We start from the raw sequence: 222,887 nt of genomic DNA on the forward strand, positions 1-222,887 counted from the left end.
AGCTGGCCTGCAGCAGGATCGACGCGGCGGCGCTGGAGGCCCGCGCCCAGCGCGTGCGCGCCCGCCTGGCCGTGCAGCGGGAGAAGGCCCGCCTGCGCTCGCGCGGCCCGGCGCTGCAGAGCTCGATGGACGCCGGCGAGATCGAACTTTTCTAAGGAACCTGGGCCATGAGCATCAACGTCCACCACGACAGCGACACCGACTGCCTGACCCTGCACCTGGGCGAGCACTTCGACTTCAGCATGCACCGCGACTTCCACGACGCCTGCCTGGGCTCGGGCCTCAAGGCGCGCAGCTACGTGATCGACCTGGGCGAAGTCACCCGCATGGACAGCTCCGCGCTGGGCATGCTGCTGCTGCTGCGCGAACACGCCGGCGCCGACCGCGCCGAGATCCGCATCGTCAACGCCCGCGACGAACTGCGCGGCACGCTGCGCGTGGCCGGCTTCGACAAGCTGTTCGTGCTGCACTGAGACGTGTAGCACCCTCTCCCCGGAAGGGAGAGGGTGCAGGGCGGGGAATCAGATCAGTTTCCGCGCAATCCCGTAGAACACCAGATTGCCCAGGCCGGTTGCACCGGCCAGCACGGCAACCATGCCGGGAGTCAGGTCGCGCCAGCCGAACGCCTGGATCAGGCCGAAACCGACCGCCAGCGCCACCAGCACGATGCCCCAATGCAGCGAGGAATGCCGCCGACGCAACTCGTCGCCCTCCAGCACCGAGCGCACCAGCCCCTCCGAACCGCCCACGGTCACCATCTGCCGGCGTACCCGCGCGTCGACGATCGCCTTGATGGCGTAGGCGATGCAGACAAACAGCGTGATGGGAATGAGGATCTCGAAATTCACGGTCGTGCTCCTGTGGTGATGGGTTCGCCACAAGAGAGACGGCCACTGTTCGGCCGGTTGCACTCCCGGCACTTGCAACCGTTTGGCCCTCGCGCGTATCCCAGTGGCGATGGACGAGCGCTCTGAAACCAGCCTGGACCGCGACCTGGTCGATGCCGTGTTGCGCGGCGCGCCCGGCGCGTTCGAGCGTCTCGTGCGTGCCTACCAGGGCCTGTGCTGGCACATCATCTACCGCATGGTCCGCCACCCGGAAGATGCGCGTGAGCTGTGCCAGGAGACCTTCCTTCGGGTGCACCAGTGCCTGCACCAGTACCGCTACGAGAGCGCGCTGAAATCCTGGATCGGGCAGGTCGCCTATTCGATCGCGCTGCGCCACCTGCAGCGCAAGCGCATCCCGTTGTTCGAGCCGGCCGCGGACGAAGATGCCACCTCGCCGCTGGAAAACCTGGGCGGGGATTTCGACCTGGAACAGGCGTTCGGCGACGCGCAGGTCGCGCGCCGCCTGCACGCCGCCATCGATGCGCTGCCGCCGGTGCAGCGCACGGTGCTCACGCTCTACCATCTGGAGGAGGCCAGCATCCCGGAAATCGGGACGATCACCGGCCTGGCCTCCGGCACCATCAAGAGTCACCTGTTCCGCGCGCGCCTGCGCCTTCGTGGCGTACTGGAAAGCCCGCTGGGAGTCGCCGTATGAACCACGATCCGCGTTTGTCCCCCCTGGAAGAGTACGAGTGGTCCTTGCAGGAACGGGCGCTGGCCGACCAGCGCGCAGGCCTGGACCCCACGGATGGTGATGCGTCCTTGGGCACCTACCGCCTGATGGCACAGCTGCTTGCGCAGCCATCGGCGGACCAGCTGCCCGCCGATTTTGCCCGGCGCGTGGCGCGGCAGGTGCAGCCGAGTGCGCGCCTGGATACCCGCCTGGAACGCCGCCTGCTCGCGCTGCTCGTCGCAGCGATGGCCGTGGGAGGGCTGGCCGTCGTCGCCCTCTACGGCGGCGCGTGGCTGCCCGCGCTCGACCAGGGCGTGCTCGGTGCATTGCTGGCCAAGCCCTGGGCCTGGGTCCTGGTGGCCTGCCTGGGCCTTTCCCGCATCTCCCGGCACTGGCTGTACCACGGCGAGCCTGCCTGACCTTGCCACGCTAGCTGCTGCGCCCTCTCCCCTCCGGAGAGGGGGCCGGATGTGGGGGCTTGCGGAAAGCCGCCCCAGCCTTTGTCGGAGCCCTGCGTGGGCCGTACCTTCGGCGACCGGCGACGCACGGATCGCCTCGCAAGCGGCCTCCTACGGACGCGCGCCTGCCCCCGGGCACCCGCTTGACTAGCCCAGAGGTCATGCACACCCCTTTGCCGGTTCGCGGCTATCGTGGGCGCCTGTTTCGGCGTGGAGCGAAGGCTATGCAAGCGATGCGATGGATGGTGGCGACCGCACTGCTGTGCGGTTCGGCGGTGAGCGCGGGGGCGTTCGCGGCGGCAGCCCAGCAGGGCAAGGCGCCGGCGGGGATTCCGGCCGGTGGCGCGATGGGCGTGGACCTGGCCGGCATGGATCACTCGGTCAAGCCGGGCGACGATTTCGACAATTTTGCCAATGGCACCTGGCGCAAGAACGCGGTGATCCCCGCGGACCGCGCAAGCACCGGCATCTTCCTGCAGGTGTTCCAGAAGGCCGAGAAGCGCAACGCGCAGATCATCCGCGAGGCCGGCGCCGGTCATCCGGCCGCGGGCAGCGACCAGCGCAAGATCGCCGACTACTACGCCGCCTTCATGAACGAGGCGGCGATCGAGAAGGCGGGCCTTACGCCACTAAAGCCGGAGCTGGACAGGATCGACGCGATCCGCAACCGCAGCGATCTCTCGCGCGTGCTCGGCGGCCAACTGCGCGCCGACGTCGACCCGATCAACGCGACCAACTGGGAGACCGAACACCTGTTCGGCCTGTTCGTGACGCAGGGCCTGGAAGACCCCTCGCACAACATCGCCTATCTGCTGCAGGGCGGCTTGGGCATGCCCAACCGCGACTACTACCTGAGCGACGACAAGGAGATGGCCGGCTTCCGCGACAAGTACAAGGCTTACATGGCCGCCACCCTGCAGCGCGCGGGCGTGGCCGACGCGCAGGCCAAGGCCGACGCCATCTTCGGATTGGAGATGAAGATCGCCAAGGCGCAGTCGAGCCTCGTCGAGAGCGAGGACGTGCACAAGGCGAACAACCCCTGGCCGGCCAGCAGCTATGCCCAGAAGGCGCCGGGCATGGACTGGAACGCCTACTTCGAGGCGGCGGGCCTCGCCGGCCAGCCGGTGGTCGACGCGTGGCAGCCGGAGGCGATCAAGGGTCTTTCCGCGCTCGTTGCCAGCGAGCCGCTCGAGACCTGGAAGGACTACCTCACCTTCCACACCATCAACGAAAGCGCTGGCCTGCTGCCCAAGGCGTACGCCGATGCCAGCTTTGAGTTCTATGGCCACACCCTGACCGGCACGCCCAAGCAGCGCGACCGCTGGAAGCGCGCGATCGGCGCGGTCAACAACGACCTGGGCGACGCGGTCGGCCAGATCTACGTGAAGAAGTACTTCCCGGCCTCGTCCAAGGCCGAAGTGCAGGACATGGTCAAGAACATCCTGGCCGCGTTCGACGAGCGCGTGGACCAGCTCGACTGGATGACCGACGCCACCAAGCAGAAGGCCAAGGCCAAGATCGAATCGCTCAAGGTGGGCGTGGGCTACCCGGAAACCTGGCGCGACTACAGCTCACTGGTGGTCAAGCCGGACGACGCGCTCGGCAACCACCTGCGCGCGGTCGAGCAGGAGTACCGCCACCAGAAGGCCAAGCTGGGCCAGAGCGTGGATCGTGGCGAGTGGTGGATGACGCCGCAGACCGTCAACGCGGTGAACCTGCCCCTGCAGAACGCGCTCAATTTCCCGGCGGCGATCCTCGAGGCGCCGTTCTTCGATCCGAAGGCGGACGCGGCGGCCAACTACGGTTCCATCGGCGCGGTGATCGGCCACGAGATCAGCCACAGCTTCGACAACACCGGCGCCGAGTTCGACGCCCAGGGACGCCTGGCCAACTGGTGGACACCCGAAGACCTGGCCCACTTCAAGGCGGCCGGCCAGAAGCTGGTCGAGCAGTACAACGCCTACGAGCCGCTGCCCGGCCTGCACATCAACGGCCAGCAGACCCTCGGCGAGAACATCGCCGACGTCTCGGGCCTGACCGCCGCCTGGATCGCCTACCAGAAGTCACTGGGTGGCAAGCCGGCTCCGGAGATGCACGGGCTCAGCGGCGCGCAGCGCTTCTTCCTGGCCTTCGCGCAGTCCTGGCGCAGCAAGACCCGCGACGCGGCGCTGCGCCAGCAGATCATCACCGATGGCCACGCGCCGGGCCGCTACCGCGCGCAGACCGTGCGCAACATCGACGCCTGGTACCAGGCGTTCGATCCCAAGCCGGGCCAGAAGCTCTACCTCGACCCGAAGCAGCGCGTGCACATCTGGTAACCGCGAGCTGGCTCCCCTCCCCTCCGGGGAGGGGGAGGGGTCGTGGCTCGCTACGACTCGGCTGGCGACCCGAACCCACCTTCCTGGGAAAGACCAGAAACAAAAAAGGCCCCGATCGGGGCCTTTTTTGCTGGGGTGCATCCAGTCCGATGCTTACCAGGTACGCACGTTCGCCACGCCGGCGGTAAAGCTCTGCATGTCCGACTGGTAGCGGAACAGGCGGCCCAGGTCGAAGTCGACCGACTGGCCCGGGGCGATATTGGCGGTACCGGCCGGCCAGCCCTTCTTGCTCGCCAGCACCTTGCCGCTGGAGTCCTTGGCGTCGATGGAAATCTGCGCGGCCGCGGGCTCGGCGCAATGGTTGACCAGCTGGCCCTTGAGGCTCAGGCGGCCGCCGCTGGCGGCGATCTTGAAATCCTGCACGGCGAAGTCGGTCGGCGAGCAGGCGGCATGCGCGGCCATCGGCACGAGCAGGAACAGGGCGGAGGCGAGCAGGATTTTCATGGCGGATTCCGTGGCAGTAGGGATGTCGATAGGAGGCGACACCCTCGGGAATCGGCCGCGGCCGTAAAATCTTTAGCGCGGGTGCCCCGCCCGGGACCCAGCCTGGGCTGCGTGCTCCAGGAACCACAGTCCGGCGAACAGCTTCGGGTCGATCGAATAGCCCTCGGCGGCACGCGCGAACAGCCAGGCGCCGGCCTCCTGGCGGGGTACTTCATGGACCACGATATTCTCGCTCTCGTCTCCGCCGCCGGCGCCGACCCGGACCAGGTCGTGGGCGCGCACGAAGGCGATCATCTCGGTGCTCATGCCCGAGGAGGAGGGGCCCTCGTGGATGAATTCCACCTGCCCGCAACGGTAGCCGGTCTCTTCCTCCAGCTCGCGCGCGGCCGCCAGCAACGCGTTTTCGTCCAACTGCTCGGCCAGGTCGCCCACCAGCCCGGCCGGCATCTCGATGGTGTGCTTGAGGATCGACACGCGGTACTGCTCGACGAACAGCACGCGGTCCGCCGGCGTCACCGCCACGATGATGACCGCCCCGCCGGGATTGTTGCGCTCGGCATATTCCCAGCGTCCGCGCTTGCGCAGGCTGAGCCAGCGGCCTTCGCAGAGGGTTTCGACCGGGGCGCGGGCGTCGTCGGGGATGCGGTTGTCATTCATAAGGCTATCGGCGCAAGAAGTACGGCATGGTGCCGCGCTTGGCGTGGCCGGGCAATCGCGCCTGCTTTCGGCGGCCGAGCAGGACACCGCGACCCGATCGATGGGGCTGGCCGTGAAAATCCCTGGCGACGCGCACGGGATGGCAGGAGATCGCCTGCAACAGCTCGCCGGCGGCGCTTCCTCCGGTATCGAAGGAAGCCATTTCGTCGTGGCCGGACTCGCGCCTCGCATCCTAAACAGTGGCTTAAACGACTCTTCACGACGTGGCGCGCAGTCGAACTTCCGCGCGGGCGCCGCGGCACTCAAAAGTACGCAGATCCGCGCGGCAAAGGGAGGCGGCCATGACTCTGCAACGCTCCGTTTCGGCGCTGGTCCTAGGCCTGTGGCTTTCGACGGGAGGCCTCCACGCCCAGACCTCCCCGCGAATCGTCTGGTCCGTTCCCACGCCCAGCGGGCTCGCCAATTCCATCGTCGGGGTTGGTTGGTCGCCCGCGGGCGGGCGCATCGCCGTCGGGTCGACAGATCGCTGGGTCCGCGCGCGGGCGGCGTCGAACGGGGCCCTCCAGTGGTCGACGCTGCAGACCCCCATCGGCTCCGGTACCGCCGATCAGGCGATCTTCTCCACCGACGGCGCGATGATCGCCGCACACAACTCCGGGCAGGGATGGACCTGGCGAGTGCATCGCGCGGCGGATGGCGTGTTCGTCGGCAAGCTCGTCGGGACGTTACAGGCGAACGGCGTCGTCGCTTTTGCGCCGGACGCGCAGTTGGCCGCGTTCACAGGCGATGGCGGCTTCGATCATTGGAGCGTGGCGAGCTTTTCGACATTGAGCCTGGCCGGTACCGGTTATCAGAAGATCTCGACCAATTGGGTGTTCTCGCCGGACAACGCGCTGCAGGCTTCGGCGTCGCAAGGCACGATCACTATCCGGCGCCGCAGCGACGGCGCCGTTGTGCAGTTGATCGGCGGCGGTAACGTGCGCGGGACTACGCCCATGCAGTTCTCGCCCGACAGCATGACGCTGGCGGCGTACGTCCGCACGCCCAACGAGACGACTTTGTTCCGCGTCTCCGATGGCACGGTGTTGCGGCGGTTCACCAACCCGACGACCAATGAAGACGTGTCCTTCGTGCGCTTCTCGCCGAGCGGGACGCGGCTTGTCACGACGGGATACCAGCCATTCGAAACGCCGGAAGGCTTCGACCAACGCGGCATCATCCGGTTCTGGCGTGTGTCCGATGGCTCCCTGCGCCACTCGTTCGCGACCGGCACGGGGCTGGGCGTGACATCTCCGGTCGCATGGAACCCTGCGTTCACGCGCTTCGCATTTGGCACCTATGAGGGGAGCACCGTAGTCGCGACCGTTCCGTCGCCATGATGGCGAAAGGAACGCCACGTCGATTCGCACCGGCGCACGTCCCATCGGCTGCGTCAACGCCCTCATCGAGCCATGAAGAAATCCAGGGGGATAAGCTCGACGGCCCATCCACCTTCTTCGCCCAGCGTGGCGGCCGGGTGCATGGATGCGATGCCCAGCGCTTCGTCAAGGCTGTCCGCCTCGATGATGAAGAGGCCGCCCACCACTTCCTTCGATTCGGTGTAAGGCCCGTCGCTGACGTGCGTCCTGCCGCTGCGCGGGCGAAGTGTCCTCCAGCCGTCCAGGTCGCCGAGCGACGCGGAAACCAGCACCTTGCCGGTAGCGCGCATTTTTTCGTCCAGTGCCGGGCACTGGCTTACCAATGCCTTGACATCGTCCGGCGCCAGTTCGGCGAATTTTTCGGGGATGAAGTAGGCCAGGCCGAGGTATTTCATGGGAACTCCGTTGTCTGTGATGCACTGACGACGAAAAGCGCGCCCTGAAATCGACAATGCTCGTCAACGCGTTTGTGCCTGTCGCGGCCAGCCCGTGCGCTGCGGATCGAAAACGGGGATTGCCCCGCCATCGCGTGCGCGGACCTCAATCCGCCCCGAAGCCCGCCAGCGCTCGCAATCGCGAGCGGGTCAGCGGACCGAGGCGCAGCTGTTCGCACACCGCCTCCAGCTGTCCGTTGCCGGCTCGACGGCGCAGTGCATCGGCGGCCGGCGCGACCGGTGCATCCAGCGCGATGCGGGTGAGGCGACGGCACAACAGGGCCAGCTCCGCGTGCTCGCGCAGCCGTGCGGCGCAGGCGGCCGCGCCGCGGATGCGCAGGAAGGCGACTTCGTCGACGCGTTCCAGCAGGACGTCCAGGCTGCCGAAGTGAGCGAGCAGGGCGGCGGCGGTCTTGGCGCCGATGCCGGGGACCCCAGGGATGTTGTCCACCGCGTCGCCGCACAGCGCCAGGTAGTCGGCGACCTGGTGCGGGTGTACGCCGAGCTTCTCGTGCACGCCGGCCGGTCCCCAGCGCACGTTGCGGGCGAAGTCCCATTGTTCGTCGCGCTCGCCCAGCAGCTGGCCGAAGTCCTTGTCGGCCGAGACGATCACGCTGTCCAGGCCGTGGCCGCGCAAACTCCACAGCGCGCTGCCGATCAGGTCATCGGCCTCGTAGCTGTGGTCGATCAGCACCGTGATGCCGAGCGCCTCGGTGATCGCGCGGCAGAGTACGAACTGGCGCTCCAGGTCCGGCGGCGGCAGTTCGCGATTGGCCTTGTAGGCCGGGTAGATGGCGTTGCGGAAAGAACTGGTCAGCGAGGCATCGAAGGCCACCGCGACGTGTTCGGCGCGACTCTTTTCCAGCAGCTCGCAGAGGAAACGGGTGAAGCCGTGCACGGCGTTGACCGGACGGCCGTCGGCGTCGTGGAACTGGTCGGGCATCGAGTGCCAGGCGCGGAACACGTACAGGCTGCCGTCCACCAGGTGGACGGCGGGCGTCGCGGTGGTCATGGCGTCCACGTCGAAAGCACCTCGGCGACGGTCGGTCGTTCGCGGTCGGGCACCTCGATTTGCGGCGTGCCGACATGCACGAAGCCGATTACCCGCTCGTTGCCAGCCAGCCGCAGGATCGCGGCGACGGCCTCGTCGTAGGCCGCCCAGCCGGTCAGCCACTGCGCCCCGTAGCCCAGCGCATGCGCGCCCAGCAGCAGGTTGTAGGCCACGCAACCGGCGGCGATCTCCTGCTCGATCGGCGGGACCTTGCTGCCCGCGGTGACCCGCGCGACCACGACCAGCACCAACGGGGCGAAGGCGTAGCGAGTGCGCTCCTTCTCGCGCTTGGACTCGGACAACGCCGGGTTGCGCGCGGCAATGGCGGCCAGCTGGTCGCCGAACGCCTGCTTGGCGTCGCCGCGCAGTTCGATCAAACGGAACGGCACCAGCTTGCCGTGGTCCGGCACGCGCACGGCGGCTTCCAGCAGTGCGTGTAGTTCGGCACCCTGTGGCGCCGGCTCGCCGAGCTGGCGCGAAGGGACGGAGTGGCGCTGCATCAGCAGCTCGAGCGCAGGGGGCATGGCGGGCTCGGAAAAGGGCGGGCCGCCCATGATAGCCGCCACGGCCGGGTGAGGTCGGTGTGCGCAGGGTGGGCTTCAGACCTGCGCCCTCGCGACAGTGAGGGCGAAGCCCATCCCTCGCTCCGGGATCAGGGCAGGCGGAACGAACCGGGCAGCAGCCGTCCGACGGTGGTCTCCTCCAGCGCATCGGCGAGGTTGCCCATCAGCACCGGCATGGCCTCGTCACAGAGTTCCGCCATCACCTGCCGGCAGGCGCCGCAGGGGCTCACCGGCCCGGGCGTGTCGGCGATCACCGCCAGCTGCACGAAATCGCCAGGCCGGCAACCGGCCGCGATGGCGTTGAACAGCGCGGTCCGCTCGGCGCAGTTGCACAAGCCGTAGGAGGCGTTTTCCACGTTGCATCCCGTGAAGGTACGGCCGTCGCGGGTGGTGACGGCGGCGCCGACGCGGAAGTTCGAATAGGGCGCATAAGCCAGCTCGCGCGCTTCGCGGGCGGCGAGCATCAGCGGATCGACAACGGGAACGGGCATCGGAGTAAACATGGGATCTCCCTTGCAAAGACCCCGTGTGCGCCAGCCGTGGCACTGCCGGTGGGCCAGTCTACTGCGCCTGGCTCGGCGCCGGTCAAGCGGGCCGGTGCTTGCGGCCCTGGCCGTTGGGCTAGGATGAGCTGTCAGGTCCCGGGGGAACCGTATGGCGATCACGGTAGGCGCGTTGCGCGAGGTGGCGGCGGGCGAGCGGCGGGTGGCGATCACGCCCGAGATCGCGCGCAAGCTGCGCGGCAAGGAAGTGCGGGTGCTGCTGGAGCACGGTGCAGGGGCGGCCGCGGGCTTCCCGGATGCGACGTACGTCGATGTCGAGTTTGGCGATGCTTCGCAGGTGCTGGCGCAGTCGGACCTGCTGGCGTGTGTGTTGCCGCCGACGGACGAAGCGCTGGGCCAGTTGCGCGAGGGCGCCATCGTGGTCGGCCAGCTGCGTCCGCACGGCGCGGCCGCGCGCATCGCGGCGCTCGGCAAGCGGCGGCTCACCGCTTTTGCGCTGGAACTGCTGCCACGCACCACCCGCGCGCAAGCGATGGACGTGCTCAGTTCCCAGGCTGCGGTGGCCGGCTACCGCGCGATGTTGATCGCCGCCGAGGCCTGCCCGAAGTTCTTTCCCATGCTGACCACCGCCGCCGGGACCATCCGCCCCTCGCGCGTGCTGGTGATCGGCGCCGGTGTCGCGGGCCTCCAGGCGATCGCCACGGCGCGGCGGCTTGGCGCGCAGATCGAGGGCTACGACGTGCGGCCGGAAACGCGCGAGCAGGTCGAATCGCTGGGCGCCAAGTTCCTGGATCTCGGTGTCAGTGCCGCCGGCAGCGGCGGTTACGCGCGCGAGCTGTCGGAGGACGAGCGCCGCGCGCAGCAGCAGGCGCTGGCCGAGCATTTGAAGGTCGTGGACGTGATCGTGAGCACCGCGGCGGTGCCCGGTCGCCCGGCCCCGAAGATCCTGACGGCGGCGATGGTGGAAGGCATGAAGCCGGGCGCGCTGATCGTGGACCTCGCCGCCGAGAGCGGCGGCAACTGCGAGCTGACCCGGCCGGGCGAGCGCGTGGATCATTCCGGGATCACCATCCTCGGTCCGCTGAACCTGCCGGCTGGTGCACCGTTGCATGCGTCGGAGATGTACGCGCGCAACGTGTTCAACTTCGTCGAGCTGCTGTCGCGCGATGGCGCGCTGCAGCCGGATTTCGAGGATGAGCTGGTTGCCAGGACCTGCCTCACGCATGGTGGCGAACCGCGGTTTCCTGGTCAGGCGGCGTAGCCCCGCACACCCTCCGGAAGGAAGATTTCCGGACCGCCGAGCACTCAGCCCGCTCCCCACCCCAAGGGGAGGCAGGGATGGATTCCAGTCAGTGCCCTGGCGGACGCCGGGGCGGCGGAGGCGGCGCGGGCGGGGGCGGTCCCGGCGGATGCTCAAGCCCTTGCAAACGCTGTTCGATCGTCTGCGAGCGCCACTGCCGCAGCAGCCGCTCGCGCTGGTCGGGCGGCATGTGCTGGAACTGTTCGTAGGCCTCGTGCAGTCGCGCGCGCTGCTCCGGCGGCAGGCGGTGGAACTTGTGCATGTTTTCGCGGGCGCGTTCGCGCTGTTCGGGCGACATCGTCTGCCAGCGGGCGATGCGCTGACGGATCTCCTCGCGCCGGTCAGGCGGCAGGGTGACCCAGTGTTCGGCGCGCTTGAGCATGTGCGCCTGCTTGCGTGGCGACATCTCGTTCCAGTGGCCGCGCAGCGGGGCGAGCACGTCCTGCTGGGCCGGATCCAGGCTTTGCCAGGGGCGCGCAGCCGCGGGCGCGGAAGAAGCGCTGGGGGGCGGCGCGTCCTGCGCATGCAGCGGCGCCACGCCAGCCAGGGCGAGCAGCAGTGGGAGCAGTGCGAAGCGGGTCATGGGTCAGCGACGTACCTTCACGCGGTCGTTGGCGGCCAGCCAACCGTAGAAATCGAGGTTTTGATACAGCTGCGGATCGGCGATGTCGGCGTCCGGCGGCAGGTCGCTGTCGGCATCGACGGTGGTCGCCGCCGGCACCGCGCGCGAAGGCGCGTGATCCATGTTGCGCAGCGGTTGCCAGATCATCAGCGTCGCCAGCGCGAGCACCGCGAAGGCGCCGGCCGGCAGCAGCAGGCGCGGTACCAGTTTTGCGGGCGCCGGTCGCGCGGCGTCCAGCGCCTGCCGGCGCGCGGCGCGCAGGCGGCCGGCGGTGGCCGGGTCGAGTTGCCGGCTGGCGTCCAGGTACAGCGCGCGGGCGCGCCGGGCCAGCTTGTCGGGATCGGGCCTGTCAGGACGGGACTTGTCGGGATCGGGCGTCATTGCCAGTCCTCCAGTTGGTCGCGCAGGTGGTGCATGGCGCGCGAAAGGTGGGTTTTCACGCTGCCTTCGGAGCAGCCCATCGCCTGGGCGGTCTGCGCCACGTCCAGGCCTTCGAGCATGCGCAGCAAGAACGCTTCGCGCTGGCGCTGCGGCAGGCGTTGCACCGCGGCGGAGATGTCGGCCCAGGACTGGCTGTCGTGCAGCCGCTGCAGTGGGCTCGGGCCGTTGTCGGGCGGCTCCCACGCGGGCAGGTCCTCACCGTCGTCGTCGCGTCCACCAAGCCAGCCGACCACGATCGAGCGCACCTTGCGGCGACGCTGCAGGTCCACGATCCGCCGGCGCAGGATGCCCCAGAACAGCGGCGTCCATTCCTGTGCGGGCTTGTCCCGGTAGCTCCTGACCAGCCGCAGCATGGCGTCCTGTACCGCGTCGAGCGCGTCCTCGCGGTGGCCCAGCTGCAATTCGGCCAGGCGGAAGGCGCGGCGTTCCACGTCGGCCAGGAACGCGTCCAGCGTCGCCGGCACGGCGCGTTCCTGGGGCACCAGCAGGTCGCTGTCCAGGGTGCCTGCAAGGCTGTTCATGGCATCGAGATCCGCGTCATCGGCTCGCTGGCCCGGTTCCGGTTCGGTCGGATGCTTCAACGCGGCAGGCTCGCACGGGTTGACGCGCGACCGTATGATGCGGTCACAACCGCTCGAAGGGGCGCGCGGACAGGGGAAGGGGTCATGCTCGACGGTTTCCTGGCGCTGTATGTCTTCATGCTCGCGGCCTTTACGGGCTACGAGATCATCGCGCGGGTGCCGGTGATCCTGCACACGCCGCTGATGTCCGGTTCGAACTTCATTCACGGGATCGTGCTGGTCGGCGCCATGATCGCGCTGGGGCACGCGCAGACGCCACTGGAAATCGGTATCGGTTTCGTCGGCGTGCTGCTGGGCGCCGGCAACGCGGCTGGCGGCTACGTGGTCACCGAGCGGATGCTGGAGATGTTCAAGTCCAGCCGCCCCGGCGGCGGGGAGCCCCGCTGATGGCCTGGCTGCCGTGGGTGATCAAGGGCTGCTACTTCCTCGCCGCGTTGCTGTTCATCCTGGGCCTGAAGCGCATGAGTTCCCCGCGCAGCGCGCGCGGCGGCATCGTGTGGGCCGGCGTGGGCATGGCGCTGGCGGTGGTGGCGACTTTCGCGCTGCCGGGGCTGGCCAACCGCGGACTGATCCTGGCCGCGTTGCTGCTGGGCACACTGGCTGCGTGGTGGTCCGGACGCCGCGTGGCGATGACCGCCATGCCGCAGATGGTCGCGCTGTACAACGGCATGGGCGGCGGCGCGGCGGCGGCGATCGGCGCGGCCGAGCTGGTCGCCTTCTCGGGTGCGGCGGTCACCCTGCTCGACGGTGGCCGCTTCACCGCGGACGGGGAGGCGCCCGGCACCGTGCAGCTCGCGCTGGCGGTGCTGGGTGCGTTGATCGGTGCGGTGAGCTTTTCCGGTTCGTTGGTCGCCTTCGCCAAGTTGCAGGGGTGGCTGGACCGGCGTTTCGTGTTTCCGGGGCAACGCGCGTTCAACCTGCTGTTGCTGGTGCTTGCCATCGCGCTGGGCGCGGTACTGGTCACCGGCACGCTGGCGCCGTGGGCTATCGCGGGATTCTTCGCGCTGGCACTGCTGTTCGGCCTGATGATGACGTTGCCGATCGGCGGTGCCGACATGCCGGTGGTGATCTCGCTGTACAACGCGTTCACCGGGTTGGCGGTGGCGTTCGAGGGTTTCGTGCTGGGCAACGAGGCGATGATCATCGCCGGTACCGTGGTCGGCGCTGCCGGCACGCTGCTCACCCAGCTGATGGCCCGTGCGATGAACCGTTCGCTGGGCAACGTGCTGTTCGGCAGTTTCGGCGCCACCACGGGCGCGGCGCAGGCGATCGGCGGCGCGCAGAAGCCGATCGAGGCGAGCGACGCGGCCGTGATGATGGCGTACGCCGAGCGCGTGGTGATCGTGCCCGGCTACGGCATGGCCGTGGCGCAGGCACAGCACAAGGTGTGGGAGTTCGCGCGGCAGCTGATCGAGCGCGGCGTCAAGGTGAAGTTCGCCATTCATCCGGTGGCCGGGCGCATGCCGGGGCACATGAACGTGCTGCTCGCCGAGGCCGGCGTGCCGTACGACCTGATCGCGGACATGGACGAGATCAACGCCGAATTCCCAAGCACCGACGTGGCGCTGGTGATCGGCGCCAACGACGTGGTCAACCCGCTCGCCAAGACCGACCCGGCCTCGCCGATCTATGGCATGCCGATCCTGGACGTGGCGGCGGCGCGGAACGTCATCGTGGTCAAGCGCGGCAAGGGCACCGGTTTCGCCGGCATCGAGAACGCGTTGTTCTACGCCGACAACGCGCGCATGCTCTACGGCGACGGGCAGGCGGTGGCGGCAGAGCTGGTGGCGGCGCTCAAGGCGCTGGACGCGTAGCGGCGTAGCGTGGGTGTCGGTACACGAGGGCTCGTTCGGGAAGCGGCGCGCTGAAGCCCGCCCTAGGAAGCCTTTCGCGGCTGGCGACTGGCGATCCAGCCGGCCAGCAGCGCGCCGGCCAGGGTGAACGCGATACCGGTCGGCCGTACCGCCAGTTCGGCCAGCGACAGCAGCATCGTCAGGCCGGCGCCGCGCAACGCGTCGAGCAGGCCGATGTCCATGGAGCCGGCGATGCGCGCGGCGGCAGTCAGCACGTCCACGTAGGCGGCAGCCAGTACGGTCGCGCCCGCGGCCAGCACAGCTGCCACGCGCCCGGCCGGTCGCACCCAACTGCGGATGGCCAGCGCCAGCAGGGCGCCGACCAGCGGCGCAAGCGCGGGCAGCGGGCGTTGCAGCGCCATCGTCGGAAGCATCCAGACCGCGCCGGCAGCGAGGCCCAGCATGGCTGCGCTGAAGGCGGCGAACAGCAGCGGGATCAGGCGCACGGGCACAGCCCACGCGGTGGCGGAAGGTCGAACGGCATGCGGCTCCCGGATCGTCGAAACAAACGCACATGATAACCCGCACAAGCGTCCAGCCCGGCTGCGCGCGCGTGTGCATTGCTTGAGATCGGCCGCCCCGGCCTGATCTTGATCAGCGGGATACGCCGCGGGCGCGGCATAATAGGTCGCTTCCGCCGCGTCCCCGCGCGGCCTTGAGTATCGGCAGGATCGGCATGAGTGGTTTCAGTCTGAGCAGCGAACCCTTCACCCTGGAACGCGACTGCGTGGCCGTGATGGTCCCGCAGGGCGAGAGCGTGACGCTGCCGGCCGGCCAGATCGGTTACATCACCCAGGCCCTGGGCGGCAGCTTCACCGTGTACGTGGAAGGCAACCTGTTCCGCATCGCCGGCCACGACGCCGACGCGCTGGGCAAGGAGCCGCCGCCGCCGATCGAGCTGGCCGCCGATGCGAGCGACCAGGACGTGGAGAAGCTGGTCTGGCAGCAGCTGCGCACGGTGTTCGACCCGGAGATCCCGATCAACGTGGTGGAACTGGGGCTGGTCTATGACGTGTCGATCGAAGCGGGCGACAACGCCACGCGCAAGGTCTACGTAAAGATGACACTGACCGCGCCCGGTTGCGGCATGGGCGATATCTTGGTCGACGACGTGCGCACGAAACTGGAGCTGATCCCGACGGTCGGCGAGGCGGATGTCGACCTGGTGTTCGATCCGCCGTGGAATCATTCGATGATGTCCGATGCGGCCAAGCTTGAGACCGGCATGCTCTAGCGAGGTCTTCGAATCGGCTTCCAAAGCCCGGCCCGGCCGGGCTTTTTTTGTGCGTGGGCCACGCGGGCCGGCCCGTCTGTAACCGCGCTGTGACGCGGTTTTCGCAAGGTCCTAACAGCGGCCATCACAGTTCAAACCCCTAGGAAAAATTCACCCTTGTTGCACCGTAATTTCCTGCTTATTGTCGACGAATCCGTTGGCGGGGAGGTTGACGGATGGTCCTGCAGCGACGTCGGGGGGGTTCCTGACTCGCCCTCGCATGATGAGCCCGCGTACTGCCCTCTCATGGAAGGAAGGGGGAGAAGCAGCGCGCATCGGGATGCAGCAGGGACCGTTGGCAATAAGCACGTGGTGCCGTGCCTGACACGGCCAATTCACGCATGGGGTCCGAAGTGACCGCATCAGGTTCGCTCGCCCCGAATTTCTCTTTTATGGAGTACCTGAAATGCCAAGTAATGTCCGTCTGAAGCTCCTGGTTGCCGCCATCGGCATGGCGTGTGCCTCCACCGCGATGGCAGCAAACAGCGAGCACGTGAACGTGCAAAACCTCGGTGCGGTGCCGGCCGGCAGCCTCGCGACGCGCCTGAACCTCGGCGCGAACATGTCGTTGACCGCGCGCAGCACCGCCCACCTGCCCAACGGCAAGCAGGTCGTGCGCCAGCAGCAGATGTACCGCGGCGTGCCGGTATACGGCCGCAGCGTTGCGGTGGAACAGGACGCGCACGGGAACGTGCTGCACGCCTCCGGCAACGTGATGAAGCTGCCGGCGAACCTTGCCGCGCCGCTGTCGGTCACCCCGAAGCTGAGCGGGGCCCAGGCCATCGCCAAGCTGCAGGCCCACGCGCACACCACGCTGGCCGGCGGCGCGTCCATCTACAACAAGAAGGCCGACCTGTTCGTCTATCCGCAAGAAAATGGCTCGCCGCGCCTGGTCTACCTCACCTCCTACGTCGTCGGTGGCCAGCATCCGAGCCGTCCGACCGCGATCGTCGATGCGCACACCGGCGCGGTGATCCAGAGCTGGGATGGCCTGACCGACGCCACGGCCAACGGTCCCGGTGGCAACCAGAAGACCGGCGAGTACTACTACGGCACCGACTACCCGGCGCTGCAGGTCACCCAGTCCGGCAGCACCTGCACCCTGCAGAACACCAACGTCATCACCTACAACCTCAACCACGGCACCAGCGGCGGCACCCTGGTCAGCTTCACCTGCCCGACCAGCAACACCGACCCGATCAACGGCGCCTACTCGCCGGTCAACGACGCCCACCACTTCGGCGGCGTGGTCCACGACATGTACGTTGCGTACAACGGAGCGCCCCCGCTCAACATGCAGCTGCGCATGAACGTGCACTACAAGAGCAACTACGAGAACGCGTTCTGGGACGGCACCGCGATGTACTTCGGCGATGGCGCCAGCACCTTCTATCCGCTGGTTTCGCTGGACGTGACCAGCCACGAGATCAGCCACGGCTATACCGAGCAGAACTCCGGCCTGCAGTACAGCGGGCAGTCGGGCGGCATGAACGAAGCCTATTCGGACATCGCCGGCGAAGCGGCCGAATTCTATGATCGCGGCCAGGCCGACTTCCTGGTCGGCGCCGACATCATGAAGAGCGGCACCGCGCTGCGCTTCATGTGCAACCCCCCGCAGGATGGCGGCTCGATCGACAACGCGGCCGACTACACCAGCGGCCTGGACGTGCATTATTCGTCCGGCGTCTATAACAAGGCGTTCTGCCTGCTCGCAAAGACGTCCGGCTGGGACGTGAAGAAGGCCTTCCAGTCGTTCGCGCTGGCCAACAAGTCGTACTGGACCGCGACCTCCAACTTCAACGACGGCGCCTGCGGCGTGGAGTCGGCCGCGACCGCCCTCGGCTATAGCTCGACCGATGTGGCGGCGGCCTTTACCCAGGTGGGTGTCACCTGCCCGACCGGTGGCGGTGGCGGCGGTGGCAGCACCGTCGAACTGCAGAACGGCGTGGCCGTGACCGGCGTGTCCGGTTCGGCTGGCCAGGATCACGACTACCTGATCAAGGTGCCCGCGGGCGCTTCCAATCTGGTGATGTCGATCTCCGGCGGCAGCGGCGATGCGGACCTGTACACCAAGTTCGGCTCGGCGCCGACGCTCAGCAGCTACGACTGCCGTCCGTACAAGACCGGCAACAGCGAGAGCTGCTCGGTCTCCTCGCCGCAGACGGGCACCTACTACATCAAGGTGCACGGCTACTCCTCGTACTCCAGCGTGACGGTGAAGGCGTCCTACAGCACCAGCGGTGGCAGCGGCGGCGGCACTACCTCGGTCAGCCTGCCGACCGTGAGCACCGGCAACTGGTCGGCCACCTACACCGAGACGGTGCAGGCCGGTCACACGGCGAAGTTCGCCATCTCCGGCGGCACCGGTGACGCAGACCTGTACGTGCGGGCCGGCGCCGAGCCGACCACCACCAGCTACAGCTGCCGTCCGTACCTCACCGGCAACAACGAGAGCTGCAGCTTCACCCCGTCGACGACCACCACCTATTACATCAAAGTGCGTGCGTACCAGACGTTCTCGGGCGTGACGCTGACCGAAACGCTCAACTGAGGTCGGTCCTGGGGTCCGCGTCTGGCAATCGACGCGGGCTTCCCGGGTCCAGTAAAACCCCGGCTTCGGCCGGGGTTTTTTTATGCCCGCAGCCTGAAAACGCGGGATCGCCAGGTACCACGCCTGCTCGCTGCTGGTACCGGCGTTTTCTGGCGTCATCGCCGTGAAGGTGGTTCGCCCAACGCGGCTTGCGCTGCCAGGGCCGATTCGGATGCGCACCGACCCTGCATTGCCCCCAAGCGAACTCGACGGCCGGTGATACGACCGGAGCGGTGCATTTGCAAACCGCCTCATTTATTTGCGAATAAATGAAAAGTAAATCGAAAGATAATGCGCATTGAAAATGCGTGTAGGTAATGGATTTCGGTTATTTTTCCTATTGACCGCGTATTTTCAAAAGCTCTAGTTTTCTTCGGTCCGATCGCCACGGCTGGCGACCGGCATTCCGGACTGACGCCTGCGACGACAGCAGGCGCACCTTCAGAACCGCAGCGCGACGCTTCCAGGGAAAAGGGGAGGAGCGTCCGTTCGAGGGGACGGGATCGCTGCAAGCAATCAGGCGCCGCACACGTGCGGCATATGCGCATGGGGTCCGGCGACCGCATCGGTGTCGCTCGGCCCGAAAAAACAAACAGGAGTTGGACATGGCAACAGATGTACGCATCAAGCTGCTGGCCGCTGCGCTGGGCATGGCCGTCGCCGGCTCGGCGGCCGCCGTTACCACCCATCCGGCGATGGTGTCGCTCGGGCACGCCCCGGCGCTGCACAAGGGCGAAACCCTCATTGGGCCGCTCTCTTCCACGCAGCCGCTGCATGTCGAGGTGGCACTGAAACTGCGCAACCAGACACAGCTGCACAGCTTCATCGCGAGCGCGCATTCGTCCAGTCGGCTGGTCGCGCAGCGCACGATGTCAGCCCAGCAGTTCCGCGCCAACCACGCGCCGACGCAGGGCCAGGCCGACGCCGTCGCCGCCTACCTGCGCCAGGCCGGCTTCACCAACGTCAGGATCGCGCCGAATCGCCTGCTGGTCTCCGCCGACGGCACTGCCGACGTAGCTTCGGCGGCCTTCGGCACCCAGTTCGCCAAGGTGCGCGACAAGCATGGCCGCGCCGCCTTCATGAACACCAGCGAGCCCCGCGTGCCAGCATCGATCGCCGACAGCGTGCTGTCGGTGCTCGGCCTGCAGAACGTGCACTACGCGCACACGGTGGCGCACTACCAGCCCAACGGGCTGACGCCGCAGGCAATCACCGGCCACAACCCGACCGAGTTCGCCTCGATCTACGGTGGCGCCGGCGCGCCGACCGGCGCCGGGGTGACGGTCGGCATCATCACCCAGGGCAAGATCACCCAGACCATCACCGACCTCAATACCTTCACCTCGAACAACGGCCTGCCGACCGTCACCACGCAGACGATCAACACCAACGGCACCAGTTCCGACACCAGCGGCGTGGGCGAGTGGAACCTGGACAGCCAGGACATCGTCGGCATGGCCGGTGGCCAGGTCGGCAAGCTCGTTTTCTACAACATCCCGACGCTGTCCAACGCGAACCTCACCGCCGACATCAACAAGGCGGTCTCGGACAACACGGCCAAGGTCATCAACGTCTCGCTGGGCGAGTGTGAAACCGACGCCCAGGGCGACGGCTCCGCGGCCGCCCAGGACCAGGCCTTCGAGCAGGCGGTCGCGCAGGGCCAGACCTTCTCGATCTCGACCGGCGACAGCGGCGCCGACGAGTGCGGCAACGGCGGCACCACGCCGAGTTGGCCGGCGGCCTCGCAGTACGTGATCGCCGTGGCGGGCACCAAGCTCGATGCCTCCACCACGAGCTGGAACGGCGAGACCGTGTGGAACGAGCTGGCCGCCAACGAAGGCGCCACCGGCGGCAGCGAGAGCACCTTCGAGCCCAAGCCGAGCTGGCAGACGCTGTGGTCGGGCAGCCACCGCGGCGTAGCCGACGTCGCCTTCGACGGCGATCCGGAATCCGGTTCCAAGGTGATCGTCAACGGTTCGATCCAGCAGATCGGCGGCACCAGCCTGGCCGCGCCGCTGTTCGCCGGCTTCTGGTCGCGCGTGCTGGCGGCCAAGGGCACCGGCGTGGGCTTTGCCGGCCCGCTGGTGTACCAGCTGCCGGCCTCGGACTTCCATGACGTCATCTCGGGCAACAACGACGGCGAGACGGCCGGCGCGGGCTACGACCTGGCCAGCGGCCGCGGCAGCATCATCATGGCCAGCGCCATCAACGACATCGGTGGTGGCGGTGGCGGCACCAACAACCCGCCGGTCGCCAACTTCGGCGACATGGTCAGCGGCCTGGCCGTCAGCTTCACCGACAGCTCCACCGACAGCGACGGTTCGATCGCCTCGCGCTCGTGGAACTTCGGCGACGGCACCAGTTCCACGGCCACCAACCCCAGCCATACCTATGCGGCTGCGGGCACCTACAACGTCACCCTGACCGTGACCGACAATGACGGCGCCACCGACAGCACCAGCAAATCGGTGACCGTCAGCGGCGGCGGTGGCGGCAGCAGCCAGCTTCTGGGCAACACCGGTTTCGAGACGGGCTCGGCGGCGCCCTGGACGGCTTCGTCCGGCGTGATCGACAGCAGCAGTTCCGAGCCGGCGCACCAGGGTTCCTGGAAGGCCTGGATGGACGGCTACGGCAGCAGCCACACCGATACCGTCTCGCAGCAGGTGAGCATCCCCAGCGGCAAGACCTCGGCCACGCTGCAGTACTACCTGCACATCGACACCGCCGAGACCACCGGCTCGACCGCGTACGACAAGCTGACCGTGCAGGTGCTCAACAGCTCCGGCACCGTGCTGGGCACGTTGGCGACCTTCTCCAACCTCAACAAGGTTTCCGGCTACGCGGTACATACCGCCAGCCTGTCCAAGTACATCGGGCAGACGGTGACGATCCGCTTCCGGGGCGTGGAGGATTCCTCCCTGCAGACCTCGTTCGTGCTGGACGACGTGACCCTGACCGTGCAGTGACGTCAGACGCCGGGGCACGTTCATCCGCTGCCTCGGCATTTTTCGATGGTAATGACACGCCCGGCCAAACGCCGGGCGTTTTTTTGTCGAAAAAATCCGATGCCGTGGCCGCAGAGTTAATGCGCAAGAAATTACGCATATGCACGCGGTATTTACATCGATAAATGCCATGGATTACCTAATCACATTTTGAAAAATTCCTATTGACGGTCCCTTTCCCGGAGCCCATGGTCGGTCCGCTCCGTCGCAGGGAAGTCGACGAGGCGTCCTGTCGTGGCCCCGCCACCGAAGGTGATGACGGCGCCAGCTGCCGGACCGATACGCAACGCGCCTCCGCAGGGAATTCCAGGGGAGAAGGCGCCCGGCCCGACGGCACGCGGGATCGCTGGCCATCAAGAACCGGAACGGTCGCACCAGCGACTCACACGCATGAGGTCCGCACGGGCCGCATCGGGGCCGTGCGTCTTTGAAAATCGAAAGGGAGATTTGCCATGACCCGTGTATTCCGCCTCACCCTGCTGGCTGCCGCGCTTGCCGCGGCCACCGCCACCTCCGTCTGCGCCGCCGACGCCCAGGTCGCCATCGGGCACGCCCCGCGCCTGCACGCGGGCGAGCGCATCGTCGGACCGCTGGCGGCCTTGCAGCCCATGCACATCGAGGTCGCGCTGAAGCTGCGCAACCAGGCGCAATTGCAGAGCTTCATCCAGGCGGCGCGGTCGCCGAGCCTGCTGATCGCACAGCGTGCGATGAGCGCGCAGCAGTTCGTCGCCGACCACTCGCCCACGCAGGACCAGGCCAATGCCGTGGCGACCTACCTGCGCAAGGCCGGCTTCACGAACGTCCGTGTCGCCGCCAACCGGCTGCTGGTCTCAGCCGACGGCACCGCCGACGTGGCCACCGCCGCTTTCGGCACGCCGTTCGCGAAAGTGCGCGACCGGCAAGGCCGCGCGGCCTTCATGAACACCGGCGACGTGCGCATTCCCGCGTCGCTGCGCGGCAGCGTGCTCTCGGTCGTCGGCCTGCAGGACGTCCATCGGCCGCACACGTTGGTGAAGCTGCGCAGCAGCGGACTGAGCCCGCAATCGGTGACCGGCCACAACCCGGTCGACTTCTCGGCGATCTACGGCGGTGCCGGCGTGCAGAGCGCGGCGGGCGTGACGGTGGGAATCATCACCCAGGGCAAGATCACCCAGACCATCACCGACCTCAATACCTTCACCTCGAACAACGGGCTGCCGGCGGTCACCACGCAGACCATCAACACCAATGGCACCAGTTCGGATACCAGCGGCGTGGTCGAGTGGAACCTGGACAGCCAGGACATCGTCGGCGCCGCCGGCGGGCAGGTCGGCAAGATCATCTTCTACAACATTCCCACGCTGTCCAACGCCAACCTCACCGCCGACATCAACAAGATCGTGTCCGACAACCAGGCCAAGATCATCAACGTCTCGCTGGGCGAGTGCGAAACCTATACCCAGCAGGACGGCTCGGCCGCGGCGGACGACCAGGCCTTCCAGCAGGCGATCGCGCAGGGGCAGACCTTCTCGGTGTCCTCGGGTGATTCCGGCGCCGACGAATGCGGCGACGGCGGCACCACGCCCAGCCAGCCGGCCAGCTCGCCCTACGTGGTGGCGGTGGGTGGCACCACGCTCAACACGTCCGGCACCACCTGGAACGGCGAGACGGTATGGAGCGGCACCGGCGGCAGCCCGAGCACCTTCGAGCCGCAGCCGAGCTGGCAGAACGGGGTGGTGCCGGGCAGCACCCGCGGCGTGCCCGACATCGCCTTCGACGGCGATCCGAACAGCGGCGCTGTGATCGTGGTCAACGGCTCCAGCGAGCAGGTCGGCGGGACCAGCCTGTCGGCCCCGATCTTCGCCGGCGTGTGGGCGCGGATGCTGGCGATCAAGGGCACCGGCCTGGGCTTCGCGGCGCCACTGCTCTACCAGTTGCCCGCGTCGGACTTCCACGATGTCACCTCCGGCAACAATGGCGGCGAGAGCGCGAGCGCAGGCTGGGACTTCACCACCGGCCGCGGCAGCCTGATCATCGCCAACGTCGCCAACGACCTGGGTGGCGGCGGTGGCGGCAACACGCCGCCGGTCGCCGGCTTTGGCGATTCGATCAGCGGGCTGACGGTGAGTTTCACCGACAGCTCCAGCGACAGCGACGGCTCGATCGCCTCGCGCTCGTGGAACTTCGGCGACGGTGGCGGTTCGACGACCACCAACCCGAGCCACACCTATGCGGCAGGCGGGACCTACAACGTCACCCTGACAGTGACCGACAACGATGGCGCCAGCGACAGCGTCACGCACGCCGTAACGGTCAGCGGCGGCGGTGGCGGCGGCAGCCAGTTGCTGGGCAATACCGGCTTCGAGACCGGTTCGGCCGCGCCGTGGAACGCCACCAGCGGCGTCATCGACAGCAGCAGCGCGGAGCCGGCCCACCAGGGCTCGTGGAAGGCGTGGCTGGACGGGTACGGCCAGAGCCACACCGACCGCCTCACGCAGCAGGTCAGCATTCCGAGCGGCAAGAGCACGGCCACGCTGCAGTACTACCTGCACATCGACACCGCCGAGGGCGCCTCCACGCGCGCGTACGACAAGCTGAAGGTGCAGGTGCTCAACAGCTCGGGCACCGTGCTCGCCACGCTGGCGACGTTCTCCAACCTCAACGCCGCTTCGGGCTATGTGGCGCATACGGCGAACCTGGCGCCGTACATAGGGCGGACCGTGAAGATCCGCTTCGTGGGGACGGAGGACTATTCGCTGCAGACATCGTTCGTGCTTGATGACGTGACGCTGACGGTGCAGTGACGCAAACGGCGAGGGGCCGCCTGGCGGCGGCCCCTCGTTCCACGTCCGGACGTTCGCTCAGGCCTGCTCGAAACGATTTGCGTCGCGGTTCTTGCGCACCTTGGCCGGATCCCACACGCGGCCGTTCATGGTGATGTAGACGCCATCCGGCAGCGTCTGCACGGCGGCCACGGCGCAGCCGATGTTGAACACCGCATCGGAACCCTGGAATCGCGCCGGGTTCAGCGCGCCCGTCAGCACGATCACCTTGCCCGGGATGGACGCGAGTTCTCGCGCGGTCTCGACCATGGTGTCGGTGCCGTGCGTGACCAGCACGTTCCGGTGCGGCTGCGCCTCGATGGTCGAGCGCACCAGCGCGCGGTCCTCGGCGCCCATGTGCAGGCTGTCCTTGCGCAGGATCGGGATCACGTCGAACGCGAACGCCACGCCGAGCTGGCCGAGGATCTCGCCGATCTGCGGCGCGCCGATCTTGTAGTCCGACTTGTCGTCGAAATAGATCTTGTCGATGGTGCCGCCGGTGGTGACGATGGTCAGGTGCTGCATGGTGGCTTCGAGGGCAGGTGGGGCGGGTAGTTTAGCGGCTCGTGGTGAGGCGGGCGGAAACCCATCACAACAACAACCGCGTATCGGCCAGGTTCGCCGTCGCCAACCGGTCCAGGCCGTGCGCCACGAACCGCCGCAGCGCTGCACCCGGGCGCATGTCGCAGCGTCCGCGGGCAAACGTGGACTGGCGGGCGAGCAGGGCGGCCGCGGCACAGCGGGCCAGCGTGAGCGCCAGCCCGCGGGCCGAGGCTTCCAGGTCTGCACGATCGTTGCGCGACGCCTGCAGTTGCCGCGACGCGGCCTGGAGGGCGGCATGGATCGGCGCCACGGCTTCGGGTTCATGGCAGCCGTCGACCCACCCGGCGATCGCGGTGCGCAGCGCGTCGAGGCCCTCGCCGAGCGCGCGCAGGCTGTCCAGCGCGAGCACGTTGGTGGTGCCTTCCCAGATTGCGTAGACCTGCGCGTCGCGCAACAGTTGCGGCAGGCCGGTGTCCTCGATGTAGCCGGCGCCACCGAAGCACTCCAGCGCCTCGGAGCAGAGCGCTACCGCGACCTTGCCGGTCCAGAGCTTCGCCAGCGGCGTGAGCAGGCGAAGCAGCGCAGTTTCGTGCGGCGCCGCGAGGTCCTGTTCGACGCGACCCAGCAACTGCACGACCTCGAAGGCCAGCACGAACGCGCCCTCGAACTCGGCGCGCATGTCCGCCAGCGTGCGTGCATGCAGGGGCTGCTCGATCAATGGACGGCCGAACGCCTCGCGGTGCGCCGCGTAGTCGCACGCCAGCGCCAGCGCGCGAGCCATGCTCGCGACCGCGCAGACCGCGTTCCAGGTGCGCGTTACGTTGAGCATCGGCGCCACCTGGCGCACGCCCTGGGCCAGTTCGCCCAGTGGCCAGGCGGGCAGGCCATCGAGGTGGATCTCGGCGGTCGGCAGCTCGCGGGTGCCGAGCTTGTCCTTCAGGCGGTCGACGACAAGCTCCGGTTTTCGCGCTGCGCCGTCCATCGTCTCGACGTAGAACAGGGCCAGGGCGGCAGTGCCGTCGCCGGCTCCTTCCGGGCGCGCGAGCGCGAGCGCGGCTTCGCCGACCACCGCCGAGCTGAACCACTTGCGTCCGTGCAGACGCCACTGGCCGGCTTCATCCCGTCGCGCGAGGGTGCCGGTGTGGCCCACGTCGGAGCCGCCGGCGGTCTCGGTCATCCATTGTCCGCTCAGCCAGAAGGTGGCTGGATCGCGGCTCAGGAAATGCGGCAGCGCGCGGTCGATCAGCGCCTGGTTGGCCGAAGCCTTGAGCGCCGCGATGGCGCCGTCGGTCATCGCCAGCGGGCAGGTGTAGAACTCGCTGGCCAGGTGGTAGAGGTAGACGCGCGCGAACTGTTCCAGTCGCGCGTGTTCGTGCGGCTCGTGGCCGGCGGCCAGGATCGCGTGACGAGTGGTCAGGCCGGGGCCTTCCTGCCAGGCCGCGGTCAGCTCGATGCGGTCCACGCGTTGGCCCCAGGCATCCCAGCGCGTGAGCACCGGCGTCCGTGACGTACTGCGGCGGGCCCGCTCCCAGGCGAGCTGGGCGTAATCGCCCAGGGCGTCGAGGTCGGCATCCAGCGCCGGGCGTCGTTGGGCAGGGATCACCCGGTCCAGCAAGGCCAGCAGCGTACGGTCGTTGCGGTAAGGGTGGACCAGCTGCGGCGCGGTCTGCAGGAAATCCATGGCGCGTTCCTGTTTGCAGGATACGCGCGAGTATAGGTGCCGGTTCGTGGGTGGGGCGCGAGGCCCCGCGACGTCGGCGTTACGCGCCTGCGCTCAGGGTGAGCGGTGGCATTCTGCCGAGGTGCGCTGAGCGTACGCGCAGATGGAAGCCGAGCGCTTGCCTCGTCCTCGTTTCAACCGGCAACGTCAGCTCAGCCTTGCGGCTTCCTGCGCTTCACGCCCGCCCCGAGCGCCACGATCAACAGGAGCGTCAGTCCGATCTCCGCGAGCGCCAGCCACTTTTCCGTTGGCGCGCTCCACGCCTCGGCCACGCCGTGGCAGAAATAGAACAGGCCGAGGATGCCCACCCACAGCAGCGCGCGACGCAGGTCCGGCAGCGCGGTGAGCGGCACCAGCAGTGGCACCACCGTGACTCCCAGGACCAGCCAGGTCGGCAGGTGTTCGGGGCGGCCGAGCCAGCCGTGCCACACCAGTTGCAACGCGATCAGCGCGAACCATGCGATTCGGCCGATGCGATAGGGCAGCGCGATCGGCGTGCTCATGCGGACGTCGCCAGCTTGCGTGCGGTTTCGCCCAATCGTCGCCCCAGCGCGCGGGCCAGTTCCCGCTCGTGCTCGCTGATCGCGTTGTCGCCCTTGGCGCCGGCAACATGGCTGGCGCCGTAGGGCGTGCCGCCGCTGCCGGTGGCGGTCAGCGCCGGCTCGGTATAGGGAATGCCCAGCAACAGCATGCCGTGGTGCAACAGCGGCAGGGCCATCGTCAGCAGAGTCGATTCCTGCCCCCCATGCATGGTGCCGGTGGAGGTGAACACCGCCGCGGGCTTGCCAGCGAGCGTACCGCTCGCCCACTCGGCGCCGGTGGTGTCCAGGAAATGCTTGAGCGGCGCGGCCATGTTGCCGAAGCGCGTGGGGCTGCCCAGCGCCAGGCCGGCGCACTCGGCCAGATCCGCGCGGCTGACGTAGGGCGCGCCCTCCTCGGGCACGGGTGGTTGCGCCGTCTCGGTGACTGGCGCGACCGGTGGCACCTGGCGCAGGCGCGCCTCCAGGCCGGCTTCTTCCACGCCGCGGGCGATCAGACGCGCAAGCTGGGCGGTGTGGCCGCTTCGGCTGTAGTAGAGGACCAGGATCGTCAGGCTCATGCGGGCTCGGTTGGGCGTTCGCGGGCGATCGGGTAGTGTAGCGGCCGCCTTCCGCTTGATGGTGCCGTCCATGGCCTGGCGTTTCGACCGCGACCGCGCGCTCAGCTTCAGCCGCTTCATCTGGCAGCGGTTCATCGACGACAAGTGCTTCGAGACCGCCGGCGCGCTGTCCTACACCACGCTGGTCTCGCTGGTGCCGCTGATGGTGGCGGTGCTGGCGATGCTGTCGGTGTTCCCGGTGTTCCAGAGCGCGCGCGACGTGCTGCTCACCTTCGTGTTCCAGAACTTCCTGCCTGCGACGGTGGCGAAGGTGCAGGCCACCCTGCAGACCTTCGCCGCCAACGCCAGTCAGCTGACCGGCATCAGCATCCTGGTGATGTTGTTCAGCGCGCTGTCGATGATGATCAGCATCGAGGACCGCCTGAACCGGATCTTCCGCGTGCACCAGGCGCGCAGCTGGAGCTCGCGCCTGCTGCTGTACTGGGCGGCGCTGACGCTCGGGCCGATCCTTGCGGTCGGCGGCATCGCGGTGACTTCGTACGTCACGGCCATGCCGCTGCTCGCCGGCGCCTACGCGCAACTGGGCCTGGGCCAGCGCCTGCTCGGCGTGCTGCCGTTCGTGGTGACCTTCATCACCCTGTGGCTGATGTACGCGGCGATCCCCAACTGCAAGGTGCGCCGCAGCGATGCGGCGATCGGCGCGCTGCTCGGCGCGGTGATGTTCGAGATCGCGCGCTGGGGCTTCACGCTGTTCGTCAGCAACGCGCAGAGCTACCAGCAGATCTACGGCGTGCTGGCGACCATCCCGATCTTCCTCTTGTGGATCTACCTGTCCTGGGTGATCGCGATCCTTGGCGCTTCGGTGGCCGCGTCGCTATCGGCGTACGAGTACCACGCGCCCGCGGCGACCCTTCAGGAAGGCGCCGAGTTCCTTGGCCTGATGGTGGTGCTGCGCCACTTCGTCGAGGCGCAACGCAAGGGCTGCAGCGTGGACCCGGCGACCGTGCGCCTGCAGGAGCCCTACCTGCGCAGCGCCAGCATCGCCACGTACTTCGACGACCTGCAGCGGGCCGACCTGATCCAGCGTGGCGAAGCCGGCGGCTGGCTGCTCAGTCGCAGCCTCGACAGCACCGACCTGCTGCGGGTGTATCGTCACACCAATTACCGTCTGCCGCTGCAGCCCGTCGACGAAGCGCGGGCCCTGGGCATCAACCTCCCGGCCGCGCTGATCGAACTGCTGGCCGAGGTCGCGCGGATGCTTGACGACACGCTTGGCCGACGGCTGGACCACACTTTTCCGCCGCCGCCGGAACCGGAGACCCCCGTCCCATGAAGCTCGCCCCGCTCGCCCTTGCCGCGTGCCTGCTCGCCGCCGCGATTCCCGTGCAGGCGGCCATGCCGGCGCGGCCGTCGCTGAAAGTGACCACCCTGGACGGCAAGCCGTTCGACCTGGCCGCGCAGCGCGGGCACTGGGTAATCGTGAACTTCTGGGCGACCTGGTGCGTGCCCTGCATCGAGGAGATGCCGGACATCTCGCAATTCGTCAGGACGCACGCCAACGTGCGTGCGATCGGGCTGGCTTACGAGGACAGCGACAAGGCGGACATCCAGGCCTTCCTCGCCAAACACCCGGTGAGCTACCCGATTGCCCAGGTCTCGCTGGACGATTCGCCGAAGGATTTCGACGAACCGCGCGGTTTGCCCACCACCTACCTGATCTCGCCGGATGGCCACGTGGCCAAGCGCTTCGTCGGTCCGGTGACCGGCCAGTCGCTGGACGCGGCGATCGGCCAGTGACATGGCGGCCGCGCGTTTCCTCGTCAGTGGTCGGGTGCAGGGCGTGTTCTATCGCGCGAGCACCCGCGGCCAGGCGCGGCAACTGGACCTGACCGGCCACGCCCGAAACCTGCCGGACGGCCGCGTCGAGGTGGTTGCGCATGGTTCGGCCGAGGCGCTGGACGCGCTGGAACGTTGGTTGTGGCAGGGCCCGCCGGCGGCGGAGGTGGAAGGCGTCGAGCGCGCGCAGCATGACGGTGAGGCGCCGCGTTCTTTCACGACGGGCTGAACCCGGCGGGTGGACCAAAAACCGACGATCAGAAATCCAGGTCGATCGGCGGTCGGCCGATGCGGTGGCGGGTGCCGATCGTCTGCACTACGCGGCGGAAGTCGGCGGCGAAACCGGCCATGTCGAACAGCGGCGACTGCGTGCGCAGGCCGGTCAGGTGCGTACGGATGGCGGCCAGGGCAGCGCGGTCGCGGCCCAGCTGCACGGCCATCGCCACGAAGGCGTCGGGATCGTCGGCCGCCAGCTCGGGCAGGTGGGCGTGGTGCAGCAGGCTCGCGGCGATGCGTCCGGCGAAGGTGTCGCCGGCGCAGGTGAGCAATGGGCAGCCGGCCCCCAACGCGTCGGCCGCGGTGGTGCGGGCGCCGCAGGGCAGGGTATCCAGGCAAAGGTCGACCAGCGCGTAGCGGGCGAGGTGGTCCGCGTGAGGCAGGTCGGTCAGGAAGACCAGCCGCCCCCGTGAAACGTCCAGGGTCGCGGCGGCGGCGCGCAGGCGTTCCTCCGTGCCGCCCGGTGCCGCGCGCAGCCACAACACGCTGCCCGGCACTTCGTGCAGTACCTGCATGAAGCGCGCGAAGGCATCCGGACCGATCGTGGCGGTGGCGTTGAAACAGGCGAACACCGTGCCTGTGTCCGGCAAGCCGCATTCGGCTCGCGTCGGTGGCGGCGTGGCGGTGTGGGTGCCGATGGGAAGAAAGCAGCGCGGCAGCGACAGCACTTTCTCGCTGTAGTCCCCTCGATGCGGCGCCGGCAGCACCACGGTGTCGGCGAGGATGTAGTCGATCCACGGGGCGCCGGCGGTGCCCGGCAGGGCCAGCCAGTTCACCTGCAACGGCGCGGGGCGCAAAGCCAGTATGTCGGCGTTGGTATGTTCGCCGTAGCCGGTTAGATCAAACAGCACCTCGATGCCTTGCGCATGGATGCGCTCGGCCGCCTGCGGGGGTGGCACGGTGTCGATGGCATGCAACGGGGCCGCCGCCACCAGCCGCTGGCGGGTTGGGCCGCCGTCATCGGCCGTCGTGGCGAACAGGTGCAGCTCCAGCCCGCCCAGCGCGGCCAGCGCCTCGACCAGGGCCGCCACCGTACGGCCGATCGGATGTTCGCCGAAACCGTCGGAGACCAGCCCGACGCGGATCGGCGCGTCTGGCGCGGGCCGCGGCAGGGCGAAGGCGAGCTTCTGTCGCAGGGGCGCAAGCTGTTGGTCGATCGCGCGGGTGAACGTTTCCATGGCCTTGCGCTGGAGTGCGCGGTCGAATGGCTCCAGCGGCAGCACGAAGGGCACGATGCCGGATCGACCGCTTTCCACCGCGTCGCGAAGGCGTGCGGTCAACGCTTCCTGCTCGCGCCAGTCGGCCAGACGTCGTCGCATGCAGGCAAGGCGGCTGAGTGCGGCGCCGGACTGCGGAGCCCGTTCCAGCGCGCGGGCGTAGGCGTCGGCGGCTGCGCTCAACTGGCCGGTTTCTTCCAGCATCCTTGCCGCCTGGAAGGCGAATCGCGGCTCGCGCGGCGTCAGTCGCTCGGCCTCCAGCCAGGCCTGGGCGGCTTCCGCGCTGCGGCCCAGGGCCTGTAGTGCGTGCCCGAGCAGGGCGTGGGCGGCATCCAGGCGGGGTGCCAGCTTCAACGCCTCGTGCACATGCGCCAGGGCCTTTGCGGTATCGCCCAGTTCCAGCTCGGCTTCGGCCAGGTTGAGGCGAAGGCCGGGGTGCTGCGGAGCCGCGCGCAGCGCCTGGGCAAAGGCATCGCGTGCTTCCTCGTGGCGAACGGCAACCATCAGCGCCACGCCCAGCACCTGCAGGATGACCGGATCGCCGGGCTTGCGCGCCAGCGCCGCGTGCAGGCGTTCGATGGCGGCCTCGGGCCGACCATCCTCCAGCGCGACGTTGGCCAGGTTGCACTGCACTTCGATGCTGTCCGGCGCCAGCTCGGCGGCGCGGTGCAACGCGCTCGTGCCGTCGTGGCGGCGCCCCAGCTGCAGCAGCGCGATGCCGTGCAGCCGGACCAGTTCGCCGGATAGCGGAAAGCTTCGGCGCGCCCGGGCGGCAACCTCTTCGGCATCCCTGCTGGCACCCTGGCGAAGCAGGTGCGCCAGGCGGTGCAGCGTGGCCTCGAGCTCGGCGCGCGCTCCCGTCACGAGGCGAGGCTCTTGAGCTCGTCGGCCTGGTGCTCGCGCGTGAGCGTGTCGACCAGCTCGTCCAGTTCACCGGCCAGCACTTCAGGCAGGCGGTACAGGGTGAGATTGACGCGGTGGTCGGTGATGCGGCCCTGCGGGAAGTTGTAGGTACGGATGCGCTGGCTGCGGTCGCCCGAGCCCACCTGCAGGCGACGCTCCTGCGCCTGTGCCGCGGCCTGCTTGCTCTGCGCCTCGTCGAGCAGGCGCGCCTTGAGCAACGACAGCGCACGGGCCCGGTTCTTGTGCTGGCTGCGCTCGTCCTGGCACTCGACCACGATGCCGCTGGGCAGGTGCGTGATGCGGATGGCGGAGTCGGTCTTGTTGACGTGCTGGCCGCCGGCGCCGGAGGCGCGGAAGGTGTCGGTCTTGAGGTCCGCCGGGTTGATCTCGATGTCCTCGATCTCGTCCATTTCCGGAAGGATCGCCACGGTCGCGGCCGAGGTGTGGATGCGCCCCTGCGACTCGGTTTCGGGCACGCGTTGCACGCGGTGCGTACCCGATTCGAACTTCAGCCGCGAGTAGGCGCCCTTGCCCTCGATGCGCGCGACGATCTCCTTGTAGCCGCCGTGTTCGCCGGGGCTTTCGCTCAATACTTCCACGTGCCAGCGGCGGCGTTCGGCGTAGCGCGCGTACATGCGGAACAGGTCGCCGGCGAACAGGGCCGCTTCGTCGCCGCCCGTGCCGGCGCGTACTTCCAGGAAAAGGTTGGCCTCGTCGCGCGGGTCCTTCGGCAGCAGCAGCATCTGCAACTCGCCGTCCAGTTCCGCGAGGCGCGTTTCCAGGCGTTCGACGTCGTCGGAGGCCATCTCGCGCAGCTCCGGGTCGGCCAGCATGGCGCGCGTCTCGGCCAGCTCGCGCTCCGCGCCGTCGTGTTCGCGCAGGGCGGCGGCGACCGGCTCGATCTGTGCGTACTCGCGCGACAGCTCACGAAAGCGGTTGGCGTCGGCGAGCACGTCCGGCTGCGCGAGCAGCAGGCCGATCTCCTCATGGCGTTCGGCCAGGGACTCGAGTTTGCGGCGGATCGATGGGGTCATGCCGATGCGTTTTCCAATAGGAGGAGCGCACACGAGTGCGCGACCGCGATGGAGCGATTATCGCCGGTCGAGCACGGGGTGCGCCCCTACCGTTTGTCGGTGGGCTCGTCGGTGGGTCCGTACAGCCGCCCGGCCGCGTGCAGCAGGTCCAGGTCGCCATTGAGCGCCGCCTCGCGCAGGCGTGCGCTGGGATGGTGCAGCAGCTTGTTGGTCAGTGTGTTGGCGAGGAACGCCAGCGCCTCGTCGGGTGACTTGCCGCGCGCCAGCATCGCCTGCGCCTTGACCAGAACCTCGTCGCGATAACGCTCGGCATGCTGGCGCAGGTCGATCGCCGGATTGCGCAGGGTCAGCGCGCGGCGCCAGGCCATGTAGTGGTCGACCTGCAGGTCGATGATGGTTTCGGCCTCGCGCGCCGCGGCCTCGCGGGAGCGGCGGTTCCCGTCGATGACCTGCTGCAGGTCATCGATTGCATAGAGATAGACGTCCTCCAGCGATGCGACGGCCGGGTCGATGTCGCGCGGCACCGCGATGTCGACCATGAACATCGGCTTGCGCCTGCGCGCCGCGACCGCGCGCTCGACCATCGGCCGGGTCACCACCGGTTGGCGGGCGGCGGTGGAGGAAATCACGATGTCGGCCTCGGCCAGGTGTTGCGGCAGATCGGCCAGCGCAATGGCGTAACCGCCGTAGCGGGTGGCCAGCTCCTGCGCGTTTTCCAGCGTGCGGTTGGCCACGATCAGGCGGCTGACCTGCTTGTCCACCAGGTGACGCGCGGCCAGCTCGATGGTGTCGCCGGCGCCGATCAGCAGCACGCAGGCCTGCTTCAGGTCGGTGAACACCTGCTCGGCCAGCCGCACAGCGGTAAAGGCCACCGAAACGGTATGCGCGCCGATGCGGGTGTCGGTGCGCACGCGCTTGGCGACGGCGAAGGTGTGCTGCAGCAGGCGGTCCAGCGGCGCGCCGAGCGCCCGCGCATCGCGCGCGAGCTGGTAGGCGTCCTTCACCTGGCCCAGGATCTGCGGCTCGCCCAGCACCATCGAGTCCAGTCCGGTGGCGACGCGGAACATGTGGCGTACCGCCGCGTCCTCGTCATGCCGGTAGAGGAACTCGTCCAGCTTGCCGGGGGTCAAGCGATGGTGGCGGTTGAGCCACGCCTGCGGCGCCTGCTCGGCACCCTCGGCCACGCCGACGTACAACTCGGTGCGGTTGCAGGTGGAGAGGATCAGCGCTTCTTCCACGCCCGGCTCGGCCCGCAGTTCGCGCAGCGCTTCGCCGGCGGCGTCCGCATCGAACGCCACCTGTTCGCGCAGGCTGACCGGCGCGGTGAGGTGATTGAGCCCGAGGGCGATCAGCGGCATGGCGTGGAATGCGAATTGACGACGGGGTATCCGCGGCGGCGTAGGCTAAGCTTTCGGTACCGGGGCGCGATCAGGTACGGGCCGGACGGACGATGGGATGAGGACTAGTGTGCTGAGCGTGAAGGGCAAGTTCAAGCAACTGCGGCATTTTGCGGGCATGGCCGGCTTCGCGCTGGGCCTGGCCGGCTGCGCCAGCCTGCCCGGCGGCAAGGCTCCAGCGCCCGCTTCCAGGCAGCCGCTGGACCGGCTCACCGTCGTCACGCCGGACGAGCAGCATGACCTGCTCGCGCAGCTGCTGGCCGGTGAAATGGCGCTGACGCGCAACGACCTCAAGGGTGCGTCGGCCCGCTACGCCCAGGCCATGGCGCTGTCGGACGATCCCAAGGTCGCCCAGCGGGCGGTGGAGCTGGCCCTTGCGGTGCGCGACACCCAAGCCACGCAGCAGGCGATCGACCGCTGGCAGGCGCTCGGCGCCGGCACTGCCGACCTGGCCCAGGCGCGCGCCGAACTGGCCCTGGCCACCGGCGACACCGCCGGCGCGCGCGAACAACTGGAGCGCCTGGTCGGCAGCGGCGATCCGCATGCCTGGCGTCGTTTCGGCCGCGCCCTGGTCGGCGCGCGCGACCCGGCGCAGGCAGCCCAGTTGCTCGAAACCTTGGCTACCCCCAACCGCCTGCCGGCCGATCCACAGGCCTGGCTGGCGATGAGCGAGCTGGGCGACAAGCTCGGCAGGCCCAAGTACGCCATGCAGATCGCCGATGCCGCGGTGGCCCGTTTCCACGACACCGAAACCTACGCCTGGGCGGCGCAGATGAAGTTCAAGGCCGGCGACAAGAAAGCGGCCACCGGACTGCTCAAGCAGGCGCTGGCCCGTTCGCCGGACAATGTGCGCCTTCGCCTGACCTACGCCAGCCTGCTCAGCCAGGGCGGCGATTACCAGGCCGCTGCAAAGCTGCTCGACAAGGGCCCGCAAAGCGCCGAAACCTACGCCCTGCGCGCCGGACTGGCCGCGCAGGCGCACGACAAGACGGCGCTGGCCAGGCTTTACCGCGACCTCAAGCAGGCGCCCGCCGGGGTTCGTGAAAGCAGCGCCTTCCTGCTCGGCCAGCTGGCCGAGATGCAGGACCGCAATGACGAGGCGCTGGACTGGTATGACCAGGTCGGCGACGACGATCCGCACGCGTTCGACGCCGACCTGCGCAGCGCGGTGATCCTGCACACGCAAGGCAAGGTGGACGACGCGCATGCGCTGATGGAACAACTGGAAACCGCCTACCTCGACCAGCCCGAGGAATTGCGCCGTGCCTGGCAGGCCGACGCCGAGCTGTACATGCGCGAGGGGCATTACGCACAGGCAGCAAAGGCGTACGACCACGCGCTGCAGGTGCTGCCGGACGATCCCGGCCTGCTGTACGGCCGCGGCCTGGCCTATGCGGAGGCGGGCAACATCGACCACGCGGTGGCCGACTTCCGCCACCTGCTCAAGCTCAAGCCGGACGATATCGACGCCAGCAACGCGCTGGGCTACACGCTGGCCGATGCCGGCCGCGACCTGCCCGAAGCCAAGCAGCTTATCGAGTCGGCTCGTGCAGCCAAGCCGCATGACCCGGCGATCGCCGATTCCTGGGGTTGGCTGCAGTACCGCCTGGGCCACCTCGACGAGGCAGCGCGCGCGCTGCGCCAAGCCTGGAGCGCCGCGAAGGACGCCGACGTGGGCGTCCACCTGGGCGAGGTGCTGTGGAAGCTGGGCAAGCGCCAGGACGCGAAGCACGTGTTCGACCAGGTACGCAAGATCGATCCGCGCAACGCCAACCTGCGCGACACCCTGCGGCGCCTGGAGCCATGAGGCGCCTCCTCTTTCCGGTCGCGGCAGCCGGCCTGCTGCTGGCCGCCTGCGCGCCGGTGCCGGTGCGCAAGCCGGCCGACGAGGCCGCCCTCGCCGCGCAGGCCGCGCGGGAAGGGCAACTGGCGCACGTCCACCAGTGGACGCTGGAAGGCAATCTTGCCGTTTCCGATGGCCACGATGGCGGCAGCGGCAGCCTGCGCTGGATGCAGGACGGCGAGCGCTACGACTTCGAGCTGCGCGCGCCGATCACCGGCAAGAGTTTCCGCCTCAGTGGCGGTCCTGGCGGCGCGCTGCTGGAAGGCATCGAAGGCGGTCCGCTGCGCGGCACTGACGCAGAGGCGCTGATGCGCAAGGCGCTGGGCTGGGAGGTGCCGCTGGACGACCTGCGCGCCTGGGTGCTGGGCCTGCGCGCGGCCGGCGCACCCGCGGAATTGCGCTTCGGCGAACACGACCTGCCGTCCCTGCTCACCCAGGATGGCTGGACGGTGGACTACCGCGCCTGGGACCAGGCCCACCAGCCGCCCTTGCCGCAGAAAGTGTTCGCCAGCCGTCCGCCCTACAAGGTCAAGCTGTCGATCGACAGCTTCCGGCTCGGCCCGGCGCCCTGCGCCGATTGCAGGCGCTGACGCCATGGCGGTGACCCTCGCACGCGCCGTGTCGGCGCAGGTGCCCGCGTTGTGCGCGATCGAGCGCGCGGCGGTGGAACTGTTCCGCGGTCATCGCGCGTGGCATGCGTACGCGGCCATGGCGATTCCGCCGGAATTGCTGGAAGTGGCGGTGACGCGTGGCCTGGTCTGGGTCGCGCTGGAGGAGGGCGCGCCGGTCGGCTTCGTGTGGCTGCAGGACGGCACGGCCGAGGGCGCCGTCGAAGTCGCCGAGATCGACGTGTTGCCCTCGCACGGTCGCCGCGGGATCGGCGCCGCACTGCTCGAACACGCCTGCGCCTGGGCACGGGCGGCCGGGTTTGCGCGCGTCGACCTGGGTACGCTGGCGGACGTGCCGTGGAATGCGCCGTTCTATGCGAAGCACGGCTTCGCAACGGTCGACAAGGCCGATCCGTCCTTCGCCCGAGCCCGCGAGCGGGATCGCGAGAACGGTTTCCCCGATGCCTTGCGCGTCTTCATGTCGCGCCCGCTTGGCGCGCCCGATCGCGAGGAGTGGACCGCCTGGCCCGCGCCGGCCAAGCTCAACCTGTTCCTGCGCATCGTCGGTCGCCGTGCGGACGGCTACCACGACCTGCAGACCGTCTTCCGCCTGCTCGACTGGGGCGACGAACTGCGCGTGCGGGTGCGTCGCGACAGCGCGATCGTGCGCGTGAACGACGTGCCTGGCGTGCCGTCGGACGCCGACCTGGTGGTGCGTGCCGCCCGCCTGCTGCAGGCGGAAGCCGGCGTGGCGCTGGGCGCCGAGATCGCCGTGGACAAGCGCATCCCGATGGGCGGCGGCCTCGGCGGTGGCAGTTCCGATGCGGCCACCGCACTGGTTTCGCTCAACCACCTGTGGGGCTGCGGCCTGGACGAGGACGCGCTGGCACGCCTGGCGCACCGGTTGGGCGCCGATGTGCCGGTGTTCGTGCGCGGCCGCTCGGCCTGGGCCGAGGGGGTGGGCGAGCGACTCACCCCCGTGGCGCTGCCGCGACGCTGGTACGTGGTGCTCGATCCGGGCGAACACGTGCCTACCGCGGCCCTGTTTCAAGCGTCTGAATTGACACGAAATGCACCGCCGGCGACAATTTCGTCCTTTGCTTCCGGCGAAACGGCGGAAAACGCGTTCGAGCCGGTCGTGCGCGCGCGACACCCCAGGGTGGCCGCGGCGCTGGACTGGCTCTCGCGCTTCGGTCGCGCCCGGCTTTCCGGCAGCGGCGGTTGCGTGTTCCTGGAAACCGCCTCGCTCGCGCAGGCGCGAAAGGTGGTGCGGCAGCGTCCTCCGGCGTTCGCGGCGCAACTGGCCGCGGGGGTGGAGGTTTCGCCCTTGCATCGCGCCTTGGCGCGCCACCGCGCGCGGGTCGCATCGCCGGGGCAGCCTTTGCGGGCTTGAAACAAACGACGGGCAGTCAGGACGACGGCCCGCCAAACGAAACACTGGGGCGTCGCCAAGCTGGTTAAGGCACGGGATTTTGATTCCCGCATGCGCAGGTTCGAATCCTGCCGCCCCAGCCATTCACGAATGGCTTTCTTCGAGGAAACACCGTGGACACGTCCACCCCGATGCTCTTCACCGGCAATGCCCACCGCACCCTCGCCGAGGACGTCGCGCAACGGCTTGGCGTGCCGCTGGGCAAGGCCCTGGTCGGCAAGTTCAGCGACGGCGAGGTGCAGATCGAGATCGAGGAGAACGTCCGCAAGCAGGAAGTGTTCGTGTTGCAGCCGACCGGCGCGCCGAGTGCGGAGAACCTGATCGAGATGCTCGCCCTGGTCGACGCGCTCAAGCGCGCCTCGGCCGCCACCGTTACCGCAGTGATGCCGTACTTCGGCTACGCCCGCCAGGATCGCCGTCCGCGCTCGGCGCGCGTGCCGATCACCGCCAAGATGGTCGCCACCTTGATCGGTACCGCCGGCGTCGACCGCGTGCTGACGGTCGACCTGCACGCCGACCAGATCCAGGGCTTCTTCGACGTCCCGGTGGACAACGTCTACGCCTCGCCGATCCTGCTGGCGGACATCTGGCGCAACCACTCGATGGACGACCTGATCGTGGTCAGCCCCGACGTCGGGGGCGTGGTGCGCGCCCGTGCGATCGCCAAGCGGCTGGACGACGCCGACCTGGCGATCATCGACAAGCGCCGCCCGAAGGCCAACGTCGCCACCGTGATGAACATCATCGGCGAGGTCGACGGCAAGACCTGCGTGCTGGTCGACGACATCGTCGACACCGCCGGAACCCTGTGCGCGGCCGCCGCGGCACTGAAGGAGCGCGGCGCGCGAAAGGTCGTCGCCTACTGCGTGCACCCGGTGCTCTCGGGGGCCGCGATCGGCAACATCGAGAACTCCCAGCTCGACCAGCTGGTGGTCACCAACACGTTGCCGCTGCGCCCCGAGGCGCAGGCTTGCGCCAAGATCCGCCAGCTCTCGGTCGCCGAGCTGCTGGCCGAGACGATCCGCCGCATCGCCTTCGGCGAGTCGGTGAGTTCGCTGTACGTGGATTGAAAAGCGGAAAGTCCGCCCGGGATGGGCGGGCCTGATTGTCGCGGCAAGATGCTGCGTGGAAGCAACGGACTTTCCTGGTCGCGGGGAAGTCGCTCGTCCGCCGCGAGGCGAACAAAACACAACCAAGGTAGTAAACGAACATGGCCCAGATTCATGAAATCAAGGCGCAGAACCGCAGTGACGAGGGGAAAGGTGCGAGCCGCCGCCTGCGTCACGCGGCGATGGTGCCTGCCGTCGTCTACGGTGGCACCCAGCCGCCGCAGAGCATCCAGATCGAGCACAACACCATCCTGCTTGCCGCCAAGAACGAGTGGTTCTTCTCCTCGATCCTCGACCTGAACGTCGACGGCAAGGTGCAGAAGGTGCTGGTGCGCGACTGGCAGAAGCATCCGTTCAAGCAGCAGATGCTGCACATGGACTTCCTGCGCGTGAACGAGAACGAAGCGGTCCGCGTGAACGTGCCGCTGCACTTCCTCAACCAGGAGAAGTCCCCGGCCGGCAAGACCTCCGGCGTGGTGATCTCGCACAACCTGACCGAAGTGGAAGTGTCGTGCCTGCCGGCGAACCTGCCGGAGTTCATCGAACTCGACCTGGCCGACCTGAAGCCGGGCGACATCGTCCACCTGTCGCAGATCAAGCTGCCCAAGGGCGTGAGCCTGCCGGCGCTGAACCTGGGCGCGGACCACGACATTGCCGTGGTCACCGCCAACACGGTGAAGGAAGAAGCCGAGCCGGCCGCCGAAGCCGCTGCGGCGCCGGAAGGCGAAGCCAAGCCTGCCGAGAAGAAGTAAGCCTGTCCGGGCCTCCCGTCCGCGGGAGGCCCGGCCATCGGCTTAAGGCATGGCTGGACTCAAGCTCATCGTCGGCCTGGGCAACCCCGGCGCCGAATACCTCAGGACCCGGCACAATGCCGGGTTCTGGTTTGTGGACGCGTTGGCTTCCGGCCAGGGCGAGCGTTTTGCCTTCGACGGCAAGCTGCACGGCGAGGCCTGCCGCGTGCGCATCGGCGGCGAGGGCGTGTGGCTGCTCAAGCCGTCCACTTTCATGAACAAGAGCGGCATCGCGGTCACCTCCGCGCTGCGCTACTACAAGATCCAGCCCGACGAGTGCCTGGTCGCACACGACGAACTGGATCTGCCGGCCGGCACCGTGCGGATGAAGTTCGACGGCGGCCACGGCGGCCAGAACGGCCTGCGCGACACGATCCACCATCTGGGCCACGGCAAGTTCCACCGCCTGCGCATCGGCATTGGCCATCCGGGCCACAAGGACAAGGTCACGCCCTGGGTACTCGGCAAGCCATCCGCGCAGGACGAGGATGCGATCCTCGATGGCATCGCCCGCGCGCTCGACGTGCTTCCACTGGCGGTCGGCGGGCAGTTCGACAAGGCGATGCAACAACTGCACACCGCGGGGGCAGGGAACGGCTAGCCGGAGCGTGAGCGCGCCCGTCGCGCCTTCCGGTTTTCCGACCCCGCCTCCAGGTTTCCCACATCAGTTTTCCGGAGTCCCACCATGGGCATCAAATGCGGCATCGTCGGCCTGCCCAACGTCGGCAAGTCCACCCTGTTCAATGCGCTGACCAAGGCCGGCATCGCCGCCGCCAACTTCCCGTTCTGCACGATCGAGCCGAACGTAGGCGTGGTGCCGGTACCCGATGAGCGCCTCAACGCGCTCTCGGCGATCGTCAATCCGCAGAAGGTGGTGCCGACCGCGGTCGAGTTCGTCGACATCGCCGGCCTGGTCGCTGGCGCGTCGAAGGGTGAGGGCCTGGGCAACAAGTTCCTGGCGCACATCCGCGAGGTCGATGCGATCGCCCACGTGGTGCGCTGTTTCGAGCACGGCGATATCGTGCACGTGGCCGGGAAGGTAGACCCGATCGCCGACATCGAGACGATCGACACCGAACTCGCGCTGGCCGACCTGGATTCGGTCGAGAAGGCGCTCAACCGCGCCGAACGCGCGGCCAAGGCCAACGACAAGGAGGCGCTGGCGAAGAAGCCTGTGCTGGCCAAGCTCGCCGCCGCGCTCAACGAAGGCAAGTCCGCCCGCAGCATCGGCCTGGACGAAGAGGAGAAGGCGCTGGTGCGCGATCTCTTCCTGCTCACCCTCAAGCCGCTGATGTACATCGCCAACGTGCGCGAGGACGGTTTCGAGAACAATCCGCACCTGGACGCCGTGCGCGCCCGCGCCGCCACCGAGGGCGCCGAGGTGGTGCCGGTGTGCGCGGCGATCGAGGAGGAAATGGCCCAGCTCGAAGACGCCGACCGCGACGAATTCCTCAAGGACCTCGGCCTGGACGAGCCGGGCCTCAACCGCGTGATCCGCGCGGGCTACAAGCTGCTCAACCTGCAGACCTACTTCACCGCGGGCGTGAAGGAAGTGCGCGCCTGGACGGTGAAGAAGGGCGCCACCGCGCCGCAGGCCGCCGGCGTGATCCACACCGACTTCGAGCGCGGCTTCATCCGCGCCGAGACCGTCTCCTACGACGACTTCATCCAGTACAAAGGCGAAGCCGGCGCCGCCTCGGCCGGCCGTCTGCGCAAGGAAGGCAAGGACTACGTCGTCAAGGATGGCGACGTGCTGCACTTCCTGTTCAACGTCTGAGTCCGGCTACTTGTGCGGGAGCAGCCAAGGGCGCTCCCGCGAACCGCGCGCGCTGCGCGCTTAAGTGCCGATTAAGCCCGCCAGCCGGAGCATCGCCTTGAAGGGCAACGTCGCCCGATTGGAGGCATCTGCATGAGCACGCATTGGCTGGCCAAACCCGCGCTGGCGATGGCGACCCTGCTGCTGGCGTCGACCGCAGCGCTGCCGATGGGCGCATCGGCGCACGACTGGCACGACCGAGGCTGGCACGGCCGCGGCCATTACGATCGCGGGTGGCATGACCGCGGCGGCTGGCACGACCGTGACCGCTACGACCGTGGCCACTGGAGCGGCGGTCGATGGGTGGCCGGGGCGATCGTCGCCGGCGCCGTGATCGGCCTGGTGGACGATGCGCTCAATCCGCCGCCGCGTGCGGTGGTTTACGAGCGTCCGGTCTATCGCCGCCCGGTGCGGGTGGTCTACGAGGAACCGGTCGTCACCCGCCGCGTGGTGGAGACGCGCACCGTTTACGTGGACCAGGCGCCATCCACCCGTTACGTGGGTTATGACGGCGACGGCGACTGACAAGCCGTTAGTTGAACAAAAAGGGCCCGGCCATGCCGGGCCTTTTTTTGCCCAAGGCATCATCCGGCAGGTGGCAATTCGGCCACGCTGCCATGGCGCGCCGCGTGCTGGCGCATCTGCTCGAATTTCGCCTTGTCGACCATCTCCACCGAGGAGATCGCGCAGGCCGGCTGGTCGCGGCCACTGACCGTTTCGCCGACCTGCCCGCAGATGCGGCCGTCGCCGACGGATTTGCCCGACTCGCTCGCACGCAGCAGGAAGCCCGGTGCGCCGATCCCCAGGCGTGGGCAGTCGGCGGCCAGGTGCACCACGTAGCGGTACGGGCCAGTGCGCACCAGCGCGGTGCGCGCATCCACGACGTGCCACTCGTTGATCTTGTCGGTCTGGATGCATTGCGCATAGGGCAACGCCTTGCCGGGCGCGCCGGCGGCAAATGCGGCGCAGTTTGCGGTGGCGAGCAACAGCAGGACGGGCGGGCGTTTCATGGCATCACCTCGCGAGGGGAAAGACACATGGGGAGCAGGCCCCTCCAGCATCGCGCGCCGGCATCGCCGGCGCCAGCATTGCCGTGTCAGGAACTTGCCATCGGCCGATCACACGTATTGAACGGGGGTTGCGCCATGCTTGGAAGATGCCTACGGTTCGATCCGCTCCGCGGTACCGCGGCACCGGCAACGCCCACGCACACCGCGAGTCCGATCCACGATGGAGCAGGCCATGACGCAGCTGAGCCCCCTCGCCGGCGACACTCTCGCGCAGCGCTACCGGCGGGTCCGCCAACAGACCCTGCAGCTCTGCGCGGGCCTCACGGCCGAAGACATGATGGTGCAGTCGATGCCCGACGCCAGCCCGGCGAAGTGGCACCTGGCCCACACCACATGGTTCTTCGAGCAGTTCGTGCTCGGGCGTGATCCGCATTACCGCCCGCGCGACCCGGCCTGGCATTACCTGTTCAATTCCTACTACCAGAGCGTCGGCCCGATGCACGCGCGGCCGCAACGAGGCCTGCTGTCGCGGCCTTCGCTGGACGAAGTGCTGGCGTATCGCCGCCACGTCGACGAGGCCCTGGGCGCGATGTTGTTGCGCGAGGACGAGAATGCGCCGACCGCGATCATCGAGCTCGGTCTGCAACATGAACAGCAGCACCAGGAATTGCTGCTCACCGACATCCTCCATGCGTTCTGGTGCAACCCGCTGCTGCCGTCGTACCTGCAGGCGGCGCCGCCCGCGTCCATGGCCCCGGTTTCCCTGCAGTTCCTGCCAGGACAGGAAGGCGTGGTCGCGATCGGCCATGCCGGCGACGACTTCGCCTTCGACAACGAAACCCCGCGGCACCGAACCCTGCTGGCGTCGCATGCGCTGGCCAACCGCCTGGTCACCAACGAGGAGTACGCCGCGTTCGTGCATGACGGCGGCTATCGCGAGCCGTCGTTGTGGCTGTCCGATGGTTGGGCCACCGTGCAGAACGAAGGATGGCAGCGGCCGATCTACTGGCGGCCGGACCTGGCGAGCGCGTTCTCGCTGGCCGGCGTGCAGGCACTGGACCCGGGCGCACCGGTCTGCCACCTGAGCTACTACGAAGCCGATGCGTTCGCCCGCTGGGCTGGCGCGCGACTGCCTACGGAAGCCGAATGGGAGGCCGCGGCCGCAACGCTGCCGGTCCAGGGCAATCTGCTCGATGGCGTGCCACGGCTTCCGCAACCGACCGGCGGCACGGGCCTGGCGCAGATGTACGGCGACGCCTGGGAGTGGACCGCATCGCCCTACGTGGCCTATCCCGGTTTCCGCCCCCTGCCGGGCGCGCTCGGCGAATACAACGGCAAGTTCATGTGCGGCCAGTGGGTGCTGCGTGGCGGTTCGTGCGCCACCCCAGCCGGCCACGTGCGCGCGAGCTACCGCAACTTCTTCCCCCCGCAGGCGCGCTGGCAGTTCGCCGGACTGCGCCTGGCCAAGGACCGATAAGATCTCAAGGAGCATTGCCCCGATGAACATCCGTGCCCTGGACATGCCCGCCGACGGACGGACCCCGCCCGCCGGTGGGCTGCTGGAGACCGTCCGCCGCGGGCTGCGTGCGCAGCCCAAGCGCCTGCCCTCGTGGCTGTTCTACGACGCGCAGGGTTCGGCGCTGTTCGAGCGCATCTGCGAGCAGCCGGAGTACTACCTGACCCGCTGCGAGACCGCCCTGATGCGCGAGCACGCCGCCAGCATCGCCGACACGCTGGGCATGGAGGTGCGGTTGGTCGAGTACGGCAGTGGCAGCGCGACCAAGACGCGCCTGCTGCTCGAGCACATGGCCGCGCCGGTGAGCTACGTTCCGGTGGAGATCTCGCCCGAACCGTTGCTGCAGAGCGTGCGGCGCCTGGGCGAACACTTTCCGCAGCTCCCGGTGCAACCGCTCTGCGCCGACTTCACCCGTCCGCTGCGCCTGCCGATCCCGCCGCGCGCGCCGCGACGCACGGTCGTCTATTTTCCCGGCTCGACCATCGGCAACTTCGACACGCGCGAGGCGATCGCCCTGTTGCGCAAGATGCGCACGGAGATGGGCGAGAACGGCGGCATCCTGATCGGTGCGGACCTGAAGAAAGACACGTCGCTGATCGAGGCGGCCTACAACGACGCCGCCGGCGTCACGGCGGAATTCACCCTCAACATGCTCGCGCGCCTGAACCGCGAGCTGGGCAGCGATTTCGACCTGGGCGCATTTCGCCACCGCGCGCACTACAACGCGTTGGCCGGCCGCATCGAAACCAGCCTGGTCAGCCAGCGCGAGCAGAAAGCGCGGGTGGGCCGCAGCCAGATCGCCTTCGGCAAGGACGAGGCGATCCGGGTGGAAGTCAGCTGCAAGTATTCGCTGGAGGATTTCGCCACGCTTGCGGGCAAGGCCGGGCTGGAGGTGCTGCGTGTGTGGCTGGACCCCGAAGGGATGTTCAGCGTGCAGTATCTGGTGCGCGCCGGCTCGGTCGCACGCTAGGCAGACCAACCATAGGTGGGCCAGCCCGCCACGCTCTTGCGGCTACTCGTGCCGATGGCCGCGTTGCCGCCTGGCGTCAACGCGTAGAATCGCGCTCCCATCCGTCAGCCCGAATCCGATGGCAGCCACCGTCGCCACCGCACCCGCGCCCCAGCTGGACGCCCTGTTCCTGCCCATTGCCAGCGGCGAGTTGCGCCTGCCCGACGACGGCCGGGTGCTTTTCCTGCGTGCCCGCGAGGGTTTGCCGTTACGCGCGTTCGCCACCCCGGCCTGGCTTTGCGCGCAGAGTTTCGGGCCCTTTGCCGACGAGCTTCGCCGGGCGGGCATGACCGTCGGCGAGCCGGCGCAGGACGACCGGTTCGCGCTGGTCCTCGTGCTGCCGCCGCGTCAGCGCGACGAGGCCCGCGCCCTGTTCGCCCGTGCGGCACGACACCTGCAGCCCGGTGGCGTCGTGCTGATGGCGGTGCCCAATGCCGAGGGCGCGAAATCGGCCGAAGCGGATGCCGTGCGGCTGTTCGGCGCGGTGCACAGCCTGTCCAAGCACAAGTGCCGGGTGTTCTGGGCGAGCGCCGGCGAGGCGGTGGATGCCGCACGGCTGGCCGAATGGGAAGCGTTCGACGTGCCACGCCGGATCGCCGGTGGTTATCTCAGCCGCCCCGGGCTGTTTGCCTGGGATCGCATCGACGCGGCCTCGGCGCTGCTTGCGGCACAGCTGCCGAACGACCTACACGGCCGTGTCGCCGATCTCGGTGCGGGCTATGGGTATCTCGCGGCGCAGGTGATCGCGCGCTGCCCTGGCGTCACCGCCATGGATCTGTACGAAGCCGAAGCCCGTGCACTGGAACCGGCCCGCATCAACCTCGCCGAGGCGATCGCTGCGAGCGGGCGACAAGTGGATGCGGAGGTGCACTGGCACGATGTCACCACCGGCCTGCTGCATCGCTACGATGCGATCGTGACCAATCCGCCGTTCCACCAGGGGCGCGCGGACCTGCCCGGGCTCGGCCGTGCCTTCATCGACGCGGCTGCCGATGCGCTGCTTCCGCACGGTCGACTGTGGATGGTCGCCAACCGGCACCTGCCGTACGAGGCCACGCTGGCTACACGCTTCGCCCACGTGCGCACGGTGGCCATGCAGGAGGGCTTCAAGGTGATCGAGGCGGTGCGTGCATGAAGCTGGTGCGCCTCATTGCCAACCTCGGCTACGGCAGCCGCAAGGAAGTGATGCAGCTGTTCCGGGAAGGGCGCGTTACCGATCCGGCGGGCGAGGTGCTCTACACCGACGACCGGGCCGAACACGCGGACATCCGCATCGACGGCGAACCGCTGGACCCTCCGGCCGGGCTGGTACTGCTGATGCACAAGCCGACCGGCTACACCTGCTCGCGCAAGGACGCCGGCCGGCTGGTCTACGACCTGCTGCCGCCGCGCTGGCGGCGCCGCGATCCGGCGCTGTCTACCGTCGGGCGGCTCGACCGCGACACGTCCGGGCTGTTGCTGCTCACCGACGATGGCGCGCTGCTGCACCGGATCATTTCGCCCAAGGCCAGCGTCGCCAAGGTTTACGAGGCCACGCTTGCCCGCGACCTGCGTGGCGACGAGGGGGAGGTGTTCGCCAGCGGCACGCTGATGCTGGAATCGGAAACCACGCCGCTCGCCCCGGCACAGCTGCAGCCGCTCGGGCCGCGCCGCGCCAGGCTGACAGTCACCGAGGGGCGCTATCACCAGGTGCGGCGCATGTTCGCCGCCGTGGGCAACCACGTGGACGCGCTCGAGCGTGTGGCGATCGGCCGGCTGACGCTCGACGGCCTGGCGCCGGGTGCGTGGCGCGCGCTGGCGGCGGAGGAGATCGCCGAGGCTTTCGAGCCGCCGTCGCTTCCGTAGGACCAGTTGGGCCCGCATGCGTTGCGGACCCAACGGCAGGAGCTTCTACAGGAGCTTCACCGGCGTGGGCACGGACGGGCCATACCATTTGCGCCGCTCGTCCCGGCAACCGGGACTGCCCATGGCGTACTTGCGGCAGATCGACGGGCGTTGCTCGTAGATCGTGCAGCGCGAGGTATTCGGATCGACCGCCGCGCACCAGCCGTCCTCGCCCTTGGCGAGCGTCGCAAGTCCGTGATCGTCGCGCGTGACCAGCCAGTCGGGCACGTCGTCCTCGGGCATCAAAACCACGGTCAGCCGGCAGCACACCGCATCGCAGGCCGTGCATTGCACGGAAGGGTCCACGCTCGTGGCGTAGCGATCGTCTTCGAAGTCGTCGTTCACGCGTCAGTATGGGGCCTCGGGCGATCCCGTGCGCTAAACATTCGTGTTGGCGAACGCACACTGCGCGAACGTTCCCTCGCGGACTTGCATGCGATCATCCCGCGATGCGCCTGGACTTCGACAATGCCTTCCTGCGCGATCTCGCGGGCGACCCCGAGCACGGGCCGCGCCTGCGCCAGGTCGAAGGGGCCGCCTGGTCGCACGTCCAGCCCACGCCCGTGCCCGCGCCGCGCGTGGTGGCCTGGTCGTCCGAGATGGCGGCGATACTGGGGTTGTCGAGGCACGACATCGAAAGTCCCGACTTCGCCAGCGTGTTCGGCGGCAATGCGCTGCTGGAAGGCATGCAGCCGTGGGCCAGCAACTACGGCGGCCACCAGTTCGGCGTATGGGCTGGGCAACTGGGCGACGGTCGGGCGATTTCGCTGGGGGAGGCACTGGACGCGCGAGGTCGGCGCTGGGAGCTGCAACTGAAGGGCGCCGGCCCTACGCCGTACTCGCGTGGCGCGGACGGCCGCGCGGTGTTGCGTTCGTCGATCCGCGAGTTCCTCTGCAGCGAAGCGATGCACCACCTGGGCGTTCCCACCACGCGCGCACTGTGTCTGGTCGAGACCGGCGAGGCAGTGGTGCGCGACATGTTCTACGACGGCCATCCGCGTGAGGAGCCCGGTGCCATCGTCTGTCGCGCCGCGCCCTCGTTCATCCGTTTCGGCCACTTCGAACTGCCTTACGCGCGCAACGACGTGGCGCTGCTGCGCCAGCTGGTCGACTTCACCATCGGGCGTGATTTCCCGCACCTGCACGGGCAGGGCGAAGCGCTTTATGCGGACTGGTTCGGCGAAGCCTGCGAACGCACCGCGCGACTGATGGCGCAGTGGATGCGCGTCGGCTTCGTGCACGGCGTGATGAATACCGACAACATGTCGATCCTTGGCCTGACCATCGACTACGGCCCCTACGGCTGGATCGACGACTACGATCCGGAGTGGACGCCCAACACCACCGACGCGGCGCGTCGACGCTACCGCTTTGGCCAGCAGCCCAACGTGGCGTGGTGGAACCTCAGCCGGCTGGCCAGCGCGTTGTCGCCGCTGTTCGCCGATGTCGCGCCGCTGCAGGCGGGGCTCGATCGCTACGTCCGCACGTGGGGGGCCTCCGACCGCGCCAGCGCGGCGGCGAAACTCGGCCTTGCCACGGCCCGCGACGAAGACCTGGAACTGCGCGACGGCCTGCATGCCTGGATGCGCGAGGCCACGGCCGACATGACGCTCACCTGGCGCGCGCTGATCGAGCTGGATCCTGCCGCGCCCTCGCCGGACGTGCTGGCGGGCGTGTGCTACGACGAGAGCCGACGCCCGGCTACCGAGCCGGTGCTGCGCGACTGGCTGGAGCGGTACGCCGCGCGCCTGCGCGAGGATCCGTTGCCGGCGGAGCAGCGTCGCACCCGCATGCAGATGGCCAATCCCAGGTATGTGCTGCGCAACTACCTCGCCCAGGAGGCGATCGATCGCGCGGAGCAGGGCGACTATGCGCCGGTCCACGAGCTGCTGGACGTGATGCGCCACCCTTACGACGAGCAGCCCGGGCGCGAGCACTTTGCGCGCAAGCGTCCCGAATGGGCGAAACAGCGCGCCGGTTGCTCGATGCTCTCCTGCAGTTCCTAGATCGTCGGCGCAAGCGGCGCGCGCAGGTTTATTTATTGCAGCGCGTGGTCGATGAACTGGCGCAGTTGCGCGGCGTTGAGCGCACCCGCCTGACGGGCGATCTCGCGCCCGCCGCTGAACAGCGCTAGCGTGGGAATGCTGCGGATGCCGAATCGCTGCGACAACTGCGGCTGCGCGTCGGTATCGACCTTGGCCAGGCGCAGGCGCGGTTCGAACTGGCGCGCCGCCTCTGCGAACACCGGCGCGAAGCCGCGACACGGGCCGCACCAGGGTGCCCAGAAGTCGATCAGCACCGGAAGGTCGCCACGTCCGGTCACGGCATCGAAGTTGGCCGCCGTCAGCTCGAGCGGACGGCCCTCGAACAGGGCCTTCTTGCAACGGCCGCACACCGGCTGCTCGGCCAGGCGATCGGCAGGGACGCGGTTGAGCGCATCACAGTAAGGGCAGGGAACGTTCAACGGTGTGGACATGGCATGCTTCCGGGTGGCCTCGCACGGATATGGCGGCCGTCGCGGACGGTGCAAGCGATCCGGACAGCGGAACCGCGGCGAACCAGTTGCGCCAGATGTGGCCAAACGCGGAATTGACCGTCGCAAACTGTTGACACACCCGGGCCCGCTCGCGAAAATAGGCGTTCTTTGTTGGAGGGATACCCAAGCGGCCAACGGGGGCAGACTGTAAATCTGCTGGCTTACGCCTTCGGTGGTTCGAATCCACCTCCCTCCACCATCAGACGAGTTCCGCGCAGGACCTGGTGTCAAGCCGGGAGTTGTACCAGGCGGGAGTAGTTCAATGGTAGAACCTCAGCCTTCCAAGCTGATGGTGCGGGTTCGATTCCCGTCTCCCGCTCCATTGATCTCGTCTCCAAACGTTTTCGCTCATGTAGCTCAGTCGGTAGAGCACTTCCTTGGTAAGGAAGAGGTCACAGGTTCGATTCCTGTCATGAGCACCATCTCACGCGGCTGCCGCCGGTCGCTCCGGGCCTACGGCAGGTTTTCTTTTTTTTCATTGACTCCATCGGGGTTTAGCGCGCATGGCAAAGGGTAAATTCGAACGCACCAAGCCGCACGTGAACGTCGGCACGATCGGCCACGTGGACCACGGCAAGACGACGCTGACGGCGGCGCTGACCAAGGTCGGAGCCGAGCGCTTCGGTGGTGAATTCAAGGCCTACGACGCGATCGACGCGGCGCCGGAAGAGAAGGCGCGCGGCATCACGATCTCGACCGCGCACGTGGAATACGAGTCGCCGACCCGCCACTACGCGCACGTCGACTGCCCCGGTCACGCCGACTACGTCAAGAACATGATCACCGGTGCGGCGCAGATGGACGGCGCGATCCTGGTGTGCTCGGCCGCCGACGGCCCGATGCCGCAGACCCGCGAGCACATCCTGCTGTCGCGCCAGGTGGGCGTGCCCTACATCGTCGTGTTCCTGAACAAGGCCGACATGGTCGACGACGCCGAGCTGCTCGAGCTGGTCGAGATGGAAGTGCGCGAGCTGCTGTCCAAGTACGACTTCCCGGGCGACGACACCCCGATCATCAAGGGTTCGGCGCTGAAGGCGCTGGAAGGCGACCAGTCCGAAATCGGCGTGCCGGCGATCATCCAGCTGGTGGACGCGCTGGACAGCTACATCCCCGAGCCGGTGCGTGCGATCGACAAGCCGTTCCTGATGCCGGTCGAAGACGTGTTCTCGATCTCCGGCCGCGGCACCGTGGTGACCGGTCGTATCGAGCGCGGCATCATCAAGGTCGGCGACGAAGTGGAAGTGGTGGGCATCCGTGACACCCAGAAGACCACCGTCACCGGCGTGGAAATGTTCCGCAAGCTGCTGGACCAGGGTCAGGCGGGCGACAACGCCGGTCTGCTGCTGCGCGGCCTGAAGCGTGACGACGTCGAGCGTGGCCAGGTGCTGGCCAAGCCGGGCACGATCACCCCGCACACCGACTTCGAGGCCGAGGTCTATGTGCTGAGCAAGGACGAGGGTGGCCGTCATACCCCGTTCTTCAAGGGCTACCGTCCGCAGTTCTACTTCCGCACCACCGACGTGACCGGCGCGGTCACGCTGCCGGAGGGCGTGGAGATGGTCATGCCGGGCGACAACATCAAGATGGTGGTGAGCCTGATCCACCCGATCGCGATGGACGAAGGCCTGCGCTTCGCCATTCGCGAAGGCGGCCGTACCGTCGGCGCCGGCGTGGTGGCCAAGGTCATCAAGTAAGCTGCACATACGGAAACCGGGAGCCGGTATCGCACGGGCATTGCCTGTCGACGCCGGCTCCTGCTTCCGATCCGTTTTACCGATACGCCAGTAGCTCAATTGGCAGAGCAGCGGTCTCCAAAACCGCAGGTTGGGGGTTCGAGTCCCTCCTGGCGTGCCATCTTTCGAGGACCGATGACGGGTGCGGGTAGGCGTCGATGGGCCATCCGGCTTCGGCGACTCCTTCCACCGGTCACTGCGCAATGAATACCAAGGCAGAACAGCCCCGCGGCACGAGTGCGGCGGATATCGGCAAGCTGGTGCTGGCGGTGCTGGTGCTGGCGGCGGGCATCTTCGCCTATTCCTGGTTCGACAATACCGTCCCCGGCTCCGTGCGCCTGGCTGGCGTGCTGGTCGCGCTGGTCGCGGCGATGGCGATCGGTGCCTTCACCGGCCCGGGCCGCAAGGCGCGCAATTTCATCGCCGAGTCGCAGTTCGAGATGCGCAAGGTCGTCTGGCCGACGCGTGACGAGACCCTCAAGACCACGCTCGTCATCATTGCGGTCGTGATCGTGCTTTCGTTGCTGCTGGGCCTGATCGACCTGATTCTGAAGTCGGTCGTGCTGGACTGGCTGCTGAAACTCGGTTCGTAAGGAGTAGCCCATGTCCAAGCGTTGGTACGTCGTGCACGCCTACTCGGGCTTCGAGAACCAGGTCCGCAAGTCGCTGTCGGAGCGAATTGCGCGCGCTGGCATGGAAGAGAAGTTCGGCGAAGTGCTGGTGCCGACCGAGGAAGTGATCGAGATGCGCGGCGGGCAGAAGCGCCGCAGCGAGCGCAAGTTCTTCCCAGGCTACGTGCTGGTGCAGATCGAGACCGATACCGAGGGCAAGTCGCCCCGCATCGACGACGAGTGCTGGCACCTGGTCAAGGAGACGCCCAAGGTGATGGGCTTCATCGGCGGTACGGCCGACCGCCCGCTGCCGATCCGCGACAGCGAGGCCGACGCCATCCTCAGTCGCGTGCGCGAGGGCGTGGAAAAGCCCAAGCCCAAGGTGCTGTTCGAGCCGGGCGAGATGGTCCGTGTCACCGAAGGCCCGTTCAACGACTTCAACGGCGTGGTCGAGGAAGTCAACTACGAGAAGAGCCGCCTGCGCGTCGCGGTGCTGATCTTCGGTCGTTCGACCCCGGTCGAGCTCGAGTTCGGGCAGGTCGAAAAGGCTTGATGTCCTGCTCCTCTCCCCTCCGGGGAGAGGATCGAGGTGAGGGCCGGGGCTCGCGGGAAATCCCGGCAGAGCCACGCTTCAATCAACCTCTTCCGCAAGAGCTGCCCGCACTCCAGCTCTCTCTCCCTGGAGGGGAGGGTGAGCAGATCGGCCCGCTGGCCCGCCACTTGCTTAAAACTTGATCACTCCTTAAACTACGCGGTTCCACGCCGAAGTCTTTCGACTCGGCGTGTTCGTTTTTCGACGGCCTGCACGGAAAGCAGGCTCTCCACCGCCTGGAAGGCAAGCACGCGAGGAGCCGCGAGGCGCCAGCACTCGCAAGGAAAATCCCATGGCAAAGAAAGTCGTCGGTTACATCAAGCTGCAGGTCAAGGCCGGCCAGGCCAACCCGTCGCCGCCGGTGGGCCCCGCCCTCGGTCAGCGCGGCCTCAACATCATGGAATTCTGCAAGGCGTTCAACGCTGCCACGCAGAAGATGGAGCCGGGCCTGCCGATCCCCGTGATCATCACGGCCTACTCGGACCGCAGCTTCACCTTCATTACCAAGACCCCGCCCGCCACCGTGCTGATCAAGAAGGTCACCGGCGTCTCCAAGGGTTCGTCCAAGCCGAACACCGACAAGGTGGGCAAGATCACCCGCAAGCAGCTCGAAGACGTTGCGAAGCAGAAGGAGCCGGATCTGACGGCTGCGGATCTGGACGCTGCGGTGCGCACCATTGCCGGTAGCGCGCGCAGCATGGGCCTGGTGGTGGAGGGTTAAGACATGGCAAAGATCACCAAGCGTATGAAGGCCGCCCAGGCCGCTGTGCAGCCGGGCAAGGTCTACGGGCTGGAAGACGCCCTGAACATCATCAAGAAGAACGCTACCGCCAAGTTCGTGGAGTCGGTCGACGTGGCCGTGCGCCTCGGCATCGACGCCAAGAAGTCGGACCAGGGCGTGCGTGGTTCCTCGCTGCTGCCGCACGGCACCGGCAAGACCATCAAGGTCGCCGTGTTCTGCCCGGCGGGCGAGAAGGCCGAGGCCGCCAAGGCTGCCGGCGCCGATGCGGTCGGCATGGACGACCTGGCCGAGCGCATGCAGGCCGGTGACCTCGACTTCGGTCGCGTGATCGCCACGCCGGACGCCATGCGCGTGGTTGGCAAACTGGGCCAGCTGCTTGGCCCGCGCGGCCTGATGCCCAATCCGAAGGACGGCTCGGTCACCGCCGACGTGGTCACCGCGGTGAAGAACGCCAAGGCTGGCCAGGTGAAGTTCCGCAACGACAAGGCGGGCATCATCCACGCCACGATCGGCAAGGCCAACTTCGAGGCTGCGCAGCTTGCGGACAACCTCAACGCGCTGATCGCCGACCTGCTCAAGGCCAAGCCGGCCGCGGCCAAGGGCCAGTTCCTGCAGAAGGTTGCCCTGTCCAGCACGATGGGCGTGGGCGTGCCGGTGGACACCTCGTCGCTGAGCGCGGCCACCGCGAAGTAAGACAAGTTCAAGCCCTTCGCGCCCGGTCGGGCGCGGAGGCAAGTTTTTGAGGGCAGCCCCGGCTCCGGCCGGGGCAGCCGTCAAAGACCGCAGGCGTGATCGATGTGCGACGACGACGGGCAGGGAGCTCGTTGGTGGCAGGGAATCGCCGTCGCCGCTTTACCTCGATCGCTTAATCGGCCGCAAGGCCAGCCGGCGTAGATGGTGCTGCCCTTTTCTGGAATGTACGTTCTGGAAAGGCCATCACCCCGGGGCACGTCGTGTCCCCGACGTCATGGACGGCGTCGCTCAGGACCGCAAGCGGCAGGAGCCGTGAGCGGAGTTCCATGTGGAGGAGTGCAATGGCTCTCAATCTGTCCCAGAAGCAAGAAGTAGTCGCCGAGCTGGCAGACGTCGCCGCCAAGGCCCACTCCTTGGTCGCCGCCGAGTACGCGGGCACCACGGTCGAACAGATGACCGCGATGCGCAAGAAGGCCCGCGAGTCGGGCGTGTTCCTGAAGGTTGTCAAGAACACGCTGGTCTCCCGCGCCGTGGCCGGTACCGAGTTCGAGGTCGTCAAGGACGCCCTGACCGGTCCGCTGCTGTACGCGTTCTCGACCGAGGAACCCGGTGCCGCCGGGCGTCTGATCAAGGAATTTGCCAAGACCAACGACAAGCTCAAGCCGCGGCTCGTCTCGGTGGAGGGCAAGCTGCTGCCCGCCGAGCACGTCGACGTGCTGGCCTCGCTGCCGACCCGCGAGCAGGCGCTCGCGATGCTGGCTCGCGTGCTGGCCGAGCCGGCTTCGATGTTCGCCCGCGTGGTCAAGGCCGTGGCCGACAAGCAGGGTGGTGGCGAAGTCGCCGCCGAAGCCCCTGTCGAAGCCTGATTCGCCGACCTTTCCAAACGAAATTATTTCCAGAGGTAAAACAAAATGTCCCTGACCAACGAACAGATCGTTGACGCCGTCGCCGCCAAGTCGCTGATGGAAGTGATGGACCTGGTGAAGGCCATCGAAGAGAAGTTTGGCGTCACCGCCGCCGCCCCGGTCATGATGGCCGCCGGCCCGGCCGCCGCCGGCCCGGTTGCCGAGGAGCAGACCGAGTTCGACGTGATCCTGAAGTCCGCCGGCGACAAGAAGGTCGACGTGATCAAGGCTGTCCGCGCGATCACCGGCCTGGGCCTGAAGGAAGCGAAGGACCTGACCGAGGCCGGTGGCGTCGTGAAGGAAGCCGCTTCGAAGGAAGACGCTGCCAAGTTCAAGAAGGACCTGGAAGCTGCCGGCGCCACGGTCGAACTGAAGTAATCGGCGCCTTGCGCGCCGTCAGTTTGGCTTAGCGTCAAGCGAGCCTGGGGACGAAAGTCCCCGGGCTTTGCCCGTTACGGATGGCGGCTCGCCGCCATTTGCGGACCGAAGGATGGTTCGCCGCGAATCAGGCGCATGCGCCTGGTTGTCGGAGCCGGCCCGCTGGGCGGGCGAGTTCGAGAAGGGCAGGAGCCCTTTTTGAACACATGAGGCACGGACGCTCTGAGTTTGGGCATCCCGACTGCGGATTCGCGAGAGTCCTCAATCGTGATTCCCAATTTCAGTCTTCAACCATTTAGCCGGTGTGTGCACCACCGGCGCCACTGCGAACCGAGGCGTCACCCCATGACCTACTCGTTTACCGAGAAGAAGCGCATCCGCAAGGATTTCGGCAAGCGCCCGCCCGTGCTGGGCGTGCCCAACCTGCTGACCATCCAGACCGATTCCTACCGTGAGTTCCTGCAGGAGCACGTCGCGCCGAAGAAGCGCGAGGACAAGGGGCTGCACGCCGCGCTGAAGTCGGTGTTCCCGATTGCCAGCTATTCGGGCAACGCCGCCCTCGAATACGTGGACTATCGCCTGGGCGAGCCGGCGTTCGACGAGCGCGAATGCCGCAACCGCGGCATGACCTACGGCGCGCCGCTGCGCACCACCGTGCGCCTGGTGATCTACGACAAGGACAGCCCGGCTTCCAAGAAGGCCGTCAAGTACGTCAAGGAGCAGGAGGTCTACATGGGCGAGATCCCGCTCATGACCGACACCGGCACCTTCATCATCAACGGCACCGAGCGCGTCATCGTCTCGCAGCTGCACCGTTCGCCGGGCGTGTTCTTCGATCACGACCGCGGCAAGACGCACAGCTCGGGCAAGCTGCTGTTCTCCGCTCGCGTGATCCCTTACCGCGGATCCTGGCTGGACTTCGAGTTCGACCCGAAGGACGCGCTGTTCACCCGCATCGACCGTCGCCGCAAGCTGCCGGTGACGGTGCTGCTGCGCGCGCTCGGTTACAACAACGAGGAGATGCTGGGCATCTTCTTCGAGCACAACGTGTTCCACCTGGGCAAGAAGGGTGGCACCACGCTGGAACTGGTCGCCGAGCGCCTGCGCGGCGAAACGCTGACCTTCGACCTGATGATCGGCGACAAGGTGCTGGTGGAGGCTGGCAAGCGCATCACGGCGCGCCATGTTCGTCAGCTCGCGGCCGAGAAAATCACTGCGCTCGAAGTGCCGGACGATTACCTGATCGGCCGCATCGTCGCCATTGACATGGTCGATTCGAAGACCGGCGAGCTGCTGGCTTCGGCGAACGACGAGATCACCGCCGAGCAGCTGGAAGCATTCCGCAAGGCCGGCATCGAAACCGTGCCGACGCTGTACGTCAACGACCTGGATCGCGGCGCGTACATTTCGCACACCTTGCGCATCGACAACACCAAGACGCAGCTCGAGGCGCTGGTGGAGATCTATCGCATGATGCGCCCGGGCGAGCCGCCGACCAAGGACGCCGCGCAGAACCTGTTCTTCAACCTGTTCTTCACCTTCGACCGCTACGACCTGTCGGCGGTCGGCCGCATGAAGTTCAACCGCCGCGTGGGCCGCCAGGAGATCCTGGGCCCGGGCGTGCTGTACGACCACAAGTACTTCGCCGAGCGCAAGGAAGAGGCGGCGCAGACGCTGGTGCAGCAGCTGGGCGACCAGTCCGACGTGCTCGACGTGCTCAAGGTGCTGATCGACATCAAGAACGGCCACGGCACCGTGGACGACATCGACCACCTGGGCAACCGTCGCGTGCGTTCGGTCGGCGAGATGGCGGAGAACACCTTCCGCATCGGCCTGGTGCGCGTGGAGCGCGCCGTGCGCGAGCGCCTGTCGCTGGCCGAGTCCGAGGGCCTGACCCCGCAGGAACTGATCAACGCCAAGCCGGTCGCGGCGGCGGTGAAGGAGTTCTTCGGCTCCTCGCAGCTCTCGCAGTTCATGGACCAGAACAACCCGCTCTCGGAAGTGACGCACAAGCGCCGCGTCTCGGCCCTTGGCCCGGGCGGCCTGACCCGCGAGCGTGCCGGTTTCGAAGTGCGTGACGTGCACCCGACCCACTACGGTCGCGTCTGCACCATCGAGACCCCGGAAGGCCCGAACATCGGCCTGATCAACTCGCTGGCCGTGTACGCCCGCACCAACGCCTACGGCTTCCTCGAGACGCCGTACCGCAAGGTCGCCAATGGCAAGGTCACCAACACCGTCGACTACCTGTCGGCGATCGAGGAGGGCGACCACGTCATCGCGCAGGCGAACTCGCCGCTGGACAAGAACGGCGGCTTCATCGAGGACTTCGTGTCCTGCCGTTTTCGCGGCGAGTCCGAGCTGCGTCCGGCGGCCGAGGTCGACTACATGGACGTCTCGCCGATGCAGACCGTGTCGGTCGCGGCGGCGCTGGTGCCGTTCCTGGAGCACGATGACGCGAACCGCGCGCTGATGGGCGCGAACATGCAGCGCCAGGCCGTGCCGACGCTGCGCTCGCAGACCCCGCTGGTCGGTACCGGCATCGAGCGCGCCGTGGCGCGCGACTCGGGTGTCATCGTGTCCGCCAAGCGTGGCGGCGTGATCGACCAGGTCGACGCCGGCCGTATCGTCGTGCGCGTGAACGAGGAAGAGGTCGGCGACAACGACGCCGGCGTCGACATCTACACGCTGACCAAGTACACCCGCTCCAACCAGAACACCAACCTCAACCAGCGTCCGCTGGTGAACGTCGGTGACATCGTGGCGAAGGGCGATACGCTGGCGGACGGTTCGTCCACCGACCTGGGCGAGCTCGCGCTCGGCCAGAACATGCTGATCGCCTTCATGCCGTGGAACGGCTACAACTTCGAAGACTCGATCCTGCTCTCCGAGCGCGTCGTGCAGGAAGACCGCTACACCTCGATCCACATCGAGGAGCTGTCCTGCATCGCGCGCGACACCAAGCTGGGCGCCGAGGAAATCACCGCCGACATTCCGAACGTGGGCGAACAGGCGCTGGCGCGTCTGGACGAGAGCGGCATCGTCTACATCGGTGCCGAAGTCAAGGCCGGCGACATCATGGTCGGCAAGGTGACCCCGAAGGGCGAGAGCCAGCTGACTCCGGAAGAGAAGCTGCTGCGCGCGATCTTCGGCGAGAAGGCGTCCGACGTGAAGGACAGCTCGCTGCGCGTGCCGCCGGGCATGGACGGCACCGTCATCGACGTGCAGGTGTTCACCCGCGACGGCATCGAGAAGGACAAGCGCGCCAAGCAGATCGAGGAAATGGAGATCAAGCGGATCCGCAAGGATTTCGACGATCAGTTCCGCATCCTCGAGGGCGCGATCTACAACCGCATGCGTGCGCAGCTGGTCGGCCAGTCCGCGATGAGCGGCCCGGGTGGCCTCAAGCGCGGTGCGGAAATCACCGACGCCTACCTCGACGGCTTGAAGAAGGACGACTGGTTCAAGATCAACGTCAAGGACGAGAGCGTCACCGAGTTCCTCGAGCGCGCGGCCGACCAGGTCAAGCGCCACAAGGAGGAGTTCGACCGTCGCTTCAAGGAGAAGCAGGGCAAGATCACCCAGGGTGACGATCTCGCCCCGGGCGTGCTGAAGATGGTCAAGGTGTTCCTGGCCGTGAAGCGCCGCATCCAGCCGGGCGACAAGATGGCTGGTCGCCACGGCAACAAGGGCGTGGTGTCCAACGTCGTGCCCGTCGAGGACATGCCGTTCATGGCTAACGGCGAGCCGGTCGACATCGTGCTGAACCCGCTGGGCGTTCCTTCGCGTATGAACATCGGCCAGGTGCTGGAAATGCATCTGGGCTGGGCCGCCAAGGGCCTGGGCCGCAAGATCCAGCGCATGCTCGAGGCGCAGGAGAAGGTGACCAAGATCCGCGAGTTCCTGGACCAGATCTACAACAGCCACGCCGCCGGCGCGGTGCAGCACGTGGACCTGAAGACGCTGTCCGACCAGGAGATCCTGACCCTGGCGAACAACCTGCAGGAGGGCGTGCCGATGGCCACGCCGGTGTTCGACGGTGCCGAGGAAACCGAGATCAAGGCGATGCTGAAGCTGGCGGATCTGCCCACGTCGGGCCAGACCACGCTGTTCGACGGCCGCACCGGCGAGGCGTTCGATCGCCCGGTGACCGTCGGCTACATGCACTACCTGAAGCTCAACCACTTGGTCGACGACAAGATGCACGCGCGTTCGACGGGCCCGTACTCGCTGGTCACCCAGCAGCCGCTGGGCGGCAAGGCGCAGTTCGGCGGCCAGCGCTTCGGCGAAATGGAAGTCTGGGCGCTGGAAGCCTACGGCGCGGCCTACACCCTGCAGGAAATGCTGACGGTGAAGTCCGACGACGTGCAGGGCCGCAACCAGATGTACAAGAACATCGTCGACGGCAACCACGAGATGGCGGCCGGCATGCCGGAGTCCTTCAACGTGCTGGTGAAGGAAATCCGCTCGCTGGGCATCGACATCGACCTGGAAGAGGTGAAGTGATCGAAAGCGGCCCCGGCGCCTGGCGCCGGGCCGCTGACCATGCCTCAGCCCGCATCACGGACCTCTACCGAATTTGCTCCGACCGGAGACACCCATGAAAGACCTGCTCAACCTTTTCAACCAGCAGCGCACCACGCCCGACTTCGACGCGATCAAGATCGCGCTGGCGTCGCCCGAGCTGATCCGCTCGTGGTCGTACGGCGAGGTGAAAAAGCCCGAGACGATCAACTACCGCACCTTCAAGCCGGAGCGTGACGGCCTGTTCTGCGCTGCCATCTTCGGCCCGGTGAAGGACTACGAGTGCCTGTGCGGCAAGTACAAGCGCATGAAGCACCGCGGCGTGGTCTGCGAGAAGTGCGGCACGGAAGTGACGCTGGCCAAGGTGCGCCGCGAGCGCATGGGCCACATCGAGCTGGCCAGCCCGACCGCGCACATCTGGTTTCTCAAGTCGCTGCCTTCGCGCATCGGCCTGATGCTGGACATGACCCTGCGCGACATCGAGCGCATTCTCTACTTTGAGGCCTACGTGGTCATCGATCCGGGCCTGACCGCGCTGGAGAAAGGTCAGCTGCTCAGCGAGGACCAGTACCTCGAAGCCACCGAGGAACACGGTGACGAATTCGACGCCCGCATGGGCGCCGAGGCGGTTTACGAGCTCCTGAAGTCGATCGACCTGCAGGGCGAAGTCATCCGCCTGAAGGAAGAGATCGCCTCGACCAATTCCGAGACCAAGCTCAAGCGCCTCACCAAGCGCGTCAAGCTGATCGAGGCCTTCCTGGAATCGGGCAACAAGCCCGAGTGGATGGTGCTGACCGTGCTGCCGGTGCTGCCGCCGGACCTGCGTCCGCTGGTGCCGCTGGACGGTGGCCGCTTCGCGACCTCCGACCTCAACGACCTGTACCGCCGCGTCATCAACCGCAACAACCGCTTGAAGCGCCTGCTCGAGCTCAATGCGCCCGACATCATCGTGCGCAACGAGAAGCGCATGCTGCAGGAGTCGGTCGACGCGCTGCTGGACAACGGCCGTCGTGGCCGTGCCATCACCGGCACCAACAAGCGTGCGCTGAAGTCGCTCGCCGACATGATCAAGGGCAAGCAGGGCCGGTTCCGCCAGAACCTGCTCGGCAAGCGCGTGGACTACTCCGGCCGTTCCGTGATCGTGGTCGGCCCGACCCTGCGCCTGCACCAGTGCGGTTTGCCCAAGAAGATGGCGCTGGAGCTGTTCAAGCCGTTCATCTTCGCCAAGCTGCAGGCGCGTGGCGAAGCCACCACGATCAAGGCAGCCAAGAAGCTGGTCGAGCGCGAAGAGCCGATGGTGTGGGACATCCTCGAAGAGGTGATCCGCGAGCATCCGGTGCTGCTCAACCGCGCGCCGACCCTGCACCGCCTCGGCATCCAGGCGTTCGAGCCGAAGCTGATCGAAGGCAAGGCGATCCAGCTGCATCCGCTGGTGTGTACCGCCTTCAACGCCGACTTCGACGGCGACCAGATGGCCGTGCACGTGCCGCTCTCGATCGAGGCGCAGCTGGAAGCGCGCGCCCTGATGATGGCGACCAACAACATCCTGTCGCCCGCCAACGGCGAGCCGATCATCGTGCCGACCCAGGACGTGGTGCTGGGCCTGTACTACATGACCCGCGAGCTGGTGAATGCCAAGGGCACCGGCATGGTGTTCTCGGGCATCTCCGAGGTGCGTCGCGCCTATGAAAACCGTGCGGTGCAGCTGCATGCCAAGGTCAAGGTGCGCCTGAAGCAGGTCACCATCGCCGACAACGGCGAGCGCACCAGCAAGGTGGCGCTGGTCGACACCACCGTCGGTCGCGCGCTGCTGGCCGAGATCATGCCCGAGGGCCTGCCCTTCGAGCTGGCCAACACCGAGCTGACCAAGAAGAACATCTCGCGCCTGATCAACGCCTGCTACCGCCGCCTCGGCCTGAAGGAAACGGTGATCTTCGCGGACCAGCTGATGTATACCGGCTTCCGCTTCGCCACCCGCGCGGGCATCTCGATCGGTATCGATGACATGATCATCCCCGACGAGAAGAAGCCGATCCTGGAAGAGGCCGAGAAGGAAGTGGTCGAGATCCAGGAGCAGTACCAATCGGGCCTGGTCACCGCCGGCGAGCGCTACAACAAGGTGGTCGACATCTGGTCGCGCACCAACGAGCTGGTCGCCAAGGCGATGATCGACGGCATCGGTACCGAGAAGGTGACCGACGCCGAGGGCAAGACGGTCAACCAGAAGTCGATGAACTCGCTCTACATCATGGCCGACTCCGGCGCGCGCGGTAGCGTGGCGCAGATCCGCCAGCTGGCCGGCATGCGCGGCCTGATGGCGCGTCCGGACGGCTCGATCATCGAGACCCCGATCAAGGCCAATTTCCGCGAAGGCCTGAACGTGCTGCAGTACTTCAACTCGACCCACGGCGCCCGTAAGGGCCTGGCGGATACCGCGCTGAAGACCGCCAACTCCGGTTACCTGACCCGTCGTCTGGTCGACGTGGCGCAGGACGTGGTGGTGACCTCGCACGATTGCGGCACCGAGGACGGCGTGCTGATGCAGCCGATCGTCGAAGGCGGCGACGTTGTCGAGCCGTTGCGCGAGCGCGTGCTTGGCCGCGTGGTGGTCGAGGACGTCTACGGTCCGGGCAACGACGACGATGCGATCGTCACCCGCGACACGCTGCTGGACGAAGCGCTTGTCGAAAAGCTGGACAAGGCCGGCGTGCAGTCGATCAAGGTCCGTTCGCCGATCACCTGCGAAGCCAGCCACGGCGTGTGCGCCCTTTGCTACGGCCGCGACCTGGCCCGTGGCCACCTGGTGAACATGGGCGAGGCCGTGGGCGTGGTCGCCGCGCAGTCGATCGGCGAGCCCGGCACCCAGCTGACCATGCGTACCTTCCACATCGGTGGCGCGGCTTCCCGTGCCGCCGCGGTGGACAACGTCTCGGTCAAGACCACCGGCACGCTGAAGTTCAACAACCTGAAGACCGTGCAGCACGCGCAGGGCCATCTGGTGGCAGTGTCGCGTTCGGGCGAGGTGTCGGTGATCGACGCCAACGGCCGTGAGCGCGAGCGCTACAAGGTCCCCTACGGCGCCACCATCTCGGTCAAGGACGGCGCGGCGGTCAAGGCCGGCCAGACCGTCGCCAACTGGGATCCGCACACCCATCCGATCGTCTCGGAAGTGGCCGGTACCGTGCGCTTCATCGACTTCCTCGATGGCGTCACCGTGCAGAGCCAGACCGACGAGCTGACCGGCCTGGAGTCGGCCGTGGTGACCGATCCGAAGCGTCGCGGTACGGCGGCCAAGGATCTACGCCCGATCGTGCGCCTGGAAGATGCCAAGGGTCGCGAGCTCAAGCTGCCCGGTACCGACGTGCCGGCGCAGTACATGCTGCCGGCCGGTGCGATCGTTTCGATCCAGAACGGCGTGGAAGTGGGCGTGGGCGACGTGGTGGCCCGTATCCCGCAGGAAACCTCCAAGACCCGCGACATCACCGGTGGTCTGCCGCGCGTCGCCGACCTGTTCGAGGCACGCAAGCCGAAGGAGCCGGCGATCCTGGCCGAGCGCTCCGGCGTGGTCAGTTTCGGCAAGGACACCAAGGGCAAGCAGCGCCTGATCATCAAGGACGCCGACGGCAACGAGCACGAGGAGCTGATCCCCAAGTGGCGCCAGGTCATCGTGTTCGAAGGCGAGCACGTGGAGAAGGGCGAGACCGTCGTGGACGGCGAGCCCAATCCGCATGACATCCTGCGCCTGCTGGGCGTGGAGCCGCTGGCCGCGTACCTGGTCAAGGAAATCCAGGACGTCTATCGCCTGCAGGGCGTGAAGATCAACGACAAGCACATCGAAGCGATCATTCGCCAGATGCTGCGCAAGGTCGAGATCACCGAGCCGGGCGAGAGCCACTATCTGCGCGGCGAGCAGGTCGAGCGCGTGCGGATCAACGAGGAGAACGATCGCGCCGAGAGCAAGGGCGAGCGTCCGGCCGAGTACCAGTCGGTGCTGCTGGGCATCACCAAGGCATCGCTGGCGACCGAGTCGTTCATCTCGGCGGCTTCCTTCCAGGAAACCACCCGCGTGCTGACCGAGGCGGCCGTCCGCGGCACCCGCGATACCTTGCGGGGTCTCAAGGAAAATGTTATTGTCGGCCGTCTGATTCCGGCAGGTACGGGTCTGGCGTACCACGCGCAGCGTCGTCGCCAGGGCGGGTTGACCGCCTCGGAACTGGAAACCCTTTCCGGTTCCTCCTCCGCGGTGAGTTTCGCGGAAGCCACTGCCGGTAGCGATGAAGGTGCCGAGTAAGCCTTGAGGGGCTTTGCTCGCTGACATACGAAATGAGGTGCACGGATGCACCTCGTGTTCGGGTCACGGACGACAGGGTGTTTTCTTGCCTGGTGCAAGGCGCCCATGTTAAATTCCCGCTTCTTGGCAGACCGAGTTTCGGTCTGCCTTTATGTTTCTCAGGAAAAGCTTCGCATGACGACAGTCAACCAGCTGGTGCGCAAGAACCGCAGCCCGAAGACCTACAAGAGCGCTTCGCCGGCCCTGCAGAGCAGCCCGCAGCGCCGCGGCGTCTGCACGCGCGTGTACACGACCACCCCGAAGAAGCCGAACTCGGCGTTGCGCAAGGTCGCCAAGGTGCGCCTGACCAACGGTTACGAGGTCATCAGCTACATCGGCGGTGAAGGCCACAACCTGCAGGAGCATTCGGTCGTGCTGATCCGCGGCGGCCGTGTGAAGGACCTGCCGGGCGTGCGCTACCACACGGTGCGCGGCAGCCTCGACTGCGCCGGCGTGACCAAGCGTCGCCAGGCCCGCTCGAAGTACGGTGCCAAGCGCCCGAAGAAGTAACCGTCGGTCGTTCTGGCGGCTCTTTATTGAAGAGTGCAGTCATGGATGGCTGCTTTTTGAAGCGGACAGGGTGTTCGCGAAGATAATGAGATGCGGCCAAGACGGTCGCTTTCGGCGCGGACGGGACGGTCCGCAAGAAAACAACGGACTCCAAACATGTCGCGTAAAGGTTCCCATCCCGCCCGCCTGGTCCTGCCGGACCCCAAGCACGGCAGCCAGCTGATCGCCCGCTTCATCAACATGGTGATGAAGAGCGGCAAGAAGTCGGTCGCCGAGAGCATCGTCTACGGCGCGCTGACCCATCTGGGTGAAAAGAATGCCGAGCCGGTGGCTCTGGTCGAGAAGGCGCTGGGCAATGTCGCTCCGGCGGTCGAAGTGAAGTCCCGCCGTGTCGGTGGCGCGACCTATCAGGTGCCGGTCGAAGTGCGTCCGGGCCGGCGCATGGCGCTGGCGATGCGCTGGGTGATCGATGCCGCCCGCAAGCGTGGCGAAACCTCGATGCCGCGCAAGCTGGCCGCCGAGCTGCTGGAAGCCTCGGAAAACCGCGGCGGCGCCATCAAGAAGCGCGAAGAGACGCACCGCATGGCGGAAGCCAACAAGGCCTTCTCGCACTACCGCTGGTAAGCGGTTTGCCTTGCCGTCGCACGCGACGGCAAGGAGCCACTCCGCCGCTCGCGGCGGATTTCTCATAAATGCTGTGGCCCGGACGGCCGCAACGAATCGAGGGCAAGGTTGCCCTGCAATAGGTAAACATCCATGGCACGCACCACTCCCATCGAGCGCTACCGCAACTTCGGCATCATGGCCCACATCGATGCCGGCAAGACCACGACCACGGAGCGCATCCTGTTCTACACCGGCGTCAGTCACAAGATTGGCGAGGTGCATGACGGTGCGGCCACCATGGACTGGATGGAGCAGGAGCAGGAGCGCGGCATCACCATCACTTCCGCGGCCACCACGGCGTTCTGGAAGGGCATGGATCGTTCGCTGCCCGAGCACCGCTTCAACATCATCGACACCCCAGGGCACGTCGACTTCACCATCGAAGTCGAGCGTTCGCTCCGCGTGCTCGACGGCGCCGTGTTCGTGCTGTGCGCGGTCGGCGGCGTGCAGCCGCAGTCCGAGACCGTGTGGCGCCAGGCCAACAAGTACAAGGTGCCGCGCCTTGCATTCGTCAACAAGATGGATCGCACCGGCGCCAACTTCTACAAGGTCGTCGACCAGCTGAAAGCGCGCCTGGGTGCCAACCCGGTGCCGATGCAGGTGCCGATCGGCGCCGAGGAGAACTTCGACGGCGTGGTCGACCTTCTCAAGATGAAGGCGATCATCTGGGACATGGAATCCCAGGGCATGAAGTTCGAGTACCAGGACATCCCGGCCGATCTCGCGGACAAGGCCGCCGAGGCGCGCAGCTACATGGTCGAATCGGCTGCCGAGGCGTCCGAGGAGCTCATGAACAAGTACCTCGAGGGCGGCGAGCTCTCGGAGGCCGAGATCGTCGAGGGCCTGCGCCAGCGCACCCTGTCCAGCGAGATCATCCCGGTCTACTGCGGCACGGCGTTCAAGAACAAGGGCGTCCAGGCGATGCTCGACGCGGTGGTGAACCTGCTGCCGTCGCCCGCCGATCGCCCGCCGGTCACCGGCGTGGACGACGACGACAAGGATGCGACCCGCACGGCGGATGACAACGCACCGTTCTCCGCGCTTGCCTTCAAGATCATGACCGATCCGTTTGTCGGCTCGCTGACCTTCTTCCGTGTTTATTCGGGCACGTTGAATGCCGGCGACCAGGTCTACAACCCGGTCAAGTCGAAGAAGGAGCGCATCGGCCGCATCCTGCAGATGCACGCGAACGAGCGTCACGAACTGAAGGAAGTCCGTGCAGGCGACATCGCCGCCGCGGTCGGCCTGAAGGACGTGACGACCGGCGATACGCTGTGCGCGCAGGACCACATCATCACCCTGGAGCGGATGACGTTCCCGGAGCCGGTGATCTCGATGGCGGTCGAGCCGAAGACCAAGTCGGACCAGGAGAAGATGGGCATCGCGCTCGGTCGCCTGGCCGCGGAGGATCCGTCCTTCCGCGTGCGTACGGACGAAGAGTCGGGCCAGACGATTATTTCGGGCATGGGCGAGCTCCACCTGGACATCCTGGTGGACCGCATGAAGCGCGAGTTCAACGTCGAGGCCAATGTCGGCAAGCCGCAGGTGGCCTACCGCGAGACGATCCGCGCCTCGGACGTCAAGTCGGACTACAAGCATGCCAAGCAGTCGGGCGGCAAGGGTCAGTACGGTCACGTGGTGATCGAGCTGTCGCCGATGACCGAGGAAGAGCGCAAGAGCCCGGACGTCAAGGACGATTTCCTGTTCGTCAACGAGATCACCGGTGGCGTTATCCCGAAGGAATTCATTCCGTCGGTGGAAAAGGGTCTGCGCGAGACGATCACCAGCGGTCCGCTGGCCGGCTTCCCGGTGGTGGGCGTCAAGACGAAGCTTGTCTTCGGTTCGTACCACGACGTCGACTCGTCCGAAATGGCGTTCAAGCTTGCCGCGTCGATGGCGTTCAAGCAGGGCTTCGCCAAGGCGAACCCGGTCCTGCTGGAGCCGGTGATGAAGGTCGAAGTGGTCACGCCGGAGGAATACGTCGGCGACGTGATGGGCGACCTGAGCCGCCGTCGCGGCCTGTTGCAGGGCCAGGACGACACGCCCTCGGGCAAGACCATCAACGCGATGGTGCCGCTGGGCGAAATGTTCGGTTATGCGACCACCATCCGCTCGCTGACCCAGGGCCGCGCCACGTTCACGATGGAGTTCGATCACTACGCCGAGGCGCCGAACAACATCGCCGAGCAAGTCATCAAGAAGGCCTGATAAGGCTTTCCTCCTTCAATAACATCGTTCTTTCCTAGAGGTTTGAAGTCATGGCAAAGGGTAAATTCGAGCGCACCAAGCCGCACGTGAACGTCGGCACGATCGGCCACGTGGACCACGGCAAGACGACGCTGACGGCGGCGCTGACCAAGGTCGGAGCCGAGCGCTTCGGTGGTGAATTCAAGGCCTACGACGCGATCGACGCGGCGCCGGAAGAGAAGGCGCGCGGCATCACGATCTCGACCGCGCACGTGGAATACGAGTCGCCGACCCGCCACTACGCGCACGTCGACTGCCCCGGCCACGCCGACTACGTCAAGAACATGATCACCGGTGCGGCGCAGATGGACGGCGCGATCCTGGTGTGCTCGGCCGCCGACGGCCCGATGCCGCAGACGCGCGAGCACATCCTGCTGTCGCGCCAGGTGGGCGTGCCCTACATCGTCGTGTTCCTGAACAAGGCCGACATGGTCGACGACGCCGAGCTGCTCGAGCTGGTCGAGATGGAAGTGCGCGAGCTGCTGTCCAAGTACGACTTCCCGGGCGACGACACCCCGATCATCAAGGGTTCGGCGCTGAAGGCGCTGGAAGGCGACCAGTCCGAGATCGGCGTGCCGGCGATCATCCAGCTGGTGGACGCGCTGGACAGCTACATCCCCGAGCCGGTGCGTGCGATCGACAAGCCGTTCCTGATGCCGGTCGAAGACGTGTTCTCGATCTCCGGCCGCGGCACCGTGGTGACCGGTCGTATCGAGCGCGGCATCATCAAGGTCGGCGACGAAGTGGAAGTGGTGGGCATCCGTGACACCCAGAAGACCACCGTCACCGGCGTGGAAATGTTCCGCAAGCTGCTGGACCAGGGTCAGGCGGGCGACAACGCCGGTCTGCTGCTGCGCGGCCTGAAGCGTGACGACGTCGAGCGCGGCCAGGTGCTGGCCAAGCCGGGCACGATCACCCCGCACACCGACTTCGAGGCCGAGGTCTATGTGCTGAGCAAGGACGAGGGTGGCCGTCATACCCCGTTCTTCAAGGGCTACCGTCCGCAGTTCTACTTCCGCACCACCGACGTGACCGGCGCGGTCACGCTGCCGGAGGGCGTGGAGATGGTCATGCCGGGCGACAACATCAAGATGGTGGTGAGCCTGATCCACCCGATCGCGATGGACGAGGGCCTGCGCTTCGCCATCCGCGAAGGCGGCCGCACCGTCGGCGCCGGCGTGGTGGCCAAGGTCATCAAGTAAGACCCAGGCGGCGGCCCCAGGGCCGCCGCCTTTTCGCGGAGGTGCCTGAAACGTTGGCATCTGGCGCGTAATCACTGCTATACTTGTCAGCTGACGGCTCCGTTGTTGCCTGGAGCCGATACCGCGAAATGAGGTACAGGACGTACTTCGAGTTCGCAGGCCGGGACGGCCCTCGCAACGTGACCATGGGGCGCAGACGACGTTCTGTTGACCTTTGTGCGTTGTGCGATTTATAATTTTCTGTCTAGGCGAGCCGTTTGTGCTCGCCTAGCTTTTTCGCCCAGTGCGCCCAGGCGTGCGAGGCCGCTCCAGAAGGGTTGTGCGGGACGGTGAGAAGCCATCCCGGAACACAGTATTTGTTCTTTCGATAACAGGACACGGTTTTATGGCGAACCAGAAGATTCGCATCCGCCTCAAGGCGTTCGATCATCGACTGATCGACCGCTCGGCCAGCGAGATCGTCGAGACGGCCAAGCGCACCGGCGCTACGGTGCTCGGCCCCATCCCGCTCCCGACCAAGATCGAGCGCTATACCATCCTGGTTTCGCCGCACGTCGACAAGGACGCGCGCGACCAGTACGAGACCCGCACCCACAAGCGTGTGCTCGACATCGTCGACCCCAACGACAAGACCGTGGACGCGCTCATGAAGCTTGACCTCGCCGCTGGCGTGGACGTCCAGATCAAGCTCGGCTGAGCGATAGACAGGATACGAAGATGAGTATCGGACTGGTTGGCCGCAAGTGCGGCATGAGCCGGCTCTTCACTGAAGACGGACGCTCGATTCCGGTGACGCTGATTGAAGCGACCCCGAACCGCGTCACCCAGCTGAAGACCGAAGACAACGATGGTTACACCGCGATCCAGGTCACCGCGGGCGTCAAGCGCGCCTCGCTGCTGACCCAGCCGCTGAAGGGGCACTACGCCAGCGCGAAGGTCGAGCCGGGTCGTGGCCTGTGGGAGTTCCGCGTCGCTGCCGAAGACCTTGGCAAGTACAGCGTCGGTGCCGAGATCAAGGCGGACGAGATCTTCTCGGCCGGCCAGATCGTCGACGTCGCCGGCGTCTCGAAGGGCAAGGGCTTCCAGGGCACCATCAAGCGCCACAACTTCTCGATGGGCGATGCGACGCACGGTAACTCGCTGTCGCACCGCGCGCCAGGTTCGATCGGCCAGCGCCAGACGCCGGGCCGCGTGTTCCCGGGCAAGAAGATGGCCGGCCACATGGGTGCGGTCAACCGCACGCAGCAGGGTCTGGAAGTGGTCAAGGTCGACGCCGAGCGTCACCTGATCGCGGTCAAGGGCGCGGTGCCGGGCGCAACCGGCGGCGACGTCGTTATCCGCCCGACCACCAAGGGTTGAGGAGAGACGCCATGGAACTGAATGTCATTGGCGCCAAGCCGCTCAGCGTGTCCGAGGAGATCTTCGGCGCCGAGCTAAAGCAGGCCCTGATCCACCAGGTGGTGGTTGCGTACCAGGCCGGCGGTCGCGCCGGTACCAAGGCGCAGCTGTCGCGCGGTGAGATGTCGGGTACCACCAAGAAGTTCAAGAAGCAGAAGGGCGGCGGCGCCCGTCACGGCGACTACCGCGCCCCGATCTTTGTCGGCGGCGGTGTCACCTTCGCGGCCAAGCCCCGCAGCTTCGAGCAGAAGGTCAACCGCAAGGCGTACCGCGTCGCGATCCGTTCGATCCTTTCCGAGCTGAATCGTCAGGACCGCCTGAAGGTCGTCGACGGCTTCGGCATCGAAGAAGCAAAGACCAAGGCAATGGTCGCCAAGCTGGCCGAGCTGCAGGTCGGCGGTCGCGTGCTGCTGGTTTCCGAGGATGCCAACGAGGCGCTGTTCCTGGCCGCGCGCAACATCCCGTACTTGCACGTGGTGGACGTGATGGCGCTGAACCCGGTCAGCCTGGTCGGCTCCGACTATGTCGTGCTGACCGCCGAGGCCGTGAAGAAGATCGAGGAATGGCTGGCATGAGCAACGAACGCATTCTCAATACGCTGCGTGCGCCGCACATCTCCGAGAAGTCCGCGCGCCTGGCCGAGAACAACCAGTACGTATTCGTGGTCGCCCCCGAGGCGACCAAGGCCGACGTCCGCGCGGCGGTGGAGCAGATGTTCGACGTCAAGGTCGAGCAGGTGAACCTCGTCAACGCCAAGGGCAAGGTCAAGTCCTTCCGTTTCCGCACTGGCAATCGCCAGGGCAAGCGCAAGGCCTATGTCCGCCTCGCCGATGGCCAGTCCATCGACGTGTCGGCCAAGGCCTGAGCTCAAGGAGTTGAATTGAGATGGCACTGATCACTCACAAGCCGACCTCGCCGGGCCGCCGCGACTCCGTCAGCGTCCGCACCGAAGGCCTGCACAAGGGCGCGCCGTACGCGCCGTTGACCGAATCGCAGTCCAAGACGGGTGGCCGCAACCACTACGGTCGCATCACCACGCGTCACCGCGGTGGCGGTCACAAGCAGGCCTACCGCATCATCGATTTCAAGCGCGACAAGGAAGGCATTGCCGCCAAGGTCGAGCGCATCGAATACGATCCGAACCGCACCGCGCATATCGCGCTGCTGTGCTACGCCGATGGCGAGCGCCGCTACATCATCGCGCCGAAGGGTGTGGCGGTGGGTGACCGCCTGGTGTCCGGTTCCGACGCGCCGATCAAGGCCGGCAACAGCCTGCCGCTGCGCGCCATCCCGGTCGGTTCGACCATCCACTGCATCGAGATGAAGGCAGGCAAGGGCGCGCAGATCGCCCGCAGCGCCGGCGCCTCCGTGCAGCTGGTCGCCCGCGAGTCCGGCTACGCCACGCTGCGCTTGCGCTCCGGCGAAATGCGCCGCGTGCCGGTCGATTGCCGCGCCACCATCGGTGAAGTCGGCAATTCCGAGCACAGCCTGAAGAAGCTGGGCAAGGCCGGTGCCAAGCGCTGGAAGGGCATTCGCCCGACCGTGCGCGGCGTGGTGATGAACCCGGTCGACCATCCGCATGGCGGTGGTGAAGGCCGTACCTCCGGCGGCCGTCATCCGGTCAGCCCGTGGGGTACGCCGACCAAGGGCTACAAGACCCGCAACAACAAGCGCACGCAGCAGTTCATCGTGCGTCGTCGCAAGTAACAGGAAACGATCATGCCGCGCTCCCTAAAGAAAGGTCCGTTCATCGACCTGCACCTCGCAAAGAAGGTGGAAGCCGCCGTTTCCGCCAACAACAAGCGTCCGATCAAGACCTGGTCGCGCCGCTCGATGATCCTGCCCGAAATGGTGGGCCTGACCATCGCCATCCACAACGGTCGCCAGCACGTGCCGGTACTGATCAACGAGAACATGGTCGGGCACAAGCTCGGCGAGTTCGCGGTGACCCGTACTTTCAAGGGCCACGGCGGCGACAAGAAGGGCAAGTAAGATGAGCACCGAAGCCAAAGCGATCCTGCGCAGCGCCCGCATCTCGGCGCAGAAGGCACGCCTGGTGGCTGACCTGGTCCGCGGCATGCCCGTCGGCCGCGCCAGCGACGTGCTCCAGTTCACCAACAAGAAGGCCGCCCACCTTGTCCGCAAGGTGCTGCTCTCGGCCGTCGCCAACGCCGAGAACAACCTGGGCGCCGACGTCGACGAACTGAAGGTCTCGCGCATCTTCGTGGACGAAGGTCCGTCGATGAAGCGCATGTTTGCCCGCGCCAAGGGTCGCGGCTCTCGCATCCTGAAGCGCACCAGCCACATCACCGTGGTCGTCGGCGAGTAAAGAGGACAGAAGACGATGGGTCATAAAGTTCATCCCACCGGTATCCGCCTCGGCATCGCCAAGGACTGGAATTCGAAGTGGTACGCCAACAAGGGCGATTACGCCAAGTACCTCGCGGCTGACCTCAAGGTCCGCGAGATGCTGCGCAAGAAGCTGGCACAGGCTGGCATCTCCAAGATCCAGATCGAGCGTCCGGCCAAGACCGCCCGCGTGACGATCCACACCGCCCGCCCGGGCGTGGTGATCGGCAAGAAGGGTGAGGACATCGAGAAGCTGCGCAAGGAAGTCAGCGACATGATGGGCGTCCCGGCGCACATCAATGTCAACGAAGTGCGTAAGCCCGAACTCGACGCCCAGCTGGTGGCCGAGTCGATCGCCCAGCAGCTGGAGCGCCGCATCATGTTCCGGCGCGCCATGAAGCGCGCCGTCGGCAACGCGATGCGCCTGGGCGCCCTGGGTATCAAGATCAACGTGTCCGGCCGTCTGAACGGCGCCGAGATCGCCCGTTCCGAGTGGAGCCGAGAGGGCCGCGTGCCGCTGCACACCCTGCGTGCCGACATCGACTACGGTTTTGCCGAGGCGAAGACCACCTACGGCATCATCGGCATCAAGGTGTGGGTCTACAAGGGCGAGATCTTCGATCTGGCGGCAGCGTCGCAGGAGTCGAAGGACGAGCAGTCGCAGCCGCGCCGCGAAGGTGGCGAGGGTCGTCGTGAATCGCGTCGCGAGGGCGGTGAAGGCCGCCGCGAGCGGACGGCGAAGTAAGGAGAGTTGCCATGTTGCAACCGAAGCGAACCAAATACCGCAAGCAGTTCAAGGGCCGCAACGATGGCCTGGCCCAGTGCTCGAACCTCGTCAGCTTTGGCGAGTACGGCCTGAAGGCGACCACCCACGGCGCGCTGACCGCGCGCCAGATCGAGGCGGCCCGTCGTTGCATCACCCGTTTCGTCAAGCGTGGCGGCAAGTTGTGGATCCGCGTGTTCCCGGACAAGCCGATCACCAAGAAGCCCATCGAAGTGCGTATGGGTGCCGGCAAGGGCGGCGTCGAGTTCTGGGTCGCCCCGATCCAGCCGGGCCGCATGCTCTATGAAATCGAGGGCGTCGACGAGACCACGGCGCGCGAAGCGTTCCGTCTGGCCGCCGCCAAGCTCTCGGTGCAGACCCAATTCGTGACCCGGGCGGTGATGTGATGGCCACCAACGATCTGAACACCAAGTCGGCCGACGAGCTGAAGCAGCACCTGCTGGACCTGCGCAAGGAGCAGTTCAACCTGCGCATGCAGAAGGGTACCGGCCAGCTCAGCCAGCCGCACCAGCTGCGCCGCGTCCGGCGCGACATCGCCCGCACGAAGTTCGTGCTCGGCACGAAGAAGTAAGGGACCGCCGACATGAGCGACAACCAGAAGCAGGCGCGTACCCTCGAGGGTCGCGTCATCAGCAACAAGATGAACAAGACGGTCACCGTCCTGATCGAGCGCCAGGTGCAGCACGGCCTGCTGGGCAAGATCATCCGCCGGTCGACCAAGCTGCACGCGCAGGACGACATCGGTGCGAACGAGGGCGACCTGGTGCGCATCACCGAGTGCCGTCCGCTGTCCAAGACCAAGCATCACCGCGTGGTCGAAATCGTCACGCGCGCGGCCGTCTGAGGAGGGTGCAGACATGATCCAGATGCAGAGCACGCTTTCCGCGGCCGACAACAGCGGCGCCAAGGAACTGATGTGCATCAAGGTGCTCGGCGGTTCCCACCGTCGCTACGCCGCGATCGGTGACGTGATCAAGGTCACCGTGAAGGATGCGATTCCGCGCGGCAAGGTAAAGAAGGGCGAGGTCTACAACGCCGTGGTGGTGCGTACCGCCAAGGGCGTGCGCCGCGCCGATGGCTCGCTGATCCGTTTCGACGGCAATGCAGCGGTGCTCCTCAACAACAAGCTCGAGCCGATCGGCACCCGCATCTTCGGGCCGGTCACGCGTGAGCTGCGCGGCGAGAAGTTCATGAAGATCGTCTCCCTCGCGCCCGAAGTGCTTTGAGCGGAGATAAGAACCATGAACCGTATCCGCAAGGGTGATCAGGTCCTCGTGATCGCCGGCAAGAACAAGGGTCAGCGCGGTGACGTGCTGCGCGTGGATGGTGACCGCGTGTTCGTGTCCAACGCGAACATCGTCAAGCGCCACACGAAGCCGAACCCGCAGGCCAACCAGGCTGGCGGCATCGTCGAGCGCGAGGCTTCGATCCACATCTCCAATGTGCAGCCGTTCAACCCCGCCACGGGCAAGGGTGAGCGCGTGAGTGCCAAGACGCTCGAGGATGGGCGCAAGGTACGCGTGTTCCGCTCCAATGGCGAACAGCTGGACGTGTAAGGAACAAATGTCATGACGCGCCTTGAAAGTTTTTACAAAGAACAGGTCGTTCCGAAGCTCACCGAGCGGTTCGGCTACGAGAACGTGATGCAGGTTCCGCGCATCACCAAGATCACCCTGAACATGGGTGTGGGCGAGGCTGCCGGCAACAAGAAGATTCTTGAGAACGCCGTGGCCGACATGACGAAGATCGCCGGTCAGAAGCCGATCACGACCAAGGCGCGCGTTTCCGTGGCCTCGTTCAAGATCCGCGACGGCTGGCCGATCGGCTGCAAGGTCACCTTGCGTCGCGCCAACATGTGGGAATTCCTGGATCGCCTGATCAACATCTCGCTGCCGCGTACCCGCGACTTCCGCGGTGTGTCCGGTCGCGCCTTCGATGGCCGTGGCAACTACAACTTCGGCATCAAGGAACAGATCATCTTCCCGGAAATCGACTTCGACGCGATCGACGCGATGCGTGGCATGGATATTTCCATCACCACCACCGCCAAGACCGACGAAGAAGCCAAGGCGCTGCTGGAAGCCTTCAGCTTCCCGTTCCGCAACTGATCGCGCCGAACTTAAGAGCGAGAGAAACGCAATGGCAAAGACCTCGATGGTCAACCGCGACATCAAGCGGACCAAGCTCGTCAAGAAGTACGCCGCCAAGCGCGCCGAACTGAAGGCGATCGTGGTGAACCCGAACGCCTCGTACGACGAGAAGATGGACGCGCAGTCCAAGCTGCAGAAGCTGCCGCGCGACGCCAGCCCGGTGCGCCAGCGCAACCGTTGCGAGCTGTCCGGTCGCCCGCGCGGCGTGTACCGCAAGTTCGGCCTGGGCCGCAACAAGCTGCGCGAAGCGACCATGCGCGGCGACGTGCCCGGCCTGCGCAAGGCCAGCTGGTAAGTCTCCAGGCGGCGGGCGTCCTTGCGCTCGCCGCTCCGCAGGCAGCCGTCGCGGCTGCCCGGTGCATAAATCGCGCCGACGTTCGCTAAAAGTGGAAATAGCTGCTATAGTCGTCGGTCTGCGCAACGCAGGCTGGCTGCTTTTTGCCAGCTCACAATCTGATTGATTTCCGGTTTTATCGGATATCGGTGCACTCTGAAGGATGTTTTCATGAGCATGACTGATCCCATCGCCGATCTGTTTACGCGCATCCGCAATGCCCAGCTTTCGGGCAAGCAGGCCGTAAGCATGCCGTCGTCGAAGCTGAAGTTGGCGATCGCCAACCTCCTCAAGAACGAGGGCTACATCCTCGACGCCAAGTCTTCCGCCCAGGAAGGCAAGCCGGTGCTCGAGATCAAGCTCAAGTATTTCGAAGGCCGCCCGGCCATCGAGGCCATCTCCCGTGTTTCCCGCTCCGGCCTGCGCGTGTATCGCGGCAAGGACGAGCTGCCGAAGGTGCTCGGCGGCATGGGTATCTCGATCATTTCGACTTCCGCCGGTCTGATGACCGATGCACAGGCCCGCGCCAAGGGTCTGGGCGGCGAAGTCATCGGCCAAGTGGCGTAAGGAGTTTCCATGTCCCGCGTTGCCAAACAACCGATCAATCTGCCCAAGGGCGTGGAACTTAAGTCCGACGCCAGCGGCATTTCCGTCAAGGGCCCGAAGGGCACGCTGTCGATTCATGTCCTGCCGGGCGTGTCGGTGGCCGTCAATGACGGCGTCGCCAACATCACGCTCGCCGACGGCGCCGACGACAAGTTCGGCGGTACCGCGCGCGCCTTGCTGGCCAACATGGTCAAGGGCGTGTCCGACGGCTACGAGCGCAAGCTCGAGCTGGTCGGCGTGGGCTATCGCGCCTCGATGGCCGGCAAGGCGCTGAACCTCAGCCTGGGCTTTTCGCACCCGGTGGTGTTCAACGCGCCTGAAGGCATCACGCTCGAGACCCCGACGCAGACCGAGATCCTGATCAAGGGTACGGACAAGCAGCGCGTCGGCGAAGTTGCCGCCAAGATCCGTGGCTTCCGTCCGCCGGAACCCTACAAGGGCAAGGGCGTGCGCTATGCCGGCGAGAAGATCACCCTGAAGGAAGCCAAGAAGGCTTGAGTACGCTTTCCCTGCGTGTGGGAGCGGCCATCCATGGCCGCACTACTCACAAGAGCACTGCGTAACTACCGCCGATCCGCTTTCGAGGAACAGACAGATGAACAAGAACGAATCCCGCCTGCGTCGCGCCAAGTCCACGCGCGCCCACATCCGCAAGCTCGCCGTGGCCCGCCTGTCGGTCCATCGCACCGGTCAGCATCTTTACGCCCAGGTGTTCGACGCCTCCGGCGAAAAGGTCGTGGCGGCTGCCTCCACCGTGCAGAAGTCGGTGGCCGAGGGGCTGAAGGGCACCAAGAACCTGACCGCCGCCGCGGCGGTGGGCAAGGCCGTGGCCGAGCGTGCGCTCGCCGCGGGTATCGAGTCGGTCGCCTTTGACCGCTCCGGCTTCCGTTATCACGGTCGCATCCAGGCCCTGGCCGATGCGGCGCGCGAAGCGGGCCTGAAATTCTGAGGAACCGGGAGCGATTGCTCCTGGTCCCGTAGCGCCACACACAACAACAAGCGGCCAAGCCGCAAGCAAAAGTCCCGGATGGTCCGGGCACACGGAATAGAGAAATGTCTTCGAACGATCGCGAAAATTCGGACGGCCTGCTCGAGAAGCTGATTGCCGTCAACCGCGTGGCCAAGACCGTCAAGGGTGGCCGCCAGATGAGCTTCACTGCGCTGACCGTGGTCGGCGACGGCGAAGGCAAGGTCGGTTTCGGCTATGGCAAGGCGCGTGAAGTGCCGGTTGCCATCTCCAAGGCGATGGACCGTGCCCGCCGCAACATGGTGAGCATCGACCTGAACAACGGCACCCTGTGGTACGCCATCAAGGCCAACCACGGCGCGGCTCGCGTGTTCATGCAGCCGGCTGCCGAGGGTACCGGCGTGATCGCGGGCGGCGCCATGCGTGCCGTGCTGGAAGTGGTCGGCGTCAAGAACGTGCTGGCCAAGGCGGTCGGTTCGCGCAACCCGATCAATCTGGTGCGCGCCACCATCAAGGGCCTGCAGGCGATCGCCTCGCCGAAGCGCATCGCCGCCAAGCGTGGCAAGACCGTGGAAGAGGTGATGGGCAATGGCTAAGAACAACGACACCGCCGCCACCGTGCGCGTGCGCCTGGTCAAGGGCCTGCGCGGCGTGCAGGGGCGTCACCGTCTCAGCGTCAAGGCGCTGGGTCTGAACAAGCTCAATGATGTCCGTGAACTGAAGGACAGCCCGCAGGTGCGTGGCCTGATCAACACGGTCTATTACCTGGTCCGGGTCGAGGAGTAATCATCATGCGTCTCAACGACATCAAGCCGGCTGCCGGTGCGCGCAAGACGCGCCTGCGCGTCGGTCGCGGTATCGGTTCGGGCCTGGGCAAGACTGCCGGCCGCGGCCACAAGGGTCAGCACGCCCGCGCCGGCGGCACCCACAAGTTCGGCTTCGAAGGCGGCCAGATGCCGCTGCAGCGTCGCCTGCCCAAGGTCGGCTTCCGCTCGAAGAAGAAGGCCGAGAGCCAGGAGGTGTTCCTGTACCAGCTTGCCAACCTGAAGGCGGACGTGATCGACCCGATCGCGCTGCACCAGGCGGGTCTGGTCGACAGCAAGGCGAAGAAGATCAAGGTCGTCGCCAAGGGCGAAATCGGCCGCGCGGTCAAGCTCTCCGGCGTGCTCGCCACGGCCGGCGCCAAGGCGGCCATCGAGGCTGCCGGCGGCAGCGTGGAGTAAGACGGTGGCGCAAGCCCAGGGCAATGCGCTCGGCGCGCTCGGCAAGCTGACGGAACTCCGCCAGCGCATCTTCTTCGTGATCGGTGCGCTGGTCGTCTTTCGTCTCGGCTCGTTCATTCCGGTGCCGGGCGTCAATCCGGAAGCCATGACGCGCCTGATCCAGGGCGGCGGTGGCCTGCTGAACATGTTCAACATGTTCTCCGGCGGGTCGCTCCAGCGCTTCTCGGTGTTCGCGCTAGGCGTGGTGCCGTACATCTCCGCGTCGATCGTGGTGCAGATGATGGGTTCGGTGGTACCGAGCCTTCAGGCGCTGCGCAAAGAGGGCGAGGCGGGTCGTCGCACGATGACCATGTACACGCGCTTCGGTACGGTGGGTCTGTCCGCGTTCCAGGCATTCGGTATCGCCGCGGCGCTGCAGTCCCAGACGGCTGCGGGCGGTGCGCCGGTGGTCTATACCCCCGGTTTCGGCTTCATCCTGGCGTCGGTCGTCGGTCTCACGGCCGGTTCGATGTTCCTGATGTGGCTGGGCGAGCAGATCACCGAGCGCGGTATCGGCAACGGGATTTCGCTGCTGATCTTCGCCGGCATCGTGGCGGGTCTCCCCGGCGCGGTGTCCAGCACCCTGGGCATGGCCAGCAATGGCGAGTTGTCGGTGCTGCGCCTGATCATGGTGGTGGGTCTGGTGCTGGCGGTAACTGCCTTCGTGGTGTTCATGGAGCGCGCCCAGCGGCGCATCACCGTGAATTACGCAAGGCGGTCCGGTGGGCAGCGGGCGTACATGAACCAGACCTCGCACCTGCCGCTGAAGATCAACATGTCGGGCGTGATCCCGCCGATCTTCGCCTCGAGTCTGCTGATGTTTCCGGCGACCGCGGTGAGCTGGTTCGGTGCCGGTCACCAGTCGCGCTGGCTGCAGAGCCTGACCCAGGCGATCGCTCCGGGCCAGCCGCTGTACGAGATCGTCTACGCGGTACTGGTGATCGTGTTCGCCTTCTTCTATACGGCGATCGTCTTCAACTCGCAGGAAACGGCCGACAACCTCAAGCGGTCGGGTGCACTGATCCCGGGTATCCGTCCGGGCCGGGCCACCGGCGAGTACATCGACGGCGTGATGACCAGGCTGACGGGCGTGGGTGCGATCTACCTGGTGCTGGTGTGCCTGGTGCCCACGTTCATGCAGAACTACTGGCACGTTCCGTTCTATTTCGGCGGCACATCGCTGCTGATCATCGTGGTGGTGGTCATGGATTTTACCGCCCAGGTGCAGGCGCATCTGGTCAGCCATCAGTACGAAAGTCTGCTCAAGAAGGCCAACCTCCGCCGCAGCTAGTGGCTGCTGGGGCGGTGGAGGCGGGTCACGTCGGAAGGCGGGCGGCACAGCGCCGCAGGGCTTTCCTGTTAGGGTAATTCAGGTTAAAATTGCGCGTTTACCGCGCAAGAAACGCATCGGAGAAAGTACATCATGGCGCGCATCGCGGGTGTCAATTTGCCGGTCCAGAAGCATGTCTGGGTTGGCCTGCAGAGCATCTACGGCATCGGCCGCAGCCGGGCCAAGAAGGTCTGTGCGGATGCCGGGGTGGTTCCGACCACGCCGATCAAGTCCCTCAGCGAGGGCGAGGTGGAGAAGCTCCGCCACGAAATCGGCAAGTACGTTGTCGAGGGCGACCTCCGCCGTGAGGTGGGTATCGCCATCAAGCGCCTGATGGACCTGGGCACCTATCGTGGCCTGCGCCACCGTCGCGGCCTGCCGGTGCGCGGTCAGCGCACGCGTACCAATGCACGCACCCGCAAGGGTCCGCGTCGCGCGATCAAGAAGTAACGGATTCCAATTATGGCCAAGCCTGTCAAGACCAAGAAGAAGATCAAGCGCGTTGTCACGGATGCCGTGGCCCACGTGCAGGCCTCCTTCAACAACACCATCGTCACCATCACCGACCGCCAGGGCAACGCGCTGTCGTGGGCGACTGCCGGCGGCGCGGGTTTCCGCGGTTCGCGCAAGTCCACCCCGTTCGCTGCCCAGGTCGCTGCCGAGAAGGCTGGCCGCGCGGCCGGCGATTACGGCGTGAAGACCGTGGAAGTCCGAATCAAGGGCCCCGGCCCGGGCCGCGAGTCGGCCGTGCGTTCGCTGAACGCGCTGGGTTACAAGGTCCTGAACATCATCGATGTCACGCCGATCCCGCATAACGGCTGCCGTCCCCCCAAGAAGCGTCGAGTCTAAGGAGTAACCCATGGCCCGTTATCGTGGAGCTACCTGCAAGCTCGCCCGCCGCGAGGGTGCGGATCTCAGCCTGAAGAGCCCGGCGCGTGCGCTGGACTCCAAGTGCAAGCTTGAAAACAAGCCCGGCCAGCATGGCGCCAACAAGCGCATGCGCATGTCCGACTACGCCGTCCAGCTGCGCGAGAAGCAGAAGGTCAAGCGCATCTATGGCGTGCTCGAGCGCCAGTTCAGCAACTACTACACCAAGGCGTCGACCCTCAAGGGCAACACCGGTGAGAATCTGCTGCGCCTGCTCGAGAGCCGTCTGGACAACGTCGTCTACCGCATGGGCTTCGCGGTGACCCGCGCCCAGGCCCGCCAGCTCGTCGCCCACAAGGCAGTGCTGGTCAACGGCAAGAAGGTCAACATCCCTTCGTACCAGGTCAAGCCTGGCGACGAGGTTGCACTGACCGAGCGCGCCCGCAGCCAGCTGCGCGTGCAGGAAGCGGCGACCGTGTTCGACACCATGGACCTGCGTCCGATCTGGCTCGAAGTCGATGCCAAGAAGTTCACTGGCACCTTCAAGTCGATGCCCGACCGCGGCGATCTGCCGTCGGACATCAACGAAGCGCTGATCGTCGAGCTGTATTCGAAGTAATTACCGGAGCCCTGCATGGCAGTTTCGTCAACTAGTGTGCTGCGGCCTCGTGGCCTCAGCGTCGAGCAGCTCGGAGCCAACCGCGCCAAGGTGGTGGTGGAGCCGCTCGAGCGTGGCTTCGGCCACACCCTGGGCAACGCGCTGCGCCGCGTGCTGCTCTCGTCGATCCCGGGCAGCGCCATCATCGAAGTGGAGATCGATGGCGTGCTGCACGAGTACACCACCCTTGAAGGTCTGCAGGAGGACGTGATCGAAGTCCTGCTCAACCTCAAGGACGTGGCCATCCGTCAGCACTCCGGCGACGAGGTCACCCTGACCCTGTCGAAGAAGGGCAAAGGCGTGGTCACGGCCGGCGACATCGTCGTCGACCATACCGTGGAAATCGTCAATCCCGAACACGTGATCTGCCACCTGACCAAGGACATCGCGCTCAACATGCGCCTGAAGGTGCGTCGCGGCGTCGGCTACCAGCCGGCCAGCGCGCGCCAGCATCCGGACGACGAAGCGCGTCCGATCGGCCGCCTGCAGCTCGATGCCTCCTTCGCTCCGGTGCTGCGTGTGGCCTATGAGGTCGACGCGGCGCGCGTGGAACAGCGCACCAACCTCGACAAACTGGTGCTCGACATCGAGACCAACGGCACCATCGGTGCGGAAGACGCGGTCCGCAAGGCCGCCGAGATCCTCAACGACCAGCTGTCGGTGTTCGGCGATTTCTCGCGTCGCGAGAGCGCTTCGGACAAGGCGGAGAAGGGCGGTTTCGACCCGCTGCTGCTGCGCCCGATCGACGACCTGGAGCTGACCGTGCGTTCGGCCAACTGCCTCAAGGCCGAGAGCATCTACTACATCGGCGACCTGGTGCAGAAGACCGAAGTCGAGCTTCTCAAGACTCCCAACCTGGGCAAGAAGTCGCTCACCGAGATCAAGGACGTGCTCGGTTCGCGCGGTCTGGCTCTCGGCATGAAGTTGGAAAACTGGCCGCCGCCGGGCCTTTCGCACGGCATGCAGCTGGGTTGATGTTTGCGGCGGCGATCGCGAGATCGCCGCCGGCGTTTCAAGCTGGCGGGTTCCGACCGGTTCGTGCCAGTCCTTGTTGAGCGGTCGTTTTGACCGCCCGTTGTGGGACCTGCTTGGTCCCAAGCGGTCCTTGCGATCGCCAGAGCAATAGACGGCCATTCATGGTCGCACTTCTCACGAGAGCCTGTTCTCAAAGGGCTCGGAACAGCGGGCAACCGCGGAAAGCCGGACACAACCGCCGGTTTTTCATAACAACAGACTGAAGAGAGTTCTCACCATGCGCCACCAGAAATCGGGCCGCAAGCTCAATCGCACCAGCTCGCACCGCGAAGCCATGTTCAAGAACATGGCCGCCTCGCTGATCAAGCATGAGCTGATTCGCACCACCCTGCCCAAGGCCAAGGAACTGCGCCGCGTCGCCGAGCCGCTGATCACGCTGGCCAAGGCCGATGGCGTCGCCAACCGCCGCCTCGCCTTCTCGCGCCTGCGCGACAAGGAAGCCGTGGGCAAGCTGTTCGTCGAACTGGGCCCGCGCTACCGCGAGCGTCCCGGCGGCTACCTGCGCATTCTCAAGTGCGGCTTCCGCCCGGGCGACAATGCCCCGATGGCCTACGTGGAGCTGGTCGACCGCCCGCAGAACGCCACGGCGGCCGAGGCCGAGTAAGCCTCCTGATATTCGGGCGTCCAGACGTCCAAACACGAAACCCTGGCCGGGCAACCTGCCGGGGTTTTTTGTTTTTCGGGACCGCTTGCTGACAGCGCCCCGGCAAGCGGGTAATGTCGACTTTCCGCAACGCAACAATCCGCCATGAACCCTCTGCACTGGTCGTACCGCATCAGCTTCCTCTTGGGCTTCGTCGTCTGCGCGGCCCTGCTCGGCTTTGCGCTGTACACCGAGTACGCGTGGGGGCTTGTCCCCTGCCCGCTGTGCATCTTCCAGCGCATCGGCTTCCTGGTGATGGCAGTTTTCTTCCTGATCGGCGCACTGCACGCGCCGCGGCGGGGGCTGCGTTGGATGTACACCGCCGGTGTGTTGACGGGGGCCTTGTGGGGCATCGCCGTGGCGGGTCGGCATTTGTGGATCCAGTCGCTGCCGGCCGACCAGGTGCCTTCGTGCGGGCCACCGCTCGATTACATGTTCGACGCCTTCCCGTTCGCGCAGGTGCTGCGCATGGTGTTTACCGGCTCGGGCGAATGCGCCAAGGTCGAGCCTGTTCTCGGACTGCCGATGCCCGCCTGGACCCTGCTGTGGTTCGTGCTGTTGGCGATCCTCGCACTCGTCGCCACCGCGCGTCGCCGCAATAGCTGACCGGACATCCTCGTGAACAACCGACCGAACCGATTGGCCGAACTGCCCGCAGACTGGACACCGGCATCGTGGCAGCGACGCGTGGCATTGCAGCAGCCGCAATACCTGGATGCGGCGGAACTGGCGCGGGCCACGACGCAACTGGCCGCGCTGCCGCCCCTGGTGACTTCCTGGGAAGTGCTTGCGCTCAAGCAGGCCTTGGCCGAAGCGCAAGACGGCGAGCGGTTCCTGCTGCAAGGCGGCGACTGCGCCGAGAGTTTCGCAGACTGCACCAGTCCGGTGATTTCCAACCGGCTCAAGGTCTTGTTGCAGATGAGCCTGGTGCTCGTGCATGGGCTGAAGAAACCCGTGCTGCGCGTTGGCCGGTTCGCAGGCCAGTACGCCAAGCCGCGTTCGGCCGACACGGAGACGCGCGACGGCGTGACGCTCCCCAGTTTTCGCGGCGACGTGGTCAACGGTCCGGCCTTCACCGCCGAGGCGCGCCGCGCCGATCCGCAGCGATTGATCCAGGCCCATGCGCACTCCGCGTTGACCATGAACTTCGTGCGTGCCCTGATCGACGGCGGCTTTGCCGACCTGCATCATCCCGAATACTGGGATCTGGCCTGGGTCGAGCATTCACCGCTGGCCGCCGACTACCGGCGCATGGTCGCCGCCATCGGCGACTCGCTGCGCTTCATGGAAACCCTCGCCGGCCCCATTGCCAGCTTTTCGCGGGTGGATTTTTTCACCTCGCACGAGGCGCTGCTGCTGCACTACGAGCAAGCACTGACCCGCGAGGTGCCGCGCAATCCCGGCTGGTTCAACCTGTCCACGCACTTCCCCTGGATCGGCATGCGCACGGCTGCGCTGGACGGTGCGCACGTGGAGTACTTCCGCGGTATCCGCAACCCGGTCGCGGTGAAGGTCGGTCCTTCGGTCACCGCCGATCAGTTGCTACCGCTGATCGACGCGCTCAACCCGCACGACGAACCCGGACGGTTGACCCTGATCCATCGCATGGGCAACGCCGGCATCGCCCGTGCGCTGCCGCCGCTGCTGGAGGCGGTCAGGCGCGAGGGGCGGCGTGTGCTGTGGGTGGCCGATCCGATGCACGGCAATACCGAAAGCACTTCCAACGGCTACAAGACTCGCCGCTTCGACAATATCCGTGGCGAGCTTGACCAGGCATTCGACATCCATGCGGCGTCCGGCACGCGGCTGGGCGGTGTGCATCTGGAACTGACCGGTGAGGATGTCACCGAATGCATGGGCGGCGCGCGCGACCTGTCCGAGTCGGATCTCAAGCGCGCGTACAAGTCGATGGTCGATCCAAGGCTCAATTACGAGCAGTCGCTGGAGCTGGCCATGCTTATCGTGCGCAAGTCCGAGGGTGCCGGCGGCTGATGCCGGCCTGTCGCATGATTGCCCAGTCATCCCGCCCATGGAGGAAAGGGGGTTGACCGAAGGGCGTTGAGGTCCTTTCGTTCAATAAAGGGAAAAGCAAAAGGGAAAGCCCGCTCTTGCCCGGGCGCCTACGAGGAGCCTCGGCAGGCTGCGGACGGCCGACCAGCTCGCTCACGTCTACAGCGACTGTCGCGCTAGTGCAGCGTCAATCCCCACCGATCCGCCCGGGGCAGGCCGTGCCTCGCCGGATCGAGCGACAAGGCCACGAAACGCGCCCGACCGACGATCTCCCCGCGCGGCACGAAACCGAAGAACCGCGAGTCATAGCTGTCGTCGCGGTTGTCGCCCATGGCAAGGTAATGCCCCGCCGTCACGGTGACGGGGCCGTAGTTGCTGGCGGGGCTCGGCAGGTAGCGCGACAGCCGGACGAGATGGCCGGGTCCGTCCAGCGATTCCACCGCATAGCTGGCCGGTAGCGCCCGGTCCGCCGTGATGCCTGCCACGCGGGCGGGCTGGTAACGTGCTGCGTGCCCGTTGACGTAGAGCACGTTGCCGCGCAGCGCGACGGTATCGCCCGGCAGGCCGATCACGCGCTTGACCAGCCGCTCGCCGGTCGCGGCGGAGTCGATGATCACGATGTCTCCGCGCCGCGGGTCCGCCCGGTGCAGCAGGGAGACATGGGTGAACGGCAGCCGCAGGTCGTAGGCCATCCGGTCGACCACGATGCGGTCGCCGATGCGGATGGTCGGTTGCATCGAACCGGTGGGAACGGTGTTCCAGTCGGCCAGCGCGCTGCGGAACATCAGCATGCCGAGCAGGAAAAAGAAGAAGCCGCGGTTGCGCAGCAGGAAGCGCGAGAGGGCGTGCATGGCCATGTCCTTTGCCAGGGAGGCCGGTGTCAGACCACCACCGGGCCGGGCGGTTCCCTTAGCGGCAACATCCCTTTTGGGCCTGGACCGGCGGGCACGGCACGTCGCCCCAGGAGCAGAACACGCAGCAGTCGCCGGGCTTCGGCTTGAGCAAGGCACCGCAGCCGGGGCAGTCGTGGAAGAACAGGCAGGCGTCGGTCGGCATGGTTTCCACCGACCGATGCCCACAACGCGGGCAGGTCAACGTGCTTCGCAGGCGCGGCTGCACGGCGCTCAGGGCGAGCCCGCCACCGACTTGCCGCCCACCGTATCCAGGAAGCGCGGCGGCTGCCAGGCCCGGGCATGCTGCTCGAAGCCGTAGGCGATCGAGATCAGCGTGGGCTCGCTCCACCTGGCGCCGAACAACACGATGCCGATCGGCAGGTCGTGCGCGAATCCCGCTGGCACGGTGATGGATGGATAGCCCGCCACCGCCGCGGGCTGCGACGCGCCACCCACGGTCGGATCGCCGCTGACGATGTGGTCGCCGAGCACCGGGTCGGTGACGAAGGCCGGTCCCCAGGACGGTGCGAGCAGGGCGTCCAGGTGATCCTTGGTCAGCGCCGCGTCGATGCCCTCGGGCCCGGCCAGCCGTTTCGCCTTGGCCAGCGCATCGGTGTAGTTCTTATCGGTCAGCGGACCCTTGCCCTGCGCTTGTTCGAACAGTTCCTGGTCGAACCAGGGCATCTCCTGTTCGGCATGCGCCTTGTCGAACGCGATCAGGTCGGCCAGCGTCTTCACCTTGAGGTTCGGTCGCGTGGCGAGATAGGCGTTGATGTCGTGCTTGAACTCGTACAGCAGCACGGTCATTTCCGGTCCCCCCAGATCCGCCAGGTGGGGCACGGTTACCGGGTCCACGATGACCGCGCCCTGTGCCTTCATCAGCGCGATCGCCTGCTCGAGCACGCGATCGGCATTGGGCTCGGCGCCGGCGAGCTGGCGCACCACGCCGATGCGCTTGCCCTTGAGGCCGTTGGGGTCGAGGAAGCGGGTGTAGTCGGTGGCGTGCTTGTCGGCCTCGGCCGTGGCCGGATCGCGCGGATCGCTGCCCGCGATCACGCTCAGCAGCGCCGCGGCGTCGGCCACGCTGCGCGCCATCGGGCCGGCGGTGTCCTGGCTGTGCGCGATCGGCACGATGCCGCTGCGGCTGACCAGGCCCAGCGTCGGCTTGATGCCGACGATGCCGTTGCTGGCGGCCGGACAGATGATCGAGCCGTCCGTCTCGGTGCCGATCGCCACGGTCACCAGGCCCGCCGCCACCGCCGCGCCGGAACCGGCGCTGGAACCGCATGGGTTGCGATCGAGCACGTAGGGGTTCTTCGTCTGCCCGCCGCGACCGCTCCAGCCGCTGCTGGCGTGGTTGGAACGGAAGTTGGCCCACTCGCTCAGGTTGGTCTTGCCCAGCACCAGCGCGCCGGCCTTGCGCAGCCGCTCGACCAGTCCCGCGTCGCGGGGCGCCGGAGCGTCGGTGAGCGCCAGCGAGCCGGCGGTCGTGAGCATGCGATCGCCGGTGTCGATGTTGTCCTTGAGCAGCACCGGCACGCCGTACAGCGGCCCGCGCTTGGCCTTGGCGCGCCCGGCATCCAGCGCCGCGGCAAGCTTGAGCGCGTCCGGATTGGTTTCGATCACCGACCGCAGCGTGGGCCCGGCCTGGTCGAGCTGCGCGATGCGGTCGAGGAACTGCCGCGCCAGCGTACGGCTGTCGAGCGTGCCGGCGTCCATCTGCTGTTGCAATTGGTCGATCGAGGCGAAGGCCAGCGGTTGGGCCGGTTGGGCCGCCATCGCCGGGGCGGCGAGCAATAGGGCGATGAGCGGGGCAAGGCGGGCGGGCGAGGGTTTCACGGCGGCCTCCGGTGGGTCGGTGTGCAATGGCGCATGACGGTGCGGCATGGTGTCGCGCTGACGCAGCATATCCTTCCCGCGCGCCGGTCGCGCATCAGACGCTACCTATAATCCGACGCATGAGCCTGCTTTCCTCCGTGTGCCTGGCGCCGGCCATCCTGGTTGTCGCGCTGTTCGCCACCGTCGCCCGGGCCGCCGATGCCCCGACCGTGCCCGATACCCTCAAGCAGCGCATCGCCGCCTGCACCGCCTGTCATGGCGAACATGGCGAAGGTACGCCCGAGAGCGGCTTCTTCCCGCGCCTGGCCGGCAAGCCGGCTGGCTACCTGGCGCGGCAGATCCGCAATTTCCAGGATGGCCTGCGCAAGTACGCGCCGATGGAATACACGGTGCGCGGACTGACGCCCGAATACATGCACGAGATCGCCGTCTACTTCGCCGCGCAACAGGTGCCCTACCAGCCCTCGCCGCTGCCGCGCGTCACCGATGCGATCCTCGAGCGCGGCCAGGTGTTGGCGACCCAGGGCGATCCGGCGCGCAAGGTGCCGGCCTGTGCCGCCTGCCACGGCGAGCGCCTGACCGGCGTGGAACCGGATATTCCCGGGCTGGTCGGCCTCCCCTACGACTACATCAGCGCCCAATTGGGCGCGTGGCGCACCCACACCCGCGCGATGGTGGCCCCCGATTGCATGGCGGCCATCGCCAGCCGCCTGAGCGAGGCGGACATCACCGCGGTATCGGCCTGGCTGGCCAGCCATGAGGTGCCCGCCGACACCCATGCCCAGCCGGCCGGATCAGTGAAGCCTCCATTGGCCTGCGGTGTCCTGGGCACGAAGGATGCGAAGCGATGAAGTGGCTGTTGCGTGCGTTTTTCGCCTTGCTGGTGCTGGCCGTAGCCGTCCTGGCCTGGTGGTTGTCCGCGCGCCACCACGCCGCCTTGCCGCCCTCGCAGACCACTGCGGCCAGGTTGCAGGAACCTGCGTTGATCGCCCGCGGCGCGTACCTCGCGACGGTCGGCGACTGCGCGGCTTGCCACACCGCCCAAGGCGGCAAGCCATACGCCGGCGGGCGCGCGCTGCCCACCCCGTTCGGCGACGTTCCCGCACCCAACCTCACGCCCGACGATGCCACGGGACTGGGGCAGTGGTCGTTCGACGCGTTCTGGCGCGCGCTGCACGAAGGCATCGGGAGGGACGGCCACGCGCTTTATCCGGCCTTCCCTTACACCTCCTACACGCGGGTGAGCCGCGAGGACGCGTTCGCCCTGTTCGCCTACCTCAGGACCCTGCCGCCGGTACGCAACCATACGGCCGCGCCATCGCTGCGTTTTCCCTACGACCTGCGGGCGGGCCTGACCACCTGGCGCACGCTCTATTTCCGCCCCGGCGAATTCGTGCCAGACCCGAAGCAGTCGGCCGAATGGAATCGCGGCGCCTACCTGGTGCAGGGCCTGGGCCACTGCAACGAGTGCCACGTCGCGCGCGACAACCTCGGCGGCCTGCCCAGCAACGAGACGCTCACCGGCGGGCAGATTCCCGCGCAGAACTGGTACGCCCCGGATCTGAGTACCCATGCCCACGGTGGTCTTGAAGGCTGGGGTACGGACGACATCGTGACCTTGCTCAGGACCGGGCAGTCGCGCAAGGGAGCAGCCTTCGGTCCGATGGCCGACGTGGTCATGCAGAGCACGCAGCACATGCATGAAGAGGACCTGCGCGCCATCGCGGTTTACCTGCAGTCGCTGCCGCCGCGTCCCGCGCCCGCCAACAAGGGCAGCCAGGTCGACGCCACCGCGCTGCTCGACCGCGGCGCCGATGTGTATGGCCGACAGTGCGCCAGTTGCCATGGCAAGGACGGCCGGGGCGTGGCGGGCGTGTACCCGCCGCTGGCCGGCAACACCTCGGTGACCGAACCGACCGGCATCAATGCCATCCGCATCGTGCTGCTCGGTGGTTTCTCACCCACCACCGCCGCCCACCCGCGTCCCTACTCGATGCCCCCGTTCGCCCAGCGACTGAGCGACGGCGACGTGGCCTCGGTAGTCAGCTACATCCGCCACGCCTGGGACAACAATGCCGCTCCGGTGATGGAGCGTGACGTCGCCGCGTATCGACACACGCCTGTCGAATAACAAGCCGGCGGGGCTGTCGTAGGGCGGCCGCCGCGCGGGCTGCACGCTATCCGGCGGCCAGTCTTGCCAGTGCGCGCCAGGGCTCGAGGTCCCAGTGCCTGCGCGCCTGGCCCGAAGGCGAGGGCAGGGCAACCACGCGGGTTTGTCCGATCCGCTCGGGTTGCAATCCACAATCCCCGATCGGCCGGCCAAGCGCCGCGCGCGCGGCGGTCTTGCTGGTAAAGGCGAGCAGCCGCGGTTGGAAGCGTTCGATCTTGGCGAGCAGCGCGGGGACGTCGAACGCATCGCGCGGCAGATCGGCATCGTTGCCGCTGTGACGCTTGGCAAGGTCGGTGAGGCCGATGCCCAGGTCCAGCAATTGCGGGTACTCGGTCGGTCGGAGGCGACGCGGCGTGATGCCGGCCTCGAACAGCGCGCGCCAGAACAGATTGCCCGGGTGCGCGTAGTACGCGCCCTCGCGCGCCGAGCGCTCGCCGGCCGCGGTGCCGCAGAACACCAGCGCAAGGCCCGGACGCAGCAGGTCGGGCAGTACGTGCTGCTCAGCCGGTAGCTTCATCGAGCATGAAATCGGTGAACTGGAAACGCTCGTCACGCAACACCGACTCGCCGCGGCGCAGGCGCAGGTCGCGCGTGAAGAGCGGGCCGCCGTAGCTCAGCGTGTGGAATTCGCCGCGCTCGCCGCAGGGATCGACGCCAGCGGGCAGGCTGTCGAGCAGGGCGCCGTCGTAGGGGCGGCCGCAATACTCCGCCGCCAGCTGGTGCGTATCCACGCAGCAAAGCAGCGCGCGATGCCCTTGGCCCACGAAGCGGCGCGACAGCGCCTCGGTATCCTCGCCCCAGATCGGAAACACCGCTCGCCACTCGGCGCGCCCGAGCTGGCGCACGCGGTAGTCGCGCACGTCCTGCAGGAACAGGTCACCGAAGGCGCAGTGGCGAATGCCTGGCCAGCGCATGCGCGCCTCGGCGAGCGCGTGTTCGTGCGCCGCTTCGTAGGCCTCGTTGCTGCCGGGCCAGTCCATCTCCACTTCCAGCAGCGGCAGGCCCAGCGCATCGGCCTGCGCGAGCAGGATGTCGCGGCGCACGCCGTGCATGGCGATGCGCCCGTAGGTGCGATTGACGGTCGTCAACAGCGCGGCGACCTGCCACTGCGGATCGGCGCGCAGCCGCTCAAGGGCCATCAGGCAGTCCTTGCCGCCGCTCCATGCGAGAAGAATGGGAGTCGCAGTCATCGTCCTACTCTACGGCACGCCGAACTCCGCAGGTGGACTTCGGCTCATGCTGCCGGTGAGCGAAAAGCGGGTTAGTGATGTCCACAACTACGGTGTCAGGCTGGCCGTCTGAACGTTCCGCCTATGACCTGCCCACGCGGCGTGGACGCGCGGACGGGCAGGGTTGGGGGATGACGGAAAACCTGCTGGAGATATGGAACCACCAGCCCTGGGTCCGCCTGGGCGTGACGGTAGTCGTGGCCTTGCTGGTTGCGATCGTCGTCCACCGGCTGGTGCGTGCGTTGCTGTGGCGCTTCAGCGAGGGCCATCCGATGGCGCGCGAAATGCTCAGGCAGGCGCGTTCGCCGATGGGTTGGCTGGTTCCTTTGCTGGTGCTCGTGGTGGCGTTGCATACGCGACCGGAAGCGGATCAGTTGCGCGTGGCCGGAACCGCCGAACAGATCCTGGTGATCGCCCTGATCGCGGTGGCCACCTGGCTGGGCGTGCGCTGCATCAACGCGGTCGAGTTCTTCTTCTGCCGGCGCTTTCCGGTCAACACCGAGAACAACCTGCGCGCGCGGCGGGTGCTTACCCAGGCGCGCGTACTGGGACGCACGGGCTCGGTGTTGCTGATCCTCATCGGCCTGGCCGCCTGCCTGATGATGATCCCCGGCGTGCGCCAGATCGGCGCCAGCCTGCTGGCCTCGGCGGGCTTGGCGGGGCTGGCCGTAGGCCTGGCCGCCAAGCCCGTGCTGAGCAACCTGATCGCCGGCCTGCAGATCGCCATCACCCAGCCGATCCGGCTGGACGACGTGGTGATCATCGAAGGCGAGTGGGGCCGCATCGAGGAGATCACCGGCACCTACGTGGTGGTGCGCATCTGGGACGAGCGGCGGCTGGTGGTGCCGCTGAACTGGTTTATCGAAAACCCTTTCCAGAACTGGACGCGCACCAGTTCGCAGCTGATCGGCACCGTTTACCTGTGGCTGGACTACCGCGTGCCGCTGGAACCGCTGCGCGAGGAGGTCAGGCGCTTGTGCAAGGAAGCGACGCAGTGGGATGGGCGCGTCTGCGTGCTGCAGGTGACCGACACTACCGATCGCACGCTGCAGCTACGCATCCTCGCCAGTTCGGCCGACTCGGGCAGCAATTTCGATCTGCGCTGCCATGTGCGCGAGGGGATGATCGCGTTCGTCCAGCAGCACTATCCGGACAGCCTGCCGCGGATGCGCGCGGAGGTAGGAGAACCGCCGGGAGTGGTCGACCGGCCACGAGAACATCCGTAGGTGGGCTAGAGCCCACCGCCGCCCCGTGGAAAGCCCGGTGGGCCTACGAGCACCCTTCGATGCTCAGTTCAACGCCCATGCCAGCCGTGCATGCACCCGGCCGTCGCGGAGTTCGAAGCACAGCTCCATGCCGAGCGCTTCGGCCGCGGCGTGCGCGAGTGCCAGCCCCAGGCCCGCATGCCCGGCGTGTGGCGGCTGCTTGCGCCAGAAGCGTTGGCCGAAGCGCGCGAGGTCGGCCGGTTCCAGTTCGGGTGCGGCGTTGCTTATGCGCAGGCTCTCGGCATCCAGGTCGATCCGCACCGTATCGCCGGCCGGCGCATAGGCGCCGGCGTTGCCGAGCAGGTTTCCCAGCACGACCTCCAGCAACGCCGGATCGGTGTACAGGCTGGCCGGCGGCCTGCCTGACACGGACAGCGCAACGCCCCGTCCAGCCACATGCGCGCGCTGGCGCTGGAACTGACGCTCGAGCCAGGGCGCCAGTTCCAGCGGCTGGCGTTGCGGGTGCTCCAGGCCCGACTGCAGGCGGGTGAGCAACAACAGCGCGGCGACGGTCGCTTCCAGCTCCGCGCCGATCTTGCCGATCTCGCCAAGAATCTGCCCCAGCTCTCGCCCGCTCGGATAGCGCGCCTCCACCTCGGCCAGCGCGCGCAGTTCGGCCAGCCGCGTGCGCGTTTCGTGGGCCAGGCCGCTGGCGAACTGGCGCTCGCGGGCGAGGCCCTCGTCCATCCGCACCAGCACGTCGTTGAAGCGCGTCACCAGCGGGTCGAGCTCGCGCATGCCGCTGGCGGGCAATCGTTGTCCGGGGGCATGCGGGCCGATGTCGCGCATGCGCTCGACCAGCGCGCGCACCGGCTTGAGGCCCCGCCGCACGATCAGCGGCACGGCCGCCAGCGCGACCAGCAGCGCCAGCGCGGGACCCAGGGCGAGAATCCAGTCCAGCGTGGTCAGCAGGCGATCGAACGCGCGGCGGTCCTGCACGAAAAGCAACGCACAGCGGTGCGTGGGTGGTCGGGTGGAGGAGGGCTCCTGGAAGGCGAACATCACCGCACCCAGCCGTCCGGACCCGTGGTGAAGGTTGACGAAGCGCGGCGTGGCACCGGCGGCCGCAGGCCAGTCGCGAGGCATCGCCGGTGGCGGTGGCGTGCTGTGTTGGGAAGGCATGCCCTCGCAGCGCAACTCGTACCATTCGCCGTCGCTGCCCCCGAGCAGTCCCGCGGGCCCCTGCGGTTCGCCGGCCTCCTGCTCGATCTCCACCACCGTGGTAAGCGCCTGCGCCTGGGTCAGGAGATTCTCGCGGTAGCGGGTTTCCATCGCGTGGTCGATGCGCCAGTCCATCAGCAGCGCACCGCCGCCGAGCAGGGCCAGGCTGGTACCCACCAGCAGCAGGGTGATGCGTGCCGCGAGCGAGGGCGGTTTCACGGGATCAGGTAACCAGCGCCGCGGCGGGTTTCGATCAGGCCGGCCAGCCCGGCGGCATCGAGCTTGCGGCGCAGGCCGAACACCAGCACTTCGACACTGCGATCGGAGACGTCGGTATCGCTGCCGGCGGTGCGTTCGAGGATTTCCTGGCGCGTGAAGGCGCGCCCGCGGTGGCGCAGCAGCAAGCCCAGCACGGCGAATTCGCGCGGCGTGAGCGGCAGGGGCTGGCCATCCACGCTGGCGCGCTGGGCCAGCGGGTCCCACGCCAGCGCGCCCAGCGTCAGGACCACCGGTTGTGCCTGCAGCGGCCGGCGTGCCAGCGCGTGCAGGCGGGCGACCAGTTCGTCGAAGGCGAAGGGCTTGACCAGGTAATCGTCGGCACCGGCATTGAGCGCCTCGATGCGATCCCCCACCTGGTCACGCGCGGACAGTACAAGCACGCGCGGGCGCCGTCCGCCGGCGGGCAGGGTGCGCAGCACACCCAGGCCGTCCAGCCTCGGCAGCATCAGGTCCAGCACGACCAGGTCGTAGTCGTAGCCGGCCAGGAAGCCCTTGGCCTCGATACCGTCTGCCGCCGCGTCGACCGTGAAGCCGGCGCCCCGCAGGCCGTGCTGCAGGGTGCCGCGCAGGCGTTCGGAATCTTCCACCAGCAGGAGTTTCATGTGGGCGGAGTCTACCCAGTGGGCGGCCGTTGCGCCCGCCGGAAGGATGGCGGGGTTGGAGGCTGTCCCTCCGTCCCATGGGCAGGCGCATCGACAGTTTCATCGCCCACCCGCTATAAAGACACAGATCAACGGGGGTGGGTGTGAGCGAAGAGATCCTGATCAACGTGACGCCCCGTGAAACCCGGGTGGGCGTCGTCGAGAACGGCATGCTGCAGGAGGTGCACGTCGAGCGCGCCTCCCGGCGCGGCTATGTGGGCAACGTGTACAAGGGTCGCGTGCAGCGGGTGATGCCCGGCATGCAGGCGGTGTTCGTGGAAATCGGGCTGGAGCGCGCGGCGTTCCTGCACGCCTCGGATATCGTGCGCCCGCCGCTACCCGAGGGTGCCGAGGTGCATGGCAATGGCCACACGCCCTCGATCAGCGAGCTGGTGCACGAGGGCCAGGAGATCGTGGTGCAGGTGGTCAAGGACCCGATCGGCACCAAGGGTGCGCGCTTGTCCAGCCACTTGTCGATTCCTTCGCGCTACCTCGTGCTGCTGCCACATGCACGCACCCTGGGCATCTCAGCGCGTATCGAGGACGAGACCGAGCGTGCGCGCCTGAAGGACGTGCTCGGCGGGCTCATCGGCGAAAATCCGCTCGGTTACATCGTGCGGACCAACGCCGAAGGGCAGTCGGCCGAGTCGCTGGCCTTCGACGTGACCTACCTCAGCAAGGTCTGGCGCGTGGTGCAGGAGAACATCGCCAAGGCCAAGGTCGGCGAGCGCGTCTACGAGGAACTCTCGTTGCCGTTGCGCAGCCTGCGCGACATGCTCACCGACGACATCGAGAAGGTCCGCGTCGACTCGCGCGAGACGCACGAGAAAGTGGTCAAGTTCGTGCATAAGTTCATGCCCAGCCTGGACGACCGCATCGAACACTATGCCGGGGAGCGGCCGATCTTCGACCTCTATGGCGTGGAGGACGAGATCCAGCGCGCGATGAAAAAGGAAGTGCCGCTCAAATCCGGCGGCTACCTCATCGTCGACCAGACCGAGGCGATGACCACGATCGACGTCAACACCGGTGGCTACCTCGGCACGCGCAACCTGGAGGAGACGGTCTACCGCACCAACCTGGAGGCCGCCCAGGCGGCCGCGCGCCAACTGCGCCTTCGCAACCTCGGGGGCATCATCATCATCGACTTCATCGACATGAACGATGAGGAGCACAAGCGCCAGGTGATCCGCATGCTGGAGAAGGGCCTGGCGCGCGATCACGCCAAGACCACGGTCTATCCGATGTCGGCGCTGGGCCTGGTCGAGATGACCCGCAAGCGCACCACCGAAAGCCTGGAGCGCCAGCTGTGCGAACCGTGCCCGGCCTGCGGCGGGCGCGGCACCATCAAGACCGCCGAGACGGTCACCTACGAGATCTTCCGCGAGATCACCCGCGCAGTGCGCCAGTTCAACGCCGAGAAGCTGCTGGTGATGGCCAGCCCCAAGGTCGTCTCGCGCATCCTCGAAGAGGAATCGGCGGCGGTGGCCGAACTGGAGGAGTTCATCTCCAAGAGCATACGCTTCCAGCCGGAAGAGCATTACTCGCAGGAACAGTTCGATGTGGTCTTGCTGTAAGCGAAGGATTGCGCGCAACGCCCGCCGGGACGGAACGAGGTGAACGCGCGCTGGCGACAGCGCCTGCACCTGGCACTGCGCGCCCTCGGCTGGGGCGCCGGCATCGCGGTGATCACGCTGGCCGTGCTGGTCGCGCTGGCGCAATTGCTGCTGCCGCTGCTGGCGCGCCATCCGCAATGGGTCGCCGCCCAGCTCTCCGAGCGCCTGCATCGACCAGTGAGCTTCGCTTCGATGGAGGGCCATTGGCGCGGTTCCGGACCGCTGTTCGTGATGCGCGACGTCACCGTCGGCCCCGGCCCCGGCGGCGGCAGCCCGCTGCATCTGCCCGAGTCGGAACTCAAGATCGACTTCGGCAGCTGGCTGTTGCCTTCGCGGCACATGCTCGATCTGCGCGCGCGCGGATTGGAGCTGGACCTGAGCCACGACGCGCAGGGCCGTTGGCACGTCAACGGCATCGGCGGACCCGATGGCGGGGCGCGGCAGGACTTTTCGATGGGCCCCGTTTCGCTGGGCATCTGGCTGCGCGACCTGCGCTTGATCGTCACCGACGAGGCCAGCGGGCGTCGTTACGCCGTGCTTGCCGACCAGTTGCGGCTGAGCCGGCAAGGCAGCCGGGTTCGCTTTGGCGTGGTGCTGCAGCGCGAGGGTGCGAGCGGCCAGTGGCGTGGTGCCGGCAGCTTTCGCGAGGACGGCAGCGAGGGCCGGCTGTGGCTGGCCGGCGACCGGCTCGACCTGCGCACGCTGCTCGGCGACGTGGCGATGGACGGCTATGTGGCCAAAGCCGGTACCGGCCGCCTGGCCGCCTGGCTGGACTGGAAGGATCGCAAGGTCGTGCGCGCCACCTTGCGCCTGGACCTTGCCGGCCTTGCCGTCGAGGGGCCCGCGGGAACCGCGCGGGTGCCCGTCCTGCGCGGGATGGCTGGCATCAGCCAGAGCGCGGACGGTTACGAGGTTCGCTATGCCGCCGACAACGGCGGGGCACTCGCGCTGGCGCTGCACGAGCCGGAGAGCACGCCGAGCGTGAGCCTGGCGGCGCGTGATCTCGACCTCGCGCCGCTGCTGCCATGGCTGGCGCTCAAGCCCGGCCTGGCGACGTCGCTGGGGGCCTGGCTCGGTAGCGGACATCCGCATGGCTTGCTGAGGCGGGCCGCGCTGCAATGGTCGCGTGCAGGCGGCGTGCGGGATCTGCAGGTGTCGTTCTCGAATGCCGGCATCGACGCGATCGGCAAGTTGCCCGGCATCAGCCGCCTCGACGGCACGCTGCGCGGGGATGCGCAGGGCTTTGCGCTGGAACTCCCGGCGCAGGCCACCGTGGTGGACGCAACCCCAGGCTTCCGCAAGCCGTTCGCCCTGACGCGGCTGGCCACCACCGTAGCGGCCTGGCATGCCGACGGGGCGTGGCAGGTCGGCATCGACCCGCTGGCGTTCCAGGGCGAGGGCTTCGCCGGCAGCGCGCGCGGCACGATGGCGCTGCCCGACGATGGGCGCCGGCCCTTCCTCGATCTCTATGCGCACATCGACCAAGCACAGGTAGTGGCCGCCAAGTTGTTCTGGCCGGTCGGTTCCATGTCGCCGACCGCCATCGAATACCTGGACCGCGCACTGGTCGCGGGTACGGTGGACGCGGGCGACCTCATCGTGCGCGGCAGCCTGGCCGACTGGCCGTTCCGCCATAACGAAGGCCGCTTCGAGGCGCATGCGCGCATCAGCGGCCTCACCTTCGACTACGGCGAGGGCTGGCCGCTGGCCACGGGACTATCCGTGGACGCGAGCTTCGTCGGCAACGGCATGTTGGCCGAGGCCCAGGGTGGCGAGTCGCTCGGCATCAAGATCGATCGCGCGGTGGCGCTGATCCCCGAGTTCTCCGACACCACGGTCGATCTCAACGCACAGGGAAATGGCAGCGGCGCGGACCTGATCAAGTTCCTTCGGCAAAGCCCGATCGCGCGCGACCAGGCCGACACGCTGGCCAAGTTGCGCCTGGGCGGCAGCGGTGCGTTCGGCTTCCACCTGTCACTGCCGGTGAAGGACACCCGGGCGCTGCGACTGGATGGCAGCGCCCGGCTCACCGGCATGGACGTGGACGCGCCCGAGTGGAAGCTCAAACTGGACAAGCTGAATGGGCCGGTGAGCTTCGACGCCCACGGCGTGCACGCCGGTCCGCTCGCCGGCGGTTTCCGCGGCCAGCCCTCGTCGCTGGACCTGGCGATCGCCGATGCGACCGGCCAGCCGGACACGGTGCTCTCGGCGCGGCTCCAGGGGCGCTATGCCATCGCCGAACTGCTGCAGGGCTATCCGCAACTTGAATGGCTGGGCAAGGCCGCCCAAGGGCGCAGCGACTACACGATCGGCTTCGACATCGCCCACGGCAGTGGCGGTGAGTCGGTGCAGACGCTCAGCGCCGACAGCACGCTCGCCGGCACCACGCTGAAGCTTCCGGTGCCTCTGTCCAAGCCGGCCGATGCCGTGCTGCCGTTGCACCTGACCGTGGGCTTGCCGGTGGATAACGCCCGGCTGGACGTGGCGCTGGGCGACGTGATGCGCGCGCGCTTCCGCCTCCCCGCGGGCGACACCCAGCCGCTGGCCGCGGCGATCGCTTTCGGTACCGCCATGCCCGAGAGCCTGCCGGACCGGGGCCTGCGCATCCGTGGCCACGCCACGGCGCTCGACGTGTCCGGCTGGGTGCAGCATGCGGTGGCCGGCAGCAGCAGCGATGGCCCCGGTCTGGAGAGCATCGACGCCCAGGCCGACCGCGCGCTGGTGTTCGAGCACGATTTCCCGCAGATGCATATCAAGGCCATGCCCGGGACCGACGGGCTGGCGATCGACGTGGACAGTCCGGCGCTGGCCGGCCATGTGGACGTGCCCGCGGCCGACCTGCGCAAGCGCGGCATCACCGCACGCCTGCAACGCCTGTACTGGCCGCAGGCGGCGCCACCGCCCGCGGGCAAGCCCGCGAGCCCGGCCCGGGGCGCAGCGCAGCCAACACCTGCTGCCACGTCGCAACCCCCGGCCGAACCGTTGGCCGATCCGTCCGCCACGGGCATCGAGCCGGGGTCGCTGCCGCCGTTCCACCTATGGATTGGAGACCTGCGACTGGGCGCGGCCCGGCTTGGCGAGGCGCGGCTGGAGACCTGGCCAACCGCGCAGGGCATGCACATCGACCAGTTGCGCGCGCTGTCCAAGAGCGTACAGCTCAATGCCGGCGGCGACTGGAACGGCACTGCGCAGGCCAGCCACACGCAGATGCGCATCGACTTCGCGGCGCAGAACCTGGGCAGCATGCTGACCGCCTTCGGGTACGAAGGGCTGTTCAACGGCGGCAAGACGCATGCGGTGCTGGATGCGAGCTGGCCCGGAGCGCCCACGTCCTTCGCGCTGGCGAACATGACCGGCACGCTGGGCATCGACGTCAGCCACGGCCGCATTCCCGAGCTCGCTCCAGGCGTGGGACGGCTGTTCGGGCTGGTTTCAGTGGCCGAGTTGCCGCGACGCCTCACGCTCGATTTCGGCGACGTGTTCGGCAAGGGGCTGGCGTTCGATTCGATCAAGGGCGACTTCCGCTTCGCCGACGGCAACGCCACCACAGACAACCTGCAAATCCGCGGGCCCGCCGCGGACATCGACATTCGTGGCCGCACCGGCTTGCGCACGCGCGACTACGACCAGCAGGTCTACGTGCTGCCACACGTGGGCAACAGCTTGCCGGTGGTCGGCGCGGTGGTCGCCGGACCGGTTGGGGCCGCCGCCGGTTTCGCCGTGCAGGGGCTGCTCGGCAAGGGGCTGAACAAGGCCGCCAGCGCGCGCTACCACGTCACCGGGAGCTGGGAAAAGCCGGTGTTCACGCTGGTGGAGAAACACGAGGCGCAACCGGCGCCCGCCACTTCGGTGCCGGCACCGGCGGCAAGCGCGGGACGCTGAAACCAGTCGTTGCAAGGTCGGCCCCCTCCGCCCCGCCTGCCGTCACCTTCCACGCGTTCGCGGGGGAAGGTTCGGCAGCACGACGCGATGCGCCGAATCACGGAGGGTGCTCCAAAGGCGGGCAGGGTCGACTTTGCGGCGCGACTCGGCCTACTTCCGCCGAAACGGAAACAGCTGCTGCCGCACGAATCCGTCCGGCATGTAATCGCCCACCACGCCGTACTTCTCCGGAAACACTTTGGGCGACTTCACCGCCGTGCCGAAGAGGTGGTCGAGGAAGGCGTAATGCGCCGCATAGTTCCGGTCGATCGCCTCCTCGTCCGAAGCGTGGTGCCAGTGGTGGAAGTCGGGCGTCACCAGCAGGTACTTCAGCGGGCCCCACGGCAGGTGCACGTTGGCGTGGTTGAACACCGCCTGGAACCCGACGATGAGGATGTAGCCGTTCATCACCGCCTCGGAGAAGCCCAGGATGTACAGCGGTGCCAGCACGCACACGCGCGTGACGATCAATTCCAGCATGTGCTGGCGCGAGCCGGCCAGCCAGTCCATCGTCTTGACGCTGTGGTGCACGGCATGGAAGCGCCACAGGAATGGCACTTCGTGGTACGCGCGGTGCGTCCAGTACTGCGCGAGGTCCGCCACCAGCACGCACATCAGCAGTTGTGGCAGGAACGGGACATCCCGCACGGCCTGCTGGAAACCACTGCTGACCAGCCAGCCGAACAGATGGTGCAGCAGGAAGTTCACGCTCAGCAGCGCCAGCCCGACGATGAAATGGTTGACCGCAAAATGCTTCAGATCCGTCTGCCACTCGGCGCGGAACAGCGTCTGCCCCCTGTACAACGGAAACAGCTTCTCGATCACGACGAACACCAACGTGGAACCGAGCAGGTCCAGGATGAACCAGTCCAGCCCGATGTAGGGCGTGTGGTCGGGGAAGTTGCCCACTGGCACCCGCGAGCCGCCCAGCGCGGTGGCAGCGAGCACCAGGGCAAAGGCGACCAGGTTCAGGTTGCGCTGGCGCCCGAGCACCAGGTTGCCCAGCGACATGCCGCCGGCGACCAGCAGCGCCACCAGCAGCAGCTGGCGCAGCACGTCGATCGAGTACTGATGGCGCAGGTCCGGCGTGGTCAGGTACTGCGGGAAGTGGAAGGCCAGCACTGCCAGCAGGCTCAGGAAACCCAGCGACAAGGCCACCACGCTGCTGAGCTTGCCCACGCCCGGGCGCAGCGCGCCGTGACGTTGCAGGAGATCGTGGGTCTCGCCGATGGGCGCCTTCACGGCGCTGTCCAGCAGCCCGCGGGTGCGCCTGTGCCTGGTATCCCTGCTCATGATGTGGCCTCTCCATGGGTGACGTCGGCGCATGGTAGCGGCAGCCGCGCGCGACGTGCTTTAAAGGGCCCGGTACGACCCCATGTGGGATAGTCATCCCTTTCGCCCAAGGTTGCCGGCTCCATGGATTCACTCATTGCCCACGTAGAGAACAAGCTGCTGGCCCCCGGCGGCCTGGTTACCACCGACCTCGAGCGCGTGTTTGCGCAGCTGATGGGGCCGGACATCGACGCGGCGGACCTGTACTTCCAGCATTCGCGCAGCGAGTCGTGGTTGCTTGAGGAAGGCATCGTCAAGGACGGCAGCCATTCGATCGAACAAGGCGTAGGCGTACGCGCCATCAGTGGCGAGAAGACCGGTTTCGCATATTCCGACGAGATCGTGCTGCCGCAGTTGCTGGAGGCTTCCAAGGCCGCGCGCGCGATCGCCCAGGGCGGGCAGGGCGCCGGCAAGCCGCTGGCGCTCAACGGCGCGCGGTCGCTCTATCCGGCGCTGGACCCGGTCGAGAGCCTGCCCAATGCCGACAAGATCGCGCTGCTGCGCGAGGTGGACGCCTGGGCGCGCTCGCGCGATCCGCGCGTCAAGCAGGTGATCGTGAGTCTGGCCGCGACCATGGACACCGTGCTGGTGGCCGGCGCCGACGGTACCCTGGCGGCGGACGTGCGCCCGCTGGTGCGATTGAACGTGCAGGTGATCGCCGAAGCCAACGGCCGTCGCGAGCAGGGCAGCGGCGGCGGCGGGGGACGCTACGGCTATCGCGAGCTGATCGAGAACGGCCGCGCGCTGGCCTTCGCCGAAGAGGCGGTGCGCCAGGCGCTGGTCAACCTCGATTCGGTCGATGCCCCGGCCGGGCAGATGACCGTCGTGCTCGGCCCCGGCTGGCCCGGCGTGCTGCTGCACGAGGCGATCGGCCACGGCCTGGAGGGCGACTTCAACCGCAAGGGCAGCTCGGCGTTCGCCGGCCGCCTCGGCCAGCGCGTGGCCGCGCCCGGCGTCACCGTGGTCGACGACGGCACGCTGCCCAACCGTCGCGGCTCGCTCAGCGTGGACGACGAGGGCACGCCGACCGAATGCACGACGCTGATCGAGGACGGCATCCTGGTGGGCTACATGCAGGACAAGTTGAACGCGCGCCTGATGGGCATGAAGCCGACCGGCAACGGCCGACGCGAATCGTTCGCGCAGTTGCCGATGCCGCGCATGACCAACACCTACATGCGCGCCGGTTCGCACGATCCGGCCGAGATCATCGCCTCGGTGAAGCGCGGCCTTTACGCGGTCAACTTCGGCGGCGGGCAGGTCGATATCACCAGCGGCAAGTTCGTGTTCTCCGCCAGCGAGGCCTACCTGATCGAGGACGGCAAGATCACTGCCCCGGTCAAGGGCGCCACCCTGATCGGCGCCGGCCCGGAAGTGCTTACCCGCGTGTCCATGATCGGCAACGACCTCAAGCTCGACGAGGGCATCGGCGTGTGCGGGAAGGACGGCCAGAGCGTGCCGGTGGGTGTGGGCCAGCCGACGTTGAAAATCGACGGCATGACCGTGGGCGGCACCGCCGCCTGACGTACGATTACCCCTTCTCCAGAGAGAGGATTGGGTGAGGCCAGGCTTGCCGGAAGCAGAGCGGGGCCAAATCCAGCGCATAAAAAAACACCGGCGCGAGGCCGGTGTTTTTTTACTTCATTGCAGCCGTCGGATCAGATCGCCAGATCCTTTTCCTTCTTGCCGGCCTTCAGCGCATCGTTGAACCAGCGCGGGCGCTTGCCGCGGCCGGACCAGGTCTGTTCCGCATTGGCCGGGTTGCGATACTTCGGCGCCACCGTGCCGGTGCTGCGGCGGGCCTTGCGGGTGCCGCCGAAGATGTCTTCCATGTTGTAGCCCTCGGCCTTGACCATGGCATGGATCTTCTCGCGCAGCTTGGCGACCTTCTCCTTGCGCAGCTCGTTCTGGCGCACCTGCGCCTTGCTGATCAGTTCATTGAGCTGGTTGTGATTGAGGTTCTTGATGTCGACTGCCATGCGTGGGCTCCCGGATAAGTCTTCGATTATGTGTTTTCTGCCTCTCGTCATGAGAGCGGTGCTTCCTGTCGGAGGCATTCTCGCCCAATGACGGGGACGATTGCAAAACGGCCGATTATCCCGCGGGACGGAATAATGCGATCCACCGCATAAAAACCGCCCCGGTTCATTGCCAAACCCGGCGGCACGGTAATTCACCGTGCCGCCGGATCGCCACTTACTTTTACGCCAGCAATGTGAACAATTCGTCCTCGGTAATGGCGCGGTTTTCCGATTCCGAGCGTCGACGGTATTCGAGCGTACCGGCAGCCAGGCCCCGCTCGCTTACCACGACGCGGTGCGGAATGCCGATCAATTCCAAGTCGGCAAACATCTGGCCGGGGCGTAATCCACGGTCGTCCAGGACCGTTTCGATACCGCGTTCCTCGAGCTTGCGGTAGAGGGTTTCGGCAGCCGCGCGCACGTCGGGCAGGTTCTTCGGGTTGATGATGCAGACCGCTACCCGCCAGGGCGCCATGGTTTCCGGCCAGATAATGCCGGCCTCGTCGTGCGATTGCTCGATCGCGGCGGCCACGATGCGGCTCACGCCGATACCGTAACAACCCATCATCATCACCTGCGCCTTGCCCTGGTCGTCCAGTACCGTGGCACCCAGTGCCTGGGCGTATTTCTGGCCCAACTGGAAAATGTGGCCGACCTCGATGCCACGGGCCAGGCGCAGCGTGCCCTGACCGTCGGGGGAAGGATCGCCCTCGACCACCTGGCGGATGTCCTCTACGCGGGTAATACGCGCGTCGCGTTCCCAGTTGGCGCCGGTGTAATGGGTGCCGTCGGCATTGCCACCGCAGACGAAATCGGCCAGCACCGCGGCACTGCGGTCGACGATTACCGGGATCGTATCGGGCAGGCCGACCGGGCCGATGAAGCCGGGGCGCGTGCCGGTCGCGGCGAGAATCTCTTCTTCCGTGGCGAGCACCGGCTCATCCGGCAATTCGGCCAGTTTGCCGGCCTTGATCTCGTTGATCTCGTGGTCGCCGCGGAGGCAGAGCGCCACCAAGCCCTCGCGACCGCGGACCAGCAAGGTCTTGACGCACCGCTGGGGCGGGACGCCCAGGAAGGCGCTGACCTCGGCGATCGTCTTTTGCGTGGGCGTGTCTACGCGCTCGAGCGCTGCCTGCGCGGCAGGGCGCCCGACGGCGGGAGCCAGGGCTTCGGCCTTTTCGATATTGGCGGCGTAATCGGAGCCGTCGGAGAACGCGATCGCATCCTCACCGGAATCGGCGAGCACCTGGAATTCATGGCTGGCGTTGCCGCCGATCGCGCCGGTGTCCGCCTGTACGGCGCGGAACGAAAGGCCGAGCCGCTCGAAAACGCGCGAATAGGCCTGGTACATCACCTCGTAGGTGTCGCCCAGCGATTCGGGCGAGAGATGGAAGGAATAGGCATCCTTCATCAGGAATTCGCGCGCGCGCATCACGCCGAAGCGCGGGCGGATCTCGTCGCGGAACTTGGTCTGGATCTGATAGAAATTGACCGGCAGCTGTTTGTAGCTCTTCAGTTCGTTGCGGGCGAAGTCGGTAATGACTTCCTCGTGCGTGGGGCCGAAACAGAACTCCTGGTCCTTGCGATCCCGGATCTTCAACAGCTGGCCGCCGAACTTTTCCCAGCGGCCGGTCTCTTCCCACAACTCTTTGGGCTGTACCGCGGGCATCAGCAATTCGATCGCGCCGGCGCGGTTCATTTCCTCGCGAACCACGTTCTCGACCTTGCGCAGCACGCGCAGGCCCAGCGGCGTCCAGGTGTAGAGCCCGGAGGCGAGTTTGCGGATCATGCCGGCGCGCAGCATCAGCCGATGGCTGGCGACTTCGGCGTCGGCGGGTACTTCCTTGACGGTGGCCAGGTGGAATTGGCTGAGGCGCATGGCGGGTAATCCAGGGGCAAAGAGGCCGATTATACGTGGGCCATCCCCGGCTTACGCGTCAAAGACGCCGGTGCAGAGTCCTACTGGCTGCAGAACTGCTGGTACTGCTGTTCGGCCAGCGCGACCTGCTGGCTGCGCTGGGTCTCGTCCAGCGGCACCGACTTGCCATCCTGCTCGAGCACCACGCCTTCCTTGCCCTTGAGCAGGTCCAGGTTGGTCTTCAGCGAGGTGCACAGCTTGGCGCGATTTTCGGGCGTATTGGCCATCCCGCCGGTCCCTGCGGACGCAGCCTTGGCGGCAGTTGCAGGTGCGGTGGCGGCCGACGGCGCAGGCGCCGCGGGCTGTTCCATGCCATTGGTGTCGATGCGGTTGTACCGGGTACCCTGCGGCGGCGGGGTCTCGGAGTAGTGCACGGTGCCGTGGGAATCGGTCCACTTGTACACCTGCGCGGCGATCGCGGGCGCGAGCAGTAGCAACACGAGGGCGAAGGGCAGGCGGCGCATGGGATTCTCCGAGGGGCATGGGGCCCCGGCACTAGTTAACACTCCCAACGGCCGGACTCAAGCATGGCGGGGCCGTTGACGGGCGATGGTTTACACTCTCGCGCATTCCGTCACGGATCGTTGCATGAGCGAGAACACGCCAGTCCGAACGCCCCGCCATCGGGGCATTTACCTGTTGCCGAACCTGTTCACCACGGCGGCGATGTTCGCCGGCTACTACGCCGTGGTGGCGAGCATCGGCCATCGCTTCACCGAGGCCGCCATCGCCGTTTTCGTGGCCGCGGTGCTGGACGGCATGGACGGGCGCGTGGCGCGACTGACCGGTACGCAGAGCGAATTCGGCGTGCAATACGACTCGCTGTCGGACCTGGTCAGCTTCGGCTTGGCGCCGTCGCTGGTGATGTACAACTGGTCGCTGTCCTCGCTGCGCGACTACGGGCTGGTCTGGGGCAAGATCGGCTGGGCCGCGGCGTTCCTCTATGCCGCTTGTGGCGCACTGCGCCTGGCGCGCTTCAACACCCAGGTCGGAGTGATCGACAAGCGCTACTTCCAGGGATTGGCCAGCCCGGCGGCGGCGGCGGTGTGCATGTCGTTCGTGTGGACCATGGAGAAGTTCCAGGTTCCCGGCCCGAGCCTGTGCTTCCTCACCCTGGCCATGGCGGTGGTCGTCGGCTTGCTGATGGTCAGCCGCTTCCGCTACTACAGCTTCAAGTCGCTGCCGATGGGCGAACGTGATCGCGTGCCGTTCCTTTGGGTGCTGGTGGCGGTGCTGGTCCTGGTGCCTTTCCTGATCGATCCGCCGCGGGTGCTGTTCGTGGTGTTCACGCTGTACCTGCTGTCCGGCCCAGTGGTGACGCTGTGGGGCCGCGCGGCCCATCGCCGGCGGACCCGTCGCGCCAGGCCATGAGCCCGGCGCCGGCCAGCCGCGGACCCGTCTCGCGCCGCACGAGGGTCTTGCGCGTGCTCGGCGTGACGCCATGGGTGCGCCGCGCGACCGCGGAAGCGCAGACGGCCGAGCCCAACGAGGCGCTTGCGGAGCCCATGGCGCCACCAGCTTCCTGCGTGGTGCTGTTGCCGGACGGTTGCGTCGCGCGTGAGCTGGACCTGCTTGGCCGCGCCTTGGCCGCCTATGGTCCCGGGCTTGCGCGCGCCGGGCGGATCACGGTCAGGGATGGGCGGCCCACCGCCACGGTGCCGCCAGTGCGCGCCTACCTCGTGTTCGGCCAGGCGCAGGCGCACGCGCTGGGGCGTGAGCTGCCCGCAGCTGTGATGAACCAGGCGCAGATCGTGCTGGCCGACGAGCCGCACGAGGTGCTCGTCAACGGTGCCGGCAAGCGCAGGCTGTGGACCGCGCTGCGCCAACTGCGGCGTGCGCTGGCGGGAGGTGCGTAATGGTCGCGGTGGCACGTCCGCGCATCGAGATCCGTGCGATGCGGCGCGAGGACGTGGCCGCGGTCAGTGCGCTCGAAAGCGCGTCCTACGATTTCCCCTGGTCGTCCGGCATTTTCAGTGACTGCCTGAAGGCCGGGCATCCGTGCTGGGTGTTGTGTTGCGAGGGCGACGTGGCCGGCTACGGAATCCTCTCGGTGGCCGCCGGCGAAGCGCACGTGCTCAACCTTTGCATCGGCCCTGCCTGGCGCGGCCGCGGCCTGGGCCGGCACCTGCTCGGCCGGTTGCTCGACGTGGCGCGCTGGAGCGGCGCCGAGCGGGTGTTCCTGGAGGTACGCCCGTCCAACCCGGTGGCGCAGGAACTCTACGCCTCGGTCGGCTTCAAGGAGATCGGCCGGCGCCCGCGTTATTACCCGGCCAAGTGCGGGCGCGAGGATGCGATCGTGATGGCGCTGGATCGGGAGTCGGCGTCCCTGTAGGAGCGCACCCCTGCGCGCGACCGGATCATCCCGCACAGGTGTACTCCACACATCCGGCTCAGCCCAGCTTGCGCGCCTGTTCCCTCAGCGCTTCGAGCTGCGTGCCCCAGTCCACGATCCGCTGGCGCTCCTGCGTCACCACCTCGGCCGGTGCGTTGGCCACGAAGTTGGCGTTGCCCAGCTTGCCCTCGCACTTCCTGATCTCGCCCTCGATGCGCGCGATCTCCTTGGCCAGGCGCGCCTTTTCGGCGGTGAGGTCGATCAACCCCGCCAGCGGGATCAGCACGCGCAGGCTGCCGACCACCGCCGCGGCCGACGCCGGCTCGTCGGCACCCGGTTCGATCCACTGCGGCGCCTCGGTGCGTGCAAGGAAAGCGATCTGCGCGGCGAACTTGGCCGTGCGCGAGCGGTCGGCCGCGTCGCCGTCGGCCAGCAGCAGCGGAATGGTCTTGCCCGGCGCGATGTTCATTTCCGAGCGGATGCGGCGGATGCCCGAGAGCACCGCCTTGAACCATTCGATCTCTGCGCTGGCGGTGGTGTCATTCCCTGCGAGCTTGTGAACCTCGGGCCACGGCCGCTCCATGATGCTGGATGCGCCGATGCCCAGCCGCGGAGCCACCGACTGCCAGATTTCCTCGGTGATGAACGGAATCACCGGATGCAGCGCGCGCAGCACGGCTTCCAGCACCCCCAGCAGCGTGTGGCGAGTGGAGGCGGCGGCCTGCGCGTCGTCGCCGTTGAGCGCCGGCTTGGACAGCTCCAGGAACCAGTCGCAGTACTCGTTCCAGACGAACTCGTAGATCGCCTGCGCCAACAGGTCGAACCGGTAAGTGGCGAAGTGTTCCTCCACTTCGGTCAACGTCTGCTTGAGCCGCGTCAGGATCCAGCGCTCCGCCTCGGTGGCCGGCCAGCCTGCGGGTGCCGGAATCTCCCCCTCGGGCAGGTTTATCAACACGAACCGTGCCGCGTTCCACAACTTGTTGCAGAACGCCTTGTAGCCTTCGGCGCGCTTGATGTCGAAGTTGATCGTGCGGCTGTAGCTGGCCAGCGCCGCGAACGTGAAACGCAGCGCATCGGTGCCGATCGAGGGGATGCCCTGCGGGTAATCCTTGCGGATGCGCTTCTCCACCTTCTCCCGCACCTGCGGGATCAGCAGCGAGCGCGTGGACTTCTCCACCAGCGGTTCCAGCTCGATGCCGTCGATCAGGTCCAGCGGGTCGAGCGTGTTGCCCTTGGACTTGGACATCTTCTGGCCCTCGGCGTCGCGCACGATGGCGTTGATGTAGACCTCGCGGAAGGGCACTTGCTTCGTGAAGTACAGGGTCGCCATCACCATGCGCGCGACCCAGAAGAAAATGATGTCGAAGCCGGTGACCAGCACCGCGCTGGGCAGGAACAGCTTGTCCTGCTCCCAGTTGGCGACGATCTCGCCGCGCTCGTTCCTGACCGGCCCCTGCATCGGCCAGCCGAGCGTGGAGAAGGGCCACAACGCGGAGGAGAACCAGGTGTCGAGCACGTCCTCGTCCTGGCGAAGTCCACCCACCGGCGGGGCGGTGGCGTGACGACGGGCATCGGCCTCGTCCTCGCCGACGAAGATGTTGCCCGCCTCGTCGTACCACGCGGGAATGCGATGGCCCCACCAGAGCTGGCGGCTGATGCACCAGTCCTGGATGTTGTCCAGCCACTGCGTGTAGGTGGTGGTCCAGTTCTCCGGCACGAAGCGGATGTCACCCGAACGGACCGCTTCGAGCGCCGGCTCGGTGATCGCCGTGCGGCCACCCGGGCGGCCATCGGCCAGCACCTCGGAGGTGAGATCGACGAACCACTGGTCGGTCAGCATCGGTTCGATCACCGCGTCCGAGCGCTGGCTGACCGGCACCTGCAGCTTGTGGGGTTTGCTCTCGACCAGCAGGCCCGCGGCTTCCAGGTCGGCCAGCACCGCCTTGCGCGCCTCGTACCGGTCCAGACCGCGATATTTCTCCGGCGCGTTCTCGTTGACCCTGGCGTCGAGCGTGAAGATGTTGATCGGCGCCAGCTTGTGCCGCTGGCCGATCGCGTAGTCGTTGAAGTCGTGAGCCGGGGTGATCTTCACGCAGCCGGTGCCGAAATCGCGATCGACGTAGTCGTCGGCGATGACCGGAATCTGCCGGCCGGAAAGCGGCAGGTGCAGCATCGAGCCGATCAGGTGCGCGTAACGCTCGTCCTCGGGGTGCACCGCCACCGCGACGTCGCCCAGCATGGTTTCCGGGCGCGTCGTGGCGACCACCACGGAGCCGGCGCCATCGGCGGTCATGTAGCGGATCGACCACATGTGGCCGTCGCGCTCGACGTTGTTGACCTCCAGGTCCGACACCGCCGTGCCCAGCGCCGGGTCCCAGTTCACCAGGCGGTTGCCGCGGTAGATCAGGCCGTCGCGGTACCACTGCACGAACACCTTGCGCACCGCGGCCGAGAGACCCTCGTCCATGGTGAAGCGCTCGCGCGACCAGTCGGCGGCCACGCCCAGGCGGCGCATCTGGTTGGTGATGGTGGAACCGGATTCCTCCTTCCACTGCCACACGCGCTCGATGAAGGGCTCGCGGCCCAGGTCATGCCGTGACTTGCCCTCGGCGGCGAGCTGGTTCTCCACGATCTTCTGCGTGGCGATGCCGGCGTGGTCGGTGCCCACCTGCCACAGCGTGTTCATGCCGCGCATGCGCTGGTAGCGGATCAGCATGTCCATCACGGTCTGCTGGAACGCGTGGCCCATGTGCAGCGTGCCGGTCACGTTCGGCGGCGGCAGCAGGATGCAGTAGGGCTCGCCGTGGCCGGCGGGTTTGAACGCCCCGCGCTCTTCCCAATGGGCATACCACTTCGATTCGATCTGGCCGGGTTCGAAACTCTTGTCCATCGGGGGCTCGCGATGCGCACCGTGCGGCGCGCGCGTCAGGGAAGGTGAGCCGGTGATTGTACGGGGCGCGCGTGATCGCCCCAAGCAGACCGTCCGCCGGCCAGTCTCACGCAGACAGCCGAAAGGCCCCGGCTCGTGACGAGCCAGGGCTCCGGATGGGCCAGATCACGGCCGAAGCTAGGCCACGAAGGCGTCGGCCAGCGACGCCGCGTGTACAGGAGGCACGGCCTGCTGTTGCTCGTGCTGCTCCACCTGTACGCGCGTCAGGCGGGTCACGACCAGCAGGAACAGCGCCGCGGCGCACAGGTTCAGGCCCTGCCCACCGATCAGCAGCAACTGCTGGGTATGCAGCCCATCGAACGTGTGCTCGGGCTTCAGGTACTGCGTGACGAACCAGTAGGACAGGTTGCCGGCGATCCAGAAGACCCACCACAGGCGAAGCAGCGACGGCGTGCCGAGCTTCTGCCAGCGCGTCGGTGCCTGGGAACCCAGCCAGATCTGCGTCATCGCGCGCAACGGCCGCACCAGGTTCATGACCGGGACCGCGTACCAGCCAACTGCCCAACCGGGCGAGTCGTCCAGGCCCCTGGCCCCAAGCGCACGGACATTGCAGGCCATCCGGTACACCCAGCAGCCGGCCCAAATGTAGCAGGCCAGCATGAGCACCAGTTGCAGGCGGAACAGGTTCAGTTGCAGCCAGCCGGCCCCCGCCAGCTTGTCCTGCAGTGTCGCGGTGATCCCGCTGTCGATGCCCTGCTGGAGCAGCTGCAGCCCGTAGGCCATGACGCCGAGGACCGCCAGCGTCAGCAGGACGAAGGCCCCGATCACGCCCCGGACCCCATTGCCGAGTGAGTTCGGAGAGCGAAAGACGTATTGCCCCGATGGCGCCGAAGATTGGCTCGTGACCGAGCCTGGCGTGCTGAAAGGATTGACTCGCGACATAACGGCACCCCCATGCCTTTTTGCCGACCGGCCAGTCGCCGGCGGCCCCACTATGCGCCTGAGGTATGGACAGGGCAAGCGGGGGTATGGTAGGTGGGCGCTTCCCGCTAGAGCAGCTCGATCCCGAAGCGTCGCACCGCCAGCGCGAACAGGCCGAAGCACGCCACCGTGATGACGGCGCAGGCGAGCAGGGTGAACCAGAAGCCCAGCCGCGGCAGCAGGGCCGGGAAGACCAGGAACATCGGCAGCGTCGGCAGCACGTACCAGAAGGTGTACCAGGCGTGGTTGGCGATCTTCTGCGGTGACTGGTGTTCCACGTAAAGCCAGACCAGCGCCAGGATCGTCACCATCGGCAGTGCGCCGAGCAGGCCGCCCAGCCGGTCGCTGCGCTTGGCGGCCTCCGACACCAGCACCACCACGGCGGCGGTAACCAGGTACTTGGTGATCAGCCAGGCCACGTCAGCGCTCGCGCAGCCGGCGGCCGTAGGCGTGCACCTCGTCGACCAGCACCTTGACGTGATCGGGTTCCACCTCGGGCGTGATGCCATGGCCAAGGTTGAAGACATGGCCGGGATGGTTGCCGTAGCTGTCCATCACGGCGCGTGCCTCGCGGCGGATCACCTCGGGATTGGAACGCAGCACGGCGGGGTCGAGGTTGCCCTGCAGGGCGACCTTGCCCGCCACGGCGCGGCGGGCGTCGGCTAGATCGATGGTCCAGTCCACGCCCAGCGCGTCGCAGCCGGTGCCCGACATCTCGGCCAGGTGCAGGCTGGCGCCCTTGGAGAACAGGATCACCGGCAGGTCGCGGGCCTGCGGGTCGGCCTTCAACGCGGCGACCACCTCGCTCATGTAGCGCAGCGAGAACTCGCGAAACGGCGCGGGACCGAGCAGGCCGCCCCAGGTGTCGAACACCATCAGCGCCTGCGCGCCCGCGGCGGCCTGCGCCGCCAGGTAGCTGGCGACCGCGCGCGCCAGCGTGGCGAGCAGCTGGTGGGCGAGCTTCGGTTCGTTCCAGCACATCGCCTTGAGCGTGGCGAAGTCGCGCGAGCCGTGGCCTTCGACCATGTAGCAGGCCAGCGTCCACGGACTCCCGGAGAACCCGATCAGCGGCACCCGCCCGCCGAGTTCACGGCGGATCAGGTGCACCGCATCCATCACGTAGCGCAGCTCGCCGTCCATGTCGGGCACCGCCAGCCGCGCGATGTCGGCGGCGCTGCGCACGGCGCGTGCGAACTGCGGTCCCTCGCCCTGTGCGAAGGACAGGCCCAGACCCATCGCGTCGGGGATGGTGAGGATGTCCGAGAACAGGATCGCCGCGTCGAGCTCGAAACGCTCCAGCGGCTGCAATGTCACCTCGCAGGCGAACTCGGGGTTCTGCGCCAGGCCCATGAAGCTGCCGGCGCGCTCGCGCGTGGCGCGGTACTCGGGCAGGTAGCGGCCGGCCTGGCGCATCACCCAGATCGGCGTGGTGTCGGTGGGCTCGCGGCGCAGGGCGCGCAGGAAGCGATCGTTCTTGAGCGGAGCGTTCATGTCAGCGTCCGTGCGGGCCATCCAGGCCCTGGGCGAACATCACGCGGAAGCCACGCTTCAGCTGCGCATCGCGCGCCTTCTCGAACGCCGCGATGGCCGCGTCGCGTTCGAGGAACTGCTCGCGCTTGAGCGTGGCCTTGCCGCCCTGCGTGCCGCTTTCGCGGTACAGCGTCCAGCCGCCGAGCAGATCCTGCTCGAGCACGATCTGCACGTAGCGCGGCGCCTCGGCCGAAGCGGGCATGGTTTGCAGGTAGAGGCGCATGGTGTCCGTGATGGTGCGGCAAGGGTGCCGCAAGGCGCACATTCTAGAGGGCCGTCGCGATGCTGGCGAGGCGCGGGACCGCGCGCCCTGAGGATTGGCTTCAACCCGCCATCGTGGCTTGCGAAAACGGCGGTGGGCCGAAGCCCACCCTACGGCACGATCGACCGGCCGGATGATGCGTGTCCGGAGGTGGCCTCAGCCAATGTCGCCAACACGACGGTTTCGTCGGTGCCCGCCACGATCCCGGCCTTGCCGATTCCACGCCAGAGGATCAGCCGCAGCGTACCGGCGGTGTTCTTCTTGTCCAGCCGCATCAGTTCGAGCAGCTGTTCCGGCGACATGCCGGGCGGCAACGCGACCGACAAGCCGAGGCGCTCGAGCAGGCGCTGCAGGCGTGCGGTATCGGCGGCATCGCTCATGCCCAGCCGCTCGGACAGGCGTGCGGCCAGCACCATGCCGATGGCGACCGCTTCCCCGTGCAGCAGGGTGGTGTAATGGCCGGCCGTTTCCAGCGCGTGGCCGAAGGTGTGGCCGAAATTGAGCAGGGCGCGCTCGCCCTGTTCGGTTTCGTCGCGCGCGACCACGCCGGCCTTGAAGCGGACCTTGCACGCGATCGCCTCGACCAGCGTGGCGGTATGGCGTCGTGCGAGCGCCTCGGCGTTGGCTTCGAGCCACGCGAAGAACGCCACGTCACCGATCGCCGCGCCCTTCACCACCTCGGCCAGCCCGGCGCGGTATTCGCGGTCGGGCAGGGTTGCCAGGGTGTCGATGTCGGCGATCACCGCACGTGGCTGGTGAAAGGCACCGACGAGGTTCTTGCCGGCCGGCAGGTTCACGCCGGTCTTGCCGCCGACCGAGGAGTCGACCATCGCCAGCAGGGTCGTCGGCATCTGGATGAAGTCGATGCCGCGCATCCAGCAAGCCGCGGCGAAGCCCGCCAGGTCGCCGACCACGCCCCCACCCAGCGCGACGATGCAGGCGTCGCGCGTGGCGCCCAGCGTGGCGAGCGCCTCCAGTGCGCGGCCCACGTTGCCGAAGTTCTTGTGGGCCTCGCCGTCGTCGAGCAGGAAGCTGGACCAGTGCAGCCCATCGAGGCCTCGCGCGACCCGCTCGAGATAAAGTGGCGCCACGGTGGTGTTGCTGATCACGAGGACATGGCGCCCGCGCAGGCGCGCGCGCCAGCGGGCGGGGTCGTCCAGCAGGCCGCGACCGATCCACACCGGGTAGCACCGGGCACCGAGCGCCACGTCGATCGTTTGCACGTCAGTGTCGTTCATGCGGCCTGCTGCCGTTGCCAGTGCTGTTCGAGCAGGGCGAGGCAACGCTCGCTCGCCGCCGCCACGCCTTCGTGTTCGCCGGGCAGGCGCAGGTCGGCGATCTCGCGGTAAAGCGATCCGCGGGACTGTGCCATCGCCTCCAGCTTGCCGCGGCGATCCTCGCCCGCCAGCAGCGGGCGCTTGGTATCGCGGGCCAGGCGTTCGAGTTGCTGTTCGACCGTAGTGTCGAGCCACAGCACGAAACCGCGTTCGGCCAGGCGCCGGCGATTGACCGGATCCAGCACCGCGCCGGCACCGGTGGCCAGCAGCACACCGGCACGTGCGCTGAGCGCATCGAGCAGCGCGCCCTCGCGCTGGCGGAAGCCCGCCTCGCCCTCGATCTCGAACACGCAGCGCACGTCCACGCCGCAATGGCGTTCGATCTCCTGGTCGAGATCGAGGAACGGCAGGCCATAATGCGCGGCGAGGCGTCGACCGATCGACGTCTTGCCGGCACCGGTCGGGCCGATCAGGAACAGGTTGCACGAGGGGTTCATGCGCGCATGCTAGCAACCACGGGCGAACGCGTCTTGCTGGCCGGCTGCGGCGATGTGGGGCAGCGCGCGGCGCGGCTGCTGCGCGCGCAGGGGCACGAGATTTATGCGCTGCGCCGGCGTCCCCCGGCGGACAGCGACGACGGCATCCGCTGGCTTTCCGGCGACCTGACCGCGCCCGCCACGCTTGGAAAGCTACCCGACGGAATCACGCGCCTGGCTTACCTGCCCGCGCCGGGCGCGCGCGAGCGGGCGGCGTACGAGGCGGTGTTCCTCCATGGCTTGCGCGGATTGCTGGATCGCCTGGATAAGAGCCGACTGGCGCGCATCGTGTTCGTCTCCTCCAGCGCCGTCTACGGCGAGCGGGAAGGCCGCTGGGTCGACGAGGACACGCCACCGGCTCCGCCCGGTTTCAACGGCGCCGTGCTGCTCGAAGCCGAGCGTTGGCTGGCGACGCAGGCACTGCCAGCGACGGTGCTGCGACTGGCCGGGCTTTACGGACCCGGGCGCCTGCAGCTGATCGAGCGGCTGCTCGCCGGTCAGGCAGCCGTGCCTCGTGGGGCACCGCATTGGGCGAACCGGATCCATGTCGACGACGCCGCTACGGCGATCGTGCATCTGCTGCAATTGTCCGATCCACGCCCGCTCTACCTTGGCGTGGATGACACGCCGCTCCCTCTGCACGTGTTGTACGACCACCTGGCGTCACTCGTCGGTGCGCCCCCGCCCCCAGAGGGACCGGGACCGGCGGGCGTGGGCAGCAAGCGGCTCGGCAATGCACGGTTGAGGGCCAGCGGCTGGGCGCCCGGGTGGCCGGATGCGCGCGACGGCTACGCCGGGGTGCTGCGCGAGGAACGATAGAGCCCGCTTCTGAGGCGACTAGGAAGAGCTTTGCCCACAAGCGGGCTCGTGCAGAGCGGTGGCGTGCTCAGGCGTGGGCCAGGCCGGTGACGTGCCGGTCCTCGTCGTACTCGACCATGCTGTCGGCCAGCGCAGGCAACGTGGCCAGCGCGTGGCGGCTAAGGCGCTCGAAGTGCGCCAGGAAGCGGACCATCGCCTCGGCATCCATCGCCAGTGGTGCCTTGCGCGCGAGCAGGGCCTCCTCCTGTTCGCCGCGCCAGCGGCGCACCACGTCCCAACTGGGCGCCTGCAGCACGATCAGCGCATCGAGCTTGCGCCACAGCGGCTGGTAGGCGCGCAACTGCTTGTTCACCCAATGTCGCCAGCGGCAGTCCGGGTCGTCGTCGCGCTCGAGCGCGTTGACCGGTGTTTCCAGCGCCGCCTGCAGTTGCGGGCGCAGGCCCAGCGCCCAGCCTTCAAGGATCACCAGCTTCGGTGGCCGCGTCACCTTGGGCCAGCGCGAGGGCGGCACGCGGGTGTCGCGGCCCTTGTCGAAGCGCGGCCAGGTGACCGGCAGTTTCTCCGATGCCTGCGGCAGCGCCGCCAGCACCGAGAGCAGCAGTTCGATCTCGTGCGTCCCGGGCACGCCGCGGGTGCGCAGCAACGGATGCACTTCGCGCGCCAGGGCCTCGCGCTCGCTGCGCGGATAATAGAAGTCGTCCAGCGTGAGCACGTCGGTGGCCCAGCCGCGGGTTTCGGCGCCGGCCTTCATCACCCGCGCGAGGGTGCTCTTGCCGCTGCCCTGCAGGCCCGACAGCCCCAGGATGTAGGGGCGGCGTGAACGCGCGATGCGCCCGGCATAGTGGTCGAGCAGGTGGCCGGCGAGGGCGACGTTCTGCGTGCTAGCATCGTTGGTCATCCGCGCATGATGGCGCGGCGCCGCCACGATGCAAGAGTCATGCTCAAACGCGAGATCCTGGATACCTTCCGCGGCCTGCTGGACGAGGCCACCACCGGCGGCGACCCCGAACCCACTGCGATGAACCTGGCGACCGCCGACGCGGCCGGCCGGGTCAGCTCGCGCGTCGTGCTGCTGAAGGGCGCCGACGAGCGGGGTTTCCGCTTCTTCACGAACTACGAAAGCGACAAGGGCGTGCAGTTGGACGCGCATCCGCAGGTTGCGCTTTGCTTCCACTGGAAGCAGCTGCGCCAGGGCGTGCAGGTTCGCGTGGAGGGCGCGGCGCGCAAGCTGCTGGCGGAGGAGTCCGACGCCTATTTCGCCAGCCGTGCGCGCGGCAGCCAGATTGGCGCGTGGGCGTCGCTGCAGTCGCAGACGCTGCCGGACCGCGACACCTTCGAGCAGCGCATGGCGCGGTGCGAGAAGGAATACGAGGGCCGCGACGTGCCGCGCCCGCCGCACTGGGGCGGCTTCGTGGTAGAGCCGGACATGGTCGAGTTCTGGTACGGCGCGCAGTTCCGGCTGCACGAGCGCGTGCGCTGGAGCCGCCACGGGCAGACCTGGACCAACCGGCTGCTCTACCCGTGAGCCACGCCCAGCCCGCGCCGCACGTCGCCCAGAACGGTTTCGTCGTGCACACGCGCGAGCGTGGCTTCTGCGATATCACCAGCAAGGTGGCCGAGGCGATCGCCGCCAGTCACGTGCAGACCGGCATCGCCAACGTCTTTACCCTGCACACCAGCTGCTCGCTGCTGATTTGCGAGAACGCCGATCCGACCGTGCGCGCGGACCTGGAACGCTGGTTCGCGCGCGCCGTGCGTGATGGCGATCCCCTGTTCGAACACGACGCCGAAGGGCCGGACGACATGCCGGCCCACGTCCGCGCGATCCTCACCGGCGTGAGCCTCACCGTGCCGGTCCATGGCGGCAAGCCGCAGTTGGGGACGTGGCAGGGCATCTACCTGTGGGAACACCGCCGCGAGCCGCACCAGCGCAGGGTTTCGGTGACCGTGCTGGGGCACTGATGGACGGTTTTCCGCAACGCATCGTCTGCCTCACCGAAGAACCGACCGAAGTGCTCTATGCGCTGGGCGAGGCGCACCGCATCGTCGGCATCTCCGGTTTCACCGTGCGGCCGCCGCGGGCCCGCAAGGAAAAGCCCAAGGTTTCGGCGTTCACCAGCGCGAAGATCGGCGAGATCCTGAAACTGGAGCCGGACCTGGCGATCGGTTTTTCCGACATCCAGGCGGACATCGCGCGTGATCTGATCAAGGCTGGCGTGGAGGTATGGATCAGCAACCATCGCAGCGTGGAAGGCATCCTGGCCTACATCCGCCGGTTGGGGGCCATGGTCGGCGCCTACGAGAAGGCCGAGGCGTATGCGCGGTGCGCGGAAGCGCACATCGCCGAAGTCCGCGTGGCGGCCGCGCAGCTGCCGCGGCGGCCGAAGGTGTATTTCGAGGAATGGGACGAGCCGATCATCACCGGCATCCGCTGGGTGGCCGAACTGATCGGTATCGCCGGCGGCGAGGACGCCTTTCCCGAGCTGGCGCGCGAGTCGCTGGCAAAACAGCGCATCCTGGCCGATGGCGCGGAGGTCGTGCGCCGCGCGCCGGACATCATCATGGGTTCGTGGTGCGGCAAGCGCTTCCGCCCGGAGAAGGTGGCGGCGCGCCCGGGCTGGGACGCCATTCCGGCGGTACGCGCCGGCGAGCTGCATGAGGTCAAGTCGCCCATCATCCTGCAGCCGGGGCCGGCCGCGTTGTTCGATGGGCTGGACGAACTGCACCGCATCATTGCGGCCTGGGCGAACCGACGCCTGTAGGAGCGCCCCTGGGCGCGACCGGATGCCCGCAGGCGCGCACAGGTACGCGCCTGCTAAGTGAGGCGGCTAAAACCCGCGCGCCAGCTGGTTACCCCAGTCGAAAAGCGGCGCCGCGACGAGGATGCGCGCGAGCAGCAGGACGATCATCACCACGGCCGGCGAGAAGTCGAGCATGCCCACCACGAGCTTGCCGCGCAGCGGCTTCAGCAGCGGGTCGACGATGCCCTCCACCAGCCGCAGTACGGGGTGGTAGGTGTCCACGGCGAACATGCTGAGCAGCGACCAGCCGAACACCAGCACCAGGTAGAACAGCAGCACGAAGTCGAGCAGGTCGGCCAGTGCCAGCACCAGCAGCCCGGTCAGATGCGGCAATGTCCCGACCAACGCGAACAGCACCACGCGCTTGACCAGCATCACCAGGTAGCACACCAGCAGCGCGGCCAGGTTGAGCCGGCGCCAGTTGGGCAGCACGCGCCGGATCGGTGCCAGTACCGGATTGGTGTAGCGATAGACGAACTGGCTGATCGGGTTGCGGAAGTCGGCGCGCCCGGCCTCGGCCAGCAGCCGCAGCACGAACAGCGTGGCCACGACATCGAAGGCGATCTCCAGCAGCAGCGAAAACGCGTTCAGCAGGTAGATCACGGGCGTGACTCCTTGGCGTCCAGTTCGGCGGCCAGTTCGGCCCCGCGTCGGGTCGCGGCGGCCACGGCATGGGCTGCGATGCGCGGCAGGCCGTCGGCGGCAAAGCTTTCCAGCGCAGCCTGGGTGGTGCCGTTGGGCGAAGTGACCCGCCGGCGCAGCTCGCCCGGGGCCTCGCCGCTCTCGACCAGCATGCGGCCGGCGCCCAGGCAGGTCTGCGCGGCCAGCGCCCGCGCGGTCTCGCGCGGGAGGCCCTGTGCCGTCGCGGCGTCCTCCAGCGCTTCGACCAGCGCGAAGAAGTAGGCCGGCCCCGAGCCGGATAATCCGGTGACGGTATCCATCAGCGCTTCGTCGTCGATCCAGCGGGTCAGCCCCACCGCGTCCAGGATGTGCTGCGCCTGCGCCTTCTGCGGCGGGCTGACCCGGGCGTTGGCGCACAGGCCGGTGGCGCCGGCGCCGATCAGGGCGGGCGTGTTGGGCATGCAGCGCACGATCGGCAGATGTGCGCCGAACCAGCGCTCGAGCTGGTCGAGCCGCACGCCGGCGGCGATGGAAATCACCAGCGGGCGCTGGCGTTGCAGCACATCGCGCAGCTCGGCCTGCAGCGCCGGCATGATCTGCGGCTTGACCGCCAGGAGCAGGATGTCGGCGTCCTCGGCGGCCAGCCGGTTTTCGGCGAAGGTCGCCACACCGAACTCGCGGGCGAGTGCTTCGCGCGCCTGCGCCTGCGGTTCGGCCACGCGGATGGACGAAGCCGCAGCGCCCGTCTTGAGCAGGCCGCCGATCAGGCTGCGGGCCATGTTTCCGCCGCCGATGAAGGCAAGTCGTGTCATGCCGGTCCCTTGGGTTGTGGGGCCCGATACCTTAACCCGAAGCGGCCGGCGGGCGGGTGACACGGCCGGCCCAACCCCTGCAGGAGCGCAGCCGTGCGCGACCACCATGTCCGGTCCAGCGAAGGGTAGGGCGTTCCGGCAGGGGACAAGGGAACTGGCGGGAAGCCATCGCAGTTTCCGCATCCGAAGCCGCCAACCCACTGGTCGCAAAGCCATTCGCGCGAGTAGTATCGGCTCGTTGCGAGGGGGTTGTCGGATGGCCGGCTCGAAGGCGACGGGGCGCGTGCGCGAGCGCGCGACCGGGCGGTCCCCTGCGCAGTACCGCTATTCATCCAGACGAACGTTTTAAGGGGAAACGCCCGATGGACATCGCCGAACTGTTGGCCTTTTCGGTCAAGAACAAGGCCTCGGACCTGCATCTTTCGGCCGGCCTGCCGCCGATGATCCGCGTGGACGGCGACGTGCGTCGCATCAACATCCCGCCGCTGGAGCACAAGCAGGTCCATTCGCTGATCTACGACATCATGTCGGACAAGCAGCGGCGCGACTACGAAGAGTTCTACGAGACCGACTTCTCGTTCGAGATTCCCGGCCTGGCGCGCTTCCGCGTCAACGCGTTCAACCAGAACCGCGGCGCCGGCGCGGTGTTCCGCACGATTCCATCCGAAGTGCTGACCCTGGAAGACCTCGGCGCGCCGCGCATCTTCCGCGAGCTGATCGAACAGCCGCAGGGGCTGATCCTGGTCACCGGCCCGACCGGTTCGGGCAAGTCGACCACGCTGGCGGCGATGGTCGACCACATCAACAAGAACGAATACGGGCACATGCTCACGGTCGAAGATCCGATCGAGTTCGTGCATACCTCGCAGAAGTGCCTGGTCAACCAGCGCGAGGTGCATCGCGACACCCACGGCTTCAACGAGGCGTTGCGCTCGGCGCTGCGCGAAGATCCCGACTACATCCTGGTCGGCGAGTTGCGCGACCTGGAAACCATCCGCCTGGCGCTGACCGCCGCGGAAACCGGTCACCTGGTGTTCGGCACCCTGCACACCAGCTCGGCGGCCAAGACCATCGACCGCATCATCGACGTGTTCCCGGCCGGCGAGAAGCCGATGGTGCGCTCGATGCTCTCCGAATCGTTGCGCGCGGTGATTTCCCAGACGCTGCTCAAGAAGGTCGGCGGCGGGCGAATCGCGGCGCACGAGATCATGGTCGCGGTCCCTGCGATCCGCAACCTGATCCGCGAGGACAAGGTCGCGCAGATGTACTCGGCGATCCAGACCGGCCAGCAGTACGGCATGCAGACGCTGGACCAGATCCTGCAGGATCTCGTCAAGCGCGGCCTGGTCGCGCGGCAGGAAGCCATCGGGTATGCCAAGAACAAGGACATTTTCAAGTAAGGAACGGCGCCGCGCCTTCCTGCTGTTTCACCCCGGATCCGTCTCCCGGAGGAGACCACCATGAGCGATTTCGACTTCACCTCCTTCCTCAAGCTGATGGTGCACAAGAAGGCATCGGACCTGTTCGTCACCGCCGGCGTGGCGCCGTCGATGAAGCTGCAGGGCCGCGTCGTGCCGATCACGCAGAGCCCGCTGTCCGTGCAGCAGGCGCGCGACATGGTGCTCAACATCATGACGCCGGCGCAGCGCGAGGAGTTCGAGAAGACCCACGAGTGCCAGTTCGCGATCTCAGCGCAGGGCGTGGGCCGCTTCCGCGTGTCGTGCTTCTACCAGCGCAACTGCGTGGGAATGGTGCTGCGCCGGATCGAGTCGAAGATCCCGACCTTCGAGGAGCTCACGCTGCCGCCGGTGCTCAAGACGCTGTCGATGACCAAGCGCGGCATCATCATCTTCGTCGGCGCCACCGGTTCGGGTAAGTCGACCTCGCTGGCCGCGATGGTGGGTTACCGCAACCAGAATTCGACCGGCCACATCATCACGATCGAAGACCCGATCGAGTACGTGCACAAGCACGAGGGCTGCATCATTACCCAGCGCGAGCTCGGCATCGACACCGACAGCTGGGACAACGCGCTGAAGAACACCCTGCGCCAGGCGCCCGACGTGATCCTGATCGGCGAGGTGCGTACCCGCGAGACGATGGAGTACGCGATCAACTTCTCCGAGACCGGACACCTGTGCCTGTGCACGCTGCATGCGAACAACGCCAACCAGGCGATCGACCGCATCCTGCATTTCTTCCCCGAAGACCGGCGCCAGCAGTTGTTCATGGACCTGTCGCTGAACCTCAAGGGCATCGTGGCGCAGCAGCTGATCCCCACGCCCGACGGCAAGGCGCGGCGCGTGGCAGTCGAGGTGCTGCTGGGCACGCCGCTGGTGCAGGACTACATCCGCCAGGGCGAGATCCACAAGATCAAGGAAGTGATGAAGGACTCGGTCAACCTCGGCATGCGCACGTTCGACCAGAGCCTGGTCGAGCTCTATCACGCCGGCGAGATCAGCTACGAGGACGCACTTCGCCACGCCGACAGCTCCAACGAGGTGCGCTTGCGCATCAAGCTGGCCCAGGGCGGCGATGCGCACACCTTGTCCCAGGGTCTGGAAGGCGTAGAGCTGGAAGATACCCGCGACAACAGCCAGTTCGGCGGCGGCATGCTCCGGCGCTGAGAGGCGTCGCGAATCACCATCATCCGCTCGCGCCGGGCACTGGCGCGCAACACCGAAGTCGAAATCCTCCTGGTACGCGGAAGCTCGACGGATAAAAAAAGGAGCCCCGGGGGCTCCTTTTTTTTATTGCCCGATTGGCGCCGGGCGGGGGTGGGTTACGGAGAATCCGCACCTGCGGTCACGGTCAGGCCGGTGGCATCGACGCTCTTGACGCCCTTGACGTTGTGCGCGACCTGGATGGCGCGGTTCTTGTCCATGTTGCTGGCGACCGTACCGGTCAGCCGCACCATGCCGTCATGGGTGTCCACAGAGATCTTGCTGGCGGGGATCTCGGAGGTGGTGGCGAATTCGGACTTCACCTTGGTGGTGATCCAGGCATCGTCCACCTTGCCCGGCACGGTCTGGTCGCTCGATTGCATGCTGCCGCTGGACTGCGCGTCGGCGTCCTGGGCGAGGGCCTGCGCGAACGGCACGGCGGCCAACGCAGCGGTCAGGCCGGCGGCGATGAAGGCTCGATGGAACGCGGAATGGGTACGCATGGCACTCTCCTTGGGTGAATGTCGCAACACGATGCGTTTGCACCGCGGGAGTCATCGCAACAGGGCTCCCGTGAACAAGTTGTGCGTCAGCCGGTTCGCCGTTCAGTGGCAATTACCGTTGTGAACGGCTGGCTGAAAGGAAGGTTCGGACGGCGCGAAAGGAGGGTGAGCGGCCTGTTGCGCGCTCGCGTCACGTGCATGCATGGAAGCAGCACCCAAAAAAACGGGGCACCCTTGGAGGCGCCCCGTCTGGCAAGCCTTTGGCGCTCGCTTACTTGAGCGTGGTCTGGCCGCTGATCACCAGGCCGTTGCCATCGACGTGGGCTTCGGCATCCATCGATTCGATGCGCGCCGCCTGGGCGCGCATGGCTGCGAACTGCGCCTTGGTGCGCGCCTCGGTGGCGGCCTTGTCGGCCGGGTCTTCCGTGCCGGCCGACTCATCCTTGCTCAGCGCCGCTGCCGCGGAAGCCAGGCTGTCGGCCTTCTGCTGCATCAGGTTGACCCAGTCCAGGTACATCTGGCCGTTGAGGTGCATGCGCAGCATCTGGCCGGCGTCGCCGATCGGTGCCTTGAGCGCGTCGGCAAGCTTGCCATCCTCGCCCGCGCCCATGCCGAGCCCGAGGCTCTTCGCGCCCATCGCCAGCCACGCCGGCTGGCCGAACATGTTGGCGAGGTTAGGCGGCAACGCCACCGGCTTCCCGTCGGCCGTGAGCTTCAGCTGTGCCAGTGCGGGGGTCATCATCTGGCCCATCGCCAGCAGGCCGGCCGGATTGCTGGTACCAAGCACCAGTCGGCCGGTGAACTGCGGCATGGCATTGGCCTGGCCGGGTGTGAAGCTGTCCAGTGAGAGGCCCAGTCCGAGCAGATCGCCGAAAGGCGGGATGGCCGCCTTCTGCATGTTCTGACCCAGCTTGGCGAAGGTGTCGTTGAGGTCGGTCAGGGCGGGGCAGGTGAAAGGCTTCGCTGCCACCGCGTCGGCCTGGGCGCCCCAGAAAGCGCGCATCTGCGCGACCGGCAGGGCCAGGAAGAATTCGAACGGCGAGGTGGCCTGCGTCGTGCCGAGTCCCGGCAACTCCACTTTCAGGCCGCTGAAGGCCTGGGTGATGTCGCTGGCCAGCGAGACGTCCCAACGCATGTCCTGGTGCTTGGCTTCGAGCCGGGTGTAGCCGAAGCTCAGTTGCGGCACGCGGCTGGCGATGCGCGTGGCATCGACCTGGCAGCTGGGCGGGATCTGCAACTGGTTGGCGACCGGCTCGCCCGTCTTGGCCGACTCGGCCTGCGCGCGGGCCTTGAGCAGGGCGTTGAACAACGGGTCCTTGCCGCTGGCGGCGAGTGGCAGGGCGCGGGTCAGGTCGAGCTCGCCCACCGCCCACTGCTCGTAGCCCCGGGCCTTGGCCAGCTTGGCGAGACGGCCGTCATCCTGAAGGTTCCTGGCCGGGCGATCCAGGCCCAGCGCCTGGCGCAGCAGCGGCTGGGCAGCGTCCGCGGGCAGGATCGCTGCGACAGCCTGCTTGCCGACCACGGCCAGGATGAGCTGGGTGCCCGTGGCGACCGAGACGTGGCGGCGGTAGCTCTGCTTGTCGACGCTGGCGACGTCGAACTTCTTGCCGTACGCGGATTCCAGGCGACCGACGAACGCTTCGAACGCGTCAGTGTCGCTGAGCTGGAAACGCAGCACCGGCGCCAGGCCCAGGCCATAAAGCGCGGAGTAGCCCTTGAGGTCCAGTCCGGCGCCCTGCGAGAACGATTCGACCGTCTTGCCGTCCAGCTCCTTGGCGAAGGCGCGCAGCAGGTTGGCCGTGTCGGCGTCCTTGGCGGCCATCTCGTCGGCGGCGGCGCGCAGCTGGGCCACTTCCGCCGGCATCTGGGCATCGGCCTGGGCGAACAGGGCGGCGCGGGTGTCGTCGTCCAGCACGTCCAGGTTGGCCACCACGTAGGGCGTGTCCGCGGGGGCGAAGGCCAGCGGGGCGTCCTTGTCCTTGTGTCCACACGCCGCCAGCAACAGGCCAGCCAAAGCCAGCGCGAGAGTGCGCTTCGTCGATCGCATGATTCGGTTCCCTGAAAAAGAAAAAGAGGCGCGGCCATTATGCCGCGCCCCCGAGGCGAACCGCCTGTGCCTGCAGTTGGGGCTTTAAGCCCGCGATCAGCGGGCGAGCAGCTCGCCCAGCACCGCCATGCGGACGAACACGCCGTTGCCGACCTGCTCGAGGATCTTCGACTGCGCGCCGTCGGCAACGTCCGAGGCGATTTCCACGCCGCGGTTGATCGGGCCCGGATGCATCACCAGGCAGCCCTTGGCCGCCAACCCGAGGCGGCGGGTATCCAGGCCGTAGCGGGCGAAGTACGCCGCCTCGTCGGGAAGTTCGGTGGCGCTCATGCGCTCCTTCTGCAGGCGCAGCATGATCGCCGCATCGGCGCCGGCGATCGCCTCGTCGAAATCCTCGACGAATACGCAGCGGGGAAATTCCTCCTGCGACGGCATCAGCGGCGCGGGGCCGCACAGGCGAATCTCCCGCACTCCCATCGCGGTGAGCGCATGCACGTCCGAGCGCGCCACGCGCGAGTGCTTGATGTCGCCGCAGATCACCACCGCCAGGTTCTCGAAATCCGGGCGGTGCTCGCGGATGGTCATCACGTCGAGCAGGCCTTGGGTGGGATGCGCGCGGTTGCCGTCACCGGCGTTGATCACCGATACGCCGCTCATCGCGTGGCGCACCAGCTCCTCGGGCGTTCCGGAGGCTTTGTGGCGCACCACGATGGCGTCCAGGTGCATTGCCTCGAGCGTGTGCAGCGTGTCGAACAACTCTTCGCCCTTGCTGGTGGAGGAGAAGCCGATGTCGAAATTGATCACGTCCGCGCCCAGCCGGCGAGCGGCCAGTTCGAACGACGTACGCGTGCGCGTGGACGGTTCGAAGAACAAATTGAGCACGGTTCGCCCGTTGAGCAGGTCGAGCTTGCGGGTGCCGTGGGCACAGGCGTCGCGCATCGACAGCGCGCGATCGAGCAGGCGCTCGATGCAGGCGCGGGGCAGGTTTTCCAGCGTGGTCAAGTGGCGCAGGCGAGGGCTCATGGCGGGCGGTTCGAAGGCGCGGGAAGGGATGAACATGCGATGGCCAGGCTCAAGCTAGTGGGAGGCGGTTGCTGCGGCAAGCCAGCGTTCGAGGATCACCGCGGCGGCTTCCGCATCGATATTGGCCGCGTCGCTGCGGCGCTTCGTGCCGGCGGCACGCGCCTGCGCGAAGCGCTGCGCGGCTTCCTGCGAGCTGTGCTGTTCGTCCACCAGGGCGACCGGCGCCCGGTAGCGCTCGCGCAAGTGTTCGGCGAAACGGCGGGCCAGCCGGGTGGCCGGCTGCACGGTGCCGTCCAGCGCAAGCGGCAGGCCCACGACTAGTGTGTCCGGCTGCCATTGCTTATGCAGCACGTCCAATTGCGCCCAGTCCGGGCCGCTGTCGCGAACGGGTATGACAGCCAGGGCGCGGGCGCTTGCGGTGATGGTGTTGCCGATGGCCACGCCGATCAGCTTGTTGCCGACGTCGAAACCCAGCACGCAGCTCATGCGTGCTCGACCGTGTCGTCGATCGCCCGCCAGCCGGTCACGCGTGGCCCGCGTAGCCGGGAAGCTGCAGCGGATCGACACCGACCAGGCCGGCGGCCGCGCTCCAGCGTTCTTCCAGCGGGGTGTGGAACATCACCCGCTCGTTCGCTTCTGCGGTGAGCCAGCTGTTGTCTTTCAGTTCCTGCTCGAGCTGGCCGGCGCTCCAGCCCGCGTAGCCCAGCGCCATCAATGCATCCTGCGGTCCTTCGCCGGCCGCCATGGCAACCAGGATGTCGCGCGAGGTGGTCACCGACCATTCGGCGTTGATGCGATAGCTCGATTCCCAGTGGCCGTGCTCGCGGTGCAGCACGAACCCGCGCTCCTGCTGCACCGGACCGCCGATCAGCACCGGCCGGTCGGCCAGCTCCAGGTCGCTGCAGTCGAGCTTGAGCTGCGCCAGCACGTCGCCGAGCCGGTATTCGGAAAGCCGGTTGACCAGCAGGCCCACGGCACCGTCCTCGTCGTGCTGGCACAGGAAAGCCACGCTGCGCGAAAACGGCGGCTCGGCCAGGCTCGGCATGGCGATCAGGAAATGTCCGGCGAGGGTCTGCGGGTTGGGGACGGCGCTCATGCGGCCATTGTAATGCGGGGGAGGGCATTCGTTGTAACGCGCGCGATGTGAAGCGCCTGCGTTGGGTGAACCCTCGATCCCGCCTGCCGCGGCTCAACGATGGCGCAGCGTGTCGTCGGCGCCGAACTCCCACACCCGGTCGATGTAGAGAATGGTGGTGCCCTGCTTGTCCTGCGGCCATGGCGGGAACGGTGCCGAGAGATGCACGATGCGCTTGGCCGCGTTGTCCAGCACCGGTGATCCCGAACTGCGGATGACCTGAATCTCGGCGATGGTGCCGTCGCGATTCAGCCCTACGCTGACCTCGAGATCGCCGTGGATGTGCTGGCGCCGGGCCTCGTCGGGATAGTTGAGGTTGCCGATGCGCTCGACACGCTTGAACCAGCCGTGGAGATAGGCCGCATACATGCCTTCGGCGGTATTGGCCGAGAGGAATTTCTTCACCGGGCGCTTGGCGTAACGCTTGACCTTGCGGTCCCGCTCGGCGGTCAGCCTGGCCGCTTCCTGCCGGAGCCGTTCGAGGTCGGACGGCTGTTCGGTTTCAGGCCGCGCCGTGTCGGCCGTGTCGCTCGCCACTTTGTGCCTGCTGTTTCCGATCGTCGTGACCAAACGGTCCGGGGTGGCGTTCTGGGCCTGGAGGTGCTGCTCTTGCAGTGGCAGGGGGGCGCCACCGTTGTTCGGTACCGGCAGCAGGCCGGACAGCCGCTCGGTGGGACGGCCGACCTCGTCGCTGTTGCCGCCGCCGCGGTTGTTGGCCTGCGCCAGGAAGTCGGCCTTGTCCGGCGCATCGCGGTTGGCGACGTCGACCAGGGTCACGTCCAGCGTCGGCAGGCTCGGCCTGGGCTTGACGAAATGAAACGTCAACCCGAGCACCAGCACGCCGTGCAGCAGCAGGGAGAACAGCAAGGTCGCCCCGATCGGATCAGGGGTGTCGGGACGGCGGACGGTGGCACTCACGCGGGGACGTTCTCGATCGCGTCGAACAGCAATCCAGCGATATTAAGCCCGAACTGCGCGTCCAGTTCGCGCGCACACGTCGGGGATGTGACGTTGATCTCGGTGAGGTAGTCGCCGATCACGTCCAGACCCACGAAACGCAGGCCGCGGCGACGCAATTCGGGCGCAACCTGGGCCGCGATCCAGCGGTCGCGTTCGCTGAGCGGCACGCCCACGCCGCGGCCACCGGCGGCGAGGTTGCCGCGGAACTCGTCGCCCTGGGGGATGCGCGCCAGTGCGTAAGGCACCGGTTCGCCATCGACAAGCAGGATACGCTTGTCTCCCGCGCTGATCGCCGGGATGAACTTCTGCGCGATGGTGAAATGCCGGCCTTCGCCGTGCATGCCCCCGGCCAGCAGCGTTTCGAGCATCGAGTTGAGGTTGCTGTCGCCGGCCCTGACCCGGAAGATTCCGCGCCCGCCCATGCCGTCCAGCGGCTTGAGCACCACCTCGCCGTGTTCGGTGACGAAACGGCGCAGCTCGCTGGCGTCGCGCGAAACCAGCGTGGGCGCGATGCATTGGGGGAACTGCAGGGTGAACAGCTTCTCGTTGCAGTCGCGCAGGGCCTGCGGATTGTTCACCACCTGCACGCCCGAGCGCTGGGCCGCGTCCAGCACCATGGTGTCGTAGATGAACTGCGCATCGACCGGTGGGTCTTTGCGCATGAGCACCACGTCCATCTCGCTCAGGTCGCGCCAATGGCGCTCGCCCAGCGTGTACCAGCCGGACGGGTCGTCCCGCACCGACAACGGCGCCAGGCGGGCGAACGGGACGCCATCGCGCAACCCGAGGTCACCCTGTTCCATGTAATGCAGCGCATGGCCGCGGCGTTGCGCCTCCAGCAGCATGGCGAAGCTGGTGTCCTTGGCGACCTTGATGGTGCTGATCGGATCCATCAGCACGGCGACCGAAAGCGGCATGAAAAATGCTCCGTGGCAGGAAGATGCGCAGCCGGGGATGGGCAAGTGGCATGCGCGGCAGGTCAGGATGGTGGCCGAGGGGGCGCAATGCGGCAAGTTCTGACGCGTTCGCTCAAGAACTGACGCGTTTGCCGATACAACCCATCAGCCGGCTCCACGCCTTGATTTTTGCTTGACGCCGCTTGTGACAGGCGGTAAACAGCAACGCAATGAATGCGTTGCCGGCAACCGGAACGCAACCACAGAACAAGTTGCGGTTTTTTATGCACACTGGTCGGCATCCGCCCGGCCCGTGTGCCTTACCTGAGCCTCGGGCGGGCAGCAGGGGGGTTGAGTGAACTTGAATACGAGCGATAACGGCTTGTCCGGTCTGAAGGTCATGGTGATCGATGACTCCAAGACCATCCGGCGAACGGCCGAAACCTTGCTCAAGAAGGAAGGCTGCGAGGTGCTCACGGCCGTCGATGGCTTCGAGGCGCTGGCGAAGATCTCCGACCAGAAGCCGGCCATCATCTTCGTCGACATCATGATGCCGCGGCTGGACGGCTACCAGACCTGCGCGCTGATCAAGAACAACCCGCAGTTCCGCGCCACGCCGGTGATCATGCTGAGTTCGAAGGACGGCCTGTTCGACAAGGCCCGCGGCCGCATCGTCGGCGCCGAGCAATACCTGACCAAGCCGTTCACCCGCGACGAACTGCTTGGCGCCATCCATCGTCACGTCAGCACGGTTTGAAAAGCCACTGACTGCAGCGTCTTATAGGGGAGACCTGTGGCAAAGATTCTCATCATCGACGACTCACCGACCGACGTGCGCGTGTTCACCACGCTGCTCGAGAAGGCCGGCTACGCGGTCGCCGCCGTCAGTACCGCCGAGGAAGGCATCGAGCGCGTCCGCGCCGAGCTGCCGGACCTGGTCATCATGGACGTCATCATGCCCGGCATGAACGGCTTCCAGGCCACCCGCACGCTCACGCGCGACCCGGTCACCTCGAACGTGCCGATCGTGATGATCACCACCAAGTCGATGGAAACCGACCGCGTCTGGGGCCTGCGCCAGGGCGCGCGCGCGTTCATCACCAAGCCGGTCAACGAGAAGGAACTGCTGACCTGCATCAATGACCTGTTGCCGAGCGCGGCATGAACGAGAGCGCGAACCTCACGCCGTTCGAGATCCTGGCCCGCTACGAGCGCCTGTCGCTGGCGCACGCCCAGGACGTGCAGGACCGGATGGAAGCGCCCGGCCTGTGGCGCGGCATCGGTTATCGCGTCGGTTCGCGGTTGTTCGTCAGCGCCATCGACGAGATCAACGAACTGCTGGCGGTGCCCGTGTTGACTCCGGTGCCGCTGACCCAGCCCTGGCTGATGGGTGTCGCGAACGTGCGCGGCAATCTGGTGCCGGTCATCGATTTCAACCGCTTCCTGTTCGGCGAGCGCACCCAGCCGACCGAGCGCACGCGTCTCTTGATCGTTCGCCAGGGCGGCGGCAGCGTCGCGCTGATGGTCGACGAGGTGTTCGGCCAGCGCACGGTGGACGAAGAACAGCGCCGCGAGTCCGTCTCCGAGGACGATCCGCGCCTGACTCGTTTTGTTGGCGAGCGCGTGGCGGTGGGCGAACAGCGGTTGGGTGTGTTCAGCATGAACCGGCTCGTGCGCGCGCCGGATTTCCGCCAGGCCGCGGCCTGAGCGGAGCGATATGTAGGGCCGGTGCCGTGCGTGGCCGGATACCAGGGGCGAGAGGTCCCGCCAGCGCAGCGCGGTCGAAGCGCGGCCCGGCGGGATGGTAGACGGACGAGGTGTAACGATGAGCACTACAGGGGGCATCGGCAAGGAACGGGGCTATACGGGCCTCATCGTCCTGCTGCTGATAGCGATCGGTTTCGCGGCGCTGGATTTCTTCCTGCTGAACCAGAAGAACGGCGAGGACCGCCAGGCCAGTGCGCTGACCACGCAGATCCAGGTGCTGTCGCAGCAGACCGCCAAGTACGCCCTCGAGGCCTCCGACGGCAACGTCGACTCCTTCAAGGAACTGGAGAGCACCCGCAACGCGATCGACGCGGCGGTGCTCAAGCTCGCCAAGGGCGACCCTAAGGGCGGTATGGAGGCCTACGGCGACAACAACGCCACACCGGCCGGCCGCAGCGTGACCGCACTGGTCAACGCCTGGGGCCAACTCGACGGCGACATCAAGAAGATCCTGTCCAACAAGGGGGTCGTGCTGGATTCGGCCCAGCGTGCGGACAAGCTCTCGCAGCAGATGCCGCTGCTCAACTCGAGCATGGACCAGGTCACCAACATCCTGCAGCAGCGCAACGGCAGCGCCGAGCAGATGCTCGGTTCCTCGCGCCAGATGCTGCTTGCTGACCGCATGGTTCGCCGCGTGCAGGAAGTGCTTCAAGGCGGTGACTCCGCACAGGCGGCGGCCGACGGCCTCGCGCGCGACGCGCAGCTCTACGGCACGGTGCTCAAGGGCCTGACCGACGGCAACGCTGATGCCGGCGTCAAGGCCATGGGCGACGCCAACGCGCGCAAGATCCTTACCGACATGCAGGTCAACTGGGCGGCACTGGCCGATCCGATCGCCAAGCTGGTGTCGGCTGCGGCGCCGATCGCCGACGTGAAGAACGCCGGCAACCAGGCCTCGCTGGATTCGCAGAACGTGCTGCTGCGCGCGAACGAGCTGTCCGACCAGATTGGCAAGCTGCCGTTCCGCCGCCTGTTCCCGAACGTGTGGTGGGGCGTGCTGGGCGCCGCCGGCGCGGTGGCCTTCGCGCTGCTGCTGGTGGTTACCCTGGTGCGCGACCAGCGCAAGCGCTTCCAGGATTCGACCGAGCTGAACCAGCGCAACCAGGAGGCGATCATGCGCCTGCTGGACGAGATGGGCTCGCTCGCGGAAGGTGACCTGACGGTCAAGACCACGGTGTCGGAGGACATCACCGGCGCGATCGCCGACTCGGTGAACTACGCCATCGACGAGCTGCGCACCCTGGTGACCACGATCAACGAGACCTCCGAGCAGGTGTCCTCGTCGGCGCAGGAAACCCAGACCACCGCGCGCCACCTGGCCGACGCGGCGCAGAGCCAGGCCGCGCGAATCAGCACGGCGACTTCGGCGATCAACCAGATCGCGAGCCTCATGGACAACGTGTCCAAGGACTCGGCCGAATCGGCCGACGTGGCCGAACGCTCGGTGCAGATCGCCTCGCGCGGCGCCGAAGTGGTGCGCGAGACCATCTCCGGCATGGACTCGATCCGCGACCAGATCCAGGAAACCTCCAAGCGCATCAAGCGCCTGGGCGAGTCCTCGCAGGAAATCGGCTCGATCGTGGAACTGATCAACGACATTGCCGAGCAGACCAACATCCTGGCGTTGAACGCGGCCATCCAGGCGGCCTCGGCCGGTGAGGCGGGCCGCGGCTTCGCGGTGGTGGCGGACGAAGTGCAGCGCCTGGCGGAACGCTCGGCCAGCGCGACCAAGCGAATCGAAACGCTGGTGCAGACCATTCAGTCCGATACCAACGAAGCGGTCAGCTCCATGGAGCAGACCACCTCCGAGGTGGTCGCCGGTGCACGCCTCGCCGAGGACGCGGGCAGCGCGCTGGGCGATATCGAACGCGTGTCGCACGATCTGTCGGCGCTGATTCAGAACATCTCCACCGCGGCGCGTCAGCAGTCCGCGGCGGCGACCGACATTTCGCAGTCGATGAACGCGATCCAGGAAATCACTTCGCAGACCTCGCAGGGCGCGAGCCAGACGGCCGACTCGATCGGCTACCTGGCCCAGCTCGCCAGCGACCTGCGGCGCTCGGTGGCGCACTTCAAGCTGCCGGGTTGATCAACGTTTACCGACAGAGGGCAACCTCGAACGGTTGTGCGATGCGTGCGTAGCGCGCAGCCGCTCAAGAGGGGCGCATGAGACTTCAAGACCACATCGATTTCACCACCCTGCAGTGGGTCAAGCCGGAGCTCGACGAGACTCTGGCACGGGCCCGCGAGGCGCTGGAGTCCTACGTAGAGAACCCTGGCAAACGCGAGGTCATGCGCGGCTGCGTGGATCATCTGCATCAGGTGCAGGGCACTCTTCGCATGGTCGAGCTCTACGGCGCCGCGATGGTTGCCGAAGAGATGGAGACGCTGGCGATCTGCCTGCTGGAGGACCACATCCGCCAGCGCGATGACGCCTTCGGCGCGCTGATGCGCGGCCTGATGCAGCTGCCCGACTATCTCGAACGCCTTTCCGGCGGCCATCGCGACGTGCCGGTGGTGTTGTTGCCGCTGCTCAACGATCTGCGCGCGAGCCGCGACCAGCAGGCGCTGTCCGAAGCGGCGCTGTTCAACCCGAACCTGGAACAGGCGCTGCCGGTGCAGGCACCGGGTGCGCAGGGCGAGGTCGACGTGGCCGCCCAGCGCACCGCGATCACCACGCTGCGACTGCGTTTCCAGCAGCAATTGCTGGCCTGGTTCCGCGGCCAGAACGCGCCGCAACAGTTGCTCGGCATGCGCGAGACCCTGCTGGGCATCGCCGGTCGCTGCTGGACCATACCGGGTCGTCGCCTGTGGTGGATCGCCGCCGGCGTGTTGGAGGGTCTGGAGCAGGGCGTGCTCAAGAGCCACGCGGCCGAGATCCGCCAGCTGATCGGCAAGGTCGACCGCAACATCCGCCAACTCGTCGAACAGGGTGAAGCCAGCCTGCGCGGCGGCGATGCCGACGAGCTCGCGAGCAAACTGCTCTTCATCGTGGCGCAGGCCCGTCAGGGCAGCCCCCAGATGGCGCTGCTGAAACAGACCTACCGCCTGGACAGCCTGCTGCCCGACGCCGCAGAACTCGAACACGCGCGCGGCTCGATGGCCGGGCACAACCGCGCCCTGCTCGATTCGGTGTCCAAGGCACTGAAGGAAGACCTGCTGCGCGTAAAGGAAGCGCTCGACCTGTTCCTGCGCCAGAGCGACGGCGATCCCGCCCAGTTGTCCGCGCAGGGCGAGGTGCTCGAGCGCGTCGGCGACACGCTGGGCATGCTGGCGCTGGCCGTGCCGCGTCGCGTGGTCAATGAACAGCGCCGCGTGCTGGAAGAGATCGCACACAAGGTCCGCGCGGCCGAAGAAGGCGTGCTGCTGGACGTCGCGGGCGCGCTGCTTTACGTCGAATCCTCGCTGGACGACCACATCGAGAGCCTTGGCGCCGATGACAGCCTGGCCGGTGAAATCCTGCCGGTCGAGGGCGATGCGACGCCCGCGCTGCCGCGTAGCGAAGCGCGCAGCATCCTGGCCTCGCTCATGCAGGAGGCGATCGCCAATGCCGCCAAGGTGAAGGATGCCATCGTCGCCTTCGTCGAGGCCGGCTGGGACCACGCCCAACTGCATGGCACCCCGGCGTTGATGGACGAGGTGGCTGGCGCCATGCGCATGCTGTCCGCGCCGCGTCCGTCGGAACTGGCCGAAGGCATCGGTCGCTTCATCGGCAACGAAATGCTCGTCGACCGGCGCGTGCCGGGCAGTGCCCAGATGGACCATCTGGCCGATGCCCTTGCCGCGCTGGAGTACTACCTGGAGGCCGCCCGCGAACATCGCGGCGGGCTGGAGCACATCCTGGACGTGGCCGAGCACAGCCTCGGCGCGCTCGGCTACTGGCCGTTGCCGGCCGCACGCGCCGCGATGGCCTACGAGGCTCCCGCGCCGGTCGTTGCCGAAGAACCGTCCGAGCCCGCTCTGTCCGAATCGGTCAGCGTGGCCGATGGCCATGGTCTGGACGACCTCATGGTTGGCAGCAGCGAGCCGTTGCAGCACGGCGCGCACGAACTGGCCGGCTTGCGCCTGGCTCAGACCGAACCGCTCACCGTCTCGTCGCATGACGGCGATGAGGGAGACTGGATCGAGATCGAGGAAGAAGTCCTCGAGGAAGTGCCGGTCGCCGATGCGCTGGCCGGCAATGCCGGGTTCCAGTTGGGCACCGAGGGCATCGACGACGACATCCGCGAGATCTTCCTGGAGGAAATGCAGGAGGAAATCGACAACCTGCGCGGCGCCGAAAAGGCCTGGCTGGCCGACCCGATGCAATTGGCCGCGATCACCCCGATCCGCCGATCCTTCCACACGCTCAAGGGATCCGGTCGCCTGGTCGGCGCCAGCGTGCTTGGCGAATTCGCCTGGAAGGTCGAGAACATGCTCAACCGCGTGCTGGATGCCACCATCCAGCCGCACGAGGGCGTGCAGGCGTTGGTCACTGCCGCCATCGGCGCGTTGCCGCAGTTGCTGGCCGCGCTCAAGGGCGAGGGCACGCCGAGTGCGCCGCTGGCCGCGATCATGGCCACGGCAGAACGCCTGGCTGCCGGCGAAATGGCGCAGCTCGGCGACCATGCGCCGGCTGCCACGGAAACCGTGCGCCGCGTGGTGCGCCGTCGCGTGCCACGCCTCGATGCCGCCGCCGAGGCCGTGCCGGTCGCCGCCCACACCGACCAGACTGCCGCTGTCGAAACTTCGCACGAGGCGATCGAAACGATTGCCATGCCGGTGATGCCGCCGGTGGATCCGGTGTTGCTGGAAATCCTGCGCAGCGAAGTGGCGCAGTATCTGCAGGCGATCCGTGGCGCACTGGCTCGCGCCGATGGCGAGCTGCGCATCGATGACGCGCTGCTGCGTGCGGTGCATACGTTGCACGGCGCCATCGCGATGGTGGACATCCCGCTGCTGACCCAGTTGCTCTCGCCACTGGAAAGCCTGCTCAAGCGCCTGCGCGCGGCCAGCCAGCCGCTCTCGGAAGAAGGCACCCGCCTGCTCGCGCAGTCGGCCGACGTGGTCGATCACGTGATGGCGCAGTTCGACGCCGCCGAACCGCAACTGCCGTCGGTGGACGCGCTCACCGCGCGCCTGACCGAGCTGCGCGACGGCCAGCCCGAGCCGAAGGTCGCGCACGTGCTGTTCGACCCGCACGCGGAAGACCTGCCGACCGACCTTCCGGACGACGCCGTCGCCGCCGCGCTCGATGCGGGCCTCGACGACGCGCTCGGCGAGCCGCCTGCAGCGGATGCTTCGGGCGAAGCCGTCGAGCATGACGAACATGACGCATACGCCGGCGAGCTGCTGGCGGCGCTTGACGCGTTCGACCTGGAAACGGCCGAAGTCGTCGGTTCCGGTGAGGGCCTGGCGATCGATGCCGGCCACGCTGACGACGAACAGAGCCTGGCGGCACTGTTGGACAGCCTGCTGAGCGAACCCTCCGATGGCCAGCCGTTCGCGCCGGCGCCGGATGTCGTCGCGACGAACGACGCCGAGACCCAACCGGACGATGTCCTCGAACTGTCGGACAACGACGGTTCGCAGGAACCGGAGCTGGAAGCATCGAGCGAAGCGGAGCCCGAACTGGAAATCGCCGCCTTGCTGCCCGAACAGGTAACTGTCTCGGACGAGAGCGCCGACGCGGACCCCGCCCCTGTCGGGGAAGGCACTGTCGAGGGCATGGAATCGTTGCTGCCGGAAACCACGGAGAACGTGGCCGACGAAACGGTCGAGCCGGTCGCCGCCGAGCCCGTCGAAGCAGCAGTCAACGCGGACGAAGACCTGGTCAATGTTGCCGGGGAACCGATCGAGGCAGCCCTCGAAGCGTTCGTGCCGTTCACCGTCGACAGGACGCCCGCGCAGCCGTGGGTCGGGCAGATCGATCCGGATCTGCTCGAGATCTTCACCGAGGAAGCGAATGAACTGCTCGACCACGCCGACGGCCTGCTGGCCGAATGGCGCGCCGAGCCGACCGAGACGGCGCATGCCGCCGGCGTGCAGCGCGACCTGCACACCCTCAAGGGTGGTGCCCGCATTGCCGGGCTGGTGCCGGTGGGCGACCTGACCCATGCCATCGAGACGTTGCTGGAGAAGCCGGTCGCCGAACGCGACACGGCGCAGCTCATCGGCGCCCTGGAAGCCGGTTTCGACACCCTGCATTCGCTGGTCAAGCGCGTTTCGCAGGGCCAGCCGATCGAGTACCCGCAGGCGCTGATCGATCGGCTGCTGGCCATGGCCGGCCAGGAAGCCCTGGTCGACGAGGGCCACGAGTCCGCGGCCACCGCGGCGCCCTCGGCCCGGCTTCCGGCAGCGCCCCTGCCGGAACTGCTGCCCGAGTTGTTGCCCGAGCGCGAGGAAGAAGAGGTCCGCTCCACGCAGGAACAGATCCGCGTCCGCGCGGAACTGCTCGACAACCTTGTGAACCATGCCGGCGAGGTGGCGATCTACCGTTCGCGCCTGGAGCAGCAGGTCGCCGGCTACCGCTTCAACCTAGTCGAACTGGACCAGACCGTGCAGCGTCTGCGCAGCCAGCTGCGCATGCTCGAAATCGAGACCGAAGCGCAGATCATCGCGCGCTTCCAGCGCGAGCACCGCGAGGCGGGCATCGGCGTGTTCGATCCGCTCGAGCTCGACCGCTTCTCGCAGCTGCAGCAGTACTCGCGTGCGCTGGCCGAGTCGGTATCCGACCTTGTCTCCATCCAGAACATGCTGGACGAGCTCACCCGCCAGTCCGAGACTCTGCTGATCCAGCAGTCGCGCGTCAGCGCCGAGCTGCAGGACGGCCTGCTGCGCACTCGCATGCTGCCGTTCGACACGATGGTGCCGAACCTGCGCCGCACGCTGCGCCAGGCCGCGCAGGAAGAAGGCAAGAGCGCCCAGCTGTACGTCGAGGGTGCCCATGGTGAAATGGACCGCAACCTGCTCGACCGCATCAAGGCGCCGTTCGAGCACATGCTGCGCAACGCCATCGCGCACGGCATCGAATCGCCGGCCGACCGCCGCAAGGTGGGCAAGCCGACTGAAGGCGCAGTGCGCATCCGCGTCGCCCGCGAGGCTACCGAGGTGGTGGTGCGCGTCAGTGACGACGGACGCGGCCTGGATCGAGAGGCGATCCGTGCCCGCGCCATCGAGCGTGGCCTGCTGCGCGCCGATTCGCGTCCGAGTGACGACCAGCTGCTCGGCCTGATTACCCAAACCGGCTTCTCCACCGCCAGCCACGTCACCCAGCTCGCCGGTCGCGGCGTGGGCATGGACGTGGTCGCCAACGAGATCAAGCAGCTCGGTGGTTCGCTGGCGATCGAGTCGCACCAGGGCCAGGGCACGACCTTCGTATTGCGCCTGCCGTTCACCCTCGCGGTGACCCAGGCCATCGTGGTACGCATCGGCGAGGCGACCTTCGCCATCCCGATGACCTCGGTTCAGGGCGTTGCCCGGATCAGCCCGGACGACCTGGGCGCGCGCCTGGGTGATGCCAACCCGACGTTCGAATACAACGGCGACGCCTACGGCATCCACGACCTGGCCGATTTGCTTGGCCTGCAGCCGAACCCGGTGATCGAGGAAGAGCAGCTTCCGCTGCTGCTGACCCGCGCCGGCGACCTGCGCGCCGCGATCCGCATCGACGCGGTGATCGGCTCGCGCGAGATCGTGGTCAAGTCGGTCGGCCCGCAGGTCAGCTCGGTGCCGGGCGTGCTCGGCGCGACCATCATGGGCGACGGCTCGGTGCTGATCATTCTCGACCTGCCGCCGCTGGTCCGCCACGGCATCGCCCGTCGCGAGCAGCGCCTTGCCGACGGCCTGAGCGCGGTGGCCTCGCCGTTGATCGAAGAGCAGCGCGCCAAGCCGCTGGTGATGGTGGTCGACGACTCGATCACCATGCGCAAGGTCACCGGCCGCGTGCTGGAACGCCACGACTACGAGGTGTTCACCGCGAAGGATGGCGTCGACGCGCTGGAGAAGCTGCACGACCGCGTGCCGGACATGATGCTGCTGGACATCGAGATGCCGCGCATGGACGGCTACGAGCTGGCCACGCAGATGAAGGCGGACCCGCGCCTGCGCGAGGTGCCGATCATCATGATCACCTCGCGCACCGGCGACAAACACCGCCAGCGCGCCTTCGACATCGGCGTCGACCGCTACCTCGGCAAGCCCTACCAGGAAGCCGAGCTGCTGGCGCAGATCGCCGAAGTGCTGGAACAGCGCGCGATGGCGATGGAGACGGTCCATGGCTGAGGCGGTACCGGCGGTCGCGCTGTTGTTCGACGACGCGGGCCTGGGTGAGCAGTTGCGCAGCGCCCTGCAGGAACGCGGTGCGCGGATCGTGCACGAAGGCACGCTGAAGGACCTGAGCCGTGAGCTCCTGTCTTCGGTCGACGCCGACGTACTGGTGGTCAACCTCGATGACGAGGACGACAGCGCGCTGGATCGCCTGGACGAAACCCTGGACGGCGACCGCCCGCGCGTGGTGTTCAACGACGCGCAGGCCAGCCGCCGGCTGGAAGGCTGGGACCGGGCGCGCTGGGCGCGCCACCTGGCGATGAAGGTGCTGGCGATCGGCGATGCCGATCCGCCGCGTCCGCCAGCGCCGGCCGAAGTCGTCACCGAAAGCCTTGCCGCCGCGGCGATCGTCGTTGAACCGATGACCGCCGATACCGGCACGGACAACCTTGACGCGGCTCCACGGGTGGATGAAGAAGCGCGCCAGGCGGCCGTTTCCGAAACCCTCGCGGCCGAGCTGGAAGCCTTGCTCGCTTCCGATACGCCGACGGACGAAACCAACGAGTTCGGTACCGGCCTCAATTACGATGCCGGCGAAGGCCTGGTCCTGCATGACGGCGATTTCGGTGCCGGGCTCATGGCCGAAGCCGAAACTGCTGTTGCGGGCGATGTCATCGTGCGGGCGACCTCGCAGGCCGACGTGAGCGATGCGCTGTCGTCGCCAGCCACGCTGGAACTGTCGCCGATCGATATGGAACAGGCGGCGGCGACCGAAGTCGCCGCCGCAGTGGAACTGCCGGCACACACCTCCTTCCAGCTCGACCATCTGGAATTGGCTCCTATCGGGGAAGAGGTGACCGCCACCGTTGCCCGCGTGGCGGCTGAGCCGGTCGCTGCGGTACGCATCTCGGATGGTTGGACGCTGCTTGACGGTGACGAACCCGCTGATGCTCCCGCGCCTCCCGTCCAGCATGCGGCTCCGGCTGACTTCGGGATCGAAAAGGTCAGCATCCTCGACTATCTCGCGCCCGAGGCTGAAGCTCCCGTCGAGCACGCTGGTCCGGGCGAGTTCGGCATCGAAAAGGTCAGCGCCTCTGACTACCTTGCGCCTGACGCCGATGATGGCGCCTCCCCGGTGCTTCCCGGCCTCAGCCTGGAACTGGTCTCGCTCGAGGAAGCCATGGCGCCGCAGGATTTCGCGCCCTCGCACGAAATGGTGCTCGAGGCGCCGTCCAGCGCGCTGACGCGATTGGTGGTGCTCGGCGCCACCACCGAAAGCACTGCGTCGGTCGGCGAGTTCCTGGCGGCGCTGCCCGCCGGCTTGCACGCCACCGTGTTGCATACCCAGCACCTGGCCGGTCGCCCGGCGGATGGCCTGGTCGAGTATTTCGCTTCCCAGTGCGCGCTGCCGGTGCGCCTGGCCGACGCGGATCTTCGCGCGGTCACGGGCGAAGTGATCGTGGTCCCTTCCGATAAACAGGTGACCCTGCGCCGGGACGGCTCGATCCAACTGCAGCCGATCGAGGCAGGCGCGGCGCATGCGCCCTCGATCGATGCCAGCTTTACCCAGGCGGCCGAGTCTTTCGGCAGCGACGTGGTCGCGATCGTGTTTGCCGGCCGCTCCACCGACGCGGTGGCTGGTTGCCAGGCGGTGTACGACCGCGGCGGCCAGGTCTGGGTCGAAGCCAGCGGCGGCACGCACGCGTCCGACATGGTCAGCGGCGTGCTGGCCGAAAACCTGTCCCATCATGCCGGCACGCCGCGCGAACTTGCAGCACGCCTGGCCGAGAACTCTCCGGAAGGTCAGTCATGAGCGATCAACCCCTGCCGCGCGAAATCCGCTGCGTGCTCGTGCCGGTAGGCCAGCTGCGCCTGCTGCTGCCCAATGCCACCGTGGCCGAAGTGATCACCCTGCCGACTCCCGAGCCGGTCGAAGGTGCTCCCGAGTGGCTGCTCGGCCGCATTGCCTGGCGTGGATGGCGAGTGCCGCTGGTGTCCTTCACCAAGCTTGCCGGCGCGCCCGAGGGCGATGCCGACCTTGCCGTTCGCGTGGCCGTGCTCAAGGCGCTGGGCAACAACGCCAAGCTGCCTTTCGTGGCGGTCGTGACCCAGGGCTTCCCGCGCCTGACCACCCTCAATGCCGAGCTGATCATCCCCACGCATGACGGCGCGCCGTTGCCACCTGGCGTGAAGGCACAGGTGCTGGTACGCGATGACATCGCGGTGATTCCGGACCTGGAAGGCATCGAAGATGAGTTGGCCGCCTTGTTGAGCCTGGACGAACAGGCCGGCGCCGCCTGACGCTTTGCGGCACGCAGGCAAGCGTTCGCGCTGAGCGGGCCTGCGTTTAAGCGCCACCTCGAGCCTGCGCGCTCACGTTTCTGCTCCGGAGAACTTGCCCGAGGGACGGGCGAGAGTTGGGCGAGGCGTGACCTTTCGCAACACCACTCGGCATGGGCCAAGCCCCGGCACGGGCGTAGGGAGTCGACTGCCTACATGTCCCCGTGCAACGCCTGCAGCGCCGCCAGCGCAGCAAGCCCCGCCGTCTCGGTCCGCAGGATGCGGGGACCCAGCCGCAAACCGGCAAAGCCCGCACCCGTGAGGCTGGCTACGTCGCGATCACCCAGACCGCCTTCAGGCCCGACCACCAGCACGCCGCCGGCCGGACCAAACCGGAGCGAGCGTGGCGACCGGTCGCCCTCGGGCAGCAGCGCCAGGCGCAAGGCGCCATCCTGTTGCAAGGAACCCAGCCAGGCCTCGAGCGGTTGCGTCGGCAGAATCATTGGCAACCGCGCGCGACCGCTCTGTTCGCAGGCACTGGCAACCACGGCGCGCCAGTGGGCCAGCCGTTTTTCCGCTCGCGCCGGATCGAGTCGGACCTCCGAGCGCTCGGTCAGCAGCGGCACGATGCGGGCTACGCCCAGCTCCGTCGCCTTCTGCACGATCAGGTCCATCTTCTCGCCGCGCGCTACACCCTGGGCCAGCGTGAGCGGCAGGGGCGATTCGTTGGCGACTGCCTGACTGCCCTCGATGCGCGTGCGCACGTCACGCTTGCCGACCTGGGTGATGACCGCCCCGTAGTCCTGGCCATCGCCGTTGAACAACACCAACGGTGCGCCTTCGCCCAGGCGCAGCACGCGCGCCACGTGCTCGCCCGCCTGTGGCGGCAGGTTCAATTCGACACCGGGCGAAAGCGTCTCGTCGACGTGGATGCGGATCGTACGCATGAAGGATCCTGGCGGCTTGTGAGTGGTGACACTTTCGTGGGATCGCGCTTGCGGGAGGCTCTGGGCATCTCGAAAAAGCGCATCACACGCAAGCTTGTTCCTGCGAGGGGCGGCGGCTTCAGGCCACCGCGCGTTCGATCCCGGCGATGGCCACGGTTACCAGGTGATCGATGTCATCGGTACTGACCACATACGGCGGCATGAAATACACCACGTTGCCCAGCGGCCGCAGCAACGCACGGTGCTCAAGCCCATGCAGGTAGACGCGCATGCCTCGCCGTTCGGTCGCCGGCCAGGGCGTACGCGTGCGCTTGTCCGCGACCAGCTCGACCGCCGCGATCATGCCGGTCTGGCGCACGTCTGCCACGTGCGGGTGATCCCTCAGGGGAGCAAGCCGCTGCGCCAGGTGTGCGGCCAGCACGCGGTTGCGCTCCAGGACTGGCTCGTCGCGGAAGATCGCCAGCGTCTCCAGCGCCACGCGGCAGGCCAGCGGGTTGCCGGTGTAACTGTGCGAGTGAAGGAACGCCTTGCCGGCGTTGTATTCGGCATAGAACGCGGCGTACACCACCTCGGTCGTGAGCACCGCCGACAGCGGCAAGGTTCCGCCGGTCAGCCCCTTGGAAAGACACATGAAGTCCGGCGCGACCGATGCCTGCTCGCAGGCGAACAGCGTGCCGGTGCGGCCGAAGCCGACCGCGATCTCGTCGGCGATGAAGTGCACGTCGAACTCGTCGCAAAGCCGGCGCAGGCCGGACAGGTAGTCCGGGTGGTGCATGCGCATGCCGCCGGCGCATTGCACCAGCGGTTCGACGATCACCGCGCAGGTTTCGTGCGCGTGCCGTTCGAGTTGCGCACGCAGTTCTTCCAGCCGTCGCGCGGCCACCTGCGCCGGCGTCTCGCCCGGCTCGCCCTCGTAGGCATCCGGCGAGGGCGCCAGGATCGGAGTCAACAGCAGAGGCGCGTAGGTCTTGCGGTAGAGCGCAACGTCGCTCACCGAGAGCGCTCCCAGCGTTTCCCCGTGATAACTGCCGGTCAGCGCGATGAAACGCGTCTTCTCGCCGCGTCCCCGATTGAGCCAGTAATGGAAGCTCATCTTGAGCGCCACCTCGACCGCCGCCGAACCGTTGTCGGCGTAGAAGACGCGCTCCAGTCCCGGAGGCGTGACGCGCACGAGCTCCTCGGCCAGCGCAATCGCGGGCTCGTGGGTGAAGCCGGCGAAAATCACGTGCTCCAGCCGCTGCGCCTGATCGGCGAGCGCGGCGGCCAGGCGCGGGTTGGCGTGGCCGAAGATGTTGGTCCACCACGAGCTGACGCCGTCCAGATAGCGGCGTCCGTCCGCATCGATCAACCAGGCGCCTTCGCCGCGCACGATGGGCACCATCGGGATGCTCTCGTGGTCGTGCATCTGTGTGCAGGGATGCCACACATGCCTGAGGTCCCGCGCGGCCAGCGCGGCGTTGCCGGCGATGGCCGGTGCGTCGGGGAAGGGAGTGTCCATCCCGCTATGATCGGCGTTGCGGCATGGCCGCTCAAGTTGAAGGACCCAAGTGAAGCGCTCGCGTGCCGCCTGGCTGGCTGTCGCCACCCTGCTGATGCTCGTTGTGCTGCTGGTGTTGTTGCTGCCGGCGCGCTGGGCCGTGCCCTTCGTGCAGGCGCGCCTGCATGGCCTCGAACTCGAAGGCGTGCATGGGCTGGTCTGGAACGGCGGCGCCGGGCAGTTGCGCGGCCTGGATGGCCGGTCGTTGGGACAGGTCCACTGGCGGCTTTCCCGGGCGTTGCTGTGGGGGCGCCTGGACCTGCAACTGGAATTCGTCGGGTCGCGGCTTGCCGCCAATGGCCATCTGCAACGTGATGGCCAAGGCCGTCTGGTCTGGACCGACGCCTCGCTTCGTGCCGACCTGGCAGCGTGGGCGCCGCGGTTCGATTCATCGCTCGGCACGCCGCGCGGCACGCTGGCGATGACGCTGCAGCGGGCGGTGTTGCAGGGAAACTGGCCGATCGAACTGGAGGGTCAGGTGCAATGGCGCGATGCGTCCATGCAGGCGCGTGCGCAGCCCGTTGCACTGGGCGACTTCGACATGGACCTCCATGGTTCGAACGGTGTGCTGGCCGGGCAGTTGCACGACCAGCGCAACGGGCCGCTGCATGCCGAAGGCCAATGGCAAGCCAGTCCGCTCGGTTGGCGGCTGGACCTGCTGCTGCAACCACGCACGGCCGACCCGGCACTGCGCCAATGGCTGGCACGCCTGGGCCGCCCGGACACGGACGGCGCCATCCACCTGCATCGCCGCGGCGGCCTGGCCGCCACCACGCCGGAAACCATTCAATGAGTTACGACGCCGAACACGCCCTGTCCGCTGCACGCGAGGCCGCCGCCGCCGCGGCCGACGTCATCCGGCATTACTGGGGCCGCGGCGTGGCAGTCGAATGGAAGGCCGACGCCACGCCGGTGACCGTGGCCGACCGCGAGGCCGAGCAGGCGATCCGCGCCGTGCTCGCCAAGGCGCTTCCGCAGGCGGCGATCTATGGCGAGGAGTACGGCCTGGAAGGCGCGCGCGACGGGTTGCTGTGGCTGGTCGACCCGCTCGACGGGACCAAGAGCTTCGTGCGCCGCACCCCGTTCTTTTCCACCCAGATCGCACTGATGGACCGCGGTGAGCTGGTGCTCGGCGTCTCCTGCGCACCGATTTACAACGAGACCATGTGGGCGCGCCAGGGCGGGGGCGCCTGGCTCGATGGCGAACGCGTGCAGGTGGCATCCACTGGCGCGATGGCGCAGGCCTCGCTTTCCATCGGCAACGTCAGGACGCTCACCGCCGATGCACGCTGGAACGCGCTCGGTGCGTTGATCCGCGACAGCAGCCGCATTCGCGGCTATGGCGACTTCTGCCATTACCACCTGCTTGCACGCGGGGGACTGGACTTGGTCATCGAGTCGGACGTCAACATCCTGGACGTTGCCGCGCTGGCGGTGATCGTGCGCGAGGCCGGCGGCCTGTTCACCGACCTGGAAGGCCGCGCGCCTACCCTGGACACCACCAGTGTGCTGGCCGGCGCACCGGCGATCCACGCCCAGGCGCTTGCACGCTTGCATCATGAAACCGCGGGCTAGAATGTCCTGATGCGCAAGCCACCGATCATCCATGCCACCCGCGAATGCGTCGACAGCCGCTTCCTGCGCGTCGAGCAACTGGACCTGGAGTTTTCCAACGGCGAGAAGCGCACCTACGAGCGCCTGCGCGCCAGCGGGCTGGGTGCGGTGATCATCGTGCCCATGCTCGACCAGGACACCGTCCTGCTGATCCGCGAATACGGCGCCGGCGTGGGCCGTTACGAGCTCTCGCTGCCCAAGGGCCGGCTCGACCAGGACGAGACCGCTGAACAGGGCGCCAATCGCGAGCTCAAGGAAGAAATCGGCTACGGCGCGAATCGCCTGAAGATCCTGCACAACCTGTCGCTATCGCCCGGCTACATGACGCACATGGCGCACGTGGTGCTGGCACAGGATCTCTACCCCGAACGCCTGCCCGGCGACGAACCCGAGGAGTTGGACGTGGTCCCATGGAAGCTTTCCGAACTGCACACCCTGATCGGCCGTGACGACGTGACCGAAGGCCGCTCGATCGCCGCCCTGTTCATGGCGCGCGAGTACCTGGCCGGGCGGTTCCAGCCATGAGCGCGGTTGCCCCCGAGACCGGCCTGCTGGCCGAGGTGAGTGCGATCGCGCGCGAAGCGGCGACCGCGATTCTGGCGATCTACCGCGACGAGTTCGCCGTCCAGCACAAGGACGATGCCTCGCCGCTCACCGCCGCCGACCTTGCCGCCCAGCGCGTGATCGCCGCGGGCCTCGCGCGCATCGCACCCGACGTGCCGGTGCTGTCCGAGGAAGCGCGCGCCGCGCCGTGGGAACTGCGCCAGACGTGGTCGCGCTACTGGCTGGTCGATCCCCTTGACGGCACCCGCGAATTCATCAAGCGCAACGGCGAGTTCACCGTCAACATCGCACTGATCGAGGACCACCGCCCGGTGCTTGGCGTGGTGTTGGCGCCGGTCACCGGCGAGCTGTTCGCCGCTGCCGACGGCCAGGGCGCCTGGCTGCAGCAGCACGCCAACGGCCAGTGGCAGAAGATCGGCGTGCGCGCGTTGGCCGCGCCGGCAGTCGTTGCCGGCAGCCGCTCGCACGGCAGCGACACGCAGGGCTTTCTCGACGCGCTGCTGGATACGCCCTATCAACCTTTCCCGATGGGCTCCTCGTTGAAGTTCTGCCTGATCGCCCGCGCTGTGGCCGACCTCTACCTGCGGCTGGGCCCGACCAGCGAGTGGGACACTGCGGCGGCGCAATGCGTGCTGGAGCAGGCTGGCGGCGCAGTGCTGGACCTTGCCGGCGAGCCGTTGCGATACAACACCAAGGACTCCGTGCTCAACCCGGAATTCCTCGCCGTGGGCGACCGCGCGGTGGAGTGGAAGGCGCGGCTGGGCAAGGCAAGGCCGGCGTAAGGGATGGCGGGCCGCTACACGCTGGACGACCTGCTCGCGATCATGGCGCGCCTGCGCGATCCCGAGCAGGGCTGCCCGTGGGACGTGCAGCAGGACTTCGCCACGATCGCGCGCTACACGCTGGAGGAAGCGTACGAAGTCGCCGACGCCATCGATCGCGGCGACTTCGACGACCTGCGCGAGGAACTTGGCGACCTGCTGCTGCAGGTGGTGTTTCATGCGCAGATGGCCAGTGAGCGCGGCCTGTTCGACTTCGCCGACGTGGCCCACGGTATCGCCGACAAGATGCGCCGGCGCCACCCGCACGTCTTTGGCGAGGAGCGCTACGAGAACATCGAGGCGCAGACGCGCGCCTGGGAAGACATCAAGGCCGCCGAGCGCGCCGAACGCGGCCAGGCACACGATGCCAGCGCCTTGGCGGGCATCTCGCGCGGCCTGCCGGAGTGGAAGCGCGCGGCCAAGCTGCAGCAGCGCGCCGCGAGCGTGGGTTTCGAGTGGCGCGAGCCTGGGCCGATGCTGGAAAAGCTGGCCGAGGAAGTGGACGAGGTCCGCGCCGAATTCGATGCCGGCGCGGATACCGCCCGACTGGAAGACGAACTGGGCGACGTGCTGTTCGTCACCGCCAACCTGGCACGCCATGCGGGTGTCGATTTCTCCCGCGCCCTGCGTCGCGCAAATGCGAAGTTCGAGCGGCGCTTCCGCTGCATGGAAACGCTGGCTGCCGGGGAAGGCCGCCCGCTCGCCGAACGGAGCCTGGACGAACAGGAAGCCCTCTGGCGCCAGGCCAAGGCCGTCGAACCGTAACCCTGCGGGAGCCCACTTGCGGGCGACGCTTTTCCGCGTCACCGAAGCGAAGGCATCGCCCACAAGCGGGCTTCCACCAGCGCGGCAGAGCCTACTTCGCTGCCGGTGTTTTCGCCTGCTGCCACTGCGCGCGCATGCGCTCACGCTCGGCGCGCATCTTTGCCTCGTTGGCGAGGTTCTCGGAGAGACTCTTGCGCAGCGTGGCGATCGCCTGGTCGAAGCTGGCCGGCTGCGCCTGCAGGCGGGCGAGGCGGTGGTAGGCGTAGGTGCGCAGATGCGGATCCTGCGACTTGGCCAGTACTTCGTTGTAGATGCCAGCCAGGTCCTTCTCGCGACCGGCCCGGCGGTAGAGCCGCTCCAGCGCGTGCAGGTCGGTCATGGCGCCCATGCCGGGGCCATGCGGCATGCGCATCCCGTGCATGCGCTCGCCCATGTCGGGGCCGTGCTCCATGTGCATGCGATGCATGGCTTCCCCCATGGGTGCGGGTGCGGGAAGCGTGCGGGCTTGTGCCGCCGGCGGCGCGGGCGACGCGTCCTGCGACACGGCCAGGGGGCTGGCCAGCAGCAGGGCGAGGGCAGGGGCGAGCAGGATGCGAGGTGCCATGGGTGAGCTCCGTTCGAGGGTGTTCCGGAAAACGCGATCCGATGCACTGCGTTGACTGCAACCCTCAGACGCCCGGGTGCATCCAAAGGGGGTCCATTCAGCCAAGCGGAGTCTCCCATGCGCCTCATCCTCGCCTCACTGCTGTTGCTTGCGCCGCTGGCCGGCCATGCGACCGACGACTGCGCCTTCGAGGCACCTCGCAACATGAGCGTCGACCTGGCCGGCGTACGCGCCGTGCAGATCGAGGTGCACAGTTTCGATCTGCACGTGACCGGCCGGGCCGATGCCCGCAAGCTCGATGCGCGCGGCCGGGCCTGTGCTTCCGACCGCGACATGCTCGACCAGCTGGTCGTCACCCAGCGACGCGAGGGCGACCAGCTCATCCTCGAGCTCGGCAACGGCCGCGGGTTCCACTGGCTCGGCAGCGGCGAGGCCGACCTGGACGTGGCGGTCGAGCTTCCGGCCAGCCTGCCCTTGACGGTGGACGTGGGTTCGGGTGACGCCGACGTCAGTGGGGTCGCCCAGCTCGACAGCCACGTCGGTTCCGGTGATCTGCACGTGCGCAACGTGGCCGGCCGCTTTGCCACCAGCGTGGGTTCGGGCGATGCCGAGGCACACGACGTCGGCAGCCTGGACGTCGGCTCGGTCGGTTCGGGCGACCTCACCGCAAGCGGGATTGGCGGCGACGCGCGCGTGGGCAGCATCGGCTCGGGCGACGTGACCCTGCGCAACGTGCGCGGCAGCGTGCATGCCGACACGCTGGGCTCGGGCGACCTGGACGTCGATGGCGTGGGCGGCGACCTCAGCCTTGGTGCCAAGGGCAGCGGCGACGTGAGCTACAACGGGGTCAAGGGCAAGGTCGACGTGCCGCGCGACGACGACTGATCCCACGCGGACCGTGCCAGGGCGGACTTCAGCCCACCGCCCACCTTGCCGGCGGTGGACTGCAGCTCACCCGTGAGCCCCACGGGGATGCGAGCCGTCAGCCAAGCCACCGCCACGCAAGGTATACAAGTGGCGCGCACACCAGCAGGAACGGAATCGACACCCGGTGCAGCGCGCGCAGCCCGTGCGGCTGGCGCGCCAGCCGCAGGGCGATGAGGTTGGCCAGCGAACCGATCGCCACCCCGAAGCCGCCCACGTTCACCGCCACCGCAAGGGCAATCGGGTCGTGGGCGCGTTCGAGCAACAGCACGGTCGCCGGCACGTTGCTGATCAGCTGCGAGGCGAGGATGCCGCCCAGGTAGAGCGTGAGCGGCTGGCCGAAGTCCAGGCGATCCAGCGCAGCGTCGACCCATGGCAGCTCGGCCAGATGGCCAAGCCCGAGGAAGATCGCGGCGAAGGTGAGCAGCAGAAGCCAATCGACACGCGCCAGGCTGCGCGGGGCAGCGAGCACGAATACCAGCAGCAGCGCGCCGGCGCCGAACGCCGCGTGGCCGTACTCCATCAGCACCACCATGGCTGCCAACGCGACCGTCGACAGCATAGCCAGGCCGCGGGCCACCGGTTGACGGTCCAGCGCCTGCGGCGCCAGCGCCACGCGATCGCGTGGCAGCCACGCCCAGGTCAGTGCCGCTACCAGCACGAACATCACTGCGGCCGCCGGCAGCATGGCCCAGACGAAGCCCAGGAACGACAGCTGTCCGTGCTGCCACAGCAGCAGGTTCTGTGGGTTGCCGATCGGGCTCAGCGTCGAGCCCGCGTTCACCGCCAGCGCCTCCAGTACCACCATGCGCAGCACCGGCAAGTTCGAGAGCCCGCCGATCGCCACGGTCAGCGGCACCAGCACGAACAGGCTGACATCGTTGGTGAGAACCATGGACAGCAGTGCGGTGGCGCCGACCAGCAGCAAGCCCAGGCTTCGCAGCGAATGCGTGCGCGCCACGAGCAGCGCGGCGGCGTGCTGCACCAGCGCACTGTCGCGGATGCCCTGGATGGCGATCAGCAGGCCGGCCAGGCCGGCCAGCGTCGGTCCCTGCAGCCAGCGGCGCCAGGTGGCCGCCGGTTGCGGATCGGCGAACGCCAGCACCAGCGTGAGCAGGGCGAAGGCGACCAGCAGCCACTCGGCCTTCAGCCGGTCCAGCCAGTGGCGCACGGTCATCGGTGCTTGCGTGGACGGCCTACCATTCGCGCAGGCCCTCGACCTCGTACAGCCGCTGCCAGCTCGGCCTCGCTCGCACGAGATCCGCCAGCCGCTTGAGCGCCGGCCATTCGGTCGCCGGGCGCGGCATGTTGCGCGACCAGCGCATGAGCATGGTCAGCAACAGGTCGGCGCCGGAGAAACGCTCGCCCAGCAGGTACGGGCCGTGTGCGGCCAGTTGGGCATCGAGCAGGTCCCATACGCCCTCGATCCGCCGCTGCAGCGCCGCGTGCACGGCCGGCGTGTCGTCCAGGTCCTGCGGGTAGAACCAGAAGCGGTAGGCGGACATCAGCGTGTTGCTGAGGTAGACGATCCACTGGTACCAGGCTGCCCGCTCGGGCGTACCGGGCGGCGGCGCGAGCGGCGAGCCGGGGTGCCGCTCTGCCAGCAGCATCAACAGCGCGGCCGACTCGCTCAGCGGCTTGCCGTCGACCACCAGCGTGGGCACCACGCCGCGCGGGTTGAGCTCGAGGTAGCCGGGATCGCGCTGCGCCCCGGCATCCAGGTCAACCAGCTTGAGTTCGTGTGGCGCGCCGGTTTCCAGCAGGGCCAGGTGCACCACCATGCTGGCGGTGCCGGGAGCGTAGTAGAGCGTGTACATGCGCCGTTCTCCGTGCTCGGTCAATCCCGCGGCGGCTCACCGGATCCATCGTTGCCGCGGCCACGCATGGCGCTGCCCAGCGCAACGCCAATGGCCACGCCGATGCCGATACCGAGCGCGAGGTTGTGCAGGGCGACGCCGAGGCCGGCGCCAATGGCCACGCCAAGGGCAATACCCGTACCCAGGCTGTTGCGTGGACTGCGGGTCGTTTTGCGGTTGTCGCTCATGGCTGGATCCCGGTGGCAAGCGCCCAGTCTGGGGCCGGGCTCATCCTTCCCGCAACAACCGCATCGGCGAGGTCCGGGTGACCCGCCGCGTGCCCGCCAGTCCGAGCAACATGATCACCGCGGCAGCCAGCAGCGCAGCACCCGCCAGCGGCGCCAGCGGTGGCATGAAATCGTCAAGCCGGAACACCGCTCGCCCCAACCACCAGCCCGCGACGGCGGCGCCCAGCGCCGCCGTCAGGCCGGCGATCAGGCCCAGCAGGGCGAACTCGCAGGCCGCCGCCAGCCGCAACTGGCCACGTCGCGCGCCCAGCGTGCGCAGCAGCGCGGCTTCGTGCCGGCGCTCGGCCGCGCTGGTGGCGAGCGCCGCGGCCAGCACCAGGGCGCCGGCCAGCAGGCTGAACCCGAGCACCCAGCGCACCGCGCCGCCGACCTGGTCGACGATCTCACGCACCCGGTCCAGCAATGCATCCACGTCCACCAGACTGAGGTTGCTGTAGTCGCGCGACAGTTTCGCCAGCGCCTCGGCATGACCGCGCGGCAGGTAGAAACTGGCCAGCCAGGTGTGCGGCAGTCCGCTCGCATGCGCCGGGTCCAGCAGCAGGAAGAAGTTCACCCGGAACGAACTCCAGTCGACCTGGCGCACGCTGCCGACAGTGGCTTCGAGCGAGCCTTCGCCCACGTCGAAGCGCATGCGGTCGCCGGGCTTCAACGCGAACATGTCGCGCCACATGGTGTCCACCGATACCTCCGCCTGCGGTGGGCGCGCGCCTGCCCAGCGGCCGGCGATCACCCGGTTGGACGGCGGCAGCGTGCCGGTCCATGAGAGCCGGAGCTGGCGGTCGACCCATTCCTTGGCGCGTGGGTCGGCGAAATGCAACTGGTCCACCGGCTTGCCGTTGATCGCGGCGAGCTTGCCCACCGCCAGCGGCAGCATGTTGAGTTCCTGCGCGCCCAGTTGCTCCAGGCGCCGGGTGAAATCGGCGCGCTGGTCGTCCTGCAGGTTGAGCACGAACCAGTTGGGCGTATCCGGCGGCAGCTCGCGGCGCCAACCTTCCAGCAACGCGGGCGCGACCACCGCGAGCAACAGCAGGGCGACCAGGCCGAGGCTGAGTGCAGTGGCCTGCACCGTACTCAGGCCCCGCCGCCGCGCCAGTGCGGCCAGCCCCAGCCGTAGCGCCGGATGCGCTCCCGGTGCGATGCGCCGCGCGAACCACAGCAGGACCAGCGCGAGCAGGGCGGCGAGTACGGCGACGCCGAACAGGCTGACAGCCAGGATGCCGGCCAGTTTGGCCGAGCCGCTCTGGCTCCAGATCAGCGCCAGCGCAACCAGCGCCGGTGCCAGATACAGCATGTCGACGCGGCGCACGCGACGCGCCATGCTGGCGCGGAACACGGCCACCGGCGGCACCTCGGCCAGGCGGGCCAGTGGAGGCAGCGCGAAGCCGATGAGCACCGCCAGACCCATCGCCGCGGCGCCCAGCGCCGGCAAGAGTGGCAGGGAAGTAGGCACGTGCACGAACGTGGCGCCGGCCAGGCGCCAGGCGCCTTCGGCCAAGCCCCAGGACAACAGCACGCCCAGCGCGGCCGCCGGCAGCGCAAGCGCGCCCAGGGTCGCCAGCAACAGGGCGAGCACGCGGGAGCGTGCGGTCCCCAGCGCCCGCAGCAGGGCGATCTCCGGGGTCTTGCGCCGCGCGTAGCGCTGCGCCGCCAGTGCGATCGCCACGCCGGCCAGCAGGGCCGACAGCAACGCGGTCAGGCGCAGGAACGCGCCGGCGCGGTCGAACGCGTTGCGCATGCGTTCCTGGGTCTGTTCGGGCGTCACCAGGTCCGCGCCCTGGGGCAGGGGTCGCCCCTTGACCCAGGCGAGCCAACTGCCGACCGCCGCGGGCGTCCCGGCGACGAGAAGACGGTGGCGCGCACGGCTGCCCACGCCGAGCAGGCCGGCGCGCCGCGCGTCGGCCAGGTTCATCAGCGCGCGAGGGGCCATGGCCACCAACTGGCCGCCGTCGGGCTGGCTCACCAGTTCGGCCGCGACAGTCAGCTCTCGGCCGCCCAGCTGCACGCGGTCGCCCACGGCAAGGCCGAGAGCGACCATCGCGCGATGGTCCAGGTACACGGTGCCGGCCGCCGGGCCATGACCCGCGGAGGAGTCGCCATGCGCGGCAAGCTCCAGTGTGCCGCGCAGCGGCCAGGCGCCATCGACCGCGTCGACGTCGAGCAACTGGCCGCGCTCGCCGGCGAAAGCCACGCTTGGGAACCCGGCGCTGCGGGTCACCGCCAGATCGCGCTGACGCGCTTCGTCGGCGTAGCCTTGCGGCACCGTCTGTGGCGCGGACAGGCCGGCGTCGCCGCCGATCAGCTCCGCGGCGCTGGCAAGCAGGCCGCGTTCGACACGGCTGGCGAGCGTGGCGACGACGCCGAGGGCCACGACGGCCAGCAGCAGCGAGGCGGCCAGCGTGCGCAGTTCCGGCAGGTGCCATTCGCGGCGCAGGGTGCGCAGGGCGAGGCGGAGCAGCTTCATGCGGCGGCTCCGCGACCGGCCGGTGGCCGCACATGGCGGTCGCGAACGGGGTGCATTCCTACAGCGTCGCGGTGCCTCATCGGGCGTCGGCCGGCGCAGCGACGCGGCCCTCCATCAATTCCACGCCGCGGGCGCAGCGCGCGGCCAGCTGCGCGTCGTGGGTCACCAGCACGAGCGTGGTGTGGTGGTCGCGATTGAGCGCGAACAACAGGTCGGCGACGTGCCGCCCGGTGCGCTGGTCGAGATTGCCGGTGGGCTCGTCGGCGAACAGCACCCGCGGACCGTGCACGAACGCGCGCGCGATCGCCACGCGCTGCTGCTCGCCACCGGAAAGCTGTGCGGGATAATGGCGCCGGCGCGCATGCAGCCCGACCGCATCGAGTGCTTCGTGCGCCCGTTCGCGCGCATCGTCGCGACCTTCCAGCTCCAGCGGCAGCATCACGTTTTCTTCCGCGGTGAGTGCCGGCAGCAGGTGGAAGGACTGGAACACGAAGCCGACCAGCCGCCGGCGCAGATCCGCGCGCGCCTCCTCGTCCGTCGCCTGGAGCGCATGGCCGTCCAGATGGATGGCGCCGGCGCTGGGCACGTCCAGCCCGGCCAGCAGGCCGAGCAGCGTGGTCTTGCCCGAGCCCGACGCGCCGACGATCGCGAAGCTCTCGCCGGCATGCACCGAGAGGCTTACGCCGGCCAGGATGTCCAGCTTCCCCTCGGGGCCGCGGACCGACTTGCTAACATCGCGGGCCTCCAGAAGCGGTCGGGAAGATTCACTCATGCGTCGAGTCCTCGGGTTGCTGGCCCTGTTGTGGATGGGATGGAGCGGCGCCGCGCTGGCGGCCGCGCCGAAGACGGCCGCGACCAGGACGATACTTGTGCTGGGTGATTCGCTGTCGGCCGCGCACAACATCGCCGCGAACCAGGGCTGGGTGCATCTGCTGGAAGTACGCCTTGGCAAGATGGAGCCACCTTGGCGCGTGGTCAATGCCAGCATCAGCGGCGAGACCACGCTGAGCGGGCGACACCATCTTCCGGCGCTGCTGGAGACGTACAAGCCGAACGTGCTCGTGCTGGAGCTCGGCGGCAATGACGGCCTGCGCGGCCTGCCGCTGGCGGCGATGAAGGACAACCTCGCGGCCATGATCGACATGGCGCACCAGAGGCATGTCAAGGTGCTGCTGGTGGGGATCGAATTGCCGGTGAACTACGGGCCGCGCTACCGCGAGGCGCTGCGCGGCGTATACGCCGATCTCGCGCGCAGCAAAAGCACGGCGCTGGTGCCTTTCCTGCTCGAGAAAGTCGCGCTTGACCCGTCGCTCATGCAGGCCGATGGTTTGCATCCCACTGCTGGGGGCGAGCCGGCCGTGTTTGCCACGGTTTGGGCCAAGCTCGCACCACTGTTACGCTGAAAAGGCTCGCACCCCACCAGCGGGCTCGACAAAAAACGCGTGCTGAATCACGTGTTTATAGCTTTCACACTGCTGTCACCCGTCGGATCGTTAGCTCTTCACATTTGTGAAAACCACCAACGGAGGGACCATGAGCCTGCGCGACGAACAGTCCGGCTTGATCCTGCTGGTCGAGGACAACCGGCAAATTGCTGAGATGGTTGGAGAATTCCTGGAGCGCCGCGGCTATTCGGTGGACTATGCGGCCGACGGCGTCAGTGGGTTGCACCTGGCGGTGTCGAACAGCTACGACGTCATCGTGCTGGACCTGATGCTGCCGGGCATGGACGGCCTGGACGTGTGCCGCAAGCTGCGCAAGGACGCCAAGAAGTCCACGCCGGTGCTCATGCTTACCGCGCGCGACACGCTCGAAGACAAGCTGATCGGCCTGGAAGCCGGTGCGGACGATTACCTGGTCAAGCCGTTCGAGGTGCGCGAGCTGGAAGCCCGCCTGCGCGCGCTGATCCGCCGCGATCGCCGCCAGGTGTCCTCCGAGGTGCTCACCGTCGGCGACATGACGCTCGACACTGCCACCCTGCGCCTGACCCGCGGCGGGCAGGAGCTGACCGTTTCACCGATCGGCCTGAAGCTGCTTGCGATCCTGATGCGCGAATCGCCCCGCGTGGTCAGCCGTCGCGACATCGAGCGGGAGATCTGGGGCGACACGCTGCCCGACTCGGACACCCTGCGCTCGCACCTGTACAACCTGCGCCGCGTCATCGACAAGCCGTTCGACCGCCCGTTGCTGCACACGATCCATTCGGCAGGTTACCGCCTGGCCGACCTGGAAACGGAAGTGGCGACGGCCACCGCCTGATCGAGCGGGGTGAGCATCGCAACAACAGGTATGGACAGGGGATTGCCCAGGAAACAGGGCGGGGGACAGAGGCGGGCCGGTGCGTTCCACCGCCGGCTTGCGCTGATCTTCGGCCTGCACCTGATCGGCGTGGTCATCTGCGTCATGCTGGGTGTGTACGGCGTCGCGCCGCCAGTGGCGATACTGGTGCTGCTTGCCGTCATCAGCGCCCTGGCATGGCTGGCGGCACGGCGGCAATGGCGGCCGGTCGGCCGGCTCGCGCGCGTGATCGACGCCTGGGACGAGGAGCCTGACCTGGACGCGCTGGCGCCCACGCGCCTGTCCGACCAGGCCGACGCCGACGTGGTGACGCTTGCGCGTGGCCTGCACGGCTTTGCCACGCGCATCGCCGGCTACAACCAGCGCGAGCGCAACTTCACCCGTGACGCCAGCCACGAGCTGCGCAGCCCGTTGACGGTGATCAAGATGTCGGCCGACATGCTCACCGACGAATCGGAGCTCAGCAAGTTCGGCGTGCGCTCGGTCAAGCGCATCCAGCGCGCCACGCGCGAGATGGAGGCGTTGATCGAAGCATTGCTGATCCTGGCCCGGGAGTCGGACGTGGGGGCGGGCGAGGAGGAGTTCGTCGTCAACGACGTCCTGCACAAGGGCATGGACGATCTGCAGCAGATGCTCGAAGGCCGGGCGGTCGACCTCAAGATCGAGGAGCCGGCGCGCTTCGCCCTGCGCGCCTCGCCACGGGTATTCATGGTGTTGTGCTGGCAATTGATCCGCAACGCCAGCCAGCAGGCCGACCACGGCACGATCCTGATCACCGTGCTGCCCGGCGCGGTGGCTGTGTCCAACCGCGTGGAGGATGCGCCGGCGATCGACCGGCACGGCTTCGAACTGGCAATCGCCCAGCGCATCAGCGAGCGCTTCCATTGGCCGCTGGAACTGCAGACGCGCGACGGCGGCGAGCACATCGCGAGCATCCGCTTCCCGGAAACGCTGCCGGCCTGAGCGGGCAACCCCTTGCAGGGGCGCGCCTGTGCGCGACCGTGATCCTCCCGGTCGCGCACAAGTGCGCTCCTGCAGGGCGTGAGGCGCTCAGCTCTTCAGCGAGGGCGAAACGGCGAACTCGCAACCGGTCTTGGTCTTCACCTCGTCCAGCGTCACGCCCGGGTGGAGTTCGACCAGCGTCAGGCCCTTGCCCTTCTCGACCTCGAACACCGCAAGATCGGTGATGATCAAGTCCACCACTTCCTTGCCGGTCAAGGGCAGGTCGCACTGGGGCTTGATCTTGGGCGAACCGTCTTTCGCGGTGTGCTCCATCAGCACGACCACGCGCTTGACGCCGCTGACCAGGTCCATGGCGCCGCCCGGACCCTTGACCATCTTGCCTGGCACCATCCAGTTGGCCAGGTCGCCGGTGGCCGAAACCTCCAGACCGCCCAGGATCGACAGGTCGATATGGCCGCCGCGAATCATCGCGAACGAATCGGCACTGGAGAAAAAGGCCGAGCCGGGCAGGGTAGTGATGGTCTGCTTGCCGGCGTTGATGAGGTCGGGATCGATCTGGTCCTCCGCCGGGAAGGGACCGATGCCGAGCAGGCCGTTCTCCGATTGCAGGATCACGTCCATGCCTTCGGGGATGTAATTGGCCACCAGCGTCGGGATGCCGATGCCCAGGTTCACGTAGAAGCCGTCGCGCAGTTCCTTCGCCGCGCGCTGGGCCATCGCCGAGCGGGTCGGGTTTTCCTTGCCGGTATTGGCGCCGGCGACGGTGCGGAACTCGATGCGCTTCTCGTACTTCGCGCCCTGTACGATGCGGTCGACGTAGATGCCGGGCACGTGGACGTTGTTCGGGTCGAGCTCGCCGACCTCGACCAGGTGTTCGACCTCGGCCACGCACGTCTTGCCGCAGGTGGCGATCATCGGGTTGAAGTTGCGCGCCGTCTCGCGGAACACCAGGTTGCCAAGGCGGTCGCCCTTCCACGCCTTCACGATGGAAACGTCGGCGTGGATCGCTTCTTCGAGCACGTATTCCTTGCCGTCGAAGACCTTGGTTTCCTTGCCCTCGGCCAGCTTGGTGCCGAACGCGGTGCGCGTGTAGAAGCCCGGGATGCCGGCGCCGCCGGCGCGCAGCTTCTCGGCCAGCGTGCCTTGCGGCGTGAGGTGAAGTTCCAGCTCGCCAGAGAGCACCTGGCGCTCGAACTCCTTGTTCTCGCCCACGTAGGAGGCGTACACGCGCTTGACCTGGTGGGTCTTGAGCAGCGGGCCCATGCCGAAATCGTCCACGCCGGCGTTGTTACCGACGATGGTCAGCCCCTTGGTGCCGGCGTCCAGCAATGCGCCGATCAGGTTCTCGGGGATGCCGCACAGGCCGAAACCGCCGGCGGCGATCGTCATGTCGTCGAACAGCAGGCCGTCGAGAGCCGCTTTCGCGCTTGCATACACCTTGTCCATAGCAGTGCCTTCCGGATGGAGAATCAGCTGCCAAGGATACGATGGAACGCGGGTGCGCCGCGTCGTACCAAGGTCGTAAGCCCCTCGGCACGGCCCACCGGCGAGCAACTGTACGCGACACCCGCACTTGCAAAGCGGCCAGTGAAATCTCGTGCAGCCGCCCGGTGCCAGCGTCCCACGATTCCCGTGGGAGCGCACCTTGTGTGCGAGCGCCATCCGTCGCGCGTGCGACAGCTCCCCGCCCGGGAAGCCGGCGACGTCCCGTCGTGACTGCGCCCCTTGACGTCGCCGTTCACAAGCGTAAACATAGAATCGTTTACACACGTAAATGGATACCCCGTGGCCATCAGCGAAGCCGAAGCCGTCGTTATGGAAGTGCTCTGGCGCCAGTCGCCACGCAGTGCCGAAGATATCCTGGCCGAAGTGGGTCCCCGCCAGGGCTGGCAGGAGGGCACGGTCAAATCCCTGCTCAACCGTTTGTTGAAGAAAAAGGCGGTCAAGGCCGAACGCGACGGCCGTCGCTACCTCTACACGCCGCTGCTCAGCCGTGAGAAATACGTCTCGCAGGAGAGCAAGGGCCTGCTCGATCGCCTGTTCGGTGGCCGCGTCGCGCCGCTGGTCGCCCATTTCTCCGAGCAGCGCAAGCTGTCCAAGAAGGACATCGCCGAGCTGCGCCGCCTGTTGAAGGAACTCGACGATGAGCACTGAGCCTGCGGATTGGCTGGGGCCGGCTGGCCTGCTGGTGCTGGCCTGCACCGGGGCGCTCGCTAGCGTGGCCCTGCTTCGGCGGCCATGCCGCCGGCTGTTCGGCGCCGAGAACGCCTTTCTGCTTTGGGGCTTGCCGCCACTGGCGATGCTGGCCAGTCAACTCCCGCATCCCGCTGCGGCGGGTCCCGGCGTGCTGTCCGGAGCGGCGTGGGTGGTGATCTCGGCCAGCGACGCCTTGCCACGCGTGCAAGGCGGCGGCTTCGACTGGTACGGGGCGCTGGGATGGGCTTGGCTCCTGGGCGTTGCGGCCAGCCTGGTCCGCGCGGGCGCCGCGCAGTCGCGCTATCGCGCGCGGTTGCGGGGTGCGGTGGCGCTCCCGGATGCGTCGCTTCGATGGCCGGTGCTGCGTGCGACGGACGTGGAAACGGGTCCTGCGCTGGTGGGTGCGTGGCGTCCGCGGATCGTGGTGCCGGCCGATTTCGCGGTTCGCTACGCGGATGACGAGCAGGCCTTGATCCTCGCGCACGAAGCCACGCATGCGCGCCGCAGGGACGGGTGGTGGAGCCTGTTGGCGCAGGTGCTCGCTTCGCTGTTCTGGTTCCACCCGCTCGCATGGTGGGCGCTGCCCGCGCTGCGCCACGATCAGGAACTGGCCTGCGATGCCGCCGTGTTGCGCAAGCGATGCGGCTGCCGTCGCAGCTATGCCCGGGCCATGTTGAAAACCCCCGCCGCGCTGCAGGTGCTGCCGGTGGGATGCAGTTGGTCGTCCCGCCACCCACTCACGGAGCGCATCGCCATGCTGAAGTCGCCCTCGCCCGGTCCCTTTCGTCGACACCTTGGCGTGTTTGCCAGCCTCGCGCTGTCGGCCGCCCTCACCGGCGTGGTCTACGCGGCCAGTACGCCAGCCGCTGGCACGACCCCTCGCGCGGTATCCGGCGATCGCCAATACCAGCTGGACATCCAGCTCGCACTGGGCCGTGTCGATGCCAAGGCGAGCCATGCCGAACGGATCAACGTCGCCTTGTGCATGCCGCCGGGCCAGACCGCGCGGCTGGAGACCCACGGCATCGCACTCGATGCCATCACCCGTCCGCTGTCGGACAAGCGTGTGAGCATCGACCTGGCGGTGCGCGAGAAGGCGGAAGCCGAGCCTGCCCGGAACCATCTAGCGGGGACGCTCAGGCAGCCGCTGCACGCGTCGGGCAAGATCCCTGGCGGGTCCGAGCAGTACGCCGTGGAGATCACGCCGCAGCCGGGCTGTCCGGCCGCCGCGAAAGGCATGGAAGCGCCGGTCACCATGAAGGTCCGAGGCGCCGCCGCGCGCCAGGTGGCCGGTTGGATCGCCACGACCGCGGGCTTCGTGCTGGTCAATCCGGAGGCGATCGACCAGCGTCGGGTGACGCTCGATTTCCAGCAGGTGCCGGCGATGTCGGCCATGCAGTTGGTGGCCGACCAGGATGGCTTGCGCGCGGTGTTCGATGGCCGGCGCGTACGTTTCGAACCGAAGTCGTAGGAAAGTCGCGTTACGGCCGCGCCTGCTGGGATGCCGACGCGGCTGGATATACTCCGGGATCGTCACCGGGAGACATCCAAGTGAAGCCGCTGCGCGTGTTCGCCGCCCTGACCGCCCTGGGGATCGCCGCCATGAGCCATGCCGCCACCACGCCCGTCCTGATCGTCCACGGCGGGTCGGGGGTCATCCGGCGCGACATGAACCCGGCAAAGGAAAAGGAAGTCCGGGCGGCGCTCGCCCGCGCGCTCCAGAGCGGCTACGCGCAGCTCAAGGCGGGCAAGCCGGCGCTCGATGGCGTCACCGCGGCGTTGACCGTGCTGGAGGACGACCCCAATTTCAACGCCGGCAAAGGCTCGGTGTTCACCCACGACGGTCGCAACGAGCTGGACGCGGCGATCATGGACGGTGACACCCTGCGCGCCGGATCGATCGCCGGCGTGCACCGTGTGAAGAACCCGATCTTGCTGGCGCGCGCAGTACTGGAAAAATCGCAGCACGTGATGCTGGTCGGGGATGGTGCCGAGGCGTTTGCGCGGGAAGTGGGGGTTGCGCTGGTCGATCCGTCGTATTTTCGTACCGAGCAACGCTGGCAGCAGTTGCAGAGGGCGCTGAAGGAAGATCGCGAAGGCAGGCCGCATTCGGACGTGGAGACGGCCAAGCATTTCGGCACCGTCGGCGCCGTGGCGCTGGATGCACAGGGCCATCTGGCGGCTGGCACCTCCACCGGTGGCATGACCGACAAGCGCTGGGGCAGGGTGGGCGATTCGCCGATCATCGGCGCGGGTACCTATGCCAACGCAGATTGCGCGGTCTCCGGCACGGGCTGGGGCGAGTTCTATCTTCGCACCGTGGCGGCGCACGCGATCTGCATGCGCGTATCGCTGATGCACGTGCCGCTGGAGCGCGCCGCTGCCGAGGTGATCAACCAGGAGATCCCCGCGATGGGTGGCAACGGCGGCGCCATCGCACTGGATGCGAAGGGCCACATCGCCATGCCGTTCAATACCGACGGCATGTATCGCGGCTGGATCGGTGCCGATGGCGTGCCGCACGTGGCGATCTACGACGATGAGCCGGACCCGGGTGCGGCGCAGCAGGAGGAGGGCGGCGAGTAGGGCTGGCGACGGGTTTGGGCTCCAGCGTATTGGCTACCGACACCGGTTCCCACCCGTTTGGAGGGGAGGAGCCATGAACCATCTTCTGGACCCCCGCTTGAAGGGGAGGCCACCGAAATCCGCACCCTGAGGTCCTCCCCCCTCAAGGGAGGGTCAGTGGGCGGGGGTTTACCTCGCCTCGGGCGGTACCTGTCGCTTTCGAGTGGCTACAATGGACCCGAGCATGGCAGGCGGCCCAGTGGTCGCATGAGCCGGCTGTACCATCCACACGCCCCTGGAGCACCGATGTCCATTTCGTTGATCGCCGCACTGGATGAGAACTTCGCCATCGGTCGCAAGGGGCAGCTGCCCTGGCATCTGCCGGACGACCTGCGCTGGTTCAAGCAGCTGACGCTCGGCAAGTACGTGCTGATGGGCTACAACACTGCAGTGGCGATCGGCCGGGCCTTGCCGGACCGGCACAATCTGGTGCTGTCGCGACGCCACGAGGCGCCGTTCCCGGGCCAGATCGCCGTGCGGTCGCTGGAGGAGGCCCAGGCACGCGCAGGCGGCACCGGCCTGATGGTGATCGGCGGTGGCCAGGTCTATGCAGCGGCCCTGCCGCATGCGCGACGCATGTACCTGACCTGGGTCAGCGCGGCCGTCGAGGGCGCCGACACCTTTTTTCCCGGTATCCACCTGCGCGACTGGACCGAAGTCGCACGCACCCACCACAAGGCCGATGACGAGCACGAGTACAGCTTCGACATGGTCGAGTACGTGCGCGAATCCTGAACCCGTTGGCTGCTCATGCCATGCACGTGATGGCGGGTGTATTGATCGACCCGGCTGGCTGCGTACTGCTCGCGCAACGGCCTCCTGGCAAACACCTGGCCGGCATGTGGGAGTTCCCCGGCGGCAAGCTGGAACCGGGTGAATCTCCGGCGGCGGGCCTGGTGCGCGAATTGCGCGAGGAACTGGACGTCGAGGTCGACCCGGACAGCGTCACGCCGTTGATCCAGGTGTCCTGGAACTACGGTGAACGCGCTCTGCTATTGGACGCCTGGCGTGTAGACGCATGGCAGGGGACGCCACGCTCGATGGAAGGACAGGCGCTGCAATGGTGCTTGCCGTCGGATATCGCGCTGTCGATCCTCGCGCCCGCGGACAGGGAGATTCTCAAAACCCTTTCAGAGGTGCCCGCGCAACCCTTGTAGGAGCCCATTCATGGCCGATGCTCTTGGGCGCGGGCGCTGGAAAAGCGTCGCCTAAAAGCGAGCGGACTCCTACGAAGAGCGGGCCGCGGCCGCGTCGGCCTGCGCCGCCAGCGCGAGATATCGCCGATGCAGCGCTTGCACATGGGCATCGAGCGCCGCTTCGCTGCTGCTGTTGTCGATCACGTCGTCCGCCAGCGCCAGTCGTTCGGCCCGGCTGGCCTGCTGCGCCAGCATCCGTTCGGCAAGCGGGCGATCGATGCCATCACGGGCGATCAGGCGTTCGAGTTGCACCTGTTCGGGTACGTCCACCAGGAGGATGCGGTCGAGCCAGCGGTAGTGGGCGATGTTCTCGGCCAGCAACGGAATGGCCAGCAGGCAGTAGGGCGCGGTTTCGGTCAGCGCGTGCTGGTGCAGCCACTCGCGCACGCGCGGATGGATGATCGCTTCCAGCGCCTGCCTTGCCGTGGCGTCGGCGAACACGCGACGGCGCATGGCCCCGCGATCGAGGCGTCCCTGTGCATCGAGCACTTCCGGACCGAACGCATCGACGATCGCCGTCAGGCCATCGCTGCCGGGTTCGACCACCACCCTCGCGGCCACGTCCGCATCGTGTACCGGCACGCCCAGCGTCTCGAAGCGCCGGGTGACCGCGGTCTTCCCGGCAGCGATGCCGCCGGTCAGGCCCACCACGTAAGCGTGGCGCGCGTTCACCGCAACCCGGTCAGATGCAGGTAGCCCTGCAGCAGCGGCTCGCCGGCAACGAACCAGATCCAGCCGGCCATCGCGATGAACGGGCCGAAGGGCATCGGCATCTCGCGGCCGTGCTTGCGCAGGGCGATCAACAGGCCGCCCACCACCGCGCCAACCAGCGACGAGAGCAGCACTACCGGCAGCAGTGCACCCGGTCCCATCCATGCGCCCAGTGCAGCCAGCAGCTTGAAATCGCCGTAGCCCATGCCTTCCTTGCCGGTAAGCAGCTTGAACAGCCAGTACACGCTCCAAAGGCTCAAGTACCCCAGTGCCGCGCCAAGGATGGCCGATCCCGGCAGCACGAACATCGGCAGCAACGACAGCAGCAGGCCGAGCCACAGCAGCGGGAGGGTGAGCTGGTCGGGGAGCAGCTGGGTGCGGAAGTCGATGCCTGCGGCGGCGATCAGTATCCAGGTGAACACCAGCCCCGCCAGCGCCGACCAGCCGGGCCCGAACTTCCACACCACCAGCATGCTCAGCACGCCGGAAAGGCATTCCACCAGCGGATACTGGATGGATATCGGTTCCCGGCAATAGCGGCAGCGCCCGCGCAGCAGCAACCAGCCGAACAGCGGAATGTTGTCCCCCGCCGACAACGGATGCTTGCAGTGCGGACAGTGCGAGGCTTCGCGCACGATACCTGGCGGCAGCGGTTGGTCCGCGACTTCCAGCGCCAGCTCTTCCTGCGCCTCGCGTCGCCACTGGGCTTCCAGCCGCGCGGGCAGGCGCAGGATCACCACGTTGAGGAAGCTGCCCACCAGCAGGCCGAGCACGCCGGCAAAAACGAGCCAGAGCCAAAGCGGAAGTTCGAGCATGCTTAGTCCGATGAGCGGCCGCCATTGAAGAGCGAGGCCGTGGATGGCCGCTTCCGATGTTGGCCCGAAATTGTTCTACAAGCCCCTCGCGCGCCGGTCAGCCGCGATCAAGGACGATCGCACAGGAAACTGCTTAAACGGTGCCGGCCAGCTTGAAGATCGGCAGGTACAGCGACACCACCATGCCGCCGACCAGCACGCCCAGAATCACCATAATCAGCGGTTCGAGCAGAGTCGACAAAGTGTCGACGGCATTGTTGACCTCTTCCTCATAGAACTCGGCGACCTTGAACAACATGTTGTCCAGAGCGCCGGATTCCTCGCCGATGGCAGTCATCTGCACCACCATGTTGGGGAACAGGCCGGTCTGTCGCATCGAGAGCTGGAGCTGGTGGCCGACCGCGATGTCGTCGCGCATTCGGTGGACCGCCTCGGAATACACCACGCTGCCGGTCGCGCCGGCCACGGCATCCAGCGCCTCCACCAGCGGCACGCCGGCGCGGAAGGTAACGCCCAGCGTGCGAGCGAAACGCGCGATCGCGGATTGGCGCAGGATGTTGCCGATCACTGGGAGCTTGAGCATGAGGCGATCGAGGAAGTGGGCAAACTTAACCGAGCGCCGCTTGCCCATGACAATTGCTACCACGCCGCCCACGATCGAAGCGATCACGACCCACCAATAGGCCTTCATGAATTCCGAGGCGCCGATGACGATCTGCGTGGGAGCAGGCAGTTCCGCACCGGCGTCCTTGAAGGTTTGCGCGAACACCGGCACCACGAACAGCAGCATGATCATGCTGACCAGCAACGCCACCGCCAATACCATCACGGGGTAGAACAGCGCCTTCTTGATCTTGGCTTTGATGCCTTCCATCCGCTCCTTGTAGGTGGCCACGGTGTCCAGCACCGTGTCCAGCACGCCGGCCGATTCGCCGGCGCGGACCAGGTTGCGGTAGAGCTCGTCGAACTGCACTGGGTACTTGCCCAGCGCTTCGTGCAGGGACGCGCCACCCTCGATGCCCTGCTTGACGTCCGTGATGATGTTCTTGAACCGGACGTTCTTCTGGCCGTCGGCGATGATCTCGAACGACTGCACCATGGGCACGCCCGAGGCCATCATCGTGGCGATCTGCCGGCTGAAGATGGCCACGTCGCGCGGCTTCACCGTGCTTCCGGTGGATCCGAACATCGGCTTGGACTTCTCGCGCACCGTCTGCGGGTTCATGCCCTGGCGGCGCAGCTCGGCCTTGACCAGCGACGCGTTCTTCGCCGGCATCTCGCCCTTCATGCGCTTGCCACGCTTGTCCAGCGCGACCCAGTCGTACATGGTCATCCTGCTGACCTCGGCGCGCTGGGCGCCCAGGTTCGCGTTCTTGGCAATTGCGTTAGCCGTAGCCATGCCCGATTCCCCCGGTGGTTCGATTCGCGACCGCCGCTCGCGCGGCCGGTCGTCGGTAGAGCTTATGCCAAATCTGGCGGATCATTTCGTGGCGCCCCGCGCAACTTCGGCTCTTGCGGGACGACCGCTCCCCTTTTCAATCCTTGGTGACGCGGTCGATCTCGGCCAGGCTCGTGACGCCAGCCTTGACCTTTAGCAGCGCCGAGGCGCGCAGGTCGTTGATGCCGCTTTTGCGCGCGACCTCCCCGATCTGCAACGCATTGCCGCCCTGCAGAACGATCTTCTGGATGTCCTCGCTCATCGGCATCACCTTGTAGATGCCCACGCGGCCCTTGTATCCCTCGTTGCAATGATCGCAGCCGACCGCCTCGTACAGGGTGATGCCCGCATCGATGTCTTCCTGGCTGAAACCGGCTGCGAGCAGCACGTGCGGAGGCAGGGTTTGCGGCCTCTTGCAGTCGTGCAGGCGACGGGCCAGGCGCTGGGCGATCACCAGCGTCACCGACGATGTGATGGAGTAGGGCGGGATGCCCATGTTCATCAGGCGCGCGATGGTCTGCGGCGCGTCGTTGGTGTGCAGAGTGGAGAGCACCATATGGCCGGTCTGCGCTGCCTTGATCGCGATCTCGGCGGTTTCCAGGTCGCGGATTTCGCCGACCATGATCACGTCCGGATCCTGGCGCAGGAACGAGCGCAGCGCCGCGGCGAAAGTCATGCCGCGCTTCACGTTCTGCTGGACCTGGTTGATGCCCTCGACGCGGATTTCGACCGGGTCCTCGACGGTGGAGATGTTGCGCTCCGGCGTGTTGAGGATATTGAGCGCGGTGTACAGCGACACCGTCTTGCCCGAACCGGTAGGGCCGGTCACCAGCACCATGCCGTAGGGCTTGTGGATGGCGTCCAGGTAGAGTTTTTTCTGGGCTTCCTCGTAGCCGAGCTTGTCGATGCCCAGCTTGGCCGAGGAGCTGTCCAGGATACGCAGCACGATCTTCTCGCCGAACAACGTGGGCAGCGTGCTCACGCGGAAGTCCATCGAGCGGCTCTTGGAGAGGTTCAGCTTGATGCGGCCGTCCTGCGGTACGCGGCGCTCGGCGATGTCCAGACCGGCCATCACCTTGAGGCGCGAGGAAATGCGGCTGGCCATCTTCATCGGCGGGTTGGCCACCGGGCGCAGCATGCCGTCCATGCGCAGGCGCACGCGAAAGTTGGTTTCGAACGGCTCGAAATGGATGTCCGAGGCGCCGCGGCGGATCGCATCGACCAGGATCTTGTTGACGAACTTGACCACCGGCGCGTCGTCGCCGCCGGTGGCATCGATGCCGGTGCTGTCGGTCGCTTCCTCGTCGGCGGTCTCCAGCGACAGGTCGTCGAACTCGTCGCTGCCCATCTCGGGCATGGCCGCGTTGGCGGTCGCCAACGCGTTGTCGATGGCGCGGGAGAGCTGGCCGCGCTCGACCAGGATCGGTTCCACCATGCAATTGGAGTGGAACTTGATCTCGTCCAGCGCGTGCGACTGCATCGGATCGGCGATGCCCACGAACAGGCGCTTGCCGCGCTTGAACAGCGGCAGCGCCTGGTGCTTGGTCATCAGCGCCTCGCTGATCAGGTTCACCGGCATGGACGCTGGCGCCACAGCACTGACATCCATCATCGGCATGCCGAATTCGGCCGAGGCAACCTGCGTGAGCTTGGCGCTTTCCACCAAGCCGTGGTCCAGCAGCCAGGCCGCCAGCGAGGCTTTCTTCTCAGCCGAATCGGCGACCGCCTTGCGGACATCGGCCTCCGGCAGCACGCCTTCGGACACCAGGCGACGCGCCATGCCGGTCAGGCCCGCGAGCGACGGTTGCAATTGGGATGACATGGTAGATTCCGGCCTTAAGCCCCCTAATTGACAAGGAATTTACCTTAGAAATGCCGCGCGGTCATCTGCTGGCGCGCGGGCCGCAAGACGCGCCCCGGAAGCCGCCAAAGCCGTCACGAAAGTGATCGTCGGCAGCGTGCCGCGCCTGCCGCCGGCAACCGTGCCGGCCGTGCCGCAGTCGGCAGATCCGGCCGGGCGGGCAGCGCCACGGCGACCTGAGCCGCTGCGTGGCGCGTTATCATCGCCCGATACCCGGGGGAACGTTCCTTGACACGCCTGAGCATCATCCTGCCCGCGAAGAACGAAGCGGCGGCACTGGCCCGCCTGCTGCCGGCCCTGCGCACGGCCCAGCCGGATGCCGAGATCATCGTTGTGGACGACGGTTCGACCGACGACACCCGCGAAATCTGCGCTGCCAACGCCGTGGATTGCCTGTCTTCCCCGTATTCGATGGGTAACGGCGCGGCAATCAAGCGCGGCGCGCGCGCGGCGCGGGGCGAATGGCTGGTCTTCATGGACGGCGACGGCCAGCACGACCCGGCCGACATCGATCGGCTGCTGGTCCGGTTGCAGGAAGGTTACGACATGGCCATTGGTGCGCGCGACTGGGGCAGCCAGGCCGGCGTTGGCCGCGGCTTGGCCAACACTCTGTACAACTGGCTGGCCACGCGCATGACCGGTCATGCGGTCCTGGACCTCACCTCCGGCTTCCGCGCCGCGCGTGCGGAAAAATTCCGAGAGTTCCTGTACCTGCTGCCCAATGGGTTTTCCTACCCCACCACCAGCACCATGGCCTTCTTCCGCAGCGCCTACCCGGTCGCCTACGTACCGATCAAGGCCGCCCAGCGCGTGGGGAAGAGTCACATCCGGCCGCTCCGCGACGGGCTCAGGTTCTTGCTGATCATTTTCAAGATCGCCACGCTTTATTCGCCGTTGAAGCTGTTCGCGCCCGCCAGTCTGCTGTTCCTCCTCGTTGGATGCATCAACTACGGCTATACCTTGTACGCAACCCACCGGCTCACCAACATGAGCGCGCTGCTGTGGAGTGCCGCGGTGATCGTGTTCCTCGTCGGGTTGGTTTCGGAGCAGATCACGGCATTGATGTATCGCAGCGACAGGCGTGATTGATGTGGCACGCGAAGTGGCTGCCGTGAATGTCCTGATGACCAGCACTTCGTATCCTTCCGATGCGAGAGACTGGCGAGGCGTGTTCATCTCCCACATGGCGGGGAGCCTTGCTCGCCGCGACGACCTTCGCTTGCGGCTGTGGGCTCCCCCGGGCGCGCTGCCGCAGCATGTGGAGGCAGCCACCACGCCAGCGGAGGCGCAGTGGCTGGGCCGATTGATGGAAGAAGGTGGCGTGTCTCACCTGTTGCGCCAGCGGCCGTGGAGTGGCCTAGGCGCCAGCGTCCGCCTCCTCCGCTGGCTCGGCAGGGTGTTTCGCCGCTTTCCGGGTACGGACCTGTACCACGTCAATTGGCTGCAGTGCGCACTGCCGCTGCCGCACGATGGCAAACCGGCGCTCATCACGATCCTGGGCAACGACATGCAATTGCTGAGGTTGCCATTGGTGCGAGCAGCGCTGGCACGAGCGATGCGTAACAGACCGGTCGCGTTGTGCCCGAACGCCGACTGGATGGAGGCACCGTTGCGCGCCGCGTTCGGCAGGGCGATGGTGGTGACAGTGCCGTTCGGCATCGATGAGCGCTGGTACGCCGTGAAACGCGGAACGCCCACCGCCGCGGTACCACTCTGGCTGGTCGTGACGCGCCTGACGGCAGCAAAGTTGGGACCGTTGTTCGAGTGGTCCCGCCCCTTGTTCGCCGGCCGGCAGCGCCACCTCCATGTGTTCGGCCCGATGCAGGAGTCGATCCAGGTGCCCGATTGGGTGCAATACCACGGTCCGATAGACGGGGACTCGCTGGCGGGTGAATGGTTCCCCCGCGCGAGTGGCCTCATCACCCTCAGCCAACATGCCGAAGGTCGCCCTCAGGTGATGCTCGAGGCAATGGCAGCCGGCCTGCCGATCATCGCCTCGCGGATGCCGGCACATGCGGACATCGTGCAGGATGGCAGTACGGGCCGGTTATGCGGGACCGCGCAGGAATACGCGCAAGCGCTCGATCAGGTGGAGGATGTCTCTCTCAACCGGTCCATGGGGGATGCCGCGCGCGCCTGGGTAATGCGCACGCTAGGCACCTGGGACGACTGCGCCCAACGCTATGTCGACGTGTACAAAGTGCTCTGCAAGGACGCGGTCTCGTGAACGACGCCGTTCTGCTGCTCGGTGCTGGTGGTTTCGTAGGAAGCCGCCTCCTGCCCGCACTCGTCGCGCTCGGCTATCCCGTGCTCGCAGCAAGCCGCACCGCGCTTGCCGCACCAGCATCGGTCGAGCGCTGCGTCGGCGACTTCCATGAACCCCGCGACTTCGCGCCATGGCTTTCACGCTGCCATACAGTGGTGCACGCGGCGGCCGCCTCAACGCCTGGGAGCTCAGCCGCCCATCCACTGCGGGAGCTGGAAGAGAACCTGAGGCCCACACTCGCTCTCCTCGAGGCTCTGCAGGATTTCCCGGCCGTCCATATGGTCTATCTCTCCTCGGGCGGAACGCTCTACGACGAGTCCGTGGCACGGTTCGCCGACGAGGTTGCGCCAACCGCACCGCGCTCCTACCACGGCGCAGGCAAGCTAGCCGCTGAAGCATTCATAGCCGCATGGTGTCGCCAGTACCGGGCCGGCGCCACGATCATGCGGCCTTCCAACCTGTATGGCCCCGGGCAGGCCGGGCGTCCCGGTTTCGGCATCGTTCCCGCGTCCTTCGAAAAACTCCGGCAGGGCCAATCGCTGCACGTCTGGGGCGATGGCAGTGCCCGGCGCGACTATTTGTACATCGACGACTTCGTGAGACTGTGCGTAGCGGTCGTCGAGCGAGGTGCCCCCTCCGGTCCGCGCACCATCAACGCGTGCAGTGGCGAAAGCATCAGCTTGAACGAGCTTCTCGCAACCATGGGGCGAGTCATCGGCATCGAGATCGCGCGCACCTATGACCGGTCGCGTTCGGTTGATGCGCCCGCAGTAAGCATGTGCGCGGACCTGGCGCACCAATTGTTCGGCTGGTCCGCCAGCACCACGCTCGAAGAGGGGTTGGCACGCACATGGGCTTGGTTCAATACCACCCCGGGCTGAATCGTCCTACGACGCCGGTCTGTTCGATATGCATCGCGAACTACAATGGCGAACGGATGCTAGCCGAATGTCTCGATTCGGTCCTGTCGCAGCAGCCTGCGAGACCCATCGAAATCATCGTCCATGACGATGCCTCGACGGACTCTTCAGTCGCGTTCCTTCGCGAGCATTATCCTCAAGTCGAGATATTGGCCAGCGCCGACAATGTCGGGTTCTGCATTGGAAACAACCGCATGGTCGAGCACGCGCGCGGGGAATATGTGCTGCTGCTCAACAATGATGCGGCGCTGTACCCGGACGCGCTCGACACCTTGCTCGCAACGGCCGGCGCGGGCGACAGACGCATCTTGACGTTGCCTCAGTACGACTGGGTGAGCGGCACGCTCGTCGATCGCGGGTGCCGTCTGGATCCGTTCTACAACCCGGTGCCCAACCTAGCACCCGGGCGAAGCGAAGTGGCGATGGTCATCGGCGCCTGTCTGTTCCTGCCGCGTGCGCTATGGGGCGAACTCGGAGGCTTTCCGGATTGGATGGGTTCGATCGGCGAGGATCTCTACCTGTGCTGCCGCGCGCGTTTGACCGGCGCTGGTGTGTCCACGACTGCCAACAGCGGCTATCGGCACCGGCAAGGACAAAGTTTCGGCGGCAATCGTGTGGACGGCGGAAAAATGCATACAACGTACCTCCGCCGCCAGCTCAGTGAGCGCAATAAGACAGCGACGCTGATTATCTGCACGCCCACCTGGCTGGTGTGGCCACTACTGTTGGCGCACCTGATCGCGTTGAGTCTGGAAGGTGCACTCTTGGCCGGATGGCGGCGCGATCGGAGGATATGGACCTCCATCTACGCGAAAACCTGGCGCAGCGTCGCATCGAACTGGCACGACTGGCTCACGCGACGCCGGCAGGTGCAGGGCGCGCGGCGGATCGGCTTGCGCGACTATTTCGCGCTCTTCGTCCCCGCTCCCCGCAAACTCGTTCTGTTCTTGCGCCACGGGTTTCCGGCCGTGCGTCAGTAGGCAGGCTGCGGTGGCGACAGCTTTGTTGGCCTCGTGGCACCATGCCGGCCTTCGATGCGTGCGCAGGGGGATCATGCCGATACGCATCCCTACAGGGTGAATGACCGATGTTCGACGACAAGTCCATCTTGATTACCGGCGGGACCGGCTCTTTCGGGAAGCGCTATGTAAAGACGCTTCTGGAGCGTTACCGGCCCCGGCGCCTGGTGGTGTATTCGCGCGACGAATTGAAACAGTACGAAATGCAGCAGGCGTTCAATGCCCCATGCATGCGTTACTTCATCGGCGACGTCCGCGACCGGGCTCGCCTTGCCCAGGCGATGCGGGGCGTGGACTTCGTCATTCATGCTGCGGCCCTGAAGCAGGTGCCTGCCGCCGAATACAATCCCATGGAGTGCATCAAGACCAATATCTACGGCGCCGAGAATGTCATTCATGCGGCGATCGAGAACCAGGTAAAACAGGTGATCGCCCTGTCGACCGACAAGGCCGCCAATCCGATCAACCTCTACGGCGCCACCAAGCTGGCCTCGGACAAGCTATTCGTCGCGGCGAACAACATGTCCGGCGGCCAAGACACAGTTTTTTCGGTGGTGCGCTACGGCAACGTCGTGGGTTCGCGGGGGTCGGTGGTTCCATTCTTCAGAAACATGATCGCGCAGGGTGCGCAAGACCTTCCCATTACTGACGCACGCATGACCCGTTTCTGGATATCTCTCCAGCAAGGTGTGGATTTTGTATTAAAGAACTTCGCGAGAATGTACGGAGGCGAGATCTTCGTGCCGAAAATTCCGTCCGTTCGGATCGTCGATCTCGCCGAGGCCATGGCCCCCGGATTACAGCACAGGATCGTCGGCATCCGTCCCGGGGAAAAGCTCCACGAAATCATGTGCCCTGCGGACGACTCCCACCTGACGCTCGAGTTTGAAGACCACTATGTGATCCGGCCGACGATCACGTTCGTCAGCCGCGGCAACGATTTCGGCATCAATCGATCGGGCGAGCAGGGACGACCAGTGCCGCAGGGGTTCGAGTACAACTCGGGCACGAACCCGCGATTCCTCACTGTGGCGGACATTGCGCAGTTCAACAAGCACGCCGAGGATTGACCGATGATTCCTTATGGGCGGCAGGACATCAGCCAGGCCGACATCGACGCCGTGGTCGAAGTCCTGCGCTCCGACTATCTGACGCAGGGACCGATGGTGCCCCGCTTCGAACAGGCACTGGCCGCCTACTGCGGCGTGCGGCATGGGATCGCGGTGAACAGCGCGACTTCTGCCCTGCACATCGCGTGCAAGGCGCTGGGCCTGGGGCCTGGGGACTGGTTGTGGACCAGTCCCGTGACCTTCGTGGCATCCGCTAACTGTGCGCTCTATTGCGGTGCGCAGGTGGATTTCGTGGACATCGACGCGAGGACGGGCAACCTTTCGGTCCAGGCCCTGGAACAAAAGCTGGAGGAGGCCCGCCGCACGGGGCGCCTGCCAAAGGTCGTCGTCCCTGTGCACCTGTCGGGACAGCCGTGTGAGATGGAGCCGATCCGATCGCTTGGAGAGAAGTATGGCTTCCAAATCATCGAGGATGCCTCCCACGCGGTAGGCGGGCGTTACCGCGGGGAGCCGATCGGCAACTGCCGGTATAGCGACATCACGGTCTTCAGTTTCCACCCCGTCAAGATCATTACCACGGCCGAAGGCGGCATGGCGATGACCCAAGACGCCGGGCTTGCCGCCAGCATGTCCCTGTTGCGCAGCCATGGCATCACACGCGATCCGGGGCAGATGACTCACGAACCCGATGGACCGTGGTACTACCAGCAGGTCCAACTTGGTTACAACTACCGCATGACGGAGTTGCAGGCAGCGCTGGGGCTCAGCCAGATGCATCGCATCGACGACTACGTGGCGAGGCGCCACGCCATCGCGGACCGATACGACAGGTTGCTTGCCGGCTTGCCGCTGACCATGCCCTGGCGGCAGCCGGACGGTTACTCGGGGCTGCACCTATACGTCGTCCGCTTGCACCTTGGAGGGTCGACTCGCCGCCACCGCGAAGTGTTCGAGGCAATGCGCGCGCGCGGTATCGGCGTGAACCTCCACTACATCCCCGTGCATACCCAGCCGTTCTACCGTGGCCTCGGCTTCGCCGCGGGCGATTATCCGGAGGCGGAGCGTTACTACACGGAAGCGATGAGCCTCCCCATGTTCCCCGCCCTGACCGACGCCGGACAGGACGAAGTGGTGGCCGCGCTGGGCGAGGCCCTCGCGTCATGAGGCTTGCGGTGATCCCGGCTCGCGGGGGAAGCAAGCGTATCCCCCGCAAGAACATCAAGATGTTCCACGGCAGGCCGGTGATTGCCTGGTCCATCGACGCCGCCAGGCGCAGCCAGTGCTTCGACACGATCGTCGTTTCGACGGACGACGAGGAGATCGCCCGCGTCGCGGAAACGTGCGGTGCATTGGTGCCTTTCCCGCGGCCGGCAGAACTCGCGGGTGATCACGTCGCCACCCAGCCGGTCGTTGCCCATGCCATCGATTGGTTCGTCCGGCAGGGCCTAGCTCCGGACCCGGTTTGCTGCATCTATGCCACCGCACCATTACTCGCGCCGGAGGACATCGTGCGTGGCATGGAGGCGTTGGAAAGCAGCGGTGGCGACTACGCCTTCGCTGTCACCAGCTACGCGTTCCCCATCCAGCGGGCGATCCGTATCACGGGGGAGGGTAGGGTCGAGATGTTCGATCCCGCGTTCTACGGAGTGCGCTCGCAGGATCTGGAACCCGCGTTCCACGATGCGGGGCAATTCTATTGGGGGCGTGCTTCGGCCTGGTGCACGGGCAAGCCGATCTTCTCGCACAACGCGGTCCCCGTGCACTTGCCCCGGCACCGGGTGCAGGATATCGATACGCCCGAAGATTGGGCGCGGGCTGAATGGCTGTTCGAGAGCATGCAGAGCGCCGCGCACGGGAACCATACTTGAACATCGACACAGGACAGACAGCTATGCCCTACAAGACCGAGCAGGAAGCGTTCTGGGCAGGCGAGTTCGGCGACGACTACATTGGCCGCAACTCCAGCGCGAAGCTGCTCGCGTCCAACCTGGCATTCCTCGCTAAAGCGCTCGCGGCCGCGCAGAGTCTCGACAGTTGCATCGAATTCGGCGCCAACGTCGGGATGAACCTGCAGGCCCTGCGGCTGCTTTACCCCGGGCTTGAGCAACACGCAGTCGAGATCAACGCCGCAGCGGTGGCGGAACTGCGCAGGTTCCTTGCGCCTGACCACGTACACCACGCGTCAGTCCTGGAGTTCGCTCCGGCGCGCACCTGGGACCTGGTGCTGATAAAGGGCGTGCTGATCCACATCAACCCGGACTGGCTCGGTAAGGTTTACGATGCACTACACGCGGGCACCGGCCGCTACCTGCTCGTTTGCGAGTACTACAGCCCCACACCGCAGGCGATTACCTACCGCGGGCACAGCGACCGCCTGTTCAAGCGCGACTTCTGCGGCGAGATCCTGGCTCGACATCGCGACCTCCGACTGGTCGACTACGGTTTCGCATACCGTGGCGACCCCAAGCATCCACAAGACGACATCACTTGGTTCCTGATGGAGAAGCATGGCTGAACCGGGAACGCCGCAGCGGCCAAGGGACTCGAGCGACGACCGAGCATGAAAGTCGTTTTTCGTACAGACGCGTCCCTGTCCATCGGCAGTGGACACCTCATGCGGTGCCTGGCGCTGGCGGCTGCGCTACGCGAACGTGGGGCGACCTGCGCCTTCCTCTGCCGCGAGCACCCGGGCCACCGCAACGATCTGGTGACTTCGCAAGGCTTTGCCCTTCATCCACTTCCGCCGCCGGCGTCGGAAGGCGCGGATGCGGCGTCGCCACCGCACGCGGCATGGCTGGGCTGCCCGTGGCGGGAGGATGCGGCGCAATCCAAGGCGATCGTAGCGAAGCTGCAACCGGACTGGCTGATCGTTGATCACTACGCGCTCGATGCCGCATGGGAACGGACCCTGAGGCCATGCGTGGGCCGCATCATGGCGATCGACGATCTGGCCGATCGGCCCCATGACGCCGATCTGCTGCTCGATCAGGGCCTGGGCCGGCTCGAGAGTGACTATGTCCAATGGGTCCCGATCGCGTGCCGGGTGCTAGTTGGTCCCAAGTACGCGTTGTTGCGTCCGGAGTTCGGGCGGTTGCGGCCACAGAGCCTCGCCCGACGGCACTCGCCGATGCTCGAACACCTGCTGATCGCCATGGGCGGTGTCGACGCCGGGAACGCCACGGCGGCCGTCCTCGACGCGCTGCCTGCCGCCCACCTGCCGGCCGATTGCCGCATTACCATCGCGCTGGGTCGCCAGGCGCCGTGGCGTGAAGCGTTGCGGGAAAGGGTCGCCTCATGCGCCTGGCCCTGTGAGTTGCGCTTCGACGTCCAGGACATGGCGATGCTGTTGAGCGAGTGCGACCTTGCCATCGGCGCGGCCGGCACGGCGGCGTGGGAAAGATGCTGCCTCGGCGTGCCGTCGATTCTGGTCGTGCTGGCGGAAAACCAACGGGTCATTGCTGAGGCATTGACGGCCGCTGGCGGGGCGCAGTCGATAGGAACCGCGGAAGACATTCCGGCCCACTTGCCCGATGCGGTGGCGACCGCGGTTCACGGCGGGGTCCTGGCGAATATGTCCCGACTAGCGGCAGGTCTGTGTGATGGCAATGGCGTTGCGCGTGTCCTCGCGAACCTGTGCGACCCACCGCGCATGACGCCGTCGGACGGCCGCATGAGGTCAGTGAACCCGGAAGACATGGAGCAGCTTCTTCGCTGGCGCAACCATCCGGATACGCGCCGTCAGATGTTTACCCGTCACGAGATAAGCGCGTCCGAGCACGAGGCTTGGCTGAAACGAAGTCTCGCGGATCCAGCGCGGCACCTGTTCATCGTGGAAGCGGAAGGGCATCCGCTGGGATTCGTCCAGTTCAAGGAGGCAGGCGCTGGTGGCGTCGCCGATTGGGGCTTCTACGCGGTGCCCGATGCACCCAAAGGAAGCGGTCGCCGCCTTGGGTTCGTGGCGCTAGGACATGCCTTTGACGTGCTCGGGCTGCACAAGGTCTGCGGGCAGGCGCTGGAGTCGAACGACCGCTCGATCGCCATGCACCGCGCCCTGGGCTTCGTCGAGGAGGGGCGCCTGCGGGATCAGTATTTCGACGGCGAACGCTACCGGACGGTGCTGTGTTTCGGGCAGTTGGCGAGTGAATGGCGGTTGGCGCATCGGGGGAACACATGAAACAGCAACCGGCAATCATGATCGATGGGCGCCGGATCGCCCCGGATGAGTCGCCGTATGTCATTGCGGAGCTCTCGGCCAACCACGGAGGCAGCCTGGACAAGGCTCTGCGGCTGGTCGATGCGGCAAAAACGGCTGGGGCGGATGCGGTCAAGCTGCAGACCTATCGCCCCGACACGATCACGCTCGACAGCGATGCCGAGCCGTTCCGCATCCATGGCGGTTTATGGGACGGACGCACGCTCTACGAGTTATACGAAGAGGCGCACACGCCTTGGGAGTGGCACAAGCCGTTGTTCGACCATGCGCGCGAGTTGGGCATAACCATGTTCAGTTCACCCTTCGACCGCAGCGCGGTGGATCTGCTGGAAGACCTGAACGCGCCGGCCTACAAGATCGCTTCCTTTGAAGCGGTGGACCTACCGCTGATCCGATATGTGGCGGGGACCGGCAAGCCGATGATTCTGTCCACAGGCATGGCCGATGCCGATGAAATCCAGGAGGCCATCGATGCGGCGCGTGACAGTGGCTGCCGGCAGCTTGCGGTGTTGCATTGCGTGAGCGGCTACCCCGCTCCGGCCGCCGATTACAAGCTCCGCACGATCCCGGACATGATCGATCGTTTCGGCCTGGTGACTGGCCTGTCCGATCATACGCTCGACAACGCTACCGCGATTGCCAGTGTCGCGCTCGGCGCCGCGCTCGTGGAAAAGCACTTCACTCTCGATAGGGAGGGCGGCGGGCCGGACGACAGTTTTTCCTTAGAGCCTGCCCAGTTCGAAGCACTGTGCAGGGGAGTTCGCACGGCGTGGCAAGCGCTGGGCGAGATCGACTATGGCCGCAAGTCGAGTGAGAGCGGAAACGTGCAGTTCCGTCGCTCGCTGTATTTCGTCAAGGCCTTGAAGGCGGGTGACGTGATCGGGAGCGACGCCATTCGCAGCGTCCGCCCTGGCCACGGATTGCCGCCGAAGCATCTGGACCGGGTCATTGGCAGGAAACTCGCCAGGTCAGTGTGTGCCAACACGCCCGTTTCCTGGGAAGACCTCGCTCCATGAGCGGGCAGGCTGTCGGATCTCTGGCATGACAGGCAAGGCATCCGTACTCGTCGGATTTACCCCGTTCCATCTGCTACCGATGAGGGAGGTCCTACCGCGCATCGAGGGTGATACGTATGTCTTCCATCCGGACTTGCGTGGCACCCGCACCTGGTTTCGCGAAGGGACGGTGCGTTTCCTTGGGCGATGCGATGAGCCGTCCCGCCAACGCCTCGCGAAATATTTCCTTGCCGGGCGCGACATCGACCGATTGGCCAAAAAGCACGGCAAGGTCGACGTCTACGTGCCGCATCCGTACAACCCGCTCTCCAACCACGCGTTCTTCCACCCGCGAGCGGGCGACCGGTACGTCTATCAGGATGGCTTGCTGAATTATTACGACGCGATGAGTCCGTTGGGCTCCTGGCGCACGCGGTTCGAACGAAAGGCGAAGGCGATGTTCGCGGGCCTGCGGTACCGGACTTACACCGGCCACCTCAGCGGCATCGAGAGCCAGACGATTTCCGGAGGGTTCTTCAGCCATCCCGACCGGATCGTGATGGCAGATCGATTCCCGGTGCTGACGCGCATCGGGTTTCAGCAGGCCCGCCCGTCCTCCGGGAAGGCGGATGGCACTCTGTTTCTGGACCAGCCGATCGAAGAGGTCGTGGGTGCGGAACTGGCGGCCGATCTGCGGAGGAAGACGGTGGCGTACGTCAACGCCCTGGGTGGCAGCGTTTACTACAAGCCGCACTATGCGCAGAAGCTGGAGAGGTCGTTGCATCCGGCCTGGCGTGTGGTCGATGCCGATCTCGCAGCCGAGCCCGCCGAAACCGTAGTACCGCGCCTGGGCGTGTCCAACGTAGTAAGCTTTTTTACATCTGCGTTGGCAAACATCGCGGTCAGTTGCGACGGCGTGATTTGCCATGCGACGGCTGCGCACCTGGTACCGATACGGGTCGATGGTCGACCGAGCACGCTCGCGGAACTGTTGTCGGCATTTGGCGTGAAGGCGGTCGAACTGCCTTAGGGCGTCGCGCGGGCATCAACCCGTGGCGCTCCCGATCGTACCAGCGACCATATGAGCAGCGCGCTGGCGGCCTGCGTGACCAGGATCGTTGCAACCGCACCGTCGAGCCCAAATCGCGGTACGAAGAAGCTAGCCGTGGCTACCAGCAACACCATGCCTGCCAGTTGCGCCAGCACCCTCAGGTAGCGTCGATGGCTAGTTACCAGTACGTTGCAGCCAAGCGTGTAGAGGCCATAGATGAGCGGCAGTGGCGCGAGCCAACGTGTCGCAAGTGCGGCACCCGAAAATTGCACGCCAAGCAACAGCGGCAGTATGTCACCCAGCACCCAGGCGGCCAGTGCCGCGGCCAGTCCGTACACACAGGTCGCGACGAGCATCCGACGGACCAATCCGCCGTGTTGCCCGCGATCGTCCGAGTAAGCGCGAAACAGCCGAGGCAGAACCGCCATGCCCAAGGACGTCGCGGGGACCGCGAGTACGGAAACCAGCCGATAGGCCGAGCTGTAGATGCCGGCAATCTCGCTATTGCCGAGCTTCAAGACCAGGGTCTTGTCCAGCGATGTCATTCCGGTTTCGACCAGGCGCATCAGCGAGAAGCCCATCCCTTCCCGCACGTCTCGTTTGCCGAGGGAGAACGCCGTTGCCTTCGGCGACAGTAGCCGGTAGACCAGCGTGGTCGCGCACGCCGCGGCCAGCATCGAACCGACCGCATGGAAGGGCAGGTATGAAGCCAGTACCCGCTGAGGGGCAAAAGCCTGGAATGCCCCAACGGCCAGAATGTTCCCGGCCGGAATGAAAGTGTAAAGGGCGCCCGCCCAGCCCATGCGCTCGTGGGCTTGGAAAGCGTAACTGGCGATTATGGTCAACGGAAAGCAAACGAGTTCCGGCAGGCCTATGGCCGCGTACGCGAGCATGCCGATCCCGGCATCGAGGACCAGGGGACCGATGGTCAGGTAGATGGCCATCAGGAATGCACCGCTGACGCACGCCAGGACCAACGCACGTTTCCAACATGCACCAAATACCGTGTGGTCACGCGAAGTGTCTTGCAGCATCAGCACGCCAAAGCCGAGGCCGGTGAGGGCGCCCAGCGTAGTGGCGAGCCCCGCGAGGCCCGCAAACTCGCCATACCCCTTTGGGCCGATGGCGCGCGCGATCATGACTACCCAGCAGGCTTGCGCAGCGACCCGTGCCGCCATCCAACCGGTTGTCAGGACCGTGTTGCGTGCGAGCCGACCGGTAGGGATGCGCTCGAGCAGGGATGCGAAAGTCCGCATGCGGCTATATCACGAAGGTGTGGAGGTCGACCATCTGGCGTCACCCGCTGTGCAACAGGGAACGCAGCTCGGCCAGGCTGCGGTCGAGGCGCCCTCCGACATTCAGCGATTGTAATTGCTTGATTGCCTGGCCCGCGTCGGAATAGCGGTCCATCGCAATCAGCATGCGCGTCACTGTTATCAGGTAGGCAGGTTCGTCGGGCGCAGCTTTTGCCGCTTGTTCGGTCATGCGAAGGCCGAGCGGTTTGTCACTCAGCACGTTCCAGGCGTAGTCGCCGTAGATGGCCAGCAAACGGGCATGGGGCCCCGGGTGTGCCATGGCAGAATGAAATGCTTCGACCATGCGCTGCGTAGGCAGGTTGCAATAGCGCTCGCGTGCACACTGGGTCAGCGCGCCCAGCGAACTCTCATCCTGCACCCCTGGCTGACGCGCTTTCAACTTGGCGATGAGGCTGTCCCACCAGATCTCCTTGCTAGGAAGGCCCATGCGCGCATTCATGAAGATGAGCGCCTGCTCCGGGAGTATCGGACTCTTGGGGAGACGCATCGCGCGCTCCAATGGCGCATACGCGAGCTGCGTGAAAGGTGAGCCCGGGTCGTAGTGAGAGTAGATGATGTACGTACGTCCCAGCTCGTACTGGGCGCGTGGCGAAGCCGGCGCGCGGCCGGCCAGTTCGGTGGCCAAACGAAGCGGATCGCCCCAGGCATGGGCCGTCAGCGCGGTTTGCGCTGTCCAGAAAATGATCAGTCCGCCGAGCGCCACATAACGGGGCAGGGCAAGCGGGAGGGCGTACCGGCTGGCTTCGTCGGCGGCTGGTATGTCGTTCCGCCGGCGGGGCGCGGCAAGCAGGGGAACGATCGCCAGGAGCAGCCCCAGGCTGGCAAAGTAATTGCGATGCTCGTAGATGAGTTCGAGTGGCAGGACGGTCCCGGTAAGGAGATGGCAGCCCAGGAACCACAGGATGCCCAGAGCGACCAACGGACGCCTGCGCCGCGTCCACAGGGCGGCCCCAAGTAGCGACGCCAACGAAAGCAGCGCGGTTAACGTCGTCCACGGCTGAAGCAAGCCGGAGGACGGTGCGAAGTCGTCGTGGTAGAAGGACAGCGCCTCGGGCGTGGGCAGAAGCGTCCATCCGATGTAGTCGGCGACGATGCGCGCCTCGCTCCACAGGCGCGTGGCCAGCGTGAAATCCCGGGTCGACCAGTTTGCGGCATCGAACACGCCCGGCAGCAGCCAGGCAAGCCCCGCGGCAAGAGGCAGGACGAGGACCACCAGGAACATGCTGGCGATGGTCCGGTCCAGACGCCCGCTCCTGTCGCGGAAACCGAATACCAGCCATTCGGCAAGGGCCGCATAAAGCGGCAGCATCACGGCGGTCTCCTTTGCCAGCAGCCCCAGCACCGTGCCCACGACCAGACTGGCGGCGGCGACGATGTAGAAGTGCCAGCCGCCCGCATCGCCGGGTGTCTCCCGCAGCCTGCTGCGCGCGTGAACGTAGCCGACCAGGCCTAGCAGGACGAAAAGATTCGCCATGCTCTCCATGCGCTGTACCACGTAGAGCACGCCGGTAAGGTTGATCGGCAGCAACAGCCACGCACCGGCGATCAGCGCGGCCAGCCAACCTGCCGGCCGCTTACCATGGAAGCGAAGCAGCAAGGCGTTGACGAGTGCGAACGCAGCCAGCCCGTTGAGGAGATGGATCACCAGATTGGTGAGCTTCATCCAGTAGGGATCGAGTCCGCCGACGAGATAGTTCGCGGCGAAACTGAGCGACGCCAGCGGTCGCTTGAACTCGCTCGACGGTGAAGACAGCGCGGCGCGCACCAGGGAAGCCAGACTGGCGTCATGTGGTTGGACGCCAGGGTTGTCCACGATGTTCGGGTAGTCGTCGAATAGCCAGCCGCCACGGAGTCCCTCGGCATAGACGACGACGGTCAGCGCCATGGCGAACAACAGCAACCACCTGGGATGACCGGCCAGGAAAACCAGCGTCGACCGGCGGGAAAAAACCAGCTTCATCGTTTGATGTTCCTCGGGACGGGACCTCGCCAGTCTAGTGCGCCTCCCACCCGGGCATGTCCCGGGCGGCGGGCTACCGGGCGGATGCCTGCTTTTCGCGGAGCGCGGCAATCATCTCCCGGTTGATCGCACGATCATCGACAAGCAGCCGTCGCAACCGCGGCAGGCGGCGGTAGTCGGTGTGCTCAAGCTTGTCGATCGCCTGGTCGTACAAGCCCGCGCTGGCCAGGTACTTCGCCTGGAGCCTGGGCACCTCCGAATCCGGGTCCGCGGCATAGGTGCGATCCAGCTCCTCCACGGCGAGGTTGAGGTCCCCCTGGTGAACGCCGAGTTGACTGATCTGGTAGTGGATCATCCCTTGGGCAGTCCCTCCCTTGTAGGCGGGATTGGCCAGCAACGTCTCGGCCAGGACTTTCCACCAAGCCGTATCCAGTGGTGGGCAGCGTCGGCCTTGGCCCAGCAGGCGCAAGGTATCCATGTTCTCGAAAGCACTCCGGTTCCAGGCCGCCGCCCGCAATGTGCCACGCAGCCGCTCGAGGTCATCGGTCGTGACCTTCCCCGCAGCGCAACGCAGGTACAGTCGGTTCTCTGCGAGCCCGGCATCACCGGGGCGCTTGTCGAGTGCACGGTCGATGACGCGCACGGCCGCACCGACTTGGCCACTGTCGTAGAGCGCCTTGGCCAACATGGTTTGCGCGCGGACCGAGCCCGGGTGGCCATTGCCCCATGCGAACGCGAGCCGTTGTTCGCTGGCCCACACCTGGGAGCTCAACGACGTGGCGATCGTGCTGGCACCGAGCCATAGGGCGGTGGCCGTGTAGGCGAGCGTCCGCCATCCGCTGGGCTGGAGCAGGCTCAGGCCGATCGCCAGAGCGATGAAGGGGCCCATCACGGGCACGTAGTTCCGGTGCTCGAAGTAGAGCTCCAGCATCACCACGCTGCTTTCCAGAATCTGTCCGCCGAGGAACCAGAGCACCGCCAGCGCGAGCAACGGGTGGCGCTTGCGCCAATGTAGCGCGACGCCCAGTGCCAGCAGGAGGGCGGCCACGGCAAAAGCGGTGGACAGCGGATGGAAGAGGCTCGTCGACTTGGGGAAGTCGTCGTTGTACAGGCCGTACAGGCCGAAGCGTGGAACGAAGGCCTTGGCCAGATAATCGAGGAGGACGCGGGGCTCGGTGAGCACCCGCTGGTAGAGGGTAAAGTCCCGGAAGGAGCCGGCGTGTGCGAAATCGGGAATGCCCACGAGCAAGTAAGCGAACACGAACACGACGGCCGGATAGATGAGGCCTCGCCGCAACCATGCCAATCCTCGCGGAAGCTGCTGGATCCTTTGCCGCAACACGGTGGCGTCCAGGCAAAGGGCATAGAGCGGTAGCAGGATGCCGTTTTCCTTGCTGAGAAAGGCCAGGGCGCTGCAGAGTCCCAGCCCGATCGTCATCCACAACGCCCGGCGCAGGTTGCTCGCATGTTCCTCCCGGACGGCCTTCAGGTAGGCGAGCAGGCCGGCTAGTACGAACAGCGCCATCAGCAACGTCATGCGCTGGACCACGAGCAGGACGGCAGACAGCTGGATCGGACAGATCAGCCACGCCGCGGCCGCCAGCGCTGCCGGCCCGATGGCCGACGGGCGCGGAGCCCTGCCGCTGTCCACTAGGAAGAGGTCTGCAAGCCGTCGGGTCAGGCAAAACACCAGGACGCCGTTGGCCAGGTGGATGCACAGGTTGACCAGCTTGAAGGCGAAGGGGTCGTCGGGCCAGGACGGCTTCTGTATGAGGAAGCTGAGCATGGCCAAGGGGCGACCCGGAAACGATCGGGGTTGCGACAGGTAGATGCCTAGGTCGCGCCAGCTGTGGACGTGATCGATGCTGTCGAGCGCGGCGAGGTTGGGGAAGTCGTCGAAGAGGAACGGCCCGTGCAGCCCGGCCCAGTACATCGTGGCGCACGCTGCCAGAACGAGCAGCAGCAGGAGGTATGTTCTGGTCGATGCTTGCATTGGCTATCCGATCGGGGTTGCGATTAAGCTGGAACGCAAAAAAAAAGCCCCTCGTGGGAGGGGCTTTTCTGCGCTGGGAGCTAGCGCTTACTTCGACTGGCAGGCAGCCGGGAGGTACTTGTCGTCGATGTTGGCGCTGCAAGCCCAAGAGAAGTTGCCACCGTCCTCAGAGCCCTTGAACGTCGCAACGCCTTTGGCGATACCCTTAGAAACGGAGCCAGCGTCCTTGAACGTCACCGTGATATCGCAGGTAGCCGACTTGGTGGCGGTGCCAGTGGCGACGTCGGCTTCCTTCACATACTTGCCGGCATAGCTCGCCGTGCTCTTGGGGAACCCGGCGCTGTTGCCGTCGATCGTCGGGCAGGTCCCCTTCTGGGTCCAGTACTCGGCCACAGCCGTCTTGATGCCGTCAGCAACGGTCTGCGACTCCGAGAACTGCGACTTGGCGACGTAGTTCTGGTAGGCCGGGATCGCGATGGCGGCCAGGATGGCGATGATCGCGACGACGATCATCAGTTCGATCAGGGTGAAGCCTTTCTGCAGATTCTTTTTCATGGTGGTTCCTCTTAACTGGTTAGCTAACCGTTTGATGCCCCCTGAGCCCCGGTCCCGGATCCCCCTAGGCGGAATCGGACCCCACGTACGCGGTCAGGAACGACCAGGAAGCTCGCGGTGAACGAAGCAGATTGCGTGCCACGCGCACTGCCCCTTTATTGCCGCATAGCTGTAGGCCGGGCGATTGTGCACGCGGTCACGAATGTCTACAAGCTGTGAGGTCATGGTTGCGCCCGCTTGCGGAAGCGTGATCCGTGCAACATCGGAGAGGGGTGTCTAAAAGCGGCATCTACTGCCGAAGTTTGTCAGTGCTCTGCTTTGGACGTCCCTTGGGCCATGCCCGGGCATGCCGTTCTCGGCCTTTCCAAACGCGGCCGTATGGTCACGGAAAGCCTTGGGAAGTTGCCTTGCGTCCCCGCGCCGCTCCCCCTACCGTGATCCGCTGACCAACCGAAAGGGAATGCCTCATGAAGCCGCTGTTCGCCGCGCTTGCGCTGGGCCTGCTCGCCACTCCGGCGCTGGCCGTGGACCTGGAAACCCACACCCCGCACCCGTTCAACGTGCGCGACCTGGTGATGATGGACCGCGTCAGCGACCCGCAGCTGTCGCCCGACGGCCGATACGCCGCCTTCGGTGTGCGCAGCACCGATTACGCCGCCAACAAAGGCGTCAACGCGATCTACGTGCTGGACCTGAAAAAGGGCGGCGAGCCGGTCAAGGTGGCGGACAAGGGCAGTTCGGCGCGTTGGGCGGCCGACGGGCGCAGCCTCTATTACATGGCCTCGGCCAACGGCGTCTCGCAGTTGTGGCGGCTGGACTTCGGTGCGGGCGACAAGCTCGACTTCGCCGGGCACGAGGCCGCGGTGCAGGTCAGCCACGGGTCGCTGGACCTGGGCGGCTACAAGCTTTCGCCGGACGGCAAGAGCGTGCTGCTTTCCTACGAGGTCTACACCGACTGCGCGGACCTGGCGTGCACCAAGGAGCGCATCGACGGCCGCGAGAAGAACAAGGCCACCGGCACCGTCTACGACAAGCTGTTCGTGCGCCACTGGGACACCTGGGCCAACGGTCGCCGCAACCAGTTGTTCATCGCCCGCTTCGACGCCCAGGGCATGCTGCCGGCCGAGCCGACGCTGCTCAGCCGCGGCATCGACGGCGACATCCCGAGCAAGCCCTTCGGCGATGAAAGCGAGTTCGCCTTTTCGCCGGACGGTCGCACGGTGTATTTCGACGTGCGCATCGCCGGGACCAGCGAGCCCTGGTCGACCAACTTCGATCTCTATCGCGTGCCAGCGGACGGTTCGGCCGGGCCGCAGAACCTGACCGAGGCGAACAAGGCATGGGACGCCAATCCGGTGCCCGCGCCGGATGGCAAGACGCTGTACTACCTGGCGATGAAGGAGCCCGGTTTCGAGGCTGACCGCTTCGCGATCATGGCGATGGACCTGCAGAGCGGTACAACGCACGAAGTCGATCCGCAGTGGGATCGCTCGGCCGGCGCGCTCACGGTCGCCGACGATGGCAAGACGCTCTATGCCAGTGCCGACGACGAGGGCCAGCATCCGCTGTTCGCCATCGATGCGGCCAGCGGCAAGGTCACCAAGCTGGTGGGCGAAGGCTCGGTGGGCGGCTATTCGCTGGAAAACGGCAAGCTGCTGCTGGCGCGCGACGACCTCAAGCGTCCGGTCGACCTGTACCTGGCCGACGCCAACGGCCGCGGCCTCAAGCAGGTCACGCACTACAACGCCGAGCGGCTGAAGAATGCCAGGACGGGCGACTTCGAATTCTTCACCTTCAAGGGCTGGAACAACGAAACCGTGCAGGGCTACGTCGTCAAGCCGGTGGGCTACAAGCGCGGGCAGAAGTACCCGGTCGCCTTCATCATCCACGGTGGCCCGCAGGGCGCGATGACCAACGACTGGAGCTATCGCTGGAACCCGCAGACCTACGCGGGGCAGGGCTTTGCGGTGGTGACCGTGAACTTCCACGGCTCGACCGGCTACGGCCAGGCGTTCACCGATTCGATCTCGGGCGACTGGGGCGGCAAGCCGCTGGAAGATCTCAAGGCCGGCTGGAAGGCCGCGCTGGACAAGTACAGCTTCCTTGACGGCGACAACGCCTGCGCGCTGGGCGCCAGCTACGGCGGCTACATGGTGTACTGGATGGCCGGCGTGTGGAACCAGCCGTGGAAGTGCCTGGTCGACCACGACGGCGTGTTCGACGCGCGCATGATGTATTACGCCACCGAGGAGCTGTGGTTCGAGGAGAAGGAGAACGGCGGCACGCAGTTCGACCATCCGCAGAACTACGAGCGCTTCAACCCGATCAACCACGTCAAGGACTGGCGCGTGCCGATGCTGGTGGTCCACAGCGGCAACGATTTCCGCATTCCGATCACCCAGGGGCTGGGCGCCTTCACCGCGCTGCAGCGCCAGGGCATCCCGAGCGAGTTCCTGACCTTTCCGGACGAGAATCACTGGGTGCTCAAGCCGCAGAACAGCGTGATGTGGCACGAGACGGTGAATGCGTGGCTGAAGCGTTGGACGTCGGGGGATGGCGGCGATAACGCCAGCCACTGAGTCCTGGAAGCGGCGGCCGAAGGGCCGCCGCTTTTTCGTGGGAGCGCACCCTGTGCGCGACCGAGCGTCGACCTCCGTGACTGTAGCGGGTCGCGCGCAGGGCGCGCTCTCACTGGGGGCCTAAAGCCACTTCACCCGCTTCAGCCAGGTGTAGATTCCGCCCACCACGCCGACCACCACCACGATCACCAGCGGGTACGCCCATGGCTTGTCCAGTTCGGGCATGTGGGTGAAGTTCATGCCGTACCAGCTTGTGATCAGGGTAGGCGCGGCAAGCAGGGCGGCGTAGCCGGCCAGGCGCTTCATGACTTCGTTCTGGCCGAAGGTGACCAGCGATAGGTTCACGTTGATCGCGGCGGCCAGCATCTCGCGCATCGCACTGATCGACTCGTTGACGCGGGTCACGTGGTCGTAGACGTCGCGGAAATAAGGGCGCAGATCGTCCGGGATCAGCTGCGGGTGCATGCGCACCAGCTGGTTGGTGATGTCCTGCAGCGGCGCGACGGCCAGCCGCAGGGTGGTCAGGTCGCGCTGCATGTCGTACAGGCGGCGCACCGTGCTGCGCTTGAACGCCTCGGCGAAGATATCCGCTTCGAGCCGGTGCAGCTCTTCGCGGAAGTCGCGCACGATCGGGAGCATGTTGTCCACGATGAAGTCGAGCACGCCGTACAGGCCATAACTCGGCCCGTTCTGCATCAGCTCGCGCGCCTGCTCGCAGCTGCGGCGGGCCGGCGCGTAGGACAGCGAGGCGCCGTGGCGGACGGTCACCAGGTAGCGCTCGCCGAAGAAGATCTGCGTCTCGCCGAACGACAGGTGGCCATCGACGACCTGCGCCGTCTGCACCACCAGGAACAGGGAATCCCCATAGGCTTCCAGCTTGGTGCGCTGGTGCGCCTTGTGGGCGTCCTCGACCGCGAGATCGTGCAGGTCGAATTCTTCCTGCAGCTTGAGCAGCAGGGGCGCGTCCGGTTCGTGCAGGCCGACCCAGACGAACGTGCCGGGCTCCTGCAGCACGTCGCTGATCGCGTCGAGCGTGACGTCGCCGATGCGGGTGCCATCGCCACGGTAGGCGATGCAGTTGACGACCATGCCGTTCTGGGCCGGAGGCGACGCTGGTGTGGGCGAGCTGGGCGAGGTCATCTCGGCATCATGCGCGGCGGTAGATCGCGAGGCAATCGATCGCGCTGTTTGGGAGGAGCGCACTTGTGCGCGACCGACATGCAGCAACGTGCGGGTGGCGATCGCGCACCGGTGCGCTCCTACAAGTGACGCTTCGCGCGCAGGGCCCACGCCAAGGCCAGCCACAACGGCATCGCGAACAGCAGCCAGGGCTGGTTCTGCTGGACGGTGCCGGGGAGGAGGTGCAACAACACGGCGGCCAACAGGGCGAACAACTGCAGCAGGAGCACGGCATCGGCCAGGCGCGAGGCGGGCAGGCCGCGCCTCGCGCGCCACGCGGATGGCAGCAGGGCCAGCGCGAGCGGGTTGAACAGCAGCAGGTTCGCGTTGGCCCATGCGGCGTGGTGGGTGGTCAGCAGCCACAGGACGAGCAGCCCGATGCCGGCCAGCCCCGCGAAGAGCAGGTAGAGCGTGGCGAGCAGGGTGAAGCCGGTCGGCCAGAAGCGGCGGGCGAGCAGCAGGATGGCGGCCACGGCCAGGCCCGCCAAGGCCAGCGGCAGACGCAGGTCGGGGGCAGTGGCTGGCGGGGTGTCCAGACGGTTGGGCGACACCAGTTCGCCGGCGATCACCAGCGGATGCGCGCCTTGCGGCCCGGCAACCGTCGCCGCGGCCAACTGGTTCGAAAGGACGGCGGGCAGGAAGCTTTCCTGCCAGGCGTTGAGCGGCTGGTCGGCGTACGGTCCCAGCCCGAGGTCGAGCAGCAGCATCAGCCAGGGCTGGGCGCTCATCAGGCGGGCCGTCTGCTGGCGGTAGGTCATGCCGCCGGGACGGGTGCTGAGCTGCGCCTTCAGCACGCCGCCGAGCGCGCGATCCAGCGCATCGCGCACACGGGTGGTGCAGTTGTCGACGTAGTAGTCGTAGTCGTAGCGCGCGTTTTCCGGGCGCAGGTTCCACAGCAGGAAATCGCGCAGTGCGGAAGCCTGCTCCGGTGTGAAATCCAGGCGTTGGCGGGTGACCGAACGGCCTGCCTGGACGTACCAGCCCTCGTCCTGCGTGGTCGGCGCGGCGTCCATCAGGTAGTGCATGCGGCCGCGCGCGAAGTTGAGCAGGAAGCCGCTTTCGTCGAAGTCGAACACGCCGTAGTTGAAGTTGTACGCCTCGCCGCTGACCGTGTCGCGCAGTTCGATGGCGTCGTGGCCGAAGCGTTCCCAGTAGGTGTCGCCGGGGCCGTAGGTGACCAGCGACACCTCGAGGTTCGCGCCCGGAGCGTTGGCGACACCGGCGTGGGCGGGCTGCAGGGGTAAGGCGAACAGGAGCAGGAGCAGCCAGAGCCACGAGTGCCGGACGAACGAGCGTGTCTGCAGGAGTGCGCCTTCGAGCGACCGCTGACCAGCACGGTCGCGCGTGGATGCGCTCCTGCAGGGGCGGACTGCGCTGTGGTTTGCCGCCAAGTGGCGGTCGCGCCCGAGGGCGCTCCGCAGAAATCGGGCGCCGCGGATCGTGGCAGGAGACGCCTCAGGCATCGGGCGGCTGCCGGTTCACGCGGAACTGCTGCACGCGCCGGTCGTCGGCCTCGGTGACGATGAAGAGGTAGCCGCCGAACACCACTTCCTCGCCCACTTCGGGCAGATGGCCGAACTCGGCGGTCGCCATGCCGCCGACGGTGTCGAATTCCTCGTCCGAGAAGCTCGCGCCGGTATCCTCGTTGAAGTCGGCGATCGGGGTGAGCGCGCTGACCATCCAGCCGCCGCCGGGCAGCTCGTGCATCAGGCTGGGCTCGTCCTCGTCGTCGTGCTCGTCGTCGATCTCGCCGACGATCTGCTCGAGCACGTCTTCGATGGTGATGAGGCCGGCGACACCGCCGTATTCGTCCACCACCAGCGCCATGTGGTTGCGCGAGCGGCGGAATTCGGCCAGCAGCACGTTCAGGCGCATCGATTCGGGAATCAGCACCGCGGGGCGCAACAGCAGCCCGAGGTCGAAGCCTTCGCCGTCGCCGGAATACTTGAGCAGGTCCTTCGCCAGCAGGATGCCGATGATCTCGTCCTTGTCCTCGCCGTGCACCGGGAAGCGCGAATGGCCCGATTCGACCACCTTGGCCAGGATGTCGTGCAGCGAGGCTTCGGCCGCGATCATCACGATCTGCGCGCGGGGGACCATGACGTCGTCCACGCTCAGCTCGGTGACCTTGAGCGCACCCTCGACCATGGTGAGGGTGTCGTTGGAGAGCAGGCCGTTGGCCTGGGCGGCGCGCAGCTCCTCGATCAGTTCATCGCGGTTGCGCGGTTCGCCGGAAAACAGGTGGCCCAGGCGGTCCCACCAGGAGCGGTGGGGGGCCGGGCCGTTGGTACTGCCAGGGTCGTCGTTCATCAACTCGGGTGGGAGCGCCCCGTGGAAGGGCGGAAAGCCGGAGTCTAGCGGAAAAAACGTGGGGATTCAGGGCACAAGCGGGCGGGTGGCAATCCCCTTGTGTGTGCGCCGACGCCAAGCGTGAGCTGGCCCGGGAGCCCGGGGCCGGTCTTGCAGGAGCACCCTTGGGCGCGACCGCGCGGCTTGCTCATGCCGCGGCGGCCGGTGGGACGACGGTCGCGCCAAGGGCGCCCCGATCGGGGGCCAGGCAGGAGGGGCTACTGCGGTGCGTAGGGATCGGCAATTCCCAGGCCCGCCAGGATGCGCGTTTCCAGCGCCTCCATCGCCTCGGCCTGGGCGTTCTCGATGTGGTCGTAGCCGAGCAGGTGCAGCGTGCCGTGGACGGTCAGGTGGGCCCAGTGGTCGCGCGGCTTCTTGCCTTGTTCATTCGCCTCGCGGGCGACCACCGGCGCGCAGATGGCCAGGTCGCCGATCAGCGGCAGGTCCACGCCGGGCGGCAGTTCTGCGGGGAAGGAGAGCACATTGGTGGCGTAGTCCTTGCCGCGGTAGTCGCGATTGAGCGCCTGGCCCTCGTCGGTATCGACAATGCGGATGGCGACCTCCGCCGGCTTGCGCCGCCTGGCGCCGCGAAGTGCCGCCGCCACCCACTGGCGGAAACTGGCCGGCGAGGGCAGGCCCGCGCGTGGAACCGCATAGCCGACCGAGATCTGGTGAACGGCCGGGGTATCGGTTTTTGCGCGCGTGACCATGGCACTCACGCCGCGCCGCCCTTTTTCCCCGCGGCCTGCTCTTCGCTGGCTGCCTCGAACGCCTCGTAGGCCCGCACGATCTTGGCTACCAGCGGATGGCGAACCACGTCGCGCGAGGTGAAAAAGGTGAAGCTGATGCCGTCGACGCCGCGCAGCACTTCGATCGCGTGGCGCAGGCCCGAGCGGACGTGGCGCGGCAGGTCGATCTGGCTGACGTCCCCGGTGATCACCGCGACCGAGCCGAAGCCGATGCGGGTGAGGAACATCTTCATCTGCTCGACCGTGGTGTTCTGTGCTTCGTCGAGAATCACGTACGAATCGTTGAGCGTGCGGCCGCGCATGTAGGCGAGCGGCGCGATCTCGATGACGTTTCGCTCCATCAGCTTGGCGACCTTCTCGAAGCCGAGCATCTCGTACAGCGCGTCGTAGAGCGGACGCAGGTACGGATCGACTTTCTGGCTGAGGTCGCCCGGGAGGAAGCCCAGCTTCTCGCCGGCTTCCACCGCCGGACGCACCAGCAGCAGGCGTTGCGCGCGGTTGGCCTCCAGCGCCTCGACCGCGCTGGCCACCGCCAGGTAGGTCTTGCCGGTGCCGGCCGGTCCCACGCCGAAGTTAATGTCATGGGTGGCGATCGCGTGCAGGTAGCGCGCCTGGCTCGGGCCGCGGCCCTTGATCACGCCGCGCTTGACCTTGATTGCCACCTCCTGCGCAGCCTCGGCGGCTTCCTCGACCATCGCGTCGATGCCTGACTCGGCCAGCTGCAGGTTGATCTGCGCGCCGGTGAGCGTCTCCTTCTCGGTGGCGGCGTAGAGCGCGCGAAGCACCTTCTCGGCGGCGCGGGCGGGGGCCTCTTCGCCGATCACCTTGAACAGGTTCCCGCGATGGTCGATCTCCACGCCCAGTCGCAGCTCGATCTGGCGCAGGTGCTCGTCGAACGGCCCGCACAGGTTGGCCAGCCGGGCGTTGTCTTCCGGGTCGAGGGCGAAGTCGCGTTCGTTCAGGCCGTTAGTCATGAGAAAGGATCTGGGAGTGAGCCTCCTCCCTCGGGGAGAAGGTGCCGACAGGCGGATGAAGGGTTCGTCCGGAGCGCTTCGCCTGGAGCTAGCAGCAAGGTGCCGATCCTCTCCCCCGAAGGAGAGGAGCTTTGCATCAGGCGACGACGGCTTCCTCGGCCAGGTGCACGCGCCCGCGCAGCGAGTTGGTCATGGCTTCGGTGATCCGGACGTCGACGAACTGGCCGATCAAGCGGGCATTCCCGGGGAAGTTCACGAAGCGCATGTTCTCGGTGCGGCCGGTGAGCTCGTTCGGGTCCTTGCGGCTGGGCTTTTCCACCAGCACGCGCTGCACGGTGCCGACCATGGCTTCGTTGATCAGGCGCGCGTGATCGTTGATCTTCGCCTGCAGCCGCGACAGGCGTGCGTGCTTGACCTCCGAGGGCGTGTCGTCCGCCAGGTTCGCCGCCGGCGTGCCGGGGCGGGCGGAAAAGATGAAGGAGAAGCTCTGGTCGAAGCCGACGTCCTCGATCAGCTTCATGGTCTTCTCGAAATCCTCGTCGGTCTCGCCGGGGAAACCGACGATGAAGTCGGAGCTGATGCAGATGTCCGGCCGCACCGCGCGCAGCTTGCGGATCTTCTGCTTGAACTCGAGCGTGGTGTAGCCGCGCTTCATGGCCGCGAGGATGCGGTCGGAGCCGGCCTGCACCGGCAGATGCAGGAAATTCGCCAGCTTGGGCACGCTCGCGTAGGCCTCGATCAGCGAATCGGAGAATTCCAGCGGATGCGAGGTCGTGAAGCGGATGCGGCCGATGGACTCGATCTGCGCGATGGCGTGGATCAGCACGGCCAGGTCGGCGATGCCGCCGTCGTGCATCGGGCCCTGGTAGGCATTGACGTTCTGGCCGAGCAGGGTGACTTCACGCACGCCCTGTCCGGCCAGCTGTGCCACTTCCACCAGCACGTCGTCGAACGGGCGGCTGATCTCGGTGCCGCGGGTGTAGGGCACCACGCAGTAGCTGCAGTATTTGGAGCAGCCTTCCATGATCGAGACGAAGGCGGTCGGGCCTTCGGCGCGCGGCTCGGGCAGGCGGTCGAACTTCTCGATCTCGGGGAAGGAGATGTCCACCTGCGCCTTGCCGGTCTCGCGCTTGGCCTCGATCAGCTCCGGCAAGCGATGCAGCGTCTGCGGGCCGAACACCAAGTCCACGAACGGCGCGCGCTTGATGATCGCCTCGCCTTCCTGCGAGGCCACGCAGCCGCCGACGCCGATCAGTACCTGCTTGCCGCCCTGCTTGTGTTCCTTCCAGCGGCCCAGCTGGCTGAACACCTTCTCCTGCGCCTTCTCGCGGATGGAGCAGGTGTTGATCAGGATCACGTCCGCCTCGGACTCGTCCTGGGTCAGCTCCAGGCCATGCGAAGCCTTGAGCACGTCGGCCATCTTGGCCGAGTCGTACTCGTTCATCTGGCAGCCGTGGGTCTTGATGAAAAGCTTGCCGCTCATGGGCGTGGATACCGTTGCTGGTGCGGCGCGACGTCCGCCGAACCGCGCAGTTTACGCGCGTGGTTCTGCGACTGCCAGTTTGTGGGCTGCATCAAGCACTTGCGGATGGCGCGTCGCCGGTCGAGCACCCGTCCGCTCCTCGTAGGCCGCCTGCTCGCAGGCGATGCCCTTGGGCTCGCTCATCGCCCACAAGTGGGGTGCCTGCAGGTTCTTCGCACTGCGGCGTTCTCAGGCTCGCCACCTCCCGACAGGAAAGGGGCTTCAAAGCTTGCCGTTCCGCACGGAACCGCGCGGTAGTGCTGGCTTCCATCCGGTCGTGGGGGCACACTCCGCGCATGTTTGCCGCCGCACGCCAAGGGGAGAGCGCCGGCGCGGCTTGTGCTGCTTTCCCGGGTCGATCGATCCTGTACAGGGTCGCGCTGGCCTGTGCGCTGCTGGCAGGTTTGCTATGGCTGCCGAGGGCGCATGCCGGGGCGCTCTACCAGTGCACCGGATCGGGCGGGGAAACGGTCTACAGCAGTACTACCACCGGCTACAGCGGGTGTCACAAGGTAGCGTCCTTTGCCGACTCGTCCCGCCCGACGACCCCGGCGCGGGCCAGAAAGCCGGCCGCCTCGCTGGCGGGCGTGCACGGCTGGGTGCAGACCACGGCGCGGCTGGTGTCGTTCGCGGATATCGAGGGTTCGGTGGACACCACCGCGCGCGCCGTCGACGCCGGCAGATGGAACTACCGCGAGGATCCGGCCGATGCCGCGGTCGCGGCAGCACCTGGCAACCGGGTGCTGCGCGGCGCGGTCTATCGCGTCGAGAAGGCGGATGGCTCGGTCGAGTACACCAATCTCGCGCCAGGCGGCGGCAAGGGTCGTGCGGTCACCACGCTGTTCACCTATATCGCCACCTGCGCGGCCTGCAACCTGCACTCGACCATCGACTGGAACCGGGTCCGGCTGAATCTCACCGCCTATGCCGATGCGGTACGTGCAGCCAGCGCGGCATCGGGCGTGGACGAGGCTTTCCTGCGCGCGGTGATCCACGCCGAGAGCGCATTCAACCCCAATGCGCTTTCACTGAAAGGAGCGCAGGGCCTGATGCAGCTGATGCCCGGTACCGCCAGCGACATGGGCGTGCTCGATGCTTTCGATGCGGCCCAGAACATCCGCGGTGGCGCGCGCTACCTGGCGCAACTGCTGAAGACCTTCGATGGCGACGAGCGGCTGGCGGCGGCGGCCTACAACGCCGGGCCAGGCGCCGTGCTGCGCTACAACGGCGTGCCACCGTTCGCCGAAACGCAGGTCTACGTCAAGCGCGTCGGCGAGCTGCGCCGGCGCTATGGCGCGGCCGTGCATGGGGCGATGACCGCGATGCGAAGCAGCGGCGCACCCTGACACCAGGCTTTCTACGCGAAGCGGTCAGCCATCCAGGGTAGCGCGCGTCTGCAGCGGCGGACGACGGGCCAGAGTGACCTCGGCGTGGAACGGCACGCCGTTGCGCAGTCCCGAAACCTCCACCTTGGCCCCGGGTTTGAGTGCGGCCTCGTGCCGGCGCAGGTCGGCCGGGTCCAGGATGTTGTCGGTGCCGATGCGCAAAAGGATGTCGTGCGGCTGGATGCCTGCCAGCGCTGCCGGGCCGCCCGGATAGACATCGGTCACCTGCGCCCCGCGGGCCGCGGCGGGCAGGCCGCTGTCGGCAGCCACGGGCACGAAGGCGTAGTCGGCGCCGAGCCAGCCGCGCACCACGTGACCGGTGGCGATGATCTGGTCCAGCACGCTCTTGGCGTTACTCACCGGGATCGCGAAGCCGATGCCCTCGGCGTTGGCCTGCCGCCCGATCAGCAGTGTATTGATGCCGACCAGCTCGCCCCGGGCGTTGACCAGCGCGCCACCGGAGTTGCCCAGGTTGATCGCGGCGTCCGTCTGGATGAAGTCTTCCGCGCTGGAGCTGGACAACTGCCGCCCGACCGCACTGACGATGCCCATGGTCACCGTCTGGTTGAGCCCCAGCGGATTGCCGATCGCGAGTACCACGTCGCCGGCACGCAGCGAGTGGCTGTCGGCGATCTTGACCACTGGCAGGTTGCCGGCATCGACCTTGAGCACCGCCAGGTCGGTTTCCTCGTCGGCACCGACCAGGGTGGCCTTGGCGATGCGGCCGTCATAGAGCAGCACCTGGATGTCGTCGGCGTTGGCGATCACGTGGTTGTTGGTCAGCACGTAGCCCTTGTCGCTGACGATCACACCGGAACCGAGCACCTGCTGCGGGCGCTTGTAGGCCGGGCCGGTGGGCAAACCACCGAAAAGCCGTTGCAGCACCGGGTCGTCATACATCTGCACGGCACGGGCGGTGACCATCTTGTTGGCGTAGATGTTCACCACCGAAGGTGCGGCTTTCGCCACGGCGTCGGCATAGGACACGGGGCCGACGCCCAGCCCGGGCGCGGAAACCTGCGTGGCCGCGGCTTGCTGCGTGGTGGCGGAGGCCTGCGGGGCATGCCCCAGGCCGAAGCGGGCACGCAGGCGGTCCCCGCTGCCGGGCCAGAAGAGCCCGACCACGAAGGCGAGCGCGAGTCCCAGGACGACGAAGCGGGTGATAAAGGCGAGCGCGCCGGCGGCGTTCTTCATGGCTTCAATGGTTTGGATGGGGCCGGACGTGGAGGCGCGCAGGGAGGTCGCCTCCCTCGTGTGATTGATTGTACGGGCCAGGCCCTGACGCTACACTAACGCGATTTTTGCGGGCCCCCAAACGGGAGCGCGCATCTCAATGGCATTGCATGTACCGGAGAGCCTGATGGCGAACGAAGTCGTCGATCATGGTCGCCGCCGCTTCCTGACAGCGACCACCTCGGTGGTCGGTGGACTGGGAGTCGTCGCGGCAGCCGTGCCCTTCATCAAGTCCTGGGAGCCGAGCGCCCGCGCCAAGGCCGCTGGTGCGCCGGTCGAGGCCGACATCAGCAAGATCGAGCTGGGTCAGAAGGTCGACTACGCGTGGCGCGGTCTGCCCGTGTTCGTGGTCCGCCGTACCAAGGATCAGCTCGCGGTGTTGCCGACGCTCGCGCCACGCCTGGTCGACCCGAACTCCGAGGTCGAGCAGCAGCCGGCCTACATCAAAGGCCCGGACCGCGCGATCAAGCCCGAATGGCTGGTGGTGATCGGCATCTGCACCCACCTGGGCTGCGTGCCGGAGTTCTTCCCCCAGATCAAGCCCGAACCGTTCGATCCGAACTGGAAGGGTGGCTTCTTCTGCCCCTGCCACAAGTCGCGCTATGACCTTTCCGGCCGCGTCTTCGCCGGCGTGCCCGCACCGAAGAACCTGCAGGTGCCGCCGTACCACTTCGTGGACGACACGCACATCCAGATCGGCGTCGATCCCAAGGAGGCCGGCTGATGGCTAACGTATTCACGCGCATGGGCGACTGGGTCAACGAGCGCGCGCCCAACATGATGCCTGCCTACCGCAAGCACATGACCGAGTACTACGCGCCGAAGAACTTCAACCTCTGGTACTACTTCGGTTCGCTGGCGCTGCTGGTGCTGGTCAACCAGATCGTCACCGGCATCTTCCTCACCATGAACTACAAGACCAGCGCGGCGGAAGCCTTCGCGTCGGTCGAGTACATCATGCGCGACGTGGAGTGGGGCTGGCTAATTCGCTACATGCATTCCACCGGCGCGTCGCTGTTCTTCGTGGTGGTGTTCCTGCACATGTTCCGCGGCCTGATGTATGGCTCGTACAAGAAGCCGCGCGAGCTGGTGTGGCTGCTGGGCATGCTGATCTTCCTGGTGCTGATGGCCGAAGCCTTCATGGGCTACGTGCTGCCGTGGGGCAACATGTCCTTCTGGGGCGCCAAGGTGATCATCTCGTTGTTCGGCACCATCCCGGTCATCGGCGGCACGCTGGTGGAATGGATCATGGGCGACTACCTGCCCGCCGACGCCACGCTCAACCGCTTCTTCGCGCTGCACGTGATCGCGCTGCCGCTGGTGCTGCTGCTGCTGGTCGTGCTGCACATCGCTGCGTTGCACGAGGTGGGTTCCAACAACCCCGACGGTGTCGAGATCAAGAAGGGTCCCAAGGGCAACCGCTGGGATGCGCTCAAGCCCGCCGACGGCATTCCGTTCCACCCGTACTACACGGTGAAGGACCTGGTCGGCGTGGGCTTCTTCCTCCTGATCGCGGCGTTCATCATCTTCTTCGCGCCGACGATGGGTGGCTGGTTCCTGGAGCACGACAACTTTATTCCGGCGAACAACCTGGCCACGCCCGCGCACATCAAGCCGGTGTGGTACTTCACCCCGTTCTACGCGATCCTGCGCATGATCCCGTCGTTCCTGGGGCAGGCCTTCTGGGGCGTGCTGGCGATGTTCGGCGCGATCGCGCTGCTGTTCGCGCTGCCGTGGATCGACGTGGGCAAGGTCAAGTCGATTCGCTATCGCGGTACCGGCTACAAGGTCGCCCTGGGTCTGTTCGTGCTGTCGTTCATCCTGCTCGGCGCGGTCGGCGCCGGCGTCACCGCCGAAGTGATCCCCGAGTGGTTCGGCGACGTCGACGTGACCTTCTGGGAGAACCTGTTCGGTCGCTTCTGGACGCTGGTCTACTTCGGCTATTTCGTGTTCCTGTGGCTGTACACGCGCCTCGGCTGGGAGAGCACCAAGCCGGTTCCGGAACGGGTGACCACGCATGACTAAGCGGCAGCTACTGATGAAGCACATTCTCCTTTCGATGACGCTCGCCCTGAGCCTGCTCGTGGGCAGCACCCAGGCCAACGCCGAAGAAGGCGGCGCGGAGCTGCCGTCCGCCGGCGTGAACCTGCGTGACCAGGCCTCGCTGCAGCGCGGCGCGCGCCTGTTCTTCAACTATTGCGTGGGTTGCCACTCGCTCAAGTACCAGCGTTACTCGCGCATCGCCGAAGACTTGGGCCTGAGCGAGAAAGAGGTGATGGAAAACCTCAACTTCACCGGCGCCAAGTTCGGCGAAACGGTGGTCTCGCACATGCCCGAGGAGCAGGCCAAGACCTGGTTCGGCAAGGCTCCGCCGGACCTGTCGCTGGAAGTCCGTGCCAAGACGGCCGACTGGGTGTATGGCTACCTCAACGGCTTCTATGTCGACCCGAGCCGCCCGGTGGGCTGGAACAACACCGTGTTCCCGAACGCCTCCATGCCGTTCCCGCTGTGGGAGCTGCAGGGAGTGCAGACCGCGGTGAAGAAGCCCGGCAGCGAGGACGTGGAGAAGCTGGAGCTGTCGCAGCCCGGCCGCATGACGCCCGAGCAGTACAAGCAGGCGGCCCGCGACCTGACCAACTTCCTGGCCTACGTCGCCGAGCCGGCCGCGCTGCAGCGTCACGCCTACGGCATCTGGGTGATCCTGTTCCTGGCGTTCTTCACCTTGCTAGCCTACGCACTGAAGAAGGAATACTGGAAGGACGTCCACTAAACCGGACGCCAGCCAGCCTCGGATGCGGCGGCCTCAAGCGCCGCCGCATCGCTTATTCAAGGGGAGAAAAAGCGCATGGTGCAAAGCGCTCGTTCGCGTACCGTACTGACCCTGTACACCACCGCCGACGACATCCAGTGCCATCGCGCGCGTCTGGTGCTGGCGGCCAAGGGCGTCAGCTACGAGCGTGTGCTGGTCGATCCGGCCAAGCCACCGGAAGACCTGCTCGACCTCAATCCCTACGGCACGACGCCGACCCTGGTCGATCGCGACCTGACCCTCTACGACACCGCGGTCGTCTGCGAATACCTGGACGAACGCTATCCGCATCCGCCGCTGATGCCGATCGATCCGCTGTCGCGCGCGCGTCTGCGTCTTGCGACCGTGCGCATCGAGCGCGACTGGTTGCCGGAAGTGGACACCATCCGTGCCGGCGGCCGCCCCGCCGAGGCCGCGCGCAAGCGCCTGCGCGAGAACCTGCTTGCGTCGCTACCGCTGTTCAAGGCTTCCAAGTTTTTCCTGAATCCGGAAATGAGCCTGGTCGATTGCCTGGTCGCACCGGTGGTCTGGCGTTTGCCGTGGCTGGGCGTGGACCTTGGCCGCGAGGGCAAGCCCATCGTCGACTACGGCGAGCGGCTGTTCCACAGCCAGGGCTATGCGCGGAGCCTGACCAACGAAGAGCGGGCGATGAGGCCATGACCGGCGCCGCCCGATGACCGATCGCTCGCCGCCGATGAGTTCCAATCGCCCGTACCTGCTGCGGGCGATCTACGATTGGATCACTGACAACCAGCTGACGCCCTACGTGCTGGTGGACGCCACCATCGAAGGCGTGCGCGTGCCGCCGCAGGTCGTCAAGAACGGCCAGGTGGTGCTCAATCTCGCCATGCGCGCCGTGGCGAACCTGGAATTGGGGAACGACTACATCGGATTCCAGGCACGCTTTTCGGGTGTCAGCCAGGCGATCCGCATTCCGGTGCAGGCGGTGCTCGCTCTGTACGCGCAGGAGAACGGGCAGGGCATGATGTTTCCCACCGAAGACGGCGACACGCCGCCGCCGGCGCCTGGCCCGGAAGATGCCGGCCCTGGACCGTCCGGTGAAGGCCCGGAAAAGCCCAAGCGTTCACCCCATCTGCGGGTGGTTAAATAACTTCCGTCGGAGCCTCTTCGCTCGGGTAGAGGATGAGTGGAGCGTGGGACGATGGCCCCACCGCCCATCCCCTTACTGCTCGATCCGCGGGCGCCGCGGACGGAGCGGAATGACGTTATCCGCCGCCGCCTCCGGGACCGGCCCGCCTGCCTCGTGCAAAGGCGTTCCCAGGCTGGGCAGGCTGACCCCGGCAAGCTGGTCGCCATGCATCCAGAGGCGGCCGTCCAGCCGGTCATCGCCATGCGCGCTGACCTCGAAAGCATAGCCAAGCTCGAGTTGTCGCCTGCCACCAACCCGCCGCCAGCGAAGGTTGCGCAAACCCACGGTCTCATCCAGCAACTGCAGGCCGTGCTGCGCGCATTGCCGTCGTGCCTCGTCCACCGCCCGCTCGCGGGCGCGGGTGAACTTGAGCCACGTGCCGGCCACGGCAGCGAGCGCCAACAGGGCGATCAGATCGGAAACTTGGCTCATGCAGGGAGTGTGTGGGTGCGGCAGGCCGAGGGCAAGGTGGTCCGGTTGGCGGGGAAGGCAATTGCGCGGCGACCGCGGCCATGGCGCGCTCGCGCCCAGGGTGCGCTGCTGCAGTCAGTCGTGAACGTCCCCAACAGCGAACGCGGTCAGCGTCCCAATTGCAGCCGCAGCGACAGGTCGACCGCCCGCACGTGCTTGGTCAATGCGCCCACCGAGATGAAATCCACGCCGGTGCGCGCGTACCCAGCAATGGTTTCCATGTCCACGTTGCCCGATATCTCCAGCGGCACGCGACCCGCGGCAATCGCCACCGCCTCGCTCATCATCGCCAGCGTGAAGTTATCGAGCATGATGCGATCCACGCCGGCGTCGATCGCGCGGCGCAGCTCGTCCAGTGTTTCCACCTCGATTTCCAGCAGCAGCGAGGGATGCAGGCGGCGCGCCCCGGCCACGGCCGGTTCGATCCCGCCGGCCGCCGCGATGTGGTTCTCCTTCACGAGAATCGCGTCGAACAGCCCGATACGGTGGTTGTGGCCACCGCCGCAACGTACCGCGTATTTCTGCGCCACCCGGAGGCCGGGCACGGTCTTGCGGGTGTCGAGCACGCGCACGCCGGTGCCGGCGACCGCTGCCACGTAGCCGGCGGTAGCAGTGGCGGTACCGGAGAGCAGCTGCAGGAAGTTGAGCGCCGAGCGTTCGGCGCTGACCAGGGCGCGTGCGCGCCCGTGCAGATGGCAGATCACGCTGCCCGCGGTTGCGCGCTCGCCATCGCGCACGAACCAATCGATCGTCACATCCGGATCGAGCTTGCGAAAGCAGGCATTGAACCAGGGGATGCCGGCCATGACGGCGTTCTCGCGGCACGTCAGCGAAGCGCTGGCGCGGGCATCGGCAGGGAGCAGGTCGGCGGTGGCGTCGCCAGTGCCGAAGTCTTCGGCAAAGGCGCGTTCGACGTCGTCGTCGATCAGGCGGGCGTCAGGCGGGTCGAGGGGGAGCGCGGCGGGCATGCAGCATCCGTTCGGTGGGAGAGGGCGGCGGGCATGCATGGAGGCCTGCAACAGCTCCGCCAGCCAGCAAGCATAACCGAGCAGGACGGGCCGTTTGCTTGCCACGTCTGTGCAGGAAATCAGTTGTGAGCGATGCCCTTGCGCCCGCGAAGGCCAAGACCTCGCCCACAAGCGGATACCTACGAGCCCTTGGTTATCAGGCCAGGTCGTCCGTGCCGGCGGCCGCAGCCTGGCTCAGGCGGTCGACGATCGCACCCATCGCGCGGTCGAACAGCGGCTCGGACGGCAGGATGCGTGCGCTCCCGGCGGCCAGCGCCGCGGCAAGCTCCTGCGGGGCATAGTCGCCCACCTTCAGGCCGCGCCGGTTGACGAACAGGTAGCGCCCGCTCATCGGGCTGATCCACGACAGCTTGGCACGGGTGACCGCGTCGCCGGTCGGGCAGAACTCCAGCCAGGTGCCTGGCTTGAGTTGCTCGACCTCGATGAGCTCGCCGTTGTCCATGGCGACCGCCGTCGGCTGGTCCTGGACCGGTTCGGGCTCGGCCGGCTCGGTATCGAGCAGCGGCTGGATGCTGTCGGGGATCGGCAGCACCACGTCCTCGGTGGTGCTGTCGGGAGCCACCTCGCCCAACTGCTGCCGGTAGTAGGCATGCAATTGGCCGAGCAGGCGCTCGATGTCGCTTTCCTGGAACGCCACATTGGCCAGGCCGCGGCGCAGCGCCCGCTCGATGCCCGGCAACATGCGCAGCAGGGTGCGGCGATCCTCGGTGGTTTGCACGGGACGGGCGCTGGCGATGAATTCGTTGACGAAGCGCAGCGCGTCGGCGAAGTTCGGCGAATCCTCGCCCTGGCGCAGGATGGTCAGCACCAGGTGGTTGGCCCAGGCGCGCGCCAGAACGCCGTGGATGAGCGGCGGCAGGGTCTGGCTGCCGATGCGGTCCAGGATCTCGCGGGCCGCGCGGCGACGCGCCAGTTCCAGCTTCTCGCGGCCGCGTGCCGATTCGGCCACGCGCTGCTCGGCCAGTTCCGCGCGCTTGCGGCCCTGTTCCTGGAACGCCTGCAACTCGTCACCGAGGCGCTCGAACAGGCCCATGTCGTCGTCGAAGTCGTGCAGGAGCCGTTCGACGATGGATTTGATCTTGTCGAAGACGCGATGGTCGCGGTCGGACTCCTCCGACCAGCCCTTCGCCAGATCGGCCAGGCCGTCGAGCAGGCGACGCGCCGGATGATGGCGATGGGCGAACAACTTGCGGTCGAGGATCGCCGCCTTGAGGTAGGGGATCTGCAGCCGCGCCAGCAGCACCTGCATCTCGGCCGGCAGCGTGCTGTCGGCAAGGATGAACTCGAACAGCATGCCGACCAGATCGATGGTGTCCTCGTCGATCGCCGAAACCTGGCTGGGACGTTCGCCGCGCAGGGCGCCGATCTGCCCCAGCAGCTGTTCCTTCAACTGGGCGACCTCGCGGCCGAGCGCAGCCGGGTCCATCGCCTGCGGGCTCGGCAGGGGACCGGACGCAAGCTGGCTTTGCAGCACGCTGAGCGCGCCGAGCAGTTCGTTCGCCGTGGGAACCGCGAAGGACGCGGCGCCGGGGCCGCCTGCGCCGATGGCCCCGCTGATGGTCACGCCACCGGCCTGGGCCCTGCGCGCGCTGAACAGGGCGCGCACCGTATGCAGCAGTTCGCTGGCCAGTTCGGCTTCCGTATCGGTGTCGCCCGCGGCATCGCCGGCAGCGGCGGCCGCTGTCGCTGCCGTGGCCGCCGGCCCTTCGCCACGCACCACCTCGTGGCGCAGTTGTGGCAGCACGCCGGCGCGCACCAGTTCGGTATTGATTTCCTGGTAGAGCTCTTCCAGTGCCGAGAGCACGTAGCGGTCGAACAGCTTGTAGATGATCAGCTTGACGCGCATCTCCGCGGCAAGCTCGCGCATCGCCTGGCGGAACGCCTGCGCCAGCGCGGCGGGCGCCACCGGATTGGTGCTGTCCTCGATCTTGATGCCGCCGCAGATGACCGACAGTCGCTGGTTCACCGCGAACAGGTCGCGCGCCAGGCGCGACTCGTTCTTTGCCGTCATGCTGGTGATGGCGAGCGATTCCTCCAGCTCGTTCTCGGCCACCAGGGACAGCTCGACCGGCGCGGACGACGGGCCGGCCGCCGGCGCGGGTGCAGGACGCGTGGTAATGCTGGTCAGCTCGCGGCTCACCTGGGCCAGGAAGCTGCGCTCGACCATCGGTCGACGCTTGCGCACCTCGCGCATGCCGTCGAAGTAATGCATCTGCGCGGCGTTGTTCTCGGCCTTCTCGGCCAGGTCGAACAGCGCGTCGTCGACCTGCTCGAACATGTTGCCCAGAAGAAGCTGGAGGCGGCGGCCGGCGATGCTGCGCACGGCGCCGAGCAGGTCGCCCACGCGCTCAGCCGACTCCTGCCGCTGGCTCAGGCTGACGACCTTGTTAGGCTCATTGGCTTCTTTCATCGCCACACCCCTGAAGCATCCCTTGCCGACGACCACGGCCGCCTCGGCCACGTGAGATTCGACCTTAAGCGAGGAAACGTGAACGAGTCATGCACTGGCGTACACATTAGTCCACGCCATGTGTAAAAGGATGGCGCCGTTCACTTTTTCGAAAGGTCGCTTCAGGCAGTCGCGGGAAAGTCCTTCAACTGGACCGTGCCGATGCCCTCTTCGGGCAGCATGACCGGGATCCCATCGTCGACCCGGTAGACCACCTTGCGGTCGACCGTGATGAGACCTTCGCCCAGACGCTCCTGCACGCGAGCGCCGGCGACCGTGTCGACTTCGCCACGCTCGATCGCGGTATTGATCGCCTCCAGCTCGCCGCGCGCAAGCTGGCGAACGGGCGTCTTGCTGACAGGGCAGCACAGGATGTCGAGCAGGCGCTTGTCCATGGCGGTGGGGTGTCGTGCGGAAAGCCCGTACAATAGCCCTTTTGGGATGGCAGAACCATGACTTCGACCGCCAAGCCGGCCCGCGTGGGCGTGGTGATGGGTTCCCGTTCGGACTGGGAAACCATGGAGCACGCCGCCGCCGTTCTTGACCAGCTGGGCGTGCCGCACGAGGTACGCGTGGTGTCCGCCCATCGCACCCCGGACCTGCTGTTCCGCTACGCCGAGGAAGCGACCGGCCGCGGCATCGAGGTGATCATCGCCGGCGCCGGCGGAGCCGCCCATCTGCCGGGCATGCTGGCGGCCAAGACGCGGCTGCCGGTGTTGGGCGTGCCGGTGCAGTCCAAGGCGCTCAACGGCATGGATTCGCTGCTTTCCATCGCGCAAATGCCAGCCGGCATCCCGGTCGGCACCCTGGCGATCGGTCGTGCAGGCGCGGTGAACGCCGGCCTGTTCGCCGCTTCGGTCCTAGCGCTGCACGATGCGGACATCGCGCAGGCGCTGGACGCCTATCGCGCGAACCAGACGCAGGGCGTGCTCGACCAGCCGGACCCGCGCGCATGAGCGAGCGCCGCCAACCCGTACTGGGCATCCTTGGCGGCGGCCAGCTGGCGCGCATGCTGGCGCTCGCCGGCGCCCCGCTGGGCGTCAAGACGCTGGTGGTCGACAGCGCGGGGGATGCCTGCGCGGGCCAGGTCGCGCCGCTGGTGGTGGCCGACTGGAACGACTACGTCGCGCTGGAGCGGTTTGCTTCCATGGTCGACGTGGTGACCTTCGATTTCGAGAACGTGCCCGCCGAGACGGCGCGCTGGCTCGCCGAACGCGTGGCTGTTTCGCCAGTGCCTAGTGCGCTGGCCGTCGCGCAGGACAGGCTGGCCGAGAAGACGCTCTTTCGCGAATGCGGATTGGACACGCCTGCGTTCGTAGCCGTGGATACCCGCGACGATCTCGACCGCGCGATCGCCGAGGTCGGCGCGCCGGCCATCCTCAAGACCCGTCGTCTTGGCTACGACGGCAAGGGACAGTTCCGCCTGAAGACCCCGGCCGATGCCGCCGCCGCCTGGGCCGCCCTGGGCGCGCAGGGCGCCGCGCACGGGTTGATCCTGGAGGCCTTCGTGCCGTTCGAGCGAGAGCTCTCGGTCATCGCCGTGCGCAGCCGCGAAGGTGATTTCCGCACCTGGCCGCTGACGCGCAACTGGCACACCGACGGCGTGCTCAGCCTCAGCCTGGCGCCGGCGCCGGACATCGACGAACTGCAGCAGCGCGCCACCGCGCTGGCCCGCACGCTGGCCGAGCGGCTGGATTACGTGGGCGTGTTCGCACTGGAGCTGTTCGTCAAGGACGGCCAACTGTTGGGCAACGAGATGGCCCCGCGCGTTCACAACTCCGGGCACTGGACCATCGAAGGTGCGCACACCAGCCAGTTCGAGAATCACGTGCGCGCCGTGCTCGGCATGCCGCTGGGCGATACCGGGGCGCGCGGGTTGTCGTGCATGTTCAACTGGATCGGCGAACTGCCCGATCCCGCGCCGGTGCTGACTGCGATCGATGGGCACTGGCATGACTACGGCAAGCAGGCGCGTCCGGGCCGCAAGGTGGGGCATGCCACGGTGTGCGCGCCGGATGCGGCAACGCTGGTCGAGCGGGTCGGTGGCATCGCCCGGACCCTGGGACGAGACGATCAGGCTGAGCCTGTCCTGCAATTGCTGGGCTGATCAATCAATAGGGCTTCAGCCCATCGCCTCGGTCAGGCAGGCTGGAACCCACATTCCAGGGCAAAGAAAAAGCGGAGCCGGAGCTCCGCTTTTTTTTAAGACCAGAAAGACGCCGATCAGGCCATGTTGCTGGCCGCGAATTCCCAGTTCACCACGTTCCAGAAGTTTTCCAGGTACTTCGGGCGGGCGTTGCGGTAGTCGATGTAATAGGCGTGTTCCCACACGTCGCAGGTGAACAGCGGCTTGTCGCTGCCGGTGATCGGCGTGCCGGCGTTGGAGGTGTTGACGATGCCCAGCGAGCCGTCCGGACGCTGCACCAGCCAGGTCCAGCCCGAACCGAAGTTGCCCGCGCCCATCTTGGCGAACTCTTCCTTGAACTTCTCGACCGAGCCGAACGCCTTGTTGATCGCGTCGGCCAGCTTGCCGCTCGGCTCGCCACCGCCGTTGGGCTTCATCGAGTTCCAGTAGAAGGTGTGGTTCCAGGTCTGCGCGGCATTGTTGAACACGCCGCCGGAGGACTTGCGGACGATCTCCTCGAGCTCCATCCCCTCGAACTCGGTGCCCGCGATCAGCTTGTTGAGGTTGGTCACGTAAGCGGCGTGGTGCTTGTCGTGATGGAACTCCAGCGTCTCGGCGGAGATGTGCGGCTCCAGCGCGTTCTTTTCATAAGGCAGGGGGGGAAGTTCGATCGCCATGAGGGACTCCTTGGGCTTGCGGCTAAGGGGAGCCGGGCAGGCTTGCCGGGCGGCAGGCCGTGCGCGACTGATACACTTGTGGTCCTGCACGCATTGTAGAACCCCCGAGTTATGGACGTTAACGAGCGAATCAAGGCGGTGCTCGCCGAGCACCCCATGGTGCTTTTCATGAAAGGCACGCCGCAGTTCCCGATGTGCGGTTTTTCCGCCCGCGCCGCTCAGGCGCTGAAGGAATCCGGCGCCGCCTTCCACGCCGTCAACGTATTGGCCGATCCGGAAGTGCGCGCCGCGCTGCCGCACTTCGCCAACTGGCCGACCTTCCCGCAACTGTTCATCCAGGGCGAGTTGATCGGCGGTTGCGACATCGTGGAGGACCTCAAGTCTTCGGGCGAACTGGCTCGCATGGCCACGGACGTCAGTGGCGCGGTGCGCGCATGACGCTCCCGATCGCACGCCTGCCGCAGCACATCACGCCAGCAGCGGACAGCCTCGCCGGTCGCGTAGTGCTGGTGACCGGCGCGTACGGCGGGTTGGGTCGCGCAGTGACGCTCGCTGCTGCCCGTGCGGGCGCGACCGTCGTGATCACCGGCAAGCGCAAGCGCCAGCTCGAACAGCTCTATGACCTGATCGTTGCCGAGCAACTGCCCGAGCCAGTGATCCATCCGCTGGACATGGAAGCGGCGACGCCGCGCGATTACGAGGCGCTGGCCGACGGACTCGAGCGCGACCTCGGGCGCCTGGACGGCATCGTGCACTGCGCCGCCAGCTTCGGCGGCCTCACGCCGCTCGGCATGCACAAGCCGGACGAGTGGTTGCGCACGATGCACATCAACGTATCCGCACCGTTCGCGCTGACCCAGGCCTGCCTGCCGATGCTGGGCAAGGCGCCCGATGCGTCGGTGGTGTTCGTGCTGGACAACCCCGACCTGGTCAACCGCGCGCACTGGGGCGCCTACGGCGTGTCCAAGGCCGCGCTGGAGCGTTTCGTCGAGATCCTTCACCAGGAGACCGACACCACCGCCATCCGCACGCACGCGCTGCTGCCAGCGCCGATGCGCACGGCGCTTCGGCACCTGGCGTATTTCGGCGAAGACCCGAACACCCAGCCGCTGCCCGATGCCGCGGCCGCGGCGGCGGTGTGGCTGCTCGGCCCGCACGCCGCCTCCGCCCGTGGCGCGATGCTGGACCTGCGCCCGGCCTGACCGGCAGCCCTCGCGCCGTCTACCCGTAGGAGCGCACCGGTGCGCGACCGCCATGCCCCAGGCTGCCTGGCATGGCATCCTGACCCCAGATACCGAGCCGAAGGAGTTCCTCCATGGAAACGCAGATGACCACCCTGTCGGCGGGCATCCTGCTGTTCCTGATCATGGATCCGCTCGGCAACGTGCCGTTCTTCCTGAGCCTGCTCAAGCACGTGCCGCCCAAGCGCCGGCGCTGGGTGATGATCCGCGAGTTGCTGATCGCGCTGGGCGTGCTGCTGGGTTTCCTGATCGGCGGCCAGCACATCCTCAAGCTGCTGCAGTTGCGCCAGGAGTCGATCAGCATCGCCGGCGGCATCGTGCTGTTCCTCATCGGCATCCGCATGGTGTTCCCGCCGCCGGAGGGCGGCATTTTCGGCAAGCCGGGCGAGGGCGAGCCCTTCATCGTGCCGATGGCGATTCCCGGCGTCGCCGGCCCCTCGGCAATGGCCGCGTTGCTTCTGCTGACCAACACGTCGCCCGGGCGCACCGCCGACTGGGCCATCGCGCTGTTGCTGGCATGGCTGGCGACCTCGGCAATCCTGCTGTCTTCCACCTACCTGTTCCGCTGGCTGGGCGAGAGCGTGCTGACTGCGCTGGAACGCGTGATGGGCATGCTGCTGATCGCGCTGTCGGTGCAGATGTTCATGGGTGGCGTTGCAGCCTTCCTGCACATGCAGGTCTGACCCGCTCGCTCGAACCGTGCGTGCGCGCATGTTTGTGCGTCGGCGGTGCTCAGGTGCCGTCGTGCTGCTGTCATACTTCGCGCCCAGCATGGGAGAAAACCCCAGGAGGCGGTCGTGCTCAGCGTCGAACGGACCCTTGTCGAACGCCTGCCATGGCTGGCCCAGCATCCGCGGCTCCGTCGCCCGGTGGCCGGGCTGCTGGGCCGCCTCGCGGACGAAGTGGGCTTCAATCGCGTGCTCGACGCCGTCGGCGGTGCCGAGGGTTTCGATTTCGTCGAGCGTGCGCTGGACGTGCTCGGCGCGAGTTATCACGTCAGTCCGCGCGAGCGCGAGAACATTCCGGTGGATGGGCCTGTGCTGGTGGTCGCCAACCATCCGCTGGGGATGGTCGATGCGCTCGGCTTACTGCAGCTGGTCGGATCGGTGCGGCCGGATGTGCGCATCCTGGGGAATGACTGGCTCGGTTCGATCGAGCCGCTGCGTCGGCTGCTGTTGCCGGTGGACGTGTTCGGCAAAGGCGCGGCGTCGAAGCTTCGCGGCATCTATCGCGCGCTGGAGCAGGGCGAGGCACTGATCGTCTTTCCCGCCGGCGAGGTCTCGCGCATGGGGCCGCACGGGGTGCGCGACGGGCAGTGGTCCGACGGATTCGCGCGACTGGTCAGGCGCAGCGGCGCGCCGGTGCTCCCGGTGCATGTGGCGGCGCGCAACTCCGCGATGTTCTACGGCTTGTCCATGCTGGCCAAGCCGCTCAGCACCGCCATGCTGCCGCGCGAGGCGGTGGCGCCCATTAAGCGCCGGATCGGTTTCAGCGTCGGCGCGCTGGTCAGTGCCGCGGAACTGTTCGAGCGCAGCGGCGACTCGCCCGAGCGGGCGGCCAAGCTCATGCGCCGGCACGTCTACCGGGTCGGCCGCCGGCGCGGACTGATCTTCGGCGGCCAGGTGCCGCTGGCGCATCCGGAGCCGGCCGAGCGGGTGGCCGCGGAGCTGCAGGCGCAGGGCGAAAAGCTGGCCGAGCTCAATGACGGCAAGCAGGCGTGGCTGTTCAAGGGCGCGGCCGACAGCACGGTGCTGCGCGAGATCGGGCGCCTGCGCGAACTGACCTTCCGCAAGGTGGGCGAGGGCACCAACGCGCGGCGCGACCTGGACGCGTTCGACCCGCATTACGAACATCTGTTGTTGTGGGATCCGGCGGCGCTGCGGATCGTCGGCTCCTACCGCTTCGGCCACGGCGGCCGGCTGATCGCCGAGCGCGGCCTGGCCGGGCTCTACACCGCAAGCCTCTTCAACTATTCGCCTGCGCTGGAATCGCGCCTGGCGCAGGGGCTGGAACTGGGCCGCAGCTTCATTGCGCCCGCCTACTGGCGCTCGCGCGCGCTGGACCAGCTGTGGCAGGGCATCGGCCTGTACCTGCAGCGGCATCCGGAGCTGCGCTACCTGTTCGGTCCGGTGAGCATGTCGGTCAGCCTGCCGCGCGAGGCGCGCGAGTGGATCGCCGCCGCGCACCAGCACTATTTCGGCACGCCGGGACTGGCCTCCGCCCGCCAGCCGTTCGTGATCTCCCCTGGCGTGGTCGGGCTGGTCCGCCGCGCGCTGGAGGGGCTGGACGCGCAGGCCGGGCTGGGCAAGCTCAAGCACCACCTGGACGCGCTGGGCGTGAGCCTGCCAGTGCTGTACCGGCAGTACGTCGATCTGGTCGAGCCCGAAGGCGTGCAGTTCCTGGACTTCGGTGAGGATCCGGGTTTCTCCGGCTGCGTCGACGGCCTGGTGATGCTCGACCTTGCCAATCTCAAGCCCGCCAAGCGCGCGCGCTACCTCGGCAGGGCTGGCGCATGAAATCCGACCCACGAAAGGGGTGATTCGGACTTCGTCTTGTCATAAACTATCGTTAAGTTTGCTTAACAACTGGTCGGTAGATGGGGTGGCCCCATCGCTGCTGGACGATAGCTGCGCCAAGAAGTTAGGGGAAACACACACGTGACGCATGCCTGGCCCAAGGCCCGGCATCGGCGTGTTTTTGTTCCGACATCGAATTTTCCGTTGCAAGCCAATACAGGTCGATATAACGATGAATAGTCCAATTCGTGCCAAGGCCCTGCCGTTTGCCATCGCCACGCTGCTGGCGGTCGGTGCAGCGCCTGCCATCGCGCAGAACGTCACTTCGTCGGCGGTAGCCGGCCAGGTGGTCGACGCGTCGGGTCAGCCGGTCGCCAACGCCACCGTCACGATCGTGCATGAGCCGTCGGGCACCACCAAGGTGGTCTCCACCGATGCCTCGGGCCGCTACGTCGCGCAGGGCCTGCGCGTGGGTGGTCCGTTCGACATCACCGCCGCCAAGTCCGGCCTGAACCAGGGCGAGCAGGACAACGTCTATCTGCAGCTGGGCCAGACCTCCGCGGTCAACCTGAAGATGGCCGCCGTCGAAGCGCAGAACCTCGGCGGCGTGACCGTCACCGCCTCGGCGCTGATGCAGACCTTTACGCCGGACAACAAGGGCCTGTCGACCAACGTGTCCGGCCGCCAGCTCGAAAGCACCCCGCAGGGCAACCGTTCGATCGACGACATCGCGCGTCTTGACCCGCGCATCAACGTCACCGATCAGGGCGACGGCTCGATCTCGGTTGCCGGCCTGCCGAACCGCTACAACAACATCAGCGTCGACGGCATCTCCCAGGGCGACCCGTTTGGCCTGAACGCCAACGGCCTGCCGTACCAGGGCTCGCCGATCTCGGTCGACACGATCGCCGAGTACAACATCTCGACCGCCAACTTCGACGTCGTGTCCGACACCGTCGGTGCCGACGTCAACGCGGTCACCAAGTCGGGCACCAACGAGTTCCACGGCTCGGTCTACTACGCCTACCGCAACGCCAACAAGATGGTCGGCAACGCCGGCTGGCTGGATCACGACGAGCCGGGCTACGAGTACACCGGCTACGCCCGTGACTGGACCGGTGGCATCACGCTGGGCGGCCCGATCGTCAAGGACAAGCTGTTCTTCTTCGTCTCGGCCGAGCAGGAAAAGACCACCGGCATCGGCGCCGATTCGGCCAACGGCCTCGACGCGTCGCTGGGCAATGGCCCGTCGACCTCCAACAAGGTTTCGCCGGGCGACCTGCAGCGCGTGATCGACACCGCCAACGCCCTCGGCCTGCAGCCGGGCTCGTTCGGTGCGGGCGGCGTGACGCTGGAAGACAAGCGCTACCTGGCGAAGATCGACTGGAACATCACCAACAACCATCGCGCCAGCCTGACCTACCAGTACACCAAGGAAACCCAGCCGATCATTCAGGGCAACAGCTCGAACCAGATCGGTCTGAGCAGCTACTGGTACACCAAGGACAGCCTGACCAAGAACGCCGCGCTGCAGTTCTTCGACGACTGGACCGAGAACTTCTCGACCGAGGCGAAGGTCAGCTACCAGTCGTTCGAGCAGCTGGCCGGCAACGCCATCAACCAGCCGCAGGTGAAGGTGTACCTCGATCCGTCGGGCTTCGGTCCGTCGATCAACCTGGGTGAAGACCAGTACCGCCACGAGAATGCGATCAGCACCAAGAAGTGGTCGGCGTTCCTGGCCGGCACGCTGTACCTGGGCGACCACACCCTGAAGGCCGGTATCGACTACCAGCGCTCGAAGATCTACAACCTGTTCGGCCGCACCGAGCACGGCAACTACACGTTCTACGGCCTGGACAACTTCGCTGCCGGCAACTACGACTCGTACTTCCTGTACCAGCCGGCGGACGGCTACACGCTCAACGACGTCGCGGCCAACTGGACCTACACCCAGTACAGCCCGTTCCTGCAGGACACCTGGCAGGTCAACGACAACCTGTCGCTGACCTACGGCGTGCGCGTTGACATCCCGCAGGCCAACAAGGCCCCGCTGTACAACCCGGCCTTCGAGCAGGCGTTCGGCTACCCGAACAACACCAAGCTGGGAGCCAAGAACAAGGTCGTCGAGCCCCGCCTGGCCTTCAACTATGCGTTCGATACCGAGCGTATGACCCAGCTGCGTGGCGGTTTCGGCCTGTTCCAGACCAGCCCGCCGACGGTGTGGATGACCAACCCGTACCAGAACAACGGCCTGACCGTGGCGAGCTACTCCTCGTTCGATCCGGCCGACGCGGCGTTCAGCCCCGACCCGTACGCGCAGAACCGTCCGGCCGGCGCCGGCAGCGTCAGCGGCGACGTCGACACCATCGACCCGAACTTCAAGCTGCCGAGCGTGTGGAAGACCACCTTGGCGTTCGATCGCGAGCTGCCGTGGTGGGGCATGATCGGGTCGGTCGAGCTGCAGCACTTCAAGACCCGCAACGGCATCTACTACCAGGCGATCAACATCGGTGCGCCGACCGGCGTGCTGCCGGACGGCCGCTTCCAGTACTGGGCGACCCCGGGTGAGTTCCCGAACAGCCGCGATGCGGCCGCCAACCGCAACTTCGACTTCGATCGCGCGTCGACGCTGCTGACCAACACCGACAAGGGCAAGTCCGACGCCCTGACCCTGGCCCTGTCCAAGCCGTTCTCCAACGACTGGGCCGGCAGCCTGGCCTTCACCATGAGCCACGCCACCGAGGTGAACCCGGGCAACAGCTCGCAGGCTTCCTCCGGCTACGCCTACGTGGTGCGCGAGAACGTCAACGACGAAGTGGCCGCCACCGCCGACCGCAACATCGCCAAGACGATCAAGGCCTCGCTCACCTGGCAGCACGCCTTCTTCGGCGACTACAAGACCTCGGTGTCGGCGTTCTACAACGGCCATGACGGCCTGCCGTACAGCTGGATCTTCTCGGGCGACGCCAATGGCGACGGCATCACCTACGAGGATCCGGCCTACATCCCGACCTTGAACGATTCGAAGGTGGCCTTCGACGGCGCGTCGGCGCAGGTGATCCAGCAGTTCCAGGACTTCATCTCGAGTGACGATTACCTCAACAGCCACCGCGGCCAGATCGCCTCGCGCAACGGTGCGCACTACAGCTGGGTGAACGAGCTCGACATGAGCTTCGCGCAGGAAGTGCCTGGCATCTTCAAGGGCAACAAGGGCGTCCTCCGTCTGGACATCTACAACTTCCTCAACCTGCTCAACAACGATTGGGGCCAGACGGTCAACACGCAGTTCAACACCCGCACGCTGGCCGGTTACAACGGCGTCAATGCGCAGGGCCAGTACCTGTACTACCTGCCCACCGACGAGAACGGCAACTACCAGCCGCAGCAGTTGGTGCGCTACGACGCGGGCAGCAACCCGACCCGCGTCGTGTCGCGCTGGTCGGCCATGCTGACCCTGCGTTACACGTTCTAAGAGGCACAGACCTCGGCAAGTCAGGCCGGCGCCCGCAAGGGCGCCGGTTTTTTTTGCGCTCCCCTCACGCTTTTGCGGGAGTTCGCCTGCAAGCGATGCTGCTGACCATCCCGAAACCATCGCCCGCAAGCGGGTTCCTACAGGATGGCGACGGACGCGCCGGCTTGACCCTGGCCCGCCGCGCGCGGGAAGCTACACGGTCCGCCACGGCGCCGGCATCAGGCCGGACGACGTCAGCGGCAGGAGAAGGCAAGAATGAACGACACCCACGCCGGCCGCGCCGGCAAGCCCGCCACCGTCAGCGCGCGCATCTCGCCGGCGGGCGGACTGGACATCCTCTCGCGCAACGAAGTCGCCCGCCTGCGCGACGCCAGCGGCTCGGGCCTGCATGCCCTGTTGCGCCGCTGCGCCTTGGCCGTGCTCACCTCCGGGAACATCAGCGACGACCCGCGCTCGATGTTCGAGCAGTACCCCGATTTCGACGTGCAGGTGCTGCAGCAGGATCGAGGCATCAAGATCGAGCTGTCCCATGCGCCTGCGCAGGCCTTCGTCGACGGCCAGATCATCCGCGGCATCAACGAGCTGCTGGTCGCGGTGGTGCGCGACATCGTGTACGTCTCCACGCAGCTGGAGCAGGGCGGTTTCGACCTCGACGACACCGTGGGCATCACCCACGCGGTGTTCGAGATCCTGCGCAACGCGCGCATCCTCAAGCCGCACATCGACCCCAACCTGGTGGTGTGCTGGGGCGGCCATTCGATCTCGCGCGACGAATACGAATACACCAAGTCGGTCGGCTACCAGTTCGGCCTGCGCGGCATGGACATCTGCACGGGTTGCGGCCCGGGGGCCATGAAGGGCCCGATGAAGGGCGCCACCATCGCCCACGCCAAGCAGCGCCGGCGCAACAACCGCTACATCGGCATCACCGAGCCGGGCATCATCGCGGCCGAGTCGCCCAACCCGATCGTCAACCAGCTGGTGATCATGCCGGACATCGAGAAGCGCCTGGAGGCCTTCGTCCGCATGGCGCACGGCATCGTGGTGTTCCCCGGTGGCGTGGGCACGGCCGAGGAAATCCTCTACCTGCTCGGCATCCTGCTGCATCCGTCGAACGCCGGCGTCCCGTTCCCGCTGATCTTCACCGGTCCCAAGCAGTCGGCCGCGTACTTCGAGCAGATCGACCGCTTCCTCAAGCTCTCGTTGGGTGAAGAGGTGGCGCAGCATTACCAGATCATCGTGGACGATCCGGCCGCGGTGGCGCGCGCGATGGTCAAGGGCGTCGACAAGGTGCGCAACCATCGCCTGGACACCAAGGACGCGTTCTTCTTCAACTGGGCGCTGGACATCCCGTTCGCCTTCCAGTTGCCGTTTCGCCCGACCCACGAGGCGATGCGCGCGCTGGCCCTGCACCGCGGGCGCCCTCGCCACGAGCTGGCGGCGGACCTCCGCCGCGCGTTCTCCGGCATCGTCGCCGGCAACGTCAAGGAAGAGGGCGTGCGCGCGATCGAAGAACACGGCCCGTTCGACATTGACGGCGAGGCGGACATCATGCGGGCGCTCGACGCACTGCTGCAGGCCTTCGTCAGCCAGCACCGCATGAAGCTCCCTGGCGGCTCGGCCTACGTACCCTGCTACCGCGTGCGCGCAGAGGGCACGGAGACGGCTCCGGCCGCTTGACAGCGCGCGCTGCCCCCCGCCCCCGGTGAATTGGGGCGAGGGCAGCGCAACTGCTGGGGCGCCCAAGGCGCGCCTGCAAGGGACCGCCGATTTTTGAGGCGCCCGCAAACGGTCCGACGGCGATCTCGGCCGCCCGTCCCCGTCGCTCACCCGAGAGGCTGCCATCCGCGGCTTCCAGTTCGGATCATCTGAAAAAGACAAAGAAAAAGGCCTTGCATCGCTGCAAGGCCTTCAAATTTGGCGCCCGAAGTTGGACTCGAACCAACGACCCCCTGATTAACAGTCTTCCACTCTTCCCCATCGACTGGCAGGGTTAGTGAGCTCAAGTGCCTCATTCTTTTCAAGATTTGAGACAGGGTGAGGCTACGGTTGCCACCTGAAATCTAAGCGACCTCCGCTCACGACGCCCCCACAGTGCCCCCCGCGGCAAGGGCGCGACTCTCCACCAAACTTGGACGTAGCAGTGGCCAAGACCCATATCACGACGCGATTAGTTGCTAGCGCCGGACCAGGCGAGTACTGGGACACGCACATCACTGGATTCAAATTGGTTGTGACCCGGTCGGGCCATAAGTCCTTCGCCATCGAAGGCCGCATAGACGGACGCAAGGTAAAGCATTCGTTCGGACGTGCGAGCGTGATGGCAGTGGAACATGCACGCAAGCGTGCACGCTCGTTGCTGCTCGGCCTACTAGAGGGTCGTGACCCGACCAGGGAGGCCGCCGCCTCCCGCGAGGCATGGACACTCCAGGAGCTGGCGGACGCTTACAGCGAGTCCCATCTTCCCAAACTCCGCCCGGCATCCCAGGCGCAGTACACAAGCTACCTTGACCGCTTCATCCTTCCCGAGCTCGGCCGCTACCGCGTGAGAGATGTCCAAACAGCAGACGTACTGCGGCTGTTTCGACTCACGGAAACCACCTCTATCGCTAGCAACCGAGCAGGTGCTCGCCGGACAACCGCCAATCGTGTCCTTGCCACGCTCTCAAGCATGTTTCATGAAGCATGCCTGTTAGGCCTTCGCATAGATAACCCTTGTCGCGGGGTCAGGCGGAATCCAGAAGTGCGACGCGAGCGGTACCTGTCAGAGGCGGAGACAGCCCGGCTGCTCGCCGCGTGTGACGCATCCCGCCACGCTTCGGTAGCGAACCTCATCCGGCTGCTCGTGTTCACCGGGGCGCGAAGGGGTGAAACTCTATCAGCGACGTGGGGTGAATTTGACCTTCAGGCAGGGACGTGGACGAAGCCAAGTCATCACACCAAGCAGAACCGCATTCATTCCACTCCCATTTCGCCGGCAGCAGTTGCATTGCTACGAGACATGAAGGGCCAGGCAGGGGCTATTGGCGAGAACGACTGGCTCTTCCCCGGTCGAGTTCCCGGCGAACGTCTGGCCAGCCCTAAGCGCGCCGTCAGCTCCATTTTTAGGTCTGCCAACCTAAGCGATGACGTCACCCTACATACCCTGAGGCACAGCTTTGCAGCTCGGGTGGTATCTGCGGGCCATGGTCTGCACGCCGCAGGCAAGCTAATGGGACACACGCAAGCAGCAACGACCCATCGTTACGCGCATCTCGAACACGATGCACAGCGACGCGCTCTCTCAGACGTGGATTCAGCCATAACTAAAGCACGGAGCAGATTGGTGCCCTCTAGCGTTTGACCGGCCTTCTCTGGGCTTATTCACCTAGCTGGCCGGGCGAGGCATACTTGCGTTCACAGATTCATTTACCAATTTAAGCCGAGATGGCCACCTGTGGCGCTGGGTTAGGTCGTCCAACAATGGAAGGCGCTGGGGAGACAGGGGGATGAACAAGGAATCACAGCCACAGCTGGGAAAGCTGGGAACCGCCATGCTGTTTGGCAGCCTGGCAATTGTGGTGTTGGGCTTGGGACTGAAGGCAAAGCATGCCTTCTTTGACGAGGCGAAACTTGATGGCATTGATTCGGAGTGTTATCAGGCCGTGGTTAGTGACTCGGCAGCTCTCCGCCAAGGGGATGGTACATACCTGTTCAGACGAGCGGACTATGTCTACGGACCAATTGCCTACGAACTAATAAACCGCCGCCAGTACTCCGTTGTGGCTGCAAGAAAAATAGATGATTGGTGCCTTGCCCAGCTTGAGCTTGATGGAACAGTCAACGGCAACAGCTATAGGGGTGACGTTTTGGTTTACAGCTCCGTACTGAACCAGTAGTAGAAAAAAAGCCCGGCACAGCCGGGCTCTTTGCGACTACAGCTGAAAGAGTTCGTCTTGGTCGAAAAATTGTTCACACCGAGCTTTTGTCATCCGAGCATCTTTGCCAAAGAAGACGTGCTTCAAGCTGCTCAAAAAGTTTTTGTAGCCAAGCTTGTCGTACTGCGAGATTTGGCGCGGTAGAGCCATATCAATCACGTCGGCGCGAATGGCCTGGCTCGCGCCGATGTGCGGAGGCTGGCTATCCGGAACTAACTCGAAATGCGAATACTTTGACGTCGGGCGATGAATGTAATGCTGAACCCTAAGCGCCTCACCACTTTTTTGCGGCACCTTAATGTGTCTAGCCTTCTTAAAGATTTCGTCAGCTTCGGCTTGCAACGCCTGACTCTGGGCGAAGAACTTCGTTCCAAAGGCCCAGAAAAACCAGTCCGGGTCCGAGAACATCACCTGTGGCAGCGTCTTCCCCTCGTGCTTACCGCGCGTTAGTACGGTCCAGGCCATCTTTCTCTCCTTGAAAGCTACAGAGCTTGGGGTAAATAGCGAGCTAGGTCGGTGTTCGCAATCAGCTGCGGCAATGTGCTCAGAGTGAACACCTTGCCTTTCGTAGCCCTCAGCATGTCGCGCATGTCGCTTCGGCGGACTCCAAATCCCCGACCATCTATGCAGGCAACCAGCTGAAAGGTGCGCTGCTTGTTCCGTAAGCGCTCATCCCGCATTGAGGCGAGGCGGAGAATGCGGGCTACCTTATCCCTTGCCGTGCCGTCGTCCCCGGTAATCTTCGCCTCTATGATGACGCCAGGGCAGACTTCCGTTGGCACGAAGAAATCGGGGGCTTGGTCAAACTCTGGAACTCGCTCTGCACGCATAGTCTTGCGAAAAGTTATCCCAGCCTTCGCTAGTTCGCTCTCTATAGCGCTCTCCATGACATCACCGATGAGCTCGGAGACCGCGTCCCGATGGCTTGCGAAGGGTCGCCCCAAGTAGCGCTCGTAGAGTAGAACAGCGTAAGGGACGTGGTTGTTGGCGGCGTGCACTAGGGAGGCGGGCGCCGCATGCGTATCGAATTTGTCGAGACGATGAACCGCACCAGACCCGACGCCGGGGACCGGCTTGCTCAGCGCTTCAACGGCCACACGGACAAGAGCGCTCACCCGAGCCTGCGAGAGTGTGGCTAGCCGTGCCGCGAAGAGGTCCCTTCTAGACCTTACCTTGGTATCGAAGGAGCGAGCCGCGTTTGTCGGTACAGAGATACCCGTCTCGCTAGTCGCCAAATCGGCCCACTCGGGAGGGGAAAGGCCCAAAATCGTCCTTAGAACGACTAAGCACAACGCATCTTTGCACAACGCAAACCAGACTGTAGCTTCCGTCAGTTGGCGGAATCCATCTGTGTACTTCTTTAGGACCTCGTACGCGTCCTGGAAGTCCTGGAATTCGATGAACCCGGTGCCCCGGGGCAAGGTGAGGAACTGCGAGGTCAGGTCACTGAAGGTGACTTCTACCATCTCGTTGAGCCGGTCCTCGAGCTCCTCTTCAGTGAGGCAGAACGGATGGGTCATTTGTAGAGCCTTGTTTTTGTTCCTGAAGTTAACTTGGCAAGCGCTTCTTGGGCTAAGCCATCAAAGCCAACGCGCAACATCAAGAGCCGTAACACTTCGGAGGCCAAGTTCATCCGCTCAGCGATTGGGGGGGACCTTTGCCAATCCGTATGGCAGGAGTTGATAGCGAGCCCAGCCAGCCTTCCTGCCAAGAGGCAACGCACATCACCTCCGCTAACTTTCACGCCCGCCGCCGCCATCTGACGTATGTCTTCTTGCAAAACGGCCTCAAGCTCAGCTTCGTTCTGTGCAGGCTCGCTGGCGTCTGAGAAAGTTCGACAAACGAAGACCGAATCGACCACCGAAGAAGACGTGTTCGCTATATGCAGAGACGCCGACATCTCGGCAGCCGCGGGAAAAACCGCCGTGCAGACCATGCCCGAGTCAAGGACAGCAACAACCAACGGCACGTAGGCCAAAGGGTCGTTGTGGTGGTAGGTAAAGACCAACGGTGCCCCAGGTTTCAACGCTCCGCAGAAGTTCTGGTATACCAGTGACAATGCGTTGGTAAATTCCTCTAACCCTCGGCCAGCCGTGGAATTACCCGTCGCCTCATGGTCGGACCTCGTTGAGATGCTTGCGAATGCGTGATGGTCCGCGTCAATCGCCTTCCGTAGCCATACATAGCAAAAATCTATGAGCTCGGAGTATTGAACGTTCGCAAAGTACGGCGGGTCGGTAAAGACTCCATCTAGGGAGCCGGGCTCAAGCGGAACATCCTGCGATGGCAGGCAACTGATGCTGACGGACTTGCAGTTGTCCGCACCGATGGTTTCTCCGTCAGGAAAAACAAGAACTTTCTTCTTGCCAGAGAAGGCGGTCTCGAAGGGTTTGGCGCAATAGTTCTTGGCTCGAGCATATTTCTCGACGAAGTGCCTGAAGCCGCCAGACCCTACCTTTGGAATGCCTAACACGTTGTTTTCGCATTGAACCAGACCCACGGGAAAACCATGGACGCTGAAGATGTCTTGGCACTTCAATGCGTAGGTGTCATAACGACACAACATGTTGTTGTAACGAAGTATGTCGGAGATGACCGTCAGTAGTGCATAGCGTATTGGCGCCGAAGGAACCTCCAAAGTCTTGGAAAACAAGTAGCTCAATGACAACAACTGCCGGTCATTGAACATTTGGCGGTATGTCCGATAGCCCCAACGGTGTAGCCGAGCGGTTTCGTCTCCCTTCGGAATCGCATCTTCCGGAATGAGCTGGCTGAAAGACGAGGTCTGCAGCTCCGCCTTGGCGTTCTCGTACCTTTCGAAATCATCTGCGTCCGGTCGTTTGAACTGACGGCCCTGCAAAGAACCATAGCAGGCAGCGCAGCGATACTCGATTGCCCACATCCGATGCTCCGGAGGTGGTGCGTCGTTGCTCGGAAAGCCAAAAGTTAGGTCACAGTGAGGACAAGTAACCTTGCCGCGCTTGTAGTTGCCCCCCGTCAACTTGCTTCCGCAGGCAGCGCAGCAAGACTCACCGGCACTGGGGAGGCTTGAGACTTCATTCAGCTCGCCGCAAGCGGTACACCCCACGACGTAATTCGGGTGTCGAACGTTCTCTGCCAAGAGGTGCCCCGGGAAAGCATCCACCACTTGGTCGCAACCAGGACACGTGCATGTCTTGACCCATAGGAAATACTTCACCTCTGCCGCTTGTCCACAACATTGGCAGGTGGTCTTGTAGAGCTCGCCCAGGCTTCGGTCGGCCTCTTCGGCCAAGCCTCCAGCCACCTCAAGGAGGTCTGCCACATCTAGGCCATCGAAGGCACGCTCAATCAACCAAGCAGACATAGGGTTGATGTCGTTCCCCACAACGCTCAACCCTAAACGCGAGGCTTCGTAGAGGGTGGTGCCACCTCCCATGAACGGGTCTGCCACGACGCCGCGGCAGCTCTGGCCCTCCCAGAAGGCTTCAGGCAGAGGTGCTTGAGCGAATTCGGCGAGCAGAAGCGACCGAAACAGTGTGCCGGGCCGCCGCGCAAACCACTTGTGTATCCCGAT

At 66.8% G+C, this 222,887-nt stretch carries 216 protein-coding genes, 5 tRNA genes and 1 pseudogene (2 of these 222 only partly in view); 140 read left to right on the forward strand and 82 right to left on the reverse strand.

Annotated elements, in window-relative coordinates:
* Positions 1-155 carry the end of a methyl-accepting chemotaxis protein gene (locus tag LQ772_RS03570; RefSeq protein ID WP_231324073.1) on the forward strand. 1,027 nt of this gene lie to the left of the window's left edge, so the window shows 155 of its 1,182 coding nt (coding positions 1,028-1,182); the start codon falls outside the window, past its left edge; it ends in the stop codon at positions 153-155.
* A gap of 18 nt (positions 156-173) precedes the next feature.
* On the forward strand, positions 174-473 hold the full coding sequence (locus tag LQ772_RS03575) for an STAS domain-containing protein (RefSeq protein ID WP_327473266.1): 300 nt from the start codon (positions 174-176) through the stop codon (positions 471-473).
* Positions 474-521: 48 nt separating this feature from the next.
* On the opposite strand, the gene LQ772_RS03580 is transcribed toward LQ772_RS03575, so the two are convergent.
* On the reverse strand, positions 522-848 hold the full coding sequence (locus tag LQ772_RS03580; RefSeq protein ID WP_231324077.1) for a hypothetical protein: 327 nt from the start codon (positions 846-848) through the stop codon (positions 522-524).
* A gap of 109 nt (positions 849-957) precedes the next feature.
* On the opposite strand from LQ772_RS03580, the gene LQ772_RS03585 reads away from it, so the two are divergent.
* From LQ772_RS03585 to LQ772_RS03595, 3 genes are all read left to right on the forward strand, one after another.
* Positions 958-1,542, forward strand: coding sequence for an RNA polymerase sigma factor (locus tag LQ772_RS03585; RefSeq protein WP_231324079.1), 585 nt, complete (start codon positions 958-960; stop codon positions 1,540-1,542).
* A complete protein-coding gene (locus tag LQ772_RS03590) occupies positions 1,539-1,979 on the forward strand; it encodes a hypothetical protein (protein ID WP_231324081.1) in 441 nt (146 codons plus the stop codon). Before LQ772_RS03585 ends, LQ772_RS03590 begins: the two co-directional genes overlap by 4 nt.
* Before the next feature lie 263 nt (positions 1,980-2,242).
* Complete coding sequence (locus tag LQ772_RS03595; RefSeq protein WP_231324083.1) at positions 2,243-4,336, forward strand: M13 family metallopeptidase; 2,094 nt, start codon at positions 2,243-2,245, stop codon at positions 4,334-4,336.
* Between the two features lie 153 nt (positions 4,337-4,489).
* Here LQ772_RS03595 and LQ772_RS03600 read toward each other — a convergent pair whose 3' ends face one another.
* Entirely contained in the window at positions 4,490-4,840 is a 351-nt protein-coding gene (locus tag LQ772_RS03600; protein ID WP_231324085.1) for a hypothetical protein, read from the reverse strand.
* Between the two features lie 72 nt (positions 4,841-4,912).
* Positions 4,913-5,497, reverse strand: a complete 585-nt coding sequence (locus tag LQ772_RS03605; RefSeq protein WP_231324087.1) for an NUDIX hydrolase — start codon at positions 5,495-5,497, stop codon at positions 4,913-4,915.
* 341 nt (positions 5,498-5,838) lie between these two features.
* On the opposite strand from LQ772_RS03605, the gene LQ772_RS03610 reads away from it, so the two are divergent.
* Entirely contained in the window at positions 5,839-6,876 is a 1,038-nt protein-coding gene (locus LQ772_RS03610; protein ID WP_231324089.1) for a WD40 repeat domain-containing protein, read from the forward strand.
* Positions 6,877-6,938: 62 nt separating this feature from the next.
* On the opposite strand, the gene LQ772_RS03615 is transcribed toward LQ772_RS03610, so the two are convergent.
* The 4 genes from LQ772_RS03615 to cdd form a co-directional block, all read right to left on the reverse strand.
* Positions 6,939-7,310 (reverse strand): YciI family protein, encoded by a 372-nt coding sequence (locus LQ772_RS03615; RefSeq protein ID WP_231324091.1) that lies wholly within the window; start codon positions 7,308-7,310, stop codon positions 6,939-6,941.
* A 145-nt stretch (positions 7,311-7,455) separates the two neighbouring features.
* Positions 7,456-8,361, reverse strand: a complete 906-nt coding sequence (locus tag LQ772_RS03620; RefSeq protein WP_231324093.1) for a 5'-3' exonuclease — start codon at positions 8,359-8,361, stop codon at positions 7,456-7,458.
* Positions 8,358-8,924: a nitroreductase family protein gene (locus LQ772_RS03625; protein WP_231324095.1), complete on the reverse strand. Its 567-nt coding sequence runs from the start codon at positions 8,922-8,924 to the stop codon at positions 8,358-8,360. The genes LQ772_RS03620 and LQ772_RS03625 overlap by 4 nt, the downstream gene beginning before the upstream one ends.
* Positions 8,925-9,052: 128 nt before the next feature.
* Positions 9,053-9,454 carry a cytidine deaminase gene (gene cdd, locus LQ772_RS03630; RefSeq protein WP_231324097.1) on the reverse strand — a complete coding sequence of 134 codons (402 nt, stop codon included), beginning with the start codon at positions 9,452-9,454 and terminating at the stop codon, positions 9,053-9,055.
* A 163-nt stretch (positions 9,455-9,617) separates the two neighbouring features.
* Here cdd and LQ772_RS03635 point away from each other — a divergent pair, with 163 nt between their 5' ends.
* Positions 9,618-10,727, forward strand: coding sequence for an NAD(P) transhydrogenase subunit alpha (locus tag LQ772_RS03635; protein WP_231324099.1), 1,110 nt, complete (start codon positions 9,618-9,620; stop codon positions 10,725-10,727).
* An 88-nt stretch (positions 10,728-10,815) separates the two neighbouring features.
* On the opposite strand, the gene LQ772_RS03640 is transcribed toward LQ772_RS03635, so the two are convergent.
* From LQ772_RS03640 to LQ772_RS03650, 3 genes are read right to left on the reverse strand one after another with little or no spacing between them, the layout of a single operon-like run.
* The gene (locus tag LQ772_RS03640; protein ID WP_231324101.1) at positions 10,816-11,349 is read right to left on the reverse strand and encodes a DUF3106 domain-containing protein; all 534 of its coding nucleotides are present in this window, start codon (positions 11,347-11,349) and stop codon (positions 10,816-10,818) included.
* Positions 11,350-11,352: 3 nt separating this feature from the next.
* Positions 11,353-11,769: a hypothetical protein gene (locus LQ772_RS03645; RefSeq protein ID WP_231324103.1), complete on the reverse strand. Its 417-nt coding sequence runs from the start codon at positions 11,767-11,769 to the stop codon at positions 11,353-11,355.
* Positions 11,766-12,350, reverse strand: a complete 585-nt coding sequence (locus LQ772_RS03650) for an RNA polymerase sigma factor (RefSeq protein WP_231324105.1) — start codon at positions 12,348-12,350, stop codon at positions 11,766-11,768. The genes LQ772_RS03645 and LQ772_RS03650 overlap by 4 nt, the downstream gene beginning before the upstream one ends.
* A 144-nt stretch (positions 12,351-12,494) precedes the next feature.
* Between LQ772_RS03650 and LQ772_RS03655 the strand changes: the two genes are divergently transcribed.
* Together LQ772_RS03655 and LQ772_RS03660 are read left to right on the forward strand one after the other, a co-directional pair.
* The gene (locus tag LQ772_RS03655) at positions 12,495-12,797 is read left to right on the forward strand and encodes an NAD(P) transhydrogenase subunit alpha part 2 (RefSeq protein WP_231324107.1); all 303 of its coding nucleotides are present in this window, start codon (positions 12,495-12,497) and stop codon (positions 12,795-12,797) included.
* Complete coding sequence (locus tag LQ772_RS03660; RefSeq protein ID WP_231324109.1) at positions 12,797-14,224, forward strand: NAD(P)(+) transhydrogenase (Re/Si-specific) subunit beta; 1,428 nt, start codon at positions 12,797-12,799, stop codon at positions 14,222-14,224. The genes LQ772_RS03655 and LQ772_RS03660 overlap by 1 nt, the downstream gene beginning before the upstream one ends.
* Before the next feature lie 62 nt (positions 14,225-14,286).
* On the opposite strand, the gene LQ772_RS03665 is transcribed toward LQ772_RS03660, so the two are convergent.
* Entirely contained in the window at positions 14,287-14,709 is a 423-nt protein-coding gene (locus tag LQ772_RS03665) for a hypothetical protein (protein WP_231324111.1), read from the reverse strand.
* A 230-nt stretch (positions 14,710-14,939) separates the two neighbouring features.
* Between LQ772_RS03665 and sufT the strand changes: the two genes are divergently transcribed.
* The 4 genes from sufT (at position 14,940) to LQ772_RS03685 (ending at position 23,914) form a co-directional block, all read left to right on the forward strand.
* Positions 14,940-15,497, forward strand: a complete 558-nt coding sequence (gene sufT, locus LQ772_RS03670) for a putative Fe-S cluster assembly protein SufT (protein ID WP_231324113.1) — start codon at positions 14,940-14,942, stop codon at positions 15,495-15,497.
* Between the two features lie 445 nt (positions 15,498-15,942).
* Positions 15,943-18,087 (forward strand): M4 family metallopeptidase, encoded by a 2,145-nt coding sequence (locus LQ772_RS03675; RefSeq protein WP_231324116.1) that lies wholly within the window; start codon positions 15,943-15,945, stop codon positions 18,085-18,087.
* 644 nt (positions 18,088-18,731) lie between these two features.
* Positions 18,732-21,092: a protease pro-enzyme activation domain-containing protein gene (locus tag LQ772_RS03680; RefSeq protein ID WP_231324118.1), complete on the forward strand. Its 2,361-nt coding sequence runs from the start codon at positions 18,732-18,734 to the stop codon at positions 21,090-21,092.
* Positions 21,093-21,583: 491 nt separating this feature from the next.
* Positions 21,584-23,914, forward strand: coding sequence for a protease pro-enzyme activation domain-containing protein (locus tag LQ772_RS03685; RefSeq protein ID WP_231324120.1), 2,331 nt, complete (start codon positions 21,584-21,586; stop codon positions 23,912-23,914).
* A gap of 57 nt (positions 23,915-23,971) precedes the next feature.
* Here LQ772_RS03685 and LQ772_RS03690 read toward each other — a convergent pair whose 3' ends face one another.
* The 4 genes from LQ772_RS03690 to wrbA all read right to left on the reverse strand — a co-directional run bounded on the left by LQ772_RS03690 (position 23,972) and on the right by wrbA (position 27,294).
* Positions 23,972-24,457 carry an asparaginase domain-containing protein gene (locus LQ772_RS03690; protein WP_231324122.1) on the reverse strand — a complete coding sequence of 162 codons (486 nt, stop codon included), beginning with the start codon at positions 24,455-24,457 and terminating at the stop codon, positions 23,972-23,974.
* 64 nt (positions 24,458-24,521) lie between these two features.
* The gene (locus LQ772_RS03695) at positions 24,522-26,156 is read right to left on the reverse strand and encodes an acyl-CoA dehydrogenase family protein (protein ID WP_231324124.1); all 1,635 of its coding nucleotides are present in this window, start codon (positions 26,154-26,156) and stop codon (positions 24,522-24,524) included.
* Positions 26,157-26,347: 191 nt separating this feature from the next.
* Positions 26,348-26,698: a DUF2069 domain-containing protein gene (locus tag LQ772_RS03700; protein WP_231324126.1), complete on the reverse strand. Its 351-nt coding sequence runs from the start codon at positions 26,696-26,698 to the stop codon at positions 26,348-26,350.
* Positions 26,695-27,294: an NAD(P)H:quinone oxidoreductase gene (gene wrbA, locus LQ772_RS03705; protein ID WP_231324128.1), complete on the reverse strand. Its 600-nt coding sequence runs from the start codon at positions 27,292-27,294 to the stop codon at positions 26,695-26,697. Before wrbA ends, LQ772_RS03700 begins: the two co-directional genes overlap by 4 nt.
* Positions 27,295-27,364: 70 nt before the next feature.
* Here wrbA and LQ772_RS03710 point away from each other — a divergent pair, with 70 nt between their 5' ends.
* The 3 genes from LQ772_RS03710 to LQ772_RS03720 are packed head-to-tail and all read left to right on the forward strand — an operon-like array spanning position 27,365 to position 29,359.
* The gene (locus LQ772_RS03710; protein WP_231324130.1) at positions 27,365-28,627 is read left to right on the forward strand and encodes a YihY family inner membrane protein; all 1,263 of its coding nucleotides are present in this window, start codon (positions 27,365-27,367) and stop codon (positions 28,625-28,627) included.
* Positions 28,624-29,091 (forward strand): TlpA family protein disulfide reductase, encoded by a 468-nt coding sequence (locus LQ772_RS03715; RefSeq protein ID WP_231324131.1) that lies wholly within the window; start codon positions 28,624-28,626, stop codon positions 29,089-29,091. Before LQ772_RS03710 ends, LQ772_RS03715 begins: the two co-directional genes overlap by 4 nt.
* Before the next feature lies 1 nt (position 29,092).
* Positions 29,093-29,359, forward strand: a complete 267-nt coding sequence (locus LQ772_RS03720) for an acylphosphatase (protein WP_231324132.1) — start codon at positions 29,093-29,095, stop codon at positions 29,357-29,359.
* Positions 29,360-29,387: 28 nt separating this feature from the next.
* On the opposite strand, the gene LQ772_RS03725 is transcribed toward LQ772_RS03720, so the two are convergent.
* The 3 genes from LQ772_RS03725 to hemA form a co-directional block, all read right to left on the reverse strand.
* Positions 29,388-31,487: an O-linked N-acetylglucosamine transferase, SPINDLY family protein gene (locus LQ772_RS03725; RefSeq protein WP_231324133.1), complete on the reverse strand. Its 2,100-nt coding sequence runs from the start codon at positions 31,485-31,487 to the stop codon at positions 29,388-29,390.
* A complete protein-coding gene (gene prfA, locus LQ772_RS03730; protein ID WP_231324134.1) occupies positions 31,484-32,560 on the reverse strand; it encodes a peptide chain release factor 1 in 1,077 nt (358 codons plus the stop codon). The genes LQ772_RS03725 and prfA overlap by 4 nt, the downstream gene beginning before the upstream one ends.
* A gap of 86 nt (positions 32,561-32,646) precedes the next feature.
* On the reverse strand, positions 32,647-33,918 hold the full coding sequence (gene hemA / locus LQ772_RS03735; protein WP_231324135.1) for a glutamyl-tRNA reductase: 1,272 nt from the start codon (positions 33,916-33,918) through the stop codon (positions 32,647-32,649).
* Between the two features lie 97 nt (positions 33,919-34,015).
* Here hemA and LQ772_RS03740 point away from each other — a divergent pair, with 97 nt between their 5' ends.
* The 9 genes from LQ772_RS03740 to LQ772_RS03780 all read left to right on the forward strand — a co-directional run bounded on the left by LQ772_RS03740 (position 34,016) and on the right by LQ772_RS03780 (position 42,081).
* Positions 34,016-35,764 carry a tetratricopeptide repeat protein gene (locus LQ772_RS03740; RefSeq protein ID WP_231324136.1) on the forward strand — a complete coding sequence of 583 codons (1,749 nt, stop codon included), beginning with the start codon at positions 34,016-34,018 and terminating at the stop codon, positions 35,762-35,764.
* Positions 35,761-36,390 (forward strand): lipoprotein insertase outer membrane protein LolB, encoded by a 630-nt coding sequence (gene lolB, locus LQ772_RS03745; protein WP_231324137.1) that lies wholly within the window; start codon positions 35,761-35,763, stop codon positions 36,388-36,390. Before LQ772_RS03740 ends, lolB begins: the two co-directional genes overlap by 4 nt.
* Before the next feature lie 4 nt (positions 36,391-36,394).
* Complete coding sequence (gene ispE / locus LQ772_RS03750; protein WP_231324138.1) at positions 36,395-37,801, forward strand: 4-(cytidine 5'-diphospho)-2-C-methyl-D-erythritol kinase; 1,407 nt, start codon at positions 36,395-36,397, stop codon at positions 37,799-37,801.
* Positions 37,802-37,846: 45 nt separating this feature from the next.
* Positions 37,847-37,923 (forward strand) — tRNA-Gln (locus tag LQ772_RS03755).
* 48 nt (positions 37,924-37,971) lie between these two features.
* Complete coding sequence (locus LQ772_RS03760) at positions 37,972-38,910, forward strand: ribose-phosphate diphosphokinase (RefSeq protein ID WP_231325888.1); 939 nt, start codon at positions 37,972-37,974, stop codon at positions 38,908-38,910.
* A gap of 140 nt (positions 38,911-39,050) precedes the next feature.
* The gene (locus LQ772_RS03765) at positions 39,051-39,701 is read left to right on the forward strand and encodes a 50S ribosomal protein L25/general stress protein Ctc (protein WP_231324139.1); all 651 of its coding nucleotides are present in this window, start codon (positions 39,051-39,053) and stop codon (positions 39,699-39,701) included.
* Between the two features lie 49 nt (positions 39,702-39,750).
* A complete protein-coding gene (gene pth / locus LQ772_RS03770) occupies positions 39,751-40,341 on the forward strand; it encodes an aminoacyl-tRNA hydrolase (protein WP_231324140.1) in 591 nt (196 codons plus the stop codon).
* A gap of 84 nt (positions 40,342-40,425) precedes the next feature.
* Entirely contained in the window at positions 40,426-41,517 is a 1,092-nt protein-coding gene (gene ychF, locus LQ772_RS03775) for a redox-regulated ATPase YchF (RefSeq protein ID WP_231324141.1), read from the forward strand.
* Between the two features lie 132 nt (positions 41,518-41,649).
* A complete protein-coding gene (locus LQ772_RS03780; protein WP_231324142.1) occupies positions 41,650-42,081 on the forward strand; it encodes a hypothetical protein in 432 nt (143 codons plus the stop codon).
* Between the two features lie 59 nt (positions 42,082-42,140).
* Here the strand turns inward: LQ772_RS03780 and LQ772_RS03785 are convergent, their stop codons facing one another.
* A complete protein-coding gene (locus LQ772_RS03785; protein ID WP_231324143.1) occupies positions 42,141-42,566 on the reverse strand; it encodes a DUF6491 family protein in 426 nt (141 codons plus the stop codon).
* Between the two features lie 232 nt (positions 42,567-42,798).
* Between LQ772_RS03785 and egtB the strand changes: the two genes are divergently transcribed.
* The 4 genes from egtB to LQ772_RS03805 all read left to right on the forward strand — a co-directional run bounded on the left by egtB (position 42,799) and on the right by LQ772_RS03805 (position 46,936).
* Positions 42,799-44,043, forward strand: coding sequence for an ergothioneine biosynthesis protein EgtB (egtB, locus tag LQ772_RS03790; RefSeq protein ID WP_231324144.1), 1,245 nt, complete (start codon positions 42,799-42,801; stop codon positions 44,041-44,043).
* A gap of 22 nt (positions 44,044-44,065) precedes the next feature.
* Positions 44,066-45,052 (forward strand): L-histidine N(alpha)-methyltransferase, encoded by a 987-nt coding sequence (gene egtD / locus LQ772_RS03795; RefSeq protein WP_231324145.1) that lies wholly within the window; start codon positions 44,066-44,068, stop codon positions 45,050-45,052.
* Positions 45,053-45,170: 118 nt separating this feature from the next.
* Positions 45,171-46,226 carry a class I SAM-dependent methyltransferase gene (locus LQ772_RS03800; RefSeq protein ID WP_231324146.1) on the forward strand — a complete coding sequence of 352 codons (1,056 nt, stop codon included), beginning with the start codon at positions 45,171-45,173 and terminating at the stop codon, positions 46,224-46,226.
* Positions 46,223-46,936 (forward strand): pseudouridine synthase, encoded by a 714-nt coding sequence (locus LQ772_RS03805; protein ID WP_231324147.1) that lies wholly within the window; start codon positions 46,223-46,225, stop codon positions 46,934-46,936. The genes LQ772_RS03800 and LQ772_RS03805 overlap by 4 nt, the downstream gene beginning before the upstream one ends.
* 45 nt (positions 46,937-46,981) lie before the next feature.
* On the opposite strand, the gene LQ772_RS03810 is transcribed toward LQ772_RS03805, so the two are convergent.
* Entirely contained in the window at positions 46,982-47,320 is a 339-nt protein-coding gene (locus LQ772_RS03810) for a YkgJ family cysteine cluster protein (RefSeq protein ID WP_231324148.1), read from the reverse strand.
* Between the two features lie 104 nt (positions 47,321-47,424).
* On the opposite strand from LQ772_RS03810, the gene LQ772_RS03815 reads away from it, so the two are divergent.
* Positions 47,425-48,981 (forward strand): protein adenylyltransferase SelO, encoded by a 1,557-nt coding sequence (locus LQ772_RS03815; protein ID WP_231324149.1) that lies wholly within the window; start codon positions 47,425-47,427, stop codon positions 48,979-48,981.
* A 32-nt stretch (positions 48,982-49,013) separates the two neighbouring features.
* Here LQ772_RS03815 and trxC read toward each other — a convergent pair whose 3' ends face one another.
* Positions 49,014-49,451 (reverse strand): thioredoxin TrxC, encoded by a 438-nt coding sequence (gene trxC / locus LQ772_RS03820; RefSeq protein WP_231324150.1) that lies wholly within the window; start codon positions 49,449-49,451, stop codon positions 49,014-49,016.
* A gap of 173 nt (positions 49,452-49,624) precedes the next feature.
* Between trxC and LQ772_RS03825 the strand changes: the two genes are divergently transcribed.
* The 46 genes from LQ772_RS03825 to LQ772_RS04050 all read left to right on the forward strand — a co-directional run bounded on the left by LQ772_RS03825 (position 49,625) and on the right by LQ772_RS04050 (position 85,019).
* A tRNA-Tyr gene (locus LQ772_RS03825) sits at positions 49,625-49,710 on the forward strand.
* A gap of 49 nt (positions 49,711-49,759) precedes the next feature.
* A tRNA-Gly gene (locus LQ772_RS03830) sits at positions 49,760-49,833 on the forward strand.
* Positions 49,834-49,857: 24 nt separating this feature from the next.
* Positions 49,858-49,933: transfer RNA gene (locus tag LQ772_RS03835), tRNA-Thr, on the forward strand.
* An 81-nt stretch (positions 49,934-50,014) separates the two neighbouring features.
* On the forward strand, positions 50,015-51,205 hold the full coding sequence (tuf, locus tag LQ772_RS03840) for an elongation factor Tu (RefSeq protein ID WP_231324151.1): 1,191 nt from the start codon (positions 50,015-50,017) through the stop codon (positions 51,203-51,205).
* Between the two features lie 84 nt (positions 51,206-51,289).
* Positions 51,290-51,365 (forward strand) — tRNA-Trp (locus LQ772_RS03845).
* Between the two features lie 82 nt (positions 51,366-51,447).
* Positions 51,448-51,837 carry a preprotein translocase subunit SecE gene (gene secE / locus LQ772_RS03850; RefSeq protein WP_231324152.1) on the forward strand — a complete coding sequence of 130 codons (390 nt, stop codon included), beginning with the start codon at positions 51,448-51,450 and terminating at the stop codon, positions 51,835-51,837.
* A 10-nt stretch (positions 51,838-51,847) separates the two neighbouring features.
* Positions 51,848-52,408, forward strand: a complete 561-nt coding sequence (gene nusG / locus LQ772_RS03855) for a transcription termination/antitermination protein NusG (RefSeq protein WP_231324153.1) — start codon at positions 51,848-51,850, stop codon at positions 52,406-52,408.
* 331 nt (positions 52,409-52,739) lie between these two features.
* Positions 52,740-53,168, forward strand: a complete 429-nt coding sequence (rplK, locus tag LQ772_RS03860; RefSeq protein WP_231324154.1) for a 50S ribosomal protein L11 — start codon at positions 52,740-52,742, stop codon at positions 53,166-53,168.
* Positions 53,169-53,171: 3 nt separating this feature from the next.
* Positions 53,172-53,882, forward strand: a complete 711-nt coding sequence (gene rplA / locus LQ772_RS03865; RefSeq protein WP_231324155.1) for a 50S ribosomal protein L1 — start codon at positions 53,172-53,174, stop codon at positions 53,880-53,882.
* Between the two features lie 341 nt (positions 53,883-54,223).
* The gene (gene rplJ, locus LQ772_RS03870; protein WP_231324156.1) at positions 54,224-54,748 is read left to right on the forward strand and encodes a 50S ribosomal protein L10; all 525 of its coding nucleotides are present in this window, start codon (positions 54,224-54,226) and stop codon (positions 54,746-54,748) included.
* 45 nt (positions 54,749-54,793) lie between these two features.
* Positions 54,794-55,165 (forward strand): 50S ribosomal protein L7/L12, encoded by a 372-nt coding sequence (rplL, locus tag LQ772_RS03875; RefSeq protein WP_091340748.1) that lies wholly within the window; start codon positions 54,794-54,796, stop codon positions 55,163-55,165.
* Positions 55,166-55,510: 345 nt separating this feature from the next.
* Positions 55,511-59,671: a DNA-directed RNA polymerase subunit beta gene (gene rpoB, locus LQ772_RS03880; protein ID WP_231324157.1), complete on the forward strand. Its 4,161-nt coding sequence runs from the start codon at positions 55,511-55,513 to the stop codon at positions 59,669-59,671.
* Positions 59,672-59,765: 94 nt separating this feature from the next.
* Positions 59,766-63,980 carry a DNA-directed RNA polymerase subunit beta' gene (gene rpoC / locus LQ772_RS03885; RefSeq protein ID WP_231324158.1) on the forward strand — a complete coding sequence of 1,405 codons (4,215 nt, stop codon included), beginning with the start codon at positions 59,766-59,768 and terminating at the stop codon, positions 63,978-63,980.
* Between the two features lie 174 nt (positions 63,981-64,154).
* Complete coding sequence (gene rpsL, locus LQ772_RS03890) at positions 64,155-64,529, forward strand: 30S ribosomal protein S12 (RefSeq protein WP_209620135.1); 375 nt, start codon at positions 64,155-64,157, stop codon at positions 64,527-64,529.
* A 156-nt stretch (positions 64,530-64,685) separates the two neighbouring features.
* Positions 64,686-65,153 carry a 30S ribosomal protein S7 gene (gene rpsG / locus LQ772_RS03895; protein WP_091340757.1) on the forward strand — a complete coding sequence of 156 codons (468 nt, stop codon included), beginning with the start codon at positions 64,686-64,688 and terminating at the stop codon, positions 65,151-65,153.
* 132 nt (positions 65,154-65,285) lie between these two features.
* A complete protein-coding gene (gene fusA, locus LQ772_RS03900) occupies positions 65,286-67,403 on the forward strand; it encodes an elongation factor G (RefSeq protein WP_231324159.1) in 2,118 nt (705 codons plus the stop codon).
* Between the two features lie 50 nt (positions 67,404-67,453).
* Positions 67,454-68,644, forward strand: a complete 1,191-nt coding sequence (gene tuf, locus LQ772_RS03905; RefSeq protein WP_231324151.1) for an elongation factor Tu — start codon at positions 67,454-67,456, stop codon at positions 68,642-68,644.
* Positions 68,645-69,029: 385 nt separating this feature from the next.
* A complete protein-coding gene (gene rpsJ, locus LQ772_RS03910) occupies positions 69,030-69,341 on the forward strand; it encodes a 30S ribosomal protein S10 (protein ID WP_014402136.1) in 312 nt (103 codons plus the stop codon).
* A gap of 20 nt (positions 69,342-69,361) precedes the next feature.
* The gene (gene rplC / locus LQ772_RS03915; protein ID WP_231324160.1) at positions 69,362-70,003 is read left to right on the forward strand and encodes a 50S ribosomal protein L3; all 642 of its coding nucleotides are present in this window, start codon (positions 69,362-69,364) and stop codon (positions 70,001-70,003) included.
* Between the two features lie 11 nt (positions 70,004-70,014).
* Positions 70,015-70,617 carry a 50S ribosomal protein L4 gene (rplD, locus tag LQ772_RS03920; RefSeq protein ID WP_231324161.1) on the forward strand — a complete coding sequence of 201 codons (603 nt, stop codon included), beginning with the start codon at positions 70,015-70,017 and terminating at the stop codon, positions 70,615-70,617.
* On the forward strand, positions 70,614-70,907 hold the full coding sequence (gene rplW / locus LQ772_RS03925; RefSeq protein ID WP_425600822.1) for a 50S ribosomal protein L23: 294 nt from the start codon (positions 70,614-70,616) through the stop codon (positions 70,905-70,907). The genes rplD and rplW overlap by 4 nt, the downstream gene beginning before the upstream one ends.
* A 20-nt stretch (positions 70,908-70,927) precedes the next feature.
* Positions 70,928-71,749, forward strand: a complete 822-nt coding sequence (gene rplB / locus LQ772_RS03930) for a 50S ribosomal protein L2 (protein ID WP_231324163.1) — start codon at positions 70,928-70,930, stop codon at positions 71,747-71,749.
* Positions 71,750-71,761: 12 nt separating this feature from the next.
* Complete coding sequence (rpsS, locus tag LQ772_RS03935) at positions 71,762-72,034, forward strand: 30S ribosomal protein S19 (RefSeq protein ID WP_091340502.1); 273 nt, start codon at positions 71,762-71,764, stop codon at positions 72,032-72,034.
* 1 nt (position 72,035) lies between these two features.
* Positions 72,036-72,371 (forward strand): 50S ribosomal protein L22, encoded by a 336-nt coding sequence (rplV, locus tag LQ772_RS03940; RefSeq protein ID WP_209619580.1) that lies wholly within the window; start codon positions 72,036-72,038, stop codon positions 72,369-72,371.
* Positions 72,372-72,386: 15 nt separating this feature from the next.
* Positions 72,387-73,136: a 30S ribosomal protein S3 gene (gene rpsC / locus LQ772_RS03945; RefSeq protein WP_231324164.1), complete on the forward strand. Its 750-nt coding sequence runs from the start codon at positions 72,387-72,389 to the stop codon at positions 73,134-73,136.
* Positions 73,137-73,147: 11 nt separating this feature from the next.
* Positions 73,148-73,561, forward strand: a complete 414-nt coding sequence (gene rplP / locus LQ772_RS03950; protein ID WP_136259088.1) for a 50S ribosomal protein L16 — start codon at positions 73,148-73,150, stop codon at positions 73,559-73,561.
* Complete coding sequence (gene rpmC / locus LQ772_RS03955) at positions 73,561-73,746, forward strand: 50S ribosomal protein L29 (RefSeq protein WP_091340512.1); 186 nt, start codon at positions 73,561-73,563, stop codon at positions 73,744-73,746. The genes rplP and rpmC overlap by 1 nt, the downstream gene beginning before the upstream one ends.
* A 12-nt stretch (positions 73,747-73,758) precedes the next feature.
* The gene (gene rpsQ / locus LQ772_RS03960) at positions 73,759-74,019 is read left to right on the forward strand and encodes a 30S ribosomal protein S17 (protein WP_231324165.1); all 261 of its coding nucleotides are present in this window, start codon (positions 73,759-73,761) and stop codon (positions 74,017-74,019) included.
* Between the two features lie 13 nt (positions 74,020-74,032).
* Entirely contained in the window at positions 74,033-74,401 is a 369-nt protein-coding gene (rplN, locus tag LQ772_RS03965; protein WP_231324166.1) for a 50S ribosomal protein L14, read from the forward strand.
* 15 nt (positions 74,402-74,416) lie between these two features.
* A complete protein-coding gene (rplX, locus tag LQ772_RS03970; RefSeq protein ID WP_231324167.1) occupies positions 74,417-74,731 on the forward strand; it encodes a 50S ribosomal protein L24 in 315 nt (104 codons plus the stop codon).
* 12 nt (positions 74,732-74,743) lie between these two features.
* On the forward strand, positions 74,744-75,283 hold the full coding sequence (gene rplE / locus LQ772_RS03975) for a 50S ribosomal protein L5 (protein ID WP_091340520.1): 540 nt from the start codon (positions 74,744-74,746) through the stop codon (positions 75,281-75,283).
* Between the two features lie 31 nt (positions 75,284-75,314).
* A complete protein-coding gene (rpsN, locus tag LQ772_RS03980) occupies positions 75,315-75,620 on the forward strand; it encodes a 30S ribosomal protein S14 (protein ID WP_231324168.1) in 306 nt (101 codons plus the stop codon).
* Between the two features lie 210 nt (positions 75,621-75,830).
* Complete coding sequence (rpsH, locus tag LQ772_RS03985; RefSeq protein ID WP_231324169.1) at positions 75,831-76,226, forward strand: 30S ribosomal protein S8; 396 nt, start codon at positions 75,831-75,833, stop codon at positions 76,224-76,226.
* A gap of 9 nt (positions 76,227-76,235) precedes the next feature.
* Entirely contained in the window at positions 76,236-76,763 is a 528-nt protein-coding gene (gene rplF / locus LQ772_RS03990; RefSeq protein ID WP_231324170.1) for a 50S ribosomal protein L6, read from the forward strand.
* A gap of 97 nt (positions 76,764-76,860) precedes the next feature.
* Positions 76,861-77,214 (forward strand): 50S ribosomal protein L18, encoded by a 354-nt coding sequence (rplR, locus tag LQ772_RS03995; RefSeq protein WP_231324171.1) that lies wholly within the window; start codon positions 76,861-76,863, stop codon positions 77,212-77,214.
* Positions 77,215-77,318: 104 nt separating this feature from the next.
* On the forward strand, positions 77,319-77,828 hold the full coding sequence (rpsE, locus tag LQ772_RS04000; RefSeq protein WP_209619603.1) for a 30S ribosomal protein S5: 510 nt from the start codon (positions 77,319-77,321) through the stop codon (positions 77,826-77,828).
* The gene (gene rpmD, locus LQ772_RS04005) at positions 77,821-78,018 is read left to right on the forward strand and encodes a 50S ribosomal protein L30 (protein WP_209619607.1); all 198 of its coding nucleotides are present in this window, start codon (positions 77,821-77,823) and stop codon (positions 78,016-78,018) included. Before rpsE ends, rpmD begins: the two co-directional genes overlap by 8 nt.
* On the forward strand, positions 78,018-78,455 hold the full coding sequence (gene rplO / locus LQ772_RS04010; RefSeq protein ID WP_175483825.1) for a 50S ribosomal protein L15: 438 nt from the start codon (positions 78,018-78,020) through the stop codon (positions 78,453-78,455). The genes rpmD and rplO overlap by 1 nt, the downstream gene beginning before the upstream one ends.
* Before the next feature lie 4 nt (positions 78,456-78,459).
* Positions 78,460-79,785, forward strand: coding sequence for a preprotein translocase subunit SecY (gene secY, locus LQ772_RS04015; RefSeq protein WP_231324172.1), 1,326 nt, complete (start codon positions 78,460-78,462; stop codon positions 79,783-79,785).
* Between the two features lie 132 nt (positions 79,786-79,917).
* Positions 79,918-80,274, forward strand: a complete 357-nt coding sequence (gene rpsM / locus LQ772_RS04020; RefSeq protein ID WP_231324173.1) for a 30S ribosomal protein S13 — start codon at positions 79,918-79,920, stop codon at positions 80,272-80,274.
* A gap of 12 nt (positions 80,275-80,286) precedes the next feature.
* Positions 80,287-80,673 (forward strand): 30S ribosomal protein S11, encoded by a 387-nt coding sequence (gene rpsK, locus LQ772_RS04025; protein WP_007513384.1) that lies wholly within the window; start codon positions 80,287-80,289, stop codon positions 80,671-80,673.
* A 10-nt stretch (positions 80,674-80,683) separates the two neighbouring features.
* The gene (rpsD, locus tag LQ772_RS04030) at positions 80,684-81,310 is read left to right on the forward strand and encodes a 30S ribosomal protein S4 (RefSeq protein WP_231324174.1); all 627 of its coding nucleotides are present in this window, start codon (positions 80,684-80,686) and stop codon (positions 81,308-81,310) included.
* Between the two features lie 15 nt (positions 81,311-81,325).
* Entirely contained in the window at positions 81,326-82,324 is a 999-nt protein-coding gene (locus LQ772_RS04035) for a DNA-directed RNA polymerase subunit alpha (RefSeq protein ID WP_091340547.1), read from the forward strand.
* Between the two features lie 277 nt (positions 82,325-82,601).
* Entirely contained in the window at positions 82,602-82,988 is a 387-nt protein-coding gene (gene rplQ, locus LQ772_RS04040; RefSeq protein WP_231324176.1) for a 50S ribosomal protein L17, read from the forward strand.
* A gap of 144 nt (positions 82,989-83,132) precedes the next feature.
* Complete coding sequence (locus tag LQ772_RS04045; protein ID WP_231324178.1) at positions 83,133-83,633, forward strand: disulfide bond formation protein B; 501 nt, start codon at positions 83,133-83,135, stop codon at positions 83,631-83,633.
* A 12-nt stretch (positions 83,634-83,645) separates the two neighbouring features.
* A complete protein-coding gene (locus LQ772_RS04050) occupies positions 83,646-85,019 on the forward strand; it encodes a class II 3-deoxy-7-phosphoheptulonate synthase (protein WP_231324180.1) in 1,374 nt (457 codons plus the stop codon).
* Between the two features lie 194 nt (positions 85,020-85,213).
* On the opposite strand, the gene lepB is transcribed toward LQ772_RS04050, so the two are convergent.
* From lepB to LQ772_RS04065, 3 genes are all read right to left on the reverse strand, one after another.
* Entirely contained in the window at positions 85,214-85,888 is a 675-nt protein-coding gene (gene lepB, locus LQ772_RS04055; protein WP_231324182.1) for a signal peptidase I, read from the reverse strand.
* A gap of 58 nt (positions 85,889-85,946) precedes the next feature.
* Positions 85,947-86,093 (reverse strand): GDCCVxC domain-containing (seleno)protein, encoded by a 147-nt coding sequence (locus LQ772_RS04060; RefSeq protein WP_486606324.1) that lies wholly within the window; start codon positions 86,091-86,093, stop codon positions 85,947-85,949.
* Between the two features lie 68 nt (positions 86,094-86,161).
* On the reverse strand, positions 86,162-87,709 hold the full coding sequence (locus LQ772_RS04065; protein WP_425600834.1) for an amidase: 1,548 nt from the start codon (positions 87,707-87,709) through the stop codon (positions 86,162-86,164).
* 179 nt (positions 87,710-87,888) lie between these two features.
* Here LQ772_RS04065 and LQ772_RS04070 point away from each other — a divergent pair, with 179 nt between their 5' ends.
* Both LQ772_RS04070 and LQ772_RS04075 read left to right on the forward strand, forming a co-directional pair.
* Positions 87,889-88,620 carry a c-type cytochrome gene (locus tag LQ772_RS04070; protein WP_231324186.1) on the forward strand — a complete coding sequence of 244 codons (732 nt, stop codon included), beginning with the start codon at positions 87,889-87,891 and terminating at the stop codon, positions 88,618-88,620.
* A complete protein-coding gene (locus LQ772_RS04075; RefSeq protein WP_231324188.1) occupies positions 88,617-89,900 on the forward strand; it encodes a cytochrome c in 1,284 nt (427 codons plus the stop codon). The genes LQ772_RS04070 and LQ772_RS04075 overlap by 4 nt, the downstream gene beginning before the upstream one ends.
* A 46-nt stretch (positions 89,901-89,946) precedes the next feature.
* Here LQ772_RS04075 and LQ772_RS04080 read toward each other — a convergent pair whose 3' ends face one another.
* On the reverse strand, positions 89,947-90,456 hold the full coding sequence (locus LQ772_RS04080) for a mismatch-specific DNA-glycosylase (RefSeq protein ID WP_231324190.1): 510 nt from the start codon (positions 90,454-90,456) through the stop codon (positions 89,947-89,949).
* Positions 90,440-91,129, reverse strand: coding sequence for a Dph6-related ATP pyrophosphatase (locus LQ772_RS04085; RefSeq protein WP_231324192.1), 690 nt, complete (start codon positions 91,127-91,129; stop codon positions 90,440-90,442). Before LQ772_RS04085 ends, LQ772_RS04080 begins: the two co-directional genes overlap by 17 nt.
* 170 nt (positions 91,130-91,299) lie before the next feature.
* Here LQ772_RS04085 and LQ772_RS04090 point away from each other — a divergent pair, with 170 nt between their 5' ends.
* Positions 91,300-92,394, forward strand: coding sequence for a mechanosensitive ion channel family protein (locus tag LQ772_RS04090; RefSeq protein WP_231324193.1), 1,095 nt, complete (start codon positions 91,300-91,302; stop codon positions 92,392-92,394).
* A gap of 63 nt (positions 92,395-92,457) precedes the next feature.
* Here the strand turns inward: LQ772_RS04090 and LQ772_RS04095 are convergent, their stop codons facing one another.
* Positions 92,458-93,813, reverse strand: coding sequence for a sensor histidine kinase (locus LQ772_RS04095; protein WP_231324195.1), 1,356 nt, complete (start codon positions 93,811-93,813; stop codon positions 92,458-92,460).
* The gene (locus LQ772_RS04100) at positions 93,810-94,475 is read right to left on the reverse strand and encodes a response regulator transcription factor (protein ID WP_231324197.1); all 666 of its coding nucleotides are present in this window, start codon (positions 94,473-94,475) and stop codon (positions 93,810-93,812) included. Before LQ772_RS04100 ends, LQ772_RS04095 begins: the two co-directional genes overlap by 4 nt.
* 143 nt (positions 94,476-94,618) lie before the next feature.
* Here LQ772_RS04100 and rng point away from each other — a divergent pair, with 143 nt between their 5' ends.
* On the forward strand, positions 94,619-96,091 hold the full coding sequence (gene rng, locus LQ772_RS04105; protein ID WP_231324199.1) for a ribonuclease G: 1,473 nt from the start codon (positions 94,619-94,621) through the stop codon (positions 96,089-96,091).
* Positions 96,092-96,130: 39 nt separating this feature from the next.
* Positions 96,131-100,012: a YhdP family protein gene (locus LQ772_RS04110; RefSeq protein WP_231324201.1), complete on the forward strand. Its 3,882-nt coding sequence runs from the start codon at positions 96,131-96,133 to the stop codon at positions 100,010-100,012.
* Positions 100,013-100,162: 150 nt separating this feature from the next.
* Here LQ772_RS04110 and LQ772_RS04115 read toward each other — a convergent pair whose 3' ends face one another.
* On the reverse strand, positions 100,163-101,344 hold the full coding sequence (locus LQ772_RS04115) for a sterol desaturase family protein (protein ID WP_231324203.1): 1,182 nt from the start codon (positions 101,342-101,344) through the stop codon (positions 100,163-100,165).
* Between the two features lie 123 nt (positions 101,345-101,467).
* Here LQ772_RS04115 and tldD point away from each other — a divergent pair, with 123 nt between their 5' ends.
* The gene (gene tldD / locus LQ772_RS04120) at positions 101,468-102,907 is read left to right on the forward strand and encodes a metalloprotease TldD (protein ID WP_231324205.1); all 1,440 of its coding nucleotides are present in this window, start codon (positions 101,468-101,470) and stop codon (positions 102,905-102,907) included.
* Positions 102,908-103,041: 134 nt separating this feature from the next.
* Here the strand turns inward: tldD and LQ772_RS04125 are convergent, their stop codons facing one another.
* The 3 genes from LQ772_RS04125 to LQ772_RS04135 all read right to left on the reverse strand — a co-directional run bounded on the left by LQ772_RS04125 (position 103,042) and on the right by LQ772_RS04135 (position 105,786).
* Positions 103,042-103,362, reverse strand: a complete 321-nt coding sequence (locus tag LQ772_RS04125) for an H-NS histone family protein (protein WP_231324207.1) — start codon at positions 103,360-103,362, stop codon at positions 103,042-103,044.
* Between the two features lie 223 nt (positions 103,363-103,585).
* Complete coding sequence (locus tag LQ772_RS04130; RefSeq protein ID WP_231324209.1) at positions 103,586-105,283, reverse strand: proline--tRNA ligase; 1,698 nt, start codon at positions 105,281-105,283, stop codon at positions 103,586-103,588.
* A gap of 80 nt (positions 105,284-105,363) precedes the next feature.
* On the reverse strand, positions 105,364-105,786 hold the full coding sequence (locus LQ772_RS04135; RefSeq protein WP_231324211.1) for a DUF4124 domain-containing protein: 423 nt from the start codon (positions 105,784-105,786) through the stop codon (positions 105,364-105,366).
* 124 nt (positions 105,787-105,910) lie between these two features.
* Here LQ772_RS04135 and pssA point away from each other — a divergent pair, with 124 nt between their 5' ends.
* Genes pssA through rimI form a run of 3 tightly spaced genes read left to right on the forward strand, consistent with a single transcriptional unit; the run spans position 105,911 to position 107,654 of the window.
* Positions 105,911-106,693, forward strand: a complete 783-nt coding sequence (pssA, locus tag LQ772_RS04140) for a CDP-diacylglycerol--serine O-phosphatidyltransferase (protein ID WP_231324213.1) — start codon at positions 105,911-105,913, stop codon at positions 106,691-106,693.
* On the forward strand, positions 106,690-107,178 hold the full coding sequence (locus tag LQ772_RS04145; RefSeq protein ID WP_231324215.1) for a hypothetical protein: 489 nt from the start codon (positions 106,690-106,692) through the stop codon (positions 107,176-107,178). Before pssA ends, LQ772_RS04145 begins: the two co-directional genes overlap by 4 nt.
* Positions 107,178-107,654, forward strand: coding sequence for a ribosomal protein S18-alanine N-acetyltransferase (gene rimI / locus LQ772_RS04150; protein ID WP_231324216.1), 477 nt, complete (start codon positions 107,178-107,180; stop codon positions 107,652-107,654). The genes LQ772_RS04145 and rimI overlap by 1 nt, the downstream gene beginning before the upstream one ends.
* Positions 107,655-107,712: 58 nt before the next feature.
* On the opposite strand, the gene LQ772_RS04155 is transcribed toward rimI, so the two are convergent.
* The 7 genes from LQ772_RS04155 to LQ772_RS04185 all read right to left on the reverse strand — a co-directional run bounded on the left by LQ772_RS04155 (position 107,713) and on the right by LQ772_RS04185 (position 115,091).
* The gene (locus tag LQ772_RS04155) at positions 107,713-110,544 is read right to left on the reverse strand and encodes a valine--tRNA ligase (RefSeq protein WP_231324218.1); all 2,832 of its coding nucleotides are present in this window, start codon (positions 110,542-110,544) and stop codon (positions 107,713-107,715) included.
* A gap of 177 nt (positions 110,545-110,721) precedes the next feature.
* Positions 110,722-111,372 carry a DUF4328 domain-containing protein gene (locus tag LQ772_RS04160; protein WP_231324220.1) on the reverse strand — a complete coding sequence of 217 codons (651 nt, stop codon included), beginning with the start codon at positions 111,370-111,372 and terminating at the stop codon, positions 110,722-110,724.
* A gap of 221 nt (positions 111,373-111,593) precedes the next feature.
* Complete coding sequence (locus LQ772_RS04165) at positions 111,594-111,944, reverse strand: DUF3147 family protein (RefSeq protein ID WP_231324222.1); 351 nt, start codon at positions 111,942-111,944, stop codon at positions 111,594-111,596.
* A gap of 1 nt (position 111,945) precedes the next feature.
* A complete protein-coding gene (gene hemE, locus LQ772_RS04170) occupies positions 111,946-113,016 on the reverse strand; it encodes a uroporphyrinogen decarboxylase (protein WP_231324224.1) in 1,071 nt (356 codons plus the stop codon).
* Position 113,017: 1 nt separating this feature from the next.
* Positions 113,018-113,278: a WGR domain-containing protein gene (locus LQ772_RS04175; RefSeq protein ID WP_091340633.1), complete on the reverse strand. Its 261-nt coding sequence runs from the start codon at positions 113,276-113,278 to the stop codon at positions 113,018-113,020.
* Between the two features lie 149 nt (positions 113,279-113,427).
* Positions 113,428-114,555 carry a 3-dehydroquinate synthase gene (gene aroB / locus LQ772_RS04180; RefSeq protein ID WP_231324226.1) on the reverse strand — a complete coding sequence of 376 codons (1,128 nt, stop codon included), beginning with the start codon at positions 114,553-114,555 and terminating at the stop codon, positions 113,428-113,430.
* Positions 114,552-115,091, reverse strand: a complete 540-nt coding sequence (locus tag LQ772_RS04185; RefSeq protein ID WP_231324228.1) for a shikimate kinase — start codon at positions 115,089-115,091, stop codon at positions 114,552-114,554. The genes aroB and LQ772_RS04185 overlap by 4 nt, the downstream gene beginning before the upstream one ends.
* 6 nt (positions 115,092-115,097) lie before the next feature.
* Here LQ772_RS04185 and LQ772_RS04190 point away from each other — a divergent pair, with 6 nt between their 5' ends.
* Entirely contained in the window at positions 115,098-115,949 is an 852-nt protein-coding gene (locus tag LQ772_RS04190) for an NAD-dependent epimerase/dehydratase family protein (RefSeq protein ID WP_231324229.1), read from the forward strand.
* A gap of 67 nt (positions 115,950-116,016) precedes the next feature.
* Here the strand turns inward: LQ772_RS04190 and LQ772_RS04195 are convergent, their stop codons facing one another.
* The gene (locus tag LQ772_RS04195) at positions 116,017-116,847 is read right to left on the reverse strand and encodes a kinase (RefSeq protein WP_231324231.1); all 831 of its coding nucleotides are present in this window, start codon (positions 116,845-116,847) and stop codon (positions 116,017-116,019) included.
* A gap of 39 nt (positions 116,848-116,886) precedes the next feature.
* Here LQ772_RS04195 and pdxH point away from each other — a divergent pair, with 39 nt between their 5' ends.
* From pdxH to LQ772_RS04210, 3 genes are read left to right on the forward strand one after another with little or no spacing between them, the layout of a single operon-like run.
* Positions 116,887-117,474, forward strand: coding sequence for a pyridoxamine 5'-phosphate oxidase (pdxH, locus tag LQ772_RS04200; protein WP_231324233.1), 588 nt, complete (start codon positions 116,887-116,889; stop codon positions 117,472-117,474).
* Positions 117,471-117,911, forward strand: a complete 441-nt coding sequence (locus tag LQ772_RS04205; protein ID WP_231324235.1) for a secondary thiamine-phosphate synthase enzyme YjbQ — start codon at positions 117,471-117,473, stop codon at positions 117,909-117,911. The genes pdxH and LQ772_RS04205 overlap by 4 nt, the downstream gene beginning before the upstream one ends.
* Positions 117,911-118,711, forward strand: a complete 801-nt coding sequence (locus LQ772_RS04210) for an ABC transporter substrate-binding protein (protein WP_231324237.1) — start codon at positions 117,911-117,913, stop codon at positions 118,709-118,711. The genes LQ772_RS04205 and LQ772_RS04210 overlap by 1 nt, the downstream gene beginning before the upstream one ends.
* A gap of 66 nt (positions 118,712-118,777) precedes the next feature.
* On the opposite strand, the gene LQ772_RS04215 is transcribed toward LQ772_RS04210, so the two are convergent.
* On the reverse strand, positions 118,778-119,353 hold the full coding sequence (locus LQ772_RS04215) for a YggT family protein (protein WP_231324239.1): 576 nt from the start codon (positions 119,351-119,353) through the stop codon (positions 118,778-118,780).
* Positions 119,350-120,183, reverse strand: a complete 834-nt coding sequence (proC, locus tag LQ772_RS04220; RefSeq protein ID WP_231324240.1) for a pyrroline-5-carboxylate reductase — start codon at positions 120,181-120,183, stop codon at positions 119,350-119,352. The genes LQ772_RS04215 and proC overlap by 4 nt, the downstream gene beginning before the upstream one ends.
* 362 nt (positions 120,184-120,545) lie before the next feature.
* Between proC and LQ772_RS04225 the strand changes: the two genes are divergently transcribed.
* Positions 120,546-121,583, forward strand: a complete 1,038-nt coding sequence (locus LQ772_RS04225; RefSeq protein ID WP_231324242.1) for a type IV pilus twitching motility protein PilT — start codon at positions 120,546-120,548, stop codon at positions 121,581-121,583.
* A 60-nt stretch (positions 121,584-121,643) separates the two neighbouring features.
* The gene (locus LQ772_RS04230) at positions 121,644-122,810 is read left to right on the forward strand and encodes a PilT/PilU family type 4a pilus ATPase (protein WP_231324244.1); all 1,167 of its coding nucleotides are present in this window, start codon (positions 121,644-121,646) and stop codon (positions 122,808-122,810) included.
* A 155-nt stretch (positions 122,811-122,965) separates the two neighbouring features.
* Here LQ772_RS04230 and LQ772_RS04235 read toward each other — a convergent pair whose 3' ends face one another.
* The 7 genes from LQ772_RS04235 to gshB form a co-directional block, all read right to left on the reverse strand.
* A complete protein-coding gene (locus LQ772_RS04235; protein WP_231324246.1) occupies positions 122,966-123,349 on the reverse strand; it encodes a BON domain-containing protein in 384 nt (127 codons plus the stop codon).
* Positions 123,350-123,620: 271 nt separating this feature from the next.
* Complete coding sequence (locus LQ772_RS04240) at positions 123,621-125,396, reverse strand: hypothetical protein (protein WP_231324248.1); 1,776 nt, start codon at positions 125,394-125,396, stop codon at positions 123,621-123,623.
* Positions 125,397-125,492: 96 nt separating this feature from the next.
* Positions 125,493-126,419 (reverse strand): aspartate carbamoyltransferase catalytic subunit, encoded by a 927-nt coding sequence (locus LQ772_RS04245; RefSeq protein ID WP_231324249.1) that lies wholly within the window; start codon positions 126,417-126,419, stop codon positions 125,493-125,495.
* Positions 126,420-126,473: 54 nt separating this feature from the next.
* Positions 126,474-126,905 carry a Holliday junction resolvase RuvX gene (ruvX, locus tag LQ772_RS04250; protein WP_231324251.1) on the reverse strand — a complete coding sequence of 144 codons (432 nt, stop codon included), beginning with the start codon at positions 126,903-126,905 and terminating at the stop codon, positions 126,474-126,476.
* A 37-nt stretch (positions 126,906-126,942) separates the two neighbouring features.
* Entirely contained in the window at positions 126,943-127,515 is a 573-nt protein-coding gene (locus LQ772_RS04255) for a YqgE/AlgH family protein (protein ID WP_231324253.1), read from the reverse strand.
* A 93-nt stretch (positions 127,516-127,608) separates the two neighbouring features.
* Complete coding sequence (locus LQ772_RS04260) at positions 127,609-128,472, reverse strand: energy transducer TonB (RefSeq protein WP_231324255.1); 864 nt, start codon at positions 128,470-128,472, stop codon at positions 127,609-127,611.
* A complete protein-coding gene (gene gshB, locus LQ772_RS04265) occupies positions 128,469-129,431 on the reverse strand; it encodes a glutathione synthase (RefSeq protein ID WP_231324257.1) in 963 nt (320 codons plus the stop codon). Before gshB ends, LQ772_RS04260 begins: the two co-directional genes overlap by 4 nt.
* A gap of 379 nt (positions 129,432-129,810) precedes the next feature.
* Here gshB and pilG point away from each other — a divergent pair, with 379 nt between their 5' ends.
* The 7 genes from pilG to LQ772_RS04300 all read left to right on the forward strand — a co-directional run bounded on the left by pilG (position 129,811) and on the right by LQ772_RS04300 (position 141,725).
* A complete protein-coding gene (pilG, locus tag LQ772_RS04270) occupies positions 129,811-130,167 on the forward strand; it encodes a twitching motility response regulator PilG (protein WP_209620096.1) in 357 nt (118 codons plus the stop codon).
* Positions 130,168-130,203: 36 nt separating this feature from the next.
* The gene (locus LQ772_RS04275) at positions 130,204-130,575 is read left to right on the forward strand and encodes a response regulator (protein WP_091337433.1); all 372 of its coding nucleotides are present in this window, start codon (positions 130,204-130,206) and stop codon (positions 130,573-130,575) included.
* A complete protein-coding gene (locus LQ772_RS04280; protein ID WP_231324276.1) occupies positions 130,572-131,117 on the forward strand; it encodes a chemotaxis protein CheW in 546 nt (181 codons plus the stop codon). The genes LQ772_RS04275 and LQ772_RS04280 overlap by 4 nt, the downstream gene beginning before the upstream one ends.
* A gap of 118 nt (positions 131,118-131,235) precedes the next feature.
* Complete coding sequence (locus LQ772_RS04285; protein WP_231324278.1) at positions 131,236-133,266, forward strand: methyl-accepting chemotaxis protein; 2,031 nt, start codon at positions 131,236-131,238, stop codon at positions 133,264-133,266.
* Between the two features lie 77 nt (positions 133,267-133,343).
* Positions 133,344-139,439, forward strand: a complete 6,096-nt coding sequence (locus LQ772_RS04290) for an Hpt domain-containing protein (protein ID WP_231324280.1) — start codon at positions 133,344-133,346, stop codon at positions 139,437-139,439.
* Complete coding sequence (locus tag LQ772_RS04295) at positions 139,432-141,237, forward strand: chemotaxis protein CheB (RefSeq protein WP_231324282.1); 1,806 nt, start codon at positions 139,432-139,434, stop codon at positions 141,235-141,237. Before LQ772_RS04290 ends, LQ772_RS04295 begins: the two co-directional genes overlap by 8 nt.
* Entirely contained in the window at positions 141,234-141,725 is a 492-nt protein-coding gene (locus tag LQ772_RS04300; protein WP_231324284.1) for a chemotaxis protein CheW, read from the forward strand. The genes LQ772_RS04295 and LQ772_RS04300 overlap by 4 nt, the downstream gene beginning before the upstream one ends.
* 191 nt (positions 141,726-141,916) lie before the next feature.
* On the opposite strand, the gene LQ772_RS04305 is transcribed toward LQ772_RS04300, so the two are convergent.
* Together LQ772_RS04305 and LQ772_RS04310 are read right to left on the reverse strand one after the other, a co-directional pair.
* Positions 141,917-142,651 (reverse strand): 16S rRNA (uracil(1498)-N(3))-methyltransferase, encoded by a 735-nt coding sequence (locus LQ772_RS04305; protein WP_231324285.1) that lies wholly within the window; start codon positions 142,649-142,651, stop codon positions 141,917-141,919.
* A gap of 118 nt (positions 142,652-142,769) precedes the next feature.
* Positions 142,770-144,149, reverse strand: coding sequence for an adenosylmethionine--8-amino-7-oxononanoate transaminase (locus LQ772_RS04310; protein WP_231324287.1), 1,380 nt, complete (start codon positions 144,147-144,149; stop codon positions 142,770-142,772).
* A 49-nt stretch (positions 144,150-144,198) separates the two neighbouring features.
* Here LQ772_RS04310 and LQ772_RS04315 point away from each other — a divergent pair, with 49 nt between their 5' ends.
* The 5 genes from LQ772_RS04315 to mazG are packed head-to-tail and all read left to right on the forward strand — an operon-like array spanning position 144,199 to position 147,952.
* Positions 144,199-144,981, forward strand: a complete 783-nt coding sequence (locus tag LQ772_RS04315) for a type II secretion system protein N (protein ID WP_231324289.1) — start codon at positions 144,199-144,201, stop codon at positions 144,979-144,981.
* Entirely contained in the window at positions 144,978-145,763 is a 786-nt protein-coding gene (locus LQ772_RS04320) for an inositol monophosphatase family protein (RefSeq protein WP_231324290.1), read from the forward strand. Before LQ772_RS04315 ends, LQ772_RS04320 begins: the two co-directional genes overlap by 4 nt.
* A gap of 9 nt (positions 145,764-145,772) precedes the next feature.
* On the forward strand, positions 145,773-146,327 hold the full coding sequence (gene nudE / locus LQ772_RS04325; RefSeq protein ID WP_231324292.1) for an ADP compounds hydrolase NudE: 555 nt from the start codon (positions 145,773-145,775) through the stop codon (positions 146,325-146,327).
* Positions 146,324-147,148, forward strand: coding sequence for a 3'(2'),5'-bisphosphate nucleotidase CysQ (gene cysQ / locus LQ772_RS04330; RefSeq protein ID WP_231324294.1), 825 nt, complete (start codon positions 146,324-146,326; stop codon positions 147,146-147,148). Before nudE ends, cysQ begins: the two co-directional genes overlap by 4 nt.
* A gap of 3 nt (positions 147,149-147,151) precedes the next feature.
* Complete coding sequence (mazG, locus tag LQ772_RS04335; RefSeq protein WP_231324295.1) at positions 147,152-147,952, forward strand: nucleoside triphosphate pyrophosphohydrolase; 801 nt, start codon at positions 147,152-147,154, stop codon at positions 147,950-147,952.
* A gap of 91 nt (positions 147,953-148,043) precedes the next feature.
* Here the strand turns inward: mazG and LQ772_RS04340 are convergent, their stop codons facing one another.
* Entirely contained in the window at positions 148,044-148,556 is a 513-nt protein-coding gene (locus tag LQ772_RS04340) for a YfgM family protein (protein WP_231324297.1), read from the reverse strand.
* 117 nt (positions 148,557-148,673) lie between these two features.
* Here LQ772_RS04340 and LQ772_RS04345 point away from each other — a divergent pair, with 117 nt between their 5' ends.
* Complete coding sequence (locus tag LQ772_RS04345; RefSeq protein ID WP_231324299.1) at positions 148,674-149,441, forward strand: DUF4097 family beta strand repeat-containing protein; 768 nt, start codon at positions 148,674-148,676, stop codon at positions 149,439-149,441.
* A 97-nt stretch (positions 149,442-149,538) separates the two neighbouring features.
* On the opposite strand, the gene LQ772_RS04350 is transcribed toward LQ772_RS04345, so the two are convergent.
* From LQ772_RS04350 to LQ772_RS04370, 5 genes are all read right to left on the reverse strand, one after another.
* A complete protein-coding gene (locus LQ772_RS04350) occupies positions 149,539-150,657 on the reverse strand; it encodes an SLC13 family permease (RefSeq protein WP_231324301.1) in 1,119 nt (372 codons plus the stop codon).
* Positions 150,658-150,676: 19 nt separating this feature from the next.
* Positions 150,677-151,297, reverse strand: a complete 621-nt coding sequence (locus LQ772_RS04355) for a glutathione S-transferase family protein (protein ID WP_231324303.1) — start codon at positions 151,295-151,297, stop codon at positions 150,677-150,679.
* Positions 151,298-151,317: 20 nt separating this feature from the next.
* Positions 151,318-151,524, reverse strand: a complete 207-nt coding sequence (locus tag LQ772_RS04360) for a glycine zipper domain-containing protein (RefSeq protein ID WP_231324304.1) — start codon at positions 151,522-151,524, stop codon at positions 151,318-151,320.
* Positions 151,525-151,564: 40 nt separating this feature from the next.
* Complete coding sequence (locus tag LQ772_RS04365; RefSeq protein WP_231324306.1) at positions 151,565-154,045, reverse strand: ABC transporter permease; 2,481 nt, start codon at positions 154,043-154,045, stop codon at positions 151,565-151,567.
* 76 nt (positions 154,046-154,121) lie between these two features.
* Entirely contained in the window at positions 154,122-154,817 is a 696-nt protein-coding gene (locus tag LQ772_RS04370) for an ABC transporter ATP-binding protein (RefSeq protein ID WP_231324308.1), read from the reverse strand.
* Between LQ772_RS04370 and LQ772_RS04375 the strand changes: the two genes are divergently transcribed.
* From LQ772_RS04375 to LQ772_RS04385, 3 genes are all read left to right on the forward strand, one after another.
* Positions 154,816-155,448 carry an arylesterase gene (locus LQ772_RS04375; protein ID WP_231324310.1) on the forward strand — a complete coding sequence of 211 codons (633 nt, stop codon included), beginning with the start codon at positions 154,816-154,818 and terminating at the stop codon, positions 155,446-155,448. The two genes, LQ772_RS04370 and LQ772_RS04375, sit on opposite strands and share 2 nt — an antisense overlap.
* Positions 155,449-155,578: 130 nt before the next feature.
* Positions 155,579-156,304 carry a response regulator transcription factor gene (locus LQ772_RS04380; protein ID WP_209619864.1) on the forward strand — a complete coding sequence of 242 codons (726 nt, stop codon included), beginning with the start codon at positions 155,579-155,581 and terminating at the stop codon, positions 156,302-156,304.
* Between the two features lie 42 nt (positions 156,305-156,346).
* Positions 156,347-157,306, forward strand: a complete 960-nt coding sequence (locus tag LQ772_RS04385; RefSeq protein WP_231324312.1) for a sensor histidine kinase — start codon at positions 156,347-156,349, stop codon at positions 157,304-157,306.
* Between the two features lie 87 nt (positions 157,307-157,393).
* Here the strand turns inward: LQ772_RS04385 and LQ772_RS04390 are convergent, their stop codons facing one another.
* Both LQ772_RS04390 and LQ772_RS04395 read right to left on the reverse strand, forming a co-directional pair.
* On the reverse strand, positions 157,394-158,023 hold the full coding sequence (locus LQ772_RS04390; RefSeq protein WP_231325891.1) for a CoA transferase subunit B: 630 nt from the start codon (positions 158,021-158,023) through the stop codon (positions 157,394-157,396).
* A gap of 141 nt (positions 158,024-158,164) precedes the next feature.
* Positions 158,165-158,968: pseudogene (locus LQ772_RS04395) on the reverse strand (CoA transferase subunit A); the annotation flags it as partial.
* A 123-nt stretch (positions 158,969-159,091) separates the two neighbouring features.
* Here LQ772_RS04395 and LQ772_RS04400 point away from each other — a divergent pair.
* The 5 genes from LQ772_RS04400 (at position 159,092) to LQ772_RS04420 (ending at position 163,284) form a co-directional block, all read left to right on the forward strand.
* The gene (locus LQ772_RS04400) at positions 159,092-159,460 is read left to right on the forward strand and encodes a BlaI/MecI/CopY family transcriptional regulator (protein ID WP_231324314.1); all 369 of its coding nucleotides are present in this window, start codon (positions 159,092-159,094) and stop codon (positions 159,458-159,460) included.
* A complete protein-coding gene (locus LQ772_RS04405; protein ID WP_231324316.1) occupies positions 159,450-160,973 on the forward strand; it encodes a M56 family metallopeptidase in 1,524 nt (507 codons plus the stop codon). Before LQ772_RS04400 ends, LQ772_RS04405 begins: the two co-directional genes overlap by 11 nt.
* Before the next feature lie 80 nt (positions 160,974-161,053).
* Complete coding sequence (locus LQ772_RS04410) at positions 161,054-162,088, forward strand: isoaspartyl peptidase/L-asparaginase family protein (RefSeq protein WP_425600824.1); 1,035 nt, start codon at positions 161,054-161,056, stop codon at positions 162,086-162,088.
* 285 nt (positions 162,089-162,373) lie between these two features.
* Entirely contained in the window at positions 162,374-162,862 is a 489-nt protein-coding gene (locus LQ772_RS04415) for a dihydrofolate reductase (protein WP_231324318.1), read from the forward strand.
* A gap of 20 nt (positions 162,863-162,882) precedes the next feature.
* Complete coding sequence (locus LQ772_RS04420; RefSeq protein ID WP_231324320.1) at positions 162,883-163,284, forward strand: (deoxy)nucleoside triphosphate pyrophosphohydrolase; 402 nt, start codon at positions 162,883-162,885, stop codon at positions 163,282-163,284.
* Positions 163,285-163,353: 69 nt separating this feature from the next.
* Here the strand turns inward: LQ772_RS04420 and coaE are convergent, their stop codons facing one another.
* The 4 genes from coaE to pilB all read right to left on the reverse strand — a co-directional run bounded on the left by coaE (position 163,354) and on the right by pilB (position 168,109).
* On the reverse strand, positions 163,354-163,995 hold the full coding sequence (gene coaE / locus LQ772_RS04425; RefSeq protein WP_231324321.1) for a dephospho-CoA kinase: 642 nt from the start codon (positions 163,993-163,995) through the stop codon (positions 163,354-163,356).
* The gene (locus LQ772_RS04430) at positions 163,992-164,849 is read right to left on the reverse strand and encodes a prepilin peptidase (RefSeq protein WP_231324323.1); all 858 of its coding nucleotides are present in this window, start codon (positions 164,847-164,849) and stop codon (positions 163,992-163,994) included. The genes coaE and LQ772_RS04430 overlap by 4 nt, the downstream gene beginning before the upstream one ends.
* Positions 164,850-164,982: 133 nt before the next feature.
* Entirely contained in the window at positions 164,983-166,248 is a 1,266-nt protein-coding gene (locus LQ772_RS04435) for a type II secretion system F family protein (RefSeq protein ID WP_275045772.1), read from the reverse strand.
* Between the two features lie 136 nt (positions 166,249-166,384).
* Entirely contained in the window at positions 166,385-168,109 is a 1,725-nt protein-coding gene (gene pilB / locus LQ772_RS04440) for a type IV-A pilus assembly ATPase PilB (protein ID WP_231324325.1), read from the reverse strand.
* Between the two features lie 267 nt (positions 168,110-168,376).
* On the opposite strand from pilB, the gene LQ772_RS04445 reads away from it, so the two are divergent.
* From LQ772_RS04445 to LQ772_RS04495, 11 genes are all read left to right on the forward strand, one after another.
* Positions 168,377-169,237, forward strand: a complete 861-nt coding sequence (locus LQ772_RS04445; RefSeq protein WP_231324327.1) for a glycosyltransferase family 2 protein — start codon at positions 168,377-168,379, stop codon at positions 169,235-169,237.
* Between the two features lie 34 nt (positions 169,238-169,271).
* On the forward strand, positions 169,272-170,375 hold the full coding sequence (locus LQ772_RS04450; protein ID WP_231324329.1) for a glycosyltransferase family 4 protein: 1,104 nt from the start codon (positions 169,272-169,274) through the stop codon (positions 170,373-170,375).
* The gene (locus LQ772_RS04455; protein ID WP_231324331.1) at positions 170,372-171,295 is read left to right on the forward strand and encodes an NAD-dependent epimerase/dehydratase family protein; all 924 of its coding nucleotides are present in this window, start codon (positions 170,372-170,374) and stop codon (positions 171,293-171,295) included. The genes LQ772_RS04450 and LQ772_RS04455 overlap by 4 nt, the downstream gene beginning before the upstream one ends.
* 56 nt (positions 171,296-171,351) lie before the next feature.
* Positions 171,352-172,314, forward strand: coding sequence for a glycosyltransferase family 2 protein (locus tag LQ772_RS04460; protein WP_231324333.1), 963 nt, complete (start codon positions 171,352-171,354; stop codon positions 172,312-172,314).
* Positions 172,315-172,421: 107 nt separating this feature from the next.
* Positions 172,422-173,423: a UDP-N-acetylglucosamine 4,6-dehydratase (inverting) gene (pseB, locus tag LQ772_RS04465; RefSeq protein WP_231324335.1), complete on the forward strand. Its 1,002-nt coding sequence runs from the start codon at positions 172,422-172,424 to the stop codon at positions 173,421-173,423.
* A 3-nt stretch (positions 173,424-173,426) separates the two neighbouring features.
* Entirely contained in the window at positions 173,427-174,587 is a 1,161-nt protein-coding gene (gene pseC / locus LQ772_RS04470; RefSeq protein WP_231324337.1) for a UDP-4-amino-4,6-dideoxy-N-acetyl-beta-L-altrosamine transaminase, read from the forward strand.
* Positions 174,584-175,291: a pseudaminic acid cytidylyltransferase gene (pseF, locus tag LQ772_RS04475; protein WP_231324339.1), complete on the forward strand. Its 708-nt coding sequence runs from the start codon at positions 174,584-174,586 to the stop codon at positions 175,289-175,291. Before pseC ends, pseF begins: the two co-directional genes overlap by 4 nt.
* A gap of 23 nt (positions 175,292-175,314) precedes the next feature.
* The gene (locus LQ772_RS04480) at positions 175,315-175,938 is read left to right on the forward strand and encodes a pseudaminic acid biosynthesis-associated methylase (RefSeq protein WP_231324340.1); all 624 of its coding nucleotides are present in this window, start codon (positions 175,315-175,317) and stop codon (positions 175,936-175,938) included.
* A gap of 45 nt (positions 175,939-175,983) precedes the next feature.
* Positions 175,984-177,597 (forward strand): UDP-2,4-diacetamido-2,4,6-trideoxy-beta-L-altropyranose hydrolase, encoded by a 1,614-nt coding sequence (gene pseG / locus LQ772_RS04485; RefSeq protein ID WP_231324342.1) that lies wholly within the window; start codon positions 175,984-175,986, stop codon positions 177,595-177,597.
* On the forward strand, positions 177,594-178,652 hold the full coding sequence (pseI, locus tag LQ772_RS04490) for a pseudaminic acid synthase (RefSeq protein WP_231324343.1): 1,059 nt from the start codon (positions 177,594-177,596) through the stop codon (positions 178,650-178,652). Before pseG ends, pseI begins: the two co-directional genes overlap by 4 nt.
* A 25-nt stretch (positions 178,653-178,677) precedes the next feature.
* Entirely contained in the window at positions 178,678-179,661 is a 984-nt protein-coding gene (locus LQ772_RS04495) for a hypothetical protein (RefSeq protein ID WP_231324345.1), read from the forward strand.
* On the opposite strand, the gene LQ772_RS04500 is transcribed toward LQ772_RS04495, so the two are convergent.
* From LQ772_RS04500 to LQ772_RS04515, 4 genes are all read right to left on the reverse strand, one after another.
* Entirely contained in the window at positions 179,658-180,938 is a 1,281-nt protein-coding gene (locus LQ772_RS04500) for a lipopolysaccharide biosynthesis protein (RefSeq protein WP_338029237.1), read from the reverse strand. The genes LQ772_RS04495 and LQ772_RS04500 overlap by 4 nt on opposite strands.
* Before the next feature lie 40 nt (positions 180,939-180,978).
* Positions 180,979-182,883, reverse strand: coding sequence for a hypothetical protein (locus LQ772_RS04505; protein WP_231325897.1), 1,905 nt, complete (start codon positions 182,881-182,883; stop codon positions 180,979-180,981).
* A 148-nt stretch (positions 182,884-183,031) separates the two neighbouring features.
* The gene (locus LQ772_RS04510; RefSeq protein ID WP_231324420.1) at positions 183,032-184,951 is read right to left on the reverse strand and encodes a tetratricopeptide repeat protein; all 1,920 of its coding nucleotides are present in this window, start codon (positions 184,949-184,951) and stop codon (positions 183,032-183,034) included.
* A gap of 87 nt (positions 184,952-185,038) precedes the next feature.
* Positions 185,039-185,506 (reverse strand): pilin, encoded by a 468-nt coding sequence (locus LQ772_RS04515; protein WP_231324422.1) that lies wholly within the window; start codon positions 185,504-185,506, stop codon positions 185,039-185,041.
* A 467-nt stretch (positions 185,507-185,973) separates the two neighbouring features.
* On the opposite strand from LQ772_RS04515, the gene LQ772_RS04520 reads away from it, so the two are divergent.
* The gene (locus LQ772_RS04520) at positions 185,974-188,085 is read left to right on the forward strand and encodes a S9 family peptidase (RefSeq protein ID WP_231324424.1); all 2,112 of its coding nucleotides are present in this window, start codon (positions 185,974-185,976) and stop codon (positions 188,083-188,085) included.
* 120 nt (positions 188,086-188,205) lie between these two features.
* Here the strand turns inward: LQ772_RS04520 and LQ772_RS04525 are convergent, their stop codons facing one another.
* The 6 genes from LQ772_RS04525 to miaB all read right to left on the reverse strand — a co-directional run bounded on the left by LQ772_RS04525 (position 188,206) and on the right by miaB (position 194,819).
* A complete protein-coding gene (locus LQ772_RS04525; RefSeq protein ID WP_231324425.1) occupies positions 188,206-189,225 on the reverse strand; it encodes a magnesium and cobalt transport protein CorA in 1,020 nt (339 codons plus the stop codon).
* 119 nt (positions 189,226-189,344) lie between these two features.
* Entirely contained in the window at positions 189,345-190,568 is a 1,224-nt protein-coding gene (locus LQ772_RS04530; protein WP_425600835.1) for a lipoprotein N-acyltransferase Lnb domain-containing protein, read from the reverse strand.
* A gap of 151 nt (positions 190,569-190,719) precedes the next feature.
* Positions 190,720-191,574 (reverse strand): CorC family transporter, encoded by an 855-nt coding sequence (locus LQ772_RS04535; RefSeq protein ID WP_231324427.1) that lies wholly within the window; start codon positions 191,572-191,574, stop codon positions 190,720-190,722.
* Between the two features lie 257 nt (positions 191,575-191,831).
* Positions 191,832-192,323 (reverse strand): rRNA maturation RNase YbeY, encoded by a 492-nt coding sequence (gene ybeY / locus LQ772_RS04540; RefSeq protein ID WP_231325900.1) that lies wholly within the window; start codon positions 192,321-192,323, stop codon positions 191,832-191,834.
* A gap of 5 nt (positions 192,324-192,328) precedes the next feature.
* Entirely contained in the window at positions 192,329-193,336 is a 1,008-nt protein-coding gene (locus LQ772_RS04545; RefSeq protein ID WP_231324428.1) for a PhoH family protein, read from the reverse strand.
* A 136-nt stretch (positions 193,337-193,472) separates the two neighbouring features.
* A complete protein-coding gene (miaB, locus tag LQ772_RS04550; protein WP_231324430.1) occupies positions 193,473-194,819 on the reverse strand; it encodes a tRNA (N6-isopentenyl adenosine(37)-C2)-methylthiotransferase MiaB in 1,347 nt (448 codons plus the stop codon).
* A 335-nt stretch (positions 194,820-195,154) separates the two neighbouring features.
* Here miaB and LQ772_RS04555 point away from each other — a divergent pair, with 335 nt between their 5' ends.
* Complete coding sequence (locus LQ772_RS04555) at positions 195,155-196,204, forward strand: lytic transglycosylase domain-containing protein (RefSeq protein WP_231324432.1); 1,050 nt, start codon at positions 195,155-195,157, stop codon at positions 196,202-196,204.
* A 24-nt stretch (positions 196,205-196,228) separates the two neighbouring features.
* Here the strand turns inward: LQ772_RS04555 and LQ772_RS04560 are convergent, their stop codons facing one another.
* Positions 196,229-197,437 carry a S1C family serine protease gene (locus tag LQ772_RS04560; RefSeq protein WP_231324434.1) on the reverse strand — a complete coding sequence of 403 codons (1,209 nt, stop codon included), beginning with the start codon at positions 197,435-197,437 and terminating at the stop codon, positions 196,229-196,231.
* Between the two features lie 166 nt (positions 197,438-197,603).
* Here LQ772_RS04560 and petA point away from each other — a divergent pair, with 166 nt between their 5' ends.
* From petA to LQ772_RS04585, 5 genes are all read left to right on the forward strand, one after another.
* Positions 197,604-198,200, forward strand: coding sequence for a ubiquinol-cytochrome c reductase iron-sulfur subunit (gene petA, locus LQ772_RS04565; RefSeq protein ID WP_231324436.1), 597 nt, complete (start codon positions 197,604-197,606; stop codon positions 198,198-198,200).
* Positions 198,200-199,501: a cytochrome b gene (locus LQ772_RS04570; RefSeq protein ID WP_231324437.1), complete on the forward strand. Its 1,302-nt coding sequence runs from the start codon at positions 198,200-198,202 to the stop codon at positions 199,499-199,501. Before petA ends, LQ772_RS04570 begins: the two co-directional genes overlap by 1 nt.
* Positions 199,502-199,514: 13 nt before the next feature.
* Positions 199,515-200,246, forward strand: a complete 732-nt coding sequence (locus LQ772_RS04575) for a cytochrome c1 (protein ID WP_231324439.1) — start codon at positions 199,515-199,517, stop codon at positions 200,244-200,246.
* A gap of 75 nt (positions 200,247-200,321) precedes the next feature.
* Positions 200,322-200,945 carry a glutathione S-transferase N-terminal domain-containing protein gene (locus LQ772_RS04580; protein WP_231324441.1) on the forward strand — a complete coding sequence of 208 codons (624 nt, stop codon included), beginning with the start codon at positions 200,322-200,324 and terminating at the stop codon, positions 200,943-200,945.
* A gap of 34 nt (positions 200,946-200,979) precedes the next feature.
* A complete protein-coding gene (locus LQ772_RS04585; RefSeq protein ID WP_425600836.1) occupies positions 200,980-201,396 on the forward strand; it encodes a ClpXP protease specificity-enhancing factor in 417 nt (138 codons plus the stop codon).
* Between the two features lie 72 nt (positions 201,397-201,468).
* On the opposite strand, the gene LQ772_RS04590 is transcribed toward LQ772_RS04585, so the two are convergent.
* From LQ772_RS04590 to LQ772_RS04605, 4 genes are all read right to left on the reverse strand, one after another.
* Positions 201,469-201,867, reverse strand: coding sequence for a DUF3301 domain-containing protein (locus tag LQ772_RS04590; RefSeq protein WP_231324444.1), 399 nt, complete (start codon positions 201,865-201,867; stop codon positions 201,469-201,471).
* A gap of 146 nt (positions 201,868-202,013) precedes the next feature.
* The gene (gene nadC / locus LQ772_RS04595) at positions 202,014-202,874 is read right to left on the reverse strand and encodes a carboxylating nicotinate-nucleotide diphosphorylase (RefSeq protein ID WP_231324446.1); all 861 of its coding nucleotides are present in this window, start codon (positions 202,872-202,874) and stop codon (positions 202,014-202,016) included.
* 196 nt (positions 202,875-203,070) lie between these two features.
* A complete protein-coding gene (locus LQ772_RS04600) occupies positions 203,071-205,344 on the reverse strand; it encodes a DUF1631 domain-containing protein (protein WP_231324447.1) in 2,274 nt (757 codons plus the stop codon).
* A 161-nt stretch (positions 205,345-205,505) separates the two neighbouring features.
* Complete coding sequence (locus LQ772_RS04605) at positions 205,506-205,778, reverse strand: Trm112 family protein (protein ID WP_231324449.1); 273 nt, start codon at positions 205,776-205,778, stop codon at positions 205,506-205,508.
* 57 nt (positions 205,779-205,835) lie between these two features.
* On the opposite strand from LQ772_RS04605, the gene purE reads away from it, so the two are divergent.
* Both purE and LQ772_RS04615 read left to right on the forward strand, forming a co-directional pair.
* Positions 205,836-206,339: a 5-(carboxyamino)imidazole ribonucleotide mutase gene (purE, locus tag LQ772_RS04610; protein ID WP_231324451.1), complete on the forward strand. Its 504-nt coding sequence runs from the start codon at positions 205,836-205,838 to the stop codon at positions 206,337-206,339.
* Complete coding sequence (locus tag LQ772_RS04615; protein ID WP_231324453.1) at positions 206,336-207,490, forward strand: 5-(carboxyamino)imidazole ribonucleotide synthase; 1,155 nt, start codon at positions 206,336-206,338, stop codon at positions 207,488-207,490. The genes purE and LQ772_RS04615 overlap by 4 nt, the downstream gene beginning before the upstream one ends.
* 116 nt (positions 207,491-207,606) lie before the next feature.
* Here LQ772_RS04615 and LQ772_RS04620 read toward each other — a convergent pair whose 3' ends face one another.
* Positions 207,607-208,185, reverse strand: a complete 579-nt coding sequence (locus LQ772_RS04620; RefSeq protein WP_231324455.1) for a superoxide dismutase — start codon at positions 208,183-208,185, stop codon at positions 207,607-207,609.
* A gap of 111 nt (positions 208,186-208,296) precedes the next feature.
* Here LQ772_RS04620 and grxD point away from each other — a divergent pair, with 111 nt between their 5' ends.
* From grxD to LQ772_RS04655, 8 genes are all read left to right on the forward strand, one after another.
* On the forward strand, positions 208,297-208,623 hold the full coding sequence (gene grxD, locus LQ772_RS04625; RefSeq protein WP_231324456.1) for a Grx4 family monothiol glutaredoxin: 327 nt from the start codon (positions 208,297-208,299) through the stop codon (positions 208,621-208,623).
* On the forward strand, positions 208,620-209,387 hold the full coding sequence (locus LQ772_RS04630) for an SDR family NAD(P)-dependent oxidoreductase (protein WP_231324458.1): 768 nt from the start codon (positions 208,620-208,622) through the stop codon (positions 209,385-209,387). Before grxD ends, LQ772_RS04630 begins: the two co-directional genes overlap by 4 nt.
* Before the next feature lie 125 nt (positions 209,388-209,512).
* Complete coding sequence (locus LQ772_RS04635; protein WP_231325902.1) at positions 209,513-210,109, forward strand: YhgN family NAAT transporter; 597 nt, start codon at positions 209,513-209,515, stop codon at positions 210,107-210,109.
* A gap of 114 nt (positions 210,110-210,223) precedes the next feature.
* Complete coding sequence (gene olsF, locus LQ772_RS04640; RefSeq protein ID WP_231324460.1) at positions 210,224-211,942, forward strand: bifunctional ornithine lipid synthase OlsF; 1,719 nt, start codon at positions 210,224-210,226, stop codon at positions 211,940-211,942.
* 232 nt (positions 211,943-212,174) lie between these two features.
* Positions 212,175-215,414, forward strand: coding sequence for a TonB-dependent receptor (locus LQ772_RS04645; RefSeq protein ID WP_231324462.1), 3,240 nt, complete (start codon positions 212,175-212,177; stop codon positions 215,412-215,414).
* 255 nt (positions 215,415-215,669) lie between these two features.
* Positions 215,670-217,094, forward strand: a complete 1,425-nt coding sequence (gene ppnN / locus LQ772_RS04650) for a nucleotide 5'-monophosphate nucleosidase PpnN (protein WP_231324464.1) — start codon at positions 215,670-215,672, stop codon at positions 217,092-217,094.
* Between the two features lie 553 nt (positions 217,095-217,647).
* Positions 217,648-218,757, forward strand: a complete 1,110-nt coding sequence (locus LQ772_RS17400) for a tyrosine-type recombinase/integrase (protein ID WP_425600837.1) — start codon at positions 217,648-217,650, stop codon at positions 218,755-218,757.
* 145 nt (positions 218,758-218,902) lie between these two features.
* Positions 218,903-219,292 (forward strand): hypothetical protein, encoded by a 390-nt coding sequence (locus tag LQ772_RS04655; RefSeq protein ID WP_231324466.1) that lies wholly within the window; start codon positions 218,903-218,905, stop codon positions 219,290-219,292.
* 36 nt (positions 219,293-219,328) lie between these two features.
* Here the strand turns inward: LQ772_RS04655 and LQ772_RS04660 are convergent, their stop codons facing one another.
* The 3 genes in view from LQ772_RS04660 to LQ772_RS04670 are tightly spaced (at most 17 nt apart) and all read right to left on the reverse strand, a layout consistent with a single transcriptional unit that may run on beyond the window.
* Entirely contained in the window at positions 219,329-219,796 is a 468-nt protein-coding gene (locus LQ772_RS04660; protein ID WP_231324468.1) for a histidine phosphatase family protein, read from the reverse strand.
* A 17-nt stretch (positions 219,797-219,813) separates the two neighbouring features.
* Positions 219,814-220,851: an RNA recognition motif domain-containing protein gene (locus LQ772_RS04665; protein WP_231324470.1), complete on the reverse strand. Its 1,038-nt coding sequence runs from the start codon at positions 220,849-220,851 to the stop codon at positions 219,814-219,816.
* A protein-coding gene (locus LQ772_RS04670; RefSeq protein WP_231324472.1) for a DUF1156 domain-containing protein crosses the window boundary here: on the reverse strand, positions 220,848-222,887 show its 3' portion. 96 nt of this gene lie beyond the right edge of the window; the window shows 2,040 of its 2,136 coding nt (coding positions 97-2,136); its start codon lies beyond the right edge, outside the window — the gene reads right to left on this strand; the stop codon is at positions 220,848-220,850. Before LQ772_RS04670 ends, LQ772_RS04665 begins: the two co-directional genes overlap by 4 nt.

The sequence above is a fragment of the Frateuria edaphi genome (assembly GCF_021117405.1).
Taxonomy (GTDB): domain Bacteria; phylum Pseudomonadota; class Gammaproteobacteria; order Xanthomonadales; family Rhodanobacteraceae; genus Frateuria_A; species Frateuria_A edaphi.

Excerpts from the sequence above, each read along its gene's own strand:
- LQ772_RS04210 (WP_231324237.1), top strand. The coding sequence starts at position 117,911 with ATGGACGGTTTTCCGCAACGCATCGTCTGCCTCACCGAAGAACCGACC.
- LQ772_RS04605 (WP_231324449.1), bottom strand. The coding sequence starts at position 205,778 with ATGGACAAGCGCCTGCTCGACATCCTGTGCTGCCCTGTCAGCAAGACG.
- LQ772_RS04300 (WP_231324284.1), top strand. The coding sequence starts at position 141,234 with ATGAGCGATCAACCCCTGCCGCGCGAAATCCGCTGCGTGCTCGTGCCG.
- LQ772_RS04285 (WP_231324278.1), top strand. The coding sequence starts at position 131,236 with ATGAGCACTACAGGGGGCATCGGCAAGGAACGGGGCTATACGGGCCTC.
- LQ772_RS03625 (WP_231324095.1), bottom strand. The coding sequence starts at position 8,924 with ATGCCCCCTGCGCTCGAGCTGCTGATGCAGCGCCACTCCGTCCCTTCG.
- gshB (WP_231324257.1), bottom strand. The coding sequence starts at position 129,431 with ATGCCGCTTTCGGTCGCCGTGCTGATGGATCCGATCAGCACCATCAAG.
- LQ772_RS04635 (WP_231325902.1), top strand. The coding sequence starts at position 209,513 with ATGACCACCCTGTCGGCGGGCATCCTGCTGTTCCTGATCATGGATCCG.
- LQ772_RS04555 (WP_231324432.1), top strand. The coding sequence starts at position 195,155 with ATGTTTGCCGCCGCACGCCAAGGGGAGAGCGCCGGCGCGGCTTGTGCT.
- rplQ (WP_231324176.1), top strand. The coding sequence starts at position 82,602 with ATGCGCCACCAGAAATCGGGCCGCAAGCTCAATCGCACCAGCTCGCAC.
- LQ772_RS03765 (WP_231324139.1), top strand. The coding sequence starts at position 39,051 with ATGGCCCAGATTCATGAAATCAAGGCGCAGAACCGCAGTGACGAGGGG.
- LQ772_RS03800 (WP_231324146.1), top strand. The coding sequence starts at position 45,171 with ATGGCAGCCACCGTCGCCACCGCACCCGCGCCCCAGCTGGACGCCCTG.
- LQ772_RS04090 (WP_231324193.1), top strand. The coding sequence starts at position 91,300 with ATGACGGAAAACCTGCTGGAGATATGGAACCACCAGCCCTGGGTCCGC.
- LQ772_RS04460 (WP_231324333.1), top strand. The coding sequence starts at position 171,352 with ATGCTAGCCGAATGTCTCGATTCGGTCCTGTCGCAGCAGCCTGCGAGA.
- ispE (WP_231324138.1), top strand. The coding sequence starts at position 36,395 with ATGGCGGTGACCCTCGCACGCGCCGTGTCGGCGCAGGTGCCCGCGTTG.
- rplC (WP_231324160.1), top strand. The coding sequence starts at position 69,362 with ATGAGTATCGGACTGGTTGGCCGCAAGTGCGGCATGAGCCGGCTCTTC.
- pilB (WP_231324325.1), bottom strand. The coding sequence starts at position 168,109 with ATGTCATCCCAATTGCAACCGTCGCTCGCGGGCCTGACCGGCATGGCG.
- LQ772_RS04345 (WP_231324299.1), top strand. The coding sequence starts at position 148,674 with ATGCGCCTCATCCTCGCCTCACTGCTGTTGCTTGCGCCGCTGGCCGGC.
- rpoC (WP_231324158.1), top strand. The coding sequence starts at position 59,766 with ATGAAAGACCTGCTCAACCTTTTCAACCAGCAGCGCACCACGCCCGAC.
- LQ772_RS03685 (WP_231324120.1), top strand. The coding sequence starts at position 21,584 with ATGACCCGTGTATTCCGCCTCACCCTGCTGGCTGCCGCGCTTGCCGCG.
- LQ772_RS03610 (WP_231324089.1), top strand. The coding sequence starts at position 5,839 with ATGACTCTGCAACGCTCCGTTTCGGCGCTGGTCCTAGGCCTGTGGCTT.
- LQ772_RS04350 (WP_231324301.1), bottom strand. The coding sequence starts at position 150,657 with ATGACCGTGCGCCACTGGCTGGACCGGCTGAAGGCCGAGTGGCTGCTG.
- ruvX (WP_231324251.1), bottom strand. The coding sequence starts at position 126,905 with ATGAGCTGCGTGCTGGGTTTCGACGTCGGCAACAAGCTGATCGGCGTG.
- LQ772_RS03695 (WP_231324124.1), bottom strand. The coding sequence starts at position 26,156 with ATGGATTTCCTGCAGACCGCGCCGCAGCTGGTCCACCCTTACCGCAAC.
- rpsC (WP_231324164.1), top strand. The coding sequence starts at position 72,387 with ATGGGTCATAAAGTTCATCCCACCGGTATCCGCCTCGGCATCGCCAAG.
- rpsQ (WP_231324165.1), top strand. The coding sequence starts at position 73,759 with ATGAGCGACAACCAGAAGCAGGCGCGTACCCTCGAGGGTCGCGTCATC.
- prfA (WP_231324134.1), bottom strand. The coding sequence starts at position 32,560 with ATGACCCCATCGATCCGCCGCAAACTCGAGTCCCTGGCCGAACGCCAT.
- LQ772_RS04420 (WP_231324320.1), top strand. The coding sequence starts at position 162,883 with ATGCACGTGATGGCGGGTGTATTGATCGACCCGGCTGGCTGCGTACTG.
- cysQ (WP_231324294.1), top strand. The coding sequence starts at position 146,324 with ATGAGCGCGGTTGCCCCCGAGACCGGCCTGCTGGCCGAGGTGAGTGCG.
- LQ772_RS04480 (WP_231324340.1), top strand. The coding sequence starts at position 175,315 with ATGCCCTACAAGACCGAGCAGGAAGCGTTCTGGGCAGGCGAGTTCGGC.
- pseG (WP_231324342.1), top strand. The coding sequence starts at position 175,984 with ATGAAAGTCGTTTTTCGTACAGACGCGTCCCTGTCCATCGGCAGTGGA.
- LQ772_RS04320 (WP_231324290.1), top strand. The coding sequence starts at position 144,978 with ATGAGTTACGACGCCGAACACGCCCTGTCCGCTGCACGCGAGGCCGCC.
- LQ772_RS04535 (WP_231324427.1), bottom strand. The coding sequence starts at position 191,574 with ATGAACGACGACCCTGGCAGTACCAACGGCCCGGCCCCCCACCGCTCC.
- LQ772_RS03585 (WP_231324079.1), top strand. The coding sequence starts at position 958 with ATGGACGAGCGCTCTGAAACCAGCCTGGACCGCGACCTGGTCGATGCC.
- LQ772_RS04660 (WP_231324468.1), bottom strand. The coding sequence starts at position 219,796 with ATGGCCTGGACCGTACTAACGCGCGGTAAGCACGAGGGGAAGACGCTG.
- LQ772_RS04375 (WP_231324310.1), top strand. The coding sequence starts at position 154,816 with ATGCGTCGAGTCCTCGGGTTGCTGGCCCTGTTGTGGATGGGATGGAGC.
- pseF (WP_231324339.1), top strand. The coding sequence starts at position 174,584 with ATGAGGCTTGCGGTGATCCCGGCTCGCGGGGGAAGCAAGCGTATCCCC.
- rpsS (WP_091340502.1), top strand. The coding sequence starts at position 71,762 with ATGCCGCGCTCCCTAAAGAAAGGTCCGTTCATCGACCTGCACCTCGCA.
- LQ772_RS04355 (WP_231324303.1), bottom strand. The coding sequence starts at position 151,297 with ATGTACACGCTCTACTACGCTCCCGGCACCGCCAGCATGGTGGTGCAC.
- LQ772_RS04360 (WP_231324304.1), bottom strand. The coding sequence starts at position 151,524 with ATGAGCGACAACCGCAAAACGACCCGCAGTCCACGCAACAGCCTGGGT.
- LQ772_RS04370 (WP_231324308.1), bottom strand. The coding sequence starts at position 154,817 with ATGAGTGAATCTTCCCGACCGCTTCTGGAGGCCCGCGATGTTAGCAAG.
- LQ772_RS04175 (WP_091340633.1), bottom strand. The coding sequence starts at position 113,278 with ATGCGCCTCTACCTGCAAACCATGCCCGCTTCGGCCGAGGCGCCGCGC.
- LQ772_RS04430 (WP_231324323.1), bottom strand. The coding sequence starts at position 164,849 with ATGCTCGAACTTCCGCTTTGGCTCTGGCTCGTTTTTGCCGGCGTGCTC.
- rpsN (WP_231324168.1), top strand. The coding sequence starts at position 75,315 with ATGGCAAAGACCTCGATGGTCAACCGCGACATCAAGCGGACCAAGCTC.
- LQ772_RS03620 (WP_231324093.1), bottom strand. The coding sequence starts at position 8,361 with ATGACCACCGCGACGCCCGCCGTCCACCTGGTGGACGGCAGCCTGTAC.
- LQ772_RS04525 (WP_231324425.1), bottom strand. The coding sequence starts at position 189,225 with ATGACCTCGCCCAGCTCGCCCACACCAGCGTCGCCTCCGGCCCAGAAC.
- LQ772_RS04390 (WP_231325891.1), bottom strand. The coding sequence starts at position 158,023 with ATGGCCCAGCGCGCGGCGAAGGAACTGCGCGACGGCTTCTACGTGAAC.
- LQ772_RS03640 (WP_231324101.1), bottom strand. The coding sequence starts at position 11,349 with ATGACCCGCTTCGCACTGCTCCCACTGCTGCTCGCCCTGGCTGGCGTG.
- secE (WP_231324152.1), top strand. The coding sequence starts at position 51,448 with ATGAATACCAAGGCAGAACAGCCCCGCGGCACGAGTGCGGCGGATATC.
- LQ772_RS04085 (WP_231324192.1), bottom strand. The coding sequence starts at position 91,129 with ATGACTGCGACTCCCATTCTTCTCGCATGGAGCGGCGGCAAGGACTGC.
- LQ772_RS04590 (WP_231324444.1), bottom strand. The coding sequence starts at position 201,867 with ATGAGCCAAGTTTCCGATCTGATCGCCCTGTTGGCGCTCGCTGCCGTG.
- LQ772_RS03645 (WP_231324103.1), bottom strand. The coding sequence starts at position 11,769 with ATGACGCCCGATCCCGACAAGTCCCGTCCTGACAGGCCCGATCCCGAC.
- rpsM (WP_231324173.1), top strand. The coding sequence starts at position 79,918 with ATGGCGCGCATCGCGGGTGTCAATTTGCCGGTCCAGAAGCATGTCTGG.
- LQ772_RS04075 (WP_231324188.1), top strand. The coding sequence starts at position 88,617 with ATGAAGTGGCTGTTGCGTGCGTTTTTCGCCTTGCTGGTGCTGGCCGTA.
- wrbA (WP_231324128.1), bottom strand. The coding sequence starts at position 27,294 with ATGAGCCTGACGATCCTGGTCCTCTACTACAGCCGAAGCGGCCACACC.
- LQ772_RS04435 (WP_275045772.1), bottom strand. The coding sequence starts at position 166,248 with ATGGCTACGGCTAACGCAATTGCCAAGAACGCGAACCTGGGCGCCCAG.
- LQ772_RS04505 (WP_231325897.1), bottom strand. The coding sequence starts at position 182,883 with ATGGCGCTGACCGTCGTCGTCTATGCCGAGGGACTCCGTGGCGGCTGG.
- LQ772_RS04195 (WP_231324231.1), bottom strand. The coding sequence starts at position 116,847 with ATGACCAACGATGCTAGCACGCAGAACGTCGCCCTCGCCGGCCACCTG.
- LQ772_RS04080 (WP_231324190.1), bottom strand. The coding sequence starts at position 90,456 with ATGAAGCTACCGGCTGAGCAGCACGTACTGCCCGACCTGCTGCGTCCG.
- LQ772_RS04570 (WP_231324437.1), top strand. The coding sequence starts at position 198,200 with ATGGCTAACGTATTCACGCGCATGGGCGACTGGGTCAACGAGCGCGCG.
- LQ772_RS03660 (WP_231324109.1), top strand. The coding sequence starts at position 12,797 with ATGGCCTGGCTGCCGTGGGTGATCAAGGGCTGCTACTTCCTCGCCGCG.
- tuf (WP_231324151.1), top strand. The coding sequence starts at position 50,015 with ATGGCAAAGGGTAAATTCGAACGCACCAAGCCGCACGTGAACGTCGGC.
- nadC (WP_231324446.1), bottom strand. The coding sequence starts at position 202,874 with ATGCCCGCCGCGCTCCCCCTCGACCCGCCTGACGCCCGCCTGATCGAC.
- LQ772_RS03720 (WP_231324132.1), top strand. The coding sequence starts at position 29,093 with ATGGCGGCCGCGCGTTTCCTCGTCAGTGGTCGGGTGCAGGGCGTGTTC.
- LQ772_RS03590 (WP_231324081.1), top strand. The coding sequence starts at position 1,539 with ATGAACCACGATCCGCGTTTGTCCCCCCTGGAAGAGTACGAGTGGTCC.
- LQ772_RS03815 (WP_231324149.1), top strand. The coding sequence starts at position 47,425 with ATGCGCCTGGACTTCGACAATGCCTTCCTGCGCGATCTCGCGGGCGAC.
- LQ772_RS04645 (WP_231324462.1), top strand. The coding sequence starts at position 212,175 with ATGAATAGTCCAATTCGTGCCAAGGCCCTGCCGTTTGCCATCGCCACG.
- rplE (WP_091340520.1), top strand. The coding sequence starts at position 74,744 with ATGACGCGCCTTGAAAGTTTTTACAAAGAACAGGTCGTTCCGAAGCTC.
- LQ772_RS04620 (WP_231324455.1), bottom strand. The coding sequence starts at position 208,185 with ATGGCGATCGAACTTCCCCCCCTGCCTTATGAAAAGAACGCGCTGGAG.
- petA (WP_231324436.1), top strand. The coding sequence starts at position 197,604 with ATGGCGAACGAAGTCGTCGATCATGGTCGCCGCCGCTTCCTGACAGCG.
- LQ772_RS03805 (WP_231324147.1), top strand. The coding sequence starts at position 46,223 with ATGAAGCTGGTGCGCCTCATTGCCAACCTCGGCTACGGCAGCCGCAAG.
- rplJ (WP_231324156.1), top strand. The coding sequence starts at position 54,224 with ATGGCTCTCAATCTGTCCCAGAAGCAAGAAGTAGTCGCCGAGCTGGCA.
- LQ772_RS04240 (WP_231324248.1), bottom strand. The coding sequence starts at position 125,396 with ATGCGATCGACGAAGCGCACTCTCGCGCTGGCTTTGGCTGGCCTGTTG.
- LQ772_RS04580 (WP_231324441.1), top strand. The coding sequence starts at position 200,322 with ATGGTGCAAAGCGCTCGTTCGCGTACCGTACTGACCCTGTACACCACC.
- pseI (WP_231324343.1), top strand. The coding sequence starts at position 177,594 with ATGAAACAGCAACCGGCAATCATGATCGATGGGCGCCGGATCGCCCCG.
- LQ772_RS04600 (WP_231324447.1), bottom strand. The coding sequence starts at position 205,344 with ATGAAAGAAGCCAATGAGCCTAACAAGGTCGTCAGCCTGAGCCAGCGG.
- LQ772_RS03690 (WP_231324122.1), bottom strand. The coding sequence starts at position 24,457 with ATGCAGCACCTGACCATCGTCACCACCGGCGGCACCATCGACAAGATC.
- hemA (WP_231324135.1), bottom strand. The coding sequence starts at position 33,918 with ATGCCGCTGATCGCCCTCGGGCTCAATCACCTCACCGCGCCGGTCAGC.
- aroB (WP_231324226.1), bottom strand. The coding sequence starts at position 114,555 with ATGAACGACACTGACGTGCAAACGATCGACGTGGCGCTCGGTGCCCGG.
- LQ772_RS04230 (WP_231324244.1), top strand. The coding sequence starts at position 121,644 with ATGAGCGATTTCGACTTCACCTCCTTCCTCAAGCTGATGGTGCACAAG.
- tuf (WP_231324151.1), top strand. The coding sequence starts at position 67,454 with ATGGCAAAGGGTAAATTCGAGCGCACCAAGCCGCACGTGAACGTCGGC.
- pdxH (WP_231324233.1), top strand. The coding sequence starts at position 116,887 with ATGCTCAAACGCGAGATCCTGGATACCTTCCGCGGCCTGCTGGACGAG.
- mazG (WP_231324295.1), top strand. The coding sequence starts at position 147,152 with ATGGCGGGCCGCTACACGCTGGACGACCTGCTCGCGATCATGGCGCGC.
- rplF (WP_231324170.1), top strand. The coding sequence starts at position 76,236 with ATGTCCCGCGTTGCCAAACAACCGATCAATCTGCCCAAGGGCGTGGAA.
- rplN (WP_231324166.1), top strand. The coding sequence starts at position 74,033 with ATGATCCAGATGCAGAGCACGCTTTCCGCGGCCGACAACAGCGGCGCC.
- rpmC (WP_091340512.1), top strand. The coding sequence starts at position 73,561 with ATGGCCACCAACGATCTGAACACCAAGTCGGCCGACGAGCTGAAGCAG.
- LQ772_RS04295 (WP_231324282.1), top strand. The coding sequence starts at position 139,432 with ATGGCTGAGGCGGTACCGGCGGTCGCGCTGTTGTTCGACGACGCGGGC.
- LQ772_RS04630 (WP_231324458.1), top strand. The coding sequence starts at position 208,620 with ATGACGCTCCCGATCGCACGCCTGCCGCAGCACATCACGCCAGCAGCG.
- LQ772_RS04255 (WP_231324253.1), bottom strand. The coding sequence starts at position 127,515 with ATGAGCGCCGTCCCCAACCCGCAGACCCTCGCCGGACATTTCCTGATC.
- pseC (WP_231324337.1), top strand. The coding sequence starts at position 173,427 with ATGATTCCTTATGGGCGGCAGGACATCAGCCAGGCCGACATCGACGCC.
- purE (WP_231324451.1), top strand. The coding sequence starts at position 205,836 with ATGACTTCGACCGCCAAGCCGGCCCGCGTGGGCGTGGTGATGGGTTCC.
- rplP (WP_136259088.1), top strand. The coding sequence starts at position 73,148 with ATGTTGCAACCGAAGCGAACCAAATACCGCAAGCAGTTCAAGGGCCGC.
- egtB (WP_231324144.1), top strand. The coding sequence starts at position 42,799 with ATGACGCAGCTGAGCCCCCTCGCCGGCGACACTCTCGCGCAGCGCTAC.
- proC (WP_231324240.1), bottom strand. The coding sequence starts at position 120,183 with ATGACACGACTTGCCTTCATCGGCGGCGGAAACATGGCCCGCAGCCTG.
- rplW (WP_425600822.1), top strand. The coding sequence starts at position 70,614 with ATGAGCAACGAACGCATTCTCAATACGCTGCGTGCGCCGCACATCTCC.
- LQ772_RS04280 (WP_231324276.1), top strand. The coding sequence starts at position 130,572 with ATGAACGAGAGCGCGAACCTCACGCCGTTCGAGATCCTGGCCCGCTAC.
- LQ772_RS04190 (WP_231324229.1), top strand. The coding sequence starts at position 115,098 with ATGCTAGCAACCACGGGCGAACGCGTCTTGCTGGCCGGCTGCGGCGAT.
- LQ772_RS04035 (WP_091340547.1), top strand. The coding sequence starts at position 81,326 with ATGGCAGTTTCGTCAACTAGTGTGCTGCGGCCTCGTGGCCTCAGCGTC.
- grxD (WP_231324456.1), top strand. The coding sequence starts at position 208,297 with ATGGACGTTAACGAGCGAATCAAGGCGGTGCTCGCCGAGCACCCCATG.
- LQ772_RS04310 (WP_231324287.1), bottom strand. The coding sequence starts at position 144,149 with ATGGACACTCCCTTCCCCGACGCACCGGCCATCGCCGGCAACGCCGCG.
- LQ772_RS04245 (WP_231324249.1), bottom strand. The coding sequence starts at position 126,419 with ATGAGCCCTCGCCTGCGCCACTTGACCACGCTGGAAAACCTGCCCCGC.
- LQ772_RS03655 (WP_231324107.1), top strand. The coding sequence starts at position 12,495 with ATGCTCGACGGTTTCCTGGCGCTGTATGTCTTCATGCTCGCGGCCTTT.
- LQ772_RS04510 (WP_231324420.1), bottom strand. The coding sequence starts at position 184,951 with ATGCAAGCATCGACCAGAACATACCTCCTGCTGCTGCTCGTTCTGGCA.
- LQ772_RS04495 (WP_231324345.1), top strand. The coding sequence starts at position 178,678 with ATGACAGGCAAGGCATCCGTACTCGTCGGATTTACCCCGTTCCATCTG.
- LQ772_RS03710 (WP_231324130.1), top strand. The coding sequence starts at position 27,365 with ATGGCCTGGCGTTTCGACCGCGACCGCGCGCTCAGCTTCAGCCGCTTC.
- LQ772_RS03650 (WP_231324105.1), bottom strand. The coding sequence starts at position 12,350 with ATGAACAGCCTTGCAGGCACCCTGGACAGCGACCTGCTGGTGCCCCAG.
- LQ772_RS04665 (WP_231324470.1), bottom strand. The coding sequence starts at position 220,851 with ATGACCCATCCGTTCTGCCTCACTGAAGAGGAGCTCGAGGACCGGCTC.
- LQ772_RS03760 (WP_231325888.1), top strand. The coding sequence starts at position 37,972 with ATGCTCTTCACCGGCAATGCCCACCGCACCCTCGCCGAGGACGTCGCG.
- rpsE (WP_209619603.1), top strand. The coding sequence starts at position 77,319 with ATGTCTTCGAACGATCGCGAAAATTCGGACGGCCTGCTCGAGAAGCTG.
- pilG (WP_209620096.1), top strand. The coding sequence starts at position 129,811 with ATGGTGATCGATGACTCCAAGACCATCCGGCGAACGGCCGAAACCTTG.
- rplK (WP_231324154.1), top strand. The coding sequence starts at position 52,740 with ATGGCAAAGAAAGTCGTCGGTTACATCAAGCTGCAGGTCAAGGCCGGC.
- trxC (WP_231324150.1), bottom strand. The coding sequence starts at position 49,451 with ATGTCCACACCGTTGAACGTTCCCTGCCCTTACTGTGATGCGCTCAAC.
- LQ772_RS03635 (WP_231324099.1), top strand. The coding sequence starts at position 9,618 with ATGGCGATCACGGTAGGCGCGTTGCGCGAGGTGGCGGCGGGCGAGCGG.
- LQ772_RS04130 (WP_231324209.1), bottom strand. The coding sequence starts at position 105,283 with ATGCGCCTCAGCCAATTCCACCTGGCCACCGTCAAGGAAGTACCCGCC.
- lepB (WP_231324182.1), bottom strand. The coding sequence starts at position 85,888 with ATGCACGCCCTCTCGCGCTTCCTGCTGCGCAACCGCGGCTTCTTCTTT.
- fusA (WP_231324159.1), top strand. The coding sequence starts at position 65,286 with ATGGCACGCACCACTCCCATCGAGCGCTACCGCAACTTCGGCATCATG.
- nudE (WP_231324292.1), top strand. The coding sequence starts at position 145,773 with ATGCGCAAGCCACCGATCATCCATGCCACCCGCGAATGCGTCGACAGC.
- LQ772_RS04115 (WP_231324203.1), bottom strand. The coding sequence starts at position 101,344 with ATGAGCAGGGATACCAGGCACAGGCGCACCCGCGGGCTGCTGGACAGC.
- rpsJ (WP_014402136.1), top strand. The coding sequence starts at position 69,030 with ATGGCGAACCAGAAGATTCGCATCCGCCTCAAGGCGTTCGATCATCGA.
- rplA (WP_231324155.1), top strand. The coding sequence starts at position 53,172 with ATGGCAAAGATCACCAAGCGTATGAAGGCCGCCCAGGCCGCTGTGCAG.
- LQ772_RS04045 (WP_231324178.1), top strand. The coding sequence starts at position 83,133 with ATGAACCCTCTGCACTGGTCGTACCGCATCAGCTTCCTCTTGGGCTTC.
- LQ772_RS04415 (WP_231324318.1), top strand. The coding sequence starts at position 162,374 with ATGTCCATTTCGTTGATCGCCGCACTGGATGAGAACTTCGCCATCGGT.
- rplV (WP_209619580.1), top strand. The coding sequence starts at position 72,036 with ATGAGCACCGAAGCCAAAGCGATCCTGCGCAGCGCCCGCATCTCGGCG.
- LQ772_RS04500 (WP_338029237.1), bottom strand. The coding sequence starts at position 180,938 with ATGCGGACTTTCGCATCCCTGCTCGAGCGCATCCCTACCGGTCGGCTC.
- miaB (WP_231324430.1), bottom strand. The coding sequence starts at position 194,819 with ATGAGCGGCAAGCTTTTCATCAAGACCCACGGCTGCCAGATGAACGAG.
- rplL (WP_091340748.1), top strand. The coding sequence starts at position 54,794 with ATGTCCCTGACCAACGAACAGATCGTTGACGCCGTCGCCGCCAAGTCG.
- LQ772_RS04365 (WP_231324306.1), bottom strand. The coding sequence starts at position 154,045 with ATGAAGCTGCTCCGCCTCGCCCTGCGCACCCTGCGCCGCGAATGGCAC.
- LQ772_RS04135 (WP_231324211.1), bottom strand. The coding sequence starts at position 105,786 with ATGCGCCGCCTGCCCTTCGCCCTCGTGTTGCTACTGCTCGCGCCCGCG.
- LQ772_RS03680 (WP_231324118.1), top strand. The coding sequence starts at position 18,732 with ATGGCAACAGATGTACGCATCAAGCTGCTGGCCGCTGCGCTGGGCATG.
- rpsG (WP_091340757.1), top strand. The coding sequence starts at position 64,686 with ATGTCGCGTAAAGGTTCCCATCCCGCCCGCCTGGTCCTGCCGGACCCC.
- LQ772_RS04585 (WP_425600836.1), top strand. The coding sequence starts at position 200,980 with ATGAGTTCCAATCGCCCGTACCTGCTGCGGGCGATCTACGATTGGATC.
- rpsH (WP_231324169.1), top strand. The coding sequence starts at position 75,831 with ATGAGCATGACTGATCCCATCGCCGATCTGTTTACGCGCATCCGCAAT.
- LQ772_RS04145 (WP_231324215.1), top strand. The coding sequence starts at position 106,690 with ATGAGCCCGGCGCCGGCCAGCCGCGGACCCGTCTCGCGCCGCACGAGG.
- LQ772_RS04155 (WP_231324218.1), bottom strand. The coding sequence starts at position 110,544 with ATGGACAAGAGTTTCGAACCCGGCCAGATCGAATCGAAGTGGTATGCC.
- LQ772_RS03740 (WP_231324136.1), top strand. The coding sequence starts at position 34,016 with ATGAGGACTAGTGTGCTGAGCGTGAAGGGCAAGTTCAAGCAACTGCGG.
- LQ772_RS04520 (WP_231324424.1), top strand. The coding sequence starts at position 185,974 with ATGAAGCCGCTGTTCGCCGCGCTTGCGCTGGGCCTGCTCGCCACTCCG.
- LQ772_RS04340 (WP_231324297.1), bottom strand. The coding sequence starts at position 148,556 with ATGGCACCTCGCATCCTGCTCGCCCCTGCCCTCGCCCTGCTGCTGGCC.
- LQ772_RS04560 (WP_231324434.1), bottom strand. The coding sequence starts at position 197,437 with ATGAAGAACGCCGCCGGCGCGCTCGCCTTTATCACCCGCTTCGTCGTC.
- LQ772_RS04405 (WP_231324316.1), top strand. The coding sequence starts at position 159,450 with ATGAGCACTGAGCCTGCGGATTGGCTGGGGCCGGCTGGCCTGCTGGTG.
- ppnN (WP_231324464.1), top strand. The coding sequence starts at position 215,670 with ATGAACGACACCCACGCCGGCCGCGCCGGCAAGCCCGCCACCGTCAGC.
- rimI (WP_231324216.1), top strand. The coding sequence starts at position 107,178 with ATGGTCGCGGTGGCACGTCCGCGCATCGAGATCCGTGCGATGCGGCGC.
- LQ772_RS03615 (WP_231324091.1), bottom strand. The coding sequence starts at position 7,310 with ATGAAATACCTCGGCCTGGCCTACTTCATCCCCGAAAAATTCGCCGAA.
- LQ772_RS03700 (WP_231324126.1), bottom strand. The coding sequence starts at position 26,698 with ATGAGCACGCCGATCGCGCTGCCCTATCGCATCGGCCGAATCGCATGG.
- rplR (WP_231324171.1), top strand. The coding sequence starts at position 76,861 with ATGAACAAGAACGAATCCCGCCTGCGTCGCGCCAAGTCCACGCGCGCC.
- LQ772_RS04575 (WP_231324439.1), top strand. The coding sequence starts at position 199,515 with ATGAAGCACATTCTCCTTTCGATGACGCTCGCCCTGAGCCTGCTCGTG.
- LQ772_RS03780 (WP_231324142.1), top strand. The coding sequence starts at position 41,650 with ATGAGCACGCATTGGCTGGCCAAACCCGCGCTGGCGATGGCGACCCTG.
- hemE (WP_231324224.1), bottom strand. The coding sequence starts at position 113,016 with ATGAACGCTCCGCTCAAGAACGATCGCTTCCTGCGCGCCCTGCGCCGC.
- rplD (WP_231324161.1), top strand. The coding sequence starts at position 70,015 with ATGGAACTGAATGTCATTGGCGCCAAGCCGCTCAGCGTGTCCGAGGAG.
- LQ772_RS04305 (WP_231324285.1), bottom strand. The coding sequence starts at position 142,651 with ATGCGTACGATCCGCATCCACGTCGACGAGACGCTTTCGCCCGGTGTC.
- rpsL (WP_209620135.1), top strand. The coding sequence starts at position 64,155 with ATGACGACAGTCAACCAGCTGGTGCGCAAGAACCGCAGCCCGAAGACC.
- LQ772_RS04225 (WP_231324242.1), top strand. The coding sequence starts at position 120,546 with ATGGACATCGCCGAACTGTTGGCCTTTTCGGTCAAGAACAAGGCCTCG.
- tldD (WP_231324205.1), top strand. The coding sequence starts at position 101,468 with ATGGATTCACTCATTGCCCACGTAGAGAACAAGCTGCTGGCCCCCGGC.
- pth (WP_231324140.1), top strand. The coding sequence starts at position 39,751 with ATGGCTGGACTCAAGCTCATCGTCGGCCTGGGCAACCCCGGCGCCGAA.
- LQ772_RS04235 (WP_231324246.1), bottom strand. The coding sequence starts at position 123,349 with ATGCGTACCCATTCCGCGTTCCATCGAGCCTTCATCGCCGCCGGCCTG.
- LQ772_RS03675 (WP_231324116.1), top strand. The coding sequence starts at position 15,943 with ATGCCAAGTAATGTCCGTCTGAAGCTCCTGGTTGCCGCCATCGGCATG.
- LQ772_RS04450 (WP_231324329.1), top strand. The coding sequence starts at position 169,272 with ATGACCAGCACTTCGTATCCTTCCGATGCGAGAGACTGGCGAGGCGTG.
- LQ772_RS04065 (WP_425600834.1), bottom strand. The coding sequence starts at position 87,709 with ATGGCGGCCCAACCGGCCCAACCGCTGGCCTTCGCCTCGATCGACCAA.
- LQ772_RS03715 (WP_231324131.1), top strand. The coding sequence starts at position 28,624 with ATGAAGCTCGCCCCGCTCGCCCTTGCCGCGTGCCTGCTCGCCGCCGCG.
- LQ772_RS04615 (WP_231324453.1), top strand. The coding sequence starts at position 206,336 with ATGAGCGAGCGCCGCCAACCCGTACTGGGCATCCTTGGCGGCGGCCAG.
- LQ772_RS04515 (WP_231324422.1), bottom strand. The coding sequence starts at position 185,506 with ATGAAAAAGAATCTGCAGAAAGGCTTCACCCTGATCGAACTGATGATC.
- LQ772_RS04070 (WP_231324186.1), top strand. The coding sequence starts at position 87,889 with ATGAGCCTGCTTTCCTCCGTGTGCCTGGCGCCGGCCATCCTGGTTGTC.
- LQ772_RS04290 (WP_231324280.1), top strand. The coding sequence starts at position 133,344 with ATGAGACTTCAAGACCACATCGATTTCACCACCCTGCAGTGGGTCAAG.
- cdd (WP_231324097.1), bottom strand. The coding sequence starts at position 9,454 with ATGCCCGTTCCCGTTGTCGATCCGCTGATGCTCGCCGCCCGCGAAGCG.
- rplX (WP_231324167.1), top strand. The coding sequence starts at position 74,417 with ATGAACCGTATCCGCAAGGGTGATCAGGTCCTCGTGATCGCCGGCAAG.
- egtD (WP_231324145.1), top strand. The coding sequence starts at position 44,066 with ATGAACATCCGTGCCCTGGACATGCCCGCCGACGGACGGACCCCGCCC.
- rpsD (WP_231324174.1), top strand. The coding sequence starts at position 80,684 with ATGGCCCGTTATCGTGGAGCTACCTGCAAGCTCGCCCGCCGCGAGGGT.
- LQ772_RS03600 (WP_231324085.1), bottom strand. The coding sequence starts at position 4,840 with ATGAAAATCCTGCTCGCCTCCGCCCTGTTCCTGCTCGTGCCGATGGCC.
- LQ772_RS04100 (WP_231324197.1), bottom strand. The coding sequence starts at position 94,475 with ATGAAACTCCTGCTGGTGGAAGATTCCGAACGCCTGCGCGGCACCCTG.
- rpoB (WP_231324157.1), top strand. The coding sequence starts at position 55,511 with ATGACCTACTCGTTTACCGAGAAGAAGCGCATCCGCAAGGATTTCGGC.
- ybeY (WP_231325900.1), bottom strand. The coding sequence starts at position 192,323 with ATGGTCACGCGCGCAAAAACCGATACCCCGGCCGTTCACCAGATCTCG.
- LQ772_RS04185 (WP_231324228.1), bottom strand. The coding sequence starts at position 115,091 with ATGAACCCCTCGTGCAACCTGTTCCTGATCGGCCCGACCGGTGCCGGC.
- LQ772_RS04545 (WP_231324428.1), bottom strand. The coding sequence starts at position 193,336 with ATGACTAACGGCCTGAACGAACGCGACTTCGCCCTCGACCCGGAAGAC.
- LQ772_RS04125 (WP_231324207.1), bottom strand. The coding sequence starts at position 103,362 with ATGGCAGTCGACATCAAGAACCTCAATCACAACCAGCTCAATGAACTG.
- LQ772_RS03785 (WP_231324143.1), bottom strand. The coding sequence starts at position 42,566 with ATGAAACGCCCGCCCGTCCTGCTGTTGCTCGCCACCGCAAACTGCGCC.
- rplB (WP_231324163.1), top strand. The coding sequence starts at position 70,928 with ATGGCACTGATCACTCACAAGCCGACCTCGCCGGGCCGCCGCGACTCC.
- LQ772_RS04060 (WP_486606324.1), bottom strand. The coding sequence starts at position 86,093 with ATGCCGACCGACGCCTGCCTGTTCTTCCACGACTGCCCCGGCTGCGGT.
- nusG (WP_231324153.1), top strand. The coding sequence starts at position 51,848 with ATGTCCAAGCGTTGGTACGTCGTGCACGCCTACTCGGGCTTCGAGAAC.
- LQ772_RS04655 (WP_231324466.1), top strand. The coding sequence starts at position 218,903 with ATGAACAAGGAATCACAGCCACAGCTGGGAAAGCTGGGAACCGCCATG.
- lolB (WP_231324137.1), top strand. The coding sequence starts at position 35,761 with ATGAGGCGCCTCCTCTTTCCGGTCGCGGCAGCCGGCCTGCTGCTGGCC.
- LQ772_RS03595 (WP_231324083.1), top strand. The coding sequence starts at position 2,243 with ATGCAAGCGATGCGATGGATGGTGGCGACCGCACTGCTGTGCGGTTCG.
- sufT (WP_231324113.1), top strand. The coding sequence starts at position 14,940 with ATGAGTGGTTTCAGTCTGAGCAGCGAACCCTTCACCCTGGAACGCGAC.
- ychF (WP_231324141.1), top strand. The coding sequence starts at position 40,426 with ATGGGCATCAAATGCGGCATCGTCGGCCTGCCCAACGTCGGCAAGTCC.
- rpmD (WP_209619607.1), top strand. The coding sequence starts at position 77,821 with ATGGCTAAGAACAACGACACCGCCGCCACCGTGCGCGTGCGCCTGGTC.
- rpsK (WP_007513384.1), top strand. The coding sequence starts at position 80,287 with ATGGCCAAGCCTGTCAAGACCAAGAAGAAGATCAAGCGCGTTGTCACG.
- LQ772_RS04380 (WP_209619864.1), top strand. The coding sequence starts at position 155,579 with ATGAGCCTGCGCGACGAACAGTCCGGCTTGATCCTGCTGGTCGAGGAC.
- pssA (WP_231324213.1), top strand. The coding sequence starts at position 105,911 with ATGAGCGAGAACACGCCAGTCCGAACGCCCCGCCATCGGGGCATTTAC.
- LQ772_RS03605 (WP_231324087.1), bottom strand. The coding sequence starts at position 5,497 with ATGAATGACAACCGCATCCCCGACGACGCCCGCGCCCCGGTCGAAACC.
- pseB (WP_231324335.1), top strand. The coding sequence starts at position 172,422 with ATGTTCGACGACAAGTCCATCTTGATTACCGGCGGGACCGGCTCTTTC.